Source organism: Streptomyces sp. NBC_01283 (assembly GCF_041435335.1).
In the GTDB taxonomy this organism is placed as follows: domain Bacteria; phylum Actinomycetota; class Actinomycetes; order Streptomycetales; family Streptomycetaceae; genus Streptomyces.
Genome location: NZ_CP108430.1, coordinates 5,789,684 through 6,020,369, shown reverse-complemented (window position 1 = coordinate 6,020,369; position 230,686 = coordinate 5,789,684). Strand labels below are relative to the sequence as shown.

182 protein-coding genes, 6 tRNA genes and 4 pseudogenes (2 of these 192 cut by a window edge) are annotated in these 230,686 nt (G+C 70.6%); 100 read left to right on the top strand and 92 right to left on the bottom strand.

Features of this window, described 5'->3' with window-relative positions:
- Positions 1-951, bottom strand: the 5' portion of a protein-coding gene (locus OG302_RS27330; protein WP_371529184.1) for a sensor histidine kinase. 210 nt of this gene lie to the left of the window's left edge; only the first 951 of its 1,161 coding nucleotides appear in the window; its start codon is at positions 949-951; its stop codon lies off the left edge, out of view.
- Positions 952-1,070: 119 nt separating this feature from the next.
- On the opposite strand from OG302_RS27330, the gene OG302_RS27325 reads away from it, so the two are divergent.
- On the top strand, positions 1,071-1,736 hold the full coding sequence (locus OG302_RS27325) for a hypothetical protein (RefSeq protein ID WP_371529183.1): 666 nt from the start codon (positions 1,071-1,073) through the stop codon (positions 1,734-1,736).
- A 30-nt stretch (positions 1,737-1,766) separates the two neighbouring features.
- On the opposite strand, the gene OG302_RS27320 is transcribed toward OG302_RS27325, so the two are convergent.
- Positions 1,767-4,391: a valine--tRNA ligase gene (locus OG302_RS27320; RefSeq protein WP_371529182.1), complete on the bottom strand. Its 2,625-nt coding sequence runs from the start codon at positions 4,389-4,391 to the stop codon at positions 1,767-1,769.
- A 136-nt stretch (positions 4,392-4,527) separates the two neighbouring features.
- Between OG302_RS27320 and OG302_RS27315 the strand changes: the two genes are divergently transcribed.
- Positions 4,528-5,472 (top strand): hypothetical protein, encoded by a 945-nt coding sequence (locus OG302_RS27315; RefSeq protein WP_371529181.1) that lies wholly within the window; start codon positions 4,528-4,530, stop codon positions 5,470-5,472.
- 108 nt (positions 5,473-5,580) lie between these two features.
- A complete protein-coding gene (locus tag OG302_RS27310) occupies positions 5,581-6,558 on the top strand; it encodes a hypothetical protein (protein ID WP_371529180.1) in 978 nt (325 codons plus the stop codon).
- Between the two features lie 89 nt (positions 6,559-6,647).
- On the opposite strand, the gene clpX is transcribed toward OG302_RS27310, so the two are convergent.
- From clpX to OG302_RS27285, 5 genes are all read right to left on the bottom strand, one after another.
- Positions 6,648-7,934 (bottom strand): ATP-dependent Clp protease ATP-binding subunit ClpX, encoded by a 1,287-nt coding sequence (gene clpX / locus OG302_RS27305; RefSeq protein ID WP_371529179.1) that lies wholly within the window; start codon positions 7,932-7,934, stop codon positions 6,648-6,650.
- A gap of 156 nt (positions 7,935-8,090) precedes the next feature.
- Positions 8,091-8,792: an ATP-dependent Clp protease proteolytic subunit gene (locus OG302_RS27300; protein WP_361828291.1), complete on the bottom strand. Its 702-nt coding sequence runs from the start codon at positions 8,790-8,792 to the stop codon at positions 8,091-8,093.
- A gap of 59 nt (positions 8,793-8,851) precedes the next feature.
- On the bottom strand, positions 8,852-9,457 hold the full coding sequence (locus OG302_RS27295; protein ID WP_361828568.1) for an ATP-dependent Clp protease proteolytic subunit: 606 nt from the start codon (positions 9,455-9,457) through the stop codon (positions 8,852-8,854).
- Positions 9,458-9,793: 336 nt separating this feature from the next.
- On the bottom strand, positions 9,794-11,179 hold the full coding sequence (gene tig / locus OG302_RS27290; RefSeq protein WP_371529178.1) for a trigger factor: 1,386 nt from the start codon (positions 11,177-11,179) through the stop codon (positions 9,794-9,796).
- A gap of 126 nt (positions 11,180-11,305) precedes the next feature.
- A tRNA-Pro gene (locus tag OG302_RS27285) sits at positions 11,306-11,382 on the bottom strand.
- 159 nt (positions 11,383-11,541) lie between these two features.
- On the opposite strand from OG302_RS27285, the gene OG302_RS27280 reads away from it, so the two are divergent.
- Positions 11,542-11,612, top strand: a tRNA-Gly gene (locus OG302_RS27280).
- A 139-nt stretch (positions 11,613-11,751) separates the two neighbouring features.
- Here OG302_RS27280 and OG302_RS27275 read toward each other — a convergent pair.
- On the bottom strand, positions 11,752-11,946 hold the full coding sequence (locus OG302_RS27275) for a hypothetical protein (RefSeq protein ID WP_160505028.1): 195 nt from the start codon (positions 11,944-11,946) through the stop codon (positions 11,752-11,754).
- Between the two features lie 640 nt (positions 11,947-12,586).
- On the opposite strand from OG302_RS27275, the gene OG302_RS27270 reads away from it, so the two are divergent.
- The gene (locus OG302_RS27270; protein WP_371529177.1) at positions 12,587-13,849 is read left to right on the top strand and encodes an acyltransferase family protein; all 1,263 of its coding nucleotides are present in this window, start codon (positions 12,587-12,589) and stop codon (positions 13,847-13,849) included.
- A 47-nt stretch (positions 13,850-13,896) separates the two neighbouring features.
- Here the strand turns inward: OG302_RS27270 and OG302_RS27265 are convergent, their stop codons facing one another.
- From OG302_RS27265 to OG302_RS27255, 3 genes are read right to left on the bottom strand one after another with little or no spacing between them, the layout of a single operon-like run.
- Positions 13,897-14,358, bottom strand: a complete 462-nt coding sequence (locus tag OG302_RS27265; RefSeq protein WP_371529176.1) for an HD domain-containing protein — start codon at positions 14,356-14,358, stop codon at positions 13,897-13,899.
- Positions 14,359-14,368: 10 nt separating this feature from the next.
- Positions 14,369-16,834, bottom strand: a complete 2,466-nt coding sequence (locus tag OG302_RS27260) for an ABC transporter permease (protein WP_371529175.1) — start codon at positions 16,832-16,834, stop codon at positions 14,369-14,371.
- A 53-nt stretch (positions 16,835-16,887) separates the two neighbouring features.
- The gene (locus OG302_RS27255) at positions 16,888-17,712 is read right to left on the bottom strand and encodes an ABC transporter ATP-binding protein (RefSeq protein ID WP_371529174.1); all 825 of its coding nucleotides are present in this window, start codon (positions 17,710-17,712) and stop codon (positions 16,888-16,890) included.
- A gap of 271 nt (positions 17,713-17,983) precedes the next feature.
- On the opposite strand from OG302_RS27255, the gene OG302_RS27250 reads away from it, so the two are divergent.
- A complete protein-coding gene (locus OG302_RS27250; RefSeq protein ID WP_371529173.1) occupies positions 17,984-19,165 on the top strand; it encodes a cation:proton antiporter in 1,182 nt (393 codons plus the stop codon).
- Here OG302_RS27250 and OG302_RS27245 read toward each other — a convergent pair.
- Positions 19,151-20,311, bottom strand: a complete 1,161-nt coding sequence (locus OG302_RS27245) for a PP2C family protein-serine/threonine phosphatase (protein WP_371529172.1) — start codon at positions 20,309-20,311, stop codon at positions 19,151-19,153. The genes OG302_RS27250 and OG302_RS27245 overlap by 15 nt on opposite strands.
- Positions 20,312-20,440: 129 nt before the next feature.
- Between OG302_RS27245 and OG302_RS27240 the strand changes: the two genes are divergently transcribed.
- Positions 20,441-21,670 (top strand): GNAT family N-acetyltransferase, encoded by a 1,230-nt coding sequence (locus tag OG302_RS27240; protein ID WP_371529171.1) that lies wholly within the window; start codon positions 20,441-20,443, stop codon positions 21,668-21,670.
- 19 nt (positions 21,671-21,689) lie between these two features.
- Here OG302_RS27240 and OG302_RS27235 read toward each other — a convergent pair whose 3' ends face one another.
- The 3 genes from OG302_RS27235 to OG302_RS27225 all read right to left on the bottom strand — a co-directional run bounded on the left by OG302_RS27235 (position 21,690) and on the right by OG302_RS27225 (position 23,444).
- Positions 21,690-21,914 carry a superinfection immunity protein gene (locus tag OG302_RS27235; protein WP_361828316.1) on the bottom strand — a complete coding sequence of 75 codons (225 nt, stop codon included), beginning with the start codon at positions 21,912-21,914 and terminating at the stop codon, positions 21,690-21,692.
- A 74-nt stretch (positions 21,915-21,988) separates the two neighbouring features.
- Positions 21,989-22,810 carry an Fpg/Nei family DNA glycosylase gene (locus OG302_RS27230; protein ID WP_371529170.1) on the bottom strand — a complete coding sequence of 274 codons (822 nt, stop codon included), beginning with the start codon at positions 22,808-22,810 and terminating at the stop codon, positions 21,989-21,991.
- Between the two features lie 148 nt (positions 22,811-22,958).
- Positions 22,959-23,444 carry a ribose-5-phosphate isomerase gene (locus OG302_RS27225; protein WP_371529169.1) on the bottom strand — a complete coding sequence of 162 codons (486 nt, stop codon included), beginning with the start codon at positions 23,442-23,444 and terminating at the stop codon, positions 22,959-22,961.
- A 184-nt stretch (positions 23,445-23,628) separates the two neighbouring features.
- On the opposite strand from OG302_RS27225, the gene OG302_RS27220 reads away from it, so the two are divergent.
- Complete coding sequence (locus OG302_RS27220; RefSeq protein ID WP_371529168.1) at positions 23,629-25,113, top strand: amino acid permease; 1,485 nt, start codon at positions 23,629-23,631, stop codon at positions 25,111-25,113.
- On the opposite strand, the gene OG302_RS27215 is transcribed toward OG302_RS27220, so the two are convergent.
- The gene (locus tag OG302_RS27215) at positions 25,110-26,156 is read right to left on the bottom strand and encodes a serine/threonine-protein kinase (protein ID WP_371529167.1); all 1,047 of its coding nucleotides are present in this window, start codon (positions 26,154-26,156) and stop codon (positions 25,110-25,112) included. The two genes, OG302_RS27220 and OG302_RS27215, sit on opposite strands and share 4 nt — an antisense overlap.
- Positions 26,157-26,291: 135 nt before the next feature.
- Here OG302_RS27215 and OG302_RS27210 point away from each other — a divergent pair, with 135 nt between their 5' ends.
- Positions 26,292-27,614, top strand: a complete 1,323-nt coding sequence (locus OG302_RS27210; protein ID WP_371529166.1) for an FAD-binding oxidoreductase — start codon at positions 26,292-26,294, stop codon at positions 27,612-27,614.
- 18 nt (positions 27,615-27,632) lie between these two features.
- Here the strand turns inward: OG302_RS27210 and OG302_RS27205 are convergent, their stop codons facing one another.
- On the bottom strand, positions 27,633-28,211 hold the full coding sequence (locus tag OG302_RS27205) for a biotin transporter BioY (protein WP_361828333.1): 579 nt from the start codon (positions 28,209-28,211) through the stop codon (positions 27,633-27,635).
- 266 nt (positions 28,212-28,477) lie between these two features.
- Here OG302_RS27205 and OG302_RS27200 point away from each other — a divergent pair, with 266 nt between their 5' ends.
- The 3 genes from OG302_RS27200 to OG302_RS27190 all read left to right on the top strand — a co-directional run bounded on the left by OG302_RS27200 (position 28,478) and on the right by OG302_RS27190 (position 32,336).
- Positions 28,478-29,914, top strand: a complete 1,437-nt coding sequence (locus OG302_RS27200; protein ID WP_371529165.1) for an amino acid permease — start codon at positions 28,478-28,480, stop codon at positions 29,912-29,914.
- Positions 29,915-30,049: 135 nt separating this feature from the next.
- Positions 30,050-31,492, top strand: coding sequence for an amino acid permease (locus OG302_RS27195; RefSeq protein WP_371529164.1), 1,443 nt, complete (start codon positions 30,050-30,052; stop codon positions 31,490-31,492).
- Between the two features lie 193 nt (positions 31,493-31,685).
- The gene (locus OG302_RS27190; RefSeq protein ID WP_361828337.1) at positions 31,686-32,336 is read left to right on the top strand and encodes a superoxide dismutase; all 651 of its coding nucleotides are present in this window, start codon (positions 31,686-31,688) and stop codon (positions 32,334-32,336) included.
- A gap of 331 nt (positions 32,337-32,667) precedes the next feature.
- Here OG302_RS27190 and OG302_RS27185 read toward each other — a convergent pair whose 3' ends face one another.
- Entirely contained in the window at positions 32,668-33,315 is a 648-nt protein-coding gene (locus OG302_RS27185) for a DsbA family protein (protein WP_371529163.1), read from the bottom strand.
- Between the two features lie 162 nt (positions 33,316-33,477).
- Between OG302_RS27185 and pepN (OG302_RS27180) the strand changes: the two genes are divergently transcribed.
- Both pepN (OG302_RS27180) and OG302_RS27175 read left to right on the top strand, forming a co-directional pair.
- Positions 33,478-36,054, top strand: coding sequence for an aminopeptidase N (gene pepN, locus OG302_RS27180; RefSeq protein ID WP_371529162.1), 2,577 nt, complete (start codon positions 33,478-33,480; stop codon positions 36,052-36,054).
- 195 nt (positions 36,055-36,249) lie between these two features.
- Entirely contained in the window at positions 36,250-37,305 is a 1,056-nt protein-coding gene (locus OG302_RS27175; protein ID WP_371529161.1) for a hypothetical protein, read from the top strand.
- Positions 37,306-37,391: 86 nt separating this feature from the next.
- Here OG302_RS27175 and OG302_RS27170 read toward each other — a convergent pair whose 3' ends face one another.
- From OG302_RS27170 to OG302_RS27150, 5 genes are all read right to left on the bottom strand, one after another.
- Positions 37,392-38,558, bottom strand: coding sequence for a serine hydrolase domain-containing protein (locus OG302_RS27170; protein ID WP_371529160.1), 1,167 nt, complete (start codon positions 38,556-38,558; stop codon positions 37,392-37,394).
- A 103-nt stretch (positions 38,559-38,661) separates the two neighbouring features.
- Entirely contained in the window at positions 38,662-40,443 is a 1,782-nt protein-coding gene (locus OG302_RS27165; RefSeq protein WP_371529159.1) for a TIGR03767 family metallophosphoesterase, read from the bottom strand.
- Between the two features lie 248 nt (positions 40,444-40,691).
- Positions 40,692-41,147, bottom strand: coding sequence for an NUDIX hydrolase (locus OG302_RS27160; RefSeq protein WP_371529158.1), 456 nt, complete (start codon positions 41,145-41,147; stop codon positions 40,692-40,694).
- A 9-nt stretch (positions 41,148-41,156) separates the two neighbouring features.
- Positions 41,157-42,050 carry a pyridoxamine 5'-phosphate oxidase family protein gene (locus tag OG302_RS27155; protein WP_371529157.1) on the bottom strand — a complete coding sequence of 298 codons (894 nt, stop codon included), beginning with the start codon at positions 42,048-42,050 and terminating at the stop codon, positions 41,157-41,159.
- Positions 42,051-42,145: 95 nt separating this feature from the next.
- A complete protein-coding gene (locus OG302_RS27150) occupies positions 42,146-42,604 on the bottom strand; it encodes a VOC family protein (RefSeq protein WP_371529156.1) in 459 nt (152 codons plus the stop codon).
- A 126-nt stretch (positions 42,605-42,730) separates the two neighbouring features.
- Between OG302_RS27150 and OG302_RS27145 the strand changes: the two genes are divergently transcribed.
- Complete coding sequence (locus tag OG302_RS27145) at positions 42,731-43,303, top strand: CGNR zinc finger domain-containing protein (RefSeq protein ID WP_371529155.1); 573 nt, start codon at positions 42,731-42,733, stop codon at positions 43,301-43,303.
- On the opposite strand, the gene OG302_RS27140 is transcribed toward OG302_RS27145, so the two are convergent.
- Together OG302_RS27140 and OG302_RS27135 are read right to left on the bottom strand one after the other, a co-directional pair.
- The gene (locus OG302_RS27140) at positions 43,300-45,324 is read right to left on the bottom strand and encodes a hypothetical protein (protein ID WP_371529154.1); all 2,025 of its coding nucleotides are present in this window, start codon (positions 45,322-45,324) and stop codon (positions 43,300-43,302) included. The two genes, OG302_RS27145 and OG302_RS27140, sit on opposite strands and share 4 nt — an antisense overlap.
- A 40-nt stretch (positions 45,325-45,364) precedes the next feature.
- Positions 45,365-46,606, bottom strand: coding sequence for an acetyl-CoA carboxylase biotin carboxylase subunit family protein (locus OG302_RS27135; RefSeq protein WP_371529153.1), 1,242 nt, complete (start codon positions 46,604-46,606; stop codon positions 45,365-45,367).
- Positions 46,607-46,903: 297 nt separating this feature from the next.
- Between OG302_RS27135 and OG302_RS27130 the strand changes: the two genes are divergently transcribed.
- Positions 46,904-50,194 (top strand): S8 family serine peptidase, encoded by a 3,291-nt coding sequence (locus OG302_RS27130; RefSeq protein WP_371529152.1) that lies wholly within the window; start codon positions 46,904-46,906, stop codon positions 50,192-50,194.
- Positions 50,195-50,250: 56 nt separating this feature from the next.
- On the opposite strand, the gene OG302_RS27125 is transcribed toward OG302_RS27130, so the two are convergent.
- Positions 50,251-50,994 carry a hypothetical protein gene (locus OG302_RS27125; RefSeq protein ID WP_371529151.1) on the bottom strand — a complete coding sequence of 248 codons (744 nt, stop codon included), beginning with the start codon at positions 50,992-50,994 and terminating at the stop codon, positions 50,251-50,253.
- Positions 50,995-50,996: 2 nt separating this feature from the next.
- Positions 50,997-51,533, bottom strand: coding sequence for a sigma-70 family RNA polymerase sigma factor (locus tag OG302_RS27120; protein WP_371529150.1), 537 nt, complete (start codon positions 51,531-51,533; stop codon positions 50,997-50,999).
- Between the two features lie 184 nt (positions 51,534-51,717).
- Here OG302_RS27120 and OG302_RS27115 point away from each other — a divergent pair, with 184 nt between their 5' ends.
- Positions 51,718-52,734, top strand: a complete 1,017-nt coding sequence (locus OG302_RS27115) for an aspartate-semialdehyde dehydrogenase (RefSeq protein ID WP_371529149.1) — start codon at positions 51,718-51,720, stop codon at positions 52,732-52,734.
- Between the two features lie 32 nt (positions 52,735-52,766).
- On the opposite strand, the gene OG302_RS27110 is transcribed toward OG302_RS27115, so the two are convergent.
- Positions 52,767-52,931, bottom strand: a complete 165-nt coding sequence (locus OG302_RS27110; RefSeq protein ID WP_371529148.1) for a hypothetical protein — start codon at positions 52,929-52,931, stop codon at positions 52,767-52,769.
- On the opposite strand from OG302_RS27110, the pseudogene OG302_RS27105 reads away from it, so the two are divergent.
- Positions 52,915-53,313 (top strand): annotated as a pseudogene (locus OG302_RS27105) (MFS transporter); the annotation flags it as partial. The gene OG302_RS27110 and the pseudogene OG302_RS27105 overlap by 17 nt on opposite strands.
- A 165-nt stretch (positions 53,314-53,478) precedes the next feature.
- Here the strand turns inward: OG302_RS27105 and OG302_RS27100 are convergent.
- Positions 53,479-53,988 carry a DUF1203 domain-containing protein gene (locus OG302_RS27100; RefSeq protein WP_371529147.1) on the bottom strand — a complete coding sequence of 170 codons (510 nt, stop codon included), beginning with the start codon at positions 53,986-53,988 and terminating at the stop codon, positions 53,479-53,481.
- Positions 53,989-54,219: 231 nt separating this feature from the next.
- Positions 54,220-55,467: a flavin-dependent oxidoreductase gene (locus tag OG302_RS27095; RefSeq protein ID WP_371529146.1), complete on the bottom strand. Its 1,248-nt coding sequence runs from the start codon at positions 55,465-55,467 to the stop codon at positions 54,220-54,222.
- A 245-nt stretch (positions 55,468-55,712) separates the two neighbouring features.
- On the opposite strand from OG302_RS27095, the gene pepN (OG302_RS27090) reads away from it, so the two are divergent.
- On the top strand, positions 55,713-58,280 hold the full coding sequence (gene pepN / locus OG302_RS27090) for an aminopeptidase N (RefSeq protein WP_371529145.1): 2,568 nt from the start codon (positions 55,713-55,715) through the stop codon (positions 58,278-58,280).
- 487 nt (positions 58,281-58,767) lie between these two features.
- On the opposite strand, the gene OG302_RS27085 is transcribed toward pepN (OG302_RS27090), so the two are convergent.
- The 3 genes from OG302_RS27085 to OG302_RS27075 all read right to left on the bottom strand — a co-directional run bounded on the left by OG302_RS27085 (position 58,768) and on the right by OG302_RS27075 (position 62,445).
- Entirely contained in the window at positions 58,768-59,688 is a 921-nt protein-coding gene (locus OG302_RS27085) for a LysR family transcriptional regulator (RefSeq protein ID WP_371529144.1), read from the bottom strand.
- A gap of 51 nt (positions 59,689-59,739) precedes the next feature.
- The gene (locus OG302_RS27080) at positions 59,740-60,714 is read right to left on the bottom strand and encodes a DMT family transporter (protein ID WP_371529143.1); all 975 of its coding nucleotides are present in this window, start codon (positions 60,712-60,714) and stop codon (positions 59,740-59,742) included.
- Positions 60,715-60,951: 237 nt separating this feature from the next.
- The gene (locus OG302_RS27075; RefSeq protein ID WP_371529142.1) at positions 60,952-62,445 is read right to left on the bottom strand and encodes an FAD-dependent monooxygenase; all 1,494 of its coding nucleotides are present in this window, start codon (positions 62,443-62,445) and stop codon (positions 60,952-60,954) included.
- A 147-nt stretch (positions 62,446-62,592) separates the two neighbouring features.
- On the opposite strand from OG302_RS27075, the gene OG302_RS27070 reads away from it, so the two are divergent.
- Entirely contained in the window at positions 62,593-63,183 is a 591-nt protein-coding gene (locus tag OG302_RS27070) for a TetR family transcriptional regulator (protein ID WP_371750247.1), read from the top strand.
- Between the two features lie 159 nt (positions 63,184-63,342).
- On the opposite strand, the gene OG302_RS27065 is transcribed toward OG302_RS27070, so the two are convergent.
- The 3 genes from OG302_RS27065 to OG302_RS27055 form a co-directional block, all read right to left on the bottom strand.
- Positions 63,343-63,582: a hypothetical protein gene (locus tag OG302_RS27065; protein ID WP_361835932.1), complete on the bottom strand. Its 240-nt coding sequence runs from the start codon at positions 63,580-63,582 to the stop codon at positions 63,343-63,345.
- A gap of 20 nt (positions 63,583-63,602) precedes the next feature.
- Positions 63,603-65,822 (bottom strand): 4-alpha-glucanotransferase, encoded by a 2,220-nt coding sequence (malQ, locus tag OG302_RS27060; RefSeq protein ID WP_371750246.1) that lies wholly within the window; start codon positions 65,820-65,822, stop codon positions 63,603-63,605.
- A gap of 93 nt (positions 65,823-65,915) precedes the next feature.
- A complete protein-coding gene (locus OG302_RS27055) occupies positions 65,916-66,152 on the bottom strand; it encodes a hypothetical protein (RefSeq protein ID WP_361835935.1) in 237 nt (78 codons plus the stop codon).
- Between the two features lie 393 nt (positions 66,153-66,545).
- Between OG302_RS27055 and OG302_RS27050 the strand changes: the two genes are divergently transcribed.
- The 3 genes from OG302_RS27050 (at position 66,546) to OG302_RS27040 (ending at position 71,564) form a co-directional block, all read left to right on the top strand.
- Positions 66,546-69,506: a beta-N-acetylglucosaminidase domain-containing protein gene (locus OG302_RS27050; protein WP_371750245.1), complete on the top strand. Its 2,961-nt coding sequence runs from the start codon at positions 66,546-66,548 to the stop codon at positions 69,504-69,506.
- A 142-nt stretch (positions 69,507-69,648) separates the two neighbouring features.
- Positions 69,649-71,112: a hypothetical protein gene (locus OG302_RS27045; protein ID WP_371529141.1), complete on the top strand. Its 1,464-nt coding sequence runs from the start codon at positions 69,649-69,651 to the stop codon at positions 71,110-71,112.
- Positions 71,109-71,564 (top strand): hypothetical protein, encoded by a 456-nt coding sequence (locus OG302_RS27040; protein ID WP_371529140.1) that lies wholly within the window; start codon positions 71,109-71,111, stop codon positions 71,562-71,564. Before OG302_RS27045 ends, OG302_RS27040 begins: the two co-directional genes overlap by 4 nt.
- A gap of 66 nt (positions 71,565-71,630) precedes the next feature.
- On the opposite strand, the gene OG302_RS27035 is transcribed toward OG302_RS27040, so the two are convergent.
- On the bottom strand, positions 71,631-72,167 hold the full coding sequence (locus tag OG302_RS27035; protein WP_190080400.1) for an HNH endonuclease: 537 nt from the start codon (positions 72,165-72,167) through the stop codon (positions 71,631-71,633).
- 266 nt (positions 72,168-72,433) lie between these two features.
- On the opposite strand from OG302_RS27035, the gene OG302_RS27030 reads away from it, so the two are divergent.
- The 14 genes from OG302_RS27030 to OG302_RS26965 all read left to right on the top strand — a co-directional run bounded on the left by OG302_RS27030 (position 72,434) and on the right by OG302_RS26965 (position 91,334).
- A complete protein-coding gene (locus OG302_RS27030) occupies positions 72,434-73,516 on the top strand; it encodes a mechanosensitive ion channel family protein (protein ID WP_371529139.1) in 1,083 nt (360 codons plus the stop codon).
- A 207-nt stretch (positions 73,517-73,723) separates the two neighbouring features.
- Positions 73,724-74,881, top strand: coding sequence for an ROK family protein (locus OG302_RS27025; protein WP_371529138.1), 1,158 nt, complete (start codon positions 73,724-73,726; stop codon positions 74,879-74,881).
- 88 nt (positions 74,882-74,969) lie between these two features.
- Positions 74,970-76,310 carry an ABC transporter substrate-binding protein gene (locus OG302_RS27020; RefSeq protein WP_371529137.1) on the top strand — a complete coding sequence of 447 codons (1,341 nt, stop codon included), beginning with the start codon at positions 74,970-74,972 and terminating at the stop codon, positions 76,308-76,310.
- Between the two features lie 15 nt (positions 76,311-76,325).
- Entirely contained in the window at positions 76,326-77,261 is a 936-nt protein-coding gene (locus tag OG302_RS27015; protein ID WP_371529136.1) for a carbohydrate ABC transporter permease, read from the top strand.
- 6 nt (positions 77,262-77,267) lie between these two features.
- Positions 77,268-78,176, top strand: coding sequence for a carbohydrate ABC transporter permease (locus tag OG302_RS27010; protein WP_371529135.1), 909 nt, complete (start codon positions 77,268-77,270; stop codon positions 78,174-78,176).
- 8 nt (positions 78,177-78,184) lie between these two features.
- Entirely contained in the window at positions 78,185-79,450 is a 1,266-nt protein-coding gene (locus OG302_RS27005) for a 6-phospho-beta-glucosidase (protein ID WP_371529134.1), read from the top strand.
- Positions 79,441-80,442, top strand: coding sequence for an N-acetylglucosamine kinase (locus OG302_RS27000; protein WP_371529133.1), 1,002 nt, complete (start codon positions 79,441-79,443; stop codon positions 80,440-80,442). Before OG302_RS27005 ends, OG302_RS27000 begins: the two co-directional genes overlap by 10 nt.
- Positions 80,443-80,681: 239 nt before the next feature.
- A complete protein-coding gene (locus tag OG302_RS26995; protein WP_371750244.1) occupies positions 80,682-82,142 on the top strand; it encodes a hypothetical protein in 1,461 nt (486 codons plus the stop codon).
- Between the two features lie 17 nt (positions 82,143-82,159).
- Entirely contained in the window at positions 82,160-83,179 is a 1,020-nt protein-coding gene (locus OG302_RS26990) for a glutamate ABC transporter substrate-binding protein (protein WP_371529132.1), read from the top strand.
- 39 nt (positions 83,180-83,218) lie between these two features.
- Positions 83,219-84,538 (top strand): hypothetical protein, encoded by a 1,320-nt coding sequence (locus OG302_RS26985; RefSeq protein WP_361835979.1) that lies wholly within the window; start codon positions 83,219-83,221, stop codon positions 84,536-84,538.
- Entirely contained in the window at positions 84,535-87,183 is a 2,649-nt protein-coding gene (locus tag OG302_RS26980) for a tetratricopeptide repeat protein (protein WP_371529131.1), read from the top strand. The genes OG302_RS26985 and OG302_RS26980 overlap by 4 nt, the downstream gene beginning before the upstream one ends.
- A 2-nt stretch (positions 87,184-87,185) precedes the next feature.
- A complete protein-coding gene (locus OG302_RS26975; protein WP_371529130.1) occupies positions 87,186-88,538 on the top strand; it encodes a protein phosphatase 2C domain-containing protein in 1,353 nt (450 codons plus the stop codon).
- 92 nt (positions 88,539-88,630) lie between these two features.
- Positions 88,631-89,974: a VWA domain-containing protein gene (locus OG302_RS26970; RefSeq protein ID WP_371529129.1), complete on the top strand. Its 1,344-nt coding sequence runs from the start codon at positions 88,631-88,633 to the stop codon at positions 89,972-89,974.
- Between the two features lie 91 nt (positions 89,975-90,065).
- Positions 90,066-91,334 (top strand): FHA domain-containing protein, encoded by a 1,269-nt coding sequence (locus OG302_RS26965; RefSeq protein ID WP_371529128.1) that lies wholly within the window; start codon positions 90,066-90,068, stop codon positions 91,332-91,334.
- 18 nt (positions 91,335-91,352) lie between these two features.
- On the opposite strand, the gene OG302_RS26960 is transcribed toward OG302_RS26965, so the two are convergent.
- Positions 91,353-92,327, bottom strand: coding sequence for a methyltransferase domain-containing protein (locus OG302_RS26960; RefSeq protein ID WP_371529127.1), 975 nt, complete (start codon positions 92,325-92,327; stop codon positions 91,353-91,355).
- Positions 92,328-92,474: 147 nt separating this feature from the next.
- On the opposite strand from OG302_RS26960, the gene OG302_RS26955 reads away from it, so the two are divergent.
- Positions 92,475-92,888, top strand: a complete 414-nt coding sequence (locus OG302_RS26955; RefSeq protein ID WP_361835995.1) for a globin — start codon at positions 92,475-92,477, stop codon at positions 92,886-92,888.
- Between the two features lie 97 nt (positions 92,889-92,985).
- Here the strand turns inward: OG302_RS26955 and OG302_RS26950 are convergent, their stop codons facing one another.
- The 7 genes from OG302_RS26950 to OG302_RS26920 form a co-directional block, all read right to left on the bottom strand.
- Positions 92,986-93,678: a hypothetical protein gene (locus tag OG302_RS26950; protein ID WP_371529126.1), complete on the bottom strand. Its 693-nt coding sequence runs from the start codon at positions 93,676-93,678 to the stop codon at positions 92,986-92,988.
- Entirely contained in the window at positions 93,675-94,121 is a 447-nt protein-coding gene (locus tag OG302_RS26945; protein ID WP_371529125.1) for an acyl-CoA thioesterase, read from the bottom strand. The genes OG302_RS26950 and OG302_RS26945 overlap by 4 nt, the downstream gene beginning before the upstream one ends.
- Before the next feature lie 34 nt (positions 94,122-94,155).
- Positions 94,156-95,820: an energy-dependent translational throttle protein EttA gene (ettA, locus tag OG302_RS26940; protein WP_371529124.1), complete on the bottom strand. Its 1,665-nt coding sequence runs from the start codon at positions 95,818-95,820 to the stop codon at positions 94,156-94,158.
- Positions 95,821-96,404: 584 nt separating this feature from the next.
- Positions 96,405-97,763, bottom strand: coding sequence for a Cys-Gln thioester bond-forming surface protein (locus OG302_RS26935; RefSeq protein ID WP_371529123.1), 1,359 nt, complete (start codon positions 97,761-97,763; stop codon positions 96,405-96,407).
- A 472-nt stretch (positions 97,764-98,235) separates the two neighbouring features.
- Complete coding sequence (locus tag OG302_RS26930; protein ID WP_371529122.1) at positions 98,236-98,670, bottom strand: single-stranded DNA-binding protein; 435 nt, start codon at positions 98,668-98,670, stop codon at positions 98,236-98,238.
- Between the two features lie 216 nt (positions 98,671-98,886).
- Positions 98,887-100,860 (bottom strand): GTPase, encoded by a 1,974-nt coding sequence (locus tag OG302_RS26925; protein WP_371529121.1) that lies wholly within the window; start codon positions 100,858-100,860, stop codon positions 98,887-98,889.
- Between the two features lie 5 nt (positions 100,861-100,865).
- Positions 100,866-102,530, bottom strand: coding sequence for a dynamin family protein (locus tag OG302_RS26920; RefSeq protein ID WP_371529120.1), 1,665 nt, complete (start codon positions 102,528-102,530; stop codon positions 100,866-100,868).
- 306 nt (positions 102,531-102,836) lie between these two features.
- On the opposite strand from OG302_RS26920, the gene OG302_RS26915 reads away from it, so the two are divergent.
- Positions 102,837-102,912 (top strand) — tRNA-Arg (locus OG302_RS26915).
- Between the two features lie 117 nt (positions 102,913-103,029).
- On the opposite strand, the gene OG302_RS26910 is transcribed toward OG302_RS26915, so the two are convergent.
- Entirely contained in the window at positions 103,030-103,470 is a 441-nt protein-coding gene (locus OG302_RS26910) for a VOC family protein (protein ID WP_371529119.1), read from the bottom strand.
- A 246-nt stretch (positions 103,471-103,716) separates the two neighbouring features.
- Between OG302_RS26910 and OG302_RS26905 the strand changes: the two genes are divergently transcribed.
- Positions 103,717-103,923 (top strand): hypothetical protein, encoded by a 207-nt coding sequence (locus OG302_RS26905; RefSeq protein WP_371529118.1) that lies wholly within the window; start codon positions 103,717-103,719, stop codon positions 103,921-103,923.
- A gap of 313 nt (positions 103,924-104,236) precedes the next feature.
- Here the strand turns inward: OG302_RS26905 and OG302_RS26900 are convergent, their stop codons facing one another.
- The 3 genes from OG302_RS26900 to OG302_RS26890 all read right to left on the bottom strand — a co-directional run bounded on the left by OG302_RS26900 (position 104,237) and on the right by OG302_RS26890 (position 108,840).
- A complete protein-coding gene (locus OG302_RS26900) occupies positions 104,237-106,033 on the bottom strand; it encodes a GMC oxidoreductase (protein ID WP_371529117.1) in 1,797 nt (598 codons plus the stop codon).
- Positions 106,030-107,961 carry a long-chain fatty acid--CoA ligase gene (locus OG302_RS26895; protein ID WP_371529116.1) on the bottom strand — a complete coding sequence of 644 codons (1,932 nt, stop codon included), beginning with the start codon at positions 107,959-107,961 and terminating at the stop codon, positions 106,030-106,032. Before OG302_RS26895 ends, OG302_RS26900 begins: the two co-directional genes overlap by 4 nt.
- 210 nt (positions 107,962-108,171) lie before the next feature.
- A complete protein-coding gene (locus OG302_RS26890; RefSeq protein ID WP_371529115.1) occupies positions 108,172-108,840 on the bottom strand; it encodes a TetR/AcrR family transcriptional regulator in 669 nt (222 codons plus the stop codon).
- A gap of 69 nt (positions 108,841-108,909) precedes the next feature.
- Between OG302_RS26890 and OG302_RS26885 the strand changes: the two genes are divergently transcribed.
- The 4 genes from OG302_RS26885 (at position 108,910) to OG302_RS26870 (ending at position 115,775) form a co-directional block, all read left to right on the top strand.
- On the top strand, positions 108,910-109,380 hold the full coding sequence (locus OG302_RS26885) for an SCP2 sterol-binding domain-containing protein (protein ID WP_371529114.1): 471 nt from the start codon (positions 108,910-108,912) through the stop codon (positions 109,378-109,380).
- A 43-nt stretch (positions 109,381-109,423) separates the two neighbouring features.
- On the top strand, positions 109,424-110,647 hold the full coding sequence (locus OG302_RS26880; protein WP_371529113.1) for an acyl-CoA dehydrogenase family protein: 1,224 nt from the start codon (positions 109,424-109,426) through the stop codon (positions 110,645-110,647).
- Positions 110,648-110,752: 105 nt separating this feature from the next.
- On the top strand, positions 110,753-112,444 hold the full coding sequence (locus OG302_RS26875) for a hypothetical protein (protein WP_371529112.1): 1,692 nt from the start codon (positions 110,753-110,755) through the stop codon (positions 112,442-112,444).
- A gap of 151 nt (positions 112,445-112,595) precedes the next feature.
- The gene (locus OG302_RS26870) at positions 112,596-115,775 is read left to right on the top strand and encodes a glycoside hydrolase family 2 TIM barrel-domain containing protein (RefSeq protein WP_371529111.1); all 3,180 of its coding nucleotides are present in this window, start codon (positions 112,596-112,598) and stop codon (positions 115,773-115,775) included.
- Here the strand turns inward: OG302_RS26870 and OG302_RS26865 are convergent.
- The 8 genes from OG302_RS26865 to iolC all read right to left on the bottom strand — a co-directional run bounded on the left by OG302_RS26865 (position 115,762) and on the right by iolC (position 127,352).
- Complete coding sequence (locus tag OG302_RS26865; RefSeq protein WP_371529110.1) at positions 115,762-117,417, bottom strand: von Willebrand factor type A domain-containing protein; 1,656 nt, start codon at positions 117,415-117,417, stop codon at positions 115,762-115,764. The genes OG302_RS26870 and OG302_RS26865 overlap by 14 nt on opposite strands.
- A gap of 172 nt (positions 117,418-117,589) precedes the next feature.
- Complete coding sequence (locus OG302_RS26860; RefSeq protein WP_371529109.1) at positions 117,590-118,489, bottom strand: ABC transporter permease; 900 nt, start codon at positions 118,487-118,489, stop codon at positions 117,590-117,592.
- The gene (locus tag OG302_RS26855) at positions 118,486-121,140 is read right to left on the bottom strand and encodes an alpha/beta fold hydrolase (RefSeq protein WP_371529108.1); all 2,655 of its coding nucleotides are present in this window, start codon (positions 121,138-121,140) and stop codon (positions 118,486-118,488) included. Before OG302_RS26855 ends, OG302_RS26860 begins: the two co-directional genes overlap by 4 nt.
- 163 nt (positions 121,141-121,303) lie before the next feature.
- Positions 121,304-122,806, bottom strand: a complete 1,503-nt coding sequence (gene mmsA / locus OG302_RS26850; RefSeq protein ID WP_371529107.1) for a CoA-acylating methylmalonate-semialdehyde dehydrogenase — start codon at positions 122,804-122,806, stop codon at positions 121,304-121,306.
- 17 nt (positions 122,807-122,823) lie between these two features.
- Complete coding sequence (gene iolD, locus OG302_RS26845; RefSeq protein WP_371529106.1) at positions 122,824-124,701, bottom strand: 3D-(3,5/4)-trihydroxycyclohexane-1,2-dione acylhydrolase (decyclizing); 1,878 nt, start codon at positions 124,699-124,701, stop codon at positions 122,824-122,826.
- 16 nt (positions 124,702-124,717) lie between these two features.
- Positions 124,718-125,533, bottom strand: coding sequence for a 5-deoxy-glucuronate isomerase (iolB, locus tag OG302_RS26840; protein ID WP_371529105.1), 816 nt, complete (start codon positions 125,531-125,533; stop codon positions 124,718-124,720).
- Positions 125,534-125,542: 9 nt separating this feature from the next.
- Positions 125,543-126,424, bottom strand: a complete 882-nt coding sequence (locus tag OG302_RS26835) for a deoxyribose-phosphate aldolase (RefSeq protein ID WP_371529104.1) — start codon at positions 126,422-126,424, stop codon at positions 125,543-125,545.
- Positions 126,417-127,352, bottom strand: coding sequence for a 5-dehydro-2-deoxygluconokinase (gene iolC / locus OG302_RS26830; protein ID WP_371750243.1), 936 nt, complete (start codon positions 127,350-127,352; stop codon positions 126,417-126,419). The genes OG302_RS26835 and iolC overlap by 8 nt, the downstream gene beginning before the upstream one ends.
- 181 nt (positions 127,353-127,533) lie before the next feature.
- Here iolC and OG302_RS26825 point away from each other — a divergent pair, with 181 nt between their 5' ends.
- The 5 genes from OG302_RS26825 to OG302_RS26805 all read left to right on the top strand — a co-directional run bounded on the left by OG302_RS26825 (position 127,534) and on the right by OG302_RS26805 (position 132,199).
- Positions 127,534-128,433, top strand: a complete 900-nt coding sequence (locus tag OG302_RS26825; protein WP_371529103.1) for a sugar phosphate isomerase/epimerase family protein — start codon at positions 127,534-127,536, stop codon at positions 128,431-128,433.
- A gap of 114 nt (positions 128,434-128,547) precedes the next feature.
- Entirely contained in the window at positions 128,548-128,865 is a 318-nt protein-coding gene (locus OG302_RS26820) for a helix-turn-helix domain-containing protein (protein WP_371529102.1), read from the top strand.
- 325 nt (positions 128,866-129,190) lie between these two features.
- Positions 129,191-129,388 carry a MarR family transcriptional regulator gene (locus tag OG302_RS26815; protein WP_361836104.1) on the top strand — a complete coding sequence of 66 codons (198 nt, stop codon included), beginning with the start codon at positions 129,191-129,193 and terminating at the stop codon, positions 129,386-129,388.
- Positions 129,389-129,558: 170 nt separating this feature from the next.
- Positions 129,559-129,879 (top strand): heavy-metal-associated domain-containing protein, encoded by a 321-nt coding sequence (locus tag OG302_RS26810; RefSeq protein ID WP_371529101.1) that lies wholly within the window; start codon positions 129,559-129,561, stop codon positions 129,877-129,879.
- 82 nt (positions 129,880-129,961) lie between these two features.
- Positions 129,962-132,199 (top strand): heavy metal translocating P-type ATPase, encoded by a 2,238-nt coding sequence (locus OG302_RS26805; RefSeq protein ID WP_371529100.1) that lies wholly within the window; start codon positions 129,962-129,964, stop codon positions 132,197-132,199.
- Positions 132,200-132,628: 429 nt separating this feature from the next.
- On the opposite strand, the gene OG302_RS26800 is transcribed toward OG302_RS26805, so the two are convergent.
- Positions 132,629-133,975, bottom strand: coding sequence for a citrate synthase (locus OG302_RS26800; RefSeq protein WP_249589823.1), 1,347 nt, complete (start codon positions 133,973-133,975; stop codon positions 132,629-132,631).
- A gap of 125 nt (positions 133,976-134,100) precedes the next feature.
- Entirely contained in the window at positions 134,101-136,425 is a 2,325-nt protein-coding gene (locus OG302_RS26795) for an ATP-dependent RecD-like DNA helicase (protein ID WP_371529099.1), read from the bottom strand.
- Between the two features lie 314 nt (positions 136,426-136,739).
- Here OG302_RS26795 and OG302_RS26790 point away from each other — a divergent pair, with 314 nt between their 5' ends.
- Positions 136,740-137,264, top strand: a complete 525-nt coding sequence (locus tag OG302_RS26790; RefSeq protein WP_371529098.1) for a DUF937 domain-containing protein — start codon at positions 136,740-136,742, stop codon at positions 137,262-137,264.
- A 356-nt stretch (positions 137,265-137,620) separates the two neighbouring features.
- On the opposite strand, the gene OG302_RS26785 is transcribed toward OG302_RS26790, so the two are convergent.
- Genes OG302_RS26785 through OG302_RS26775 form a run of 3 tightly spaced genes read right to left on the bottom strand, consistent with a single transcriptional unit; the run spans position 137,621 to position 140,771 of the window.
- On the bottom strand, positions 137,621-138,418 hold the full coding sequence (locus OG302_RS26785; protein ID WP_371750242.1) for a sugar phosphate isomerase/epimerase family protein: 798 nt from the start codon (positions 138,416-138,418) through the stop codon (positions 137,621-137,623).
- A gap of 32 nt (positions 138,419-138,450) precedes the next feature.
- Positions 138,451-139,608: a dihydrodipicolinate synthase family protein gene (locus tag OG302_RS26780; RefSeq protein WP_371529097.1), complete on the bottom strand. Its 1,158-nt coding sequence runs from the start codon at positions 139,606-139,608 to the stop codon at positions 138,451-138,453.
- On the bottom strand, positions 139,605-140,771 hold the full coding sequence (locus tag OG302_RS26775; protein ID WP_371529096.1) for a Gfo/Idh/MocA family protein: 1,167 nt from the start codon (positions 140,769-140,771) through the stop codon (positions 139,605-139,607). Before OG302_RS26775 ends, OG302_RS26780 begins: the two co-directional genes overlap by 4 nt.
- Positions 140,772-140,892: 121 nt before the next feature.
- Here OG302_RS26775 and OG302_RS26770 point away from each other — a divergent pair, with 121 nt between their 5' ends.
- From OG302_RS26770 to OG302_RS26760, 3 genes and pseudogenes are all read left to right on the top strand, one after another.
- The gene (locus OG302_RS26770) at positions 140,893-141,975 is read left to right on the top strand and encodes a LacI family DNA-binding transcriptional regulator (protein WP_371529095.1); all 1,083 of its coding nucleotides are present in this window, start codon (positions 140,893-140,895) and stop codon (positions 141,973-141,975) included.
- A 150-nt stretch (positions 141,976-142,125) separates the two neighbouring features.
- Positions 142,126-143,076: a GNAT family N-acetyltransferase gene (locus tag OG302_RS26765; protein ID WP_371529094.1), complete on the top strand. Its 951-nt coding sequence runs from the start codon at positions 142,126-142,128 to the stop codon at positions 143,074-143,076.
- Positions 143,073-143,792, top strand: a pseudogene (locus OG302_RS26760) (sugar phosphate isomerase/epimerase family protein); the annotation flags it as partial. The gene OG302_RS26765 and the pseudogene OG302_RS26760, both read left to right, overlap by 4 nt.
- Here OG302_RS26760 and OG302_RS26755 read toward each other — a convergent pair.
- Positions 143,743-144,741: an EamA family transporter gene (locus tag OG302_RS26755; protein WP_371529093.1), complete on the bottom strand. Its 999-nt coding sequence runs from the start codon at positions 144,739-144,741 to the stop codon at positions 143,743-143,745. The pseudogene OG302_RS26760 and the gene OG302_RS26755 overlap by 50 nt on opposite strands.
- Before the next feature lie 124 nt (positions 144,742-144,865).
- On the opposite strand from OG302_RS26755, the gene OG302_RS26750 reads away from it, so the two are divergent.
- The 3 genes from OG302_RS26750 to OG302_RS26740 all read left to right on the top strand — a co-directional run bounded on the left by OG302_RS26750 (position 144,866) and on the right by OG302_RS26740 (position 148,801).
- Positions 144,866-145,849: a LysR family transcriptional regulator gene (locus tag OG302_RS26750; RefSeq protein WP_371529092.1), complete on the top strand. Its 984-nt coding sequence runs from the start codon at positions 144,866-144,868 to the stop codon at positions 145,847-145,849.
- Between the two features lie 337 nt (positions 145,850-146,186).
- Positions 146,187-148,025: a glycoside hydrolase family 3 protein gene (locus tag OG302_RS26745; protein WP_371529091.1), complete on the top strand. Its 1,839-nt coding sequence runs from the start codon at positions 146,187-146,189 to the stop codon at positions 148,023-148,025.
- A 113-nt stretch (positions 148,026-148,138) separates the two neighbouring features.
- The gene (locus OG302_RS26740; RefSeq protein WP_371529090.1) at positions 148,139-148,801 is read left to right on the top strand and encodes a hypothetical protein; all 663 of its coding nucleotides are present in this window, start codon (positions 148,139-148,141) and stop codon (positions 148,799-148,801) included.
- Between the two features lie 85 nt (positions 148,802-148,886).
- Here the strand turns inward: OG302_RS26740 and OG302_RS26735 are convergent, their stop codons facing one another.
- The 7 genes from OG302_RS26735 to OG302_RS26705 all read right to left on the bottom strand — a co-directional run bounded on the left by OG302_RS26735 (position 148,887) and on the right by OG302_RS26705 (position 160,215).
- Positions 148,887-150,299 carry a S28 family serine protease gene (locus tag OG302_RS26735; RefSeq protein WP_371529089.1) on the bottom strand — a complete coding sequence of 471 codons (1,413 nt, stop codon included), beginning with the start codon at positions 150,297-150,299 and terminating at the stop codon, positions 148,887-148,889.
- A gap of 129 nt (positions 150,300-150,428) precedes the next feature.
- Positions 150,429-150,824 carry a hypothetical protein gene (locus OG302_RS26730; protein ID WP_371529088.1) on the bottom strand — a complete coding sequence of 132 codons (396 nt, stop codon included), beginning with the start codon at positions 150,822-150,824 and terminating at the stop codon, positions 150,429-150,431.
- Between the two features lie 120 nt (positions 150,825-150,944).
- Positions 150,945-154,703: an ABC transporter ATP-binding protein gene (locus OG302_RS26725; protein ID WP_371529087.1), complete on the bottom strand. Its 3,759-nt coding sequence runs from the start codon at positions 154,701-154,703 to the stop codon at positions 150,945-150,947.
- Between the two features lie 100 nt (positions 154,704-154,803).
- The gene (locus OG302_RS26720; protein ID WP_371529086.1) at positions 154,804-155,742 is read right to left on the bottom strand and encodes a serine hydrolase; all 939 of its coding nucleotides are present in this window, start codon (positions 155,740-155,742) and stop codon (positions 154,804-154,806) included.
- A gap of 254 nt (positions 155,743-155,996) precedes the next feature.
- Complete coding sequence (locus OG302_RS26715) at positions 155,997-157,682, bottom strand: thiamine pyrophosphate-binding protein (protein ID WP_371529085.1); 1,686 nt, start codon at positions 157,680-157,682, stop codon at positions 155,997-155,999.
- Entirely contained in the window at positions 157,679-158,659 is a 981-nt protein-coding gene (speB, locus tag OG302_RS26710) for an agmatinase (RefSeq protein WP_344528986.1), read from the bottom strand. Before speB ends, OG302_RS26715 begins: the two co-directional genes overlap by 4 nt.
- An 86-nt stretch (positions 158,660-158,745) precedes the next feature.
- Positions 158,746-160,215, bottom strand: coding sequence for a sodium:solute symporter (locus OG302_RS26705; protein ID WP_371529084.1), 1,470 nt, complete (start codon positions 160,213-160,215; stop codon positions 158,746-158,748).
- Between the two features lie 171 nt (positions 160,216-160,386).
- On the opposite strand from OG302_RS26705, the gene OG302_RS26700 reads away from it, so the two are divergent.
- Positions 160,387-161,916, top strand: a complete 1,530-nt coding sequence (locus tag OG302_RS26700; RefSeq protein ID WP_371529083.1) for a PucR family transcriptional regulator — start codon at positions 160,387-160,389, stop codon at positions 161,914-161,916.
- A gap of 160 nt (positions 161,917-162,076) precedes the next feature.
- Positions 162,077-162,865 carry a phosphatase gene (locus tag OG302_RS26695; protein ID WP_371529082.1) on the top strand — a complete coding sequence of 263 codons (789 nt, stop codon included), beginning with the start codon at positions 162,077-162,079 and terminating at the stop codon, positions 162,863-162,865.
- Here OG302_RS26695 and OG302_RS26690 read toward each other — a convergent pair.
- The 4 genes from OG302_RS26690 to OG302_RS26675 form a co-directional block, all read right to left on the bottom strand.
- Positions 162,849-163,838, bottom strand: coding sequence for a cation diffusion facilitator family transporter (locus tag OG302_RS26690; RefSeq protein WP_371529081.1), 990 nt, complete (start codon positions 163,836-163,838; stop codon positions 162,849-162,851). The two genes, OG302_RS26695 and OG302_RS26690, sit on opposite strands and share 17 nt — an antisense overlap.
- A gap of 52 nt (positions 163,839-163,890) precedes the next feature.
- The gene (locus OG302_RS26685; protein ID WP_371529080.1) at positions 163,891-164,769 is read right to left on the bottom strand and encodes an acyl-CoA thioesterase; all 879 of its coding nucleotides are present in this window, start codon (positions 164,767-164,769) and stop codon (positions 163,891-163,893) included.
- A gap of 24 nt (positions 164,770-164,793) precedes the next feature.
- On the bottom strand, positions 164,794-165,951 hold the full coding sequence (locus OG302_RS26680) for an acyl-CoA dehydrogenase family protein (protein WP_361836168.1): 1,158 nt from the start codon (positions 165,949-165,951) through the stop codon (positions 164,794-164,796).
- Positions 165,952-166,069: 118 nt separating this feature from the next.
- Complete coding sequence (locus OG302_RS26675; RefSeq protein WP_361836171.1) at positions 166,070-166,660, bottom strand: TetR/AcrR family transcriptional regulator; 591 nt, start codon at positions 166,658-166,660, stop codon at positions 166,070-166,072.
- Between the two features lie 117 nt (positions 166,661-166,777).
- Between OG302_RS26675 and OG302_RS26670 the strand changes: the two genes are divergently transcribed.
- The 9 genes from OG302_RS26670 (at position 166,778) to OG302_RS26630 (ending at position 178,904) form a co-directional block, all read left to right on the top strand.
- Positions 166,778-168,394, top strand: a complete 1,617-nt coding sequence (locus OG302_RS26670) for a carboxyl transferase domain-containing protein (protein WP_371529079.1) — start codon at positions 166,778-166,780, stop codon at positions 168,392-168,394.
- A gap of 52 nt (positions 168,395-168,446) precedes the next feature.
- Entirely contained in the window at positions 168,447-170,393 is a 1,947-nt protein-coding gene (locus tag OG302_RS26665) for an acetyl-CoA carboxylase biotin carboxylase subunit (RefSeq protein WP_371529078.1), read from the top strand.
- The gene (locus tag OG302_RS26660; protein WP_371529077.1) at positions 170,390-171,361 is read left to right on the top strand and encodes a hydroxymethylglutaryl-CoA lyase; all 972 of its coding nucleotides are present in this window, start codon (positions 170,390-170,392) and stop codon (positions 171,359-171,361) included. Before OG302_RS26665 ends, OG302_RS26660 begins: the two co-directional genes overlap by 4 nt.
- A 6-nt stretch (positions 171,362-171,367) precedes the next feature.
- Positions 171,368-172,522: an acyl-CoA dehydrogenase family protein gene (locus OG302_RS26655; RefSeq protein WP_371529076.1), complete on the top strand. Its 1,155-nt coding sequence runs from the start codon at positions 171,368-171,370 to the stop codon at positions 172,520-172,522.
- A 128-nt stretch (positions 172,523-172,650) separates the two neighbouring features.
- Positions 172,651-173,688 carry an ABC transporter substrate-binding protein gene (locus tag OG302_RS26650; RefSeq protein WP_371529075.1) on the top strand — a complete coding sequence of 346 codons (1,038 nt, stop codon included), beginning with the start codon at positions 172,651-172,653 and terminating at the stop codon, positions 173,686-173,688.
- Between the two features lie 165 nt (positions 173,689-173,853).
- On the top strand, positions 173,854-175,302 hold the full coding sequence (locus tag OG302_RS26645) for an aspartate aminotransferase family protein (protein ID WP_371529074.1): 1,449 nt from the start codon (positions 173,854-173,856) through the stop codon (positions 175,300-175,302).
- Between the two features lie 40 nt (positions 175,303-175,342).
- Entirely contained in the window at positions 175,343-176,578 is a 1,236-nt protein-coding gene (locus OG302_RS26640) for a lysine N(6)-hydroxylase/L-ornithine N(5)-oxygenase family protein (RefSeq protein WP_371750241.1), read from the top strand.
- Positions 176,575-177,141 (top strand): GNAT family N-acetyltransferase, encoded by a 567-nt coding sequence (locus OG302_RS26635; protein ID WP_371529073.1) that lies wholly within the window; start codon positions 176,575-176,577, stop codon positions 177,139-177,141. The genes OG302_RS26640 and OG302_RS26635 overlap by 4 nt, the downstream gene beginning before the upstream one ends.
- A complete protein-coding gene (locus OG302_RS26630) occupies positions 177,138-178,904 on the top strand; it encodes an IucA/IucC family siderophore biosynthesis protein (protein WP_371529072.1) in 1,767 nt (588 codons plus the stop codon). Before OG302_RS26635 ends, OG302_RS26630 begins: the two co-directional genes overlap by 4 nt.
- Before the next feature lie 73 nt (positions 178,905-178,977).
- Here the strand turns inward: OG302_RS26630 and OG302_RS26625 are convergent, their stop codons facing one another.
- Positions 178,978-180,594 (bottom strand): beta-N-acetylhexosaminidase, encoded by a 1,617-nt coding sequence (locus tag OG302_RS26625; RefSeq protein ID WP_371529071.1) that lies wholly within the window; start codon positions 180,592-180,594, stop codon positions 178,978-178,980.
- Positions 180,595-180,723: 129 nt separating this feature from the next.
- Between OG302_RS26625 and OG302_RS26620 the strand changes: the two genes are divergently transcribed.
- From OG302_RS26620 to glmS, 3 genes are all read left to right on the top strand, one after another.
- Positions 180,724-181,620: a DUF4429 domain-containing protein gene (locus OG302_RS26620; protein ID WP_371529070.1), complete on the top strand. Its 897-nt coding sequence runs from the start codon at positions 180,724-180,726 to the stop codon at positions 181,618-181,620.
- An 86-nt stretch (positions 181,621-181,706) separates the two neighbouring features.
- Positions 181,707-181,964 carry a hypothetical protein gene (locus OG302_RS26615; protein WP_371529069.1) on the top strand — a complete coding sequence of 86 codons (258 nt, stop codon included), beginning with the start codon at positions 181,707-181,709 and terminating at the stop codon, positions 181,962-181,964.
- Between the two features lie 55 nt (positions 181,965-182,019).
- Positions 182,020-183,837: a glutamine--fructose-6-phosphate transaminase (isomerizing) gene (gene glmS / locus OG302_RS26610; protein WP_361836206.1), complete on the top strand. Its 1,818-nt coding sequence runs from the start codon at positions 182,020-182,022 to the stop codon at positions 183,835-183,837.
- A 283-nt stretch (positions 183,838-184,120) separates the two neighbouring features.
- On the opposite strand, the gene OG302_RS26605 is transcribed toward glmS, so the two are convergent.
- Positions 184,121-184,645 (bottom strand): universal stress protein, encoded by a 525-nt coding sequence (locus tag OG302_RS26605; RefSeq protein ID WP_361836208.1) that lies wholly within the window; start codon positions 184,643-184,645, stop codon positions 184,121-184,123.
- 439 nt (positions 184,646-185,084) lie between these two features.
- On the opposite strand from OG302_RS26605, the gene OG302_RS26600 reads away from it, so the two are divergent.
- From OG302_RS26600 to OG302_RS26585, 4 genes are all read left to right on the top strand, one after another.
- Entirely contained in the window at positions 185,085-185,402 is a 318-nt protein-coding gene (locus OG302_RS26600; RefSeq protein WP_371750240.1) for a hypothetical protein, read from the top strand.
- A gap of 465 nt (positions 185,403-185,867) precedes the next feature.
- Entirely contained in the window at positions 185,868-187,103 is a 1,236-nt protein-coding gene (locus OG302_RS26595) for a GlxA family transcriptional regulator (protein ID WP_371529068.1), read from the top strand.
- Positions 187,104-187,113: 10 nt separating this feature from the next.
- Positions 187,114-187,716: an oligoribonuclease gene (gene orn, locus OG302_RS26590; RefSeq protein ID WP_371529067.1), complete on the top strand. Its 603-nt coding sequence runs from the start codon at positions 187,114-187,116 to the stop codon at positions 187,714-187,716.
- Positions 187,717-187,828: 112 nt separating this feature from the next.
- Positions 187,829-187,901, top strand: a tRNA-His gene (locus OG302_RS26585).
- A gap of 229 nt (positions 187,902-188,130) precedes the next feature.
- Here the strand turns inward: OG302_RS26585 and OG302_RS26580 are convergent.
- Positions 188,131-189,186 carry a LacI family DNA-binding transcriptional regulator gene (locus OG302_RS26580; RefSeq protein WP_371529066.1) on the bottom strand — a complete coding sequence of 352 codons (1,056 nt, stop codon included), beginning with the start codon at positions 189,184-189,186 and terminating at the stop codon, positions 188,131-188,133.
- A 313-nt stretch (positions 189,187-189,499) separates the two neighbouring features.
- On the opposite strand from OG302_RS26580, the gene OG302_RS26575 reads away from it, so the two are divergent.
- The 7 genes from OG302_RS26575 (at position 189,500) to OG302_RS26545 (ending at position 199,492) form a co-directional block, all read left to right on the top strand.
- Positions 189,500-190,813 carry an ABC transporter substrate-binding protein gene (locus tag OG302_RS26575; protein WP_371529065.1) on the top strand — a complete coding sequence of 438 codons (1,314 nt, stop codon included), beginning with the start codon at positions 189,500-189,502 and terminating at the stop codon, positions 190,811-190,813.
- Positions 190,814-190,818: 5 nt separating this feature from the next.
- Positions 190,819-191,823 carry a carbohydrate ABC transporter permease gene (locus OG302_RS26570; protein ID WP_371529064.1) on the top strand — a complete coding sequence of 335 codons (1,005 nt, stop codon included), beginning with the start codon at positions 190,819-190,821 and terminating at the stop codon, positions 191,821-191,823.
- Complete coding sequence (locus tag OG302_RS26565; RefSeq protein WP_371529063.1) at positions 191,820-192,695, top strand: carbohydrate ABC transporter permease; 876 nt, start codon at positions 191,820-191,822, stop codon at positions 192,693-192,695. Before OG302_RS26570 ends, OG302_RS26565 begins: the two co-directional genes overlap by 4 nt.
- 124 nt (positions 192,696-192,819) lie before the next feature.
- The gene (locus OG302_RS26560) at positions 192,820-194,241 is read left to right on the top strand and encodes a GH1 family beta-glucosidase (protein WP_371529062.1); all 1,422 of its coding nucleotides are present in this window, start codon (positions 192,820-192,822) and stop codon (positions 194,239-194,241) included.
- A 114-nt stretch (positions 194,242-194,355) separates the two neighbouring features.
- On the top strand, positions 194,356-196,035 hold the full coding sequence (aspT, locus tag OG302_RS26555) for an aspartate-alanine antiporter (RefSeq protein ID WP_371529061.1): 1,680 nt from the start codon (positions 194,356-194,358) through the stop codon (positions 196,033-196,035).
- A gap of 24 nt (positions 196,036-196,059) precedes the next feature.
- Positions 196,060-197,763: an aspartate-alanine antiporter gene (aspT, locus tag OG302_RS26550; protein ID WP_371529060.1), complete on the top strand. Its 1,704-nt coding sequence runs from the start codon at positions 196,060-196,062 to the stop codon at positions 197,761-197,763.
- A gap of 79 nt (positions 197,764-197,842) precedes the next feature.
- Complete coding sequence (locus OG302_RS26545) at positions 197,843-199,492, top strand: bifunctional aspartate transaminase/aspartate 4-decarboxylase (protein ID WP_371529059.1); 1,650 nt, start codon at positions 197,843-197,845, stop codon at positions 199,490-199,492.
- 95 nt (positions 199,493-199,587) lie between these two features.
- On the opposite strand, the gene OG302_RS26540 is transcribed toward OG302_RS26545, so the two are convergent.
- From OG302_RS26540 to OG302_RS26530, 3 genes are all read right to left on the bottom strand, one after another.
- Positions 199,588-200,631 (bottom strand): chitinase, encoded by a 1,044-nt coding sequence (locus OG302_RS26540; protein ID WP_371529058.1) that lies wholly within the window; start codon positions 200,629-200,631, stop codon positions 199,588-199,590.
- A 261-nt stretch (positions 200,632-200,892) separates the two neighbouring features.
- On the bottom strand, positions 200,893-202,281 hold the full coding sequence (locus tag OG302_RS26535) for a sensor histidine kinase (RefSeq protein ID WP_371529057.1): 1,389 nt from the start codon (positions 202,279-202,281) through the stop codon (positions 200,893-200,895).
- Positions 202,278-202,967, bottom strand: coding sequence for a response regulator transcription factor (locus OG302_RS26530; protein WP_371529056.1), 690 nt, complete (start codon positions 202,965-202,967; stop codon positions 202,278-202,280). Before OG302_RS26530 ends, OG302_RS26535 begins: the two co-directional genes overlap by 4 nt.
- A gap of 78 nt (positions 202,968-203,045) precedes the next feature.
- Between OG302_RS26530 and OG302_RS26525 the strand changes: the two genes are divergently transcribed.
- Entirely contained in the window at positions 203,046-203,576 is a 531-nt protein-coding gene (locus OG302_RS26525) for a hypothetical protein (RefSeq protein WP_371529055.1), read from the top strand.
- 39 nt (positions 203,577-203,615) lie between these two features.
- On the opposite strand, the gene OG302_RS26520 is transcribed toward OG302_RS26525, so the two are convergent.
- Positions 203,616-204,476 carry a spermidine synthase gene (locus OG302_RS26520; RefSeq protein ID WP_371529054.1) on the bottom strand — a complete coding sequence of 287 codons (861 nt, stop codon included), beginning with the start codon at positions 204,474-204,476 and terminating at the stop codon, positions 203,616-203,618.
- A gap of 66 nt (positions 204,477-204,542) precedes the next feature.
- Entirely contained in the window at positions 204,543-205,037 is a 495-nt protein-coding gene (locus OG302_RS26515; protein ID WP_371529053.1) for a hypothetical protein, read from the bottom strand.
- Positions 205,038-205,304: 267 nt separating this feature from the next.
- Between OG302_RS26515 and OG302_RS26510 the strand changes: the two genes are divergently transcribed.
- The gene (locus tag OG302_RS26510) at positions 205,305-206,750 is read left to right on the top strand and encodes a tetratricopeptide repeat protein (protein WP_371529052.1); all 1,446 of its coding nucleotides are present in this window, start codon (positions 205,305-205,307) and stop codon (positions 206,748-206,750) included.
- A gap of 15 nt (positions 206,751-206,765) precedes the next feature.
- Here OG302_RS26510 and OG302_RS26505 read toward each other — a convergent pair whose 3' ends face one another.
- Positions 206,766-207,359 carry a histidine phosphatase family protein gene (locus tag OG302_RS26505; protein WP_371529051.1) on the bottom strand — a complete coding sequence of 198 codons (594 nt, stop codon included), beginning with the start codon at positions 207,357-207,359 and terminating at the stop codon, positions 206,766-206,768.
- A gap of 267 nt (positions 207,360-207,626) precedes the next feature.
- Here OG302_RS26505 and OG302_RS26500 point away from each other — a divergent pair, with 267 nt between their 5' ends.
- The 7 genes from OG302_RS26500 to OG302_RS26470 all read left to right on the top strand — a co-directional run bounded on the left by OG302_RS26500 (position 207,627) and on the right by OG302_RS26470 (position 214,296).
- Positions 207,627-208,634 carry a phosphatase PAP2 family protein gene (locus OG302_RS26500; RefSeq protein WP_371750239.1) on the top strand — a complete coding sequence of 336 codons (1,008 nt, stop codon included), beginning with the start codon at positions 207,627-207,629 and terminating at the stop codon, positions 208,632-208,634.
- Positions 208,585-209,739, top strand: coding sequence for a hypothetical protein (locus OG302_RS26495; protein ID WP_371529050.1), 1,155 nt, complete (start codon positions 208,585-208,587; stop codon positions 209,737-209,739). The genes OG302_RS26500 and OG302_RS26495 overlap by 50 nt, the downstream gene beginning before the upstream one ends.
- 217 nt (positions 209,740-209,956) lie before the next feature.
- Entirely contained in the window at positions 209,957-211,543 is a 1,587-nt protein-coding gene (locus tag OG302_RS26490; protein ID WP_371529049.1) for a hypothetical protein, read from the top strand.
- Positions 211,540-212,904: an AAA domain-containing protein gene (locus OG302_RS26485; RefSeq protein WP_371529048.1), complete on the top strand. Its 1,365-nt coding sequence runs from the start codon at positions 211,540-211,542 to the stop codon at positions 212,902-212,904. Before OG302_RS26490 ends, OG302_RS26485 begins: the two co-directional genes overlap by 4 nt.
- A 166-nt stretch (positions 212,905-213,070) precedes the next feature.
- Positions 213,071-213,433 carry a hypothetical protein gene (locus OG302_RS26480; RefSeq protein ID WP_371529047.1) on the top strand — a complete coding sequence of 121 codons (363 nt, stop codon included), beginning with the start codon at positions 213,071-213,073 and terminating at the stop codon, positions 213,431-213,433.
- Between the two features lie 166 nt (positions 213,434-213,599).
- Positions 213,600-214,232 carry a bifunctional DNA primase/polymerase gene (locus OG302_RS26475; RefSeq protein WP_371529046.1) on the top strand — a complete coding sequence of 211 codons (633 nt, stop codon included), beginning with the start codon at positions 213,600-213,602 and terminating at the stop codon, positions 214,230-214,232.
- A tRNA-Lys gene (locus OG302_RS26470) sits at positions 214,223-214,296 on the top strand. Before OG302_RS26475 ends, OG302_RS26470 begins: the two co-directional genes overlap by 10 nt.
- 90 nt (positions 214,297-214,386) lie before the next feature.
- On the opposite strand, the gene OG302_RS26465 is transcribed toward OG302_RS26470, so the two are convergent.
- Positions 214,387-215,667, bottom strand: a complete 1,281-nt coding sequence (locus OG302_RS26465) for a M6 family metalloprotease domain-containing protein (RefSeq protein ID WP_371529045.1) — start codon at positions 215,665-215,667, stop codon at positions 214,387-214,389.
- Positions 215,668-215,993: 326 nt separating this feature from the next.
- On the opposite strand from OG302_RS26465, the gene OG302_RS26460 reads away from it, so the two are divergent.
- Positions 215,994-217,799: a putative bifunctional diguanylate cyclase/phosphodiesterase gene (locus OG302_RS26460; RefSeq protein ID WP_371529044.1), complete on the top strand. Its 1,806-nt coding sequence runs from the start codon at positions 215,994-215,996 to the stop codon at positions 217,797-217,799.
- A 7-nt stretch (positions 217,800-217,806) separates the two neighbouring features.
- Here OG302_RS26460 and OG302_RS26455 read toward each other — a convergent pair whose 3' ends face one another.
- The 3 genes from OG302_RS26455 to OG302_RS26445 form a co-directional block, all read right to left on the bottom strand.
- On the bottom strand, positions 217,807-218,904 hold the full coding sequence (locus OG302_RS26455; RefSeq protein ID WP_371529043.1) for an LLM class flavin-dependent oxidoreductase: 1,098 nt from the start codon (positions 218,902-218,904) through the stop codon (positions 217,807-217,809).
- A gap of 382 nt (positions 218,905-219,286) precedes the next feature.
- The gene (locus tag OG302_RS26450; protein WP_371529042.1) at positions 219,287-220,024 is read right to left on the bottom strand and encodes a decarboxylase; all 738 of its coding nucleotides are present in this window, start codon (positions 220,022-220,024) and stop codon (positions 219,287-219,289) included.
- Between the two features lie 12 nt (positions 220,025-220,036).
- Positions 220,037-220,873 (bottom strand): decarboxylase, encoded by an 837-nt coding sequence (locus OG302_RS26445; protein WP_361836281.1) that lies wholly within the window; start codon positions 220,871-220,873, stop codon positions 220,037-220,039.
- A gap of 331 nt (positions 220,874-221,204) precedes the next feature.
- On the opposite strand from OG302_RS26445, the gene OG302_RS26440 reads away from it, so the two are divergent.
- Entirely contained in the window at positions 221,205-222,161 is a 957-nt protein-coding gene (locus tag OG302_RS26440; protein ID WP_371529041.1) for a D-2-hydroxyacid dehydrogenase, read from the top strand.
- A gap of 107 nt (positions 222,162-222,268) precedes the next feature.
- Entirely contained in the window at positions 222,269-223,672 is a 1,404-nt protein-coding gene (locus OG302_RS26435) for an amidase (RefSeq protein WP_371529040.1), read from the top strand.
- Between the two features lie 15 nt (positions 223,673-223,687).
- Here the strand turns inward: OG302_RS26435 and OG302_RS26430 are convergent, their stop codons facing one another.
- On the bottom strand, positions 223,688-224,188 hold the full coding sequence (locus OG302_RS26430; RefSeq protein WP_249589757.1) for a DUF3830 family protein: 501 nt from the start codon (positions 224,186-224,188) through the stop codon (positions 223,688-223,690).
- Positions 224,189-224,285: 97 nt separating this feature from the next.
- Here OG302_RS26430 and ehuB point away from each other — a divergent pair, with 97 nt between their 5' ends.
- The 6 genes from ehuB (at position 224,286) to OG302_RS26400 (ending at position 228,531) form a co-directional block, all read left to right on the top strand.
- Entirely contained in the window at positions 224,286-225,236 is a 951-nt protein-coding gene (gene ehuB, locus OG302_RS26425) for an ectoine/hydroxyectoine ABC transporter substrate-binding protein EhuB (RefSeq protein WP_371529039.1), read from the top strand.
- On the top strand, positions 225,233-225,973 hold the full coding sequence (gene ehuC, locus OG302_RS26420) for an ectoine/hydroxyectoine ABC transporter permease subunit EhuC (RefSeq protein ID WP_371529038.1): 741 nt from the start codon (positions 225,233-225,235) through the stop codon (positions 225,971-225,973). Before ehuB ends, ehuC begins: the two co-directional genes overlap by 4 nt.
- Positions 225,970-226,635 (top strand): ectoine/hydroxyectoine ABC transporter permease subunit EhuD, encoded by a 666-nt coding sequence (gene ehuD / locus OG302_RS26415; protein WP_371529037.1) that lies wholly within the window; start codon positions 225,970-225,972, stop codon positions 226,633-226,635. Before ehuC ends, ehuD begins: the two co-directional genes overlap by 4 nt.
- Positions 226,625-227,437 carry an ectoine/hydroxyectoine ABC transporter ATP-binding protein EhuA gene (ehuA, locus tag OG302_RS26410; protein WP_371529036.1) on the top strand — a complete coding sequence of 271 codons (813 nt, stop codon included), beginning with the start codon at positions 226,625-226,627 and terminating at the stop codon, positions 227,435-227,437. Before ehuD ends, ehuA begins: the two co-directional genes overlap by 11 nt.
- Before the next feature lie 188 nt (positions 227,438-227,625).
- Complete coding sequence (locus tag OG302_RS26405) at positions 227,626-228,384, top strand: IclR family transcriptional regulator (protein WP_371529035.1); 759 nt, start codon at positions 227,626-227,628, stop codon at positions 228,382-228,384.
- A 73-nt stretch (positions 228,385-228,457) separates the two neighbouring features.
- Positions 228,458-228,531, top strand: a tRNA-Lys gene (locus tag OG302_RS26400).
- A 44-nt stretch (positions 228,532-228,575) separates the two neighbouring features.
- Here the strand turns inward: OG302_RS26400 and OG302_RS26395 are convergent.
- Positions 228,576-228,713 (bottom strand): annotated as a pseudogene (locus tag OG302_RS26395) (MMPL family transporter); the annotation flags it as partial.
- Between OG302_RS26395 and OG302_RS26390 the strand changes: the two are divergent.
- A pseudogene (locus tag OG302_RS26390) lies at positions 228,709-228,891 on the top strand (hypothetical protein); the annotation flags it as partial. The pseudogenes OG302_RS26395 and OG302_RS26390 sit on opposite strands and share 5 nt — an antisense overlap.
- Here the strand turns inward: OG302_RS26390 and OG302_RS26385 are convergent.
- The 3 genes in view from OG302_RS26385 to OG302_RS26375 are tightly spaced (at most 51 nt apart) and all read right to left on the bottom strand, a layout consistent with a single transcriptional unit that may run on beyond the window.
- Positions 228,866-229,147, bottom strand: coding sequence for a hypothetical protein (locus OG302_RS26385; protein ID WP_371529034.1), 282 nt, complete (start codon positions 229,145-229,147; stop codon positions 228,866-228,868). The pseudogene OG302_RS26390 and the gene OG302_RS26385 sit on opposite strands and share 26 nt — an antisense overlap.
- A 51-nt stretch (positions 229,148-229,198) precedes the next feature.
- A complete protein-coding gene (locus OG302_RS26380; protein ID WP_371529033.1) occupies positions 229,199-229,882 on the bottom strand; it encodes a LuxR C-terminal-related transcriptional regulator in 684 nt (227 codons plus the stop codon).
- Positions 229,846-230,686 carry the 3' portion of a sensor domain-containing protein gene (locus tag OG302_RS26375; RefSeq protein ID WP_371529032.1) on the bottom strand. Its footprint extends 455 nt past the window's final position, so the window shows 841 of its 1,296 coding nt (coding positions 456-1,296); its start codon lies beyond the right edge, outside the window — the gene reads right to left on this strand; the stop codon is at positions 229,846-229,848. Before OG302_RS26375 ends, OG302_RS26380 begins: the two co-directional genes overlap by 37 nt.

Sequence of the window (230,686 nt, the reverse complement as noted above, 5' to 3'; positions counted from 1 at the left end):
ATCCACCCGCTCCCCCGGCGCATGCTTCGCCGCGTTCGTCAGACACTCCTGCACCACCCGGTGCACGGCGGCCTGGCGGATGGGCGAGAGGCGGTGGGCGGACCCGTCGACCTGGAGGTCGACCGGCGTGCCCGCGCGCTCACTGCGTTCGGCCAGTTCGGGCAGCGCGTCCAGGCCGGGCGTGGGCGCCCCGTCCACGCCCCGCCGCACGATGATCTCGTTCAGCATCCGGTGCGCCGACCGCGCCGTCTCCGAGAGCTCCTCGAAGCCGTCCTCGAAGTCACCTCCCGACGCCCGCCGCGCGAGCACCTGCGAGCGCACGCTCAGCAGCGTCAGCTCACGGCCGACGAAGTCGTGCACGTCCCGTGCGATACGGGACCGCTCCCGCTGGACCGCGTGCAGCGCATCCGTCTCGGCCCGCTGCGCCTGCAGCGCACGGACCAGGTCCTGGCGGTTGGCCGCGACGCCGACCCCCGCGGCGAGCACACCGATCGGCACGACCAGGCTGAGGAAGGAGCTCAGGCTGTCCCCGCGGTGCACCGGCCAGCCGGGCAGGGTGAACATCACGTACGCGAAAGCCACATAGCCGAGCACGCCGAACGTGCCGGCGAGACGGCCCCGGTACCTGCCCAGGGAGTACAGCGCGAACTGGGCGAGGGTCAGCTCGTGCAGCCAGCCGACGAGCGCGAGCGCGACCGCGTACGTCACCCAGGGCGCGGCACGGCGCAGCAGCAGGGAGGCGGCGCCGAGGGTGAGGACCAGGGCGGCGAGGGGGCCGTTGAGGGAGTTGTCCGCCTCGGCGAGGCCGGGGATGTCCAGGCTCATCAGGGCCAGGCAGCTCAGCGCGGTGAGAGCGTCCTGCACCCGGGGCGCACGCGCCCAGCGCCCGGCGTGACGGCGGCCCGCGGCCGCCGCCCCGCGAAGCGCCTGGGCGGCGGGCAGGTCGTGCATGGATCCATCATCCAAGGTCTTTCTGCCCGAATCATCAGACTTATGACCTTTATTTCGTGAAGTGTGACACGTCGGCGTGGCGGTCCCCGAAAGGCCTTCTCCGGGGGTCAAATCAGACCATGTGGTATGCCCAGAACCCCGGCCGACGGACCCGCCAGCTCCTCGGCGACGGCGCGGTCCTGCTCTGGACCGCGCTGTGGACCGGCGCCGCCGTCGTCGCCTACCGGCTGGCCTGTCTGCTCACCCGCCCCGCGCCGGAGGCACCGCCCCCGCCCATCGGCGACCCCTCCCGCCTGCCGCTGGTCGGTGATCGCGTCGACGCCGCGCTACGGGCCGCCGCCGACATCGCCGGAGCCGGGGACCCGGTGACCGTGCGCGCCGCGGTGATCGTGGGCGCCGTCGCCGTCTTCCTCGTACCCGTCGGCCTCGTGCTCAGCAGCTGGCTCCCCCGGCGTCTGCGCTGGATCCGGCAGGCCGCCGCCGCCCAGGAGCTCGCCGCGAGCTACGACGGCCGCGAGCTGCTCGCCCTGCGCGCCCTGCTGCGGCCCCTGGACGAGGTCGCACGGACCGCGTACGAACTCCCTGACGCCACCGCGGGCAGCCTCGCCGAGGGGTGGCGCGGCGGCGACCCCGACATCATCGACGCGCTCGCCGAGGCGGAGCTGGTGCGCCTCGGCCTGCACATCGCCGAGCAGGAGACAGGGGCGGAGCAGGAGACGGCCCCCGAAAACGGGACAGGGCCCCTGGAACCCTGCGGTCCCATGGGCCCTGTCTCGACTGCCTGACTGGACTGACTGAACTGACTGCCTGACCGGCTAGGCCTGCGGCAGACCGTCCAGCTGGGCCTGGAGGCGGGCGATGTCGCCGTCCGCCTTGGTGAGGCGGCCGCGGATCTTGTCGACCACGTTGTCCGGCGCCTTCGCCAGGAACGCTTCGTTGCCGAGCTTCGCCGTGGCCTGCGCCTTCTCCTTCTCGGCCGCCGCGAGGTCCTTGGCGAGGCGCTTTCGCTCCGCCGCGACGTCGATCGTGCCGGACAGGTCGAGGGCGACCGTGGCGCCCGAGACCGGCAGCGTGGCGGTGGCCGCGAAGCCCTCGCCCTCCGGCTGGAGGCGCAGGAGCTGGCGGATGGCCGCCTCGTGCGGGGCGAGCGCCGTGCCGTCCAGGGAGAGCCGGGCCGGGACCTTCTGGCCCGGCTGGAGCCCCTGGTCGGCGCGGAAGCGGCGGACCTCGGTGATGACCTGCTGGAGGGTCTCGATCTCCCGCTCGGCACCGGCATCACGGAAACCGCTGTCGGACGGCCACTCGGCGATCACGAGGGACTCGCGGCCGGTGAGGGTCGTCCAGAGCGTCTCCGTCACGAACGGGACGATCGGGTGAAGGAGGCGCAGCGTCACGTCGAGGACCTCACCCAGGACGCGGCCCGACACCTTCGCGGCCTCGCCGCCGCCCATGAACGTCGTCTTGGACAGCTCGACGTACCAGTCGAAGACCTCGTCCCACGCGAAGTGGAAGAGGGCGTCCGACAGCTTGGCGAACTGGTAGTCGTCGTAGAACGCGTCGACCTCGGCGACCGTCGCGTTCAGGCGGGACAGGATCCAGCGGTCCGTCGCCGAGAGCTGCTCCACGGGCGGGAGTGCACCCTCGATCGTGGCGCCGTTCATCAGCGCGAAGCGCGTGGCGTTCCAGATCTTGTTGGCGAAGTTCCGCGAACCCTGGACCCAGTCCTCGCCGATCGGCACGTCGACACCGGGGTTGGCGCCGCGGGCCAGCGTGAAGCGGACGGCGTCCGAGCCGTACTTGTCCATCCAGTCGAGCGGGTTGACCGCGTTGCCGAAGGACTTCGACATCTTCTTGCCGAACTGGTCGCGGACCATGCCGTGCAGCACGATCGTGTGGAACGGCGGGGTGCCGTCCATCGCGTACAGGCCGAACATCATCATCCGGGCGACCCAGAAGAAGAGGATGTCGTAGCCGGTGACCAGGACGGAGTTCGGATAGAACTTCGCCAGGCTCTCGGTCTCCTCGGGCCAGCCGAGCGTGGAGAACGGCCACAGACCGGACGAGAACCACGTGTCCAGGACGTCGCTGTCCTGGGTCCAGCCCTCGCCGGTGGGCGCCTCGTCGTCGGGTCCGACGCAGACGACCTCGCCGTTCGGCCCGTACCAGACGGGGATTCGGTGGCCCCACCACAGCTGGCGCGAGATGCACCAGTCGTGGAGGTTGTCGACCCAGTCGAAGTAGCGCTTCTCCATCTCCTGCGGGTGGATGGCGACCTTGCCGTCGCGGACCGCGTCACCGGCGGCCTTGGCGAGGGGGCCGACCTTGACCCACCACTGCATCGACAGGCGCGGCTCGATGGTGGTCTTGCAGCGCGAGCAGTGGCCCACGGAGTGGGTGTACGGGCGCTTCTCGGCGACGATGCGGCCCTCGGCGCGCAGGGCGCCGACGATGGCGCTGCGGGCCTCCAGGCGATCCAGGCCCTGGAAGGGGCCGGGGACCGTGATGACCGCGTGCTCGTCCATGACCGCGATGTTCGGCAGGTCGTGGCGCTGGCCGATCTCGAAGTCGTTCGGGTCGTGCGCCGGGGTCACCTTGACGGCGCCGGTGCCGAACTCGGGGTCGACGTGCTCGTCGGCCACGACGGGGATCGTGCGGTCGGTCAGCGGCAGCTTGATCTGCTTGCCGACCAGGTGCTTGTACCGCTCGTCGTCGGGGTGGACCGCGACGGCGGTGTCACCGAGCATCGTCTCGGCGCGGGTGGTGGCGACGACGATGGTCTCGTCACCCTCGCCGTACTTCATCGAGACGAGCTCGCCGTCGTCGTCCTGGTACTCGACCTCGATGTCCGAGATCGCCGTCAGACAGCGCGGGCACCAGTTGATGATGCGCTCGGCGCGGTAGATCAGCTCGTCGTCGTAGAGCTTCTTGAAGATGGTCTGGACGGACTGGGAGAGGCCCTCGTCCATCGTGAACCGCTCGCGCGACCAGTCGACTCCGTCGCCGAGGCGGCGCATCTGCCCGGAGATCTGGCCGCCGGACTCGTCCTTCCACTGCCAGACGCGCTCGATGAACTCCTCGCGGCCCAGGTCGTGGCGGGACTTGCCCTCCTTGGCGAGCTCGCGCTCCACGACGTTCTGGGTGGCGATGCCGGCGTGGTCCATGCCCGGCTGCCACAGCGTCTCGAAGCCCTGCATGCGCTTGCGGCGGGTGAGGGCGTCGATGAGCGTGTGCTCGAAGGCGTGGCCCAGGTGCAGGGAGCCCGTGACGTTCGGCGGCGGGATGACGACGGTGTATGGAGGCTTCTCGCTCGCCGCGTCGGCGGAGAAGTAGCCGCGTTCTACCCAGCGCTCGTACAGCGTCCCCTCTACCTCGGCCGGCGCGTACTGGGTCGGCAGTTCGGTGATGGGCGCTGAATTCTGCTGCTGAGTGTTCTCGGTCACCGGGCCAGTTTAGAGGTGTCACAGACCCGTCCCGAAACCGGATTCTTCAGTAACGGTTGCGGCCCGGTGCCCCATGGCGCTCCGGCGTCGGTCAGGATGTCGGCATCACATAAGCGTTCGGAGGGGAACCCACGCGATGAGCTACAACCAGCCTGGCCCGTACGGCGGGCAGCAGCCCCAGCAGCCCGGTCCTTACGGGCAGCAGCCGGGTCAGCCTGGCCCCTACGGCCAGCCGCCGCAGGCACCCCAGCCCGGCTACGGCTACCCCCAGCAGCCGCCCCAGGGCGTCCCTCCGCAGCAGGGCGGCTACAGCCAGCCGCAGCAGCCGGGTCCGTACGACATGAACCAGCAGGGCGGCCCGTACGGGCAGGTCCCGCCGCCCCCGCCCGCGGGTGGCGGCAGCGGCAAGAAGACCGGCCTCATCATCGGCGCGGTCGTGGCGCTCGTCGCGATCGGCGGCGGCGTGTGGTGGTTCACGGCGGGCAAGGACGACAGCTCCTCGTCGGCGGGCAACGCGGCGGTGTCGGACGACGGGGCGCACAAGCTGGTCACGCCCGAGACGGTGCTCTCCGAGTACAAGAAGCAGGCGTCGACCGGTGACGGCTTCAACGACGACGACATGGAGCGGGCCGAGAAGGACGGCGTCAAGAACGGCAAGCCCGTCGACGCCGAGTACCAGTCGGGCGACAAGAGCAACCCGCTGGCGCAGAAGATGATCAAGTTCATGGGCGTCTACGGCGAGATCGACAACCCGTCCAAGGTGGTCGACGGGATGTTCGACAAGATGAAGACGGAGTCCGAGAAGGAGGACGCCTCCACCTCCACCGGCAAGCTCATCGGCAGCCCGAAGAGCTTCGACGCGGACGGCGCGGTCCTCAAGTGCCAGGAGACGGAGGTCAAGGGCGGCGGCTCCGGGCCGAAGTCCATCCGCATGCCCGTCTGCATCTGGGGCGACAACAGCACGCTCGGCATCGTGATCCCGGTCGACATGGCGTCCGCCATGACCGGCAAGGGCGCCTCGCTCGGGGACGCGGCGGACACGGCGTCCAAGCTCCGCAAGGAAGTCCGCGTCAAAGCCTGACGCACTGACGGGCGCGACGTCGCGCACAGCAGCCCCGGTCGCTTCGGCCGGGGCTGCTTCCGTCAGGATGTCGGGATCACATAAGCGCACTCACGGGGGAACCCACGCATGAGCTACAACCAGCCCGGTCCTTACGGCCAGCAGCCGCAGCAGCCCGGCCCCTACGGTCAGCAGCCGCAGGCACCCCAGCCCGGCTACGGCTACCCGCCGCAGGCCCCGCAGGGCGTGCCGCCGCAGCAGCCGGGTCCTTACGGCCAGCAGCAGGCCCCGTACGGGCAGCAGCCGCAGGCTCCCTACGGGCAGGTCCCGCCGCCTCCGCCGCAGGGTGGCGGCAAGAAGACCGGCGTCATCATCGCCGCCGTGGTCGCGGTCGTCGCGGTGGCCGTGGGGGGCTACTTCGTTCTCGCGGGCGGTGATGACGACAAGGGCAAGGGCGGCGGCTCCTCGAACGTGGCGGGCGGCGGAGGCGACGAGTCCGGCGTCAAGGACGACGGGCCGCACAAGCTGATCACGCCGGAGACGGTCCTCACCGACTACAAGAAGGGCGAGGACGGCGCCAGCGAGAGCGGAATGAGCTCCAGCGACGTCAGGGAAGCCGAGAAGCACGGCGTCAAGAACGCCAAGGACGTCGCGGGCCAGTACCAGTCGGGCGACAAGAGCAACCCGCTGTCGCAGAAGATCCTGCAGTTCAACGGCGTCTACGGCGAGATAGCGGACCCCGAGAAGGTCGTCGACGCGATGTTCGGCGAGGCCGAGAAGAACGCCCAGGAAGGCGCCGGCAGCACCAGCGGCGGCGAGAAGATGACGCTGGTCGGCAGCCCCAAGTCGTACAGCCCCGCCGGGCTCGACGGCGCGGTGCTCAAGTGCCAGGAGATGAAGCTCGACTTCGGCTCGTCGACGTCGGCCGGCAGCAGCCAGGGCCCGAGCGAGATGTCGATGGCCACCTGCATCTGGGGTGACAACAGCACGCTCGGCATCGTGATCACCACGGACGTGGCGAACGCGATGGGCGGCAAGAGCGCCGACCTCGACGAGGCCGCGGAGAAGACCGCCAAGTTCCGCAAGGAAGTCCGCGTCAAGCTCTGACGGCAGCGCGGTACAGCACCACATGAGAGGGGCGCCCGGCGATCGAATCGCCGGGCGCCCCTCTCACGTACGTCACGCAGCCCTGGAAGCTACGCGGACTTCATCTCGCCCGTCCCCGGGCCCCGCGCGTCACGCGGCACCAGGGTCGGGTTCACGTTCGAGTGGACGACATCCGCCGTGATGACCACGCGGGCCACGTCCTTGCGGGACGGGACCTCGTACATCACCGACTGGAGGACCTCCTCCATGATGGCGCGCAGGCCGCGCGCGCCGGTCTGGCGCAGGATCGCCTGGTCGGCGATGGCCTCGAGCGCCTCGCGCTCGAAGTCCAGCTCCACGCCGTCGAGTTCGAACAGGCGCTGGTACTGCTTCACGAGTGCGTTGCGCGGCTCCACCAGGATCTGGAGCAGGGCCTCGCGGTCCAGGTTGTGGACCGAGGTGATCACGGGGAGGCGGCCGATGAACTCCGGGATCATCCCGAACTTCACCAGGTCCTCCGGCATGATGTCCTCGAACCGGTCCTTCTCCTGCAGCTCGCGCTTGGAGTGGATCGTGGCGCCGAAGCCGATGCCCTTCGCGCCCGCCCGCGACTCGATGATCTTCTCGAGGCCGGCGAACGCGCCGCCCACGATGAAGAGCACGTTCGTCGTATCGATCTGGATGAACTCCTGGTGCGGATGCTTGCGGCCGCCCTGCGGGGGCACCGAAGCCGTCGTGCCTTCCAGGATCTTGAGCAGGGCCTGCTGGACGCCTTCTCCCGAGACATCGCGCGTGATCGAAGGGTTCTCGCTCTTGCGGGCCACCTTGTCGATCTCGTCGATGTAGATGATGCCCGTCTCGGCCTTCTTGACGTCGTAGTCAGCGGCCTGGATGAGCTTCAGGAGGATGTTCTCGACGTCCTCGCCGACATAGCCCGCCTCCGTGAGCGCCGTCGCGTCAGCGATGGCGAACGGGACGTTCAGCATGCGCGCGAGCGTCTGCGCGAGCAGCGTCTTGCCGGAACCGGTCGGGCCGAGCAGCAGGATGTTGGACTTCGCGAGTTCGATCGCGTCGTCACGGCCCTGCGCGCCGCCGGCCTCCCCGGCCTGAACCCGCTTGTAGTGGTTGTAGACCGCTACCGAGAGGGCCTTCTTCGCGGGCTCCTGGCCCACGACGTACCCCTCGAGGAACTCGTAGATCTCGCGAGGCTTGGGGAGTTCCTCCCACCGCACCTCGCTCGTCTCCGCGAGCTCTTCCTCGATGATCTCGTTACAGAGGTCGATGCACTCATCGCAGATGTACACACCGGGACCTGCGATGAGCTTCTTGACCTGCTTCTGACTCTTCCCGCAGAACGAGCACTTGAGCAGATCGCCGCCGTCACCGATGCGTGCCACGAGGTGCTTCCCCTTCGCCTGGGAGACGCCACGTTCAGCGACTCCTGGTGCCTCATATCTGACGGTACCTTGCCCGGCCCCCCGTACGGGCCCCCCTTGGCACGGTTCACTTTGACGTGAACCGTGCCAGGGAACGGCAGATGCTACAGCCCTGCGTCAGACGACCGACGAGTTGTTCATCTTCCGAGTGGAGATGATCTGGTCGATCAGGCCGTACGCCAGCGCGTCCTCGGCCGTGAGGATCTTGTCGCGCTCGATGTCGTCGCGGATCTTCTCGATCGGCGTCGTGGAGTGCTTGGCCAGCATCTCCTCGAGCTGCGCGCGCATCCGGAGGATCTCGTTCGCGGCGATCTCCAGGTCGGAGACCTGACCGCGGCCCGTCTCGCTGTAGGGCTGGTGGATCAGCACACGGGCGTTCGGGAGCGCCATGCGCTTGCCCGGCGTACCCGACGCGAGGAGCACGGCGGCGGCCGAGGCGGCCTGGCCCATGCAGACGGTCGAGACGTCCGGCTTCACGAACTGGATGGTGTCGTAGATGGCCGTGAGGGCCGTGAACGAGCCACCGGGGCTGTTGATGTAGATGGAGATGTCGCGGTCCGGGTCCATCGACTCCAGGCACAGGAGCTGCGCCATGACGTCGTTGGCGGACGCGTCGTCGATCTGCACGCCGAGGAAGATCACGCGCTCCTCGAAGAGCTTCGCGTACGGGTCGTACTCACGCACGCCCTGCGAGGTGCGCTCGACGAAGCGCGGGATGACGTAGCGGGATTCGGCGGAGGGGCCGGTGTACTCGGCGGAGGCGCCGCTGTACTCGGCCTGGGTGCGCTCGTAGAGGCCGCTGCCGGGGTAGTTCTTCATCTCTGTAGGTCTCCTGAGGAGCGTGGGCTGGGTCGGCTTCGGAGGGCTGAGCGGTGGGCTCAGGCTCCGGTGCCGCCGCCGCCCGGCATGCTGGCCGCGTTGGGCATGATGTCGTCGATGAGGCCGTACGCCTTGGCCTCTTCCGGGTCGAACCAGCGGTCACGGTCCGAGTCGTGCGTGACCTGCTCGACGGTCTGACCCGTGTGGAACGCGGTGAGATCGGCCATCTTCTTCTTGGTCAGAAGGAGACGCTCGGCGTGGATCTTGATGTCCGACGCGGAGCCCGCGAGTCCCGCGGAGGGCTGGTGGATCAGGATCTCGGCGTTCGGCAGCGCGAAGCGCTTGCCGGGGGTGCCGGCGCTGAGCAGGAACTGGCCCATCGAGGCCGCCATGCCCATCGCGATCGTCACCACGTCGTTCTGGATGTACTGCATGGTGTCGTAGATCGCCATGCCGGCCGTGATGGATCCACCAGGGCTGTTGATGTAAAGGAAAATGTCCTTGTCCGGCTCTGCGGCAAGGAGCAGCAGCTGCGCGGTGATCTTGTTGGCGATGTCGTCGTCCACGGCCTGGCCGAGGAAGATGATCCGCTCGTTGAGCAGCCGGTTGTAGACCTGGTCGCCGAGGCCACCACCGATGGAGGGGTCGCCGGCGGCGGAGGGCATCAGATTCGTCACGTATCCACCTGCTCGTCTTACGACGGCGCCGGGCCGTCTCACGTCTTCTTCTGAGGCTAGGGACCCCGCGTGCTCGCCGCTCCGGGGCGGCTTCGGGGACTCCCCTGCCCTCGTATTCATGGACCCTAACGCTCAGCCCCCTCCGGGGAATCCCGCAAAGGTGACTGTTCGCTGTGAGCGCAGGTTCTGGCGGGGGCGCCTCGTCAGGGCCGCCGGGGAGCCCCGACAGGGGCACGGGGACTGCGCGGCCCGCGCCCCTTCGGGCGCGACAGGCCCCCGGGATCGAGATCCCGGGGGCCTGTCGTACGAGCGTCAGAGCGAAGCTCAGGCTTCGGTCTTCTCTTCGGCGGAGTCGGACGTCTCGGAAGCCTGCTCGCCCTCGGCGGCAGCCTCTTCCTCGTCGTCGTCGAGGTCCACGACCTCGCCGTTCGTGTCCTTGACCGTCGCGGCCTCCACGACGACCGCGAGGGCCTTGCCGCGGGCGACCTCGCCGACCAGCATCGGGACCTGGCCGCCTTCGACGACGGCCTGGGCGAACTGGTCGGGGGACATGCCGGAGGACTGCGCGCGACGCATGAGGTGCTCGGTGAGCTCCTCCTGGTTCACGTTCAGCTTCTCCTTGTTGACGAGCTCGTCGAGGACGAACTGCGTCTTGATGCCCTTCTCGGCCTGCTCCTTGGTCTCGGCGTCGAACTCTTCCTCGGTCTTGCCCTGGATCTCCAGGTACTTCGCGAGGTCGAGGCCCATCTGGCCGAGCTGGTGGTTCACCAGGTTGTGCTTGCGGGTCTCGATCTCGTCCGCGAGGAGCTTCTCGGGGACGGGGACCTCGACCAGCTCGAGCAGCTTCTCCAGGACGCGCTCCTGCGCCTGGGTCGCCTGGTCGTACTGCTTCATGTTCTCGAGGCGCTTGCGGCTGTCGGCCTTGACCTCGTCGAGGGTGTCGAACTCCGACGCGAGCTGCGCGAAGTCGTCGTCGAGCTCCGGCAGTTCACGGGCGGCGACCTGGGTGACCTTGACGGTCACCTCGGACTCCTTGCCCGCGGCGGAGCCGCCCTTGAGCTCGGAGGTGAAGGTGGCCTCGCCACCGGCCTCCAGGCCCTTCACGGCCTCGTCGATGCCCTCGAGGAGCTCGCCGGAGCCGATCGTGTACGAGACGCCGGACGCGACGCCGTCCTCCAGGACCTCGCCCTCGACCTTGGCCTCCAGGTCCAGCGTCACGACGTCGCCGTCCTCGGCGGCACGCTCGACCGGCGAGGTGGACGCGAAGCGCTCACGGAGCTCCTCGACGGCCTTCTCGACGTCTTCGTCGCTGACCTCGACGGCGTCGACCTCGACCTCGATGCCGGAGTAGTCCGGGATCTCGATCGCGGGACGGATGTCGACCTCAGCGGTGAAGTTGAGGGTCTCGTTGTCCTTCAGCTCGGTGATGTCCACCTCGGGCTGGCCCAGGACGTTGAGCTCGGCCTCGTTCACGGCCTCGGTGTAGAACTTCGGGAGCGCGTCGTTGACGGCCTCTTCGAGGACGGCGCCACGGCCGAACCGCTGGTCGATGACTCGGGCCGGGATCTTGCCCTTGCGGAAGCCCTTCACCGTGACCTGCTGGTTGATCTTCTTGTAGGCCGCGTCGAGGCTTTCCTTGAGCTCCTCGAAGGGCACCTCAACAGTGAGCCGAACCCGGGTCGGGTTCAGGGTCTCCACGGCGCTCTTCACGGTTCGGTCTCCTTGGGGCTGACTTCTTGGGATTGAGCCCGGCTCAGAGACACACGGGCACACAGCTTGCATAGTAACGGCAAGCGGGAGCCGACCCACAATGCGATCTTGTGAGGGAGATCTTGCTGGTCGGGGTGGCGGGATTTGAACCCACGGCCTTCCGCTCCCAAAGCGGACGCGCTACCAAGCTGCGCCACACCCCGTCGGTGCGACACGTAGGGTACATGCCTGCAGGCAGTGCGGCGCCCGCTTAATCGCGAGTACGTACGGGGTGTGCGGGGAGGGCGTCCGACCCGCTACGATGCTTGCCGTGCCGCGGTCGCTGACCAGCAGCGTCCTCGACGTTCCGCGGTGCGAGCCGTGCGGGTGTAGCTCAATGGTAGAGCCCTAGTCTTCCAAACTAGCTACGCGGGTTCGATTCCCGTCACCCGCTCTCTGTGGCCTCAGGCCCGGTTCCCAGGAACCGGGCCTGAGGCATTTCCGCGTCCCGCCGCCCGTGTCCCTCTTTGGGTGACCTCACCTGCACGGCAGTGCGCACACAGCCGCGTACGCACTGCCGCCGTGGGTGCCGCTCAGAAGCTGATCGAGTTGATGGTCTCGGCCACCTCATTGAGGAAGCGGTTTATGGAGGGGGCCATTCCGGTTGAGGCGAGGAAGAACCCGAAGAGCACCGCCACGATGGCGGGCCCCGCTTTGATCGATCCACCGCGGATCAGCACGATGAGGATGATCGCCAACAGCAACACCACTGACAGCGAAATGGCCACACTGATCACACCCTAGGTCGGTCTCTCCCCGGCCCGGGGGGTACGACCCCGCACACCCCCGCCAGGACCATCGTGCCACCAACGCGCCTTCCGTATGCGGCAGGTGACACATCGTCGGCCAAGGCCTCCGGCGCCCGGCGCGGACCCGGCGCGCGCGTGCGCCCTTGGGGCACATGAACCCCGCGCCCCCGCACGGCAATTCGAAGCCCGCGCGTCGCCGCTAATTCGGCTTGATCGTTTCCATCGCCACACAACTCGTTCGCCAGAAATTCGAATTGTCGCCAGGCGCACATCACCGGTTCCACAAAGAGCCAATCAATCGGACGTTTCACCAGAGTCGCCTGCGGGCGTTATGCAACGTTTAAGGGGGATGAGTTGTGACGTACCGGACATTCATCCTGTCATATCGACGGTGAATCGACCGTGACAGGGGGTAAATCCCCCTGTCCACTCCGATGATTTCTGGGTACTCGGACCTCAATAGCCCTGATCCGTCTGTGATTGAGCTGACAGGCGAGTTGGGGGTTTTACGAATACACACAAGCGACGCTAGGGTGCCTCAGATGTTCCACGCTGCCACCATCCCCGCAAGCGCAGTGCGGTCCAGGATCGTCTCACCGAGCTCTTGGTGGGAGGGCCTGTGACGAACTCGGTTCAACCGCACGGCCGCCACCGGGCGCCGCTCCCCCCGGCACACGTGCCCGCGGACGGAGTTCCAGGCCCCCGCGCCCCCCAGTCCACCATGGCCGCGACCGTTCCCCACGCCCCGGCCGGCCCCACCGCTCGCCCCGGCTCGACGAGCCCCTCCGGCTCCACGGGCCACTCCGCTCCCACGGGCAGACCCGCATCCACGGGTCAACCCGCCAAGCAGCGCGACGCGTTCTTCGACAACGCCAAGTACCTGGCGATCGTCCTGGTCGCGATGGCGCACTCCTGGGAGCCGCTGACCGACGGGAGTCGCAGCGCGGAAGCGCTGTACATGACCGTCTACACGTTCCACATGCCGGCGTTCATCCTGATCTCCGGCTATTTCTCACGCAGCTTCGACATGCGGTCCGACCGGCTCAAGCGCCTGGTGACCGGCGTAGCCGTGCCGTACGTCATCTTCGAGGTCGCGTACACCCTCTTCAAGCGCTACGCGGACAACGATCCGACGCAGCCGATCAGTCTGCTCGACCCCTGGTACCTCACCTGGTTCCTGGTCGCGCTCTTCGTCTGGCGTCTGACGACCCCGCTGTGGAAGCTGGTCCGCTGGCCGATTCCGCTCGCGCTCGGTGTCGCGGTGCTCGCCTCGGTCTCGCCGGACATCGGTGACGACCTCGATCTGCAGCGCGTGCTGCAGTTCCTGCCGTTCTTCGTGCTCGGCCTCTTCATGAAGCCCGAGCACTTCCAGCTCGTGCGGCGCCGCGAGGTGCGGCTGCTCTCCATCCCGATCTTCGCGAGCGCGCTGCTCCTCGCGTACTGGGCCGCTCCCCGTATGACGTCGGCCTGGTTCTACCGCCGGGACAGCGCACAGGAGTTGGGTGCGCCGTGGTGGGCCGGTGTCGTGATGACGCTGGCGCTGTTCGGCTGCTCGGCCATCCTGACCGCGTGCTTCTTCGCGTGGGTTCCGCGCCGGAAGATGTGGTTCACGGTGCTCGGCGCGGGCACGCTGTACGGCTACCTGCTGCACGGGTTCCTCGCCAAGGGCTCGCGTTTCTGGGGCTGGTTCGACAACTACGAGTGGATGCACACGCCGGTCGGTCAGGTGATCGTGACGCTGGTGGCCGCGGCTGTGGTGACGCTCCTCTGTACGCCTCCGGTGCAGCGGATGTTCCGCTTCGCCATGGAGCCGAAGATGGAGTGGGCGTTCAAGCGGGATGCCGCGGCGTTGGCCCGGGAGCGGGCCAAGTCCTCTTCGTAGCCGGTTCATGTTCGTAGCCGGTTCAACACCGGGTCACCGGGCGGGGTTCAGCCCGGTGACCCGATGCCCAACAGGGCGCGCATGTTGGCGTACTTGGCCGTGAGGCGAGTGCGGGTCGGCCCGTCCAGCTCTGCCAGACGGGCCGGATTCGCGTTGTGGGCCAGGTCCGCTTCCTTGACCAGGCGGGCACCGGGGGTGTCGAGGATGCGCCGCGCGTACGTCTCCGGAGCCTCGCCCGGCTGCTTCGTCAAAGCCCGGACGATGTCCTTCGTGTACGGGGTCAGGGCCGCTGTCTCCAGCCACCGCTCGCTCAGGGCGTGGTCCTCGATCGCGTCGTGCAGCCAGGCCGCGGCGATCTGTTCCGGTGAGCCGCCCCGGGACCGCACGCCGTCCGCCACGGCCCGCAGATGCTCCGCGTAGGGACGGCCCGCCTTGTCCCGCTGGGTGGCGTGCGCCTCGCGGGCGATGGCTTCCACTTCCGCGAGGGGCAGTGTGTGGCTGGGCTTCATACGGCCATTCTTACGGCCTCGGCTCCCTGAGCGCCGCCCTTGCCGGCAGCGCCGTGGCCGCGAGGCCGAGTGCCAGGGTCGCCGCCACGAACGATCCGTACAGCAGCGGCGGGATGTACGGCGACTCCCCCGTCAGGCCGTTCATCATGGGGACCAGCGTGGCCAGTGCGATCGCCGAGCCGATCACGATGCCCGCGCAGGCGACCAGGAGCGCCTCCCACCGGACCATCACCATCACCTGGCGCCGGGTGGAGCCGATCAGGCGCAGCGTGCCGAGTTCACGGCGGCGGTCAAGGACCGTCATCACCAGGGTGTTGACCGCGGCGATCGCCGCGAATCCGCCGAGGACGGCCGCCATCACCGCGTTCGCCCAGGCGTTGACCGCACGGTCCGTGGACTGGGCGGTGGCGTAGCCGTCGCGGTCCCGGAGGGTGCCGAGCGCGCTGAGGGCACTGCGGACCTGCGGCGCCCCGCCCTTCGTCCAGATCTCCGAGGAGAAGGACGAGGTCACGTGCTGCTTCAGGTCCGCCGCGGGGAGCGTGACCTGGGAGAGGCCGAGACCCCGGTCGTACGTGGCCACCACCTTGGGTGACGCCTTCGTGCCGTCGGGCATGCGCAGGGCGAGGCGCTCGCCCGTCTTCACGTGCGCGGACTCCGCGAGCTTCGCGTCGACGGCGATCTCCCCCTTGCCGAGCGAGGCCATCGTGCCCGTCCTGACGCCCAGGTCCTGGACCCTGGCCAGGTCACGGGACGAGCCCGTCACGCCCTGCGTCGACGCCGACTCCAGCCAGCGGTCGCCGCCCGAACCCAGCGGTACCAGGACGGAGGTCTTGAGGAGGCCCACGGCCGAGGTGACGCCCGGGGCCTGCCCCGCCTTCGTCACCCCGTCGGCGGTCACTCCCGCTCCCGACGCGGAGACGATGTGATCCGCGGTGATGCCGTCGCGCTGCTGGTCGGACGCCACCCGTTCCTCGCTGGTGTGCATGAAGACGAGGGTCGATGAGAACGCCATCGCGAGCACGATCGGGGTGATCGCCGAGGCCAGACGGCGGGCGTTCGTACGGGAGTTGGCCGCCGCGAGCGAGGCGGACGCGCCCGCGCCGCGCAGCGGGAGTCCGAACAGGGCCGCGCAGCCGCGGGCGACCAGCGGGCCGAGCAGGGCCACGGCGAGCATGAACAGCATGACGATGCCGAGCGCCACGTTGGCCGCGTCGTCACCGGTCAGGGAGGAGGCGATCCCGGCGAGCACACAGCCGCCGACGGCCGCCGCGATCCCCAGCGGCGTACGGATCCAGCCGAAGCGCAGGCGTTCCACGGAGGATTCGCTCAGCGCCTGGCCCGGCCTGATGCGGGAGGGGCGGCGGGCCGCCGCGTAGCCGGAGACCAGGGCGGTGACCACGGCGACGCCGACGGCCGAGACGAGCGGGATGAACGAGACCGAGAGGTCCAGGGCATCGGGGATCGCGCCCTTGTCCTTCAGCTGGCCGAACCACCAGCGGGCGAGGCCGATTCCGGGCAGCACGCCGACCGCTCCCGCGAGGGGCGCGACGAGCAGGGACTCCGTGGCGATGGTGCGGCGGATCTGCCGGGGTGTCGTGCCGATGGCCCGGAGCAGCGCGTACTCGCGGGCGCGCTGGCCGACGGAGAGCGCCACGGTGCCGGCGGCGGTGAACATGGCGACCAGGGCGGCGATCCCGCCGAAGGAGCCGCCGAGACCGGTGAGCATCTCCTGTGCGTAGGCGAGTTCGGAGCCCTCGGCCTCGCTGCGGTCGTCGCCGGTGTGGACGTCCGCCTTCTTGCCGACGGCGTGCGCCACCTGGGACTTGAGGGCGGCGGCCGTGACGCCGTCCTTCGGCAGGACGGCGACGGCGTCCACGCGGCCCGGGTGGCCGGAGAGGCGTATGGCCTCGGAGTCGGTGAACCAGGCGGTGGGTGCGCCCTGTTGCCCTCGTACGGTGCCGGAGATCCGGAAGTCGCGCGGTCCGTCCGCCGTGGTGAGCGTGGTGTGCCCGCCGACGGACGCGCCGGGTGCGGCGAGGACGACCTCGCCCGGGTGCGGGGCGCGGCCCGCGGTCAGCTTCTCGCCGGTGAAGGCGGTGGAGCCCCAGCCGTGGGCGGTGACGCTCTTGCCGCCGGACTGCACCGGGAAGGTGACGTCCGCGACGGCGGCGCGCGCTCCGGGCACCGAACCGGCCTTCGCCACCAGGGAGTCGTCGATGCGGGCCCGGTCGGGCAGCGGGGTGTTCGACTCGGAGCGGCTGTCGCCGCTGCCGGTGACGAAGTGGGCCGTCTGGGACGCCGCGGCCACCACGGGGGCGCCCGCGTACCGGGTGGGCGGCACCGATGCGCGCACCCCTGTCTCCAGGAGGATGCCGCAGGCGGACACGATCAGCGCGGCCATCATCAGGGCGACGAACGTGCCCGCGAAGGCCGCGGGCTTGAAACGGATCGCTGCGCGGGCGAGGCCGTTGGGCATCAGGGTTCTCCGGAGTCGGTGAAGGGGCGGGGCACGGGTGCGGGGCTAGGGCCCTAGGCCGCCGCTGTCGCGTACGCCGGGGCGGTGAGCGTCGTCATGCGGGCCGCGATCTGTGCCGCGGAGGCCCTCTCCAGGCGGTCCACGATCGCGCCGTCGGCGAGGAAGAGCACCCGGTCCGCGTAGGCCGCGGCGGCGGGGTCGTGGGTGACCATCACGACCGTGGCGCCCATGCCGTCGACGGCCGAGCGGAGCAGGGTGAGGATCTCGGCGGCCGTGGTGGTGTCCAGGGCGCCGGTCGGCTCATCGGCGAAGATCACGTCCGGGTTCGTGACCAGGGCGCGGGCGATCGCGACGCGCTGCTGCTGGCCACCGGAGAGCTCGCCGGGGCGGCGCTTGTGCTTGTCGCCGCCGAGGCCGACGCGCTGGAGCAGGTCGGCGGCCCTGCGGCGGTCGGGGCGGTGGCCCGCGAGGCGCATCGGCAGGACGACGTTCTGCTCGACGGTCAGCGAGGGAAGCAGGTTGAACGCCTGGAAGACGAAGCCGAGGCGGGTGCGGCGCAGGGCGGTCAGCTTGTTCTCGCTCATGGACGTGATCTCCGTGCCGCCCAGGTGCACCGTGCCCTCGGTGGGCCTGTCGAGTCCGGCCGCGCACTGCAGGAAGGTGGACTTGCCGGAGCCCGAGGGGCCCATGACGGCGGTGAAGCTCCCGCGCTCCAGGGCGAGGTCGATGCCGCTGAGTGCGTGCACGGCGCCGGATCCCCTGCCGTACCTGCGGCGCACGCCGCGCAGTTCGACGGCCCAGTCGGAGCGGCGGGGCGCCTCGCCGGGCATCGGGGGCACCGGGCCTCCGACGGTTTCCTTCTTGCGACGCAGCCCCATGGCTCTCTCCGCCTTCCGTAGGTGATGCCTCGAACGTACGGATTCGGGGGCTCTGTGGACCATGAGGTCCCCCGGCGAATCGGGGGTGGGGATATCCCCCGCAGAGAGCGGATGTCCACCCCACACGTCCGCCCCACCGGGGTGCCGCCACATCGTTTGGTAAGCTAACTATTGACGCGTTCTTGACGCTCCCTTTGCCAACGACGTGCGGAGTGTGCGTCTTCGGATCACCAGGAGGAACGGCATCGGACACGCAGACACCCTGATAGCCATGGGCGGCGCCTTTCTCGCCGCCGCCGTGCTCGCCCGCGTGGGCGGCCGCATCGGACTCCCCACCATTCCGCTCTTCATCCTGGCCGGGATCCTCCTCGGCCCCCACACTCCCGGCGTGGTCCTGCTCTCCAACCCCCACGACCTGGAGATGCTCTCGGCACTCGGCCTGGTGCTGCTGCTCTTCTACCTGGGCCTCGAGTTCCACATGGACGACCTCAAGACGGGCGGCCGCAAGATGGCCCTCGCCGGAGGGACGTATCTCGCGCTGAACGTCGGCGCGGGCCTCGGCTTCGGATTCGCCCTCGGCTGGGGCACCTCCGAGGCTCTGGTCCTCGCCGGGGTGCTCGGCATCTCGTCGTCGGCGATCGTCACCAAGGTGCTCGTCGACACCGGCAGGCTCGGCAACCCGGAGACCAAGCCGATCCTCGGCATCATCGTCGTCGAGGACATCTTCCTGGCGCTCTACCTCGCGGCGCTGCAGCCCGTCCTGTCCGGCGCCGACAGCCTCGCGGCGGCCGTCATGGACGGCGGCAAGGCGTTCGGCTTCCTGCTGCTGCTCGCCCTCGTGGCGCGCTTCGGCACGAAGGTCGTCGGGCGGCTCATGGACACCCGGGACGACGAGCTGCTCGTCATCTCCTTCCTCGGGGCCGCGGTCTTCGTCGCCGGGGTCTCGGAGTGGTTCGGGGTCGCGGACGCGATCGGCGCCTTCATGGTCGGTCTGATGGTGGGCAGCACGGCGTCCGGCGAGCGCGTCCGCAAACTCGTGCACCCGCTGCGGGACGCGTTCGGGGCGATCTTCTTCTTCGGCTTCGGTCTCTCCATCGACCCGGGCGACCTGCCCATGGTGCTCTGGCCGGTGCTCGCCGCCGTGGCGGTGACGCTGCTCATGAACGTCCTCGCCGGACTCGGTGCGGCGCGGATCTACGGCTTCGGGGCGGGCCCCGCGGCGAACATCTCCACCACCCTGCTCGCGCGCGGCGAGTTCGCCCTGATCCTGGCGACCATGGCGGCCACCGCGGGCCTCGACGAACGGCTCTCGCCGTTCATCGCCGGGTACGTGCTGCTGCTCGCGGTGCTCGGACCGCTGGCGGCGGGACGCTCACGGTGGCTGGCCCGGATCCTGCCGGGCGGGCGCGATCCCGTACCGGAGCCGGAGCCCGAGCTGTCAGGCGCTCGCTGACGGCTCCCGGCAGATCAGGAGCAGCGCCCGGTCGTCGTTCACGTCCTTCGCGACCGCCTCGATCAGATGCCACGCGGCGCCGTGGAAGCCGCCCGCCACATAGCGGTCGGCTTCCCCGGTGAGGCGGTCGATGCCCTCGCTGATGTCGCGTTCGGAGGTCTCGACGAGTCCGTCCGTGAACAGCATCAGGACGTCGCCGGGACGCAGGGAGCCCTTCACCGGGTCGAACTGCGCCCCGTCGTAGACCCCCAAGAGCGGTCCCTCCGCGGCCTTCTGCTCCCAGCGGCCGCTGCCCGCGCTCAGCTGGAGGCCCGGCGGGTGGCCCGCCGTGAAGAGTTCGTAGTCGCCGCTCTCCAGGTCGAGGACCAGATGGATCGAGGTCGCGAAGCCCTCGTCCCAGTCCTGGCGCAGGAGGTAGCCGTTGGCCGCGGTCAGGAACGCGTGCGGCGGGAGCGAGCCGAGCAGGCCGCCGAAGGCTCCCGACAGGAGCAGGGCGCGGGAGCCCGCGTCCATGCCCTTGCCGGAGACGTCCGTGAGGACGACCTCCAGGGTGCGGCCGCCGTTCGTGCGGGCCGCGACCACGAAGTCCCCGGAGAAGGACTGGCCGCCGGCGGGCCGCAGGGCCATCTCGCGGTGCCAGCCGCGGGGCAGCTTCGGCAGCTTGCTCTGCACGCGGATACGTTCACGCAGGTCGAAGAGCATCGTTCCGCCGCCGCGCCACGGCACGCCGACCCGGCTGCGGAACTGGGCGATGATCAGCCCGAAGAAACCGCAGGCCGCGACGACCAGGACCACTCCGGGCGTGACCCGTGAGGGCCCTTGCGTGTACGGGCCGAGCTGGACGGACTCCACGATGAGCGCGGCGGCGGCCGTCGCGTACAGGCCGAGCAGGCTGGAGGGCCGCAGGAGCAGGCCGCCGGCCACGATGGGAAGCACGAGCGCGGCGGGCGAGCACCAGACGTTGTTGACGATGGTGAAGAAGGTGATCACCGGGATGGTGACGAGCAGGCCCGCGAGCGCGATCCAGTCCGAGCCGTCGCCCCTGAAGTAGTCGACCCCGGATTTGCGCAGCCCTATGCGAGCCCGGTGGATCCGCTTCTTCATCCGGGCTGTAAACGTCTCGGCTTCCGCTCGCCTGCCTGCCATTGCTCCCGGACCCTATCCACCGGGCCAGGCACTTCGCACGGGAGGTGCCTGTTGTCCCCCGACAGAGGCATGCTGTCAGCCCGCGTAAATCCTGTCGCTCCGCCCGCTTCACCCTGGTAGGCATGGCATATGACGACGGAAATGCGGGAGTTGTGCCAGGAAGACTGGGACGAGTACTACGGGACGCTGGAGCTCGCCTTCGGCGGCGTCGCCGAGGCGAAGGAGGAGCACGAGCTCTGGAACGCGCTGACCGAGTTCGACCGCTTCTTCGGCACCTGGGAGGGCAGTACCTGCGTCGGAACGACGGGAGCGTTCAGCTTCCGCCTCTCCGTGCCGGGCGGCTCCCTGGTGGACGCGGCCGGTGTGACCATGGTCAGCGTCGCGGCGACGCACCGGCGGCGGGGCATCCTTACGTCGATGATGCGGCGCCAGCTCGACGACGTACGCGCGAAGGGTGAGTCCCTGGCCGTGCTCACCGCCTCCGAGCCGGTCATCTACGGACGGTTCGGGTACGGCGCGGCGACGTTCGCGACGAAGGCCGAGATCGACACGGCACGCGTGAGCCTGTCGGTGCCGGCCGGTACCGATGACGTACGCCTTCGGTACGCCAAGCCCGCCGACGTCCACGAGGCGTGCGAGGCGGTGTACGCGCGACGGGTGAGCGAGCGGCCGGGAATGCTGGCCAGGCAGCCCGGCTGGGACCGGCTCGGGCTGCTCGACCCGGAGAGCGAGCGCCAGGGATCGTCGCCACTGCAGTGCGTGGTCGCCGAGCGCGACGGCGAGATCGTCGGGTACGCGCGCTACCAGGTGAAGCCCGACTGGAACGTCGCGGGCCCCTCGGGCACGGTCCGGCTGCGCGACCTGGAGGCCGACGACCCGGCGTCCTGCGCGGCGCTGTGGCGGTTCCTCTTCGGCATCGACCTGACGTCGACGGTCGAGGCGCACAGCCGCCCGACGGACGACGCGGTCTTCCAGCTCGTCTCGGACGTGCGGCGCTGCCGGCTCCAGGTGCGGGACTCGCTGCACGTACGCCTGGTGGATGTGGGGGCCGCCCTCGCGGCCCGCACCTACCGGACGCCGGTGAACCTGGTGTTGGACGTCGAGGACGCCTTCTGCCCCTGGAACGCGGGCCGTTGGCGGCTCACGGGCGACCTGAAGGACGCGACCTGCGAGCGCACCGACGACGACGCCGATCTCGCCCTGCCCGTACGGGACTTGGGCTCGGCCTACCTCGGCGGTGTGTCCCTGGCGTCGCTCGCGGCGGCGGGCCGGGTGCGGGAGCTGCGGCCGGGCGCGCTGGCCGAGGCGACGACGGCGTTCGGCTCGGACGTCGCGCCGTGGCTGCCGCACGGCTTCTAGCCGAGTGCGGCCGGAGGCCTCAGGTGGTCTTCGGCAGCGGGGCCTTGACCTCGCGGGTGGCCAGGTACAGGGCGATCAGCCAGCCGATGATCGAGGCGCCGAAGACGAGGTTGATGAGGAGGATCACCCAGCGGAGCTCCACGCCCCGGTTGAAGGCGATGAGGGACGGGAGCAGGAAGACGGCGACGAAGAGTACGCCGACCGCGATGCCGATCGGCCCGTCTATCCAGTTGGTGTGGAACATGAGACCCCCGTTGAACTGACGTTGAACTGACCATTTCGGTCAAGCGGTGATCTTATGCGAGCCGCCCCTCGGGCTCAGGGCGCCGTTCGCTGGCAGCCGGGGCACCAGAAGAGATTGCGGGCGGCGAGATCGGCGGTGCGGATCTCGCCGCCACAGATGTGGCAGGGCATGGTGGCCCTGCGGTACACGTACACCTCGCCGCCATGGTCGTCCACGCGCGGCGGGCGGCCCATCGCCTCCGGTGTGTGCTCGGGCCTGACGGTGTCGATCCGGTTCAGGCGCACGCCCTCGCGCATCAGGAAGACCAGGTCGTCCCACATCGCCGTCCACTGGGCAGGGCTGATGTCCTTGCCCGGGGTGTACGGGTCGATGCCGTGCCGGAAGAGGACCTCGGCGCGGTAGACGTTGCCGACGCCCGCGATGACCTTCTGGTCCATGAGGAGCGCGGCGATGGTGGTGCGACTGCGGGAGATACGGGCGTACGCGGCGGCCGGGTCGTCGCCGGTCCGCAGCGGGTCCGGGCCGAGGCGGGCGTGTATCGCCTGCTTCTCCTCGTCCGTGATGAGCGCGCAGGTCGTGGGGCCCCGGAGGTCGACGTACGCGTCCTCGGTGGCGATGCGGAGTCGGACGGTGTCCGTGGGCGGGTTCGCCGCGGCCGTGCCGCCGAAGTTCACCTTGCCGAAGAGGCCGAGGTGGATGTGGATCCAGCCGGTGTCCGCGAAGCCCAGGAAGAGGTGCTTGCCGTGGGCCTCCGCGGTGTCCATCTCCTGACCGTTCAGGAGGGCCGCGCTGTCGGAGAACTTGCCCTGGGGGCTGGTGACGCGGAGAGGGCCGCGGTCCTCGAACCGTTCCCGGTGGTCGGCAGCCAGCCGGTGAATGGTGTGCCCCTCAGGCACGGGGTCCTCCCAGGGGGTGCGGATCAATCAGTACTGCCCCTCGGCGCACCGGAGAATCACCGGCTTCGCCGAGTTCGTCCTCAAACGCCGGACGGGCTGAATTTTCAGCCCGTCCGGCGTTTGAGGACATCGTGTACGGGAGTAACGCCTACTGCTGCGGGTGTCCGGCCGGGATGGCGGGCAGCTCACCCGTCTCTTCGTAGCGCGACAGCATGTCGATCCGCCGAGTGTGACGCGCCTCGCCCGAGTACGGCGTCGCCAGGAAGATCTCGACGAACTTCGTCGCCTCTTCCCGCGAGTGCATCCGGCCGCCGATCGACACCACGTTCGCGTCGTTGTGCTCACGCCCGAGGGCAGCGGTCTGCTCGCTCCAGGCGAGGGCGGCCCGCACCCCCTTCACCTTGTTCGCGGCGATCTGCTCCCCGTTGCCGGAGCCCCCGATCACGATGCCGAGCGACTCGGGGTCCGCCGCCGTCTTCTCCGCGGCGCGGAGGCAGAAGGGGGGGTAGTCGTCCTGGGCGTCATAGATGTGGGGCCCGCAGTCGACGGGCTCGTGGCCGTGGCTCTTGAGCCACTCGACCAGGTGGTTCTTCAGTTCGTAGCCGGCATGATCCGAGCCGAGGTACACGCGCATGCGACTGAGTGTGGCACGTCGGGGAGCGGGTAGCGGCGATCGGGGGCCCGGACCTTGGTCACCCTCGGTCACCAGGTCTGGGCCAATGGGCCGGAATACAACGATCCGGAGTCGGGACTTCCGTCACGTTCACCCCTGAGTTTGAATGCGGGGGCTCGTGACCCGAGAACTTAAGGATTCGTCCATGACCTCGCAACCCTCCCTTGCGAAGGCAGACCGCAACCCCGTCGATCCTGGGGATTCGCAGTCTGGAGACACCGGCGACGGCCTCAAGGCCGGGCTGAAGAACCGCCACCTCTCCATGATCGCCATCGGTGGCGTCATCGGTGCCGGCCTCTTCGTCGGCTCAAGCTCCGGTATCGCCGCCGCAGGGCCCGCCATCCTCGTCTCGTACGCCCTCGTCGGCACGATGGTCGTCCTCGTGATGCGGATGCTGGGCGAGATGGCCGCCGCACGGCCCACCTCCGGCTCCTTCTCCACCTACGCCGACCAGGCACTCGGCCGCTGGGCCGGTTTCTCCATCGGCTGGCTGTACTGGTTCTTCTGGGTCGTCGTGCTCGCGGTGGAGGCCACCGCGGGTGCCGTCATCCTCAACGGATGGATACCGGCCGTCCCGCAGTGGGGCTGGGCACTCATCGTGATGGTGGTGCTCACCGCGACGAACCTCGTCTCGGTCGGCTCCTACGGCGAGTTCGAGTTCTGGTTCGCCGGGATCAAGGTCGTCGCCATCGGCGGGTTCGTGATCATCGGTCTGCTCGCCGTCTTCGGCGTGCTGCCCGGCTCCGACAACCCCGGCGCCGGATTCGCGCACCTCACCGACGCGGGCGGGTTCATGCCCAACGGCGCGGGCGCCATCCTCACCGGTGTCCTCATGGTCGTGTTCTCGTTCATGGGCTCCGAGATCGTCACGCTGGCCGCCGGTGAGTCCGAGGACCCGCAGCGCGCCGTCACCAAGGCCACGAACAGCGTCATCTGGCGTATCGGCGTCTTCTACCTGGGCTCGATCTTCGTCGTCATCACGCTGCTCCCGTGGAACGACAAGTCGATCGTCAAGGACGGTTCGTACGTCGCCGCGCTGAACTCGATCGGCATCCCGCACGCCGGTCAGGTCATGAACGTCATCGTCCTGACCGCCGTGCTCTCCTGTCTCAACTCCGGTCTCTACACCGCATCGCGCATGGCCTTCTCGCTCGGCCAGCGCGGAGACGCGCCCAAGGCCTTCGCGCGCACCAACTCCCGCGGTGTGCCGCAGGCAGCGATCCTCGGGTCCGTCGTGTTCGGCTTCGTCGCCGTCTGGTTCAACTACCAGTGGCAGGACACCGTCTTCGACTTCCTGCTGAACTCGTCGGGCGCGGTGGCCCTCTTCGTCTGGCTGATGATCGCGTTCACGCAGCTGCGGATGCGCGGGATCATCCTGCGCGAGCAGCCGGAGAAGCTCGTCGTGAAGATGTGGCTCTTCCCGTACCTGACCTGGGTCACGATCGCGATGATCTCGTTCGTGCTCATCTACATGCTGACCGATGAGGCCGGGCGCAAGCAGGTGCTGCTCTCGCTGCTCGCGGCGGCGTTCGTGGTCGTCTTCTCGCTCGTGCGCGACAAGGTGCGGCCCCGCGACGCCGTCGAGGGCGCCACGGCCGTCGACGCCGGTGACACCCACATCGGCTCCTAGCCGGTGCCGCCGGACGGTGGCGTGGTCGACGTACCCGCCACCGTCGGTGGAGACGTGCTCGGTCCGGGCGGTGGTGCACCGCCCGGACCGCGCGCGGTGACGAACATGACGGCCGCCAACGCGGCCGCCACCAGCAGCACCACGGCGGTCAGCACATGCGGCCGCCAGGCCCTGACCCGATCGCCCGCGGGCTTGCGCGGTGGCCGCGGGGGTGGTCCCGTGAGCACCGCCCGCAACGCCGCCTCCACCTCGTCCAGGTCCGGCCGCCGCGCCGGGTCCTTGGCCAGGAGCCCCGCCAGGAGCGGGCGCAACCCGCTCGGTTCGGACGGCAGTTCGGGCGCGTCGTGCAGGACCGCCACCAGCGTGGTCAGGGCCTCGTCGCGGGCGAAGGGCGAGCTGCCGCGCAGCGCCGTGCAGAGCGTCGCGCCCAGGGACCAGAGGTCGGACGGCGGGCCCTGCGGAGCCCCGGAGACCCGCTCGGGCGCCATGTACTCGGGCGAGCCCACCAGCAGTCCCGTCTGCGTGAGGTGCCCGGTGTCCTGGAGCGCGGCGATGCCGAAATCGGTGAGGACGACCCGGCCGGCCGGACCTCCGGCGCCGATCAGGACGTTCTCCGGCTTGATGTCGCGGTGCACGACGCCCGCCTCGTGCACCTTCCGCAGCGCCGCGGCCAGGGCGAGGCCGACGCGCGCCGCCGCGCGCTCGTCCAAGGGCCCCTCGTCGTCGATGTACCGCGCGAGCGAGCGGGCCTCGACCAGCTCCATGACGATCCACAGCCGGCCGTCCTCCTCGACCATGTCGTGGACGCGTACGACACCGGGGTGGTCGATCCGTGCGCTGGCCCGCGCCTCGCGCAGCGCGCGTTCCCTGCGGACGCGGGCGTCCTCGGCGTCCAGGCCGTCCGCGATGTCGATCCGCATCTCCTTGACCGCGACACGGCGGTCGAGGAGCTCGTCGGCGGCGCGCCACACGCGCCCCATGCCGCCCTGCCCGACCACGTCGAGCAGGCGGTAGCGGCCCGCGACCACTGAAAGCTCCGGCATGGGCGCTCACCCCCGAGTCCCCTTTCATGACAGCACAGTTCGCGCGGTTCCCGAAGGGCCGGAAAACTTGACGGCGGGTGTCAGGTTTTCCGGGGAAGCTCTGTCCCGTCAGACAGCGCACCTTGGAGGATCACCGTGGACTTCACCGCTCAGCGACTCGTGTTCCGGCCCGGCGACGACGGGTACGACGAGGAGATCGCCGGGTTCCAGACCGGCTTCGGGCAGCGGCCCGCGATCGTGTTCGCGGCAAGCAGCCCCGATGACGTCGTCGCCGCCGTCTCGTACGCCGCGGACGCGGGACTGCCCGTCGGGGTCCAGGCCACCGGGCACGGGCTCCCGGGGGCTTCGGAGGGCGGCGTACTGATCAGCACCCGGCGGATGGACTCCGTCCGCATCGATGCCGACGCGCGCACGGTCACCGTCGGCGCGGGTGTCCGCTGGGGCCGGGTCGTCGAGGCCGCGGCGGCGCACGGGCTCGCGCCGCTGAACGGTTCGGCGCCCGGCGTGGGCGCCGTCTCGTACACCCTCGGCGGCGGACTCGGCATCCTGGCGAGGGAGTTCGGGTACGCGGCCGACCACGTCCGGTGGCTCGACGTCGTCGCGGCGGACGGCACCCTGCGGCACGTCACGGCGGAGAGCGAGCCGGAGCTCTTCTGGGGGCTGCTCGGCGGGGGCGCGAACCTGGGGGTGGTGACGGCCCTGGAGATCGGCCTGGTGCCGGTGGCGCGGCTGTACGGCGGGGCGATCGCGTTCGACGGGCGCGAGGTGGATCCGGGGGCCGTGCTGCGGGCGTACGAGGCGTGGACGCGGACGGTGCCGGACGAGGTGACCTCGTCGGTGGCGGCGCTGGTCTATCCGGACATCCCGCAGTTGCCGCCCCATCTGCGGGGGCGGTATCTCGTGACGGTGCGGGTCGCGTACACCGGGCCGGAGGAGACGGGCGAGCGGCTCGTGGCGCCGCTGCGGGAGATCGGGGCCGTGGTGTCGGACTCGGTGCGGGAGATGCCGTACACCGACAGCCACACCATTCACAGCGACCCGGATTTCCCGCACTCCTACTACGGGGACAGCGTGGTGGTGCGCGAGCTGGACGTCGCGGCGGCGGGCGAGCTCCTCGCGCTGACCGGTCCGGCCGCCGATTCGATGCACGTCGTGCAGATCAACCAGCTGGGCGGAGCGCTCGCGAAGCCCGCCGGGAATGCGGTGCCGTACCGGGACGCGGGGTGGCTGGTGCGGGTGCTCTCGCCGCTGGACGGCACGGACGTCGAGGCGGTACGGGCCGTGCAGGCGCGGGCGTTCGGGCTGTTCGCGGGCGAGGGGCGACTGCTCAACTTCGCCTTCGGCGCCGGGGAGCGCGGTGAGGGGCTGTACGACGCGGAGACGCGGAAGAGGCTCGCCGGGCTGAAGGCCACGTACGACCCGGCGAACCTCTTCAGGCGGAACTACGGCGTCAGTTGAACGCTCAGCGGTGACTGCTCAGCGGTCGAGGAGCTTCCACGCCGTGGGCAGCGCGCCCATCGCGAGCGCGGCCTTGAGGGCGTCGCCGATCAGGAAGGGCGTCAGTCCGGCGGCGACGGCCTGGGTCAGGGACATGCCGGTCGCGGCGGCGAGGTAGGGGACGCCGACCGCGTAGATGATCGCGGACCCGAGCACCATCGTGCCCGCGGTACGCAGGACCGAGCGGTCGCCGCCGCGGCGGGCGAGGGCGCCGACCACGGTGGCGGCGAGCAGCATGCCGAGGACGTAGCCGAGGGACGGCGCGGCGACACCGGAGCCCGCCTGGGCGAACCAGGGCATGCCCGCCATGCCGACGAGGGCGTAGACGGCGAGGGAGAGGAAGCCGCGGCGGGCGCCGAGCGCGGTGCCGACGAGGAGCGCGGCGAAGGTCTGGCCCGTCACCGGTACGGGGGAGCCCGGGACGGGCACGGCGATCTGGGCCGCTATGCCGGTGAGGGCGGCGCCGCCGAGGACGAAGGCCGCGTCCTTCGCACGGGACGCGGGGAGCAGGTCCGCGAGGACCTGGCCGGGACGGGAAGAGACGGCGGCGATGCTCATCGGGACTCCGCGGGGTGTGGGACGGGCAGATGGGACTCCGCGACGCTATCTCAGGCGGGGGCGCGGATCACCGGCGACGGGTGACAAGGCGCCGGGTGCAGTTGTGGTGGGCTCTGTACAAAGCGCGGGCTGTACCCCCACAGGGGGCGTGACGCTCGTCACTGAGGTGAGCGGCGATGTGGGCCCGTTTTGCGCGGGGGGCCGGGGCCCGGCGACACTGTAGGTTCCCGCCAAGCCTTAGTGATCCTGAGAGCAGCCTGAGCACCATGCACGACGCACCCCCCGCCGCACCGGCACCACAGGACGGGGATCGCGTGTCCGTCGCGCCCGAACCCCTCGGCGGCGGCCTCAAGCAGCGGCATCTGACCATGCTCGGCCTCGGCGGTGTCATCGGGGCCGGGCTCTTCGTCGGCTCCGGGGCCGGGATCGCCGTCGCGGGGCCCGGCATCGTCGTCTCGTATCTGATCGCGGGCGCGCTCGCGATGTGCGTGATGCGGATGCTCGGCGAGATGTCGGCGGCGATGCCCGCCTCCGGTTCCTTCTCCGTGCACGCCGAGCGGGCCCTCGGCCGCTGGGCCGGATTCAGCGTCGGGTGGCTCTACTGGTTCCTGCTGGTCGTCGTGCTCGCCGTGGAGGCGACCGGCGCCGCGCAGATCGCCAACGGCTGGGCGCCGGGCGTCCCGCAGTGGGCGTGGGTGCTGATCTTCATGCTGGTGTTCACCGCGGCCAACCTCGCCGCCGTGAAGAATTTCGGCGAGTTCGAGTTCTGGTTCGCCACGCTGAAGGTCTGCGCGATCGTCGCGTTCCTGGTGCTCGGCCTTCTCGCGATCTTCGGGGTGCTGCCCGACACGGACCCCGTGGGCCTCACCAACCTCACCGGGCACGGCGGGTTCCTGCCCCACGGCTGGGAGGGCGTGACGTCCGGAGTGCTCGCCGTCGTCTTCGCCTTCGGCGGCCTGGAGGTCGTGACGATCGCCGCCGCCGAGTCCGACGACCCGGTGCGCTCGGTCGCCCGCGCCGTGCGCAGCGCCGTCTACCGCATCCTCTTCTTCTACGTCGGCTCGATGCTCGTCATCGTGACGGTGCTTCCGTGGACCGCGGAACAGGCCGGCGTCAGTCCGTATGTGACGGTCCTCGACTCGATCGGGGTGCCGTCCGCCGGCACGATCATGAACATCGTGGTGTTCGTGGCGCTGCTCTCAGCGCTGAACGCCAACCTCTACGGATCGTCCCGGATGGTCTTCTCCCTGGCCGAGCGCGGCGAGGCCCCGAAGGCCCTGTTGAAGGTGTCCGGCGGCGGGGTCCCGCGCCGGGCGGTCCTCGCGTCGGTCGCCTTCGGCTTCGTGTCCGTCGTGCTCAATCTGAAGTGGCCCGACTCCGTCTTCCTCTACATGCTCAACGCGGTCGGCGCGGTGCTGCTGTTCGTGTGGGCCCTGATCGCCGTCTCGCAGCTGCGGCTGCGGCGGCGCATCGAGCGTGAGGCGCCGGAGCGGCTCGTCCTGCGGATGTGGGCGTTCCCGTACCTGACGTGGGCGGCGCTCGCGGCGATGGCGGCCGTGCTCGGCCTGATGCTGACCGATGACGGGGCGCGGCCGCAGCTGCTGTGGTCGGCGGGCGCGACGGGCCTGGTCCTTCTGGTGGCGGGGCTGCGGGAGCGGCGCGAAGGGCGTCAGAGGCGCCAGGGGCACACGAAACGGACGTGAACATCTCGTGCCCACTTCTTCACAACGTGTGAGCGTCGTGTCCGTATAGCGGTCAGGTGTTCCCTGTCAGCGGTGCCGGACTTCAGACTGTGGGCCGCTCGCTCCCCCGTCTCAGCTACTGAACAGGGCACGCCCATGTCTCGGACGTCCTCCCCCCAGGGCGCATCACCCGACGCATCACCCGACGCCGCCCCCAAGGCCGATTCACCGCTCGTCCACGGCCTCAAGCAGCGGCATCTCTCCATGATCGCCCTCGGTGGTGTCATCGGAGCGGGCCTCTTCGTGGGCTCCGGAGCGGGCATCGCCGCGGCCGGCCCGTCCATCGTCCTCGCCTACGCGATATCCGGCGCGCTCGTCATGCTCGTGATGCGCATGCTCGGTGAGATGTCGGCGGCGAACCCGGCCTCCGGCTCCTTCTCGGTGCACGCCGAGCGCGCGATCGGCCCGTGGGCGGGCTTCACCGCGGGCTGGGGCTTCTGGTTCCTGCTCTGCGTCGCGGTCGGCCTGGAAGGCATCGGCGCCGCGAAGATCATGGTGGGCTGGTTCCCCGACAGCCCCGAGTGGGCCTGGGTCGCCCTCTTCATGCTGGTGTTCTGCGGGGCCAACCTGACGGCCGTGAAGAACTTCGGCGAGTTCGAGTTCTGGTTCGCCGCCCTCAAGGTCGGCGCGATCGCCCTCTTCCTGGGCATCGGCGTCCTGGCGATCCTCGGCATCCTGCCCGGCTCGGACGTCTCCGCCCCCGGCACCGCCAACCTCACCGGTGAGGGCGGATTCATGCCGAACGGCACGGACGGCCTGATCATCGGCCTCCTCGCGTCCGTCTTCGCGTACGGCGGTCTGGAGACCGTCACGATCGCGGCGGCGGAGTCCGAGAACCCGGTCCAGAGCGTCACCAAGGCCGTGCGCACGGCGATGTGGCGCATCGCCCTCTTCTACGTGGGCTCGATGCTCGTCGTCGTCACGCTGCTCCCCTGGGACAACAAGGAGGTCGTGGCGAAGGGCCCGTACGTCGCCACCCTCGACCACCTGGGCATCCCCGGCGCGGGCCAGATCATGAACGTCATCGTCCTGATCGCCCTGCTCTCCGCGATGAACGCCAACATCTACGGCGCGTCGCGCATGTCGTACTCCCTGATCGCACGCGGCCAGGGCCCCAAGGTGCTCGGCCGCGTCCACAGCGGCGTCCCCCGCCTCGCGGTCCTCGCCTCCTCGGTCTTCGGCTTCGTCTGCGTGCTGCTCAGCTACTGGCGCCCCGACGACGTCTTCCCCTGGCTCCTGAACATGATCGGCGCGATGATCCTGGTCGTCTGGATCTTCATCGCCGTCTCGCAGCTGATCCTGCGCCGCAGGACGGAGCGCGAGGAGCCGGAGAAGCTGGTCGTGAAGATGTGGGCGTACCCGTTCCTGACGTGGATCGCCCTGGCCGCGATGGCGTACATCTTCTACCTGATGACGGACCAGCCCGACACCCGCAAGCAGCTCCTGGCCACGGGCACGCTGACGCTGGTGCTCGCGGTGATCGGCTTCATCCGCCAGAAGGCGGCGGAGAAGACGGGGAAGAAGACCGCGGTCCAGTAGCCGCCGCGTCCCCTGTCCGACCTTCGAGAGGGCCCCGAGTCGACCGACTCGGGGCCCTCTCGCGTCTTCCCGGCCTCCGGTCCTAGGACGAAGGGCTGATCAACTCCGGCCGACTCCTGCTGCTAGCCTGCACTTGCATATAGGTTGCAATAAGCGTTGCACTACAGCAGAGCAGCAGTCGGAGGGCTCGGACATGGCCATTTACACGCTTCCTGAACTTCCGTACGACTACGCGGCGCTCGAGCCGGTCATCAATCCCCAGATCGTCGAGCTGCACCACGACAAGCACCACGCGGCGTACGTGAAGGGCGCGAACGACACCCTTGAGCAGCTGGAGGAGGCGCGCGACAAGGAGACCTGGGGCGCCATCAACGGCCTGGAGAAGAACCTGGCCTTCCACCTCTCCGGCCACATCCTGCACAGCATCTACTGGCACAACATGAACAGCCCGAAGGACGGCGGCGGCGGTGAGCCGCTGGCCGCGGACGGTGTCGGTGACCTCGCGGACGCGATCACCGAGTCCTTCGGCTCCTTCGCCAAGTTCAAGGCCCAGCTGACCAAGGCTTCGGCGACCACGCAGGGTTCGGGCTGGGGCGTGCTCGCCTACGAGCCGCTCAGCAACCGCCTCATCGTCGAGCAGGTCTACGACCACCAGGGCAACGTCGGCCAGGGCTCCACGCCGATCCTGGTCTTCGACGCCTGGGAGCACGCCTTCTACCTGCAGTACAAGAACCAGAAGGTCGACTTCATCGAGGCCATGTGGCAGGTCGTCAACTGGCAGGACGTGGCGAAGCGTTACGAGGCCGCCAGGCAGCGCGTGAACAGCTTGCTGCTGGCCCCCTGAGAACGTCCTGCCTCGTGATCGTCTTCTCAACTTTCACCGGGGCGGGCGGATGGACGAAAGGCCCCCGTGAGGACATGACTCACGGGGGCCTTTCGGTATGCCGGGTTCCGGGGGACGGTAGACCCGTGTCTACCCCATCCAGGCGCTGCCTCAGCTGTGGTGACAGCTTCCAGAACTTCCGCAGGCTCACCGACGACGAACTGGAATTCGTCATCTCAGAGATGGGTCGCGCGGAGGCCGGAAGCTACTGGCGATGCACCCACCCGGGCTGTCTTCGGGTTCAGGACTACTTCAGGCACCGGGACGGTTTCAATCTTCCCGGTGAGTTCCGTTAGTCGAAGATCGGGCCCTGCGTCCGCGTCCGCTTGATCTCGTAGAAGCCCGGCGTCGACGCCACGAGCAGCGTGCCGTCCCACAGCTTCGCCGCCGCCTCGCCCTTCGGGGCGGGCGTCACGACGGGGCCGAAGAACGCGACCTGCTCGCCGTCCGCGCCGGGGACGGCGATGACGGGCGTGCCCACGTCCTGGCCGACCTTCTCGATGCCCTCCTTGTGAGAGGCGCGCAGCTCGGTGTCATAGGTGTCGGAGTCCATGTGGTCCGCAAGGTCCTCGGGCAGGCCGACGTCCTTGAGCGCGCCGACGACCGCCTCACGGGTCGGGCCCTCGCCGAGGTTGTGGAAGCGGGTGCCGAGGGCGGTGTAGAGCTTGCCGGTGTACTCGTCGCCGTGCTTCTGCTGGGCGGCGATGACCACGCGGACCGGGCCCCAGGCCTTCGTCTCCAGCATGTCGCGGTACTCCTCGGGCAGCTCGTCGAGCCTGTCCTCGTTCAGTACCGCGAGGCTCATGACGTGCCAGCGGACCTCGACATCGCGGACCTTCTCCACCTCGAGCATCCAGCGCGAGGTCATCCAGGCCCACGGGCACAGCGGGTCGAACCAGAAGTCAACAGGGGTCTTGCCGGACCGGCCGTTCTCGGACATGTCTCTCCCAGGGAATGCGTGCACGCTTGGCCAGAAGAACGTCAGTGATCTACCCGGGCATTCCCCGATACCGCGCACTGGGGGCACATGCGAGGATCGTAGACATTCGTACAGGTCGTGCGATCCACGACATACATCTGCGAGTACAAGGGAGTACCGCCCGTGCCCGGTGAGAATCTTTCCCGCGACGAGGCCCACGAGAGGGCCGCGCTGTTGTCCGTCGACGGGTACGAGGTCTTTCTCGACCTGCGCTCCGCGATCGGCGAGAGCGACCAGGAGCCGCGCACGTTCCGCTCCGTCACCACCCTGCGCTTCCGCTCGGCCGAGCCCGGCGCCACGAGCTTCGCCGACCTGATCGCCCCGAGCGTCACGGCGGTCTCCCTGAACGGCAAGGACCTGGACCCCTCCGAGGTCTTCGACGGCACCCGGATCACGCTTGAGGACCTGGCCGCGGAGAACGAACTGGTGGTGGACGCCCAGTGCGCCTACAGCCGCACCGGCGAGGGCATGCACCGCTTCGTCGACCCGGAGGACGGCGAGGTCTACCTCTACACGCAGTACGAGCCCGCGGACTCGCGCCGCGTCTTCGCCAACTTCGAGCAGCCCGACCTGAAGGCACCCTTCCGGTTCGAGGTGCAGGCTCCCGAGGGCTGGACCGCCTGGTCGAACGGCGCAGGTGAGCTGGTCGACGGCGTATGGAAGTTCGCCGAGACGAAGCCGATCTCGACGTACATCACGGCGGTCGTCGCGGGCCCGTACCACTACGTGACGGACTCCTACAGCCGCACCTTCGACGACGGCACGACGCTGGACATCCCGCTCGGCGCGATGTGCAGGAAGGGCCTGGCGAAGCACTTCGACGCGGACGACGTCTTCCTGGTCACGAAGCAGGGGCTTGATTTCTTCCACGACAACTTCGACTACCCCTACCCCTTCGGGAAGTACGACCAGGCCTTCGTCCCGGAGTACAACCTGGGCGCGATGGAGAACCCCGGCTGTGTGACCTTCCGCGAGGAGTACATCTTCCGCGGCAAGGTGACCCAGGCGTCGTACGAGCGCCGGGCCAACGTCATCCTGCACGAGATGGCGCACATGTGGTTCGGCGACCTCGTCACGATGCGCTGGTGGGACGACCTGTGGCTGAAGGAGTCCTTCGCCGACTTCATGGGGTCCTTCTCGATGGTCGAGGCGACGCGCTTCACCAACGGCTGGATCACCTTCGCCAACAACCGCAAGGCGTGGGCCTACCGCGCCGACCAGCTGCCCTCCACGCACCCGGTCACGGCCGACATCCGCGACCTGGAGGACGCCAAGCTCAACTTCGACGGGATCACCTACGCGAAGGGCGCTTCGGTACTGAAGCAGCTCGTCGCCTACGTCGGCCGTGACGCGTTCCTCGACGGCGCCCGACGCTACTTCAAGCGGCACGCGTACGGGAACACCCGGCTCGGTGACCTCCTCTCGGTCCTTGAGGAGACCTCCGGGCGCGACATGGCGTCGTGGTCGCAGTCGTGGCTGCAGACGGCGGGGGTCAACTCCCTGACGCCGCAGGTCATCCTGAACGCGGAGGGCCGGATCACCGAGCTCTCCGTGGTCCAGGAGGCCGCCGAGTCGCACCCCGAACTGCGTCCGCACCGCGTGGCGGTGGGCTTGTACCGCCGCACGCCCGAGGGCGAGCTGTCGCGGTACGCGCGTGCGGAGCTGGACGTCGACGGGCCGCGCACCATCGTGTCCGAGCTGGCCGGCGAGGAAGCCCCCGACCTCGTCCTGGTCAACGACGACGACCTGACGTACTGCAAGATCCGCTTCGACGAGAACTCCCTCGCCACGCTGCGGACGCACCTCGGCGACATCACCGATCCCCTGGCCCGCGCGCTGTGCTGGTCCGCGCTGTGGAACCTCACCCGGGACGGGCTCATGCCCGCTCGGGACTTCATCGGTCTCGTGCTGCGGTTCGCGGGGCGCGAGAGCGACATCGGCGTGCTGCAGATGCTGCACACCTGGGCGGACTCGGCCCTCACCTTCTACGCGGCTCCCGAATGGCGCGAGGAGGGCGGGCGCGCGCTCGCCGAGGGTGCGCTGCGGGAGCTGCGGATCGCGGAGCCCGGCAGTCAGAACCAGCTGACGTGGGCGAGGTTCTTCGCCGCGGTGGCGTCGTCGGAGGCCGATCTCCAGCTGCTGCAGGGCCTGCTTGCCGGGACGGCGAAGATCGACGGCCTGGACGTCGACCAGGAGCTGCGCTGGTCCTTCCTCGGCCCGCTGGCCGCGCACGGACTCGCCGACGAGGGTGTGCTCGCCGCCGAGCTGGCCCGGGACGACACGGCTTCGGGCAAGCGGCACCAGGTGCGGTGCCTGGCGGCGCGGCCCTCCGAGGCGGTCAAGGCGCAGGCGTGGGCCTCCGTGGTGGAGTCCGACTCCCTGTCCAACGCCCTGGTGGGGGCGACGATCTCGGGGTTCGCGCAGTCGTCGCAGCGTGAGCTGACCGCTCCGTACGCGCCCCGGTACTTCGCCGCCATCGAGCGGGTGTGGGCCGACCGGTCCATCCAGATCGGCATGGACGTGGTGAAGGGTCTGTTCCCGCACCTCCAGGACGATCAGGGGACGCTGGATGCGGCGGACCTGTGGCTCGCCTCGCACGAGTCGGCCGCGCCCGCCCTGCGGCGGCTCGTCCTTGAGGCCAGGGACGACCTCGCCCGGTCGCTGCGGGCCCAGGCCTGCGACGCGGCGGCCGCTTCCTAGGGCTGTGGTGCGGGTGGGCGCGAGCACCTCGCGCCCACCCGTGTCCCATCCCTCACATGGGCCACCGCCCGTACCGCACACAAACGGACCTTTTCGGCAGTCGAACGTCTGCACTTTAGTGCGGGGTTGTCCGGTTATGTCGACGGGCCTGTAACAGCGGTTAGGGGGCGGACCGGCAGCGGGAATGGCCCGGTCATGAACCACAACACCCCGCTCTCCCCCCGCCCCCTCCGTCACCTCGCGGACGTCCAGCGCCGCGTCATGAGCACCGCCCAGCTCCGCGCCCACGGCATCTCCCCCGCCGACGTCACCGCCCACTGCCGCCCGGAAGGGCCGTGGCAGCAGCTGCTCCCGGGCGTCTGCCTGCTGCACCCGGGCCCGCCGACCAGTGAAGAGCGCCTGCACGGGGCCCTGCTGTTCGCCGGGCGCCCGCCGGCCAGGGCAGCGAAGACCGTGCCCGCACAGCCCGGCGCGGGCGAGCCCCACGCCCCGTACGCGGACGCCCTGATCACGGGACTCGCGGCGCTGACCCTGCACCGCTTCTCGTCGGCTCCCCCGCTGCTCTCCCTGGACCGCATCGACGTCCTCGTCCCGCGCACCCGGCGGCTGCGCTCCACCGGCTTCACGCGGCTCGTGCGGACCCAGGCGCTGCCGACCGCCGTACAGATCAACGGAGTTCCGGTGGCCCCCGTGCCGCGCGCGCTCGCCGACGCCGTGGCGGGGCTCACCGAGGCGAGCGCGGTGCGCAGGCTGCTCACCGAGGCGGTGCGCGGCGGGCACTGCGAACCGGCGGCGATCGTAAGGGAGTTGAACCTGGCGAAGCTGCTCACCCGCCCGCATGTCGTGGACGCGGTGGACTCGCTGCTCGCCGAGGGGCGGGCCATCGCCGAGGACAGGCTGTACCGGATGGTCGCCGAGCACGGTCTGCCCGATCCGCTGTGGAACGTCGACCTGCGATTGCCCGGCGGACCGCACCTCGGGGGCGTCGACGCCTACTGGCCCGATCTCGCGGTGGCGGTGGAGCTGGACACCCGGGCGCCCCGGCAGGGCTTCCGGCCGGACAACGACGCGCTGTGGTCCGAATACGCGCGCAAGCGGGACCATTTGGAACGTCTGGGCATCACCGTCGTCCACCTGACGCCGAAGAAGCTGCGCGAGTCGCTCGAACAGCAGGCGACCGTCGTGCGGACCGCCCTGATGGCGTCGACGGACCGCGATCCGGCCGCGTATGTGGTCGTACTGCCCAGATGACGCGTGCCAGGAGGGGAGCGAGAGGGGGCGGACCCGCGGCTGCGGGTCCGCCCCCTCTCGCGTAGGCAACCAGGCTTCGCCCTACGTCACTTCGCGCAGTACTCCGCGTCGATGATCGCGCTACGGTCGCCGTCCGGACCGTTGAAGTTCAGCGCGAGCGCGTGCCGGCCGTCCTCGGTCGCCACCGCTCCGGACGACGAGCCGTGGATGTCGCCGCCGTGGCCCCAGACGACCGTGCCGCAGGACGTCTGGCGGCTCTCCAGGCCGAGTCCGTACCGCGTGCCGGGGTCGTCCGCGCCCTTCGCGACGGTCGTCTTCATCTCGGCGAGCTGCTTCTTCGGCAGCAGCCTGCCGCGCAGCAGGGCCGTGTAGAAGCGGTTGAGATCCGCCGAGCTGGAGATCATCTCGCCCGCCGGGCCCGCCACGGACGGGTTGAGCTCCGTCACGTCGTGGTTCTTGGCGTCCGGGGCGTCGGACAGCTTGGTGTAGGCACGCGAACTCGGCTGCGGCATCTTCGGGCTGGTCCCGGGGACGCTGGTGGCACGCAGGCCGAGCGGCTTGATGATCCGCTGCCGGATCTCGTCGGCGTACGACTTGCCCGTCACCTTCTCGACGATCATTCCGGCGAGGACGTAGTTGGTGTTGGAGTACTTCCAGGCCGTGCCGGGCGCGAAGTCCGGCTTGTGGCGCATCGCGATGGCGACCTCCTGTTCGGGGGTCCAGGTGTCGTAGCGGTGCACGAGGAACTTCTCGGTGAACACCTTGTCCTGGAAGTCCTCGTCGCCCGTCACGTCGAAGATGCCGCTCGTGTGGTTGAGGAGCTGGCGGACGGTGATCCTGTCCCCCTCGTGGCCGTGGCCCTCGACGACACCCGGCAGCCACCGCCCCACCGTGTCGTCGAGGCTCAGCTTCTTCTCCGCCACCAACTGGAGCAGCACCGTCGAGACGAACGTCTTGGTGATGCTGCCGACGCGGTAGCGGTCATGGGCGCCGCGCGGGCTCTGCCGTTCGAGGTTCCCGATGCCCGCGGCGGAGTTCCAGGCCCCCTGCCTGTCCCTGGCCTGCACGGTCACCCCGGGGCCGTTCTCGTTCAGGGCCGCTTCCATCGCCTTCTGGGTCGCCCGGTGCCGATCGCCGTGCCCGGTGCCGCCACCGGACTCCCCGGCGAGCGCCGGCCCCGCGAACGCCCCTGCCACCACCGTCATGGCCACCCCCGCGGCCACCCCCGTCAGGCCTCTCCTGCGTGCTGCCATGTCTCCCCCTCTGTTCACGACCTCTGGTCACGACGTGCGGTCGGCGGGAGGGACTCGCGGGACTGAGGCGGGGGTTGACCGCCTCGCGCGGGTTGAGCGGGTTTCAGCCCTTCTTGAGGATGAGTTCCGTGTTCCGGTCGCCCGGCTCGCCGCCCAGTGCGGGCTTGGCACCCGGGGCGTTGAAGGACAGTTCGCGGTAGAGCGCGGCGAGACCCGTCTGGGAGAGATCGGCGTAATCCGTGCGGTGCGGGGCCGACGATTCGATGAGGGTGGTGAAGAGGGAGATCGTGCCGTCGTGGTTGTCGCTCAGCTCCACCACGCGGGCGAGCTGCGGGAAGTCGATGTGCGAGGCCGTGGAGATCTCCCAGAGGGAGCCGCGCGGGGTCTGGTGCGCGGTGATGTCGTTCTTGTGGCTGTGGCCGTTGACCCAGGCAAGGACGGAACCGTGGCGGGCCAGGAGCGCGACGATCTCGTCGCCGCCGTGCCTGCCCTCGCGCGGGCGGTCCGGGTCCTGACGCAGGTTCCGCATGGTCTTGCTGGTGTGGTGGCTGAAGACGATGACGTACGAACCGCCGCCGTCCTTCGCCTCGTTGGCCTTCAGCTCCTGCTCCAGCCAGTCCAGCTGGGCCGTGCCGAGCGATCCTTCGTAGTGCCCGCCGGGGTCGGTGGAGTCCAGGCTGATGCCGAGCACGTCGTCGCTGATGCGGAAGGAGTAGTACTGGGTGCCCGCGTCGAGGTTCTCCTGCGTGTAGCCGTGCCCGGCGGGACCGTGGCCCTTGTACGCCGGATCGAGATGGGCCTTGACGTACTCGGCGGGAGTGAACGGCGCGCGGCTCTCGTCCGGGGTGACCGACCGCATCCGCCGCGCCTCGCTCTTCAGGAGCTCCTTGAAGTGCGCGCCCTTGGGATCACGGCCCTTCTTCACGGCCTTCCACAGGGCGGCGCCGCGCGACTCGTCCAGGGACATCAACTTGCGCCCGCCGACGGCGAATTCGGAGAAGTACGAGTCTCCGGGCCCCCAGCAGCCGCCGGGCAGCGCGTCGTGGTTGCCGACGGTCGAGAACCAGGGAAGCCCGAGGCCGGGGCTGTTGACCTCGCGGAGGGCGGCCTCCAGGAAGCCGTTGATCCGGGGGAAGCCGAGGGCCTTGTCGGCGTCGCGGCGGGCGTCGTCCGGGTGCCAGTACAGCTTCAGGCCACTGTCCTGGACGCCTTCGTAGCGGCGCGGGTCACCGGTGTTGGGGTTGATGCGCCCGCCGCTCATGGTCTTGAGGAACCAGTCGAGCTCGGAGCGGGAGTTGTTGTCGGTGTTGTCGCCCGTCGTCACCACGCAGTGCAGCGGCGATCCGGTGGCGGGCGCGCCGCGCAGTGCGTTGACCCGCTCGACGAGGGCGACCGCACCGGCCACCGAGAGGGCCTCCTGGGGGCGCCAGGCACTCGCGGTCTGGGCGCGCAGGTACTCGTACCGCAGCGGGTGCTGCACGTCGACCAGGTGCAGGTCGGTGAACTGGACGAACGCGGCGAGCGGGGTGCGCCGCCCCTCGCGGCCGTTCTTGGCGGCGGCGAGATCACCGCGGACCACGCGGTCCCAGGCCGGACCGTCGCCGAGCCGCCGGTAGCCGGACGTGCCGCGCGGGGTGGCGACGGCCCCCAGCGTGGTGCCGCCCCGGTAGGGCGCGAGGGGCGCGGCGGGCGCCTGGCGGGAGAGCGCGACGGGGGCGGGGCCGCTGGCTGCGGCATGGCTGGTGCCGGGCCGCAGGGCGTAGCCGATGCCCGCGGACAGGGAGACGGCTCCGGTGGTCGCCAGGAAGGCCCGGCGGTCCACCGCGGAGACGGCGGAGTGGGTGGCGGACTGGGCGGCGGTGGCGACAGAGCGTATGCGCGACATGGCGCGGTCTCCCCGAGTGCGAACGCGTCGGCAGTGGTCGCGGGCAGCTCCGCAGTGCGCGAAATTCCCGCTCGTACTGGATCGTTGACATCCGGGATGGCCTGCACGTTAACGAGACGGCAACGGGCAGCGCCGATCACCGTACGTGGATCAGCGGGCACCCTCCGCGGTCACGCAGCCCTCTCCGGGCCGAGAGGAGGCGGTCACTCCACGTTCATCTTCCGGGGAAGGGAAGGCGCTGCGGAGCCTCAGAGGGGCTCCGCGAGGTGTCCGTCGTCCGGCCGGGTCCGCCACAGGTCGAGGCCGATGTCGACGAGCCCGACGCGGTCGAGATCGGGGACGGCGTCCAGCGCGTGCCAGGCCGCGAGATCGGTGGATCCGTCCCGCTCGTGCCGGAGCTCGCCGCCGGTGATACGCGCCTCGTAGACGATCCGCAGGCCGTGGAAGTCGGCGACGGCACCGAGCTTGCGCGGATAGCGGCGGCGCAGCGAGTCGACGCCGAGCAGCGCGCGGGGCTCGATGACGTACCCCGTCTCCTCGTCGGCCTCGCGGATCACCGTGTCGTACGGGTCCTCGCCGTGGTCCATCCCGCCGCCGGGCAGCGTCCAGCGCTTGCTGCCGTCGCCCGCCACCCAGCGGGCGAGCAGCAGCTGCCCGTCCTGTACGCATACGGCGTAGGCCGCCACCCGGAGCTCTTTGTGCACAGAGTGACGCTAGTCCCCTTGGCCGGGATTGGCAGGGGAGTAGTCGGGAGCGGACCAGCGCCAGGGGCTCGCCGAGGGGGTCAGGACCGCCTCGGTGAGGGTGAAGCGGAGGGTGCGGGAGCCGTCGGCGGCATGGTCCGTGCGGGCCGTGCCGGTGAGCTGGAGGGTGGTGCCGGTCGTCCAGTCGAGGAAGAGGAGGCCGGCGCGGGGGTCGGCGGCGAGGTTGCCGAGGGTCAGGAACATGGAGTTGCCGGGGTAGTCCCGCCAGGTGAGTTCGGTCGGGGACGCGACATGGACGAAGCCGGGGTTGCCGCCCCGGTGGCTGGCGTCCGCGCCGTGCGCGTGGACGGTGGCGAGGAAGAAGGTGTCGGCGGCGGCGATGAGCGTGCGCTGCTCGTCGGTGAGTTCCGCCCCGCGCGTGGGCGCGGAGGGGCCGCCGGAGCGTCCGCCGGGCAGCAGCTCGCGCCGCTGGATGTACTTGGGGCAGTTCGAGAAGACCTGGTCGGCCTCGATGGCCAGGCCGCGCGGGGTCGGGCGGGCCCTGCCGTTCAGGCGCATGCGGCGGCGGGTGCGGGGATCCAGGGCGATGGTGCCCACGGGGGTGCCCTCCTGGGCGAGGGCGGACGCGAGGGGGTCGGCCTCCCCCAGGCCGCCCGTGACGGACATCTGGCGCGGCCCCGTGGCCCGCGCGAACCCGGGTTCACCGGTGAGCAGCGAGGCCCAGACGGCGCCCGCCGGGTCCGCCCCGCCGATCACCAGCATGGGCTGCAGTTCGAGGAAGGCGGCGGCGACGGGGCGGATCCCCGGCCCTATGGACCGGCCCACGTGGTCGGCCGACTCCCGCACGCCGACGAGATCCTGGACGGCGCGTGAGCCGTGGTGGTACGGGGCATGCGGGGTCATGTCACTCCTGCCGGGAGAGCCCCCGAAGGGGCGCGGGGAACTGCGCGACCAGCCACGAACGACCCGCGGACGGCATCGGGCCGCGGGGCCGGAGACTAGAAGAAGCCGCAGGTCGGCGCGTCCGGCACCGGAGCCTGCTCGGAGGCGCCCACGCCAGAAGCCGCGTAGATCTCCAGGCGCGTGCCGTCGGGGTCGTGGAAGAAGATCCCGCCGGACGCGGCGCCCTCGCCGTGCGGGACGACACCGTCGTAGGCGAACTCCGTCCCGTACGCACGCAGGGCGCTCTCGTACGTGCGGACCTGGTCGATGGTGTCGACCTCGATCGCGAGGTGGTGCAGTCCCGCGTTCCCGGGTGCGTACGCCGCGTCCGCCTGCTGCCAGAGGGTGAGCGCGAGGGTGCCGTCCTGTCCGAGGAAGGCGAATCTGCGGCCCTCTTCCTTGCCTTCGCCGATCACGTCGTAGCCGATGACGTCGCGGTAGAAGGCGAGCGAGCGCTCGATGTCCGTGACGTTCAGGCCGATGTGGCCGGTGCGGAGTGTGCTGGTCGCGGTCATGACTCTCCCCTTGTCGACGGCGGCCCGCCCCACGCGGGCTAACCGTTAAAAATGACGTTAGTGGTTAGACTGGAGCGCGTCAACCAGTCACGTACCCTTTACTGGTTAGCCTCGAAGGGAGCCCCCATGGCCGCCGCACCCCGCGACCGCACCGACCCCCGCCCGCTCGTCGGGGAGCCGCTCTCCCTCGACCTGCTCAACACCCGGTGGATGGCGGACGGCGTGCGCCAGGATCTGCTGACCGACGTCGGGGGTCTTGCCGTCTGGCTCGGCGCCAACGGGCTCGACGACCGGTTCGGCGCGGACGCGACGACGCTGGAGCACGTGCTGCGGGCGCGCGACGCGATCGCCTCCGTCGTGGACGGAGGAGACATGGACGCCCCCGATGCCGCCGCCGGGATCGCCCGCGTCAACAAGGTCCTGGAGCACGGGCGGATCCGGGCGACCCTGTCCCCTCAAGGGCCGGGTGAGGAGCCGGAGTTCAAGGACGTGACGTGGGGCGCGGCCTGGCTCGCGGCGCGCGACTACCTGACGCTGCTCGCCACCGCGCCGGACCGCATCCGGTCCTGCGCCCACGAGGCATGCGTCCTGCACTTCTTCGACACGTCACGCAACGGCACCCGGCGGTGGTGCTCCATGGCCGCCTGCGGGAACCGCGCGAAGGCCTCGCGCCACTACGCACGGGCCCGCGAGGCCTAGGCCCGCTGTTCGAGCGCTTGCAGCGTCCCTCCGGGCAGCCGGTCGTTGCCCCAGCTGCGCTCGATATAGCCGATGATCCCCGCGATGTCCTCGGCGGGCACCCGCTCCGGTTCGCCGTGTTCGAGCGGATCGGCGTGGAAGATGTAGAGCCGCGAGGCGAACTGGTCGAACGGCAGCGAGGCCTCGCCGAACCGCTCGCCGTTGCCCGCGGTGGACACGACGACGCCGTCGCCCCAGTCCTGGCCGCTGTCGTTGTTCGGGTTGTAGAAGTACACCCTCATGACGTCCTGGGGGTCCGGCGCGACCCGCAGGATCGTGATCGCGTGCCAGCCGACGTAGCGGGCCGCGCTGTCGGTGACGGCGACGCCGGCCGGCTGCGGATGGATCAGCGGCTGCTCGCCGTTGTAGGACGGGTGGTAGTCGGCGTGGAACTGCCGCAGGAACGCGTCGAGGTCGACCAGGTTCCCGGTCGCGACGTCGACGTTGATGTGGAACCCGCGGGCCGTCCACCAGCCGTGGAACTCCGGGTTGATCCACCGGTGCGGGTCCCCCGGCCGCTCGGCGCAGCGCCGCCCCATCTCGGCGTAGATCCGGTCCAGGTGGGGCACCACGAGCAGTGACACGGGGTCCAGGTCCATCGGCAGCGTGCTGGCGACGCCGCCCGCGCTGTCCTTCGACGAGATCGGCTGCCCCTCGAAGTGCATGAGGACCTCGTCGTCGCGGGCCGCCCAGACCACCATCTGCAGCAGGTAGTCGGGGTCGTTGTAGGACCACATCGACAGCGCGCGGGCCGACTGGCAGGTGGGGTTGTCGCCCTGCCCGACACCGAGCGGCTGCCCCAGCATCGAGAGCACCCCGGCGACCAGCCGCGCCCGCGGCTCCGGCTCCTCGCCGAAGACCGTCGTCAGCCGCTCCCGCGCGACCGGCGAGAGCACGAGGGCCAGCTGGCGCCAGAGCGCGGGCACCACCGGCGGCTCGTAGAGGATGCCGCGGTCGAGCAGCAGCGCGAGACCGTAGATGCTCTGCGCTGTCTGCGGGTGGATCGCCACCTCGATCAGCCGGTGCACCAACTGGCTGTAGCGCATCAGGCAGTTGCGACCGGTGTCGGAGAGGCCGAGCGCCTCGCCGACGAGGTAGTCGCTCTCGCGCAGGAGGAACCGGAGCAGTTCCGCGTGGTACGGCGACACCAGGCCGGTGTCGTGCATCGCCCGCGCGAACCCCGTCGCCTCGTACTGGAGGGCGCCGGCGTCCATCGCTTCAAGGCGGGAGCGGAAGACGTCGACGCCGGGGTCGTCCCGGCACGCCTCGGTGGTCCCGAACAGGCTGGTGATGAGCCGGTCGATGCCCTGCCCCGAGGACACGCCCAGAGCGACGTCCGGGTCGTTGCGGTAGACCGCGATCCGGGTGATCAGGGACTGCACCGGCTCCACCTGGATCGGACGCTGGCGCAGGATCCGCCAGATCTCGTCGACCAGATCGTCCAGGACGCTGTCGTAGCCGATCTCGTCGCCGAGCCGGCGGAACAGGTCCCGGACGAGCTGCGCGGTCCTGCCCTGCTGGACCCGCTCCGCCTCGCCGGGCGCGCTGAACAGCAGCTCCAGGTTCTTCGCAAGGACCTGGGACAGGAACTGGCGGGCGTCCTCGGCGGTCACCGTCGGGTGCGCGAAGTCGCCGCGGGCGACCGCGAGCATGCGCAGCTCGCTGGTCGCCTCCATGACGACGGTGTCCGCGTCCGGACTGCGCAGGCTCCCGCCGACCAGCGCCGGGACGAGGATCTCCGGTGACGCCCAGTCCGTCTCCAGGAAGAGCCCGGCCTCCTCAAGGGCCTGCGCCCTTGCCTGGACCGCCGCGGCGCCGCCCGGCTGCGTGAGCACCCGCCGCAAGGCTTCCAGGACCCGCCGCAGCTTCGTGTGCTTGCCGAACTCGCGGGTTTCGGCCATGGCCTGGATGGCGTCGTCGAGCGAGGCCACGCGCTTGTCCAGCGTCGTGGCCCCGCCGTTGACGTCGACGGTCGGTTTCAAAGGGGTTCCCTCGGGTTGGCCTCCTGCGTCCACGGTGTCGTCAGACGTAGAAGTCGAGCTCTTCCTGCCTCTTCAGCAGGTCACGCATCCGGTACGGGTCTTCACCGAAGAAGTACAGCAGACCCCAGTGGGTGCCGAACGCGGTCCTCTTGGTGACGGTCTCCTCGAGCGGTGTGGAGAGGTCGTGCGACTCGTAGTAGTCGTCGTCCTCGGTCTCCTCCGGGATTTCCAGTTCGCTGACCACGCGGCGGCGCGGGTAGACGCCGAAGCACCCCGCGATCCCGGACGCGTCGACGACCTCGCGCGGGAAGAAGGCGTCGATCTCCTCCTCGGTCGTCTTCGGGTCGAAGGCCAGGACCAGCCCCTGGTAGGCATTGAAACCGTACGCCCGCTCAAGCAGCTCGAACACCTTGAAGCCCGGCGGCCGGTAGGCGACCTCGCCGAAGTACATCTCGCCGTCGCTGGTGACGAAGTACTCCGGGTGCACGAAGCCGAACTCGATGTCGAACGTCTTGATGAGCTTCTCGATCTGCGCCGTGATCTGCGGTCGGTACCGCTCGAGTTCCGGCGTCGCCGGCACGAACACCGAATATCCCAGCGTGACGTACTCGGAGATGTTGAGGAACTTGATCTTTCCGTTGTGCACCCATGCCTCGACCGCGAACTCCCAGCCGTCGAGGTGGGATTCCATGAGGACCGGGAACTCCTCGTCCGGAATCGTGTCGACCTCGTCGGGGGTGCGGATGACGCGGTGCCCTAGGCATCCCGCCTTGTCGAACGCCTTGAGGTGGATCGGGTCGTTCGGGTCGCCGTCCAGCTTGAGCAGGGTCTGGTTGACGCGCTTGAGGAAGCGGGTCACATCGTCCCGGTCGTGGGCCTCCTCGAAGATTCCGACCCGGATGCCGCCGAGTTGCGCGCGGCGCTTCATCAGCGCCTTGTCCCGCAGCAGCATGGCCTGACCGTAGAGACGCGGATTGTCGAGAAGGACGGAGTTGATCGCGCCCGCCCATTCGACCGTTTCCTCGTAGAGCGGGATCGCTACGTCGACGCCCTCCTTCTTCAGCGTCTCGGCGATCTCCATGGAGCGGTCGTTGAGCCGCTCGAAATTCCATGGCACGAAGGGGATGTCGTGCTCGACGCAGTATTCCTCGGCCCACTCCGGCGCCACGACCACGTATCTCCGGTCGAACCGGTCCAGGGCTTCCACCGCGTTGAGACTCCAGCCAAGAAGAGCCACATAGCCTTTGTCGGGGTTCCTGATGGCCGGTTCGCCCTTTGTCATAGACGGTTTCTCCTTCGGCGCGTGCGCTCATCGAGGGTGTGGCTGGCAACCGTGCCCGCCCATCCGGCACGCAAACACCAGCCGTCGGCACACGGGCACTCGGACGACAACGTTGCCGCGGGAACGCCATCCGTCCCGGCGAGGAAAATCACCCGCTATGTCACCGATGACGTATGGCGGGATTGCGTCACGCGGTGATCGAAGCCCGACAACTCTCCCCAAACAGCAGTCACTTACGTAAAGCTGAGCGGTCATCCGGTTCCGGATTCCGGACCTTTTCGACCTTTACGTACAGGGATGCTGATGCACAGATCCAGTGCTAGACGCACGACCCGCCTCGCGATAGCCGTCGGTCTGACCGCCGCGCTCTCCGCCGCCGGGCCCATACCCATGGCCCTCGCGGCCGACGGCGACCCCGGGGGGCAGACCACCCCCAAGTCCGCCGACAACAAACTGGGTTCGGCCGACGCCGACCTTCTCGCCGAGGCCCAGGCCGACGGCGAGAAGACCGTCACGATGATGGTCGCCACCGCGCCGGGCGCCACCGAGCAGGTCGCGGACCAGCTCGACGCCGTCAAGGGCGGTTCGGTCGGCCGGACGTACGACAAGCTCGGCTACGTACGCGCCACCGTGCCCACCGCGAAAGCCGAGGCCGCCATCGAGGCCGCCGGGAAGCTGTCGTCCGTGCAGGGCATCGACCTGCGGCACGAGATCGAGCTCGACGACCCGACGCCCGCCGCCGACCGGGCCAAGGGCGCGAAGAAGGCGGCCGAGGGGACGTACGCCGGGCCCGGCAAGGACACCCCGGCGAAGAACCCGTACAACCCGTCCTTCGAGACGGGCGCCGTCGACTTCGTGAAGAAGCACCCGAAGGCGGACGGCCGAGGCACCACCATCGGCATCCTCGACTCCGGCATCGACCTGGGTCACCCCGCGCTCAAGAAGACCTCCACGGGCGAGCGGAAGATCACCGACTGGGTGACCGCGACCGACCCGATCGTGGACGCGGACGCCACCTGGCGCCGGATGACCAACCCCGTCACCGGACCCGTCTTCACCTGGGACGGCGAGACGTGGAAGGCCCCCGCGGGCTCCTTCCAGGTCAACCGGTTCCGCGAGTCGGCCACCACCGGCGGCGACGCCAAGGGCGACATCAACCGTGACGGCGACACCACCGACAGCTGGGGCGTGCTCTACGACCCGGCCGCCGGCACCGTTCGCGTAGACCTGAACGACAACAACGACTTCACCGACGACGAGACGATGAAGCCGTACAAGGACGACCACCAGGTCGCCTACTTCGGCAAGGACGACCCGGCGACCGACGTCGTCGAGCGCGTCCCCTTCGTCGTCGAGATCCGCAAGGACGTGCCGACCGACCCGTACGGCGGCGACTGGGTCGGCAAGAAGGCCGACTTCGTCAACATCGGCGTCATCGAGTCCGAGCACGGCACGCACGTCGCGGGCATCACCGCGGCCAACGGCCTGTTCGGCGGCAAGATGAACGGCGCCGCCCCCGGCGCCAAGCTGGTCTCCTCGCGTGCCTGCACCTGGACCGGCGGCTGCACGAACGTCGCGCTCACCGAGGGCATGATCGACCTCGTGACGAAGCGCGGCGTCGACATCGTGAACATGTCGATCGGCGGCCTCCCGGCGCTGAACGACGGCAACAACGCGCGTGCCGTGCTCTACGGCCGCCTCATCGACGAGTACGGCGTCCAGCTGGTGATCTCCGCGGGCAACTCGGGCCCCGGCGCGAACACCATCGGCGACCCCGGCCTCGCGGACAAGGTCATCTCGGTCGGCGCCGCCATCTCCAAGGAGACCTGGGCCGCCAACTACGGCTCCGCCGTGGAGAAGAAGTACGCGATGATGCCCTTCTCCTCGCGCGGCCCGCGTGAGGACGGCGGCTTCGCGCCGGTCATCTCCGCGCCGGGCTCGGCCATCAACACCACGCAGACCTGGCTGCCGGGCTCCCCGGTCGCCGAGGCGGGCTACCAACTGCCCGCCGGTTACTCGATGTTGCAGGGTACGTCGATGGCGTCCCCGCAGGCCGCGGGCGCGTCGGCGCTGCTGCTCTCCGCCGCGAAGCGGGAGAAGGTCGACCTGACGCCGGCGAAGCTGCGCACGGCGCTCACCTCGACCGCGAGCCACATCAGCGGTGAGCAGGCGTACGCGCAGGGCACCGGCCTGATCGACGTCGTGGACGCGTGGAACGCCATCGAGGACGACGCGAAGGCGCACACGTACACGGTCAAGGCCCCGGTCGACACCGCCCTTGAGCAGGAGCTGAAGAAGCCCGGCACCGGCATCTACGACCGCGAGGGCGGCCTGAGGACCGGCCAGAAGCGGACGTACGACGTCACGATCACCCGCACCTCGGGCCCGGACCGCGGCATCCGCCACGAGCTGGACCTGGTCAACAACCACGAGCACACCTTCAAGCTGCTCGGCAAGGGCGCGGTGACGCTGCCCCTGAACAAGCCGGTCACGGTCAAGGTCCAGGCGAAGGCCAAGTCGGCCGGCCTGCACAGCGCGATCCTGACGGTCGACGACGAGCGCTCCGAGGGCATCGACCAGCAGATCATGTCGACGGTCGTCGTCGCGGCGCCGCTCGCCAAGCCCGCGTACACGTTCTCGGCGTCCGACGCGGTGCAGCGCAACAGCACCACGTCGTACTTCGTGACGGTGCCGAAGGGCGCCAAGTCCCTTGAGGTGGCGCTCGGCGGCCTGAAGGACAAGAGCCAGACGCGGTTCATCGCGGTGCACCCGTACGGCGTTCCGCTCGACTCGACGTCGTCGCTCGTCTGCTACGCGAACTACGAGAACCCGGCCAACACCTGCCGCCCCGACCTGCGTTCGTACCCGGAGCCGCAGCCGGGCGTCTGGGAGATCGAGGTCGAGTCGCGCAGGACGTCCCCGCTCCTCGACAACCCGTACAAGCTGGACGTCTCCGCACTGGGTGTCGCCTTCGACCCCGCCGTGCAGAAGGTTCCGGAGGCGAAGGTCGGCACTCCGGCCCCCGTCTCCTGGAAGGTCACCAACAACTTCGCCGCCGTTGACGGCAAGTTGAAGGGCGGCCCGCTCGGCTCCGCGAAGGCGGCGAAGCCGACGATCAAGCAGGGCGAGACGCAGACGACGACCGTGGTCGTGCCCGAGGGCGCGCAGCGGCTCGACGTCGCCATCGGCTCGACGGCGGACACCGCGGCCGACCTCGACCTGTCGGTCCTGAAGGACGGCGCGGTCGTGGGTTCGTCGGCGGACGGCGACTCGGAGGAGTCGGTCAGCCTGACCAAGCCCGCGGCGGGCACGTACGAGATCCAGGTGGCGGGCTACTCCATCCCGTCCGGCGCCACGGCGTACGACTACCGTGACGTGTTCTTCTCGGCCGCGCTCGGCTCGGTGAAGGTCGACGAGTCGGCGCCGGTGAAGCTGGCGAACGGCGCTTCGGCCCAGGTCACGACTCAGGTCGCGGCGGACGCTCCGGCGGCCGACGGCCGCCAGCTGTTCGGCGAGGTGTCCCTCCTGAACGGCCGGGGCACGGTGGCCGGCACGGGCAGCGTGCTCATCGAGAAGGTCGTTTCGTAGACAGCTCGTACGGGGGTGAGGTGGAGGGGGAATGATTCCCTCCACCTCACCCCTGCTCAGCACGTCATTCCTCTGCCCTTCCCCTCCCGCAGCTCCCGTTCGATGAAAGCCCGGTCCCTGGCGATGTCCGCCTTGTTGCCGGACCACAGGTCCGGTGACTTCTGGCCCTTCGGGATGCCGATCAGGGTCCGGTCGCCGGGCCGGAGGCGCGGGTCCACGTTCGCGTCCATCACGAACGTGACCTGCTTGGCGCCCTTGCTCGGCTTGTAGTAGCGGGTCACGTCCAGGACGATCCGGTCCTGGCTGCCGCCGGGCAGCGGCTCGACACGGTTCACCGTGCCCTCCACGATCAGCCGGGCGCACGGCACGTAGGCCCCGGACTTCTGGTCTGCGCTGCCCGAGCCGTCCTCGGCCCCCGGCGCCGCTCCCTTCGCCGCGTCGGAGTCGTCGGAGCTCTTGCTGATCCCGCCCCCGCTCTCCAGTGCGAGCCAGGAGACGCCGCCCACCAGCGAGACGGCCGCCGCGGCCGCGGCCAGGCCGAGGGCCATCGTCAGGCGCCGCCGCCGGACCCCGGCGGGACGTACACCGGCCCCCTCGGGCGGCGGTTCCGGTTCCGGTTCCGCCGCCGGGGCCGCAAGGGCGCGCCCCGCCACCCCCAGGTGCTCCCGCAGCAGTGCGACATCCGCCACAGCCGCCGCGTGCTCCGCGAGCAGCTCCGGGTCCCGGCGGGCGGTCTCGGGCAGGGGCTCGTCCGTGAGAGCCGGCATCAGCGCGTCGTACGTGTACTCGTCCCCAGCCACCCTCACACCACCTCGCCCTCGTGCAGCCGCGCGCGCAGCACCCGTACCGCCGTATGCAGCCTGCTCTTGACCGTGCCCTCCGGAATGCCCAGTTCATCCGCTATCGCCCGTACCGGGAGATCTGCGTAGAAGCGCAGCACGACGACCTGCCGCTGGGTGTCGGGCAGCGCGTCCAGGCCCTGGGTCACGGCCATCGAGAGCGCCCGTGACTCCGCCCCGTCCTCGTCCGTCGCCTCCCGCCACAGCACGGCGAGCCGCTCCCCGAGCCGCTCCTGCCTTCGGCGCGCCCGATGCCAGTCCATGGCGAGGTTCGAGGCGACGACCGCCGCCCACGCGGACACGTCACGAGGCGCCTCGCGCCCGTCCGCCGCCCGCTCCAGGAGCTTGAGCCTGACCTGCTGGACGCCGTCGGGCAGATCGGCGTGCGGCACTCCGCCGAGCGCGAGCACCGCCCGCACCCGGTCCTCCTGGGCCGCGTCGAGCGGATCGGCCCGTTCTTCATGGTCCCGCCGGCCCCGTCGCGTTTTTCCGCGCAGCAAGACACCCCTCCCGTCCCCACGTTTCCCCTAGGACGCGGGGGCGGCCAGAAACGTTCGGCCGTGGACGACGGGAATGTGACATCCCGTACTCCGGACAATGGATTGGACAAGGCGGCCGTGGACAGACGCATGATGGAACGCACAGGCCAATGCCTATGCCCATGCACATACGGAGGAAGTCCCTGTGAAGGTCGGAATCGTCGGAGCCACCGGTCAGGTCGGCACGGTCATGCGCAAGATCCTCGTGGAGCGGGACTTCCCGGTGGACGAGCTGCGCCTGTTCGCCTCGGCCCGGTCGGCCGGCTCGAAGCTCGACGGTGTGACGGTCGAGGACGCCTCCACGGCCGACTACAGCGGCCTCGACATCGTCCTGTTCTCCGCGGGCGGCGCCACCTCGAAGGCGCTGGCCGAGAAGGTCGCCTCGCAGGGCCCCGTCGTGATCGACAACTCCTCCGCCTGGCGGATGGACCCCGAGGTTCCCCTCGTCGTCTCCGAGGTCAACCCGCACGCGATCGCGAACCGCCCCAAGGGCATCATCGCCAACCCGAACTGCACGACGATGGCCGCCATGCCGGTCCTGAAGCCGCTGCACAAGGAGGCCGGGCTCACCGCGCTCGTCGTGGCGACGTACCAGGCCGTGTCCGGTTCGGGTCTCGCCGGTGTCGACGAGCTGTTCGAGCAGGTCAAGAAGGTCGGCGACGACGCGCCGAAGCTGACGCACGACGGTTCGGCCACGGAGTTCCCCGCGCCGAACAAGTACGTCGCGCCGATCGCGTACAACGTCCTGCCGATGGCGGGCTCCATCGTCGACGACGGTCTGAACGAGACCGACGAGGAGCAGAAGCTCCGCAACGAGTCGCGCAAGATCCTGGAGATCCCGGGCCTCAAGGTCTCCGGCACCTGCGTCCGCGTGCCGGTCTTCACCGGTCACTCGCTCCAGGTCAACGCCCGCTTCGAGCGTCCGCTGAACGCCGAGCGCGCCACCGAGCTCCTCGCGTCGGCCGAGGGCGTCGTCCTCACCGACGTCCCGACCCCGCAGGTCGCGGCGGGCAAGGACGAGGCCTTCGTGGGCCGCATCCGCAACGACGAGACGGTGGAGAACGGCCTGGCCTTCTTCATCTCCGACGACAACCTCCGCAAGGGCGCCGCGCTGAACGCGGTGCAGATCGCGGAGCTGGTGGCGGCCGAGCTCAAGGGCTGACGCTCTTCGCATACGTACGCCGATGGGGGCGGTCACCGTGGTGCGGTGACCGCCCCTTTCGCGTACCCCGTGACGAGCAGGGCGAGCGCCGCGAGGCCGCCGCCGAGCCACAGCACGTCCGTGGTGCCGAGGCCGTCCGCGACCAGGCCGCCGGTGAGCGCGCCCAGGGCGATGGCCGCGGCCGCGGGGCGGGCCACCACGGTCATCTTCAGCGGCATCGCGGTGGCGTCCGTGCTCGGCGTCCCCGCCGGTACGTTCCTCGGTGAACTCGCGGGCTGGCGCTGGGCGTTCGCGGTGATGGGGGTGTTCGCGCTGACGGTCTCCGGGCTGCTCGCGGTGGTGCTCCCGCCGCTGCCCGCGTCGGCCGCGGTTCGGCTCGGGACGTTCCCCGGACTGCTGCGGAACGCGAGGCTGCGGGCCGGTCTCCTGGTGGTGCTGCTCTTGGTGACGGGGCACTCGGCCGCGTACACCTACGTACGGCCCGTCCTGGAGCGGGTGCCCGGCCTGGGCGCCGGGCTGATCAGCGGGCTGCTCCTCGCCTACGGGGTCGCGGGCATCATCGGCACCTTCCCGGGCGGCGAGCAGCACCGCCCCACGGCGGAGTACCACGGGCGGCGTGACGTCACGTTCGTGCCGGTGGACGGGGTGCCGGACTCGGTGCTCTGGATGGTGTGGCGCCGGGACACGGAGACGGAGCGGGTACGGGCGTTCGCGCGGGCGGTGGGGGCGATCGCCTAGCCGTGGCTAGGGGCGGCGGACCTCGAAGTGGAAGCAGCCGTACTCGACGGCCCTGACGTGCACGAGGGCGACCTCCGGGTCGGCGAAGGCCTCGGCGAAGGCGGTGTCGAAGCCTTCCGCGGCCGGGTCCGGGATCTCAAGCAGGCGGCCCCCGACGATGCGGCCCTCGGCGCTGTAGCGGCGCAGGGTGCGCAGGGATCCGGGCCGGGCGAAGGGGTACTGCCCGCCGCTGGGCGCCGGGCCCTCGCAGTCGTCCGCGTGGATGAAGACGGGGCCCTGCTCGTCATAGGCGCCGGGGGTGGCACCGGTCCGCAGGGCCCAGCGGCGCAGGGGGGCGTACGAGACGAGGGCGACGCGTTCGCCGGGGGCGACGGGGCGCAGACAGCAGCGGAGCGGGTCGCCGCCTTCCTCGTCCACGTAGGGGCGGCAGGGGTTGCCGGCGTCGTCGGTGACGCGGAGTGCCTTGAGGGCAGTGGGGGTGATGGGGAGGGGCGCGTAAGTGGTGGTCGTGGTCATGTGCCGAGGGTCGCGCGTGGGGGTGGGCGGAGGCTGGCGGATTTCGGACGTTGCATTCGCCCACCCCGCCCCTTCCCGGCCGTGACATGTTCGGCTCCGCCGCGGACGCTCCGGCGCGGGGGCCTTTCCAGCGCCGGTCCGGGCTGAATCCCTTCAGCCGTCCGGCGCTTGAGGACGCCCCCGCGCAGCGGGCTTTCGGGAAGGAGCGGGGGCCGGGGACACAGAAGACCGCTACCAATCCCCGCGCATACGCCGATACCCCTCCCCCAGCCCCCCGAGCTCCTCCCCCGTCAGCACGTCCTCCACCCGAGCGAACCCCTCCGGCGCCCGCTCGGCGACGGTGCGCAGCACCTCGTCCACCGGCATCGCCCGGTTGGCCAGCGCCACCTCGTTGGCCGGACCCCACCGCTCCGCCTCATAGGCCCGCAGCCCGGCCGCCCGGTCCACCCCGGCAAGGGCCACGCACCGCGCGAGCACCCGCGCGTCGAGCACCGCCTCCGAGCCGCCGCTCGACCCCACGGGGTACATCGGATGCGCCGCGTCGCCAAGGAGCGTCACGGGTCCGCGCCCCCACCACGGCAGCGGGTCCCTGTCGACCATCGGGTACTCCAGGATCCGGCTCGTGGACCCGGTCGCGGCGAGCAGCGCGGGCACGTCCAGGTCCCCGATCCGCCACCCGGCGAAGTGCGGCAGGACGTCGGAGAGGCGTCCCGCGCGGTTCCAGTCCACCGGGCCCGGCGACCCGTGGTGATGGACCGGGTAACGCACCTCCGCCACCCAGTTGAGCAGCGCGCGCCCCCGCGTCTCCGCCTCCCGCGAGATCGGGTAGACGACGAGCTTGGCCGTCGCGTTGCTGCCCGCGAAGGCCATCGCCCGGCCGCCGAGCACCGGGTCCCACTCGGTGATGCCCCGCCACATCCGGATGCCGTTCCACAGCGGCGGCCCCTCCCCGGGATGCAGCCGGGCCCGGACCGCCGAGTACAGGCCGTCGGCGCCGATCAGGGCACGCACCGGAACCGCGAACTCCCGCCCGCGCCGCACGTCCCGCAGGGTCACCCGCAGCGCGCCCGACCCCTCCGGCTCGGCGTACCGCACGAACGCCGTACCGGTCTGTACGGCGTTCTCGCCGATGCGGTCGCGCACGGCGTCGAGGAGGATCAGCTGCAGGGCGCCGCGGTGCAGGGAGTACTGCGGCCAGTGGTGGCCGCGCGCGAGCCCCAGCGGCTCGCCCCAGATGTAGTTGCCGTGCCGGTCGAAGTGGATCGTCTCTGCGGTCGGCACGGCCGTGGCGGCCAGCTCGGCGCCGAGGCCCAGCTCCGTCAACTCCCTCACCGCGTGCGGCAGAAGATTGATGCCGACCCCGACGGGCCGCAGCGCGTCCACCGCGTCGATGACCCGTACCCCGATGCCCGCCGCGTGCAGGCTGAGCGCGGTGGTGAGCCCGCCGATCCCGGCTCCCGCGACGAGCACGTCGATCATGCGGCGCACCCCGCGCCACGTAATCGGGGTAGTCGGGGTAATCGGCGTAATCGCGGTAGGCGCGGCAACCGTCGAAGATCCATGAACGCTCCCCCCGGGGCGTGTGTCGACGCGCGGATGCTAGCGGCACGGCAGCCCGCGAACAATGCCGCGTGGCGGCCCGCGGACAATGCCCCGGCGCGCCCGCTGATCCACGTGGAAGGATGGCTGGAAACGTCACAAGTCGTACCTGAGGAGATGACCGCGTGCCCGGCACCAATCTGACCCGCGAAGAGGCGCAGCAGCGGGCGAAGCTGCTCGCCGTTGACTCGTACGAGATCGATCTCGACCTCTCCGGCGCGCAAGAGGGCGGCACCTACCGCTCGGTGACCACCGTGCGTTTCGACTCCGCGGAGGCGGACGCCGAGACCTTCATCGACCTGGTGGCCCCCGCGGTCCACGAGGTCGTCCTGAACGGCCACGCGCTGGACGTCGCCGCCGTCTTCCGTGACTCGCGCATCGCGCTGAGGCACCTGGAGGCGGGGCCGAACGAGCTGAAGGTGGTCGCCGACTGCGACTACACCAATACGGGTGAGGGGCTGCACCGGTTCGTCGACCCGGTCGACCAACAGGCCTACCTCTACACGCAGTTCGAGGTTCCGGACGCGCGCCGGGTCTTCGCGTCGTTCGAGCAGCCCGACCTGAAGGCGACGTTCCAGTTCACCGTGAAGGCGCCGTCCGGCTGGACGGTCATCTCGAATTCGCCGACCCCGGAGCCCAGCGGTGACGTCTGGGTCTTCGAGCCCACGCCGCGCATGTCGACGTACATCACGGCGCTCATCGTCGGTCCGTATCACTCGGTCCACAGCTCATACGAGGGTCCTGGCGGCCAGTCGGTTCCGCTCGGCATCTACTGCCGGCCCTCGCTCGCGGAGTTCCTCGACTCGGACGCGATCTTCGAGGTCACGCGGCAGGGCTTCGAGTGGTTCCAGGAGAAGTTCGACTACGCGTACCCCTTCGCCAAGTACGACCAGCTCTTCGTGCCGGAGTTCAACGCGGGCGCGATGGAGAACGCGGGTGCGGTGACCATCCGCGACCAGTACGTGTTCCGTTCGAAGGTGACGGACGCGGCGTACGAGACGCGCGCGGAAACAATCCTCCACGAGCTGGCCCACATGTGGTTCGGCGACCTGGTGACAATGGAGTGGTGGAACGACCTCTGGCTGAATGAGTCGTTCGCCACGTACACGTCCATCGCCTGCCAGGCGTACGCGGAGAACTCGCGCTGGCCGCACTCCTGGACGACGTTCGCCAACTCCATGAAGACGTGGGCGTACCGCCAGGACCAGCTGCCCTCCACGCACCCGATCATGGCGGACATCCGCGACCTCGACGACGTGCTGGTCAACTTCGACGGCATCACGTACGCCAAGGGCGCGAGCGTCCTCAAGCAGCTCGTCGCGTACGTCGGCATGGACGAGTTCTTCCGGGGCGTGCAGGCGTACTTCAAGGCGCACGCGTTCGGCAACACGCGCCTGTCCGATCTGCTCGGCGCGCTTGAGGAGACCAGCGGGCGCGACCTGAAGACCTGGTCGAAGAAGTGGCTGGAAACGGCCGGCATCAACGTCCTGCGTCCGGTGGTCGACGTCGACACCTCCGGCAGGATCACGTCGTTCGCGGTGAAGCAGGAGGCCCCGGCGCTCCCGGCCGGCGCCCAGGGCGAGCCGACTCTGCGCCCGCACCGGATCGCGATCGGCCTCTACGACCTCGACGAGGAGAGCGGCAAGCTGCTGCGCACGGACCGCGTCGAGCTGGACGTGGACGGCGAACTGACTGCGGTGGACGCGCTGGTGGGCCGCGAGCGCCCGGCGGTCATCCTCCTGAACGACGACGACCTCTCGTACGCGAAGGTCCGCATGGACGCGGAGTCGCTCGCGTTCGTGACGGAGCACATCGGTGACTTCGAGGCGTCGCTGCCGCGGGCCCTTTCGTGGGCGTCGGCGTGGGACATGACACGGGACGCGGAGCTCCCGACGCGGGAGTACCTCTCCCTCGTCCTGTCCGGCATCGCCAAGGAGTCGGACATCGGGGTCGTCCAGTCCCTGCACCGTCAGGTGAAGCTGGCCCTTGAGCTGTACGCGGCTCCGGCCGGGCGTGACGAAGCGCTCGCCCGCTGGACCGAGGCGACGCTCTCGCACCTCCGCTCGGCGGAGCCGGGCAGCGACCACCAGCTGGCGTGGGCACGGGCGTTCGCCGCGACGGCGCGCACGGAGGACCAGCTGACGCTGATCGAGGAACTGGTCTCCGGCAAGCAGTCGATCGAGGGCCTCGCGGTGGACACGGAGCTGCGCTGGGCCTTCGTGCACCGGCTCGCGGCGACCGGCCGGCTCGACGAGGCCGGGATCACGGCGGAGCTCGACCGCGACAAGACGGCCGCGGGCGAGCGGCACGCGGCATCGGCGCGGGCGGCGCGGCCCACTCCGGAGGCCAAGGCGGAGGCGTGGGCGTCGGTCGTGGAGTCCGACAAGCTCCCGAACGCGATCCAGGAGTCCGTCATCGGCGGCTTCGTCCAGACGGACCAGCGGGAACTCCTCGCGCCGTACGCGGAGAAGTTCTTCTCGGCGGTGAAGGGGGCGTGGGACTCCCGTTCACACGAGATGGCGCAGCAGATCGCGGTGGGCCTGTACCCGTCGCTCCAGATCTCCCAGGCCACCCTGGACGCCACGGACGCCTGGCTGGCCTCGGCGTCCCCGTCAGCGGCCCTCCGCCGCCTGATCACGGAATCCCGCGCAGGCGTGGAGCGAGCGCTGCGGGCGCAGGCGGCGGACGCGTAGGCCCGAGGGGGCGGGGTCGGGGGTGGGGGCGGGGCACACCACTCCGGGCCCCGCCGCTCCCCGAACCTGCCCGCGCTGCGCGCGATGCTTTCCCGCCCACCCACCCGATTGCCCCGCAGCGGACAGGTGGCCGGGACGCCGTCTACCGGCCACATCCACCCTGACCGCGCTCCGCGCGATTTTTTCCCACCCACCCACCCGATTACCCGGCAGCTACAGGGTGGGCGGGTGGCAGAAATTTGCGCGCGGCGCGACCACACGACGCGGCACTCGCCCGCTACGGGGCAATCGGGCGGGTGGGCGGGAAAGCATCGCGCGCAGCGCGACTAGAGCAGCAACGACCCACAGACAAACACCTCGGTACTCGCCCGCTACGGGGCAATCGGGCGGGCGGGTGGGTGGGGAAGCATCGCGCGCAGCGCGACCAGGGCCGGTGTGGCCCGGAGTCACGAGGGGCCTCGGACGCCCCCGGAAGCAGGGGTGGCCCCTAGGCCGGGTCCGCCCCCCGCGCAGGGACCGCGTCACGGAGGGCCGACAAGACCCTGCTGACCGCCGCACCCCCCGCCGCCCCCCTCCGCACCGCAGCCACCACATGCCGCCGAGGCCGATCCGCGGACAGCTCCCGCATCACCACCCCGTCACGGCGCACCGCCGCCATCCGCGGGACGAGGGCGACTCCCATCCCCGCCTCCACCATGGCGAGGATCGCCGTCCAGCCGGAGGCGGAATGCGCCTGCTCAGGCGTGAACCCCGCCCCCTCGCACGCCGCCCGCGTGATCTCCGACCAGGGGCCGCTGCCCCCGAAGATCCACGGCTCCCGGGCCAGATCCGCCAGCCGAAGACCCTCCGAGGCCGCCAGCGCGTGGTCCACCGGCAGCGCCACGTCCAGCGGGTCCGCCAGGAGCGACTCCCGCGTGAAGCGGGAGTCCGCGTCCGCCGAGGCCGGCGCCTGCACCGCCAGGGAGAGCGCCACGTCCACCTCCCCCGCGGCCAGCAGCTCGTACGCCTCCGCCGCCTCCACCTCACGGACCCGCACCGAGATCCCCGGCGCCGCCGCCCGCAGCTCCCGCACCGCGGGGACGACGAGCGCGGGCACCGCCGTCGAGAAGGCGCCGACCCGCACCTCCCCAGCCTCACCCTGCGCGTACGCCGCCAACTCCGCGTCGGCACGCTCCAGTTGGGCGAATACCGCTTCCGCGTGACGCAGTACGAGGTGTGCCGCGTCCGTCAGGCGGACCCGCCGCCCGTGTGCTTCGAGCAGCGGCACCCCCAGCTGCTTCGCGAGGTTGGACAGCTGCTGCGACACCGCCGACGGCGTCATCTGCAGCGTCCGCGCCGTCGCCGTGACCGTGCCCCGCTCACTCAACGTACGCAGGATCTGCAGCTTCTTGATGTCCCACTCGCTCATGGAGTCAACGTACCGACTGGTCACCAAAGGTGATCCCACGGGACGCGCCCCCTACTTCGAGGGGGACTGCGAGGGGGACGTCGTGGGGGACTTCGCGCGCGCCGCGCCCAGCACCACGCCGCCCAGGATCAGCGCCATGCACATCACCTGCAGCCACCCCATCGCCTCGCCGAGCACCACCAAGGAGAGCAGGGCGACGCACACCGGCTGAAGGTAGTAGATGACCCCGGCACGAGCGGCGCCGATGATCGAGATCGCCTTGTTCCAGGCGAAGAAGGCGATCGCGGACGAGACGACACCGACGTACAGGAGCGGCGAGACCGTCCCGACGGTCGGCTCGAAGCCGCCCTGGATCACGAAGCTGGCCACGAACACCGGAAGCAGCATCAGCGCACCCAGCGTGAACGTCGCGAAGAGGAACGGCAGTCCGCCGATCTCGGCCGGCTTCCGCCTGAGCAGCGCGCTGTACGAACCGAAGGACACCGCCCCCGCGATCACCCACAGGTCGCCCACCGCGAAGTCCATGGAGAGCGATCCCCCGGACACCAGGACCAGGACACCCGCGCAGGCGATCAGCATGCCCGTCACCCGGCGCGCGCCGAGCCTCGCGCCGCCGAGGCGCTCGTACACCGCCATCAGGACCGGCGACGCGGCCATGATCATGCCCATGTTGCCCGCGGTGGTGGTCACGCCCGCCTGGTTGACCAGGGTGTTGTAGATGGTGACGCCGAGGAGCGAGGCGAGCAGCAGGAAGCGGATGTGCTTGCGGAGCACGACCCGCTGCCGCCAGGCCTGGCGTGCCGCGAACGGTGCCACCGCCGCGATCGCGATGATCCACCGCCAGAAGGCGTGCTGGACGGGCGGCACGCTGTCGGCCAGGGCCCGCGAGGTCACGAAACTGCCCGACCAGACGACCGTGGCGAGCGCCGCGAGGGCGAGACCGAGGCCGATGGGGCGCGCGGCCCCCTGCGCTTTGCTCGCCTTCGACGCGGTGCGGGTGGAGGTGGTCCGGTCCAGGACAGTCACTGATATCCCTTGTCTCTCTCCCGGTTAACGAGGACGGCCCGGGAAAACAGGAACCCCGCCGAGGTGGTCACCACCCGGCGGGGATCTCTTGGCTGATCTCTTCTTGGTTGGCTGCGGAGCTACCGTCGCACTCCAACACCCATCAGGTCCATCGAATCTTTTCGAGACATCTTTGAAGTTCAACTGAACGATGAGCTCAACGATCAACGGCTCAGATCAACGGCTCAGATCGACGGCTTAGATCGACGGAACAGATCGACGGAACAGCCCCCACTCCGCGAGCGCCCTCCGCACCGCCCCCGCATCGGCCTCGTCCGCCGCCCACGCCACGTACCCGTCAGGACGGACGAGGACGGTCGTACGCCGTCCGCTCGTCCAGTGCGTCACGACGGCGCGCCCCGCGCCGCCCTCCACCGCCGTGTCCACGTCCGCGCCCTGAGGAGCGATCAGCACGAACCTGCCCTCGCGCAGGGCCTCGTACAGCCGTCCTTCCTTGAGCGCGATGTCGGGAGCGCGGTGGCCGGTCAGGGGGTGGGCGCCTTTCGGGGCCGGGTAGCTGTAGCCGATGCCGGTGATCTGGCCGATCGCCTTGTCGCGGACCGGGGGCACGGCGCCGATGAAGGACGCGAGCACGGCGCGGCCCGCCCGCGACCACGGGCGCTTGGCCATCGCGAGCCGCACGATGCCGCCGCTGCTGCGCAGGACCGCCTTGCCGATGGGGTGCCGCTCGGACTGGTAGGTGTCCAACAGGCCCTCCGGGGCACGGCCGTCGACCGCCGCCGCCAGCTTCCAGCTCAGGTTCACGGCGTCCTGGAGGCCGGTGTTCATGCCCTGCGCACCGGCCGGGGTGTGGACGTGCGCGGCGTCCCCGGCGAGGAAGACCCTGCCGACCCGGTACGCGGGCGCCTGGCGCTCGTCACTGTGGAAGCGGGACATCCAGCGGGCGTCGTGCATGCCGTAGTCGTGGCCGAGCGCGAGCCGGGTGATCTCCTTGACCTCCGCGAGGTCGAGGGGCTCGCTGTCGGGGACGTTGTGCGCGCGGTTCCAGCCGATGACGCGGTAGTAGCCGTCGGCGAAGGGCGCGATGAAGGCGAAGGCGTCCCCGGCGGCGTTCACCGTGAGGACCGATGCGGGCTTCTCGGCGAGCTTCACGTCGGCGAGCACGAGCGAGCGGATGGCGGACTTGCCGGGGAAGGGCAGGCCGATGGCCTTGCGGACCGGACTGTGCAGCCCGTCCGCGCCGACCACGTACGCCGCCCGTCGCGTCCTCGAACCGCCGTCGGGGCCCCGGACTTCGAGACTCACGCCGTCCGCGTCCTGGGTGAGCCCGGTGACCTCGCTCTCGTACTGGAAGTCGACACCGGCCTCGATCGCCCGTCGCTCCAGGACGCGCTCCACCTCGTACTGCGGCAGGACCAGGAGGTGGTTGTAGCGCGAGTGCAGCTTGTCGAGGCCCACGTCGAGGTGGGCGAAGAGGCGCAGCCGGTCGAGCGTCCTGCCCTTGGCCTCCAGTTCGTCGGCGAGGCCGCGCGCGTCGAGCTGTTCGAGGGTGCGGGCGTGCAGCACCAGGGCGCGCGAGAGGTTGCTGATCTCGTGCGGCCGCTTTTCGAGCAGGGTGACGGGTATACCCGCGGCGGCCAGGTCACCGGCGAGCAGCAGGCCGGTGGGGCCGGAGCCGACGACGATCACGGCGGGGCCCGCGGTGCCGGTCGTGTCCTGCGTTCCGTTCATGACGGCCTCCTTGTGCCAACAGCTGTTGGTCAACGCTTGTTGGCCAACGTAGGACCGTCCTCATGGACTGTCAACACATGTTGGCCTACGCTTGTTGGCATGACCGAAAGTGCACCCGATCCAGTGAACGAGGCCGTGCCCCGGGCCATGCCCGAGGCCGTGACCGAAGCAGCGGCCGCGGCTCCACCCCGCCGCTCCGACGCGACCCGCGGCGCGATCCTCACCGCCGCCCGTGAGCGGTTCGCCGCCGACGGCTACGAACGGGCCACCATCCGCGCCATCGCCAAGGACGCGCGGATCGATCCGTCGATGGTGATGCGCTATTACGGCAACAAGGAAGGGCTGTTCGCCGCGGCCTGCTCCATCGATCTGCGGCTGCCCGATCTCACCGAGGTGCCGCACGAGGCCGTCGGGCGCGTCCTGGTGACGCACTTCCTGGACGTCTGGGAGAAGGACGGGGTGCTGACCGCGATGCTCCGGGTGGGCATCACGAACACGGCGGGCGCCGAGCGCATGCAGGGCATCTTCAGGGACCAGCTGCTGCCGGTCGCGCGCCGCGTCTGCCCCGATCCCGCCGAGGCCCCGACGCGGGCCGGGCTCTGCGCCTCGCAGATCCTCGGCATGGCGCTGACCCGCTATGTGCTGCGGTTCCCGCCCGCGGTCGCACTGTCCGCCCAGGAGATGGCGGACTGGGTGGGGCCGACGGTGCAGCGGTATCTCACGGCCGAGCGGCCGTGACGCACGAACGCACCCGCCGCACGCGAGGTACGCGGCCGGGACATACGTAGGGGCTCTTCGCCGGCATACGCATGCGTACATGCGCGTACCGGCGAAGAGCCCCTACGGAAGAGCCCCCACGAAGGGACTCGGAAAGCGAAGTGGCGTCAGGCCTCGGCGTCAGACCTTCTTCTCCTGCTTGCGGGACTTGTCACCGACCATGACGAGACCCGCGATCACCAGGAACAGCACGATGGGCGCCGCGACATAGAGGCCGAGCGTCTCGATCACACTCAGGCCGGGACCCGGGTCGTCGCCGTCGTCGCGCGTGAGCGCGAGCGCGGGGGACGACATGAGCAGCATCATCAGCGTCGTACCGGAAGCCAGGGCGCCGGCGCGCAGGGCGTTCTTCTTGTCCACGGTGCCAACGTAGCGAACTGCTAAACCGGCCGCGCGCCCGGGGGTGCCGTACGGGTGCGGAACACATCCATGAACGCGTGCACCCGGGGTGACGCGGCGAGTTCCTCCAGGGTGACGGGGCGGCCCGCGGCGTCGGCGATCGGCAGCCGCCAGTTGGGGTACTGGTCCCAGGTGCCGGGGAGGTTCTGCGGGCGGCGGTCGCCGAGCGCGTCCGGCAGCCAGATGCCGGTCATGCGGGCCGGGGTGGCGAGCAGGAAGCGGTGCACGGCGCGGATCTCCTCCTGCTCGTGTCCGCCGCCGCCGGGCAGCATCCCGAGGCGGGAGAGCAGCGCGAGCCACTCCGACACGTCGGCCGCCGCCTCGGCCTGCTCCACGGCCAGGGGGCGGGTCAACAGGCCGAGCCTGTCGCGGAGCTGGACGTGTTCGCCGGTGATGCGGGCGGCTGTGGACGGCAGGTCGTGGGTGGTGGCGGTGGCCAGGCAGTCCGCGCGCCACCGCTCGGGCGGCAGCGGCCGTCCCGTGCCGGCCCAGTCCCGCTCGAACCAGAGCACGGAGGTGCCGAGGACGCCCCGGCGCTGCAGGGTCTCGCGGACTCCGGGCTCGACGGTGCCGAGGTCCTCGCCGATGACGAGGGCGCCCGCGCGGTGCGCCTCCAGGGCGAGCACGGCGAGCATCGCGTCGGCGTCGTAATGGACATACGTTCCCTCGGTGGGCGCGCGGCCCTCCGGGACCCACCAGAGCCGGAAGAGGCCCATGACGTGGTCGATGCGGATCGCGCCCGCATGCCGGAGCATTCCGCGCAGGAGGGCGCGGTACGGGGCGTATCCGGACTCGGCGAGGCGGTCCGGGCGCCACGGCGGGAGGCCCCAGTCCTGGCCGCGCGCGTTGAACGCGTCCGGCGGTGCGCCCACCGACATGCCCGCGGCGAAGTGCCGCCGCTGCGCCCACGCGTCGGCTCCGGCCGGGTGTACGCCGACGGCGAGGTCGTGCACGAGGCCGATGTCCATGCCCGCGTCCCGCGCGGAGCGCTGGGCAGCCGCGAGCTGGGCGTCGGTGAGCCAGGCGAGACGGCAGTGGAAGTCCACGCGGTCCATCAACTCGCGGCGGGCGCGGGCGGATTCGGGCGACGCGGGGTCGCGCAGGGGCGCGGGCCAGGTGCGCCAGTCGGGGCCGTACCGCTCGGCCAGCGCGCACCAAGTGGCGTGATCCTCCAGGTCAGTTCCGTGCTCGGCGAGGAAGTCGTTGTAGGCGGCGCGCCGTCCGGGGCCCAGCGGGACCTCGCGGATCAGCTCCAGGGCCTGGAGCTTGAGTTCCCAGACCGCGTCACGGTCGATCAACTGGCCCTGCTGGAGGACGGATTCGCGGAGCGCGGCGGCCCGCCGCGTGAGATCGGCGGCCAGGTCGCGGGCCGCGCCGTCCAGGTGGGCGTACTCGGGGACGTCCTCGACACGGAGGTGGACGGGGTCGGGGAAGCGGCGCGACGACGGACGGTACGGGGAGGGGTCGGACGCCCCGTCCACAGGCTTCGGCACCGCCGCGTGCAAGGGGTTGACCTGCACGAATCCCGCACCGAGGGCCCGCCCGGACCAGGCCGCGAGCTCGGCGAGGTCACCGAGGTCGCCCATGCCCCAGGAGCGGCGGGAGAGCAGGGAGTAGAGCTGGACGAGGAGTCCGTACGTCTTCGCGCGCGGGGGCGGCAGACGGTGCGGGGCGACGACGAGGTGGGCGGTGGCGGTGCGGTCGTCCGGGGTCTCGACCCGGAGTCCGTGGACGCCAAGCGGCAGGGTCGGCGCCGCCGCTCCTGGCTCTGTCGCCGCTCCTGGCCCCGTCTCTCCGCCGTCCGGCAGCGACTCGTCACGCCCGCCCGGCAGCTCCCACTCCAGTCGCTCCCCCTGCTCCGTCTCCACCCGCACCCGGGTGCCCGGCGGCAGCCCGGCCCAGGGCGGGGGCGCCTCAGCGGCGGGGCCCGGGTCAGGGGCGCGGTCAGGGTCAGGAGCAGCACCTGGTTCAGGAGCAGCGCCCGGGTCAGGGGCAGCACCCGGGTCAGGGGCGCCGCCCCGCCACATCACCACCGTCGGCGGCAGCAGGCGGGCGCTCGGCACCGCCTCGCGGGCCGTGAGGGCGCGCCGCACCGCCTCGGGGGTGCTCGCGTCCACGTCGAGGGCGGCCAGGGCCGCGATCACCGCGGCGTCGGTGGCCGGAACCGTGCGGTCCGGGGACGGGGAGTAAGAGGTCGCCACGCCGTGCAGGGCGGCGAGGCGGGAAAGTCCGGTGGGGGCGGTGGGCCCGGCGGTGGAGCCGGTGACGGGTCCGGTCGCTCCGGGTGGGGCCACCTAGACCCCCATGTAGGCCAGGCCCGACGCGGTGCCGGTGGAGGTCGGCTCGCTGGTCAGCGGAGCGGCGTCGGCGAGCGGAGGCTCGCTGGTCAGGGGTGCGGCGTCGGCCAGCGGGGGCTCACTGGTCAGGGGCGGCTCGAAGCAGCCGCAGGAGCAGGATCCGTCGAGACCCGAGTCCGGTCCTGACACCTGTTTGGAGAGAGCGGAGAGAAGAAGATTCGCGGAAGCGGGCACGTAGGGCTCCATTGTCAGGGGGCAGGTCTTCGGGAGCCCTACCCAGTGCACGGGATCGCAGACATATCCGTTGTATGAACGTGCGCGTGCTCACATTCGTTTCCCTCAGAGGGGGTCGGGACGCAAGATCTTCCTTTTCCCCGCCTTCGGTACCTCACCGTCCCTGCCCGCATCCGGCGCATACATTCCAGCCCCTTCGTGGTTTGACGACGAGTCTGACGACGAACGGGCCGTGCCACCGGGGCGAACGGGGCCATGTCACAGGGAAGAAAACCCCCACAACACCCACGCCCGTTGACACCCCCACCACGCGAGTGGTGGGCTCAGTGACACCCTGAGACAACCAACGCACCAAACGTGATCAACAGCACGAGGGACAACGAGGAGAGGGCCGTGCAACTGCGGCGCAGGAAGGGCGCGGCGGCCATCGCCGTCGCCGTCATCGCGGGCGCACTCGGCGGCGCCCCCGGCGCCGTCGCCGCCCCCGGCCTCCCCGGAAAGCCCGGCACCCCGGCCACCTCCCCGGACGACGACCGGGAGAGCGACGGCTCGCTTCCCCCGGTCTGGCCCCGCCCCCAGTCGATGACCACGGCCGGGGCCACGGTCACCGTGACGGACGAGGTCGTCCTCGCCACCGGCCAGAACCCCGATCCGTACGCCGTCGACGCCCTGCACGCCGTGCTGCGCGACGCGGGCGCCCGCAAGATCACCGAGGTCACGGAGGCCTCCGAGAGCACGGCGACCACGGGGGCCACGGACGGCGGCCGGAACCTCGTCGTCCGCGCCGACGGCACCGGCGCCGACCAGGCCCTGCGGACCCTCGGCGCCCGCGCCCGCGGCGACCTGCCGTCCGGCGGCTACCGCCTCGCGGTGGGCCGGATCGGCGGCCGGGACACCATCGCTCTCGCGGGTACGGGCGACGACGGCCTCTTCCACGGCGTACAGACCCTGCGCCAGCTGATCACCAAGAACACCGGCGGCCGGGCCACCGTCCCCGGAGTCCAGATCCGCGACTGGCCCGGCACCGCGGTCCGCGGCATGACGGAGGGCTTCTACGGCACTCCGTGGACCCGCGAACAGCGCCTCGACCAGATCGACTTCATGGGGCGCACGAAGCAGAACCGCTACCTCTACGCCCCCGGCGACGACCTCTACCGCCAGGCACGCTGGCGCGAGCCGTACCCCGCCGACCAACGCGCCGACTTCCGCGCCCTCGCCGAGCGGGCCGGGCGCAATCACGTGACGCTCGCCTGGGCCGTCGCCCCGGGCCAGGCGATGTGCATGTCGTCCGACAAGGACATCAAGGCCCTGAACCGCAAGATCGACGCGATGTGGGCCCTTGGCGTACGCGCGTTCCAGCTGCAGTTCCAGGACGTCAGCTACAGCGAGTGGCACTGCGGCGCGGACGCCGACACCTTCGGTTCGGGGCCCGAGGCCGCCGCGAAGGCGCAGTCCCGCGTCGCCAACGCCGTCTCCGCGCACCTGGCCGAGCGCCACCCCGGCGCGAAGCCGCTCTCCCTGATGCCCACGGAGTACTACCAGGACGGCTCCACCGAGTACCGCGATGCCCTCGCGGAGCGCCTCCACAAGGGCATCGAGGTGGCGTGGACCGGCGTCGGCGTGGTCCCCAGGACCATCACCGGGCGTGAACTGGCGGGCGCGCGCAAGGCGTTCGGCTCGCATCCGCTCGTGACGATGGACAACTACCCCGTCAACGACTTCGCGCAGGACCGTATCTTCCTCGGCCCCTACACCGGCCGCGAGCCAGCCGTCGCCACCGGCTCGGCCGCGCTCCTCGGCAACGCCATGGAGCAGCCCTCCGCGTCCCGTATCCCTCTCTTCACGGCCGCCGACTACGCCTGGAACCCGCGCGCCTACCGCCCGCACGAGTCCTGGCTCGCCGCGATCGACGACCTCTCGGGCGGCGACCCGAAGGCGCGCGGCGCCCTGCGGGCCCTCGCGGGCAATGACGCGTCGTCGGTGCTCGGCGCCGACGAGTCGGCGTATCTGCGCCCGCTCATGAACGACTTCTGGCGGGCGCGCACGACGACGAACACGGCCCGCATCGAGAAGTCCGCACAGGACCTGCGGGACGCCTTCACGGTCATGAAGGAGGCTCCGCGGCGGCTCGCCGGCAGTGACGTCGACACCGAGGCGCGGCCCTGGGTGGAGCAGTTGGCGCGCTTCGGCGAGGCCGGCGAGACGGCGGTCGACATGCTGCGCGCGCAGTCCAAGGGGGACGGCGCGGCGGCCTGGCGCGCCTCGCGCACCCTGACGGGGCTCCAGAAGGACCTGAAGGCGGGCCGGGCGACCGTCGGCAAGGGCGTCCTCGCCCCCTTCCTGACGCGGTCGCAGAAGGCGTACGAGGCCTGGGCGGGGCTCGACAGCGAGCAGGCGTCGGACCGGGCGACGGTCCGTCTCCCCCGCGCCCGGCCCCTCACGGCGGTGACGGCGCTGACCGACCCCGGCACCAAGGGCAGCGTCGAGGCCCACGTCCCCGGCGAGGGCTGGCGCCGCATCGGCGCCCTCTCCGCCACGGGCTTCACCGAGGCCAGGCCCAAGGGCGCCGACCCGCGTGCCGACGCCGTCCGCGTCACGCTCACCGAGGGCACGGTCCGCCATCTGGTCCCCTGGTACGCCGACGCCCCCGAGGCCCGCTTCTCCCTGGCCCGCTCCGAGGCCGACGTGGAGATCGGCGGCGGCCCGCAGCGGATCACCGCGAAGCTGACGTCCCTGCGCCCCGGCGACGTACGGGGCAAGGTCACGGCGAAGGCCCCCAAGGGCATCGGGGTGCGCACCCCGGAGAACTCGACGCTGCCGCGCGGCACACAGGTGGACGTCCCGGTCGACGTCACCGTCCCGGCGGGCACGCGCGCGGGGACGTACGAGATCCCGGTGTCCTTCGGCGGCCTCACCCGCACGGTCTCGGTCCGCGCCTACCCGCGCACGGACGGCCCCGACCTGGCGCGCGGCGCGAAAGCGTCGTCCTCGGGCGACGAGACGAAGGACTTCCCGGCGTCCGGCGCGAACGACGGCGACCCCACCACCCGCTGGTCATCCCCGGTCGAGGACGGCGCCTGGTGGCAGCTGGAGCTCAAGGAGCCGGTCAGGCTCGGCCAGGTCGTGCTGCGCTGGCAGGACGCGTACGCGGCGGGCTACCGCGTGCAGACGTCCGCCGACGGGAAGACCTGGCGCACGGCGGCGACCGTGAAGGACGGCAAGGGCGGCCGCGAATCGGTCCGCATGGACGCCCGAGACACCCGCTACATCCGCGTCCAGGGCGACAAGCGGGCCACGCGCTTCGGCTACTCACTCTGGTCGGTGGAGGCGTACGCCGTGGCTGAGGGGGCGTAGGCGGGCCAAGGCCGTCGACAAGATGGCTGCGGGACTTGCCAGTTGAGCGTCCGGACGCGCGATGATGGACGGGAAGCCTCGCCGGGGGAGGATCGACATGCGGTTACGGGCGCACCGACCGGATGCGCGGTTGTCGTGTGCCGTGCTGCTGTACGAGGGCGAAGGCGAGGGTTATTCCGGTTGGGCTGACGCCTATCGGTACCAGCCCGGGTACGAAGACGATCCGGACGAGCGGGAGCGGGTGCGGGCGTGGCAGGAGCAGGCGTGGCAGGAGAGGGAACAGTGGGAACGGCAGGAGCGCCAGCAGCACGTGCTGCGGGAGCGGACGCCCGAGCCTGACCCCTCGACGACGCCGGAACGCGAGCGGGAGCAGGTACAGCGAGAGCGGGAACAGCGGGAGCAGGTACAGCGAGAGCGGCAGCTGGAGCGGGAACGGCTGGAGCGGGAACAGCAGTGGCAGCGGTGGCGGTTCCCGGGCTTGCCTCCCCTCGCCACGCAAGCCGCCCGGGACGCCCTGACCCGCTGGCCCGGCAGTCTCTTCCACACCGATCCGGGCCATGTCGTCCTGCTCGACAGCGCCTCCTCGCAAGGCGCGTACACGCTCCGGTCCGCCGTCGGCGACGCGCACGATCTGCTGCTCGTCCACTACGCGGGCGCCGTGGACGCCGGTGACCCTGACGGTCGCCCCAGTCGGCGGGGCCTGCCCCTCAGCGATCTGTTCGGTCTCATCGAGGGAGCCCCGGCCCGGCACATCGTCGTGGTCCTGGAACCGGACCGGCCGACCGAGACCCCGACCGAGACCTCCTTCGCGGAGGCGCTCCAGCACCGGTACGGGTATCTGCTGCGGCACTTCCAGGGCCGTCTCACGCTGATCGTCGCCGACCCGGTCCACCGGGTTCCCCGCCCGTTCCTGGCCGACGCGCTCGGCGGCGACCACCCGCTCTCCGTGCACTCGCTCGCCACCCAGCCGGGGGCCCGGGTCCTGATGCGGGCGGACGGACGTGACGTACGGCTCACCGGGTCCGGGCAGCGCGGCGGCCGGGAGCCGTTGGTGAGGAACCGCACCCGCGCCCTCGGCCAGTCGCTCGCCCGTCCCGCCCTGGCCAAGGTCCGCGCGTCCACCGCGTCCGCACTCTCCGCCGCGGCGCCGTTCGCCCTCGTACTGCTGGCCGTCGCGTTGGTCGCGGGCCTCCTCTTCGAATTGCTGCGGGCGTTGCCGCCGATGCGGGGAACGTGGGCGGCGGTGGTGCTGCTCGGGCTGTGGGCGGTGCTCGCCGTCATCGGGATCATCACGCGGCTGCGGACGCCGCCCGACCGCGCCCGCCCGCCCGACAAGGCGTCGTCCCCCGCACCCCGCAGCCAGGCCTTCATGGACGGCATGTGGGCAGCATGGGGATTTCCAGGACCGGTGCCGCAGCCGACCGGACGCCCCCGGCAGCCGGTCCCCCCGCGCCCCACCCGCGAGGAGAGCCGGGAAGCCGTCGAACGGTCCCTGAACGCCCTGTACGCCCGGCTGCCCGTGCCCCAGATGCGGGCGCCGGACCCGCCACCGTCCCCGGCCGCTCCCTCATCCCCTTCGCCCGACGACAACGGGACCACTCCATGACCGCCCCCGTCCCACCCCGCTCTCCGGAACCGGAAGACCCGCCGGCCCCGGAGACGTCCCCGGAGCCCGCGGCGCCGCCCGCGACGACCGGCGAGTACCGCGAGCTGCCGTCCGGCGAGCAGATGAAGATCTGGAACGAGCTGGTGTCCGATTCGGCCGAGCGGATGCTTTCGCTCGTCGAGCAGGAATTCCAGATGAAGAACAAGCTCGTCGACCAGCGGGTCAGGGACGCCGAGCACAACCGCCGCCTCGACCTGGTCAACGTGTGGTTCCGGGCGGCGGGCGTGGTGACCGGCGTGACCCTCGGGGCGGGCGGGATCGTCGGCTACCTGTGGATCGCCAAGTACTGCGTCGACCACGGCTCGGCGAGCGCGGGCGCCGGTCTGCTCGGCGGCGGTGTCGCCGCGCTGGCAGCGGTGATCACAGCCGTGCAGCGGCGCAACGGCCAGTGAGGGAAGCCGGGGCTGGAGGCCGGGGCTGGCGAGCCCGCCCCGGCCACACGTAAAAGCCCGGATCTCTCAGGCGGAAATGCCGTCGATCCGGGCCATCGCGTCGTCCGCGCCGAACGGCTGCAAGTACGGCAGCCAGCGCGGATCCCTGTGCCCGGTCCCGATGATGCGCCACGCGAGGCCCGAGGGCGGCGCGGGCTTGTGACGCAGGCGCCACCCCAGCTCCAGGAGATGACGGTCCGCCTTGGTGTGATTGCAGCGGCGGCAGGACGCCACCACGTTCTCCCAGGCGTGCTGACCGCCACGGCTCTTCGGAATGACGTGGTCGACGCTGGTTGCGACGCCACCGCAGTACATGCACCGACCGCCGTCGCGGGCGAAGAGCGCCCGCCTGGTCAGAGGAACGGGCCCCCTGTAAGGGACCCGGACGAACCGCTTGAGGCGGACCACGCTGGGTGCGGGGACAGTGCGCGTCGCGCTGTGCATGAAGGCGCCGGATTCCTCGAGGCAGAGAGCCTTGTTCTCCAGGACGAGGACGAGCGCGCGGCGGAGCGGTACGACGCCCAGAGGCTCGTACGACGCATTGAGGACCAGGACGTGCGGCACGGATGCCTCCTATTACGCCGGCGGCGCGTGGCTCGCGCCGGGACGATCTGTAGCCAGTCTCCCCTCATGCCTGGTCCAAGCGCCAGCATGTGCTCGTAACGGGCTCGGAGTGTTTTCGACCACACATGTGCTACACCCTCATCTTCCCCAGGTGAGCACTGTCTCTCCCTCGAACATCACAACGATCCACACACAATGCCCCGTTAGTGTGGTGTCTCTGCCCGGTGCATCTCCTGGGCAGGCCGCTATGCCTGGAGGTACCTGCCGTGTTCCTGTCCGTCCTGTCAGCAGCCGGAACGGACCCGGACGACAAGAAGACGCCGAAGTCCCCGACCTTCGAGGACGCCCAGGAGAGCGCGACGAACGCCGCCAGCTGGGTCGAGCAGAACTGGTCGGCGTGGCTGGGCATCGGTCTCCGCATCCTGTTGATCATCGCCGTCGCCGTCGTCCTGCGTGTGGTCGTCCGGCGCTCGATCACCAAGCTCATAGAGCGCATGAACCGCACGGCACAGTCCGTGAACGGCACGGCGCTCGGCGGTCTCCTCGTGAACGTGGAGCGCCGCCGCCAGCGCTCGCAGGCCATAGGTTCGGTGCTGCGTTCGGTGGCGTCGTTCCTGATCCTCGGCACGGCCGCGCTGATGATTCTGGGCACGTTCCAGATCAATCTCGCCCCGCTGCTCGCCTCGGCGGGTGTCGCGGGTGTGGCGATCGGTTTCGGCGCCCGCAACCTGGTCACGGACTTCCTCTCCGGCGTCTTCATGATCCTTGAGGACCAGTACGGGGTGGGCGACTCGATCGACGCGGGCGTCGCGTCCGGCGAGGTGATCGAGGTCGGCCTGCGCGTCACGAAGCTGCGCGGCGACAACGGCGAGATCTGGTACGTCCGCAACGGCGAGGTCAAGCGCATCGGCAACCTCAGCCAGGGCTGGTCCACGGCGGGCGTCGACGTCACCGTCCGCCCGGACGAGGACCTGCAGAAGGTGCAGGCGACGCTGATCGAGGTCGGCGAGACCATGGCCAAGGACGAGCCGTGGAACGAGCGCCTGTGGGGCCCGGTCGAGGTCCTCGGCCTGGACAGCGTCCTGCTCGACTCGATGGTCGTACGGGTCTCCGCCAAGACGATGCCGGGCAACGCCCTCGGCGTGGAGCGCGAGCTGCGCTGGCGCATCAAGGGGGCGTTCGACGAGGCGGGCATCCGCATCGTGGGCGGCCTCCCGCTCCAGGCGACGGAGGAGGGCGCGGCGGACCCGTCGGCGGGCGTCGCGGCCCCCTCGGCGTACGCGTCCGCGACGTCCCCGCAGTCGCTCGCGGCGTCCCCGATAACCCCGCCGCCGAACCTGGCGAAGTAGGGCCCCTGGGCAGGGGAGGTCGCACTCCTTGCAACACCACGCCCCCGCAGGTAACGACTTGGTTGCCGCGGGGGCGTTCGCTATTGACGCCTCATTCACGCCAGTCGTACGGTCCTCACCAATTGGAAAGTTTCCTAACAGTTAGCGGGCGGACGCCGACCGGCGCACAGCCGTTAACCTTCGGGCAGCCGACAGACAGGGGTCGTCATGGCAGCAGCAGGCAGCACTCCGGGGACCCCGGGCACGCCGAGCGTCCTGCGCGCCATGAACGACCGGGCGGTGCTCGACCTCCTCGTCGCGCACGGCCCCCTCACCCGTACCCGCATCGGTGAGCTGACCGGCCTCTCCAAGCCCACCACCTCGCAGCTCCTCGGGCGGCTCGAAGCGGCCGGCCTCGTGCACACCACCGGCAGCCTCAGCGGCCGGCCGGGCCCCAACGCCCTGCTGTACGAGATCGACCCGGGCGCAGGCCATGTCGCCGCGCTCTCCGCCGATCCGACCGGCATCACCGCCCTCGTGGCCGACATCACCGGCACCGTCCTCGGCCAGGCCCGCGTCGAGGCGGTCGCCGTCGCCGAGGACGTGCGCCACCGCACCGCGCAGCTGGTCACGGAGGCCGTCGACGAGGCGCTGCGCCAGGCGGGCCTCGGCCACGACGACCTGCGGGCCGCGGTGATCGGCACCCCCGGCGCCATCGACCCGCACACCGGTGAGCTGCGGTACGCCCCGCATCTGCCGGGCTGGCACTCGCGGACGCTGCGCGACGACCTCGCCGCCGTCCTGGGCACCCCCGTCGTCATCGAGAACGACGTGAACCTGGCCGCCGTCGCCGAGCAGTACGAGGGCGCCGCCCAGGACTACGACAATTACGTCCTCACCTGGCTCGACGAGGGCGTGGGCGCGGCCATCGTGCTCGGCGGCAATCTGCTGCGCGGCGCCACCGGCGGCGCGGGCGAGATCGGCTACATGCCGCTGCCGGACGCCCCGCTGGCGCGCGGGAACGGCACCGGAGGCGGCTTCGAGAGCCTCGTCTCCGCGTACGTGGTGCGCGAACTCACCGGCGGCGGAGCGACGTTGACGCAGGTCATGGCCGACGACACCGCACTCGGTGAGGTCGCGCGGCGCATCGCCACCGGCATCGCCGCGGTCGTCGCCGTCGTCGACCCCGAACTCGTCGTGCTCTCCGGCTCGGTGGCGCAGGCCGGCGGCGACAAACTGCGGGTCCGCGTCGAGGAGGAGCTCACCGGGCTCGCACTCCCCCGCCCGGAGATCCGCATCAGCGAACTCGACGGCGACCCGATCCTCACCGGCGCCCTCCGCTCGGCCCTCACCCAGGCCCGCGACCAGGTCTTCGACACGGCCTGAACCGCCCGCCCGGTCCCGCCCGTCCCGCACCTCACCTCACCTCACCTCCCCGCCCCTCCCCTCCCCTCCCCCGTAAAGGAAGTCCGCCATGCCGCGATGGCGCATGCCCACTTGCGCGTCCGCGGCGCTCGCCGCAGCCGGTCTCTTGCTCTCCGGCTGCGCCAACCCGAGCGTCGGCAGCGCGAACGACGACCCGACCAAGCCGGTCACCCTGAAGTTCTGGCACGGCTGGTCGACGCCCGGCGAGGTGAAGGCCGTCAACGAAAGCATCGCCCGCTTCGAGAAGCTGCACCCGAACATCAACGTGAAGGCCACCGGGAACGTCTCCGACGACACCGTGAACCAGGCCCTGCGGGCGGGCGGCGACAAGGCACCGGACGTGGTGTCCTCCTTCACCACCAACAACGTCGGCCAGTACTGCGACTCCGGGATGTGGGCGGACCTCGATCCGTTCATGGAGAAGACCGGCCTGGACAAGCGCAAGGTCTTCCCCAAGACCCTCCTTGACTACACGAGTTACCGCGGCAACCAGTGCGCCCTGCCGCTGCTCGCGGACGCCTTCGGGATGTACTACAACAAGGACGCCTACAAGAAGGCGGGCATCGAGCGTCCGCCGCGCACGATGTCCGAGTTCGAGAAGGTCGCCAAGAAGCTGACCGTGCGCAGCGGCAAGCACTCGTACAAGCAGGTCGGGTTCATGCCCAACTTCCGCTTCTACCAGAACAGTCCGGACCGCCTCTTCGCGCAGTGGGGCCCCCAGTACTTCGACGCCGAGGGAAACTCACGCCTCGCCGAAGAGCCAAAGACGTACAAGTTCTTCAAGACCGCCACCCAACTCGCCGACGCACAGGGCGGTTTCAATGACCTGGAGCGGTTCCGGCTGACCTTCGGCGACGAGATGTCCAGCCAGAACGCCTTCCTGACCGGGAAGGTCGCCATGCACCTGGACGGTGAGTGGCGCGGTCTGATGCTGGACGAGGCGAAGGCGAAGTTCGACTGGGGCGTGGCGCCGCTGCCCGTGCCGGACGACCAGGCCGACACGTACGGGCGGGGCTTCATCACCGGCACCGTCGCCGGGATCGCGCACAGCAGCAAGCACCAGAACGCCGCGTGGGAGCTGGTGCGGTTCCTGACCGCGGACACCAAGCAGGTCGTGAACTTCGCGAACGCCATCCACAACGTGCCTTCCACGTTCGCGGCGCTCAAGTCCCCCGATCTGGACGCCGATCCGACCTTCCGGACCTTCTTCGACATCCTGGAGAACAAGCACAGCAAGGCCCTGCCGCCCTCCGTCAACGGCGGCGCCTACGTCGTCTCCCTCGGGGACTTCGCGTACGGCGTCGAATCCGGGCGCGTGGGCGATCTCCGGGGGCGCCTGAAGAAGCTCGACGAGCAGATCGACGCCGACACCCTCCAGTCGAAGAGCTGAGCTGAGGACCCCGCCATGGCACTTTCCCTCTCCAACCCCGCGCGCCGCAGACTGCGCACGGTCGGCTTCCTGTCCCCCTGGCTGGTCGGCTTCAGCGTCTTCTTCGCGTATCCGCTGATCGCCACCGTCTACTTCTCGTTCATGCACTACAACCAGATCAAGGAGCCCACCTTCGTGGGCCTGCGGAACTGGAAGTACGTGTTCGAGCAGATGCCCCTGTTCGGCCCGGCCCTGTGGAACACCCTGTGGCTGGTCGTCGTCATGGTGGCCGTGCGGGTGGTCTTCGGGCTCTCGCTCGGGCTGCTCATCACGAAGATCAAGACGGGGGCCGGGTTCTTCCGCACCGCCTTCTACATCCCGTATCTCGCCCCGCCGGTGGCCGCCACCGTCGCCTTCGTCTTCCTGCTCAACCCGGGCACGGGACCCGTGAACGAGATCCTCGACGCGATCGGGATCTCCGGGCCCAACTGGTTCAACGACCCGGACACCGCCAAGCCCTCGCTCGTCCTGCTCTCCCTGTGGGGCATCGGCGACCTGATGGTCATCTTCATGGCCTCGCTGCTCGACGTGCCCAAGGAGCAGTACGAGGCGGCGGACCTGGACGGCGCCGGCGCGTGGTCCAAGTTCCGCTACGTCACCTGGCCCGCGATCACGCCGATCGTGATGTTCGCGGTGGTCACGGGCGTCGTGCAGACCATGCAGTACTACACGCAGGCCCTGGTCGCGGGGAAGGTCGCGTCCGGCGTCAACATCGGCCCCGGCTCGGTGATCCAGCCCGGCTACCCGGACCACTCGACCCTCACGGTCCCCCAGCTCGTCTACCAGATGGGCTTCCAGAACTTCAACACCGGTGCCGCGTGCGTGCTTTCGCTCGTGCTCTTCGCCATCGCCATGGCCGTGACCATGCTCCTGATGCGCAAGCGCTCCGGGCTGCTCTCGGCGGAGGACTGAGGACTCATGACGACCACGACTCTCACCGCGCCGACGGCATCCGCCCCCGCCGCCCCCAAGCAGCACGGCCCGGCCGCCGCCCGCGCCCGCCGCAAGCGGATCCTGCACTGGATCGCCGTCCACAGCATCGCGATAGCCGTCGCACTGCTCTTCGTCCTGCCGTTCGTCTTCGTCTTCCTGACGTCGGTGATGAGCGACTCGCAGGCGATGAGCGGCGACCTGTGGCCCGACTCCTGGCACTGGTCGAACTACAAGGAGGTCTTCGAGACGCCGGGCTTCCTCGACTGGTGGCGCAACTCGCTCATGTACGCGGGCCTTGGCACCCTCTTCACCGTCTGCTCGGCGATCCCGGTGGCGTACGCGCTCGCCAAGTTCCGCTTCCGCGGCCGGCGCACCGCGATGCTGCTCGTCATCTCGACGATGATGCTGCCGCCGCAGGTCATCGTGATCCCGATGTATCTGGTGTGGGCCCAGCAGTTCCACCTGTCGGGCACGCTGTGGCCGCTGATCATCCCGATGGCCTTCGGCGACGCGTACTCGATCTTCCTCCTCAGGCAGTTCCTCCTCACCATCCCCAAGGAGTACATCGAGTCGGCGAAGGTCGACGGCTGCGGCGACTTCCGTACGATGATCAAGATCGTCGTCCCGATGGCCAAGCCCGGCATCGCGGCCATCGCGCTCTTCCAGTTCTTCTACTGCTGGAACGACTACTTCGGTCCGCAGATCTACGCCGCCCAGAACCCCGGCGCCTGGACGCTGAGTTACGGGCTCGAATCGTTCAAGAGCGCCCACGCCGTCAACTGGAACATGACCATGGCGGCGACGCTGCTGGTCATGGCCCCCGTCATCCTCGTTTTCTTCTTCGCACAAAAGGCCTTCGTCGAAGGCGTCACCCTCACCGGAGTAAAGGGCTGAGAACCGATATGAAGCTCGCAGTGGTCGGCGGAGGGTCGACCTACACACCCGAACTGATCGATGGATTCGCCCGGTTGAGGGACAGCCTGCCGATCGAGGAGCTCGTCCTCGTCGACCCGGCGGCCGACCGGCTCGAACTCGTCGGGGGCCTGGCGCGGCGCATCTTCGCCAAGCAGGGCCACCCCGGCGTCATCCGCACCACGTCCGACGTGGACGCGGGCGTCGCGGACGCCGACGCGGTCCTGCTCCAGCTGCGCGTCGGCGGTCAGGCCGCTCGTCAGCAGGACGAGACGTGGCCCCTGGAGTGCGGCTGCGTGGGCCAGGAGACCACCGGCGCGGGCGGTCTCGCGAAGGCCCTGCGCACCGTGCCCGTCGTCCTCGACATCGCCGAGCGCGTACGCCGCACCAACCCGAACGCCTGGATCATCGACTTCACCAACCCGGTCGGCATCGTCACGCGGGCACTGCTCCAGGCCGGCCACAAGGCCGTCGGTCTGTGCAACGTGGCGATCGGCTTCCAGCGGAAGTTCGCCAAGCTGCTCGACGTCGCGCCGGGCGAGGTGCACCTCGATCACGTGGGACTCAACCACCTGACGTGGGAGACCGGCGTACGGCTCGGGGGCCCCGGCGGCGACGACATCCTGCCCAGGCTCCTCGCCGAGCACGGCGACGCGGTCGCGGCCGACCTGCGCATGCCGCGCGAGATCGTCGACCGCCTCGGCGTCGTGCCCTCGTACTACCTGCGCTACTTCTACCAGCACGACGCGGTGGTCGAGGAGATGCGGACCAAGCCTTCCCGCGCCTCCGAAGTGGCCGCGATGGAGCAGGAGTTGCTGAAGATGTACGGCGACCCGGCGCTCGACGAGAAGCCGGAGCTGCTCGCCAAGCGCGGCGGCGCCTTCTACTCGGAGGCGGCCGTGGACCTGGCGGCCTCACTGCTCGGCAACGGCGGCAGCCCCTACCAGGTGGTGAACACCGTCAACAACGGCACGCTGCCGTTCCTGCCGGACGACGCGGTCATCGAGGTGCAGGCCACGGTCGACGGCAAGGGTGCCAAGCCCCTCGCGGTGCCGAAGCTCGACCCGCTGTACGCCGGGCTCATCGCACACGTCACCGGCTACGAGGACCTGGCCCTCCAGGCCGCGCTGCACGGCGGCCGGGACCGCGTATTCAAGGCGCTGCTCGCCCACCCGCTGGTCGGCCAGTACACCTACGCGGAGCAGCTCACCGACCGGCTGATCGCCCACAACCGGGAGCACCTGGCGTGGGCGTGAGCACGAGCGTGCTCGCGATCGACGCGGGCAACAGCAAGACCGACGTCGCGGTGATCGCGGCCGACGGAACCGTCGTCGGCTCGGCCCGCGGCGGCGGGTTCCAGCCGCCCCAGGTCGGCGTCGAGGCCGCGGTGGACATCCTGGAGGAGGCGGTGACGCGGGCCCTGGCCGAGGCGGGCACCGACTCCGTCGGGCATGTGTCCGCCTGCCTCGCCAACGCCGACCTGCCGGTCGAGGAGAGGGAGTTGGGCCTGGCCCTGCGCCGGCGCGCGTGGGGCCCTTCGGTCGATGTACGGAACGACACGTTCGCCATCCTGCGGGCCGGTCTCCTGGAGGACGCCGAGCCGCGGGGCGTCGCCGTGGTGTGCGGCGCGGGCATCAACTGCGTGGGCATGCTGCCCGACGGGCGCACCGCGCGCTTCCCCGCCATCGGCCGGATCTCGGGCGACTGGGGCGGCGGTGGCGGCCTGGCCGAGGAGGCGCTCTGGTACGCGGCGCGGGCCGAGGACGGCCGCGGCGAGGCGACCGCGCTGCGCGAGGCACTGCCCGCGCACTTCGGCCTGTCCTCCATGTACGCGCTGATCGAGGCCCTGCACCTGGGCTCCATCGCCCCCGTACGGCGGCACGAGCTGACGCCGGTGCTCTTCGCCACGGCGGCGGCGGGCGACGCGGTGGCGCGCTCGCTGGTGGACCGGATGGCCGACGAGGTCGTCGCCATGTCGACCGTGGCCCTGGACCGCCTGGACCTGCTCGGCGAGGAGACCCCGGTGCTGCTCGGCGGCAGCGTCCTCGCCGCCCGCCACCCGCAACTGGACGACCGGATCGAGGCGTTGCTCGCCGACCGGGCGCCCAAGGCGGTGGCCAGGGTGGTCGTCGCCCGTCCCGTGCTCGGCGCCGCGCTGCTCGGCCTGGACCAGGTGGGGGCGCCCACCGAGGTGCACGCGCGCGTGCGGGTGCATTACGAGCGTGATCCGGGGGCCCGCGGCGGCTGAGTTCGTCGGCCCGGAAGGGAACCGAACCGCCCTGGATCGCGTATTCAAGGGCAGGGGTGGTGTGCGATCTTCGCATGATCCGGACAGGTCTCCGGGCGCAGTGATCAGAACAAGATCCAGTCAAGACCTGTGCGGATGTCGGTCCCTGCGGCGATACTTGCCGCCGTGCACTTCTTCCCGCACCGCGCACGCCGGGCGGAAGTGAACGTCCGATGACCAAGGGGGAGGTCGAGGTCGAGGTGACATATCCGCCGAACGGCAGCGCCGCGCCGCCGGGACGGGCCGCTCCGACGATGCCCACCGTCCCGCCGCAGGCGGGCCCGGAATCCGCGGCAGCCGCACAGGCCGTGCAGAACGCGTCGCCCCGGCGCCCCGCCTGGGTCGAGGGACGGGACAGGCTGCGCGCCGCGGCGACGACCGAGCCGGGCAGGCTGCGGATCATCGGCGCCTTCCTCGCGCTGCTCGTCGTGGCGTTCGGCGCCGTCACCACCTGGCAGATGTCCGACCGTGCGGCCGCCGCGGACAGCGTCCTGAACCGCAGCCAGCCGCTGAGCGACGACGCCGCGGCCATCTACCGCTCCCTCGCGGACGCCAACACGGCCGCCTCCAGCGGCTTCCTGGCGGGCGGCCAGGAACCGGCCGACGTACGCGACCGGTACAAGGCGGACATCGACCGCGCCTCCGAGAAGCTGGCGAACGCCGCGTCGAACGCGGGCTCCGGCTCGTCGGCCGCCGCCTCGGTGAGCAAGCTGAACAAACTCCTGCCGGAGTACACCGGCCTGATCGAGCGCGCCCGCGCGAGCAACCGCCAGGGCCTGCCCCTGGGCGGCGCCTATCTGCGGTACGCGAACGACAAGATGCAGACCCAGATGCTCCCGGCCGCCGAGCAGCTCTACACCGTGGAGAAGCAGCGGCTGAACAGGGACTACGACGACGCGAAGCCGTATCCCTGGTTCGCCATCGCCCTCGGACTGCTCGCGCTCGGCGCCCTGTTCTGGGCCCAGCGCCGCAACTACCGCCGCACAAACCGGGTGTTCAACCACGGCATGGTCGCCGCGACCGCCGCGTCCACGGTCGTCCTGCTCTGGCTGGTCGCCGGGCACACCTTCGCGCGCTCGGGGCTCAACGACTCGTACGACCACGGCGTGATGTCCCTGAACGTCCTGAACGACGCCCGCATCAGCTCGCTCAAGGCGCGCAGCAACGAGAACCTCACGCTGGTCAGCCGTGGCGCGGAGACCGTCGAGGTAGGCGCGAAGAAGGACATCAAGGACAAGTTCGATGTCGCCTACCAGGACCAGATGAACAAGCTCAGCAGCCCCAAGGGGCTGCTCGCCCAGGCCGCGGCCATCGCCGACGACTCCTCGGGCAGGAACCCCGTCGAGTCGGCCGCGAAGAACGTCTCGGCCTGGAAGGACCGGCACAAGACCGCGCGGGACAGCGATGACGCGGGTGACTACAAGGGCGCGCTCGCCAAGGTCGTCGGCGACAAGAGCGACGAGCCCACCGGTGAGTGCTTCGACAACGTCGACGACGCGCTCGAAGTCGCACTGAAGCACGAGCGCAGCGAGTTCGAGCAGGCGGCCGGGGACGGCAAGGGCGCGATGACCGGCCTCCCGGTGGGCGCCGCCGTGCTCGCGGTGCTCGCCGCCGCCGGCGCCGTGCTCGGCGTCGGGCGCAGGCTGTCGGAGTACAGGTGAGAGGGGGCGAGCGGACGATGCGTACGCGAGGACTGGCGAGGATGCGCGGCTGGGGTGGAGCTGCCGCCATGGCGGTCGCCTGCGCGCTCACGGGCTCCCTCGTGCTCGTGCTGCCGCAGGCCGGCGGTGCGGCCGGGTCCGGCAAGGACAAGGACGAGGACCGCGCCTCCCAGGGCTCCGCCGCGGCCGCTCCCGCCCGCGCCGAGGAGTGCGAGACCCCGGAGGAGAGCCTGTCGCCCAGCGGCAAGGACGGCCCGACGATCGAGGACATCCGCAACCGCAAGGTCAAGAAGCTCATCGTCGGCGTCGACCAGAACAGCTACCGCTGGGGCTATCGCGACCCGAACAAGAAGACGGCGACACTCGAAGGCTTCGACATCGACCTCGCGCACAGGATCGCCGAGGACATCCTCGGCGACCGCGACGCCGTGCTGTTCCGCGCCATCCCCACCAACCAGCGCGTCAAGGCGATACAGAGCGGCCAGGTCGACATGGTCGTGCGGACCATGACGATCAACTGTGACCGCAAGAAGGATGTCGCCTTCTCCACCGCCTACTTCAAGACCGGCCAGCAGGTCCTCGCCCCCAAGTCCTCGGACATCACCGGGTTCGACGACACACTGGACGGCAAGAGGGTCTGCTCCGCGAAGGGTTCCACGGCTCTCACCCAGCTGGAGGAGCTCAAGAAGAAGAAGGTCATCGACGCCGACATCGCGACCACGGTCCCGAACCAGCTCGACTGTCTGGTGCGGCTCCAGCTCGGTGAGGTGGACGCCGTCGTCACCGACAGCGCGCTCGCCGCGAGCCAGGCCGCGCAGGACCCGACCGTCGAACTCAAGGGCGACGAACCGCTGAACACCGAGTACTACGGCGTGGCGATGAAGAAGCCGGAGAACGGCAAGGACGACCTGGTGCGCCGGGTCAACGAGGTCCTGGAGGACTATCGAAAGAGCGGCTGGCAGAAGTCGTACGACAAGTGGCTGAAGCCGGGCCTCGGCGAATCGGCGGGACCGCCCGCCCCGAAATACAGCGACTGATCCTGACGTGCACGGCAATTCAGAGCGGAGAGGTGATCGATGAGCGTCGCGGGACCCCCCGGTCCTGTGATGGACCGGGACGAGGTGGACCGTGCGCTGGCGCGGCTCGACGCAGAGCACGAGGCGATCGAGACCTCGCTCCTCGCCCTTCAGGATCACGCGGGCCGGCGCCTCCTCGAAGGCGCCGGTCTCACCGGCACCACCCAGGAGCGCTGGCAGTCCACCGAGCAGCAGATCACGCTCCTCTGGGCGTACTTCGACGCGTACGCCGACGCCCTGCGCACGGCGCACGAGGTGCGGGCCCGCAGACGCTGGCCCAACAGGGACGACCTGGTGGAGCTGACCGAGCTGCTGCGCGGTGAGAGCGTCACCGTCGCCGGCGGCGCCGCCCCCGCGCCGTCGGCCTCGATCACCGGCCCCGCCAAGCTCACCGAACGCTTCACGCTCATCGACCTCGTCGCGCGGATGAACGACCTGTACGCGCACTCGCTCGACATGGTCGTCGCCGCCGACGCGGTCTGGTCGGCGCTGCCCGCCCGGATAGACCTCCTGGCGGCCGAGCTGCACCGCACCCGCCAGCTCGCCCACTCCGTGGGAGTACGCCCGGGTGAGCACCCGGCGGGCGACGACCTGGAGCGGATCACGGCGGAGCTGACCCGCCTGCGCGAGCAGGTGGTGTCCGATCCGCTGGCCTTCTGGCAGCCCGCGCGGGGCAGTTCGGCCCCCGGCGGCGGCCGCCCGCACACCGAGCGGTACGACCGCGAGGCCCGCGCCCTGGAGGACGTGCGCCGGGAGATCGACGCGGTGCTCACCGTCCGGCAGGACGCGGAGCTGCGGCTCGGCAGGCTCCGTGACGTGCTCTCGCGCGCGGACCGCACGCTGGCCGAGGCACGCTCCGCGCGCGGCGAGGTCCTCGCCAAGATCGCGGCATCCGAGGTGCCCGCCGTCAGCGGCCCCTCGACCGCGCTGCAGGAGCAGCTCGCGATGGCGTCCGACTACCGCAGGCACGCCCAGTGGCACCGGCTCTCCCCGCTCCTGGAGTCCCTGGAGCAGAAGGCCGAGGACGAACTGATGCGCGCCCGTGAGTCGTTGACGGCCGTCACCCAGCCCCTCGCGGTCCGCGCGGAGCTGCGCGGCCGGCTCGACGCCTACAAGGCCAAGGTCGGGCGGCTCGGCTTCGCCGAGGACCCGCTCCTGGTCGAGCGGTACGACGCGGCGCGCCGGATGCTGTGGAGCGCGCCCTGCGATCTGCGCGTCGCCGAACAGGCGGTGCTTCGTTATCAGCAGGCGGCCGCCGAGGTCCTTGCGTCAAGGGTCCCGCAACAGGGCGGTCCCACCGACCGGAGGGGGGAAGCATGAGTGAGCAGCGGAAGTGCCAGCGACCCGGATGTGCGGGGTCGTACGAGGACGTGGGCGGCGGCGAGCTGTACTGCGACACCTGCGGCATGGCCCCGGTCGTCTCGCCGACGGGCATGGTGTCCTCTCCCCCGACCGGCATCACCGGCGGCGGCAAGGGCTCGAACAGCAGCAGCTCCCGGTCCAGTTCGCGCGCCTCGTCCCGCTCGTCGCGTTCGTCGCGCTCCCAGTCCTCGCGCCGGTCGGTGTCGGGGCGGCTCTCGCGCTCGCTGTCCGGCAGCTCGACGTCCCGATCGGTCTCGGTGCGCAGCTCCGGCTCCGGTGCCGCCACGTCGGCCCGCAGCAGGCTGGGCATCGGCCTGGTGCAGGTGCCCGAGGTGCCGCGCCCCGATCCGCGCCAGGCGGTGCAGAAGAACCCCGAGGTTCCCGAGCGGAAGCGGTTCTGCTCGCGCTCCGACTGCGGGGCGCCGGTGGGCCGCGCGCGCGGTGAACGGCCGGGACGCACCGAGGGGTTCTGCACGAAGTGCGGCCACCCGTACTCGTTCATGCCGAAGCTGGCCGCCGGGGACATCGTGCACGGGCAGTACGAGGTCGTGGGCTGTCTGGCGCACGGCGGACTCGGCTGGGTCTATCTCGCCGTCGACCGCGCGGTCTCCGACCGCTGGGTGGTCCTCAAGGGCCTCCTAGACACGGGCGACCAGGACGCGATGGCCGCCGCGATCTCCGAGCGCCGCTTCCTCGCGGAGATCGAGCACAGCAACATCGTCCGCATCTACAACTTCGTCGAGCACCTCGACCAGCGCACGGGCTCCATGGACGGCTACATCGTCATGGAGTACGTGGGCGGCAAGTCCCTGAAGGAGATCGCCAACGAGCGCCGCACGCCGCTGGGCAAGCGCGATCCGCTGCCCGTGGAGCAGGCCTGCGCGTTCGGCATCGAGGCCCTTGAGGCGCTCGGGCACCTGCACAGCCGCAATCTCCTGTACTGCGACTTCAAGGTCGACAACGCGATCCAGACCGAGGACCAGCTCAAGCTGATCGACATGGGCGCGGTCCGCCGCATGGACGACGACGAGTCGGCGATCTACGGAACGGTCGGCTATCAGGGCCCCGAAGTCGCCGAGCTGGGACCGTCGGTGGCCTCCGACCTGTACACGGTGGCGCGCACCCTGGCCGTGCTCACCTTCGACTTCCAGGGCTACACGAACGTCTTCGTGGACTCCCTGCCGGACCCCGACAACATCGAGGTCTTCCGTACGTACGAGTCGTTCTACCGCCTGTTGGTGCGTGCCACCGACCCGGACCCGGCCCGCAGGTTCGCCTCGGCGCAGGAGATGGCGGAACAGCTCACGGGTGTCCTGAGGGAGGTCGTGGCCCTCCAGTCGGGCCGGCCGCGGCCCGCGCTCTCGACGCTGTTCGGGCCCGAGGTGAAGGTCACGGACACGGAGCTGTTCGCCGAGCTGACCGGCGATGTCTCGCAGTTCGGGGTGCGGGTGCTGCCCGCGGGCCGGCGCAACGGACGTGCCGGACTGGCTGCGGGCAACGGCGGGGGCAAGGCCAACGGCACGGCGGCCATCGCACCGCCCGCACCGCCTTCCGCGCCGCCCGCCGTGCGGTCGGCCGCGCAGCCGCCGGTGCCTCCGGCCGCCCCGCCCGCCCGGATCGTCCGCACGCTCGACGCCCCCGCGACGGCGCTCGCCCTCCCGGTGCCGCGCGTCGACCCGAACGACGCGAACGCCGGGTTCCTCGCCGGGCTCATGGCCTCCGCGCCCGCCGAGCTGATCACCGCGCTGCGGGCCGCGCCCACCGACTCGGTGGAGCTGCGGCTGCGCGGCCTGCGGGCCCGGCTCGCGATGGGTGAACTGGACTCCGCGGCCCAGGCGCTGGCCGACCTGGAGGTGCAGCATCCGGACGACTGGCGGGTGGTCTGGTACCGCGGCATCGCCTCGCTCGCCACCGGCGACCACGAGAACGCGGCCCTGTCCTTCGACGCCGTGTACGACGCGTTTCCCGGCGAACCCGCGCCCAAGCTGGCCCTCGGCGTCTGCGCGGAGGTCCTGGAGCAGCTGGACAACGCGGCCGAGTACTACCGCCTCGTATGGGCCACCGACCCGAGCTATGTCAGCGCGGCGTTCGGACTGGCCCGCGTACAGCTCGCGTCGGACGACCGGCGCGGTGCCGTGCACACCCTGGAGTCGGTGCCCGAGTCCTCGATCCACTACACCGCGGCCCGCGTGGCGGCGGTGCGGGCGAGGCTGCGGCACCGTATGACGTTGGCCACCGCGCCGTCGCCCGGCGCGCTCTTCCTCGACGATCTGACGGCCGCGGCGGGGCAGGTGGAGGCCCTCGCGGGCTTCGGCCTCGACGCGGTGCGCCGCGAGCGGCTCTCCACCGAGGTCCTTGGCAGCGCGCTGGACTGGGTACTCTCCGGTAGGCACTCTGGTCACGCTTCCACCCCGCCGGCGGCACCCGCCGCACCGGCAGGCGGATCGCGGACCGTGCTGCTCGGCAGCGACCTGGACGAGCGCGGCCTCCGGTTCGGTCTGGAGCGCTCGTACCGAACGCTTGCCCGGCTCGCACAGGGTGGCGAGGAAAGGATCGAACTGGTGGAGCGGGCCAACCGTTTCCGCCCTCGGACGTGGGTGTGAAGATGTCGCAGATGCACCAGCAGACTGCCGGGGCAGGCACGTGCCCCGGCTGCGAAGAGCCGCTGGAATCGGGTGACCTGTTCTGCGGCGCGTGCGGGTACGACCTGTCGGCGCAGCCGGCCGGGTCGGACGACCGCCCCACCGTCGCGATGAACGGCTCGTCGCCGGCGCCGCAGCCCGGCGCCTCGTCCCAGTGGCCCGTCGCCCCGGACGTGGACAGCTCCGACATGCCGGTGCCCGCGCACCTGCCCACGGATCTGCCCGTCACGGAGTCGTCGGGCGGCGAGCTCTCCCCGAACGCGGGTGAGGTGCGGACGGACGCCCCGTTCGCCCGCCCCGCCGAGCCGGACGAGTACCCATTGCCCGCCCCCGGCGCCGCGCCGGATCCCGAGCCCGCCGATCCCCGGGCGGTCCTCTCCGAGCCCACGCCGCCCGCGGGCACCAAGCTCTGCGTGGCGTGCCGTTCGGGCCGGGTGGACCCGGACGGCTACTGCGAGAACTGCGGACACGCCCAGCCGCGCGAGCGCGACCACATGGAGCAGGAGCTCGACGCGGTCGCCGCGGTCAGCGACCGGGGTCTGCGCCACCACCGCAACGAGGACGCGTTCGCGATCTCGTCGGCCGCGCTGCCGGACGGCTCCCCCGCCGTCGTCGCGATCGTCTGTGACGGCGTCTCGTCCGCGACCCGCCCCGACGAGGCCTCGCTCGCCGCGTCCCGCGCGGCCAACGAGTCCCTCCTTGAGGCCCTGCCGCGCGGCACGCACCCGCAGCAGGCCATGCACGACGCGATCCTGTCGGCGTCCGACGCCGTCAACGCCCTTGCCGCGGAGCCCACTCAGGCCAGGGAGCACTCCCCGCACCAGAACGCGCCCGCGTGCACGCTCGTCGGCTCGATCGTCGCCGGTGACCTCCTGGTCGTCGGCTGGGTCGGCGACAGCCGTGCCTACTGGGTCCCGGACGACCGCACCGGTCCGACGGTCCGGCTCACCGAGGACGACTCGTGGGCCGCGCAGATGGTCGCCGCGGGTCTGATGAACGAGGCGGAGGCGTACGCCGACGAGCGCGCGCACGCCATCACGGGCTGGCTCGGCGCCGACGCGTACGAACTGGAGCCGCACACCGCTTCCTTCAAGCCGGACCGTGCGGGTGTAGTGGTGGTGTGCACCGACGGGCTCTGGAACTACGCGGAAGCGGTGGAGGACATGGCACGCGCCGTGCCCCTCGACTCCGCCGTACGCCCGCTGCACAGCGCCCAGGTCCTGGTCGGCCACGCGCTGGACGGCGGGGGCCACGACAACGTAACAGTGGCGATTCTGCCGTTCCGTGTCGTGCCGCAAGGGGCAGGATCCGCCTAGTGAAGGCCCCCGCCATGAGGAGCCGACCACGCGCACTTGTCACCGGCCGGCTTGGGGAAGCCGGCGGGAACGTCTAGGGGGAGCAGGGATCCATGGCCAATTTCTCGAAGTCGAACGTGCCGCAGTTCTCGGTCGACGTGTACCAGAACGAGTACCTCCCGGAGGGCGGCCGCGAGGTCAACGCGATCGCCACGGTCACCTCGACGGGCGGGGGCACGGTGGGGGCCGCGGTGAGCGCCCCGCACCTCTACTCGGCGGGACAGACCCCGGACGCGGCCGTGGCGATCATGGTCGATTGTTCGGGCTCGATGGACTACCCGCCGACGAAGATGCGCGGCGCCCGCGACGCGACGTCCGCCGCGATCGACGCCGTACGTGACGGAGTCCACTTCGCGGTGATCGGCGGCACCCATGTCGCCAAGGAGGTCTATCCGGGCAACGGCCGCCTCGCGGTCGCGGACGCGCAGACCCGGGAGCAGGCCAAGCAGGCGCTGCGCAAGCTCAGCGCGGGCGGCGGCACGGCGATCGGCACCTGGCTGCGGCTCGCGGACCGGCTCCTGTCCTCGGCCGATGTCTCCATACGGCACGGGATCGTGCTGACGGACGGCCGCAATGAACACGAGTCACCCGAGGACCTGCAGGCCTCCCTCGACGCCTGCGCGGGCCGCTTCACGTGCGACGCCCGCGGCGTCGGCACCGACTGGGAGGTGAAGGAGGTCACAGGCATCGCCTCCGCGCTGCTCGGCACCGCCGACATCGTCGCCGACCCCTCGGGGCTCGCCGCCGACTTCACGCAGATGATGGAGGCGGCGATGGGCAAGGAGGTCGCCGACGTCAGCCTGCGGCTGTGGACGCCGATGGGCTCGGAGATCAAGTTCGTCAAGCAAGTGGCGCCCACGGTCGAGGAGTTGACCGGCCGCCGTACCGAGGCGGGACCGCGGGCCGGCGACTATCCCACCGGGTCCTGGGGTGACGAGTCACGCGACTACCACATCTGTGTCGAGGTGCCGGACGCCGAGCTCGGCCAGGAGATGCTCGCGGCCCGTGTCTCGCTGATCGTGCCGCAGCCGGACGGCAGCGCCCAGACGCTCTCGCAGGGCCTCGTGCGGGCGGTCTGGACGGATGACATGTCCGCCTCCACATCGATCAACCCGCAGGTGGCGCACTACACGGGCCAGGCGGAACTGGCCCAGGTGATCCAGCAGGGCCTCGATGCGCGCAAGTCGGGAGATATGGACGGAGCAACGGCCAAACTGGGTCGTGCCGTTCAGCTCGCGAGCGCCTCGGGAAACGAGGACACCGCGAAGCTGCTTTCGAAGGTGGTCGACGTGGTCGACGCCGTGGCAGGTACTGTTCGATTGAAGGCGAGGGTTGCCGAGGCCGACGAGATGACTCTCGAGACGCGGTCCACGAAGACTGTTCGCGTGAAGAAGTAGCACCACTCATACGCACCACCCATACCCATCAGTAGCCCCACAGCAGCACGTACGGCCCTCGGGCCGGAGAAGGAGAGGGGGAAGCGCCGACATGCCGACCTGCCCGAACGGACACCAGTCGGGTTCCGACGACTGGTGCGAGGTCTGCGGTCACCGCATGGCCGGTGCCGTACCGCCCCCTCCCCCGCCGCCCCCGGCCGCGCCCGGCTACGGCTATCCGCCGCCCGGCCCCGGCCAGGACGGCGGGTACGGATATCCCCAGCAGGCCCCCGGCCGCCCGCACCTGTCGGCCGTGCCGGACCAGGCCGCCGAGGCCGAGCTCTGCCCGCAGTGCCGCACGCCCCGCGAGGCGAACGCGCCGTTCTGCGAGGAGTGCCGCTGGAACTTCCTGACCAACACGGCGACCTCGTACACCCCGGCCGCCCCGCACCCGCCGACGCCGAACCCGGCGCAGCAGTTCCAGCAGCCGCCCGGCCGCCAGCCCCAGGGCACCCAGCCCGGCCAGGACCCGTTCGGCTACCAGGGCTCGCGGCCCTCGCAGATGAACCGGCCCGCCGAGCCCATCCCGCCGTTCGGCAACGGCGACCCGTCCGGTCAGGTGCCCCCGCCGTACAGCGGTGACGCGCCCCCGCCGCCCTACGGCGGTGACCCGTCGGGCCGGCCGCCGCAGTCGTTCCAGCAGCAGGGTCCGCCGGCGCCGCCCGCGTTCCCGCAGGAGACGGGGACTCCGCCGCCTCCGCAGCAGCCCGGCCCGTCGGGTCAGGGCGGTCCGTCCGTCGGCGACGACGACTGGATGCTCCCGCCGCCCTCGCAGTCCTCCCCGGCTCCCGGCGCCCCGCAGGCTCCCGAGCAGGGCGAGTGGGTCCGCCAGCCGAGCCCTCAGCCGCCGCAGCAGACGCAGGCGCCCCAGGGTCCTCCCGGCTATCAGGCAGTGCCCGGTCCCAGCACCGGCACGGTCACCTGGTCGGCGACGATCGGTCCGGACCGTGAGTACTTCATGGCGATGATGCACCGCAGCGGCCCCGAGGCGTCGGGCCTGAACCTGCCCGCGTACTCGCCCGAGCAGCAGCGCCCGCTGGCCGGGAACCAGATCACCATCGGCCGCCGCAGGCACTCCACCGGTGACACCCCGGACATCGACCTGTCGGTACCGCCGGAGGACCCGGGCGTGTCGCACCAGCACGCGGTCCTGGTCCAGCAGCCGGACGGCAGCTGGGCGGTCGTCGACCAGAACTCGACCAACGGCACCACGGTCAACAACGGCGAGGAGCCCATCCAGCCGTTCGTCCCGGTGCCGCTCCAGGACGGCGACCGGGTGCACGTGGGCGCCTGGACGACGATCACCATCCGGCACAGCTGAGCGACGGAGCTCCGGGGCTCACGCGAGTGGCCAGGCGTACGGCCCTTCGGGGTCGTCGAGCCAGGCCCACTCGTGCGGGCCGCTCACGGTGACCCCGAACCGCTCGCGCACCGGCCGGTCCTCGCGCTGCCACAGGGCGAAGGCCTCGTAGGGGTCGAGGCTCCCCGCGGTCAGCTCGAGCAAGAAGCGGAAGAGTTCGTTCTGCAGGGCCCTGCGCGGCAGCCCCCCGAGGTGCTGCTCGTGCGGGGCCCTTCTGCTGCCGCCCCGCAGCGGCACGAAGTACGCGGGGGTGTGCAGGAAGCGGCCCTCGGCGTGCTCGGCGTCCCGCACGGTCAGCGCGATCAGGCCGGTGGCCAGCGGGGCCAGGATGCGGGCGCCGGGGCGGCACTGGGCCAGCCAGGGGCGCGGCACGGAGGCCAGGGTGCAGGTCGCGATGATCCGGTCGTACGGAGCGCGCTCGGGGCAGCCCGCGGCGCCGTCGCCGGTGACCACGGCCGGGCGGTACCCGGCGGCCGTGAGATGCCGCCGCGCGGACTCGGTGATCTCCGGGTCCAGGTCGACGGTGGTGACGTGCTCCTCGCCGAGGCGGTGGGCGAGCAGGGCCGCGTTGTAGCCGGTGCCCGCGCCGATCTCCAGGACGTCGCAGTCCCCGTCGGGCAGATCGAGCTCCCCCAGCATCTTCGCCATCAGGGAGGGCTGGCTGCTGGACGAGAGCAGCTCTCCGTCGCGTACGCGGGTGGCGAGCGGGACGTCCGCGTAGGCGCCGTGCAGCCAGCGGGCCCGGCGCGCGGGGTCGGGGTCCTCGCCCCAGAGGCGTTCGTAGCCTCCGGCCGATGACGTGACGTAGTAGTACGGCACGAACAGGTGCCGCGGGACCTGCTCGAACGCCGCGCGCAGCCCGGGGTCCCGCGTCCAGGCGCCGCTCGCCCCGATCTCGCGCACCAGGGCGGTTCCGGCCTCCGCCGCGAGCAGTGGGTCGACTGTGGGTCCCATATAGCCACTGTGCTGCGGTATGGCCCACGATGCGAGCTGCAGAACGTAGCGATCCGGAGGAGATCGGTCCCGGTGCGCGGGCCGTCGAACCTGATCCGGATGCCCCCGGTCCTAAGTCTTCCGTCCTCGGCCGTCCCGTCTGAGACCATGGACGGTGTGATAGAGATCCCGCGCGGCACGCTTCAGGAGCAGACCTTCTACGAACAGGTCGGCGGCGAGGAGACCTTCAGGCGCCTGGTGCACTTCTTCTACCAGGGGGTCGCGGAGGACCCGCTGCTGCGGCCGATGTACCCGGAGGAGGATCTGGGCCCCGCCGAGGAGCGCCTCGCGCTGTTCCTCATGCAGTACTGGGGCGGCCCCCGCACGTACAGCGACAACCGCGGCCACCCCCGGCTGCGGATGCGCCACGCCCCGTTCACCGTCGACAGGGCCGCGCACGACGCGTGGCTGAAGCACATGCGGGCCGCCGTCGAGGAGCTGAAGCTCTCCGAGGAGCATGAGCGGACGCTGTGGAACTACCTGACGTACGCGGCGGCGTCCATGGTCAACTCCGAGGGCTGAGGGCTCCGGGGGCGGGGACGAGCGGCGTACGGCGGGGGCACGGGGGCTGTGACGGGGGCCGCCGAGTACGAGCGGGCGAGGCCTACGCGGGCGTGGCTTACGCGGGCGTGACGAGGAGCCCGCCGACGGTGGCGCCCGCCCGGCGCACGGCGATCGACCCGTAGTTCGTGCGCAGCCGCAGCCACGCCCCGGAGGACAGCAGATCGAGCGAGTCCCCGCGCAGGAACCCGAGGGCCTGCGCGGCATGCGCGGCCCGCACGGGCAGCCCCGTGTCCCCGATGGTCCGGGACCAGATCTCCCGCCCGAGCTGGTCGAGTTCGGCCCGCACGCGCCGCTCCTGCGGCAACTCCTCGACGCGGGACTTGAATTCGGCGACCGCGGCCGCCACGAGGCCCCGTACGGCGTCCGCAGGCGGGAGTCCCTGCTCCGGCTGCCAGCCGCCCCGCGGCGGGAGAACTCCGGCCCACGGCGGCCCGGTGACGGCCTGCGGCACGGAGGACACGCCCGCCGACTCGACGGACTCCGCCGACTCCCCCACGGATTCCAGGAGTTCACCGGCGGAGACGGTGACGTCGAGCGAGGAGTCGAGGCCGTGCTCGTACGGCTTCGCGAGGCGTGCCGTACGGATGGCGAGCACCTCGAACGACGGCGGGCGCCCGAACACGGCGAGGGTGTCCCCCGCCGCCTGCAGCCGCACCGCCGCGGCCTTGTCGTAGTGGATCAGCCGGGCCAGGAAGGCGGCGAGATCCCCCGCCTCCCCGGCATCGGCGAAGTGCAGCTGCGCCGTCATGCGACGAGCGCCCCCGTACCCGCGGCGTCGTCGCCGTCGTCGTCCATGTAGGTCAGGAGCATGGCCTTCTCGTCGGCGGTGATCCGCCGCGGCCGCTGCGCCTCCAGGTTGAACGGGACGATGATCGTCGAGGCCCGCACGTACACCTGCTCGGGGTCCTTGATCTCGTACGAGATGGTGAGCGAGGCAGCGCTTATCTTCGTCACCCACGACTCGATGGTCACCGGTGAGTGCCGGTGGACCAACGGCCGTACGTAGTCGATCTCATGGCGGGCCACGACGGACCCGCCCGAGAACGACGGGCTGCCGTCCCCCGGTGCGAGCCGGAACATGAAGTCGATCCGCGCCTCTTCCAAGTACCGCAGGAAGACGGCGTTGTTGACGTGCCCGAAGGCATCCATGTCCGACCACCGGAGGGGGCAACTGTAGATATGCCGACTCATGTCAGTCTCAGCCTCAGTCTTCTCAGCCTTGGTCTCAGCCTCGGGTGAGCTTCTTGTAGGTGGCGCGGTGCGGACGGGCCGCGTCGGCGCCGAGCCGCTCGATCTTGTTCTTCTCGTACGACTCGAAGTTGCCCTCGAACCAGTACCACCGGGAGTCACCCTCGTAGGCAAGGATGTGGGTGGCCACTCGGTCCAGGAACCACCGGTCGTGGGAGATCACGACGGCGGCACCGGGGAACTCCAGGAGCGCGTTCTCGAGCGACGACAGGGTCTCGACGTCGAGGTCGTTCGTCGGTTCGTCGAGGAGGAGGAGGTTTCCGCCCTCCTTGAGGGTCAGCGCCAGGTTGAGGCGGTTGCGCTCACCACCGGAGAGCACACCGGCAGGCTTCTGCTGGTCGGGCCCCTTGAACCCGAAGGCGGAGACGTAGGCGCGCGAGGGCATTTCGACTTGCCCGACATTGATGTAGTCGAGCTCGTCACTCACGACGGCCCACAGCGTCTTCTTCGGATCGATGTTGGCGCGGCTCTGGTCGACGTACGAGACCTTGACCGTGTCGCCGATCTTGATCTTGCCGGAGTCCGGCGTCTCCAGGCCCTGGAGCATCTTGAACAGCGTGGTCTTGCCGGCGCCGTTCGGACCGATGATGCCGACGATGCCGTTGCGAGGCAGCGTGAAGCTCAGGTCGTCGATGAGGACCTTGTCGCCGAAGGCCTTGGAGAGATTCTCGACCTCGACGACGATGGAACCGAGCCGCGGGCCCGGCGGAATCTGGATCTCCTCGAAGTCCAGCTTCCGCATCTTGTCGGCCTCGGCGGCCATCTCCTCGTAACGCGCGAGGCGCGCCTTGGACTTGGCCTGACGCCCCTTGGCGTTGGACCGCACCCATTCGAGCTCGTCCTTGAGGCGCTTGGCGCGCTTCTCGTCCTTGCGGCCCTCGACCTTGAGACGGGTCTGCTTCTTCTCCAGGTACGTGGAGTAGTTGCCCTCGTAGGGGTGGGCGCGACCGCGGTCGAGCTCAAGGATCCACTCGGCGACGTTGTCGAGGAAGTACCGGTCGTGAGTGACGGCGACAACGGCGCCCGCGTACTTCGAGAGGTGCTGCTCCAGCCAGTTCACCGACTCGGCGTCGAGATGGTTGGTGGGCTCGTCGAGGAGGAGCAGGTCGGGCGCCTCGATGAGGAGCTTGCAGAGCGCGACGCGGCGCTTCTCGCCACCGGAGAGGGTGGTGACGGGCCAGTCGCCGGGCGGGCAGCCGAGCGCGTCCATGGCCTGCTCGAGCTGGGCGTCGAGGTCCCACGCGTTGGCGTGGTCCAGGTCCTCCTGGAGCTTGCCCATCTCTTCCATGAGCGCGTCGGAGTAGTCGGTCGCCATGAGCTCGGCGACCTCGTTGAAGCGCTTGAGCTTGCCCATGATCTCGGCGGCGCCGTCCTGGACGTTCTCCAGAACGGTCTTCGACTCGTCGAGCTCCGGCTCCTGCATGAGGATGCCGACGGTGAAGCCGGGCGAGAGGAACGCGTCACCGTTGGACGGCTGCTCGAGACCGGCCATGATCTTCAGCACCGTGGACTTACCGGCGCCGTTGGGGCCCACGACACCGATCTTCGCGCCAGGGAGGAAGCTCAGGGTGACGTCATCAAGAATCACCTTGTCGCCGTGCGCCTTGCGCGTCTTGCGCATGGTGTAGATGTACTCAGCCAAGAGAAACCGTCCGGCAATCAGTGAGTGGGCAGATACACCCCATCTTGCCTGACAGCCACCCCCCGGAGGAAACCAGTATGGCCCGGGGGCCATGACCTGGACGTTCACCGGTCGCTTGGGTAATCGATCCGTCACTGAACGTCGACACCGATCGCCGCCGGGCAACCTCGCAGGGCCTGCACTGCGCGCTTGCCCCGATACCTCACGCTTCGCTTGCTCCAGAAGCGAGCCATGGAGCAGTCACTCGGCAGGACCGTCGTCGCACGACCGGCAGCACGGTCGTGAGCATCTGGATCGGTAGGTCGGTGATCGACTGCGTCGCCGCGATCCGCTCCGCTACGTCCAACTCCAGGACAGCCGCACGGAGGGCTGCCTTCTCCGCGCGGTGCTGCTCCTGATCGTTGGATTTCGCCAGTCGGCGGGACGCATCGCGAGCGCCATGGACGGCGACCAACGCCCCGATCAGGCCCCGAGGACGGACGCTGCGCCCTGCGGCCCCCGGCGCCATCACCCTTTCGCCGTAGGCAAGACCCCCGCCGAGGGAGCACATCGCCGGGGTAACTGCCGTGCGGTTGCTGCGTAGTTCAGTCTTCCGTCGGCTCCGTCGGGGTCTTCTTCTTGCGGAGGAAGAACATTGCCGCCGCGCCGAGTACGACCAGCAGGACCGCTGTTCCGGCGATCTTCGGGGTGGCGTTGGAGCTGCCCGTTTCCGCGAGGTCGCCGGTGCCCATGCCCGTGCCGCCTGCCGATGCCGGGCTCGGGTCGGAAACCGGTGCCGTCTTGTTGTCGATCACGCTGCCCTCGGTCCGGCAGTCGAGTACGCCCTTGAACCGCTTCTCGAAGCCGTTCGGGCCCTTGATCGTGAAGTCGTAGGCCTGGTCTTCCTGCAGCGGGATCGTCACCGTCCGGGACGTGCCGGCCTCGATGGTGTGCTTGAGGCCCATGAGGCGGAAGGTGAAGGGACGGTCACCCTTGTTGTCGGCCGTGATGTCCACGCCGCTCTTGGCGCAGTTCTTCTCCGCGGACAGTGCCGGTATCGCGCCGTCCTTGGCCCAGGTGGCGCTCGCCGTAGCGGAGACGGTGGACTCGCTGGAGCCCGCGAGGATCTGCGTCTGGCTCCTGGTCTCGGAGGCGAAGGCCCGGCCGACCGGAATCGTGGTCGACGCCTGCACGGCGAGTGCCGCCGAGCCGTCCGGGGTGTCCTTGGGGACGTCGAAGAACAGCTGACTGCCGTTGGCCGCGGACGTGACGGGCTTGCCGTCCTTGCCGACGACCTTCACCCCACTCGCAGCCGTGTCCGCGGGCGGAGTGACGGACACGGCGTCCGCGTCCGTCCGCACGGTGACCGGACCCAGCCGCTCCCCCGCGTGCCCGGAGACCGCGGGCGGGTCGAGGGTCAGCGAGGCCTTGGGCTCCGCCGCGCCGCGGGCGCTCTTGTAGAGGTAGTCGGCCAGCTTCTCGGCCTGCGGGTCGACCGCGTCCACCTCGGCGCCGTCCGAGTAGCGCCAGATCGCCACCTGCGTGCCGGCCGCCGCCGCCTGCTCGGTGAGCGCCCGTGCGCCCGCCTTCCTGGCCAGCGCGGCCAGGTCGTTCACCTGGGGGTAGGAGTTCTGCAGGATCCAGCGGATCCTGCCCGCGTCCTTGTTGCCGTTCAGCGAAGTGCCGCTCCAGGGGGTCTCCTGGTACTTCGCGTCCTTCTGCGTGGGGTTCTGGATGTCGATGCAGTACGTCTGCAGCGTGCCGCCGCCGTCCACGGACATCTCAAAGAGTCCGGCGGGCACCTGCTGGCTCGTCCCGTCCTCACGGATGACGGCCTGGTCGTACGTCTGGAGCCCGCCCAGTGTCGCGACGGCTCCGCCCCGGCTCTGCGGGGTCTCTTCCGCCGCGGCGGGACCCGCGGTGGCTATCGCTCCCGCCGCGAGGGCCCCGGTCGCCAGCGTCACCGCGGCGAGGCGCCTGGCACCTCGTCTCCCCCGCGTCGGGGCAGAGAACGCAGAGAACGCAGAGTACGCACGGCCCCCGGAGATCCCGGAGGACCCGGGAAACGCAGAGAACGCGGAAAACGCCGCACACACAGAACGCGCAAAAGACACAGAATTCCCCTCCGGGCGGGACCCGTTCACTTCGAGGGGGGTGGTCCCGCCAGCAGATTGAGGGGGCAGAATCACCTGCCACCTGCGTGGCAACCACTACCAACTGCCCCGTTAGCTACCTTCGGCATCCTAGGGACGCGGCACACCACGGTCCCCCGTCCTGCCGTTCGATAACCGATCCGACTCGGAATCGTTATCGCCAACAACCTTTCCGAACTGGGCTTATCGACAAATCAATCGCTCCCAGTCGGCCATATGCCGCACATCGGTCGGCTCCCCTTCCCCGGCTCCCCCTGGGCCCCCGGCTCACCCTGACGGCACATCAGCCCACCGGCTCAGGCTCGGGCAGCGGCTCGCGCGCCGCCGCATCCGTATACGTATCCGTCAGCGCCGCGTTCGCCTTGAGCACGCGCCGGAACGCAGCCGTACCGCGCGACAGGTCGTGGCCGATGGTGGTCGCGTCGATGTCCGCCGACGTCCAGTGCTGGCCGCCCCGTTCCTCGTCACGCACCTTCAACTTGCCCTGCACGATCACGGGTTCGCCGATCGTCAGGGACCCCTGCACGTTCGATCCGAGCCCTCGCCTCGCCCACACCGTGAAGAAGTTGGTGTGCCCGTCCGTCCAGACGTTCTGCACCGCGTCGAAGTACCGCGCCGTCACCGCGAGCCGGAACCGCGCCACCGGCCCCGAGGGCAACTCCCGGAACACCGGCGTCGTCGCGACGTTCCCCACCACCGTCACCATGGTCTCGTTCATGCCGAACCCCTCCCTCGTCCACTCCGCTTCGCCGCCGCGGCGGTCGGTCCCGCGGCTTCGATCTCAGAGTGGACCGGTCGGCACGATCCCGCTGAGCCCTGTGGGCTACCAGGCAGTTGTGGAAAACTCCCTCACCCGAACGGGCCCCCAGGGCCACCCGGGGCCACCCCCGGGGGGGGCGGATCATGTGAGGTGCGGTAGGTGAGGCCCCCCCGCTCAGCCCACAACCGCCCCCGTCACCCGCACGTACTGCTCCCGAACCTCCAGATACCGCAACAGCTCCGCCGCCACCGGATCCAGCACCCTCGCCCGCCCGCACCCGGCGGCCGCCTCCCGCAACCGCCGTTCCGCGTCCGCGCCGTAGCGTCGCGCCGGCCCCCGTGCCGCCATCCGGCTCCCCCACTCCACGCAGGGGCCGCCCACGATCCCGGCCAGCATCAGCAGCACCGGCACGCCCAGATTCGGCACCGCGATGCCGATGATCTGAGCCACCAGCCAGAGTCCGCCCACGACTTGGAGCATCGTCATCGCCGCCTGGGCGAACACCGCGACCGGCCACCATCCGGGCCGCGGAGGTCTTCCCTCCGGTACCCCGGCCGAGACCGTCAGCTCGTCCAGGGCCTCGGGCAGCCCCTCCGCGCCCCGCACCGCCGCCTCGCGAACGGCCTGGCCCCAGGGCTGGGGCAGACCGGCAGCAGCCTCGTCGGCCACCGTGCGCACCGCGTGCTCGACGCGTTGCCGGGCCGTGGCCTCCTCGTCCGCGGGCTCCCGCGCCGCGGGCCAGCCGACGTTCAGCGGCGAGCGCTGGGCCTCGTACCAACGCCACAGCCGCAGCCAGGGGGTGCCGCACGCCTTGCCCGCGTTGCGCCGCCAGGCCCGTTCCGCGGCCTGCCCCGCCGCCGCCGCGCCCACCGCGTCCGCGAGCCGGTCGGCGAACTCCTCGCGCGCCTCTTCGCTGAGCCCGATCCGCACCCCGCCCCGGCCCCCGTGCGTCCCGGCCCCGGCCGCGTACACCGGCCACAGCTCGTCGGCGGCGGCGTCCAGGTCGGCCGCGATCCGCCGGGCGGCGGCGCCCCGCTCCTTGGTGAACTGGCCGAGGGAGTCACGGAGTTCATCGACTCCCTCGCCGGTCAGCGCGGAGAGGGAGAGCACGGTGGCGCCGGGTTCGCCGTGCTCGCCGAGTGCGATGCCGTCCTCGTCGAGGAGCCGCCGCAGATCGTCGAGCACCTGGTCGGCGGCGTCGCCGGGGAGCCGGTCCACCTGGTTGAGCACGACGAACGTGACTTCGGCGTGCCCCGCCATGGGCCGCAGATAGCGTTCGTGGAGCATCGCGTCGGCGTACTTCTCCGGGTCGACGACCCAGATGACCGCGTCGACGAGCGCGAGGATCCGGTCAACGTGCGCGCGATGTTCCCCGACCGCCGAGTCGTGGTCGGGCAGGTCGATCAGGACGAGCCCCTCCAGGGTGTTCAGGTCCGGGCCCTGGAGCGGGCGTCTGCGCAGCCGCCCCGGGATGCCGAGCCGGTCCAGGAGCCCCGCGGCGCCGTCGGTCCAGCTGCACCCGATGGGGGCCGCCGTGGTCGGCCTGCGAACGCCGGTCTCCGAGATGGTCACCCCGGCCAGGGCGTTGAACAGCGTCGACTTGCCGCTCCCCGTGGCACCCGCGATGGCGACGACGGTGTGCCGCCCTGAGAGCCGGCGCCGGGCCGCGGCCTCGTCGAGGACCCGGCCCGCCTCGGCGAGCGTGGCGCTGTCCAGGCGCGTGCGCGAGAGCCCGACGAGTTCACGCAGGGCGTCGAGCCGGGCGCGCAGGGGCCCTTCGTACGCGGTCGAGATGCCGGAGGAGGTACTGGATGACGTACCGGATGACGCAGACGTGCTGCAGTACGTACTGGATGACGCAGACGTACTGGAGGGTGCACCGGATGGCGTAACGGATGGCGCGCCGGACGGTCCTCCGGAAGGCGCACCTGACGAACTCGTGGCACCTCCGCGCCGCGCGATCAGGCCGTCGTCCCAGACGTCTTCGGAGGAGCCATGGCGAGCCTCCCCGGAGGCGGGGCCCTCCCCGGCCGCAGAAGTCTCTCCGGCAGTACGGGCCTCTCCGGGAGTGCCATCGGTGCTGCTCGGTTCCGCGGGAGGCTCGTCGCGCTCACGCTCGTGCTCGGTGTGATCAGTGACGGCAGTCACCGCGGTCACCTCTCCTTCTGCAGTACGGACAGCGCGGCGATCAGGTCGGCCTGGGGTTCGGGGTTCACGTCGAGGCGGTCGAGGGGGGCGAGGCGTCGCTCGCGCTCGGTGTCCAGGACGTTGTCCAGGTAGGTGGTGAGCAGGCGGCCGCCCCGGTCCCGCAGCCGGAGCGCTCCTTGGGCGCCGATCCGCTCGGCGAGCGTCTCGCCCGCCGAGCGTCCGCGGGCCCCGCCGAGCAGGGCCGTGGCGAGCAGGGCGGCCACCATCTCGGGGTCGGGCACGGAGTTCTTCTCGATCCGGTCGAGCTCGCGGACCTCGTCCTCCGCGTACTCCTCCAGGACGCGTCGCCAGCGCCGTACCGCCATTCCGATGCGATGTTCGGCGCTCTCGGCGCCCTCGGCGCTCTCGATGAACCCCTCGCGCCCGCCGAGCCCGGGGGCGGCGGAGGCGGGCTCACGGCGCCACGCCTCGTCGATCCGCTCGTCGGCGGCGGTCACCGCGCACAGCAGCAGCGCCTCCAGGCTCTCGGCGACCGCGTCGAGGAGCTCGCCGGCGCCGCAGTCCAGCGGATAGCTGCGCCACCGCTTCAGCGCGTCGCCCGCGAGGACTGCTCCTGCCTGCAGACGTTCCCGCACGCGCGCGTGCTCATGTCCGTACGCCTCGTCGACGGCGGAGGTGAGCCGCAGGGCGGCCGCGTACTGCAGGGCGACGGCGGCCGCGATCTCCGGCACCCTCACATTGAGGGACTGGATGACGCCGTGTGCCGTACGCGCGATGGCCTGCGCCCTGGCCGTGGGCTCCTGGGACCGGTGGGTGAGCCAGGCCCGCAACGGCGCGACGGCCGTGGAAGGCAGCAGTCCGCCGCCGCCCGTGGACTCGGGCAGCTCGGGCACGGTGAAGCGCGGCACGTCGCCCAGGCCCGCCTTGAGGAGCAGCGCCCCGTACTGCCGCGACACCTCGGCCACCAGCTGGTGCGGCACCCGGTCGAGGACGGTGACGAGGGTGGCGTCGTGCTCCTTGGCGGTACGCAGCAGATGCCAGGGCACGGCGTCCGCGTACCGGGACGCGGTGGTCACCATGACCCAGACGTCGGCAGCGGAGATCAGCTCGGCGGCGAGGATCCGGTTGTCGGAGACGAGGGAGTCGACGTCGGGGGCGTCCAGGAGCGCGAGCCCCTGGGGCAGGGTCTCCGAGGTCTCGATGCGCAGCGCGCGCTCGCCCTCGGGCCCGGGCGGCAGCAGGTCGTCGCTCCCGTCGTCGTCCTCGTCCTGCGTGCCCGAAGGCTCCCGACGGGGCACCCACACGCGCGTGAGGTCCGGCAGTACGCGCATTCCGGCGAACCAGTGATGATCCTCCGGATGGCACACAAGGACCGGCGTACGGGTTGTCGGCCGCAGCACCCCCGCCTCGCTGACCTGCCGCCCTACGAGGGAGTTCACCAGGGTGGACTTGCCCGCCCCGGTAGAACCCCCGATCACGGCGAGCAGCGGTGCTTCGGGGGCCCGCAGCCGGGGCACCAAGTAGTCGTCGAGCTGGGCAAGGAGCTCGTCCCGGTTGGCACGCGCGCGTGGCGCCCCCGCCAAGGGGAGCGGAAAGCGTGCGGCGGCGACACGCTCGCGCAGGGCGGAGAGTGCGTCAAGCAGTTGAGGCCGTACGTCCAAGGTCACCACATGCGAAGAATGCCCAATTTTGACGGGTTTCTGAAGCATATGGACACCCCTGCGCGCCGATCGGACACATGGGATGGAAGGGGCGACTGGGGCGCAGGCATAACGAGTGCACAACACCCGGGGCGTGAGACGCCAAAAGCGCTGCGAGATTCGCACCTGCCTGCGATTATCAGGACCGCTTCACTGAACCTCCACATAGTGCCGCGGAGGCGAAGCACCAGGGACAAGGACCCGGGAGCCCTATCCTTGTCCCCGGCAAGGTCACGGCTCGTCCCCACCGGGCTCCAGGCCACCGGCCACCATCCGGCCCCCGTAGCTCAGTGGATAGAGCAGGCGCCTTCTAAGCGCTTGGCCGCAGGTTCGAGTCCTGCCGGGGGCGCCACAGTCCATCCTTGTTCGGCCCTCCACCCCGGAGGGCCTTTTTGCTGGTCAGGGCAACGTAGCGAGGGGCGGGTAGCGGGCGCGTAAGCGCCCGCTACCCGCCCCTCGGTCAGCCGTCTCAGCCCAGTTGCTCGGCCAGGCCGATGATGATGCCCTCCGGGCCGCGGACGTAGCAGAGCAGGTAGCTGTCCTCGTAGCGGGCGATCTCGCCGAGGAGTTCGGCGCCGTGCGGGCGCAGGCGGGCGACGGTGTCCTTGAGGTCGTCGACGGCGAACATGACGCGGTGCGTGCCCAGGATGTTGTGCGGCCGGTTGCGCGGTCCGTCGCTGGTGGCCGCGGGGCTGCGGTACTTCGCCAGTTCGAGCCTGCTGTGGCCGTCCGGGGTCCGGACCATCGCGATGTCACAGTGGACGCCGTCGAGTCCGGTGCACTGGTCGGCGACGAGGCCCTCGACCTCCGCCCTGCCCTCCAGCTCCATACCGAGTTCCACGAAGAACGCGACGGCGGCATCCATGTCCTCGACGACGATGCCGACATTGTCCATCCGCTGAATCGCCATGCTGGTTTCTCCTTCTTCCTCATGCTTCCTCGCGCGGCCGGTGGTGGCCGCTGATGTCCCTGGGACGGAACCGGTGGCACGTTCTCGACATCCGCAGACTGTCGGACTTCAGAAAAATCTGGTTCGCGCCTCGGGTGCGATTCATCCGTATCGCAACAGGCATGAACCGCCCCGCCGGATGCCCCGTACAGCCAGTTGTGCGCGGATCAGTGACCGCGGCGAACCGAGACGAGAGAAGGCACCCAGATGGCCGGCGGCAACATCAAGATCAGCCCCGACGAGATGCACGAGGCGTCGACCTGGCTCCAGAACCAGAAGGAACTGATGCAGCAGAGCCTCCACGAGGCCAGCACCAAGGCGATCGAGGGCCTGCAGGGTGTCAGCGAGTTCATCAAGCAGGTCGCCGACGCGTTCGTCGACACCGACGACCAGACGGCCAACTCCGTCGGCTGACGCGCCCTGCCGCCCGGTCCCGCCCTCTCCGTGGCGGGCCCGGGCGGCAGCGGCCTGAGAGGAGTAACCAGTAACCGATGACTCGCATCAGCGTCCCCCTCGAAGATCTGGTTGGACGCTGACGAAGGCCGGCGCGACGGTCAATACGGCGATCGTGGTGATGAGCGGCCATCTGCGCGTCATGAATGTTCCTCAGGAGGTGCGGCATAAATGTGTCACTGGTGATCACGTGCCGGGTCCTGAAGTGGTTCACTTTGCAAACGTCGGCCTCACTCCGGCACCCCCTGGCCCCCATTCCGGCGCCGCCCCGGCCTCACTCCGGCAGGCGCAGCTCCCCGTACGACCCCTTCGGCACCGTGGGGTTCCGCGGTGCGACGGCCGGCACGCGCGCGTACCTCATGTCCTGTTGCGGGCGAGTGTCCGGATCACCCTTGTTCGGCCAGTACGCCATGGCTCGTTCGGCCTGTGCCGTGATGGTGAGGGACGGGTTCACGCCCAGGTTCGCCGAGACCGACGAACCGTCCACCACCGAGATGCCCGGGTGACCGTAAAGGCGGTGATAGGGGTCGATCACTCCCCTGTCCGGTGAAGCGCCGATCGGGCAGCCACCCAGGAAGTGTGCGGTCAGCGGCTTGTTGAGGAGTTCACCCAGGTTCGTGCCCGCGAATCCGTTGATGCGTTCGGCCACCAGGCCCGCCGCCTCCCAGCCCTCCGCGATGTGCACGGGATTGGGTGCGCCGTGCCCCTGCTCGGCCGTCAGCATGCGGCGGCGTCCCAGGCGCGTGGTGAGGGAGTTGTCGTGGGTCTGCATGACGAGGCCGATGATCGTGCGCTCCGACCAGCGGTGCGTCGACGCGACCCGCGCCACGAGTACGGGGTGGGTGAGGAAGGCGAGCACCGCGGCCAGCGGCTTGGGGAGGTTGCGGCTGTACTGCGGGACGCAGATCAGCGCCATCAGGTTGGAACCCTTGCCGTAGCGAACGTTCTCGATGTGGGTGGTGGGGTTCGGGTGGATGGAGGACGTGATGGCGACGCCCCGCGTGAAGTCCAGGGGGCGGCCGTCGCCGTGCTTCTTGCGGTAGCGGCGCGGGAAGGTCACCGCGCCCACCAGCGCCTCGGAGTTGGTGCGGGTGAGCCTGCCGAGGCGGTCGGACAGGCGCGGCAGAATTCCCTCGTCCTTCATGCGGTGCAGGAGGGTCTGAGTGCCGTACGTCCCCGCCGCGAGGACGACATGGCGGGCGCGCAGGACGGTACGGCGGCCCCGGCGGCGCCTGCCGGTGGGAACCACGACCACCTCGAAGCCCTGCCCCTTCCCTTCCTCCCTCTCCTCCTCCTTGACGGACACCACCGTCGTCATCGCGCGGATCTCCGCGCCCGCCCGCTCGGCCAGGTAGAGGTAGTTCTCGGTGAGGGTGTTCTTGGCGCCGACCTTGCAGCCCGTCATGCATGATCCGCACTCGGTGCAGGCCCTCCTCGAAGGGCCCGCCCCGCCGAAGTACGGATCGGGAACTTCCGCGCCCGTCCCGTCCGTTGAACGGACGATGCTGGTGGCGCCACCGGCACCGCCACCACCCGAGCCACCACCCGCGTCCGCCCCGTCGCCGAAGAACACCCCCACGGGCGTCAGCCGGAAGGTGTCCGCCGCCCCCATCCGGTCCGCCGCCGCCCGCAGGTGCTCGTCCGCCTCGGTCATGGTCGGGTTCTGGCGTACGCCGAGCATGCGCCGCGCCTGGTCGTAGTACGGGGCGAGTTCCGCCTGCCAGTCCGTGATGCCCGCCCACTGCTTGTCCTGGAAGAAGGCCGGCGGCGGTACGTAGAGGGTGTTCGCGTAGTTGAGCGAGCCGCCGCCCACCCCGGCGCCCGCCAGGACCATGACGTTGCGCAGGAGGTGGATGCGCTGGATGCCGTAGAGACCCAGGGCGGGCGCCCACAGGTAGTTCCTCAGGTCCCAGGAGTCCTTGGGCAGCGATGCGCGGGTGAAGCGGCGACCCGCCTCCAGGACGCCGACGCGGTAGCCCTTCTCGGTGAGGCGCAGGGCGGCCACGGACCCGCCGAACCCGGAGCCGACCACCAGCACGTCGAAGTCGTACGCCCCGTCGTTCCCGCTCACCGTGCGGACTCCCCGTAGAGCGCCTCGATCTCTGCCTCGTACGCCGCCGTCACCGCGTGCCTCTTGATCTTCAGGGAGGGCGTGAGCAGTCCGTTGTCCTCGGTGAACTCGCCCTCGACCAGGGAGAATCTACGGATGGACTCCGCTCGCGAGACCGCCTTGTTGGCGTAGTCCACGGCCTTCTGGATCTCCGCGATCATCTTCGGGTCACGGCACAGTTCGGCGAGCGGGGTGTCCTTCGGGCGTTTGCGCACGGCGAGCCAGTGCTCGACGGCCTCCGGGTCCAGCGTGATGAGCGCCGCCACGTACGAACGGTTGTCGCCGACGACGATGCACTGCCCGACCGGCGCCCGGCTGCGCAGCCGGTCCTCCAGGACCGCCGGGGAGACGTTCTTGCCCCCGGACGTGACGATGATGTCCTTCTTGCGCCCGGTGATCGTCAGATAGCCGTCGCCGTCCAGCGCCCCCAGGTCACCGGTGGCGAACCACTCGTCCCGCAGCACGGCATCCGTCGCCGCCGGATTGTTCCAGTACGAGCCGAAGACGATGCCGCCCTTGACGAGCACCTCGCCGTCGTCCGCGATGCGTATGGACGTGCCCGGCACCGGCGTCCCCACCGTGCCGGGGCGCGGCTTCAGCGGCGGTGTGATGGTGGCGGCGGCCGTGGTCTCCGTCAGGCCGTACCCCTCGTAGATGATGATCCCGGCGGCGTAGAAGAAGAGGTTGAGGCGCCGGTCGAGGGGCGAGCCGCCGCTGATCGCGTAGCGCAGCCTGCCGCCGACCTCCTTGCGGATGCGGCGGTAGACGAGCAGTTCGTACAGCGCCCAGCCGAGGTGGAGCCCGAACGACGGGCCGGGTCCGCGCTTGTCGAGGAACTTGTTCAGGTACGCCTCTCCGAACCGCACCGCGATCCCCTCGGCGCGGTCGAAGGACGCGCCGCGCCCGATCTTCTCCGCGGTCGCGCGGCCCGTGTCGTGGATCTTCTCGAAGAGGTACGGGACGCCGACGACGAACGTCGGCCTGAACGAGCGCAGTTCGGGCCGGAGTTCGTCCGGCTTGATGCTCGGGCAGTGGCCGAGTTCGATGCGGGCGAGCATGCAGGCGATCTGGATGGTGCGGCCCAGGATGTGGGCGAGCGGCAGGAAGAGGAGCGTGGAGGCGACCTGGCCGGTGATCTCCTTGAAGATGGGGTGCAGCAGGTCGACCGTGTTCGCGGCCTCGGCGTGCAGATTGCCGTGGGTGAGGACGCAGCCCTTGGGCTTGCCGGTCGTGCCCGAGGTGTAGCAGATGGTGGCGACGGAGTCCGGAGTGAGGGCGGCCCTCCGCTTGGTCACCTCCTCGTCTGACAACTCCACGCCCTCGGCCGCCAGGTCGATCAGCGCGCCTTCGTCGACGCAGCGGACGCGCGGCGGCTCGGCGAGGCCCCGGGCCGCCGCCTCGGCCGTCGCGACGTTCTCCGCCGTCTCCGCGATCAGCAGGGTCGCGCCGGAGTCCCGCACGATCCACTCGATCTGGTCCGCCGCCGATGTCGCGTACACCGGCACGGTCTGGCCGCCCGCCGCCCAGATCGCGAAGTCCAGTACGGCCCACTCGTACCGCGTACGGGACATCAGCGCGACCCGGCCGCCCGGCTGGAGCCCGGCGGCGATCAACCCCTTGGCGGTGGCGGTGACTTCGCGCGCGAAGGCCGCCGCGGTGACCGGCCGCCACTGGCCGTCCTGTTTGCGGCGCAGGACGACCGCGCCGGGCGCCTCGGCGGCATTGGTGAAGGGGATGTCGGCGGTGCTGCCCGTGGTGGCCTTCGCCGCGAGCGGGGCGGTACGCGCCTCGCGGACGGTTCCGTGCTCGTCCCGGACGATGTCCACCGCGGCACGGTCCGCCAGCTCGCTGTGGCGTTGCGCCCGTTTCAGATCCTTGCGTACGCCCATGACGGCTCCCGGCTCCCGGCTACCAGCTGACGTGCAGAGTCATGCAGAGGTCATACAGAGGTGATGCGGTGCGTACTTACTGGGAGGTCAACTTACTCAAGCGTAGGGAAAGTTCAATGGGGTGGCGCGGAGAAAACACCACCGGGCGGCCGTCACGCCGGTGACAAAGCGCTCACAACGCCGAGCCCGGGGCAGACCCGGCGAGGAGCCTCACGCAGTCCCCTCCCCCGGCACCCAGACCTCCCCCTCGAGCACGCGCCCCATCCCCACCCACACCATGTTCATCAGCCGCAGGGTGACCCCCTCCGGCGACTGGCCCGGGTGGCCGCCCATCCAGTCGGTGAGCGAGTCCGCCGCGCCGACCAGCGCGTGGGCGACGAAGTCCGCGTCCTCGTCGTCCAGTTGCGAGCCTCCGGGGCTCTCCTCGATGCCGTCCCGGACCAGGCCCGCGACCTGCGCCATCACCGCCCGGCGCGCGTCGGCGACCGCGGTGGCGATCGCCTCGCTCAGCTCCGAGGCCTGGCGGTGCAGGACGATCCAGCTGTCGCGGTGCTCGGCGACGAAGGCGAAGAACGCCGAGAGGCCCGCATGCAGGCGCAGTTCGGGTGCCCCGCCGCCGGCCCGCGCCGCGTCCTGGAAGGCGGCGACCAGGCGGTCCGCCTCGCGCCGCAGGCAGGCGAGGAAGAGCCCCTCCTTGGAGTCGAGATAGAGATAGACCATCGGCTTGGAGATTCCGGCCAGTTCGGCGATCTCGTCCACGGACGCGGCGTGATAGCCGCGCTTGGCGAAGACCGTCACCGCCACATCGATGATCTGCTGCTCGCGTTCCTGGCGCGGAACGCGCTTACGCCGTCCCTCAGTTCTCCCGTTGACCGTCACCCTTGCAGCCTCCCAGACTCGGGGCTACCTTACCCCTTAGTAAGTTTACTCTTGAGTAAGGAGATCGCCATGACGGACGGCATCGGCGGCGCCGAGGGCCTGGCCGGCCTTGACTTCGCGAGCGTCACGCCCGAGGAGTTCGCGAAGATCGTGAAGGGGCTCTCCGGCAAGGAGATCACCGAGATCGCCCAGGACGCCGAGCTGCGCGCCCGTGTCCTCCAGGAGGTGTTCGGGCGCATGGGGCGGCAGTTCAAGCCGGAGGCCGCGGGCAGCGTCGAGGCACTGATCCGCTGGAAGATCACCGGGGTCGAGGAGGCGGTCCACGAGACGGAGATCTCACAGGGCACCTGCACGGTCCGCGAGGGCCGCTCCGAGGCCGAGCCACGCGTCACGCTCGTCATGGCCGACGCCGAGTTCCTCAAGCTGGTCTCCGGCAACGCGAGCCCCGTGACGATGTTCATGATGCGCAAGCTCAAGATCGTGGGCGACGTGGCGTTCGCCGCCGGTCTGACCCGCTACTTCGACATCCCGAAGGCCTGACCCGGCACACGGACTTCCACCGACTCCAGGAAGGGAACACACCATGGCCTTCTCGCTCGAACTGACCGAGGAACAGCGCGACCTGCGCGGTTGGGTGCACGGCTTCGCCGCCGACGTGGTGCGGCCGGCAGCCGCCGAGTGGGACGAGCGCGAGGAGACTCCCTGGCCCGTCATCCAGGAGGCCGCGAAGATCGGCCTGTACGGGTTCGAGTCCCTGGCCGAGCTGTTCGGCGACCCCAGCGGTCTCTCGCTGCAGATCGCCAACGAGGAGCTGTTCTGGGGCGACGCGGGCATCGGGATGGCCCTGTTCGGCACCTCGCTCGCGGTGGCCGGGATCTTCTCCGCGGGCACGCCCGACCAACTCGCCGAGTGGGTGCCGCAGTGCTTCGGCGACGAGGACGACCCCAAGGTCGCGGCGTTCTGCGTCTCCGAGCCCGAGGCGGGCTCGGACGTGTCGGCGATGCGCACGCGCGCGACGTACGACGAGGCACGCGACGAGTGGACCCTTTCGGGCCAGAAGGCCTGGATCACGAACGGCGGCATAGCCAACGTCCATGTGGTGGTCGCGTCGGTCGATCCGGCGCTGGGGTCGCGAGGGCAGGCGGCGTTCATCGTGCCGCCCGGCACGCAGGGCCTCGAAGGCGCCAGGAAGATAAAGAAGCTGGGGCTTCGGGCCTCGCACACCGCGGACGTGTTCCTGGACGACGTACGCGTGCCGGGGCACTGTCTGCTCGGCGGCAAGGAGCGCCTCGACGCCCGGCTCGCGCGGGCCCGCGAAGGGAACAGGGCGGGCTCCGGGGGCCGCGGACAGGCCGCCATGGCGACCTTCGAGGTGAGCCGCCCGACGGTGGGCGCCCAGGCGCTCGGCATCGCGCGGGCCGCGTACGAGTACGCGCTGGACTACGCGGGCTCCCGGGTCGCCTTCGGCCGCCCCATCATCGAGAACCAGTCCATCGCCTTCGCGCTCGCCGATCTGCGGACCGAGATCGAGGCCGTGCGGCTGCTGATCTGGCAGGCGTCGTGGATGGCGCGGAACGACAAGGCGTTCGACGCGGGGCAGGGCTCGATGTCCAAGCTGCGCGCCGGGGAGCTGGCTGTGGCGGCCACGGAGAAGGCGGTGCAGGTGCTCGGGGGCGCGGGGTACAGCAGGGAGCATCCGGTGGAGCGGATGTACCGGGACGCGAAGATCTACACGATCTTCGAGGGGACGAGCGAGATCCAGCGCCTGGTGATCGCCCGCGCGATTTCGGGGCGGCAGATCCGCTGAGGGGATGCCGGGTGGGGGATCCGGCACGCCCGGCGACCGAGGTGCGGCCCCGGCCCAGGAAGGCCCCCTCTCAAGCCATGCCTGACCGGCGCCGATGAAAAGATCATGACGTCGACGCACCTCTCCTTCCGTGAGCCCGACGCCGTCCTCGGGCTGATCAACAGCCGGCGCGGCGTCGGGCACAGGCTCCGGCGCGGCGTCCTCTGCCTGCTGCCTGCCTGTCTCATCGCGTTCGCCGGGTTCCAGCGGCGCTGGATGTCCGACGACGGGCACATCTACGTCCGCACGGTCCGGCAGATCCTGGCCGGCAACGGCCCCGTCTTCAACGCGGGCGAGCGCGCCGAGTCCTCCACCGGCACCCTCTGGCAGTGGCTCCTGGTGCTCGCGGGGCTGCCGGGGCTCGACATCGCGAGGGCCGCGATGTACGGCGGGCTGCTGCTGACCGCCGCCGGGTTCGCGTTCGCCTCGCTCGGGGCGATGCGGCTGTACGCGGACAGGGCGGCCCTCCCCCTCGGCTGCCTCGTCCTGCTCGCCCTGCCGCCGGTCTGGGACTTCGCCACCTCCGGCCTGGAGACCGGCCTCGCCACCTGCTGGATCGCGGGGGCCTGGCTGCTGCTGGTGACGCGGGCGCACTCGCCCGTCACGTGCGTGGTCCTCGGGCTCGGCCCGCTCGTACGGCCCGACCTGGCGCTCGTGTCCGCCGTCTTCCTCGGCGCGCAGTGGCTGCTGGCGCGGCCCTCGCGGCGGGCCGCGCTCGGCGGCCTCGGAGCCGCCCTCGCACTGCCGGTCGCGTACGAGATCTTCCGGGTCGGGTACTACGGGCAGCTGATGCCGCTGCCCGGTGTGACGAAGGAGGCCTCGCAGAGCCTGTGGGGGCGCGGCTTCGACTACCTCGCGGACTTCGCCGACCCCTATCTGCTGTGGGTGCCCGGGCTGTTCCTGCTCGCGGCCCTGTTGCCCGCGAGGACGGTCCGGCGCGACGCCGCTTCCCTCGTCCCGGCGCTGGCGCCCGTCGTCGCGGGGCTCCTCTGCTGGGCCTACGTCATCAAGGTGGGCGGCGACTTCATGCACGGCCGGATGTTCCTGCCGGGCCTGCTCCTGATGCTCCTGCCGGTCTTCCTGGTGCCCCTCACGCGCGCGTGGACCATCGCGGCCGTGGGCGTCGGGATCTGGGCCGTGGTCTGCGCGAGCCTGCTGCGGATTCCGTACGAGGGGCGGATCGGGCCCGCCGGGGTGGCGGACGAGCGCGGGGTGTACGTCCAGCAGAACGCGGCGGCCCATCCCCTGCACCACGACTTCGCGGGCTATCCGGGCAACGTCGCGTACGCACGTCTCGTACGCGAGGCCAGCCGCGAGGGCACGCCCAGCCTGTTTCTCGCCAGGACTCCCGCCGGCGCCAACTCCCCCGTCGTCACGGGCGTCTACAGCACACTGGGCTTCAGCGGCACGGTGGTCCCGCTGGACGGCGCCGCGCTCGACCCGATCGGGCTCGCCTATCCGCTGGCCGCGCACTCCGAGCGCATCGACGGCAGGGTGGGCCACGACAAGCGGCTCCCGGACACCTGGATCTTCGCCGACCGTGGCCGCGGCCCCCTTCCCGAGGGCCTCGACCCGGCGGGGGTCGCCGCGGCCCGGCGGGCGCTCGACTGCGGTCCGCTGGCCGAGCTGCGGGCGGCGACGCGGGATCCCCTGACGCCGGGCAGGTTCCTGCACAACATCACCGGCTCCTGGGAGCGCACCTCCTTCCGCTTCCCCAACGACCCGGTGCGGGCCGAACGGCAGCTCTGCGGCCGCTAGAAGGTCCTCGGAGAGGCCGGGCGGCGGCCGGATCACGCCGGTCCTGTGCGGCCCGTCGAACGTCCGATTCCACCGCCCGCTCGGGTCTTGAATGTTGAGCGAACACGTCTGATGCTGGCGGTTCTTGTTGCCTTACGTTCGGAGTTGCAGCATGGGCGCACATCTGCCGAGCCGCCGGTCCTTCCTCGCCACCGGTACCGCCCTCGCGGGCTGGGCCGCCTTCTCGGCGCAGAAACAGGCCTTCGCGGCGGAGGCGAAGGCGGCGGACACCCCCGAGTGGAACGCCGATCCGCGCGTCTTCCAGGTCAACAGAGAAGCGGCGAGGCCCAGACTCGTCCCGTACGCCTCCACCGCGGACGCCCTGCGCGGGGAGCTCACCAAGTCGCCGTACTACCGCTCCCTGAACGGGAGTTGGCGCTTCCACTGGTCGAGGAACCCGGAGCAGCGCCCCACCGGCTTCGAGGCCGACGACTACGACGTCAGCGGCTGGGACCACATCCCCGTGCCCTCCAACTGGGAGATCGAGGGCTATCCCGAGCCGATCTACCTCAACATCAGGTATCCGTGGGAGGGCTACGAGAAGCCCGACTTCCCCGACGTGCCCAAGGACTTCAACCCCGTCGGCTCCTACCGCCGCACCTTCACCGTCCCCGACGACTGGTCCGGGCGGCGCACCCTGATCTCCTTCCAGGGTGTGAAGTCGGCCTTCTTCGTCTGGGTCAACGGCAAGAAGGTCGGCTACAGCGAGGACAGCTACACCCCGGCCGAGTTCGACATCAGCCCGTATCTGCGGCCCGGCGCCAACTCCCTCTCGGTGGAGGTCTACCGCTGGTCCGACGGCAGCTGGCTGGAGGACCAGGACATGATCGACCTGTCCGGGATCTTCCGGGACGTGTATCTGTACGCGATCCCCCTCGTGCATGTGCACGACGTCTTCGTACGGACGGACCTGGACTCGGCGTTCCGCGACGCGACACTGTCCGTCACCACCGTCGTACGCGACCGGACCGGCGAGGCGCGCGCGGGCGGCCATCGCGTCACGGCCCGGCTGTACGACGCCGACGGCCGCCCCGTGCCGGGCACGAAACTGAGCGGCGAGCCCGACTTCGACAAGCCGCTCACCCTCAAGGCCGACGTCAGGGCTCCCGCTCTCTGGTCAGCCGAGGACCCGAATCTCTACACCCTCGTCGTCACCCTCACCGACACCAAGGGCCGCACGACCGACATCCAGCGGACCCGCATCGGCTTCCGCCAGGTCGACTTCGGTCCCGGCAAGTGGACGGTCAACGGCAAGCACGTCATGTTCCACGGCACCAACCGGCACGAGTCGACCCCCGAGCACGGGCAGGCCGTACCGGAGTCGGTGATGGTCGAGGACGTGCTGCTCATGAAGCGGCACAACATCAACGCCGTCCGGACCTCGCACTACCCCAACCATCCGCGCTGGCTGGAGCTGTGCGACGAGTACGGCCTGTACGCCATCGACGAGACCAACCTGGAGACGCACGGGGTGCGCGACCGGCTGCCCGCCTCGCTGCCCGAGTGGACCGACGCCTGCGTGGACCGGATCCGCTCGATGGTCGAGCGCGACAAGAACCACGCCTGCGTGGTGGCCTGGTCGCTGGGCAACGAGGCCGGGAACGGCGACAACTTCAAGAAGATGGCGGACTGGGTGCGCGGCCGTGACGGCTCACGGCCCGTGCACTACGAAGGCATGAACTCCGTCGCCGACGTGCACAGCGAGATGTACACGAAGCCCGCCGACGTCGAGAAGTACGGCGCGTCCGGCAACTCCAAGCCGTTCATGCTCTGCGAGTACACGCACGCGATGGGCAACAGCAACGGCAACCTCCCCGAGTACTGGGAGATCTTCGAGAAGTACCCCAATCTGCACGGCGGCTTCGTCTGGGACTGGGTCGACCAGAACATCCGCCGACCCATCCCCGGCGACCGCAGGCACAGCTATCTCTCGTACGGCGGCGACTGGCACGAGGGCTATCCGACGGACGGCAACTTCAGCTGCAACGGCCTGGTGGCGTCGACCCGTGCGCCCCACCCCGGCCTCATGGAGATCAAGAAGGTCTACCAGCCGCTGGCCGTGACCGCCGACGACCTCGGCGCGGGCACCGTCAAGGTCCGCAACAAGCACCTCTTCAGCGGCCTGGACGCGTACGAGCTGCGCTGGAGCGTGACGCGCGACGGCCAGCGGATCCAGCACGGCACACTGCGGGCGCCCGATGTGAAGCCCGGCGCCTCCAAGGCCGTCCGCATCCCGTACAAGAAGCCCGGCAGCCTCGAAGCCGGCGCCGAGTACTGGCTCGACGTCGCCTTCGCCCTGCGCCACAAGACCCGCTGGGCCCCGGCGGGCCACACCGTCGCCGCCGAGCAGCTCCCCCTGGACTGGCACGCACCCGCACCCGCCGCCCCGGCCCCCGGCACCCTGCCCGCCCTCGAACTCACCGAGAGCGGCTCCGAGGTGAAGGTCACCGGTCGGGACGTCGAGGTCGTCCTGTCCAAGGAGACCGGAACCCTCGCCTCGTACAAGGTGAAGGGGAAGGCGCTGCTCGCGGGCGGGCCCGTGCCCAACTTCTGGCGCGGGCCCACCGACAACGACATCGGCCGCAAGTTCCATGAGGAGGCGGCCACTTGGCGCGAGGCGGGCGCCAAGGCGAAGGTCACGGAGGTCGAGGCCGCGCAGCCCTCACCCGGCGAGGTCACCATCGAGGTGAGCTGCACGCTGCCGACCGCGCCGCAGGAGTCGTCCTGGCACACGGTGTTCACGGTGCGCGGCGACGGCGAGGTGCGGGTCAGGCACACGCTGAAGGCGGCGTCGGGACTGCCCGACCTGCCCGTGGTGGGCGCCCTGCTCACCGTCCCCGCCGGGTTCGAGAGGATCGACTGGTACGGGCGCGGCCCGCACGAGAACTACCAGGACCGCAAGTCGGCGGCGTTCGTGGGCCGTTACCGCTCCACGGTGGACGAGCAGGTCGCGCCGTACGTCAGGCCGCAGCAGACCGGCAACATGACGGACGTGCGGCGCTTCTCGCTCGCCGACCGCTCGGGCGGCGGCCTGACCGTGCTCGCCGACCCGGGAGAGGGCGAGCCGCTCCTTGAGACCAGCGCGCTGCACCACTCGCCCGCCGACCTGGACGGGCCCCGGCACCCGCACGAGGTGAAGCGGCGCGACGAGACGGTGCTCGGGGTCAACCACCGGCAGATGGGGGTCGGCGGCAACGACTCCTGGGGTGCGCCGCCACTGGGCGCGTATCTGCTGCACTCGGGGCGCACGTACACGTACGCGTACCGGCTGAGGGCGCTCAGCCCGTCCTGATCTCGCCCTCGTCCTCTCCCCCGCCTCCGTCGTCCCCGGTGCCGCCGGTGAGCCGGTCCGCCTGGCGGACGGCGGTGGCGAGGTCGCGCAGGGCCTTGTCGCCGTCACTGTCCGAGGACAACTCGTCGGCGGTTCCTGCCAGTTCGGACAGCGAGGGCGCGCCGGGGAGGGGCTGCCAGGAGGTGGAGCGGGAGCCGGTGGAAGTGGACATCGGCTCGGGGGCGTTCCGCGTGGAGGTCCCGTGCCGCAGCGCGTCAGCGAAGTACGCGGCGACGGCCGTGGTGCGCAGGCCGTCGTCGGCGTTCTCCAGCCCGCCGTCCAGGTCACCGGACTCGATCTGGTTCGACTTCTCGTGCGGGGCACGGCTGTCGGGGTCGAGCCAGCGGACGTTCGCCGTCGCCACGTGCCCGCTCGCGCCGGGCCTCATCCGTACGGCATACAGCGCCGTCACGGTGTGTCCCGGCCCGACCTCGCCGCCGTCCACCGTGTCGTCGCGGAAGTCGTCGTCGGCGACCGCGCGGTTGTCGTAGCCGATCAGCCGGAACTGTTTGACGGTCCGCGGGTCGAAGGCGACCTGCGCCTTCGCGTCGCGGGCCCGCAGTTCGATGTTGGCCGGGAGCTGCTCGCAGAAGACCTTGCGGGCCTCCTCGCTGTCCGACACGTAGGTGGTGTGGCCGTCGCCCTTGTCGGCGAGGCGTTCCATCAGGGCGTCCCCGTAGTCGCTGCCGACGCCGACCCCGAAGAGGGTGATGCCGTGTTCGCGGCGGGCGTCGGAGATGCGCTCCAGGATGCCGTCGGCGCTGGTCTCACCGGTGTTGGCGAGGGCGTCGGAGAGGAGCACGACGCGGTTGGTGGCGCCGTCGTGCCGGCCGCCCACCGCGGTGTCGTAGCCCGTGCGGATGCCCGCCTCCAGGTTGGTGGACCGGGCCGGCTCCATGGCGTCGACGGCCGAGTGCACCTTGCCGCGGTGGTCGCCGAGGCGGGTCATGGGCAGCACCGTCTCGGCGCTGTCGCTGAAGGTGACGAGCGCGACGGAGTCGTCGTCGCGCAGCTTGTCGGTCATGATGCCGAGCGACTCCTTGACCAGGTCGAGGCGGCCGGGCTCCGCCATCGAACCGGAGACGTCGATCACGAAGGTGAGGGCGGCGGGCGGGCGTTCACCGTCCGAGTCGTCGCCGCGGGTGGCGAGCCCCACCCGCATGAGGGACCAGTCGTCCTCGTCGGTGCGGGCGCCGTCCACGTTCACCGAGAAGCCGTCGCCGTCGGGGCGCGGGTAGTCCTGGCGGAAGCTGTTGACGAACTCCTCGGGGCGTACGGTCGCCGGGTCCGGGAGCCGTCCTTCGGCGAGGGTGCGGCGGGCGAAGCCGTACGAGGCGGTGTCCACGTCCAGGGCGAATGTGGAGAGGTAGTCCGGGGGCGGCGCGAAGTCCCTTTCCTTGCCGTCCTGTTGCTCGCCGGGGGTGGCCGCTTCGCCGCTGCCCGGCGACGCGGGGCCCGGCGCGGGCAGCGGCGCGCTGCCGTCCCGCTTGCCCCTGTCACTGGCCCGGTCCGTGTTCTGGCCGCCGGAACTGCACCCGGTGAGCAACAGCCCGCCCGCCACGCCCGCGGCGAGCAGCCCCCGCCGTACTTTCCAGGTCCGCATCCTGGCCCCCTCGCGTCGTCGGTTCACATGACTGTGACGCGCGGGGCACCGTGAACGCTCGCTCCAAACCGTTGCGGAAGAGTCTCGATGCGGGAACGGGCCCCTGGGCCTTGGAGTGTCAGCCACCGGCTTCGCCGCGTTCGTCCTCAAACGCCGGACGGGCTGAAACTTCCTAGGACACCACGTCCTTGCGCGCGAACCCCCTGAATGCCAGGGCGAAGAGCACCAGGGCGTACGTCACCGAGACCGCGGAGCCCTGGATCATTCCGCCCCATTCCATTCTGGGCTGGATCGCGTCCGCCCAGGCGAACTGCCAGTGCGCCGGCAGGAAATCGCGCCAGCCGCCCAGTGCCGTCACCGCGTCCAGGACGTTGCCGACGATGGTCAGGCCTACCGCGCCGCCCACCGCTCCCAGGGGCGCGTCGGTCTTCGTCGAGAGCCAGAACGCGAGCGCGGCGGTGACCAGTTGGGAGACGAAGATGTACGCCACGACGATCACCAGGCGCTGCGCGGCCGTCCCGGCGGGCAGTGCGCCGCCGGTCGGGATCTGGAGCGGGCCCCAGCCGTAGGTCACCGTCCCCACCGCGAGGGCGATGAGGGGGAGCAGCACCATCGCCGCCGCGCTGAGGCCGAGTGCGACGGCCAGCTTCGACCAGAGCAGCCGGGCCCGTGGCACCGGGGCCGCGAGGAGATAGCGCAGGGAGGACCAGCTCGCCTCCGAGGCGACCGTGTCCCCGCAGAACAGCGCGACGGGGATGACGAGGAGGAAGCCCGCCGACACGAACAGGCACGTCGCCGCGAAGTTCGCGCCGGACGCCGTGGCCGTGTCCATCAGCGTCACCCGGCCGCTGCGGGACTCCGGCGAACCGGCGATGGTGAACGCGAGGACCAGGACGAAGGGCAGCAGGCCCATCACCCCGGCCATCACCAGGGTCCTGCGCCGCTTCAGCTGGCGGACCGCCTCGACCCGCAGCGGCAGCGTGCGGCCGGGGCGGTATCCGGGGGCCGTGGCGCGTTCCGTGCCCGGCTCCGTGCCAGGACCCGTGCCCGGCTCCGTGGCTGTGACGCTCATGCGGTGCCTCCGTCGATCAGGTTCAGGAACGCGTCTTCGAGGCGCCGGTGCGGGCCCATGGACTCCACCGGCAGCTCCAGGCGCACCAGTTCGGGCAGCAGCCGGGCTGCGCTCGCACCGTCCGTGCCGTCCAGGCGCACCAGGAGGCCGCCGTCCGCGCGGACCGCCGAGGCGACGCCGGGCAGCGCGGCCACCTTGTCGACCAGCGGGTCGGAGACGTCGTCCGCGAGCCCCACCAGGAGCGTGTCGCCGGAGCCGACGATCTCGGAGACCGGGCCCGCCTGGATCAGCCGGCCGCGGTCCATGACCACCAGGTGGGTGCAGGACTGCTCGACCTCGGCGAGGAGGTGGCTGGAGACGATGACCGTGCGGCCGCCCGCCGCGTACCGGATCATCACCTCGCGCATCTCGCGGATCTGCGGCGGGTCCAGGCCGTTCGTCGGTTCGTCGAGGATCAGCAGGTCCGGCATGCCGAGCATCGCCTGGGCGATGGCGAGCCGCTGCCGCATGCCCTGCGAGTACGTCCGCACCGCGCGGGCCAGCGCGTCGCCCAGCCCGGCGATCTCCAGCGCCTCGTCCATGCGGGCGTCCTCGGCGGGGCGTCCCGTCGCCTTCCAGTACAGCTCCAGGTTCTCGCGGCCGGATAGGTGCGGCAGGAAGCCCGCGCCCTCGACGAACGCGCCGACCCGGGAGAGGACCGGGGCGCCCGGCCGGATCGCCTGACCGAAGACGCGGATCTCGCCCGCGTCGGGCCGGATCAGGCCCATGAGCATGCGCAGGGTGGTCGTCTTGCCCGCGCCGTTCGGGCCGAGGAGGCCGAGCACCTGCCCCTTCTCGACGCTGAAGGAGAGGTCACGGACGGCATAGCGGTCCGTCGACTTGGCGTACCGCTTGCTCAAGTCCTCGATCACCAGCGGTACTTCCGCGAGCGCCGGGTCCGGTGCGGGCGCCGAGGTCCGCCGCCGGGCGGTGACCAGGAGCAGCACCGCGATCACGGCTCCGGCCGCGGGGAGCCACCACACCCAGGCGGGCAGCGGGGCCGCGGCCGTCTTCACGCCGCGCGCCGTCGGGACCCTCAGGTCACCCTTCACGGACACCGCGTACGTGGCGGGCCGCGTCGGGGAGGCGTAGCCGAGGTCCGTCGAGGCGAGGACGAGGCGCAGCCGGTGGCCCTTCTGCAGGTCGTGGTCGACGGCGGGCAGGGTGAGGTCGACATCCTTGCCGGCCTTCGTGCCCTCGACCCGGATCGGCGAGACGAGCTGCGAGGGCAGCACCTTCTGCCCGCCGCCGGGCCCCACGTCGTACACCTTCCCGAAGAGCACGGTGTCCTCGCTGGAGGACTTGACGTGCACCCGTACCTTCGGCGATCCGGTGATCCGCAGGTCGTCCTTGAGCGGCGCCGACTGGAACGCGGCGTGCTGGCCGGGGAAGTCGAGGGAGACGCCGACGCCGAGCGAGGAGAGCTGGTTGAGCCCGCCGCCGCCCGCGCCGGGCAGCGCGGAGATCGCGGGCGGCGACGCGCCCGCGGGGTTCTCGACGCGCTGCGGCTGACGCCCGCTGAGCGCGATCTGCCGCATCCCGCTCTCCAGGCCGGGATACGTGTCGCCGCTCGCGCCCCGCAGCTGTGCCGAGCCGTTGGTGGAGTCCATGCCTCCGGTGCGGGTGACGCGGAACGCGGGGCCGGTGTCCGTGCTCTTGTCGTCCTTCAGATAGCGGTCGAACCACGACCCGACGCGTGACTCGACCCGCCCCGTCTCGCGGTCGCCGCCGTCATGGCCGCCGGAGATCCAGTCGACGGACACGGGCGCGTGGTTGCCGCGCACCGCCCTGGCGATGGCGTCGGCCTGGGAGAGCGGAAAGAGGGAGTCGGTCTGGCCCTGGAAGAGCAGCGTGGGCACCTTGATGCGGTCACCGACGGCCTGCGGGCTGCGCTCGGCGAGCAGCTTGCGCGCCGCCGCGTCCGGCTTCCCGGCCTCCGCGACGCGGTTGTACATCTCACAGAGTCGCTTCTCGAACCGGTCGCAGCCGCCGCCGGTGTTGATGAAGAGGCCTGCCCAGAGCTTCTTGAACACGCCGTTCGGGAAGAGCGCGTCGCTGAGGTTCCAGTACGTGATCTGGGGGGCGACGGCGTCCACCCGGTCGTCGTACCCGGCAGTGAGGAGGGAGACCGCGCCCCCGTACGAGGCGCCGGTCATGCCGACGCGGGGGTCGCCCTTCTTGTCCAGCTCCACCTCGGGCCGCTTCGCCAGCCAGTCGATGAGCCTGCGGGCGTCGGCGACCTCGCCCTTGGGGTCGTTCAGGCCGATCTTGCCGGTGGACTTGCCGAAGCTGCGGGCCGACCAGGTGAGGACCGCGTAGCCCCTTTCGGCCAGGTCCTCGGCCTGGGCGCGCAGGTCGTCCTTGCTGCCGCCGAAGCCATGGCCGATGAGGACGGCGGGGCGCTTCCTGGCGGGGTCACCCGCGGTGAAGTACGAGGTGTCGATCTTCGCGCCGCCCGTCGTGTCCACGCCGGGCATCTCCATGAGGCGGTCCTCACGGTGCACGGCGGGCCCGTCGTCCGATGCCGCCGCCGTCCACGTGCCCGCCCCCGCCAGAACGGCGAGGGCGGCCGCGGCGGCAAGCAGTCTGCGCCTGGGCAGTCGTAGATCCATGGTTCAACCGTACGGGCGACGTCCGACAACCGGGGCAGCCGGTGGTCTGAACCCGGTTGACTACTTGGGGAGTACGGGGGAAGGGCGGCGTACGGCAGGCGCGGTACGGCACTGATCGCCGTGCGGGCCGAGGTCTCGGCCCGCACGGCGATCAGTGCTCAACTCAGTGGTTGCGCGGGAAGCCCAGGTCCACGCCCTCCGGCGCGTCCGACGGGTCCGGCCAGCGCGTGGTGATGACCTTGCCGCGGGTGTAGAAGTGCGTCCCGTCATTTCCGTAGATGTGGTGATCTCCGAAGAGGGAGTCCTTCCAGCCACCGAAGGAGTGGTAGCCGACCGGCACGGGAATCGGGACGTTGACGCCCACCATGCCCGCCTCGATCTCCAGCTGGAAGCGGCGCGCGGCGCCACCGTCACGCGTGAAGATCGCGGTGCCGTTGCCGAAGGGAGAGGCGTTCATCAGCGCCACGCCCTCCTCGTACGTGTCGACGCGAAGGACGCACAGCACGGGGCCGAAGATCTCGTCCTTGTACGCGGCGGCCGAGACCGGCACACGGTCCAGGAGCGAGAGCCCGATCCAGTGGCCGTCCTCGAAGCCGTCGACGGTGTGTCCTGTGCCGTCCAGGACGACCTCGCAGCCCTCCGCCGCCGCGCCGGTGACGTACGAGGCGACCTTGTCGCGGTGGGCCGCGGTGATCAGCGGGCCCATCTCGGAGGTCGGGTCGTTGCCGGGGCCGATCTTGATCTTCTCGGCCCGCTCCTTGATCTTCGCGACCAGCTCGTCGCCGATCGAGCCGACCGCGACGACGGCCGAGATGGCCATGCAGCGCTCGCCCGCGGAGCCGTACGCCGCCGAGACGGCCGCATCGGCCGCCGCGTCGAGGTCGGCGTCCGGCAGGACCAGCATGTGGTTCTTGGCGCCGCCCAGGGCCTGGACGCGCTTGCCGTTGGCGGTCGCGGTGGTGTGGATGTAGCGGGCGATCGGGGTGGAGCCGACGAAGGAGACGGCCGCCACGTCCGGGTGCTCAAGGAGCGCGTCCACGGCCACCTTGTCGCCGTGCACGACGTTGAAGACGCCGTCCGGCAGGCCGGCCTCGGAGAGCAGCTCCGCGATCTTCATCGCGGCCGAGGGGTCCTTCTCCGAAGGCTTCAGGACGAAGGTGTTGCCGCACGCGATGGCCAGCGGGAACATCCACATCGGCACCATGGCCGGGAAGTTGAAGGGCGTGATGCCCGCGACGACGCCAAGGGGCTGGCGGATGGACGAGACGTCCACGCGCGAGGCGACCTCCGTCGACAGCTCGCCCTTGAGCTGGACCGTGATCCCGCAGGCCAGGTCCACGATCTCCAGGCCGCGGGCGACCTCGCCGAGCGCGTCCGAGTGCACCTTGCCGTGCTCGGCGGTGATCAGCTCGGCGATCGCGTCACGGTTGGCGTCGAGCAGCGCGCGGAAGGCGAAGAGCACCGAGGTGCGCTTGGCGAGCGACGACTTGCCCCACGTGGCGTACGCCTCACGCGCGGAGGCGACGGCGGCGTCCACCTCCTCCACGGAGGCGAAGGCGACCTGCGTGGTGACGGCGCCGGTCGCGGGGTCGGTCACCGGGCCGTGCATACCCGACGCGCCCTCGACAGTCTTGCCACCGATCCAGTGGTTGACGGTCTTCGTCATGACAAGCATCCCTACTCTCACAGGTGGCGGCGTCGGGCTGAGACGTGCCGGTCGTACTCTTTCCTGGCCTCGACCGCCGACGGTCGGTCCGCGGTCTCGGCCACGGGCACATCCCACCACGCCTGCGCCGGGGGCGGGGGCGACACTGTGTCTGCCGTTTCCGTCTCCACGTAGACACATGTGGGACCGTCGGCCGCCCGCGCCTCCGCAAGGGCATCCCGCAGGTCAGCCACTGTTTTGGCGCGAATCACACGCATCCCGAGCGAGGCCGCGTTGGCCGCGAGATCCACGGGCAGCGGGGCCCCGGTGTACGTCCCGTCCGGCGCCCGGAAGCGGTAGGCGGTGCCGAACCGCTCGCCGCCCACGGACTCGGAGAGCCCGCCGATGGACGCGTACCCGTGGTTCTGCAGGATCACGACCTTGACCGGAATGTTCTCCTGGACGGCCGTCACGATCTCGGTGGGCATCATCAGATACGTCCCGTCGCCCACCAGCGCCCAGACCGGCCGGCCCGGTGCCGCGAGGGCCACCCCGATCGAGGCGGGGATCTCGTATCCCATGCAGGAGTAGCCGTACTCGACGTGGTACTGCCGGGGCGAGCGCGTCCTCCACAGCTTGTGGAGATCTCCGGGAAGAGACCCGGCGGCATTGATGAGCACGTCCTCGTCCGTCACCAACGCGTCCAGCAGACCGAGGACTTGGAGCTGGGTGGGCCGTACGTCCGGTTCGTCCGTCGCGTACGCAGCGTCGACCCGCTGCTCCCAGCGCACCTTGTCCTCGGTGTACTCGGCGACGTACGCGGGCGGCACGCGCCACCCCTCCAGGGCGCCGGTCAGACCCTCGAGACCGGCGCGCGCGTCCGCGATCAGGGGCGTACCCGCCATCTTGTGGCCGTCGAACGCGGTGACGTTGAGGTTCAGGAAGCGGACGCCGGGCTCGGTGAAGAGCGTGCCGGACGCGGTGGTGAAGTCGCTGTAGCGGGTGCCGACGCCGATCACCAGGTCGGCGGTGCGGGCCAGCTCGTCGGCGGTGGCCGTGCCCGTGTGCCCGATGCCGCCGACGTCCGCCGGGTGGTCGAACCGCAGGGACCCCTTGCCCGCCTGGGTGGAGGCGACGGGGATGCCGGTCGCGTCCGCGAGGTCCCGCAGCGCCTCCTCGGCCGCGCTGTGGTGGACCCCGCCGCCCGCGACGATCAGCGGGCGCCGCGCCTCGCGCACGGCCCGCGCGGCGGCGGCCAGTTCACGCGGATCGGGCGCCTGACGGCGTACGCCCCACACCCTCTCCGCGAAGAACTCCTCCGGCCAGTCGTACGCCTCCGCCTGCACGTCCTGCGGCAGCGCGAGCGTGACGGCTCCGGTGGCGGCCGGGTCGGTGAGCACGCGCATCGCGGCGAGCGCGGCCGGGATGAGGGCCTCGGGGCGGGTCACGCGGTCGAAGTACTTCGACACCGGGCGCAGGCAGTCGTTGACCGACACGTCGCCCGCGTAGGGGACTTCGAGCTGCTGGAGCACCGGGTCGGCGGGGCGGGTCGCGAAGGTGTCGCCGGGCAGCAGGAGCACCGGGAGGTGGTTGATGGTCGCGAGCGCGGCGCCCGTGACGAGGTTGGTGGCGCCGGGGCCGATGGAGGTGGTGACGGCGTGCGTGGACAGGCGGCCGGACTGTCGGGCGTACCCGACGGCGGCGTGCACCATGGCCTGTTCGTTGCGGCCCTGGTGGAAGGGCATCTCGTCGCCGTACTCGACGAGGGCCTGGCCGATGCCCGCCACGTTGCCGTGCCCGAAGATTCCCCAGGTCGCGCCGATCAGCCGCTGCCGCTCGCCGTCGCGCTCGGTGTGCTGCCGGGCGAGGAAGCGGACGAGGGCCTGCGCGGTGGTCAGCCTGATCGTCGAGGTCATCGATTTCCCTCCGCCGTCATCGGTATCCCTCCGTGTGATCGGGGTGGAAGCAGATCCGCCACTCCCGCTCCTCCCCGGGACCGGCCATCACATTCAGGTAGTACATGCTGTGCCCCGGCTGGGCGATCGAGGGCCCGTGCCAGCCGTCGGGGACGAGCACGGCGTCCCCCGTCCGGACCTCGGCGAGGACGTCGGTGCCGCCGGGGCGCGAGGGGAAGACCCGCTGGTATCCGAAGCCGTCCTGCCCTCCCTGGCCGGGCTCGATCTCGAAGTAGTAGATCTCTTCGAGCTCGGCCTCGATGCCGGGGCGGTGCTCGTCGTGCTTGTGCGGCGGGTACGAGGACCAGTTGCCGCCGGGCGTGATCACCTCGACGGCGATGAGCCGGTCGCAGTCGAAGGCGTCGGCGGACGCGAAGTTGCGGACCTCGCGGGCGCAGGTGCCGCTGCCGCGGTGCTCGACGGAAACCTCCGGCGCGGAGCCGTAGCGGGCGGGGAGTCGACGCTCGCACTTCGCTCCTGCCAGGGCGAAGCGGCCTCCCGCGCCGGAGGCGATCTGGATCTGGGCGTCACGAGGCACGTAGGCGAAGTCGCTCACTCCGCTGAACACGCTCTGCCGGCCCAGCAGTTCAATGATCTCGCCTTCCACGTGCACCGTACAGCCGCCGGTCAGGGGCAGCACGATCCATTCACTCTCCCCGGTGGCGAAGGAGTGTGTGGTGCCGGGTTCGATGTCGACCACGCGCAGCGCGGAATAGACCAGACCTGACTGCTTCGGGTCGAGTTCGAGGGCATAGGGGCCTTCGGCCGCGCTGCCCCTCGGTACGTACGTCATGTGGCCCTCCTACAGCAGTCCGACGGCGGTGTCGACGGCGCCCGCCACATCACCGTCGGCCGGGTAGAGCAGCGTGCGCCCGGCGACGAGGCCGTGCACGGTGGGCAGTTGGAGCGCCCCGCGCCACTTCTCGTACGCGGCATCACTGTCGTCACCGAGGTCACCTCCGAGGAGGACGGCGGGCAGGGTCGAGGTCTCCATGACGCGCGCCATGTCATCCGGATTCTCCGTCACGGGGACCTTCAGCCAGGTGTACGCCGACGTCCCGGCGAGCCCCGACGCGATCGCGATGGACGTGGTGACGGCCTCGGCGCTCAGGTCGTTGCGCGGCGGCCCGCCGTCGGGGGCGCGGCGGCAGAGGAACGGCTCGACGAAGACGGGCAGTTTCCGGGCGGCCATGGCGTCGACGGCGCGGGCGCTGGAGTACAGGGTGGCCAGGGAGCCGGGATCGTCGTGGTCGACCCGCAGCAGAAGCTTCCCGGCGTCGAAACCGAGCCGGTCGATGTCCTCGGCCCGGTATCCCGTGAACCGGTCGTCCAGCTCGAAGGAGGCCCCCGCGAGCCCACCGCGGTTCATCGACCCCATGACGACCTTGCCGTCGAGGGCGCCGAGCAGCAGGAGGTCCTCAAGGATGTCGGCGGTGGCGAGCACGCCGTCCACGCGAGGCCGCGAGAGCGCCACGCAGAGCCGTTCGAGCAGGTCCCCGCGGTTGGCCATGGCCAGCCTGTCCCCGCCGACGGAGAGCGCGCCCCGCGCGGGATGGTCGGCGGCGATGATCATCAGCCGTCCGCTGTCGCCGAGGAGCGGGCGCCGGGCGCGCCGGGCGGCGGCTTCGGCGATGGCCTCGGGGTGCCGGGCCCGGGTCCTGACGAGTTCGGCGAGGTCAATCACGGGTCACGGCTCCCGCGACGAGCGCCGCGTCGACCTCGTCCGGGAACGGCATCGCGGACGAGCATTCGAGCCGGGAGGCGACGATCGCCCCCGCTGCGTTGGCGTACCGCATGATCCGCTCCAACTCCCAGCCGGAGAGCAGTCCGTGGCACAGCGCCCCGCCGAAGGCGTCCCCGGCCCCGAGGCCGTTGAGCACCGTCACGGGCAGCGGCGGCACCTCGGCGCGCTCGCCCGCACGGTTCATCGCGAGGACCCCCTTGGGGCCCTGTTTGACCACGGCGAGTTCGACGCCGGAGTCCAGCAACGCGCGGGCGGCGGCCTCCGGTTCCCGTACGCCCGTAGCGATCTCGACCTCGTCGATGTTGCCGACCGCGACCGTGGCCTGGGCGAGCGCCTGGGCGTAGAAGCCCCGCGCCTCGTCCGCCCGTTCCCAGAACATCGGCCGCCAGTCGAGGTCGAAGACGGTGAGCCCCGCCTTCGCCCGCCGGCGCAGTGCGGCCAGCGTCGCCGACCTGCTGGGCTCGGCGCAGAGCCCCGTACCCGTCATCCAGAACACCCGTGCGGACGTGATGGCGTCGAGGTCGAGCTCCTTCTCGTACATCTCCAGGTCGGGCGCCTTGGGCTGCCGGTAGAAGTAGAGCGGGAAGTCGTCCGGCGGGAAGACCTCGCAGAAGGTCACCGGGGTAGGCAGGCCCGGGACCCCGCTCACCCACCGGTCGTCGACGCCGAACTGCCGCAGCTCTCGGTGCAGATAGTCCCCGAAGGGGTCCTCTCCGGTGCGCGTGACGACGGCGACCCGGCGGCCGAGCCGGGACGCGGCGACGGCGACGTTCGACGCCGAGCCGCCCAGGAACTTGCCGAAGGCGCTGACGTCGGCGAGAGCCACCCCGGCCTGCAGGGGGTACAGATCCACCCCGATCCGGCCCATCGTGATCACGTCGTACGGATCGCTGGCGTCGTTCGGATCGGTCACCCTGTACTCCTCCTCGGCATCGCCCCCTTGAGCCCTCCCCTAGGTCTATGCCGCACCACGAACCCTGTCAACACATTGTCCTTACATTCGGACCACTCCTTGACACCGTTCCGAGGCGCCCTGAAAGCTGGCGGACATGACGACGCTGTCACGCATCCGGATCGGCTCGGCACCCGACTCGTGGGGGGTGTGGTTCCCCGAGGATCCGGGCCAGGTCCCCTGGAGCCGCTTCCTCGACGAGGTGGCGGACTCCGGATACGAGTGGATCGAGCTCGGCCCGTACGGCTATCTGCCGAGCGATCCGGCCGTCCTGACCGCCGAGACCCAGCGGCGCGGCCTGAAGGTGTCGGCCGGGACGGTCTTCACGGGCCTGCACCACGGCCCCGCCGTCTGGGACAAGACCTGGGCCCACGTGTCCGACATCGCCGCGCTCACCCAGGCGATGGGCGCCGAGCACCTCGTCGTCATCCCCTCCTTCTGGCGGGACGACAAGACCGGCGAGGTCCTGGAGGACCGCACGCTCACCCCGGAGCAGTGGCGTCAGCTCACGCGCCAGACCGAGCGCCTGGCGCACGAGGTGCGCGAGCGGTACGGCCTGCGCGTGGTCGTCCACCCTCATGCCGACACGCACATCGACGACGAGCAGAACGTCACCCGCTTCCTGGACGCGACCGACTCCGGCCTCGTCTCGCTCTGCCTGGACACGGGCCATTACGCCTACTGCGGCGGCGACAACGTCAAGCTGATCGAGACGTACGGCGAGCGCATCGGCTATCTGCACCTCAAGCAGGTCGACCCGGCCGTCCTGGCCGAAGTGCGGGCCCAGGAGATGCCGTTCGGGCCCGCCGTGGCCCGGGGCGTGATGTGCGAGCCGCCGACCGGGGTGCCCGCCATCGAGCCGGTCCTCGCGGCGGCCCAGAAGCTGGGCGTCGACCTGTTCGCCATCGTCGAGCAGGACATGTACCCGTGCCCGCCGGACAAGCCGCTGCCCATCGCCCGCCGCACCCGCTCGTATCTGCGCTCCTGCGGCGCCTAGCGCGCTGGACGGCTGGGAGATCCCGCTCACGTCGCCACACCCCCGACGGCGGCCGGGGCCATCAGCTACCGCGGGTTCCGGTTCGCGCTCGGCCGACCGTGGCGCAGGCTGGAGGTGCCGATCGGCGCGGTGACGCCGGTGCTCGGCGAGCACGACGGCGACCTCGCGGGCATCGAGATGCTGCTCGCCCCGTGGGCCGCCTTCGCCCTCCAGCGGGCGCGGCGGATGCTGGCGGCGGGGCGCATCCAGACGGAGACGGCAGCGGCCTGCGGGTTCTACGACCAGGCTCATCCGAGCGGCGAGTTCAGGGCCATGACGGGCTGCACGCCGCGCGAGTTCGCCGCGGTCCGGCGCACGCTCCGGGGCCCCGGCTGCGACCCGCCCTCGTCCGACCGGCTCGCGGACGAGCCGACGAGCCTGATCCAGGCCTGACACCGCCGACGGCCGACCGCCGACGCAGACGACCGCTCTCCCCGCCCGGCCCCTGCCCCGCGCCCCGCGCCCCGCGTCCCGTGCGCCCGGTTCGCGCCGTGGTCATGCGCCGCCTGAATGCATCACAAGCGTCACAAACAACCTCCTCCTGTCACACATGTCCCGTATACGCGGGTCTTGCGTCACAGGGAGTCGACAGCCGCCCCCCTGCGCTCACTCCGCGTCGTTCACCGGGCACAGGCTGAGTGATCGCCAGCGCCGCGCCGCAGCTCCCCCGACGGCTCCCCCGAGCCGCCCCTGTGGCGCCCGCAGGGAGGTGCCATCGATGACCGACCGAAAGCTCTGGTCGTACAAGGAGATCGCCGCACACATCCGGGTGCAGCCCGACACCGTGCGCTCCTACCGCAAGCACGGTCTGCTCCCCGACCCCGACCACGTGGAGTCGGGCAAGCCCTACTGGTACGCGGACACCATCCGCGCCTGGGTGGCCGCGAGGCCGAGCAACCGCGGGCGCAGGGACTGACCGCCCCGGTGGGGCACCACCCTCGACCCCCTCCCCTCGTTGAGGTGTACCCCCTAGGGGTATAGAGTGGTGAGTGTCAGGAGGGCTCCGGGAACACCGGGGCCACTCCTGCACATTACGACGCATAACTAGGCACGCACACACGCCGCACCCTCATCGAGGAGAACGACATGAGCGCCCAGACCGAGCTCCCGCAGGCAGAGACGACCGGCTCCTGCTGCTCCCCCAGCGGTTCCTGCCACTCCGACGGCACCGCCGCGACGCCGCAGGGTGCCGTGACGACCGTGTACGAGGTGACCGGCATGACCTGTGGTCACTGCGAGGGTGCCGTCTCCGGTGAGATCTCGGAGATCGCCGGCGTCAGCTCCGTCAAGGCGGTGGCGGCCACCGGCCTGGTGACCGTGGTCTCCGAGGCCCCGCTGGACGAGGCAGCGGTCCGCGCCGCCGTCGACGAGGCGGGCTACGAGCTCGCCGGTGTCAGCAAGGCCTGACCTGGCCCCTGCCGGGTACCCCGGGCCCTGTGACACCGTCACAGGGCCCGCAGCCGCTTCACCCAAGACGCATGAAAGAGCCATGAACGAAGTCGAACTCGCCGTCGGCGGAATGACCTGCGCCTCCTGCTCCGCCCGCATCGAGAAGAAGCTGAACCGCGTGGAGGGCGTGACCGCGTCGGTCAATCTCGCCACGGAGAAGGCGAAGGTCTCGTACGCGGAAGGGGTCGAGGTCGCGCAGCTGATCGCGACGGTCGAGAAGCTGGGCTACAGCGCCCAGGAGATCGTCCCCGAGCCTCCCGAGCAGGAGGCGCCGGTCACCACCGCCGACATCACCGAGCCGGACACCCTGCGCCAACGGCTGATCGTCTCGGCGCTGCTCTCGCTGCCGGTCGTCCTCCTTGCGATGATTCCCGCGCTGCAGTTCGACAACTGGCAGTGGCTCTCGCTCACCCTGGCCGCGCCGGTCGTCGTCTGGGGCGGATACCCCTTCCACAGGGCGGCGTTCACGAACCTGCGGCACGGCGCCGCGACCATGGACACCCTGGTGTCGGTGGGCACGCTCGCCGCGTTCGGCTGGTCCCTGTGGGCGCTCTTCCTCGGGGACGCGGGGATGCCGGGGATGCGGCACGGCTTCACGTTCACCGTCTCGCGCGCCGACGCCGCGTCGACGATCTATCTCGAAGTCGCCGCGGGCGTCATCACGTTCATCCTGCTCGGCCGCTGGCTGGAGGCCCGCTCGAAGCGGAGGGCAGGCGCGGCCCTGCGCACCCTGCTCGAACTGGGCGCCAAGGACGCGGCCGTGCTGCGGGACGGCGCGGAGGTCCGCATACCGGTCGCGCGTCTGGTGGTCGGCGACCGGTTCGTCGTACGTCCCGGGGAGACCGTCGCGACCGACGGCACCGTCGTCGACGGGGCGTCCGCGGTCGACGTCTCGATGCTGACCGGCGAGTCCGTGCCGGTGGACGTGGCCGCGGGCGACGCGGTGACCGGGGCGACCACGAACCTCTCGGGGCGCCTCCTCGTCGAGGCCACGCGGGTCGGCTCCGACACCCAACTGGCCAGGATGGCGAAGCTCGTCGAGGACGCGCAGACCGGCAAGGCCCGGGTGCAGCGCCTCGCCGACCGGATCGCCGCGGTCTTCGTGCCGGTGGTCCTGATGATCGCCACCGCCACGCTCGGCGGCTGGCTCGGGGCGACCGGCGACGTGACCGCCGCCTTCACCGCGGCCGTCGCCGTCCTGATCATCGCCTGCCCGTGCGCCCTCGGCCTCGCGACCCCGACCGCCCTGATGGTCGGCACGGGGCGCGGCGCGCAGCTCGGCATCCTCATCAAGGGCCCCGAAGTCCTCGAGTCCACGCGGCGGGTGGACACCGTCGTCCTGGACAAGACCGGGACGGTGACCACGGGGCGGATGACGCTGCGGGAGGTGCACGCCGCCGGGGAGACCGAGGAGAAGCAGCTGCTGCGCCTCGCGGGGGCCCTGGAGCACGCCTCCGAGCATCCCGTGGCGCGGGCCGTCGCGGCGGGCGCCGCCGCGGAGTTGGGGCTCTCGGTGGGCGCGCTGCCCGCCGTGGAGGGGTTCCGGAACGTGGCGGGGTCGGGCGTGCGCGGCACGGTGGAAGGGCACGTGGTGCTCGCGGGCCGTGAGCGGCTGCTCGCGGACGCGGGGGTCGAGGGGCTCGCCTCGCTTGCCGCGCTCAGGTCCGAGGCCGAGACGGCGGGACGCACGGCCGTCCTGGTCGCCTGGGACGGCGTGGCACGCGGCGTCATCGCCGTCGCCGACACCGTGAAGGACACCAGCGCCGAAGCGGTGCGCGAGCTGCGCGCCCTGGGCCTGACACCGGTGCTGCTCACCGGGGACAACCGGGCCGTGGCCGACGCCGTGGCGAAGTCCGTCGGCATCGGGGCGGACGCGGTGTTCGCGGAGGTCCTGCCCGAGGAGAAGGTCGATGTGGTGCGGCGGCTGCGCGACGAGGGCAAGGTCGTCGCGATGGTCGGGGACGGGGTCAACGACGCGGCGGCGCTCGCCACCGCGGATCTGGGCCTCGCGATGGGCACGGGCACGGACGCGGCCATCGAGGCGAGTGACCTGACGCTGGTGCGCGGGGACTTGCGCGGGGCCGCCGACGCCATCAGGCTCTCCCGCAAGACCCTCGCCACGATCAAGGGCAATCTCTTCTGGGCCTTCGGCTACAACGTGGCCGCACTGCCGCTCGCCGCGGCCGGGCTCCTGAATCCGATGATCGCCGGGGCCGCGATGGCATTTTCTTCGGTCTTTGTGGTCAGCAATAGCCTCCGTCTCAGAAACTTCACATAAGCTCTTCACATCTTGGTCGCAGCATTCTCACGCATGAGTCTCGATCGGCATATCGGACCTCTTGCATACGTACAGGACATATGCAGGAGACGCAGATCACAGGGATCTCAACGTAACCATCGAGGGGGCTCGTGAGTCTAAGAGGACGATGCCAGAGACGTCTTGGGGGACGTCTCTAGACATCGGGGACATCTTGGGGGATGTTCCTAGGAATGCGTTGGCCGGGACACGTGCACCGGAGAGCTTTGAGCGGCCCTCCCGATACGTACGCGTCCCGGCAGATCGCAGGAAGACTGGCGCGCTGCCACCACAGACGCCCGGCCGGATCCCGTGGGGGGAATCCGCACCGGGAAACAGGAAAGCGCCCCGACCGTCGACCCGTGGGGGGATCGGCGGCGGGGCGCTTTTCGCTTGGCGCTCCGGTGAAGGTCAGCGACCCTCGACCGGGACGAAGTCCCGGAGAACCTCGCCCGTGTAGATCTGGCGCGGGCGCCCGATGCGGGATCCCGGCTCCTTGATCATCTCGTGCCACTGCGCGATCCAGCCCGGCAGCCGGCCCAGCGCGAACAGCACGGTGAACATCTCGGTCGGGAAGCCCATCGCGCGGTAGATGAGGCCCGTGTAGAAGTCCACGTTCGGGTAGAGCTTGCGCTCGACGAAGTAGTCGTCGGCCAGCGCGTGCTCCTCCAGCTTGAGCGCGATGTCCAGGAGCTCGTCGTCCTTGCCGAGAGCCGACAGGACGTCGTGCGCGGCAGCCTTGATGATCTTCGCCCGGGGGTCGAAGTTCTTGTAGACGCGGTGCCCGAAGCCCATGAGCTTCACGCCGTCTTCCTTGTTCTTCACCTTGCGGATGAAGTTGTCGACGTCGCCGCCGTCCTGCTTGATGCCCTCGAGCATCTCCAGGACGGACTGGTTGGCGCCACCGTGCAGCGGGCCCCAGAGGGCCGAGATGCCGGCGGAGATCGAGGCGAACATGTTCGCCTGCGACGAGCCCACCAGACGCACGGTGGAGGTCGAACAGTTCTGCTCGTGGTCCGCGTGCAGGATCAGGAGCTTGTCCAGCGCGGACACGACGACCGGGTCGAGGTCGTACTCGGCGGCCGGCACCGAGAAGGTCATGCGCAGGAAGTTCTCGACATAGCCGAGGTCGTTGCGCGGGTAGACGACCGGGTGGCCCACGGACTTCTTGTAGGCGTATGCCGCGATCGTCGGAAGCTTGGCGAGCAGGCGGATCGTCGAGAGGTCGCGCTGCTCCTCGTCGAACGGGTTGTGACTGTCCTGGTAGAACGTCGACAGCGCGCTGACCACGGACGACAGCATCGCCATCGGGTGGGCGTCACGCGGGAAGCCGTCGTAGAACCGCTTGACGTCCTCGTGCAGCAGGGTGTGCTGCGTGATCTCGTTCTTGAAGCTGGCGAGCTCGTCGACCTTCGGCAGTTCGCCGTTGATCAGCAGGTACGCCACCTCGGTGAAGGTGGAGCGCTCGGCCAGCTGCTCGATCGGATAGCCGCGGTACCGGAGGATCCCCTGCTCACCGTCGAGATAGGTGATGGCGGATTTATAGGCGGCGGTATTGCCATAGCCGCTGTCCAGGGTCACCAGACCGGTCTGGGCGCGGAGCTTCCCGATGTCGAAGCCCTTGTCGCCGACGGTCGAATCGATCACCGGGTAGGTGTACTCGCCATCGCCGTACCGCAGTACTACAGAGTTGTCGCTCACGTCATCCCTCACCGACGTTGTGCCTCTTCTTCGAGGTGCCCTGACTGTCTCTACCATCCCCCATTTGGCCCTGGAGAGTGCACTCGGGGTCGACCATTGGGCCTATTGGCGGCACTGAGTGCCGCCAACCTTCTCATCCTGCCCCTCTTCGCCCCGGTTGCGGAAGTGCTCTGTGACCTTTCCTACTCGTTTGATCGATCAAAATTTCGGGAGGCGGATCCGGGGGTGGCTCCGGGCGTGGATCCCGGAGCGGATCCACGGCCTCCGGCGAGCCGGAAATCCAGGGCCGTACAGCGTCTGCCCGCGGAGACCGTGCGCACCGCTTGCCCCAGAGCCTTGCGCGAACCGACCAGGACCACCAGCTTCTTGGCGCGCGTGACCGCCGTGTAGAGCAGGTTCCGCTGCAGCATCATCCATGCCCCCGTGGTCACGGGGATCACCACCGCGGGATACTCGCTGCCCTGGGAGCGGTGGATGGTGACGGCGTAGGCGTGCGCCAGTTCGTCCAGTTCGTCGAAGTCGTACGGAATCTCCTCGTCCTCGTCCGTCAGGACCGTGAGCCGCTGCTCGTCGGAGTCGAGCGAGGTGACTACTCCGACGGTGCCATTGAAGACGCCGTTCTGCCCCTTCTCGTAGTTGTTGCGGATCTGGGTGACCTTGTCGCCGACGCGGAACACCCGGCCGCCGAAGCGCTTCTCCGGTACGTCGGGCCTGCTGGGGGTGATGGCCTGCTGGAGCAGGCCGTTCAGGTTCCCCGCGCCCGCAGGGCCGCGGTGCATGGGCGCGAGCACCTGGACGTCGCGGCGCGGGTCGAGGCCGAACTTCGCCGGGATGCGGCGCGCGGCCACGTCCACCGTGACCCGGCCCGCGTCCTCGGTCTCGTCCTCCACGAAGAGGAAGAAGTCGGAGAGGCCCTGGGTGATGGGCGGCACCCCCGAGTTGATGCGGTGGGCGTTCGTGACGACGCCGGACTGCTTGGCCTGGCGGAAGATGTGGGTGAGCCGGACCGCGGGGATGGGGCTCTGCTCGCTGAGCATGTCCCGCAGGACCTCGCCGGCGCCGACGCTCGGCAGCTGGTCCACGTCTCCGACGAACAGGAGGTGGGCGCCGGGGGCGACGGCTTTCACCAGCTTGTTCGCCAGGAGCAGGTCCAGCATGGACGCCTCGTCGACCACGACGAGGTCCGCGTCGAGCGGACGGTCCTTGTCGTACGCGGCGTCCCCGCCCGGCTTGAGCTCCAGGAGGCGGTGGACGGTGGAGGCCTCCGTCCCGGTGAGCTCGGCGAGGCGTTTGGCGGCCCGGCCCGTGGGGGCCGCGAGGACGACCTTGGCCTTCTTGGCGCGGGCCAGCTCCACGATGGACCGGACCGTGAAGGACTTGCCGCAGCCGGGGCCTCCGGTGAGGACGGCCGCCTTCTGCGTCAGCGCGAGCCTGACCGCCTCCTCCTGGCCGGGGGCGAGGTCGGCGCCGGTGCGGGCGGCCAGCCAGGAGAGGGCCTTGTCCCAGGCCACGTCCTGGAAGGCCGGCATGCGGTCCTCGGGGGTCCGCAGGAGGCGCAGGAGCTGGGCGGAGAGGGAGAGCTCCGCGCGGTGGAAGGGGATGAGGTAGACGGCGGTGACGGACTCTTCGCCGCCGGGGCCCGGGACCGTCTCGCGTACGACGCCTTCCTCTTCGGTGGCCAGCTCCGCCAGGCAGTCGATCACCAGGCCCGTGTCGACCTGGAGCAGCTTCACCGCGTCCGCGATGAGGCGGTCCTCGGGGAGGTAGCAGTTGCCCTGATCGGTGGACTGGGACAGTGCGTACTGGAGGCCTGCCTTGACCCGTTCGGGGCTGTCGTGCGGGATGCCGACGGACTGGGCGATGCGGTCCGCGGTGAGGAAGCCGATGCCCCAGACGTCGGCCGCGAGGCGGTAGGGCTCGTTCTTCACTATGGAGATGGAGGCGTCCGCGTACTTCTTGTAGATGCGAACGGCGATGGAGGTGGAGACGCCCACGCCCTGGAGGAAGACCATGACCTCCTTGATGGCCTTCTGCTCCTCCCAGGCCGCGGCGATCATCTTGGTGCGCTTGGGGCCGAGGCCCGGGACCTCGACGAGGCGCTTGGGCTCCTTCTCGATGATGTCGAGGGTGTCCACGCCGAAGTGGGTGGTGATGCGGTCGGCCATGACGGGGCCGATGCCCTTGATGAGGCCCGAGCCCAGATAGCGGCGGATGCCCTGGATGGTGGCGGGGAGGATGGTCGTGTAGTTCTCCACCGTGAACTGCTTGCCGTACTGCGCGTGGGAGCCCCAGCGGCCCTCCATGCGCAGGGACTCGCCTGCCTGGGCGCCCAGCAGCGCGCCGACGACGGTGAGGAGGTCGCCGCTGCCGCGGCCCGTGTCCACGCGGGCGACCGTGTACCCGTTCTCCTCGTTGGCGTACGTGATCCGTTCCAGGACCCCCTCGACCACGGCGGTGCCCGCCGCCGCTTTTGCCGTTGAGGCCGCTGCTTTTGCTGGACTCGACATGAGCCGACGCTATCGCTCGGCGCTGACAGTGCGGGAAGCCTGTGGATAACTCGATGAGGGGATGAGGGCTGTGACTTGGGCGGTGCGTGCTGTGGCTCGGGCTCGGGCGGTGACAGCTTCGAAGGGGCCCGGTCTTTCGACCGGGCCCCTTCGGGTCTCCCCTCCCCTGTCGGCCCTCCGGCGATCCCCCCAGATCCCCCCCCACGGAAGTCCCGACGCACAGTACGACCCGCGTCGGGCGGGAAGGGTTGCACGGGCAAGGCCACTAGTTTTTCGGGGTGCCGACGAAGTCGGGCAGAAGTAGCTTTTAACGCATGAGCCAAGAATCTCCCGAAACCTCGCCCGGAAGCGGAACCTCTCTGGAGAAGGACGTCCTCGACGAACTCGGCGACGACAAACTTCAGGAGATCGCGGGGCTCCTCGGTACGGATGCCGCGGGGGCGCAGGACGTGGTGGGCACCACGGTGAGCGCGCTCTCGGGGAACCTGCAGGAGAAGGCGGAGGATCCCGCGGAGGCCGAGGAGGTCGAGCAGGCTTTCGCCGAGGCGACGCCTCCGCGGGGGATCGCCGGGTTCGGGGGGTTCGGGGGGCTCGCGGCGGGCGGGATGCTGTCGGGGGTGCTGGCGAAGATGAGCAGGCCCGTGGCCAACGCGGTCGCGAAGAAGACGGGGCTGCCCGCGGCGACGGTGACCCGCGTGATCGAACTCCTGATCCCGGTGCTTCTGACGGTCCTGACGAAGCGCGCCCGGACGTCCCCGAAGCCGGGAGCGACGGGGACGCCGGCCGGCGGCGGCATCGGAGACCTCCTGAACCAGATCCTGGGCGGCAAGAAGAGGTAGCCCTCCGGGGGGCTGGGCTGGGCGGGGCTGTTCGTCTTGGGGTGCGTGCGTCGCCGGCTGCGGGTGTGCGTGCGTGGCTGCGGGGCCTACCGGTGGTGGGGACGGGGCCTCGCCGGTATGTCCGTCCTCGCTATCGTCCGGTGGCCGCCGGGCTGCTTCGGCACCGGAGTGCCGCGAACCGTGCTCCGGGCGGACATACCGCCACGTCCCCTCGCGAGCGTCGCCGACTGCGGCCCATCGTTGGCTGATCGATGGCACTGCCGGGCAATCGGGTGGGTGGGAAAGGCTTGTTCGTTCAGGGAGTGGGTGCGGGGTGCCCCGCCCTGCCGGGGGCCCGCCCCGGCAGGGGGTGGGGGTCAGCAGGCGTGGCTGACGTAGGCGGTGGTTGTTGCTTTTAGGAGGTCCTTGCCTGGGTGGGACCACAGGGTTTCGTTGAAGAGTTCCACCTCGATGGGGCCCCCGTAGCCCGCCTCCTCCACCAGCGCCCGCCAGGAGCGCAGGTCGACCGAGCCCTCGCCGAGCTGGCCGCGGCCGTTCAGGACGCCTTCGGGCAACGGCGTGACCCAGTCGGCCAGTTGGAACGCGTGGAGACGGCCCGCCCGCCCCGCGCGGGCGATCTGCGCGGGCGCCCGGTCGTCCCACCACACGTGGTACGTGTCCACGCAGACCCCGACCTCCGCGGCGGGAAACAGCTCCGCCAGGTCGAGGGCCTGGGCCAGCGTGGAGACCACGCAGCGGTCCGACGCGAACATGGGGTGGAGGGGCTCGATGGCAAGGCGGATGCCCCGCGAGGCGGCGTAGGGGGCGAGTTCACCGAGCGCGTCGGCGATACGGGCGCGCGCCCCGTGCAGGTCCTTGCTGCCGGCGGGCAGCCCGCCGGAGACCAGCACCAGCGTGTCCGTGCCGAGGGTCGCCGCCTCGTCGATCGCCGCCCTGTTGTCGTCGACGGCCGCCACGCGCGCGTGCGGCTCGATCGCCGTGAGGAAGCCACCACGGCAGAGCGTCGTGACGGACAGGCCCGCGTCGCGCACCAGTTTGGCGGTCTCCTCCAGGCCGTAGGCCTGTACCGGCTCCCGCCAGAGGCCCACCCCGGGGACCCCCAGGTCCGTGCACGCGGAGACAAGCTCCGGCAACGACAGCTGCTTGACCGTCATCTGGTTGATGGAGAACCGCGCCAAGGCCTCGCTCACTGCTGGACTCCGTACGTGGTGAGAAGGGACTTCATGCGGGACTCGGCCAGGAGCGGGTCCGGGAAGAGGCCCAGGGCGTCCGCCAGTTCGTAGGCGTGCACCAGGTGCGGCAGCGAACGTGCCGACTGGAGGCCGCCCACCATCGTGAAGTGGCTCTGGTGGCCCGCCAGCCACGCCAGGAACACGACTCCTGTCTTGTAGAAGCGTGTGGGCGGTTGGAACAGATGGCGGGACAGTTCGACCGTGGGGTCCAGGCAGGCGCGGAACCCCTTCACGTCACCGGTGTCGAGAAGGCGTACCGCCTGTGCCGCCAAGGGGGCCAAGGGGTCGAAGATCCCCAGCAGGGCATGGCTGAAGCCCTGTTCGTCGCCCGCGATCAGCTCGGGGTAGTTGAAGTCGTCCCCCGTGTAGCAGCGCACGCCGTCCGGGAGGCGGCGGCGCAGCGCGATCTCGCGCCCCGGGTCTAGGAGGGAGATCTTGATGCCGTCGACCTTGTCGGGGTGCCCGGCGATGACCTCCAGGAAGGTGTCGGTCGCCGCGTCCAGGTCCTCGCTGCCCCAGTAGCCGGTGAGCGCCGGGTCGAACATCGGGCCGAGCCAGTGCAGGATCACCGGCTCGCTCGCCTGCCGCAGAAGGTGGCCGTACGTCTCCAGATAGTCGTCCGGTGACGTCGCCGCCGCCGCGAGGGCCCGGGACGCCATCAGGATCACCTGGGCGCCGGTCGACTCGACAAGCGCGAGCTGCTCCTCGTAGGCGGCGCGGACCGCCGGCAGGTCCGCGGGTCCTGTCAGCTGGTCCGTGCCCACGCCGCAGGCGATCGCACCGTCCACCGACTTCGCCTCGGCGGCGGACCGCGTGATCAGTTCCGCCGCGCCCTTCCAGTCGAGGCCCATCCCCCGCTGCGCGGTGTCCATCGCCTCGGCGACCCCCAGGCCCTGCGCCCACAGATGGCGGCGGAAGGCGAGGGTCGCGTCCCAGTCGACGGCCGCCGGGGAGTCCGGGGACACGTCGGCGCGGGGGTCCGCCACCACGTGTGCCGCCGAGAAGACCGTGCGGGAGGTGAGGGCGGAGCCTCCGGCCGCCGCCTCCACGGGCGCCGGGCGGGGTTCGTACGCGTACGTGGTGCCGTCCACGCGCGGCAGCAGCAGCGTCACTGGGTGATCTCCGGGACCTCGATGCGGCGGCCCTCGGCGGAGGACTTCAGACCCAGTTCGGCGAGCTGCACGCCGCGCGCGCCCGCGTGCAGGTCCCAGTGGTAGGGCGCGTCCGCGTACACGTGCCTCAGGAACAGCTCCCACTGTGCCTTGAAGCCGTTGTCGAACTCCTGGTTGTCGGGGACCTCCTGCCACTGGTCACGGAAGGAGTGGGTGGCGGGCAGGTCCGGGTTCCAGACCGGCTTGGGGGTGTTGCTCCGGTGCTGTACGCGGCAGTTGCGCAGGCCGGCCACCGCCGAGCCCTCCGTGCCGTCCACCTGGAACTCGACGAGCTCGTCGCGGTTCACGCGGACCGTCCAGGAGGAGTTGATCTGCGCGATCGCACCGCCTTCGAGCTCGAAGATGCCGTACGCGGCGTCGTCCGCCGTGGCGTCGTAGGGCTTGTTCTGCTCGTCCCAGCGCTGCGGCACATGCGTCGCGGCCAGCGCCTGGACGCTGCGGACGCGGCCGAACAGCTCGTGCAGGACGTACTCCCAGTGCGGGAACATGTCGACGACGATGCCGCCGCCGTCCTCCGAGCGGTAGTTCCAGGAGGGGCGCTGGGCGCTCTGCCAGTCGCCCTCGAAGACCCAGTAGCCGAACTCGCCCCGGACGGACAGGATCTTGCCGAAGAAGCCGCCGTCGATGAGGCGCTTCAGCTTCAGCAGGCCCGGCAGAAAGAGCTTGTCCTGGACCACGCCGTGCTTGATGCCGGCCGACTGGGCAAGACGGGCCAGTTCGAGGGCTCCCGCGAGGCCGGTCGCGGACGGCTTCTCCGTGTAGATGTGCTTGCCCGCGGCGATGGCCCGTTTGATGGCTTCCTCGCGCGCGGACGTGACCTGCGCGTCGAAGTAGATGTCGACGGCGGGGTCGGCGAGGACCGCGTCCAGGTTCGTCGAGACGTCCTTCCCGGGGTCAAGTCCGTGGCGCTCCGCGATCTCCCGCAGTGCGTGCTCTCTGCGGCCCACCAGGACCGGCTCCGGCCACAGCACCGTGCCCTCCGCGTCGCCCAGGGGGAGACCGCCCTGCTCGCGCAGGGCGAGCAGGGAGCGGACGAGGTGCTGGCGGTAGCCCATCCGTCCCGTCACGCCGTTCATGGCGATGCGCACCGTCTTGCGAGTCACAGGGGTCCCTCCGTACGCAGGTAAGCGCATAGCAAGCGCTTTCTATCCAAGAAGAAGCTAGCCTGCCGCACAAGGTTCGGACAAGGGCTTCGGACCAGAGCCGTGACCGGAGGACGACGAGATGACCGTGACCCTGGCGGACGTGGCGGCCCGCGCCCAGGTCTCCCCCGCTACCGTCTCCCGCGTGCTGAACGGCAACTACCCGGTGGCCGCTGCCACCCGGGAGCGTGTCCTTCGGGCCGTGAACGACCTCGACTACGTCCTCAACGGGCCCGCGAGTTCGCTCGCCGCGGCCACCTCCGACCTGGTCGGCATTCTCGTGAACGACATCGCCGACCCGTTCTTCGGGATCATGGCGGGCGCCGTCCAGTCCGAGATCGGCGGGCCCGGCGGGCGCGCCGGGGGCGAGCGGATGGCCGTGGTCTGCAACACGGGGGGCTCCCCGGAGCGCGAGCTGACGTATCTGACCCTGCTCCAGCGGCAGCGCGCCGCCGCCGTCGTGCTGACCGGCGGCGCCCTGGAGGACCCCGCCCACGCCGCCGCGATGTCCGCGAAGCTGGCACGCCTCGCGGACGCGGGCACCCGGATCGTGCTCTGCGGACGGCCGCCCCTTGAGGACTCGGACGCGGCGGTGGCCACCCTCACCTTCGACAACCGCAACGGCGGGCGGCGGCTCACGGAGCACCTGCTGACGCTGGGGCACCGCAGGATCGGGTACGTGGCGGGACCGCTGGAGCGGACGACCACCCGGCACCGGCTCGAAGGCCACCGTGACGCGCTCGCGGCGTCCACGACCGGCGCCGGGGGCAACGGGAACGCCGGGAACACCGACCAGGACGAGCTGACCGTCCACGGCCCCTACACCCGCCGGTCCGGCTACGAGGCCACCCTCGAACTCCTGCGCCGCGCACCGGACTTGACAGCGATCGTGGCCGCCAACGACACGGTCGCCCTGGGCGCGTCCGCCGCCCTGCGCGAGCGCGGCCTGCGCATCCCCGAGGACATCTCGGTGGCCGGCTTCGACGACCTGCCGTTCTCGGTGGACGCCGTCCCCGCCCTGACGACCGTGCGCCTGCCCCTGCACGAGGCGGGCGCCCGCGCGGGCCGCCTCGCCACGGGCGCGGAGGAGGCACCGCCCGGCGGCGTGGCGACGATCGCCGCGGAGCTGATGGTGCGGGGGTCCACGGCGCCGCCGTGTCGGTGAGCCCTCGATGTCGTTGGCATCGCCGGACGAAGGAGGCTGGCGTCGGCCGGGAAAAATCCTCCCCAGCAATCCATGGCGGGCAGCGGTGACGCGGGCGTACCCTTGACTCAGTCAAGGGTAAACCGGCCCGACGCTCCGGAGTGATTCCCTGTGCCGCACGCCACCGATACGCCCATCCATGAGATCCGTGCGTTCAACCGCTTCTACACGAACCTCATCGGCGCCCTCGACTACAGCCGCCAGCTGTACGTCCCGTACACCCTCACCGAGGCCCGCGTCCTCTACGAGCTCAACCACGCCAGTCATCTCGACGCGGCCGATCTGCGCGGTGAACTCTGCCTGGATGCCGGGTACTTGAGCCGTCTTCTCGGCAAGCTGGAGAAAGCCGGGATCGTCGTGCGGGCGCCCTCCGAGCGCGACCCGAGGCGCCAGCGCATCACGCTCACCGCGCGGGGGCGCGAGACCGCCGGGCTGCTGGACGAGCGGTCCAGCGAGGCCGTCGGCTCGCTGCTCTCGAACGTCCCGGCCGCCGAGCGGCCCCGCCTCGCGGAGGCGATGCGCACCGTGCGGGAGATCCTGAGCGGCGGCGGGAGCGGGGCGGTTCCTTCGCGCTGCGTCCTGCGCGAGCCGGCCCCGGGCGACCTCGGGTGGATCGTGCAGCGCAACGCCGCCCTGTACGCGGCCGAGTTCGGGTTCAACACCGACTACGAGGGACTTGTCGCCCGGATCGTCGCCGACTTCGCGGAGGATCACGACCCGCACCTGGAGCGGGTGTGGATCGCCGAGCTCGACGGGCGGCCCGCGGGCTGCGTGATGTGCGTGCGCGACGACGCGCCGGGGACCGCCCGGCTGCGGCTCCTGCTCGTCGAGCCGGACGCGCGCGGTCACGGAATAGGCGATCAACTCGTCGGCGCCTGCATCGAGTTCGCCCGCGGAGTGGGGTACCGCGAGATGGTCCTGTGGACCAACGACATCCTCGGCGCGGCCCGCACCATCTACCAGCGGCACGGATTCGTCCTCGTGGACGAGAAGCCGCACCGCTCCTTCGGCGTCGACCTGGTGGGACAGGACTGGCACCTGCACCTAGGGTCGGCGTCATGAAACTCGCCTTCTCCACCCTCGGCGTGCCCGGACTCCCCCTGGCCGACGTGCTGAGCCTGGCAACCACCCACGGCTATCAAGGCATCGAGCTGCGCGCGCACCCCGAGGAGCCGGTCCACCCGGGGATCGACCTCGCCGAACGGGCCGATGTGGCCGCCCAGTTCAAGGAAGCGGGCATCGAGATCCTCGGAATCTCCGGGTACGCGCGCGTGGCCGAACCGGGCGACGACGAACCGGTCCTCGAAGACATACGTTCCCTGCTCACCCTCGCCCGCGACCTGGGCGCCCCCTTCATCCGCGTCTTCCCCGGCGGCGGCACCGAGCAGAGCACGGAGGAGGCCGACGCGACGGCGGCCCGACGGCTCGGCACCGCGGCCGAACACGCCGCGGACTTCGGCGTACGCATCCTCCTGGAGACCCACGACTCGCACCGCACGGGCGCCGCAGCGACCCGCGTGCTCGGCGCGGTCGGCCACCGGCACGCGGGCGCCCTGTGGGACGTGATGCACACCTGGCTCGGCGGCGAGTCCCCCGCAGAGAGCCACGCGGCACTCTCCCCGTACCTCGGCTACGTCCAGGTGAAGGACATCGCGGGGGACGGTGACACGACGCCGCTGGGGCTCGGCGAGGGCGTCCTGCCGCTCGCCGAGGTAGTGGACGTGCTGCTCAGCGGGGAGCACCGGGACGGCTGGCTGTGCTGGGAGTACGAGAAGCGGTGGTACGAGGACGCGGCTCCGCTGCCCGAACTCCTCGGCCAGGGACGGGGCTTCCTGTCACGGCTCCTGAACCGCCCCGCCTGACCCCGCCCCGCCCGGCCCCGGCCAGGGACGCCAGGCCCACCCCGCCGACCAGGAGCGCCGCCGCGCACCACCCCAGGGCGCTCACCGACTCGCCCAGGACGAGACCGGCGGCGGACATCCCGAACACCGGGACCAGGAGCGAGAAGGGGGCGACGGTCGACGCGGGGTGGCGGCGCAGCAGATAGCCCCAGGCGCCGAAGCCGAAGACCGTCGTGATCCACGCGACGTAGACGATGATGCCCGCGCCCTGCCAGTCCAGGGAGCCCAGGGCGGCGCGGTCCGCCGCCGGGCCCTCGAAGAGCAGCGAGAGCCCGAGCAGCGGCAGGACCGGGACCGTGCTCACCCACACCATGAAGTTCAGCGCGTCGGGCGGGGACGCCTTGCGGGTCAGGACGTTCGACGCGCCCCAGCAGGCCGCGGCGCCGATCAGCAGCGCGAAGGCCGTGAGCGGCCCCGACTCGCCCTCGTCGACCGCCGCGACGGCGATGCCCGCGAGCGCGATGACCATGCCCAACAGGCGTACGCGGCCGGGCCGTTCACCGAGGGTCACGAAGGCGAAGAGCGCCGTGAACACCGCCTGGATCTGGAGGACCAGGGAGGACGTCCCGGCCGGCATCCCCGCGTCCATGCCGATGAACAGCAGCCCGAACTTGGCGACCCCCAGGACGAGCCCGACCCCCACGACCCACTTCCAGGCGACCTTCGGCGGCCCCACGAAGAAGACCGCGGGCAGCGCCGCCACCAGGAAGCGCAGGGCGGAGAAGAGCAGCGGCGGGAAGTGGTCGAGGCCCACCTCGATGACGACGAAATTGACGCCCCAGACGGCGGCGACGAGGACGGCCAGGAGGACATGTGCGGGTCGCATGCGTCGAGGATCACCCGCCCGGACCATGTAGGACCAGCGCGGATATCTGCATGATGGGATGAAGCAACGCTAACTGGTCGGGCGGCTGCCGAGAGGCACCGCCGACGAATGGGGAGGGCTTCCCGTGCTCGATCTCGCTCGGCTCCGCGCCCTGCACGCGGTCTCCGTGCACGGCACCGTCGGCGCCGCCGCCACCGCGCTCGGCTACACCCCGTCCGCCATTTCCCAGCAGATCGCCAAGCTGGAGCGCGAGACGCGCACCACCCTCCTCGAACGGCAGGGCAGGGGCGTGGCGCTCACCGAGGAAGCACGTCACCTGGCCTCCACCGCCCAGGAGTTGATGGCGATCGTGGAGCGCGCGGAGACCGAACTGGAGGAGCGGCGCGGGCTGCCCGCGGGGCGTCTGACCATCGCGGCGTTCGCCTCGGCGGCGCGCGGCCTGCTGCCCGGCGCCCTCGCGGATCTCGCCCACCGGCATCCCGCACTCGACGCCCGGATGTCGGAGATCGACCCGCATCTCTCCATCGACCTGGTGGCCAAGGGGGCGGTGGACATGGCGGTCGTGCACGACTGGGACATCGCACCGCTGCCCACGCCGCCCGGCGTCGAACAGGCCGTCATCGGCGACGACTACTGCGATCTCGTCGTGCCCGCGGGGCACTGGCTCGCGGGACGCGGTGCCGTGCGCCGCGAGGAGCTGAAGGGCGAGCGGTGGATCACGCAGCCGCCGGGGCTCGTCTGCCACGAGTGGCTGGTCCGCACCCTGCGGGAGGCGGGCTGCGAGCCGGACATCGCGCACACCGCGGAGGAGAACCCCACCCTGGTCGCGCTGGTCGCGGCGGGGCTCGGCATCGCGCTCATCCCCCGCCTGGGCCGCGGGCCGATCCCGGCCGGCGCGGTCACCGTGCGGCTCGATCCGCTGCCGGTGCGGCGGCTGTACGCGCTGTGGCGGGCCGGGGCGTCGCGGCGCCCCGCGATCGCCGAGACGGTACGGACCCTGCGGGGCCACTGGTCCGACGCGGCGCCGACGAAGCCGGACGCGGCACCCGCGACGCCCGATGACGCGACCGCGATACCCGCCGCGGCGCCCGCGATGCGGGCTTCCTGAAGCTCAGGATTCCCGTCCGCACCATTTCCTGAAATCGCCCTCCGACCGGGAACCCTGGCGGAGCAACCCTCGTCCAACCGGCGTGCTGCCAAGTGAGTCTCCGCGAGGCGGTGTCGGCATCGCTGCTGGCTGCGAACGCTGACCACCCTCTCTGCCGCCCGCGGCCGGCAGCATGCCGTCACCGGTGCGAACCCCTTCAACAGCGCCGGTGACGGCCCCTCTCCTCCACAGTGGACGCCACATCCCTTGACCGGCAGAAATCTTCGGGATATCCGTGACTTCCGGAAAGTTTCCTTCACCCGGCTCCGGCCCGGCTTCCGTCCCCGAAGGAGCGCACATGTCCCACCGCCCCGCCTCCAGACGCACCCTGCTCACCGCCACGGCCGTCGCGGCGACGGCCCTGGCCGCGCCCTCCGCAGCTCACGCGGCGGGCAGCGGCGACCGCGGTCGCGACCGGAAGCTGCGGGAGCTCATCTCCCGCATGAGCCTCCAGGAGAAGGTCGGCCAGCTCTTCGTGATGCACGTGTACGGCCACTCCGCCACCGAGCCCGACCAGGCGGACATCGACGCCAACGTCGAGGAGCTCGGCGTCCGCACCGCCGCGGAGGCGGTCGCCAAGTACCACCTCGGCGGCATCATCTACTTCGGCTGGGCGCACAACACCCGTGCCCCGCACCAGATCGCCGACCTCTCGAACGGCATCCAGCGCGCGGCCCTCACCCCCGAGCACCCGGAGCAGTCCCCCACCGCCCGCATCCCGCTCCTCATCTCCACCGACCAGGAGCACGGCGCCGTGGCCCGCGTCGGCATCCCCGCCACGCTCCTGCCCGGCGCGATGGCCCTGGGCGCCGCGGGCTCACGCTCCACCGCGCGCAAGGCGGCCCGCATCGCCGGTGCCGAACTCCGCGCGCTCGGCATCCGGCAGAACTACGCCCCGGTCGCCGACGTGAACGTCAATCCCGGCAACCCCGTCATCGGCGTACGGTCCTTCGGCTCGGACCCCGAAGCGGTGGCCGACCTGGTCGCCGCGCAGGTCAAGGGCTATCAGGGCACGGACATCGCGTCGACGTCCAAGCACTTCCCCGGGCACGGCGACACCAAGGACGACAGCCACTCCAAGCTGCCGTACATCCACCACACCCGTGAGCAGTGGGAGACCCTGGATGCCCCGCCGTTCCGTGCGGCGGTGGCCGCGGGCATCGACTCGATCATGACCGCGCACATCGTGGTCCCCGCCCTCGATCCGGCCGAGGACCCGGCGACGCTCTCCCACCCCATCCTCACCGGCATCCTGCGCGAGGAACTCGGCTACGACGGGGTCGTGGTGACGGACTCGCTCGGCATGCAGGGCGTCCGCACGAAGTACGGCGACGACCGCGTGCCGGTGCTCGCGCTGAAGGCGGGCGTCGACCAGCTCCTGAACCCGCCGAAGCCGGAGACCGCCTGGAACGCGGTGCTCCAGGCCGTGCGGGACGGCGAGTTGACGGAGGCGCGGCTCGACGAATCGATCCTGCGGATCCTGCGCCTCAAGGCGAAGCTCGACCTCTTCTCCGACCCGTACGTCACCTCGCGCGGTGTCGACCGGGCGGTCGGCACGCGCGCGCATCTCGCCGCCGCCGACCGGATCGCGGAGGAGACGACGACGCTGCTGCTCAACACGGACGGGCTGCTTCCGCTGTCGCGGCGGACGCACCGGGACGTGCTCGTCGTGGGCGCCGACCCGGCGTCGCCGTCGGGGACGACGGGTCCTCCGACGGCCGTCATGGGCCGCGAGCTGACGGACCTCGGCTTCACGCCGACGGTGCTGCCGACGGGCACGGCCCCCTCCGCCGCGAGGATCGCCGAAGCGGTTGCGGCGTCCGCGGGCAAGGCCGCGGTGCTCGTGGGCACGTACAACGTGGGGGCGGGCAGCGCCCAGATCGCCCTGGTGAAGGCGCTGGTGGCGACCGGAGTCCCCGTCGTCGCCCTCGCGATCCGCAATCCGTACGACGTGGCGTGGCTCCCGAGCGTGGGCGCGTCGCTCGCCGCGTACTGCTGGACGGACGTCGAACTGCGGGCCGCGGTACGGGTGATCGCGGGGCGCGCCGAGCCGCGGGGGAAGCTGCCCGTGCCGGTGCAGCGTGCGGATGATCCGGGGCAGGTGCTGTATCCGCTCGGGCACGGGCTGACGTACTGACCTGTACGCCGCGCCCCCGGCGTGCCACCGCCGGCTGACCCAAAGCACCCCACGCACCTGGCGTGCACCCGCTCCGGCGGGTCACGCTGGGTGCACATATCGGGGGGTTTGCCATGCGTGCCTTGCTTGGCAGGAACACGGCGTGGTCCGTGGTGGTGCGGGGGTTGCTCGTGCTGCTCGCGGTGACGCTGTGCGCCGCCGTGACCGGCTGCCAGAAGTCCTCGGATCCGGGGCCGGACGCGTCGGGCCGCCTGAAGGGCCGGCAGCCGACCTCGTCGGTGTCGTCCGGGTCCGGCGCCGTCTTCCTCGCGGTGGACGAGTGCGGTTCGCGGGGGCGCGAGAGCTTCACGGAGGTGTCGTGCACGAGCGAGCGGGCGACGGCCAGGGTCATCGCCCGTTACGACGGCAAGGTCTCGGATGGCCCTTCGTGCCCCGTCCGCACGGACTTCGTGCTCCACATCAGTGAGAACAGGCCCGCGGCGGACGAGGACGGCAACGGCGAGGTGCCGCGGGGCTACGCCTGCATGCGGAACCTGGAGGAGCCGCATCCCGGGGACCCCGGGGGCGGGGGCGGGCCCCGGACGGTGGTCGGGGACTGCGTCTACGCGGCGGGGCGGGGCGAGGTGCGGGAGACGGCCTGCGACGGGTCCGGGACGACGGCCCCCGAGTACCGGGTGACGGTGGCCGTCTCCGAGCGGTCCCTGTGCCCCGCCGCGACACAGCTCTACGTGTCGCTGGGGGGTGCGAAGCCGGTGGGGTGTGCGGTGCGGGTGTGAGCGGGTCCCTGACGCCGGACGGGCTGCGAGTCAGCCCGTCCGGCGTTTGAGGACGTACCCGGCGAAGCCGGTGACAGAGCGGGCGTTACGGCCGCAGCGTCATCTGCTTGTGCTCGTCCTTGCGGTCGAGCTTCGCGTCGTACGGAGCCAGCGGCTTGGGAGAAGCCGAGGTGGAGACGCCGGCCCAGGCCTGGATCCGCTCCGTCGCCTTGGCCTTCTCCGCCGGGACGAGACCGGCGACGTTCGCGCCGTGGTTGGCCCCGGGAGCGGTGAAGACGTACGAGTCGTGCTTCGCGCCCTTGGCGGGACGGAACGGCTCGGCACCCCATGGGTCGTTCGCGCCGTAGACGTACAGCATCCGCTGCGCGTTGTGCCGCACCCAGCGGTCGACGTCCTTCATGGCGCCCGACTGGAACTTCATCGGGATGTCACGCGGCACGAAGTTCCGCGGCGGCTGGTAGCCGTAGCGGCTCAGGTCGCCGAGCCAGGGCTGCTTGATGTCGGGCGAGCCCAGCTGCGTACCGGCCTGGTAGTAGTACGGCGTGTACGGGGTCAGGCCCTGGTCGGTGTAGGAGGACCAGCCGCCCACCGCGTCGACGTAGTCGAAGATCACCTGGTCCGAGGAGGACTTGGCGTCGGGGACGTCGGCGCACGCGGACTCCGGCTGGTACTGCCAGAAGCCCCACACCAGGTCGAGGACGACCGCCTCGTACGCCTTGTCGAGGTTGCCGACCGTCTTGAAGGTGTAGTCGCCCGCCTCGGCGAAGGCGGCGTACTTCTTCTCCAGCGGCTCGCGGCGCACGAGTGCCTCGCGCTGCACGGCCTCCAGCTTGGCCCTGCACTCCTTGGTGCCGACGGTCTCGAAGAACTTGTCGTAGCGCGAGTCCTCCTTGTTCACCACGTCGTTCGGGGCGACGTACGCGACGACGCCGTCCATGTCACGCGGGTAGAAGCGCTCGTAGTACGTGGCCGTCATGCCGCCCTTCGAGCCGCCGGTGGCCACCCACTTCTTGTCGTAGAGGGGCTTCAGCGCCTTGAAGATGCGGTGCTGGTCGCTCGCCGCCTGCCAGATGTCGAGCTTGGACCAGTCGGCCGGCTGGGGACGGGACGGCGTGAAGTAGCGGTATTCCAAGGAGACTTGGTTGCCGTCGATGATCCGCGTCGGCTCGCTGCGGCTGGGGTTCGTGGAGACCCCGTAGCCGCTGGTGAAGAAGGCCGTGGGGCGGGCGGTGTCCTTGTGCAGGACCGTCAGGCGCTGCTTGAAGGTGCCCTTGGAGGGGTGCCGGTGGTCGATCGGCTGGGTGTAGTTGAGGACGAAGTAGCGGTAGCCGGTGTACGGCTTCTCCTCGATCAGGCTCATGCCCGGTATCGCGAGGAGTCGGTCCTTGATGTCGGTGGCCCGCGGTTCGGCGGCGGTGGCCGCCCCTGCCGCACTCGCCGTGCCGACGGTGCCTATGAGCACCACCAGCGACAGAAGCCATCTGAGCGCCTTGCGCATGCACTCTCCCCATAAGTTCACGGTTGCGTCCGCCGGAACTTATCGGAGCAACTCGCTCACTACTAGGGGCTCTTGCGTCACACCAGAACGCAGTACGTCACAAAGGGGGCATCCGTAGCGGCATCGCCCTCAGCAGAGGATCCAGCCCGAGCTGATGCCCCCCGCGCCCACCGCGCCCTTCACCCACACGCACCGATGCCCGGCGTGCACCGTGACCGGCCCCGCCTGGCGCGTGTAGCGGCCCTTGTCCCTGGCCGGGCGGTTGCCGCGGGCCTGGACGCTGACGGACATCGTCTTGCGGGCGCCGGGGCGCTTGGCGACGGTGACGGCGCAGATGTAGCCGCGGCTCTTGTAGACGAGGATCTTGCCGGTGCTGAAGGAGAGGGTGCGCACCTTGTGTCCGGCGCAGCGTCCGGACGACGGCTGCGCCTGCGCCGCACCGGCGCCCGCGACACCCAGCATGAGGGCAGCCGTGAGGACGACGGCGCCGAGCGCAAGGCTCCGCCGTATTCGACCACTGCTCACCGGTATCCCTCCCGACACATCCGCATCAGCGTACTGATGTACGGACGCCGACCGTAGGGCGCCCGGTTGCGCGACCGCCCCGATTCGTTCACCGGCATGATCCATATGTGAGGCCGCCCGCTAGGCGGCCGACGGCTCCGCCTCCCCGACGAACGTCCGCCACAGGGTCGCGTACCGGCCGTCGAGCGCGAGCAGCTCCTCGTGCGTGCCGTCCTCCGCGACCCGGCCGTGGTCCATCAGGATCACCCGGTCCGCGCGGGCGGCCGTGGTGAGGCGGTGGGCGACGACGAGGGTGGTGCGCTTGCCCGCGATGCGGTCGGTCGCCTGGTTGACCTGCGCTTCCGTGGCCAGGTCGAGGGCGGCGGTCGCCTCGTCGAGGAGCAGGATGTCCGGGTCGACGAGCTCCGCGCGGGCCAGGGCGATGAGCTGGCGCTGTCCTGCGGAGAGGTTGCGGCCGCGCTCGGAGACCTCGTGGAGGTAGCCGCCGTCCAGGGTGGCGATCATGTCGTGCGCGCCGACCGCGCGGGCCGCGGCCTCCACCTCGGCGTCGGTGGCGTCGGGCCGCCCGTAGGCGATCGCGTCGCGCACCGTGCCCGCGAAGAGGTAGGCCTCCTGCGGGACGACGCCGAGGCGGTGGCGGTAGGCGGTGATGTCCAGGGACCGCAGGTCCGTGCCGTCCACCGTCACCCGGCCGCCGGTCGGGTCGTAGAACCGGGCGACGAGCTTGACCAGCGTCGACTTGCCCGCGCCGGTCTCGCCGACGAAGGCCACGGTCTGCCCGGCGGGAATCCGCAGGCTTACGTCGCTCAGCGCCTCCTCCGGTTCGTCGGCGGAGCCGTACGCGAAGTCCACGTCCTCGAAGGCGATCTCGCCGCGCAGGGACAGGACGTCGAGCGGCTCGTCGGCGGCCTTGGTGGAGGTCGGCTCCCGGAGCAGTTCCTGGATGCGGCCGAGCGAGACGGTGGCCTGCTGGTAGCCGTCGAAGACCTGGGAGAGCTGCTGGACGGGGGCGAAGAACAGGTCGATGTAGAGGAGGTAGGCGACCAGGGCGCCGGTCGTGAGCGTGCCCGCCTCCACGCGTCCCGCGCCGACCATCAGGACCGCCGCCGCGGCGACCGCCGAGAGCAGCTGCACGAACGGGAAGTAGATCGAGATCAGCCACTGCCCGCGGATCCGGGCCTTGCGGTAGTCGGCGCTGGCCGCGGCGAACTTCTCGCCGCCCGAGCGCTCGCGCCGGAAGGCCTGCACGATGCGGAGCCCGGCGACGGACTCCTGGAGGTCGGCGTTGACCACCGAGACGCGCTCACGCGCCAGCTCGTACGCCTTGACGCTGGAGCGGCGGAAGAAGAACGTGCCGATGATCAGCGGCGGCAGCGTCGCGAACACGACGAGCGCGAGCTCCACGTCGATGACGACGAGCGCGACCATGATGCCGAAGAAGGTGACGACGGAGACGAAGGCGGTGACGAGCCCGGTCTGCAGGAAGGTGGACAGGGCGTCCACGTCCGTGGTCATCCGGGTCATGATGCGCCCGGTCAGCTCCCGCTCGTAGTAGTCGAGTCCGAGCCGCTGGAGCTGGGAGAAGATCTTCAGACGGAGGGAGTAGAGCACTCGCTCGCCCGTCCGTCCGGTCATGCGCGTCTCGGCTGTCTGCGCCGTCCACTGCACGAGCACGGAGAGCAGCGCGAGTGCGGAGGCCGCCCACACGGCACCGAGCGCGAGCTGGGAAACGCCTTCGTCGATGCCGTGCCGGATCAGGACGGGAAGCAGCAGGCCCATGCCCGCGTCGACGACGACCAGGAGGAGCGAGAGCAGCAGCGGCTTCCCGAATCCGGCGAGGAGGCGGCGCAGTCCGTACGACTCCTCCGGGGTGACCGCGCGTGCCTCGTCGATGCCGGGGGTGTCGGTGGCCGGGGGCAGCGCTTCGACCTGCGCGAGGAGTTCGGGCGTCGCGGGCATCCCGGACATCGCTGGATCTTTGGCGGCCTTGGTCTCCCGGTCGCCGACCCACAGCTGCGGGGTGATGCCGCGCTCGGCGTCGAACTCGGCGTCGAGCTCGTCGCGTACGGAGGTGTCCTCGGGGAGTTCGACCGGGACCGCGTGGCCGGGCGAGACGCCGCCGAGCTCGTCGGGGTCGGTGAGGAGGCGCCGGTAGAGCGGGGAGTTCTCCGTCAGCTCCTCGTGCGTGCCGATGGCCGCGAGCTTGCCGCCGTCGAGTACGGCGATGCGGTCGGCGAGGTTGAGGGTGGAGCGGCGGTGGGCGATGAGGAGGGTCGTGCGCCCTGCCATGACCTCGCGCAGGGCCTCATGGATCTCGTGCTCGACGCGCGCGTCCACCGCGGACGTCGCATCGTCCAGTACCAGCAGCCGGGGGTCGGTGAGGATGGCGCGGGCGAGCGCGACGCGCTGGCGCTGGCCGCCGGAGAGGGTGAGGCCGTGCTCACCGACGGTGGTGTCGTACCCGTCGGGCAGCTCGGACACGAAGCGGTCGGCCTGGGCGGCGCGGGCCGCGGTCTCGATCTCCTCCTGGGTGGCGTCCGGCTTCCCGTACGCGATGTTGGCGCGGATGGTGTCGGAGAAGAGGAAGGAGTCCTCGGGCACGAGCCCGATGGCGGCCCGCAGCGAGTCGGCCGTCAGCTCGCGGACGTCGTGCCCGCCGATGAGGACGGCGCCGTGCGTCACGTCGTAGAAGCGGGGAAGCAGCAGCGAGACGGTGGACTTGCCGCTGCCCGAGGTGCCGACGACGGCTAGGGTCTCGCCGGGCCGGATCTCGAAGGAGAGGCCGTCCAGGACGGGGCGGCTGTCCTCGTACGCGAAGGAGACGTCGTCGAACTCGACGGTCGCCGGGGCGTCGGCGGGCAGCTCCTTGGTGCCGTCCTTGAGCGTCGGCTCGGTGTCGATGAGCTCCAGGACGCGCTCGGCGCCCGCGCGGGCCTGCTGGCCGACGGTGAGGACCATGGCGAGCATGCGCACGGGGCCGACGAGCTGGGCGAGGTAGCTGGAGAAGGCGACGAAGGTGCCGAGCGTGATCTGTCCGCGCACGGCCAGCCAGCCGCCGAGCGCGAGCATCGCGACCTGCCCGAGCGCGGGCACGGCCTGCAGGGCGGGCGTGTACTTGGAGTTCAGCCGGATGGTGCGAAGGCGCCCCGCGAAGAGCTTGCGTCCGACCTCCCGGAGCTTCCCGGTCTCCTGGTCCTCCTGGCCGAAGCCCTTCACGACGCGTACGCCGGAGACGGAGCCGTCCACGACTCCGGCGACGGCGGCGGCCTGGGCCTGCGCGTACCAGGTGGAGGGGTGCAGGCGGCTGCGGCTGCGCTTGGCGATGAACCAGAGGGCGGGGGCCACGGCGAGCGCCACGAGGGTCAGCGGCACGGAGAGCCACGCCATGATCACGAGGGAGATCACGAAGAGCAGGATGTTGCCGATGGTCATCGGCAGCATGAAGAGCAGGCCCTGGATGAGCTGGAGGTCGCTGGTGGCGCGTCCGACGACCTGGCCGGTGGACAGCTCGTCCTGCCGCCGTCCGTCGAGCCTGGTGATCGTCCCGTACATGTCGGTCCGCAGGTCGTGCTGGACGTCGAGGGCGAGCCGGCCGCCGTAGTAGCGGCGGATGTAGGTGAAGACGTAGACGAGGGCGGCGGCGCCGATGAGTGCGCCGGCCCAGGGCCCCATGGACCGCGTCTTGTCACCGATGACGTCGTCGATGATCACCTTGGTGATCAGCGGGACGAGCGCCATGACGGCCATGCCGGCCAGCGAGGACCCGAGCGCGAGCACGACGTCCTTCGGGTACCGCCACGCGTACCCGGTCAGCCGTTTGCCCCAGCCGGATTTCTCCGCCTCGGCCCCACCCCGTTGCTCCACCACGTGCTGCCTCATCCCGTCGACCCGTCGACCTGACCTGCCGAGAGGCCCAACGCGGCGGGATGCGGATTTCATCCCGCCGCAACAAAGAGGGGTCTGAGGTCCTAGGACCCCGTCAGCTGCCGGGGACCGCCACGAACGCCTCCCGCGGCGTGTCCGTCGGGGCGTAGCGCCCGGCCGCGGAGGCGCTGGGCGTCAGGTCCTTGTGGACGGCCTTGGCGACGCCCTGGATGGTGGCGACGCCGTAGTTCATGGTGCTGTTGCCGTGGGTGAGCACGGAGAGGGTGTAGTCGTGGCCGCCGCCCTTGAACGCGCCGATGCTGTGCACACGCCAGCCGTGCGTGGACCGCTGCAGCCAGCCGTTCTTGACGTGGATCTTGACGCCGGACGGCGCGCCCGCCGGAGTGCCCCAGCGCTGCGAGGAGACGACCTTGTTCATCAGCTTGAGGATGTAGGCGCGCGCGTTGTCGCTCAGGACGGAGTTCTGGGCGGTGACCAGGGCGAGGAGCTTCTGCTCGTCGGCCGCGTTGATCCGGGTCAGGCCCCAGTAGCCGCCGGATCCCGGCACCGTGTTCGTCATCTTGGCGGCCCGGAGGAACGCCTTGATCTTCCCCGTGCCGAGCTGACTCCAGAGCTTGCTGGTCGCCGCGTTGTCCGACTTGGTGATCATGGAGTAGGCGAGGTCCGACTCACGGGCCGACAGCTTCCGGTCGGTCTTCTTCGCGTCCCACAGGAGCGCCGCGAGGACGGTCACCTTGACGACGCTCGCCGAGTCGAAGGAGGTGCCCGCGCGCAGCGTGCAGGTGGTGCCCGTGGTGCGGTCGCGGAGGCCGACCGCGACGGTGCCCTTGCGGTTCTTGAGCGCCGCCGTGATGTCCTTCGTGAGCTTGGCGGCCAGGCCGGACTGCGCGGAGGTGCAGGTGACCTGCGGTGCCGCCGCGGCGACGGCGGGCGTCGCGACGGAGGCCGTACCGAGCGGCACGAGTACTCCGGCGGCGAGGCCCGCCGAGAGCACGCGGGCACGCCTGGATATCCCGGATACCGGGTGCTTCATGGAGTTTCCCCATCCCCTTGGTTCTGTACGAGCCCCAGAGAGCCCGTACGAGTGCGCCCCCCGGCACACTCACCCCGCATGACTCACGAGTACCGGTGAAAAGTTGCACGACTTGGGAACAGATGACCGATCTGTGACCAGCCCGTGTCCGGATGATCCCTACGGACTGCAGAAAAGTCCCGGCGTCACCCGCTGTTCACGGTGTGACGCCGGGAATTTCTTGCAATCAGCCCAGCCTCCGGATCAGCCCGGCCTCAGAGGTGCGTCGGCTCGAACATGCGCAGCACCGCCGGGAGCACGACGACCGAAGGGCCGGGAGCCGCCAGCGCCTTCGCGAGGTCGTCCCGCAGGCTCTCCGGGGTCGTGCGGACCCCAGGCACCCCGAAGGACTCCGCGAGCGCGACGAAGTCCGGCCGGGAGAGTTCCGTGGCCGTGGGCTCCCCGAACGCGTCGGACATGTACTCCCGGAGGATGCCGTAGCCCCCGTCGTCCACGATCAGCCAGGTGACCGGCAGGTCGTGCTGCTTGGCCGAGGCCAGTTCCGCGAGGGAGTACATCGCGCCGCCGTCACCCGAGACGGCCAGGACCGGCTTCGAGGGGTCGGCGGCAGCCGCGCCGATGGCGGCCGGGAAGCCGTACCCGAGGCCGCCCGCGCCCTGCGCCGAGTGCATGGTGTTCGGGTGCCGCGCGTCGAAGGCGGACCAGGCCCAGTAGGCCAGGATCGTCATGTCCCAGAAGGACGGCGCCGCGTCCGGCAGTGCCTCGCGCACCGCGGCGAGCACCTGCTGCTCCAGGGTGAGCTCCTGGGCGGCGATCCGGTCCCGGACCTTGGTGAGCACGGCACGAACCCGCTCGGGGGCCGAGGCGTCCTCGCGGGGCGTGTCGATCGTCTCCAGGAGGGCCGACAGCGCGAGCCGTGCGTCCGCGTGGATGCCGAGCGCCGGATGGTTGGACTCCAGCTTCCCGGCGTCCGCCTCGATCTGGATGACCCGGCCGCGCGGCTTGAACGTGTGGTAGTTCGAGGAGAGTTCGCCCAGGCCCGAGCCGACCACCAACAGGACGTCCGCGTCCTCCAGGAAGTCCGTCGTGTACCGGTCCTCCAGCCACGACTGGAGCGACAGCGGGTGCTCCCAGGGGAACGCGCCCTTGCCGCCGAAGGTCGTGACGACGGGCGCGTTCACGAGTTCCGCGAGAGCGAGGAGCTTGCCGGAAGCATCCGAACGCACGACGCCGCCGCCCGCGATGATCGCCGGACGTTCGGCGCGCGAGAGCAGGTCGGCGGCGACCGCCGTCAGCTCGGGGCGCGGGACGACCTCTTCCGGGGTCGCGTCCATGGCGGTGACGACGGGCAGGGTCGTCTCCGCGAGCAGCACGTCCTGCGGGATCTCCACCCACACCGGGCCGTGCGGGGCGGTGAGCGCCGACTCCCAGGCCGCCGCGATCGCGGAGGGGATCTGCGAGGCCGTGCGGACCGTGTGGACGGACTTCACGATGTCGCGGAATGACGCCTGCTGGTCGCGCAGCTCGTGGAGGTAGCCGTGCCGGCCGCCGCCCAGGCCCGCCACCGGGATCTGGCTGCCGATCGCGAGCACGGGCGAGGAGCCCGCCGCCGCCTCCTGGAGCGCGGCGAGCGAGGTCAGCGCACCGGGGCCGGTGGAGAGCAGCAGCGGGGCCACCTCACCGGTGATCCGGCCGTACGCGTCCGCCGCGAAGCCCGTGTTGTTCTCGACGCGCATGCCCACGTACGACAGGGACGAGCGGCGCAGGGCGTCGAACATGCCGAGCGCGTGCTGGCCGGGGAGCCCGAAGACCGTCGTCGCGCCGAGGCCCTGGAGGGTCTCCACGACGAGGTCGCCGCCGTTGCGCCCGGCGGGCGGGTTCAGGGCCGCCTCCTTCTGCGCGTCCGTGGGCCGCAGGACTACGTCGTGGTCGTGCGTCACTTGGCCGCCCGCCCCTCCGCGATCTGGCGGGACATGATCGTCGTCAGCTCGTACGCGGTGTGCGAGGCGGCGACGGCCGTGATCTCCGCGTGGTCGTAGGCGGGGGCGACCTCGACGACGTCGGCCGAGACGAGGTTGCAGGAGGAGAGCCCCCGCAGGATCTCCAGGAGCTCGCGCGACGTCATGCCGCCGGCCTCCGGGGTGCCGGTGCCGGGCGCGTGGGCCGGGTCCAGGCAGTCGATGTCGATCGAGATGTACAGCGGGCGGTCGCCGATGCGCTGGCGCAGCTGGTCGGCGACCTCGTCGGCGCCGCGGCGGTAGATGTCCGCCGAGGTGACGATGCCGAAGCCCATCTTCTCGTCGTCCGTGAGGTCCTGCTTGCCGTACAGCGGGCCGCGCGTGCCGACGTGGGAGAGCGCCTCGGTGTCGAGGATGCCCTCCTCGACGGCACGGCGGAACGGCGTGCCGTGGGTGTACTCGGCGCCGAAGTACGTGTCCCAGGTGTCCAGGTGCGCGTCGAAGTGCAGCAGGGCGACCGGGCCGTGCTTCTTGGCGACGGACCGGAGCAGCGGCAGGGCGATGGTGTGGTCGCCGCCGAGCGTCATCATGCGGGCACCCGAGCCGAGCAGATCGTCCGCGGCGGCCTCGATCGTCTCGACCGCCTCGTTGATGTTGAACGGGTTGGCGGCTATGTCGCCCGCGTCCGCGACCTGGGCGAGCGCGAAGGGCGAGGCGTCCTGCGCGGGGTTGTACGGGCGAAGGAGGCGCGAGGCCTCGCGGATCGCGTTGCCGCCGAAGCGGGCGCCGGGGCGGTACGAGACACCGGTGTCGAAGGGCACGCCGACCACGGCGATGTCCGTCTTGCCGCCCACCTCGTCGAGGCGGGGCAGCCGGGCGTAGGTCGCCGGGCCCGCGTACCTCGGGACGCGGGAGGAATCGACCGGGCCGCGGGGGGTCGGGGTCTCGGCGCTGCTCATGGTCGGTTTCCTCCTGCTGGTACGAGTGCTGCTGTGCTGCTGGGACAAGTGTCGCGCGGCCCACCGACAGCGGGCCGCGCGCATGGCTAGACGGCCACCGGCGTTTCCGGTTCCGCTTCTTCGGACCCCCGGCCCGCGAGCCGCTCGCGCCAGGCCGCGAGGACCGAGGCGTCGGTGGGCTTCGTGGCGAGGGAGACGACGACGTACACGCCGAGAGAGATCAACAGGCCGTAGTAGATCGGCTCGTTGGCGAGGATTCCGTACCCCCACATGAGCCCGACGACGGAGAGCCCGCCGGCGACGATGGCCGCGAGCGCGCCCTCGGCGGTGCCGCGCTTCCAGAGCAGCCCGCCGAGGATCGGCACGAGAAGACCGGCGACGAGCAGGTTGTAGGCGACGGTCAGCGCCTGGACGACGTCGTTGAGTGCGATGGCGATGCAGACGACGCCGATGCCCATGATCAGGATGAAGAGGCGGTTGCCCTTCACCTCGTCGTGCGGCTCGTCGCCTGCCCCGTCGGACTTCACGACGCCCCGCAGCCGCGACCAGATGTCGTTGTTGGCGACGGTGGCGCAGGCGATGAGTGCTCCGGAGGACGTGGACATCACGGCGGCGAGGGCCGCGGCGAGCACCAGGCCTCGTACGCCCATGGGGAGCTCGTCCTTGACCATCGTCGCGAAGGCCGCGTCGGCGCTCGGCAGCTTCGGGTACATGACCTTGGCGGCGGTGCCGATGACGGCGCCCGCGATGGCGTACACGAGACAGTAGGTACCGGCGACGGTTCCGCCGTAGCGGGCGACCTTGTCGCTGCGCGCGGTGAAGACGCGCTGCCAGATGTCCTGCCCGATGAGCATGCCGAACGTATAGATCAGGACGTACGTGAAGATCGTCTCGCCGCCGATGCCCAGCGGGTCGAAGTACTCGGTGGGCAGCTTGGCCTTCATCTCGCTGAAGCCGCCGGCCTTCACGACCGCGATGGGCAGCAGCAGGAGCAGCACGCCGATGGTCTTCACCACGAACTGCACCATGTCGGTGAGCGTGATGGACCACATGCCGCCGAGCGTCGAGTACGCGACGACGATCGAGCCGCCGAGGATGATCGCGATCGTGCGGTTCATGTCGAAGATGACGTCGAAGATCGTGGCGTACGCGATGGTCGAGGTGACCGCGAGCATCAGCGTGTACGACCACATGACGACCCCGGAGATGATGCCCGCGCGTCCGCCGTAGCGGAGGTCGAGCATCTCGGAGACGGTGTAGACCTTCAGGCGGGCGATGCGCGCCGAAAAGAAGACACTCAGCGCGAGCAGGCCGAGGCCGATCGTGAAGACCATCCAGGCGCCGGAGAGCCCGTACTGGTAGCCGAGGCCGACGCCGCCGATGGTGGACGCGCCGCCGAGGACGATGGCGGCCATGGTCCCGGAGTACATCCACGGTCCGAGGCGGCGTCCGGCGACCAGGAACTCGCTCTTGGACTTGGCGCGGCGCATGCCCCACCAGCCCATGGCGAGCATGCCGGCGAGATAGACGACGATCACTGTGTAGTCGACGGCCATAGGGCCCTCCTTCGCGCACCTCGGTGGCGTGTCGTGCAGATGGGGGTGGGGGGGGTGGCAACGACCGGCCGCGGGGACATCCGCCCGTACCCGCGGCCTGGGGTCGGCACGACCTTAGGTGGCCGGAAAGCAACGCTGAAGTGTACGTTTCATCCATTCCCCGTGATCGATATGGATGGAACATCCACCGTGCCGGACCCCGCAGCACCGTCAGGCCCCTCCGCGCCTCCTCCGACCCCGCCGGTCCCGCTCACCGCGCTGCTCGCCCGGGAGGAGCTGGGCCTGCGCCAGATCGCGGGCCCCGACGCCGGGGAGAGCGGGGCGGCCGTCCAGTGGGTGCACACATCGGAGATGGCGGACCCGTATCCGTATCTCCTGGGCGGCGAGCTGCTGTTGACGGCGGGCGTGCACATCACCGACCCGGTGGGCGCGGGCGTGTACCTGGACGACTACGTGGCACGGATCGTGGAGGCGGGCGGCGCGGCCCTCGGCTTCGGTGTCGCACCGGTGCACGACACGGTGCCGCGCGCCCTGGTGACGGCCTGCGACCGCTACGGTCTACCGCTCCTTGAGGTGCCGCCGCGCACGACGTTCAGCGGGGTCGCCCGCGCGGTGTGGCGGCTGGTGGCGGAGGCCAGGCACGCGGAGCTGCGCCGCGTGACGGAGGCGCAGCAGGGCCTCGCCACGGCCGCCGCCCGCCCCGACCCGGTCCCGGCGGTGCTGCGCCAGCTGGCGGCCCGCCTGGGCGGCTGGGCGGCGCTCTACGCCCCGGACGGCGCGGTGCTCCACACGGTGGGGACGGCTCCGGGAGCGGGGGTGCGGCAGGCGGTGCACGACCTCTCCGAAGTCGTCCGCCCGTCGGGGCGCCCCGGCCCGGCCCCCGCCTCCGCGACCGACTCCGTGGGCGGCACGCACCTCGCCGCGTACGCGCTGGGCGGCGGGCAGGGGTTCGCGCTCGGGGTCGCCGCCGAACACCGTGAACCCGGGGACCACACCATCACCGGGGTGGCCGTCGTGCTGCTCTCGCTCCTGACCGGGAAACACCAGGGTGCCGCCGACTCCGTACGCTCGGCGGCTCTCGTACGGCTGCTGCTCGGCTCGGCGGTGGGCGATGTCGCGCCTCTCCTGGGGGCCGAGGAGTGGACCGTGGTGCACGCGCGCGGGGACGCCGGCAACGACCCGGTGGCACACTCCGTCGCCGCCTCCGCGCTGGCCGCCGCGCTGGGCAGCGGCCTGGTCGACGCGGACGCGGGACAGGACCTCGTACGGCTCCTGCTCCCCGCCGGCCGCGAGCTCACCGGTCAGGAGGGCTGGACCCTGGGCGCCTCCGCCCCCGCCGCCACCGGCGACCTGCCCGCCGCCGAGGCCCAGGCGGACCGCGCCCTGCGCCGCGCCGAGGCCACCCGGACGCCCCTCGTCAGGCACCGCGAGGCGGGCATCGCCGCCCTGATCGCCCCCGAGGAGGCCACGGCCCACGCGCGCGTGCTGCTGGCCCCACTGGGCGGCAACGAGGCCCTGACAGGAACCCTGCGCACCTGGCTCTCCCTGCACGGAAGCTGGGACCGCACGGCGACGGCGCTGGGCGTACACCGCAACACGGTCCGGCAGCGCATCACGCGGTGCGCGGCGCTACTGGGGTCGGACTTGGACGACCCGGACGTACGGATGGAACTGTGGTTCGCGCTGAGTAGAGACCGCTAGGGGGCGCCCCCGAAGGGGCGTGGGGAACTGCGCGACCAGCCACAGCCGGCCCGCAGACAAGGAAGAACCCACCCCGCCCAAGCCAAACGCAGTGCACCTCACAGGTCCATGCTTCGGGACTGCCCGCCACCAGCCGGTTACCGACGGCAGAATAGGGACCATGTCCATACCCAGCCGTGCCGCGCTCGTCGACCACCTCGTCCGTACCCGCATCGCGGGCGATGTCGCCACGCCCCGCGAGAACAACCTCAGCCACTACCGGAAGCTCGCGAACGGCGACCGCCACTACTGGCTCGGCCTGGAGCTCGGCGACCGCTGGACCGACGAGCAGGACGTCCTCGCGGTGATGGCCGAGCGGTGCGGTGTCATCGACGACGACGCGTTCCGGCACGGGCAGGACACCATCGACCCGGAGCTGACGGTCGACGCCCTGGAGCGGATGGCGGCGCGCCTCCGTAAGGCGGCGGCCGGCAAGGAGAGGGTCCTTTTCGCCACCGGCCACCCCGGGGGCCTGCTCGACGTGCACCGTGCGACGGCCGCCGCCCTGCGCGCGGCGGGCTGCGAGATCGTCGTCATCCCGGAGGGTCTCACCGCCGACGAGGGCATGGTCTTCCAGTTCGCTGACGTGGCGATGCTGGAGCGCGGCGCGACCCTGTGGCACACGCACTCCCCCGAGCCGATGAACGCGATCCTGGACGGCCTGGAGCGCGAGGGCCGCCCGCTGCCGGACCTGGTCGTCGCCGACCACGGCTGGGCGGGACGGGCGGGCCAGCGCGGCATCGACTCCATCGGGTACGCGGACTGCAACGACCCGGCGCTGTTCATCGGCGAGGCCGAGGGCACCCTCCAGGTGACCGTCCCGCTGGACGACCACGTCACGAGCCCGCGCCACTACGACCCGATGACGGCCTACCTGCTGGACGCCGCCGGGCTCACGGCCACGGGCTGAGCCCTTCCTCGCGCCGCTGCGAGAAGCCCGGTGTGGGGTCCAGGTAGACCCGTCGTACGCCGGGAAAGCGCTCCCGCAGCCGCCGCTCGGCCTGTTCGCAGGCCCACTCGATCTGGGCCGCCGTGGAGGCGTCCCGGAAGTCGACCTTGGCGGCGACGAGCGCCTCGCGCGGCCCTTGGAGCAGCGTCGTCAGTTCGAGGACGGCCTCGATGTGCTCGGAGGCGAGCAGCACCTCGCGGATCTCCTTGCGCATCGGCTTCGGCAGGGGCCGCCCGATGAGGAGCTGGGCGTTGCTGCGGCCGAGCACCCAGGCGACGTACAGGAGGAGCGCGCCGATGCAGAGCGAGGCCACGCCGTCCCAGACGCCGGAGCCGGTGAGCTGCCCGCCGAGCAGTCCGCCCGCGGCGAGCACGAGACCGGCGAGGGCGGCGGAGTCCTCCAGGACGACGGCCTTCACGGCGGTGTCGGGCGTGTGGCGCAGATAGCGCCCGAAGGACGCCCCGAAGCGCGCCGCCTCACCGCGGGCCTGTCTGACGCCGGTGCGCAGTGAGTAGCCCTCCAGGAGGAAGGCGATGGCGAGCACGATGTACGAGATGAGCGGGTCGCCGAGCTCCTCGCCCGCCACCAGCGTGTGGATGCCGTCGTAGAGCGAGAAGACGGCGCCGCCGACGAAGGTGGCGACGGCCGCGAGCATCGCCCAGATGTAGCGCTCGGGGCCGTAGCCCAGCGGATGGTCCTCGTCGGCCGGCTTCTCGCTGCGTTTCAGGGCGGTGAGGAGCAGCACCTCGGTGACGGTGTCCGCCAGCGAGTGCGCCGCCTCGGAGAGCATGGCGCTCGACCCGCTGATGACACCGGCGACGGCCTTGGCGATCGCGATCCCGAGGTTGGCGACGGCGGCGACGATGACGGTGAAGGTGCTTTCGCCGCCGCTCTCGGGCGGCTCGGGCTGGCTGCTGTCGACCGGCTCACTCATGTATCGGACCGTATGTCCGATCACCGGCGGACGCGAACGACGCCTTCCCGAATCACCGGGGAACGCGGACGACGCCTTCCTGAATCACCGTCACCGCGAGCTGCCCGTCCTGCGTCCAGATCCGCGCCTGGCCGAGTCCGCGCCCGCCGGACGCCGAGGGCGACTCCTGGTCGTACAGGAGCCATTCGTCGGCCCTGAAGGGGCGGTGGAACCACATGGCGTGGTCGAGCGAGGCACCGACGACGTCACCGACCGCCCAGCCGCCCCGGCCGTGCGCGAGCAGCACCGAGTCGAGGAGCGTCATGTCGGAGACGTACGTGGCGAGGCAGACGTGCAGCAGGGAGTCGACCGTGTGGTTGCCGTAGTCGTCGAGTTTGCCGTTGGTGCGGAACCACACCTGGGAGCGCGGTTCGCGCGGCTGCCCGACGGTGGCCCAGGGCGGCGCGTCCACGTAGCGCAGGTCGACGGCCGCGCGGGCCTCGATCAGCCGCTCGGCGACATGGGCCGGCAGGTGACGCGGCAGCATCTCGGCGGCGGTCGGGAGCGTCTCCGGGGCCGGGGCCGCCGGCATTCCCGTCTGGTGCTCCAGGCCCTCCTCGTACGTCTGGAAGGACGCGGAGAGGTGGAATATCGGCTGCCCGTGCTGGACGGCGACGACGCGGCGCGTGGTGAAGGAGCGGCCGTCACGGATCCGGTCGACGGTGTAGACGATCGGCGCGCCCGGGTCCCCCGCACGCAGGAAGTACGCGTGCAGGGAGTGGGCGGGCCTTTCGGCGGGGACGGTGCGGCCGGCCGCCACCAGCGCCTGGGCGGCCACCTGGCCGCCGAAGACGCGCGGGACGAGCGCCGAGCGGCTCACGCCCCGGAATATGTCCTCCTCGATCTGCTCCAGGTCGAGCAGATCGAGGAGGGACTCAAGTGCCTTGTTCATGAATCAAGTTCTACAGGGCGATCTTTACAGGCCCATGTTCTTGGCGATGATCATCTTCATGACCTCGCTGGTGCCGCCGTAGATGCGGTTGACGCGGTTGTCCGCGTACAGACGGGCGATGGGGTACTCGTTCATGAAGCCGTAGCCGCCGTGCAGCTGGAGGCACTTGTCGATGACGCGGTGCGCGACCTCGGTGTTGAAGAGCTTCGCGGAGGCGGCCTCGGCGGCGGTCAGCTCGCCCGCGTCCAGGGCCTCCAGGGCGCGGTCGGCGACGGCCTCGGCCGCATCCACCTCGGCCTGGCAGGCGGCCAGCTCGAACTTGGTGTTCTGGAAGGAGGCGACCGTCTTGCCGAAGACCGTGCGGTCCTGGACGTACTCCTTGGCGAACCGGACAGCGGCCTTGGCCTGCGCGTACGCGCCGTAGGCGATGCCCCAGCGCTCGGAGGGCAGGTTGCTCCCGAGGTAGTAGAAGCCCTTGTTCTCCTCGCCGAGGAGGTCCTCGACGGGCACCTTGACGTCGACGAACGCCAGCTCGGCGGTGTCGGAGGTCTTCAGGCCGAGCTTGTCGAGCTTGCGGCCGATGGAGTAGCCCTCGGACTTGGTGTCCACGGCGAAGAGGGAGATGCCGAAGCGGCGGTCCTCGGCGGTGGGCGCGGACGTACGGGCGCAGACGATCACGCGGTCGGCGTGCACGCCGCCGGTGATGAAGGTCTTGGAGCCGTTGAGGACGTAGTGCGTGCCGTCCTCGGAGAGCTTGGCGGTGGTCTTCATGCCCGCGAGGTCGGAGCCGGTGCCCGGCTCGGTCATCGCCAGGGCCCACATCTCCTCGGCGGAGACGAACTTCTCCAGGTACCGCTTCTTCTGCTCGTCGGTGCCGAGCGCCTTGATGTACGGCAGGGCGAGCAGCACGTGGACGCCGGAGCCGCCGAAGGTGACGCCCGCGCGGGCCGTCTCCTCGTACTGGATCGCCTCGAACTTGTGCGAGTCGATGCCCGCGCCGCCGAACTCCTCGGGGACGCTGATGCCGAAGAGGCCCAGCTCGGCGAGCTTGTAGTAGAACTCGCGCGGCACCTGGCCGGCGGCGAACCACTCCTCGTGGACCGGGACGACCTCGGCCTCGATGAAGGCGCGCAGGGTCTCCCGGAACGCCTCGTGGTCTTCATTGAAAACGGTACGGCGCACGGAAAACTCCTTCGATACGACACCAGGCTCGGCCGAGCGCAACGCGACTAAGCGCTTGCTCAGGGCAACGTTACCCGTCGGTCACCGGACCGTCCAGAGAGAAGTCCTGTCGCTCCCGTCACGCCACCGCCGAAGCGAAGGCCCCGCGCGCCAGACCGTGCAGCAGCTCCGCCATGGCCGCACGGCTGGGCAGCGCGTCGCGGCGGCTCAGGTGGGGCGTGGAGTTGAGCAGCCCGAAGACCGCGTGCACGCAGACGCGGGCGGCGTTCTCGGCGAGGTCCGGATAGACCTTGCGCACGACGTCGACCCAGATCTCCACGTACTGCCGCTGGAGCTGGCGGACCAGCTTGCGGTCGGTGTCCCGCAGGCGGTCGAGCTCGCGGTCGTGCAGGGTGATCAGCGAGCGGTCGTCGAGGGCGAAGTCGATGTGCCCCTCGATGAGCGCGTCGAGCACCCGCTCCGGCGAACCGTCCGCTTCGGCCACACACCGTTTGCCGCCGGTCAGCAGCTGCCCGCTGATGCCGACGAGCAGCTCGGCGAGCATCGCGTCCTTGCCCGCGAAGTGGCGGTAGAGACCGGGTCCGCTGATGCCGACGGCGGCTCCTATCTCGTCCACTCCGACTCCGTGGAAGCCGCGCTCGGCGAAGAGCCGGGCGGCTTCCCTGAGGATCTGCTCGCGACGGGTGGGGGCGTCGGTTCTGGTGGCCATGGAATCAATTCTAGACAGGGCGGTTAGCGCTCGTTAACCTGAACGAAACGCGTTAACGCTCATTAACCACCGAGCGGACCGCGGCCATCGAGTGGACCGAGCAAGGGGGCTCGACTGATGCAGCCGGCACCAGTCCTTGCGAGCGCGGCCGATCCCGCGTCGCAGACCTGGCGGACGAACGAGGCGGGGCACCGCGCCCTGGTCGACGAGCTGCGGGCCAAGCTCGCGGCGGCCAGGCTCGGCGGTGGCGAGCGGGCCCGCGCCCGCCATGTCGCGCGCGGCAAGCTGCTGCCCCGCGACCGCGTGGACGCTCTGCTCGACCCCGGGTCGCCCTTCCTTGAGCTGGCACCGCTCGCGGCCGACGGTCTGTACGGCGGGGACGCACCGGCGGCCGGGGTCATCGCCGGCATCGGCCGGGTCTCCGGGCGGACCTGCGTGATCGTCGCGAACGACGCCACCGTCAAGGGCGGCACGTATTACCCCATGACGGTGAAGAAGCATCTGCGCGCCCAGGAGGTCGCGCTGGAGAACCGCCTCCCCTGCCTGTACCTGGTGGACTCGGGCGGCGCCTTCCTGCCGATGCAGGACGACGTCTTCCCGGACCGCGAGCACTTCGGGCGGATCTTCTACAACCAGGCGCGGATGTCCGGTGCGGGCGTCCCGCAGATCGCTGCCGTGCTCGGCTCGTGCACGGCGGGCGGTGCGTACGTCCCCGCGATGAGCGACGAGGCGGTGATCGTCCGCAATCAGGGGACGATCTTCCTCGGCGGCCCGCCCCTGGTGAAGGCCGCGACCGGCGAGGTCGTGACGGCCGAGGAGCTCGGCGGCGGCGAGGTCCACTCCCGGGTCTCCGGCGTGACCGACCACCTCGCCGAGGACGACGCGCACGCACTGCGCATCGTGCGGACGATCGTCTCCACGCTCCCCGACCGCGCCGAACTCCCGTGGTCCGTCCGCCCGGTGGAGGAGCCGAAGGTCGACCCCCTCGGGCTCTACGGAGCGGTACCGACGGACTCCCGCACCCCCTATGACGTCCGCGAGGTCATCGCGCGCGTGGTCGACGGCTCCCGCTTCGCCGAGTTCAAGGCGGAGTACGGCCAGACGCTGGTGACGGGCTTCGCCCACATCCACGGCCACCCGGTCGGCATCATCGCGAACAACGGCATCCTGTTCTCCGAGTCCGCCCAGAAGGGCGCCCACTTCATCGAGCTGTGCGACCAGCGCGGCATCCCCCTCGTCTTCCTGCAGAACATCTCAGGATTCATGGTCGGCCGGGACTACGAGGCGGGCGGCATCGCCAAGCACGGCGCCAAGATGGTGACGGCGGTGGCCTGCACGCGCGTGCCGAAGCTGACGGTCGTGATCGGCGGTTCGTACGGCGCGGGGAACTACTCGATGTGCGGCCGCGCCTACTCCCCCCGCTTCCTGTGGATGTGGCCGAACGCCAAGATCTCCGTGATGGGCGGCGAGCAGGCCGCCTCGGTCCTCGCGACCGTCAAGCGCGACCAGTTGGAGGCGCGGGGCGAGGAGTGGTCGGCGCAGGACGAGGAGGCCTTCAAGGACCCGGTCCGTGCCCAGTACGAGCAGCAGGGCAACGCCTACTACGCCACGGCCCGGCTGTGGGACGACGGCGTGATCGACCCCATGGAGACCCGGCAGGTCCTCGGCCTCGCCCTGACCGCGTGCGCCGAGGCACCACTGGGCGAGCCCGGCTTCGGCGTCTTCCGGATGTGAGGGGCGGACGATGAGCGACTTCCAGCAAGGGACCACCCCGGGGAGAGGGACGATGTTCGACACGGTTCTGGTCGCGAACAGGGGCGAGATCGCGGTCCGCGTCATCCGCACGCTGCGCGCGCTCGGCGTCCGCTCCGTCGCGGTCTTCAGCGACGCGGACGCGGACGCCCGGCACGTCCGCGAGGCGGACACGGCCGTACGGATCGGTCCCGCACCGGCCACCGAGAGCTATCTGTCCATCGAGCGCATCCTGGAGGCGGCGGCCCGGTCCGGCGCCCAGGCCGTCCACCCGGGGTACGGCTTCCTCGCCGAGAACGCGGAGTTCGCGCGGGCCTGCGAGGCGGCGGGTCTCGTCTTCATCGGGCCGCCCGCCTCGGCGATCGACCTGATGGGCGACAAGATCCGCGCCAAGGAGACGGTCGAGGCGGCCGGGGTCCCGGTGGTCCCCGGCTCGTCGGGCAGCGGCCTGACCGACGCCCAACTGGCCGACGCCGCCCGGGAGATCGGCATGCCGGTACTGCTCAAGCCGTCGGCGGGCGGCGGCGGCAAGGGCATGCGCCTGGTGCGGGACGCCGCGCTGCTCGCGGATGAGATCGCCGCCGCGCGGCGCGAGGCGCGGTCCTCCTTCGGTGACGACACGCTGCTCGTGGAGCGGTGGATCGACCGTCCCCGGCACATCGAGATCCAGGTACTCGCGGACGGCCACGGGAACGTGATCCACCTCGGGGAGCGCGAGTGCTCCCTCCAGCGGCGCCACCAGAAGATCATCGAGGAGGCGCCCAGCGTCCTGCTCGACGAGGCCACGCGCGCGTCGATGGGCGAGGCGGCGGTCCAGGCGGCGCGCTCCTGCGGCTATGCGGGCGCGGGCACGGTGGAGTTCATCGTGCCGGGCAAGGATCCGGCGTCGTACTACTTCATGGAGATGAACACCCGCCTCCAGGTGGAGCACCCGGTGACGGAGCTCATCACCGGCATCGACCTGGTGGAGTGGCAGCTGCGGGTCGCCGCCGGCGAGGAACTCCCGTACGCACAGCGGGACATCACGCTCACCGGCCACGCGATCGAGGCCCGCGTCTGCGCCGAGGACCCCTCCCGCGGCTTCCTGCCGTCCGGTGGGACGGTCCTGGCGCTGCACGAGCCGCAGGGCGACGGCGTGCGGACCGACTCCGGGCTGAGCGAGGGCACGGAGGTCGGGAGTCTGTACGACCCGATGCTGTCGAAGGTCATCGCGTACGGCCCCGACCGCCCCACCGCGCTGCGCAAGCTGCGGGCCGCGCTCGCCGGGACGGTCACCCTGGGGGTGCCGACGAACGCGGGGTTCCTGCGGCGGCTCCTCGCCCACCCGGCGGTGGTCTCCGGTGAGCTGGACACGGGCCTCGTGGAGCGCGAGGCGGAAGGCCTCGTCCCCGAAGGAGTGCCCGACGAGGTGTACGAGGCGGCGGCAGCCGTCCGCACCGCCACCCTCGAACCGGCCGGTGACGGCTGGCGGGACCCGTTCGCGGAGCCGAAGGGCTGGCGCCTCGGCGGCACCCCGGCCCCGCTGACGCACCACCTGCGCGTCCCGGGTCACGAGCCCGTCGCGCACATCGCGGGCGCCGGCCACCGCACCGTGGAGCCCGGCCGCGTCACGGTGCACGTGGACGGCCTCACCCACACCTTCCACCGCGCCGCCGACTGGCTGGGCCGGGACGGCGACGCCTGGCACGTCCAGGACTTCGACCCCGTGGCGGCGAGCCTCACCGGCGCCGCCCACAGCGGGGCCGACGCCCTCACCGCGCCCATGCCCGGCACGGTCACGGTCGTCAAGGTGTCCACCGGCGACCACGTGACCCAGGGGCAGAGCCTCCTGGTGGTGGAGGCCATGAAGATGGAGCACGTCATCTCCGCCCCGCACGCGGGCACCGTCAGCGAACTCGACGTCACACCGGGCTCGACCGTCGCCATGGACCAGGTGCTTGCCGTGGTGGTCCCCGACGAGGCGGAGGGAGACAAGGAATGACCACCGACGCCCGGACGCTCGGCCTCCCCATGACCGTCCCCACCCAGGATCTCCCGCCCCGCGTCCGCATCTACGAGGTGGGCGCACGGGACGGCCTGCAGAACGAGAAGGCGGTCGTCCCCACCGAGATCAAGGCGGAGTTCATCCGCCGCCTCGCCGCCGCGGGCCTCACGACCGTCGAGGCGACCAGCTTCGTGCACCCCAAGTGGGTGCCCCAACTGGCCGACTCCGAGCAGCTGTTCCCGCTGCTGCGGGACGTGCAGGGCGAGGGGACGAAGCTCCCCGTCCTGGTGCCCAACGACCGGGGCCTGGACCGCGCCCTGGCACTGGGCGCCCGCGGCATCGCCGTCTTCGTCAGCGCCACGGAGTCCTTCGCCAAGGCCAACCTCAACCGCACGATGGCCGAGGCGCTCGCCATGTCGGAGCCGGTGGTGGCCCGCGCGCGCGAGCAGAAGGTGCATGTGCGGGGCTATCTCTCCATGTGCTTCGGCGACCCGTGGGAGGGCCCGGTGCCCATCGCCCAGGTCGTCCGCACCGCGAAGGCCCTCCTGGACATGGGCTGCGAGGAGCTGAGCCTCGGCGACACCATCGGCGTGGCCACGCCGGGCCATGTCCTGGCCCTCCTGGCCGAGTTGAACGAGGAGGGCGTGCCGACGGACCGCATCGGCGTGCACTTCCACGACACGTACGGCCAGGCGCTCTCGAACACCCTCGCCGCCCTGCAGCACGGCGTGCGCACGGTCGACGCGTCGGCGGGCGGCCTCGGCGGCTGTCCGTACGCGAAGAGCGCCACCGGCAATCTCGCCACCGAAGACCTCGTATGGATGCTCGACGGCCTCGGCATCGAGACCGGCGTCGATCTCGGCAAGCTCACCGCCACGAGCGCGTGGATGGCCGAACAACTGGGCCGACCCAGCCCGTCCCGCACCGTCCGTGCCCTGACAGGCACCTCCCACCAGGAGCAGTGAAGAACGATGGATCACCGTCTGTCCCCCGAGCACGAGGAACTCCGCCGCACCGTCGAGGAGTTCGCGCACGAGGTCGTCGCCCCGAAGATCGGCGACCTGTACGAACGGCATGAGTTCCCGTACGAGATCGTCCGCGAGATGGGCCGCATGGGCCTGTTCGGCCTGCCCTTCCCCGAGGAGTACGGCGGCATGGGCGGCGACTATCTCGCCCTCGGCATCGCGCTTGAGGAGCTGGCGCGGGTCGACTCCTCGGTGGCGATCACCCTGGAGGCGGGCGTCTCGCTGGGCGCCATGCCGATCCACCTCTACGGCACGGACGAGCAGAAGCAGGAGTGGCTGCCCCGGCTCTGTTCCGGTGAACTCCTCGGCGCCTTCGGCCTGACGGAGCCGGACGGCGGCTCGGACGCGGGCGGCACGCGCACGACCGCGGTGCGGGACGGCGACGAGTGGGTGATCAACGGCTCCAAGTGCTTCATCACGAACTCCGGCACGGACATCACGGGCCTGGTCACGGTCACCGCCGTCACCGGCCGCAAGGCGGACGGCCGTCCGCTCATCTCCTCGATCATCGTGCCGTCCGGGACGCCCGGGTTCACGGTCGCGGCGCCGTACTCGAAGGTCGGCTGGAACGCCTCGGACACCCGCGAGCTGTCCTTCGCCGATGTGCGCGTTCCGGTGGCGAACCTCTTGGGTGAAGAGGGCCGCGGCTATGCGCAGTTCCTGCGGATCCTGGACGAGGGCCGGGTCGCGATCTCCGCGCTCGCGACGGGCCTCGCGCAGGGCTGCGTCGACGAGTCCGTGAAGTACGCCAAGGAGCGGCACGCCTTCGGGAAGCCGATCGGGGCGAACCAAGCGATCCAGTTCAAAATCGCCGACATGGAGATGCGGGCACACATGGCCCGGGTCGGCTGGCGGGACGCGGCGTCACGGCTCGTCGGCGGTGAGCCCTTCAAGAAGGAGGCGGCGATCGCGAAGCTCTACTCCTCCACGGTCGCCGTCGACAACGCGCGCGAGGCCACCCAGATCCACGGCGGGTACGGCTTCATGAACGAGTACCCCGTGGCACGGATGTGGCGCGACTCCAAGATCCTGGAGATCGGCGAGGGCACCAGCGAGGTCCAGCGCATGCTGATCGCCAGGGAGCTGGGATTCGCGGGATAACCACGCCCGCGGTGGGGAAGGCGAGCGCGGGGGCCACTGGACATCAGCTTAGGTTAGGTTAGCCTAAGCGCTAGTTCCGGCCAGTGGCCCCGCCGCGCCGCCGTCCTCACGAAAGCAGAGACCCTCATATGTCCCACGCCCGCTTCCCTCAGCCCTCCCGCCGCGGCATCCTCGCCGCCGGCGGTGCCCTCGGCCTCACGGCCCTGCTGGCAGCCTGCGGTGACGAGAAGAAGGACGGCGCGGGCAAGGAGAGCGCCGGCGACTCCGGCCCCTGGAGCTTCAAGGACGACCGCGGCACGACCGCCAAGAGCAAGGGCACCCCGCAGAACATCGTCGCCTTCACCGGCGTCGCCGCCGCCCTGTTCGACTACGGCATCGAGGTCAAGGGCGTCTTCGGCCCGACGAAGACCAAGGACGGCAAGGCCGACGTCCAGGCCGGTGACATGGATGTCAGCAAGCTGACGATCCTCGGCAACGAGTGGGGCAAGTTCAACATCGAGAAGTACGCGAGCCTCGCTCCCGACCTCCTCGTCTCCACGATGTTCGACACGGCGGGCACCCTCTGGTCCGTCCCCGAGGACAGCAAGGACAAGATCCTCAAGCTCGCCCCCAGCGTCGGCATCAGCGTCTACGACCGCCAGATGACCCAGCCCCTCCAGCGCCTCCTCGCGCTCGCCGAATCGCTCGGCGCGGACGTGAAGGCCGAGAAGGTCGTCAAGGCGAAGAAGCGCTTCGAGGCCGCCGCCGAGCGGCTGCGCAAGGTCGCCAAGGCGAACAAGGACATCAAGGTCCTCGTCGGCTCGGCGAGCCAGGACATCTTCTACGTCTCCGGCACGAACCTCTCCGCGGACCTGGAGTACTTCAAGTCCCTCGGCGTGAACTTCGTCGAGCCGTCCGAGGCCGCCAAGAAGGCGAGCGGCGGCTGGTTCGAGAACCTGAGCTGGGAGAACGTCAACAAGCACGCCGCGGACGTCATCATGATGGACAACCGCACCGCGACCATCCAGCCCGCTGACATCGAGAAGCCGACCTGGGCGAAGCTGCCCGCGGTCAAGGCCGGACAGGTCATCCCCCGCGTCACCGAGCCCATCTACTCGTACGACAAGTGCGCCCCGATCCTCGAGGACCTCGCCGACGCGATCGAGAAGGCCAAGAAGGTCAGCTGACACCGCTGAACCCCGCGCCCGAGCACAGCCCTCTCCGCATTCCGGAGGGGGCTGTTCCGTTTTTGTGCCTCCTGGTGACGACAGGGACCCCCTGGGTTTAACCCGCAAGGAAGTTAGGTTAGGCTTACCTCACTTCCCCCAAGTCCCCTCACCCAGAGGAAGTTCATGCGCTCGCACCTGCTCAACGACACCACCGCGGAGCGTTACCGCAGTTCCGTGACCGAGGGAGTCGAGCGGGTGGCGGCCAGAATCGCCACCACCTCCCGCCCTTTCACCGGCATCTCCGTCGACGAACTCGCGCCCCGCATCGAGGCCGTCGACCTGGACGAGCCCCTGCACGACACCATCGCCGCCCTGGACGAACTCGACGAGCTCTACCTGCGCGACGCCGTGTACTTCCACCACCCCCGCTACCTCGCGCACCTCAACTGCCCGGTCGTCATACCGGCCGTGCTCGGCGAGGCGGTGCTCTCCGCGGTCAACTCTTCCCTCGATACGTGGGATCAGTCCGCGGGCGGCACACTGATCGAGCGCCGTCTCATCGACTGGACCGCCGAACGCATCGGGCTCGGCCCGGCCGCCGACGGCGTCTTCACCAGCGGCGGCTCGCAGTCCAACCTCCAGGCCATGCTGCTCGCCCGCGAGGAGGCAGCCAAGGCGGGCCTGCCGGCCGACCGGCTGCGCATCTTCGCCTCCGAGGTCGGCCACTTCAGCATCCAGAAAGCCGCGACGCTGCTCGGCCTCGGCGAGGACGCCGTGATCGTCATCCCCACCGACCACGACAAGCGCATGCAGACCGTGGCCCTCGCCCGCGAGCTGGAGCGCTGCCGCGACAACGACCTCACCCCCATGGCGGTCGTCGCCACCGCCGGCACCACCGACTTCGGCTCCATCGACCCGCTCCCCGAGATCGCCGAACTCTGCCAGCAGTACGGCACCTGGATGCACGTCGACGCGGCGTACGGCTGCGGTCTGCTCGCCTCGCGCAAGAACCGCGGGCGCATCGACGGCATCGAGCGCGCCGACTCCGTGACCGTCGACTACCACAAGTCCTTCTTCCAGCCGGTGAGTTCCTCCGCCGTCCTGGTGCGGGACCGCGCCACGCTGAGCCACGCGACATACCACGCGGAGTACCTCAACCCGCGCCGCATGGTGCAGGAGCGCATCCCCAACCAGGTCGACAAGTCCCTGCAGACCACGCGGCGCTTCGACGCCCTGAAGCTGTGGATGACGCTGCGCGTGATGGGCGCCGACGCCATCGGCGAGCTCTTCGACTCCGTCTGCGACCTGGCGGTCGAGGGCTGGGAGCTGCTCGCCGCCGACCCCCGCTACGACGTCGTGGTGGAGCCCCGGCTCTCCACGCTCGTCTTCCGCTACATCCCCGAGTCGATCTGCGACCCGTCCGCCATCGACCGCGCCAACCTCTACGCCCGCAAGGCCCTGTTCGCCTCCGGTGACGCCGTCGTCGCGGGCACCAAGGTCGGCGAGCGCCAGTACCTCAAGTTCACCCTGCTCAACCCCGAGACCACGGTCGCCGACATCACGGCCGTCCTCGATCTGATCGCCGGCCACGCCGAGCAGTACCTGGGAGAGACCCTTGACCGCGCTTCCTGATCACCGAGAACCACTGGAACCGGTGGAACCACTGGACTTCATCGGTATCGGCCTGGGCCCCTTCAACCTCGGCCTCGCCTGCCTCACCGAACCGATCGACGAGCTGACCGGCCTCTTCCTTGAGTCCAAGCCGGACTTCGAGTGGCACTCGGGCATGTTCCTGGAGGGCGCCCACCTCCAGACCCCGTTCATGTCGGACCTGGTGACCCTCGCGGACCCGACGTCCCCGTACTCCTTCCTCAACTACCTGAAGGAATCCGGGCGGCTGTACTCGTTCTACATCCGCGAGAACTTCTATCCGCTGCGCACCGAGTACAACGACTACTGCCGCTGGGCCGCCGCGAAACTCTCCTCGGTCCGCTTCAGCACGACGGTCACCGAGGTGACGTACGCCGACGACCTGTACGTCGTCCACACCTCCACGGGCGACACCTTCCGCGCCCGCCACCTCGTCCTCGGTACCGGCACCCCGCCGCACATCCCCGAGTCGTGCGCGGACCTCGGCGGGGACTTCATCCACAACTCCCGCTACCTGCAGTCCAAGCAGGAGCTCCAGAAGAAGGAGTCGATCACGCTCGTCGGCAGCGGCCAGTCCGCCGCCGAGATCTACTACGACCTCCTGAGCGAGATCGACGTCCACGGCTACCGCCTCAACTGGGTCACGCGCTCCCCCCGCTTCTTCCCCCTCGAATACACGAAGCTGACGCTGGAGATGACCTCTCCGGAGTACGTCGACTACTTCCACGCACTGCCGGAGGCGACCCGCTACCGCCTCCAGGACCAGCAGAAGACGCTCTTCAAGGGCATCGACGGCGACCTGATCAACGAGATATTCGACCTCCTCTACCAGAAGAACCTCGGCGGCCCGGTGCCGACGCGGCTGCTCACCAACTCCTCGCTGCAGAGCGCCCGTCACGAGAACGGCACCTACACCCTGGGCCTGCGCCAGGACGAGCAGGGCAAGGACTTCGAGCTGGAGTCCGAGGGCCTGATCCTGGCCACCGGCTACCAGTACGTCACGCCCGACTTCCTGGAGCCCGTGCGCGACCGCATCCGCTGGGACGGCCGCGGCCGCTTCGAGGTCGCCCGCAACTACTCGATCGACACCACGGGCCGCGGCATCTTCCTGCAGAACGGCGCCGTGCACGCCCACTCGCTGACCAGCCCCGACCTGGGCATGGGCCCCTACCGCAACGCGTACATCATCGGTGAGCTGCTCGGCGCCGAGTACTACCCCGTCGAGAAGTCCATCGCGTTCCAGGAGTTCGCCGTATGAGCACAGAACCCGAGCTGACCCTCCGCCCCCTCGACCCCCTGAAGGACGCCGAGCTCCTGCACGGCTGGGTCACCCACCCCAAGGCCTCGTTCTGGATGATGCAGGACGCGACGCTGCCGGACGTCGAGCGCGAGTACATGGCGATCGCCGCCCACGAGCACCACGACGCGTTCATCGGCCTCCTCAAAGGCGTCCCCGCCTTCCTGATGGAGCGCTACGACCCCCGGTACGTCGAGCTCGTCGGCCTCTACGAGCCGCAGCCCGGCGACGTGGGCATGCACTTCCTCACCGCGCCCTCCGACGTCCGCATCCCCGGCTTCACCCGGGACGTGATCACCAAGGTGATGGAGACGCTCTTCGCCGACCCGGCGACCCAGCGCGTCGTCGTCGAGCCCGATGTCGACAACAAGGCCGTGCACGCCCTCAACGAAGCCGTCGGTTTCCGGGCGGCCGAGGTCATCCAGAAGCCGGAGAAGAAGGCTCTGCTGAGCTTCTGCACCCGCGAGCAGTTCGAAGAAGCAGTACGCGAAGAAGCAGTACGCGAAAGGGAATCGGCGATATGACCCTGTCCGACGCCACGGCGCACCTCTCCCCCGAGCGCTGGGAGCAGGCCAACCGTCTCCTCATCCGCAAGGCGATCGCCGAGTTCTCCCACGAGCGACTCTTCACCCCGGAGCCACTGGGTGAGGACAAATACGTCATCCGCAGCGACGACGCCCTGACCCGCTACCGCTTCACCGCCAAGCGGCTGCGGCTCGACCACTGGCAGGTCGACGCCGACTCGATCTCCCGGCACCGCGACGGCACCGAACTCCCGCTGAACGCCCTCGACTTCTTCGTCGAGCTGCGGACGGCGCTCGGCCTGAGCGACGAGATCCTGCCGGTCTACCTGGAGGAGATCTCCTCCACGCTCTCCGGCACCTGCTACAAACTCACCAAGCCCGCGATCCCGGCCGCCGAGCTCTCCCGCTCCGGCTTCCAGGAGATCGAGACGGGCATGACCGAGGGCCATCCCTGCTTCGTCGCCAACAACGGCCGGCTCGGCTTCGGCGTGCACGAGTACCTCTCGTACGCTCCCGAGACCGCGAGCCCCGTACGGCTCGTGTGGCTGGCCGCGAGCAAGGAGCGGGCCGCGTTCACGGCGGGCGCCGGCATCGACTACGAGTCGTTCCTGCGCGCCGAGCTCGGCCAGGAGACCCTGGACCGCTTCGACCGCAGACTCCGCGACCAGGGCCTGGACCCGGAGGACTACCTCCTGATCCCGGCGCACCCCTGGCAGTGGTGGAACAAGCTCTCCGTGACCTTCGCCGCCGAGGTCGCCCAGCGGCACCTGGTCTGCCTGGGCGAGGGCGACGACGAGTACCTGGCCCAGCAGTCGATCCGTACGTTCTTCAACAAGAGCGAACCGGCCAAGCACTACGTCAAAACGGCCCTCTCGGTCATCAACATGGGCTTCATGCGCGGGCTTTCGGCCGCGTACATGGAGGCGACCCCGGCGATCAACGACTGGCTCGCGAACCTCATCGACACCGACGAGACCCTGAAGTCGACCGGCCTCACGATCATCCGCGAGCGCGCGGCCGTCGGCTATCGCCACCTGGAGTACGAGGCCGCGACCGACCGCTACTCCCCGTACCGCAAAATGCTCGCGGCCCTGTGGCGCGAGAGCCCCGTCCCGTCCCTGGCCGAGGGCGAGCAACTGGCCACGATGGCCTCCCTGTTGCACACCGACCTGGAGGGCGCGTCCTTCGCGGGCGCCCTCATCGAGCGCTCGGGCCTCCCCCCCGCCGAATGGCTGCGCGGCTATCTGCACGCCTACCTGACGCCGCTCCTGCACAGCTTCTACATGTACGACCTCGTCTACATGCCGCACGGCGAGAACGTCATCCTGGTCCTGAAGGACGGCGTCGTACAGCGGGCGATCTTCAAGGACATCGCCGAGGAGATCGCGGTCATGGACCCGGACGCGGTGCTGCCGCCCGCGGTCGAACGCCTGCGGGTCGAGGTCCCCGACGACCAGAAGCTCCTGTCGATCTTCACGGACGTCTTCGACTGCTTCTTCCGCTTCCTGTCCGCGAGCCTCGTCACCGAGGGCCTGGTGGACGAGGAGACGTTCTGGGGCGCCGTCGCCGAATGCGTGACGACGTACCAGGAGGCCACGCCCCAGCTGGCCGACAAGTTCAAGCAGTACGACATGTTCGCCCCGGAGTTCGCGCGCTCCTGCCTGAACCGGCTCCAGCTGCGGGACAACGAGCAGATGGTGGACCTCGCCGACCCGGCGGGGGCCCTCCAGCTGGTCGGGACGCTGAGGAACCCGATCGCGTAAAGCGGTACCGCACAAGCCGAGTGGGCTCCAGGGACGGTCCCCTGGAGCCCACTCCTGTCCGTACGTCAGGTGCCTACTTGCCCGGCCACGGCACGTCCGGCGCCTTGTAGTACCCGATCCCGAGCGCGTCCCAGCGCGGCCCCTGCTGGGCGAGCCGCACCTTGTACGCGTCCCAGTCGTGCGTCGAGGCGGGCGACCAGCCGAGCTCGGCGATGCCGGGAAGGCGCGGGAACGCCATGTACTCGATGTGCGCCGACGTCGAGAGCGTCTCCGACCACAGCGGCGCCTCGACGCCCTGGATCGACTCCGCGGGCGCGCCCTTCAGGTACGTCCCCGGGTCCCAGTCGTAGCTGCGCTGTGTCGAGACGTATCCCGCCCAGGCCAGACCCAGCGGGGTGTCCTTGTCGTACTTCATGTCGAGGTAGGCACGGTCGGCGGGCGAGAGGACCAGCTTGGTGCCCTTCTTCGCCGCGTTCACGACCTGCTCGCGCTCGGCGGCGCCGGTGGCGTCATAGCCCCAGTACTGCGCGATGGCGCCCTTGGCGGGTGTGGCGCCGGTCAGCTGGTGCCAGCCGATCGCGGTCTTGCCGTACTTGGCGACCACCGGCTGGACCTTGTTCATGAACGCCACGTAGTCCTCGTGGCTGGTGGAGTGGGCTTCGTCGCCGCCGATGTGGATGTACTTGCCGGGCGTCAGGGCGGCGATCTCGCGGATCACGTCGTCCACGAAGTCGTACGTCACGTCCTTCTTGACGCAGAGCGAGCTGAAGCCGACCTCGGTGCCGGTGTAGAGCGGGGGCGCGACGCCGTCGCAGTTCAGCTCGGCGTACGAGGCGAGTGCAGCGTTCGTGTGACCCGGCATGTCGATCTCGGGGATCACTTCGAGCTGCCGCGATGCCGCGTACTTGACGATGTCCTTGTACTGGGCCTTCGTGTAGTAGCCGCCCTGGCCGCCGCCGACCTGCGTGGAGCCGCCGTACGTGGCGAGCCTGGGCCAGGAGTCGATGGCGATGCGCCAGCCCTGGTCGTCGCTGAGGTGCAGGTGCAGCTTGTTGACCTTGTAGAGCGACATCTGGTCGATGTAGCGCTTGACCTTGTCGACCGAGAAGAAGTGCCGCGACACGTCGAGCATCGCGCCGCGGTGCGCATAGCGCGGCGTGTCCTTGATGGTGCCGCCCGCGACCTTCCAGGGGCCCTTCTGCCCGGTCTTCTTCTCTGCCGCCGCGGGCAGTTGCTGGCGCAGCGTCTGGACGCCGTAGAAGAGCCCGGCGGGCTTGCGGGCCGTGATGGTGAGCGAGCCCCGCCCGGACTCCAGGCGGTAGCCCTCGTTCCCCAGGGACGTGTCCTTGGTGCTCAGGCGCAGCCGGATGCCGTCGCGGCCCTCGTCGTCGGTGACCTTCAGGGGGTAGCCGGTGGAGGGGCGCAGGACGTCGGCGAGTTGGCCGCCGATCGCGCGCGCCTCGCGGGATTCGCCGACCCGGATGCGGGTCTTGGCGCTGATCTCGTACGGGGATCCGCCGGGCGCGGCGGACGCGGGGGCCGGGACGATCTGGCCGAGCGGGGTCGGCGCGGCGGCCGTGGCTGTTTCCTCCGCTCCGCCGCCGGGCGCCGCGGCCACGGACGAGAGGCCGGCCGCGGCGACGAGCAGCAACGAGCCGAACAGGCGGGTCGATCTGTGGTGCTGTCTCACGAGCGGGTCCCTTCGACGGGCCATCACTGTGGTGCATCTCCATCGAACGGTCACCATGGGTACCTTGCACCCCGGGGCGGGTCAAGGGTGTAGACCACTTCTGCCGCCGGCCGATGGAAGAATCGTCGCATGGCGGAAATCATCCAGCGCGACGGGACCTGGACCTTCGACGGAGAGACGCTGCGCCTTGTGCCGGGACGCGACAAGAACGTGTCTCTGCTGCGCAGGTCGCTGGGAGAACTGGCCGTGCCGCTGGGCGCGTTGGCGGGCATCGCCTTCGAACAGGGGAAGAAGTCGGGGCGGCTGAGGCTGCGGCTGCGGGACGGCGCGGATCCGTTGCTGCAGGCCGCCGGGGGCAAGCTCGGGGAGGCCGCGGACCCGTATCAGCTGACGGTGGAATCGGACCGTTACGGGGTCGCGGAGTACGTCGTCGACGAGGTCCGCAACGCGCTGCTGATCGAGCAGGTGCCCACCGCGCCCTGCGACAGCTATCTGCTGCCGGGTCCGCCGGTGCCGCTGTCGGTGTCGGCGGGGGACGGCACGGCGAGCTTCGACGGGGAGCACATCCGCCTGGAGTGGAACTGGAAGACGGAGGAGGCGAAGTCCGCCGCCGGTACGCGCACGCTGGCCCTCTCCGAGGTCGCGGCGGTGGAGTGGCAGCCCGCGGCGGGCCTGGAGAACGGCTACCTCCGCTTCACCGTCCGGCACGCGCCCACCAAGGCCCCGCCGAAGTACGACCCGAACTCGGTCGAGCTGTGGGGCTTCAAGAAGGACCCGCTGATGGCGCTGGTGGCGGCTGCCGTGCAGGTGCGGCTGCCGCACCCGGCGGCGGCCGTGGCGGAGTCCGCTGAGGCGCCGCCCGCCCTGACGAAGTCCGCTTCCGTCCCCGCGCCCGCCGCCCCGGCCGAGGACGATCACGACGCGCTCCTGCGGCGCCTGCGCGAGCTGGGCGAACTGCACCAGGCGGGGATACTCACGGACGAGGAGTTCTCCCTCGCCAAGCAGGCGGTACTGAAGCGCATGTAGGCCGTCGGGGCCGGTTTTCACCATCATCCTGCCCGGAATCGGGCAGGATTGTTGCACGTGGAGGACTGTTCCTCCAGGATCAACGAATGCACGACGACCTGGTGGACCACCTGACCCGCAGCACCCCGCTCCAGCGGGGCGAAGCCCTGCGGGTCATCCAGGACGTGCTCGCCTACTTCGACGAGACGACCGAACAGTTCGTCCGTCGCCGCCACCGCGAGCTGCAGGGTCAGGGCCTGCTGAACGCGGCGATCTTCGAACAGATCTCGGCGGACCTCAAGTACCGCGCGGTCGCGCCGCCCGAGCTCAGCCTCAGACAGCTGCGCCGCATGATCTACGGCTGAGAACAGGCCAGGAACACCGCAACCACCACCACCCTCTACGGCTAGGACTCCTTCTATGTGCGGAATCGTCGGTTACATCGGCAAGCGTGACGTGGCTCCCCTCCTCCTCGAAGGCCTTCAGCGCCTGGAGTACCGCGGCTACGACTCCGCGGGCGTCGTCATCACCAGCCCCAAGACCGCCGGCCTGAAGATGGTCAAGGCGAAGGGCCGGGTCCGCGACCTGGAAGCCAAGGTGCCCGCCCGCTTCAAGGGCACCACCGGCATCGCCCACACCCGCTGGGCCACCCACGGCGCGCCGTCCGACGAGAACGCCCACCCGCACATGTCCGGTGACGACAAGGTCGCCGTCGTCCACAACGGCATCATCGACAACGCCTCCGAGCTGCGCGCCAAGCTCACCGCCGACGGCGTCGAGTTCCTCTCCGAGACGGACACCGAGGTCCTCACCCACCTCATCGCCCGCGCCCAGGCGGACAAGCTGGAGGACAAGGTCCGCGAGGCCCTGCGCCACGTCGAGGGCACGTACGGCATCGCCGTCCTGCACGCCGACTTCAACGACCGCATCGTCGTCGCCCGCAACGGCTCCCCCGTGGTCCTCGGCATCGGCGAGAAGGAGATGTTCGTCGCCTCGGACGTCGCCGCGCTCGTCTCGCACACCCGCCAGGTCGTCACCCTCGACGACGGCGAGATGGCCACGATCAAGGCCGACGACTACCGCACGTACACGACCGAGGGCTCCCGTACGACCGCCTCGCCGACCACCGTGGAGTGGGAGGCGGAGTCGTACGACATGGGCGGTCACGACACGTACATGCACAAGGAGATCTTCGAGCAGCCCGAGGCCGTGGACCGCGTCCTGCGCGGCCGCATCGACGACCGCTTCTCCACCGTGCACCTCGGCGGCCTGAACCTCGACGCGCACGACGCCCGCAAGGTGCGCCGCGTCAAGATCCTCGGCTGCGGCACCTCGTACCACGCGGGCATGATCGGCGCCCAGATGATCGAGGAGCTGGCCCGCATCCCCGCGGACGCCGAGCCCGCGAGCGAGTTCCGCTACCGCAATCCGGTGGTGGACCCCGACACCCTCTACATCGCCGTCTCCCAGTCCGGCGAGACGTACGACGTGCTCGCCGCCGTCCAGGAGCTGAAGCGCAAGGGCGCCCGCGTCCTGGGCGTCGTGAACGTCGTCGGTTCCGCGATCGCCCGTGAGGCCGACGCGGGCGTGTACGTCCACGCGGGCCCGGAGGTCTGCGTGGTCTCCACCAAGTGCTTCACGAACACCACGGTCGCCTTCGGCCTGCTCGCCCTGCACCTGGGCCGCATCCGTGACCTGTCGGTCTCCGACGGCAAGCGGATCATCGAGGGCCTGCGCAAGCTGCCCGGCCAGATCTCGGAGATCCTCAAGCAGGAGGACGAGATCAAGAAGATCGCGAAGGGGTACGCGGACGCCCGCTCGATGCTCTTCATCGGACGCGTACGCGGCTATCCCGTGGCCCGCGAGGCCTCCCTGAAGCTCAAGGAGGTCTCGTACATCCACGCCGAGGCCTACCCGGCGTCCGAGCTGAAGCACGGCCCGCTCGCGCTCATCGAGCCCGCGCTCCCCACGGTCGCGATCGTCCCGGACGACGACCTCCTGGAGAAGAACCGCGCCGCCCTGGAGGAGATCAAGGCCCGCAGCGGCAAGATCCTCGCGGTCGCGCACCAAGAGCAGGAGAAGGCCGACCAGACGATCCTCGTCCCGAAGAACGAGAACGAGCTGGACCCGATCCTGATGGGCATCCCGCTCCAACTCCTCGCCTACCACACGGCGTTGGCCCTGGGCCGGGACATCGACAAGCCGCGCAACCTGGCGAAGTCCGTCACCGTCGAGTAGTCCCGGAAGCCGCCGGAAAATGAACGACCCCTCGCGCGTGCCACCAAGCGTGCGAGGGGTCGTTCTTCAAGGGGCGGGGGCGCCCATTCCCCCGACCCGCGCCTGCCTCAGCCCGTGGCCGTCACTCCCCGGTCGGCAGGGGGTCGTGCCACCTGTACGTACCCTTCACAAGGGCACAACCCACCTCTACGCGCGAGTAGATTTATCTACATGCGAAGGAAGTCGATGCCCCGCCGCCCTTGTCCCACCTGGGAACCCGAGGCCAAGAGGCGTTGAAGGGGCGTTATGGAATGACCACGACGGGTCGTTGCGCACGGCGCGCGAGCCGGCCCGCGACCGAGCCGAAGATGCGCCCCACGATCCCGTGCGTCGATCCGACGACGATCGCGTCCGCCGAGTACTCCCGGCCGACCTCTTCGAGCTCATGGCAGATGTCGCCGCCGCGCTCGACCAGGATCCACGGCACTTCGGCCAGGTAGTCCGCGCAGGCCAGCTCCAGACCGAGCACTTCCGTGCGGTGATCCGGCACGTCGACGAAGACCGGCGGCTCACAGCCCGCCCACACCGTGGTGGGGAGCCGGTTGGCGACGTGCACGATGATCAGGCCGGAGCCGGAGCGGTGGGCCATCCCGATCGCGTACGAGAGCGCGCGCTCACTGGAGGTCGAGCCGTCGAAACCGACGACGACCCCGTGCCGGAAGGCCGGGTCGCAGGAGTGACGTGGTTGTTCCGCCGCCTGGGGGGTCGCCGTGGGATCGGCGACCTGCCGCTTGCGGTCCGCTGGTTCGGAGAATTCGTGACCGGCCATGGGTGTCTCGGCGAAGGAGTCCTCTGTGGGAGATCGGGCAGGGACGAGGAGGAACGACCACCGGAGCTGTGTCCGGGAATCATCTTCCCAACCCCATACCCCCAAGGGTACGGCGACACTCCTCTCCTGCCCAGAGCTTGCTGACGGCCCTGCGGGAGCCTCACGGCGTTCACCGGAGCATGCATGAGCGGCGCCCGTATGGCAATGGTTGCTGCCCTGTACAGGCGGTTTGGGCACCCACCCGCGTGGCCCCCGCTCAGCGCCAGTGACCGGCCGCGTGACCGCGCGTTGAACTTCGGTACCCCACTGCCACAGGGAGCCCGCCGTGCCTGGACCGCCGCCCGTGTCCTCACACGTCACGACGTCCTCACGCGTGACGGCACAGAGCCGCCGACGCCCGCCGGAGGGGGCGCGCGAGCGCCCGCGCGGCGGGGCCCCGGTGCCACGCGCCCAGAAGACGCCACCCACCCCGGCGCAGGACTCCGCGAGTGATGTCGTCCGCTGGGCCGCGTTCAGCTGCGTCCTGGTTCCCGTCGTCCTCGTGGGGTACGGGACCTCGCTGGCGGGAGCCGCGGGTTCCGCCCTCGGACTCGTGGCCGTGACGGGGGTCTGCCGGCTGCTCCTGCGGCAGTCCGAGCGGGGCGCCGCGCGGCTGGTCGAGGAGCAGGGTCACGAGCCCCGCGGGCGGCACGGGCGGACGGCCGCGGGGGCGCACAGGGGCGGTCGGCATGCTGGTGGGTCTACGCCGGTGGACTGACCGATTAGCGCGCACTCACCCGTAACTTTTCAGCCAACTTCCTATGGCCATGCCTTCCTTGGCCGAAGGGGTACCAAACCCCGCTCCCACCAGGGCTGAAAGGCATGCGGAAGGCGCCTGAACCCTACGGGGACCGGCCACGGAGCTGAGGCGCACTTCCCAGCAACGCCCGTGAGTGCAACGCTTCGTGATCGACTGCTTCACGCCAAGTTGCCATGTCGACATAGTGCCGGGTCCTTAACTGGTAACCCCGGCAGCACGGGACGCAGTAGATTCGATCATGACTGTATTACGGCGGGGGACTGGTGGAGGACCGAGGGGAAACGTGCAGGAGCGACAGGTCCGACAGGAACGCCAAGAGCGCCGAGAACACAGAAGCCGAGAACGCCGAGAACGCGGAACACGCAGAGAAACCAGAGCAAGCCAAGAACGGGGAGCCGCGACGACCGAGGGGGGCTTAGCACCATGAGCCACGACTCCACTGCCGTGCAAGAAGCCGCGTCGCGGAAGCTGTCCGGACGCCGCCGCAGGGAGATTGTCGCGGTGCTGCTGTTCAGCGGTGGCCCCATCTTCGAGAGTTCCATACCGCTCTCCGTGTTCGGGATCGACCGGCAGGACGCCGGGGTCCCCCGCTACCGGCTGCTGGTCTGCGCCGGTGAAGAGGGACCACTGCGTACGACCGGGGGGCTCGAACTCACCGCGCCACATGGCCTGGAGGCCATAGGGCGTGCGGGCACCGTCGTGGTGCCGGCCTGGCGGTCGATCACCTCACCGCCGCCGCCGGAGGCGCTCGACGCTCTGCGCCGCGCGCACGAGGAGGGCGCCCGCATCGTGGGGCTGTGCACCGGAGCGTTCGTGCTCGCCGCGGCCGGTCTGCTCGACGGCCGCCCGGCGACCACGCACTGGATGTACGCACCGACGCTGGCCAAGCGGTATCCGTCCGTCCATGTGGACCCGCGTGAGCTCTTCGTCGACGACGGGGACGTGCTCACCAGCGCGGGGACCGCGGCCGGAATTGATCTGTGCCTGCACATCGTGCGCACGGATCATGGCAACGAAGCGGCGGGCGCGCTCGCGCGCAGGCTCGTCGTGCCTCCGCGCCGGGCCGGCGGTCAGGAGCGCTATCTCGACAGGTCTTTACCAGAGGAGATCGGCGCCGACCCGCTCGCCGAGGTCGTCGCCTGGGCCCTGGAGCATCTCCACGAGCAGTTCGACGTGGAGACGCTGGCCGCGCGCGCATACATGAGCAGGCGGACCTTCGACCGCAGGTTCCGCTCGCTCACCGGGAGCGCTCCCCTGCAGTGGCTGATCACTCAGCGCGTGCTGCAGGCACAGCGGCTGCTCGAGACCTCCGACTACTCCGTCGACGAGGTCGCGGGCCGCTGCGGCTTCCGTTCGCCCGTGGCCCTGCGCGGCCACTTCCGGCGCCAGCTGGGCTCGTCGCCCGCCGCCTACCGGGCCGCTTACCGCGCCCGCAGGCCGCAAGGAGGTGAACGGGCGCTGCTGGAATCCGCGGCGTCCGTGGCCACCACGGCGATGGTGAACGCGGAGGGCGGACCCGTCCCGTCGCAGACACGGCGTACGGCGGCCGCGAGCGCCCTTGGTCCCTCGGCGTCGCTGTCCACGGATCCGGGAAAGCCGAGTTCGGATCTGTACGCGCCAGGGCGTCCGCCTCTGCCCGGCCAGAGGAGTGCGCCGTAGGGTAAGACGCATGAACGATCGCATGGTGTGGATCGACTGCGAGATGACCGGGCTCTCGCTGACGGATGACGCACTTATCGAGGTGGCCGCACTGGTCACCGACTCGGAACTGAACGTGCTCGGCGAAGGTGTGGACATCGTGATCCGCCCGCCGGACGCGGCGCTGGAGACCATGCCCGAGGTGGTGCGCAAAATGCACACCGCCTCGGGGCTCCTCGACGAGCTGGCCGGCGGAACCACGCTGGCCGACGCCGAGGAGCAGGTCCTGGCGTACGTACGTGAGCACGTCAAGGAGCCGCGCAAGGCTCCGCTGTGCGGGAACTCGGTCGGCACCGACCGCGGCTTCCTGCTCCGTGACATGGGGACGCTGGAGGAGTTCCTCCACTACCGCATCGTCGACGTCTCCTCGATCAAGGAACTGGCCCGGCGGTGGTACCCCCGGGCGTACTTCAACAGCCCGGACAAGAACGGCAACCACCGGGCGCTGGCGGACATCCGCGAATCCATCGCGGAGCTGCGCTACTACCGGGAGGCGGTCTTCGTGCCGCAGCCAGGACCGGACTCGGACACCGCGAAGACGATCGCGGCCAAGTACGTGCTCCCCGCGGAATAGCCTCCGCGGAACGCCCCTCGTACGGGGTCCGAATAACGCGTGCGCGAGCACCCCTTCGGACCCTGTACACTTTTTCTCGGCCGGTCGGAAGAAAGAAAAACGACCGGACATGGTGGGTGTAGCTCAGTTGGTAGAGCACCTGGTTGTGGTCCAGGTGGCCGCGGGTTCAAGTCCCGTCACTCACCCTGACAGAAGGCCCGGTCCGCGAAAGCGGACCGGGCCTTCTTCGTGTTGTTCACACGGGGTGCGGAAGCCGTCCCCCTGGCCGCCTCGCGCACACGCTTCCCGCCCGTGCGGGGCCGGTGCACAGTGCGGGTGGCGCTTCGTGTGGTCTGTGTCGGCACAGGATGCCGGGGTGCCCGGGCCGCCGGTCGCCTCCCGCGTCGGCGGCCCGCCCTTCGTTCCGCCGGGTCCTCAGGACGACGCCCGCTCCACCAGTTCCGTGGGCAGAACCAGTTGGCGGTGCTCCAGGCGGCGGGCCGAGGCCGGGCGGTCGTCCGCGATCTCGGCGAGCAGCAGGTCGATCATCGCCCGGCCCATCTCCTCGATCGGCTGCCGCACGCTCGTCAGGGGCGGGTCCATGTGGCGGGCGATCGCCGAGTCGTCGAAGCCGACGAGCGCCACGTCGTCGGGTATCCGGCGGCCGGCCTCGCGCAGGGCCTGCCGGGCACCCGCGGCCATCACGTCGGAACCCGCGAACACCGCGTCCACCCCGGGGCAGGCCGCGAGCAGCTCCGTCATCGCCCGGTGCCCGCCCTCCTCCGTGAAGTCGCCCGGCGCGATGAGCCCCTCGTCCACCGCGTGGCCCGCGTCCGAGAGCGCCGCGCGGTAGCCGTCCAGGCGGCGCTGGGCGCCGTAGACGTCCAGGCGGCCGGTGATGGTGGCTATACGCGTACGGCCGCGTGCCAGGAGGTGCTCCACCGCCGAGTGGGCCCCCGCGAAGTTGTCGGAGTCGACCGAGGGCAGCGCCTCGTCGGCCGAGCGGCGGCCGCTGATCACCGCGGGGATCTCCAGCTGGGAGAGCAGGTCCGGCAGCGGGTCGTCGGCGTGCACCGAGACGAGGAGGACGCCGTCGACGCGGTGGGCCGCGAGGTACTGGGCAAGGCGCTGACGCCTGCGGTCGTTCCCGGCGAAGATCAGCAGGAGCTGCATCTCCGTCTCGCTGAGCTCCGCCCCGACCCCGCGCAGGACGTCGGAGAAGTACGGCTCGGCGAAGAAGCGGGTCTCGGGCTCGGGCACGACCAGGGCGATGGCGTCCGTGCGGTTGGCGGCGAGGGCACGGGCCGCCGTGTTCGGGACGTAACCGAGCTCCGCCACGGCGGCCTCGACGGCCGTCCTGGTCGTCTCGCTCACCCGCGGTGAGCCGTTGATCACCCGGGAGACCGTCCCGCGGCCCACTCCCGCCCGCGCGGCGACCTCCTCCAGGGTCGGTCGACCGCCGCTGCGGCCACGCGCACCGTGAGCTGCCATTGTCCGCCTCCCGTCGCACTTCCCCCGGCGAGGAATGTAGAGGAATGTAACAGCCTGATCTTCACCGGGCGGATGGGCCGAACGCACGAGCGTCCTCGTAACAGCCCGATAACTGAAGACATATCTCTATGTCCGGTCTCTTGACACCCCCGCTCCCAGCCACGACTCTTCAACTCATCACCTGTGGGAGCGCTCCCACACTACCTGACACGTACACATCCCGCACGTTCCCCGCCCGAGCCGAAGCGTCAAGCAACGGGGCAAGAAGTGCAGTTGGCCGGGGGGTCGGCACGTCAGGCAACAGGAGGACGCAATGCGCACGAGTTCCCGCCGGTCCGGACGGCTGGTGGCCTTCGCGGCCGTGACCGCGCTGGCCACGAGCCTGCTGGCCGGTTGTTCCAGCGACGACGACAGCGGTTCGGAGGGCGGCGACGGCAAGGTCACGCTCAACGTGGGCACGTTCGGCGTGCTGGGCCTGAAGCAGGCAGGTCTCTACGCCGAGTACGAGAAGTCGCACCCGAACATCAAGATCAAAGAGAACGTCATCGAGCGCAACGACGCCTATTACCCGAAGCTGCTCACCCAGCTCCAGTCCGGCGCCGGTGTCAATGACGTCGCGGCCATAGAGGTCAGCAACATCACCGAGGTCGTGCAGACCCAGGCCGCCAAGTTCGAGGACCTGAGCAAGGCCAAGGGCGTGGACAAGTCCACGTATCTCGACTGGAAGTGGAAGCAGGCCACGACCGACGACGGCAAGACGGTCGGCCTCGGCGTCGACATCGGCCCGACGGCACTCTGTTACCGCAAGGACCTCTTCAAGAAGGCCGGTCTGCCCACCGACCGCGAGGAGCTCGCCAAGGAGTGGGCCGGCGACTGGGACAAGTACGTCGACGTCGGCAAGAAGTACATGAAGAAGGCGCCCGACGGCACCAAGTTCGTCGACTCCGCCTCCAGTGTCTACAACGCCGTCTTCGCCGGTGCGAAAGAGCGGTACTACGACAAGGGCGGCAAGGAGATCTACGAGGACAGCCAGGGCCGCAAGGACGCCTGGGACGCGGCGATGAAGGTCGCGCAGGGCGACATGTCCTCCAAGCTCAAGCAGTTCGACCCGACCTGGGACCAGGGCTTCGCCAACGCCAAGTTCGCCACCGTGGCGTGCCCCGCGTGGATGGCCGGTTACATCCAGGAGAAGACGGGCCCGGAGGGCAAGGGCCAGTGGGACATGGCCAAGGCGCCCACCGACGGCAACTGGGGCGGAACGTTCCTCGGCGTGCCGAGCGCGGGCAAGCACAAGAAGGAGGCGACCGAGCTCGCCGTCTGGCTGACGCAGCCCGAGCAGCTCGCGAAGGTCTTCGCCAAGCAGGCCAGCTTCCCGTCCACCCCGTCGGCGTACGACACGCTGAAGCCGTCGCCCGCGACCAAGGCGTACTTCAACGACGCGCCCATCACGGAGATCTACGCCGACATCGCGAAGAACACCCCGTCGGCCATCTACGGCCTCAAGGACGCCCAGATCGGCCAGTCCATCACGGACATCGGTGTGCTCCAGGTGGAGCAACAGGGCAAGTCTCCGGCTGAGGGCTGGGAAGCCGCGCAGAAGGAGATCAAGGATGTTCTGGGACAGTGACGCGCATGTCCGAGACCGCTGAGTACGCCGAGACCGCGTCCCCCGGTGAGGGGGACGCGGCCCCGGCCGCGTCCGGGAGGCGCAAGGCCTCCCCCACGTCCTCGTGGCGCAGCCGCCTGTACCGCTGGGACATAAAGGCGTCGCCGTACGTCTTCGTCGCCCCGTTCTTCCTCTTCTTCGGTGCCTTCGGCCTGTTCCCTCTGCTCTACACCGGCTGGGCCTCGCTGCACCGCCTGGAGCTGACCAACCTCGACGACAGCACCTGGCTGGGCCTGGAGAACTACACCAACCTGCTGCAGAGCGACTACTTCTGGAACGCCCTCGGCAACACCTTCACCATCGGCATCATCTCCACCGTCCCGCAGCTCGCCGTCGCGCTCGGCATCGCGCATCTGCTCAACTACAAGCTGCGCGGCTCCACCCTGTGGCGGGTGGCGATGCTCGCTCCGTACGCCACGTCGGTGGCGAGTGCCTCGCTGGTCTTCACGCTGCTCTTCGCGTGGGACGGCGGCATGGTCAACTGGATCATCGGGTCCGTCGGCATCGATCCCGTCAACTGGCGTGAGTCGTCGTGGGGTTCGCAGTTCGCGGTGTCGTCGATCGTCATCTGGCGGTGGACCGGCTACAACGCGCTGATCTATCTGGCGGCGATGCAGGCCGTGCCGCACGACCTGTACGAGTCGGCCTCCCTGGACGGCGCCTCGCGCTGGCAGCAGTTCCGGCACGTGACCATCCCGATGCTGCGTCCGACGATCCTGTTCACGGTGGTCGTCTCCACCATCGGGGCGACGCAGCTCTTCGGTGAGCCGCTGCTGTTCGGCGGCACCTCCGGGTCCAAGGGCGGCGCCGACCACCAGTTCCAGACCCTGGGGCTCTATCTGTACGACCAGGGCTGGATCAACGGCCACCTGGGGCGGGCCTCGGCGGTCGCCTGGCTGATGCTCGTGGTCCTGCTGCTCATCGCCGCGGTCAATCTGCTGATCGCCCGACGTCTGAGGAAGGCCCAATGAAGTCCCGCACCCCGGGCCTGACGCCTGCCCGGCCGCTGGGCCTGAAGGCCGGCCGCACGATGCACGCGGGGCCCGTGACCTACGTCGTCCTTGCGCTGTTCACCGCCGTCTCGCTGGCACCGCTGATCTGGACGGCGATCGCGGCCTCGCGCACGAGCGGACGGCTCGCCCAGACCCCGCCGCCCCTGTGGTTCGGCGGGAACCTCTTCAAGAACCTGGAGCGGGCCTGGACCGAGGCCAGCCTCGGCGACGCGATGCTGAACACCACGATCGTGGCGGGCAGCATCACCATCGGCACCGTGCTGTTCTCCACGATCGCCGGATTCGCCTTCGCCAAGCTGAAGTTCAAGTTCAGCGGCCTGCTGCTCCTGCTGACCATCGGCACGATGATGGTGCCGCCGCAGCTCAGCGTCGTACCGCTGTATCTGTGGATCGCCGACCTGCAGTGGACCAACCAGCTCCAGGCGGTGATCCTGCCGACGTTCGTGAGCGCCTTCGGGGTGTTCTTCATGCGGCAGTTCCTGCTCCAGGCACTGCCGAGCGAGCTCATCGAGGCGGCGCGGATGGACGGCGCGAGCAGTCTGCGCATCATCTGGCACGTGGTGTTCCCGGCGGCACGCCCCGCGATGGCGGTGCTCGGTCTGCTGACGTTCGTCATGGCCTGGAACGACTTCCTGTGGCCGATCATCGCGCTGAACCAGTCGAACCCCACCGTGCAGGTGGCGCTCAACTCCCTCGGCACGGGTTACATCCCGGACCGGGCGGTGATCATGGCGGGCGCCCTGCTCGGCACCCTGCCGCTGCTCCTGGCGTTCATCCTCTTCGGCAAGCAGATCGTGAGCGGCATCATGCAGGGCGCAGTGAAGGGCTGAGGCCCCGCGTCGTCTGCCGTCCCTCTCCGCCGCCAGGGCCGAGTCACCGCCGGCCTCGGCCCTGGCCTCCAGACCGACCCCTGTTCTTTCCTGTCCCCTTCCCCCTTTCCATGGGAGCGCTTCCATGACTGAATCCCTTGCCTTTCCGGCCGATTTCCTCTGGGGTGCCGCCACGTCCGCGTACCAGATCGAGGGCGCCGTGCGTGAAGACGGCCGCACCCCCTCCATCTGGGACACCTTCAGCCACACACCCGGCAGGACGGCCGACGGCGACACCGGTGACATCGCCGTCGAGCACTATCACCGCTACCGCGACGACGTCGCGCTCATGGCGGACCTCGGCCTGGGCGCCTACCGGTTCTCCGTCTCCTGGTCGCGCGTGCAGCCCACCGGGCGCGGTCCCGCCGTGCAGCGCGGCCTCGACTTCTACCGACGGCTCGTCGACGAGCTGCTGGCCAAGGGCATCAAGCCCGCCCTGACCCTCTACCACTGGGACCTGCCGCAGGAACTGGAGGACGCGGGCGGCTGGCCCGCGCGCGAGACCGCCCACCGGTTCGCCGAGTACGCGGGCTTCGTCGCCGAGGCGCTCGGCGACCGCGTCGAGTCCTGGATCACGCTCAACGAGCCATGGTGCAGCGCCTTCCTGGGGTACGGCTCCGGCGTGCACGCCCCCGGCCGCACCGACCCGGCGGCCGCACTCCAGGCCGCGCACCACCTCAACCTCGCGCACGGCCTGGGCACCCAGGCGCTGCGCGCCGCCCTGCCGGCCCGCGCCAAGGTCGCGGTGAGCCTCAACTCCTCGGTGGTCAGGGCGGTTTCGGACAGCCCCGCGGACCAGGACGCCCGCCGCCGCATCGACAACCTCGCGAACGGCGTCTTCCACGGCCCGATGCTGCACGGCGCCTACCCCGCGGACCTGCTCACCGACACGGCCCGGGTCACCGACTGGTCCTTCGTGCACGACGGCGACCTGGCCGCCATCCACCAGCCGCTGGACGCGCTCGGCCTGAACTACTACACGCCCGCGCTGGTCTCCGCCGCGCACGACGACCCGGGCAACCCGCGGGCCGACGGGCACGGCGCGAGCGAGCACTCCCCGTGGCCCGCGTCCGACGACGTGGCGTTCCACCAGACGCCGGGCGACCGCACCGAGATGGGCTGGACCATCGACCCGACGGGGCTGCACGAGCTGATCATGCGCTACACCCGGGAGGCGCCGGGCCTTCCGCTGTACATCACCGAGAACGGCGCGGCCTACGACGACAAGCCCGACCCGGAGGGCCGCGTCCACGACCCGGAGCGCATCGCCTACCTGCACGGACACTTGGCCGCCGTCCGCCGGGCCATCACGGACGGTGCCGACGTGCGCGGCTACTACCTCTGGTCCCTCATGGACAACTTCGAATGGTCGTACGGCTACAGCAAGCGCTTCGGCGCGGTGTACGTCGACTACGAGACGCAGGCCCGCGTCCCGAAGTCCAGCGCCCACTGGTACGCGGGCGTCGCGTCCACCGGTGAGCTGCCGCGGGAGTACGTCGCGGACTGACCGGCGGGGAGCGGCAGCCCCGGGAGCCGAGTGGCAGCACGCCACCCGGCTCCTTAGGTTGCCCCTATGCCACATATGCCTCGTATCGCAATAGACCAGGCACGGTGAGCGCCGGTGGGCGTACTCCGTGATCACCCCGAGTTCGCGCTGTTCATCTGCCTCGCCCTGGGCTACCTCGTGGGCAAGGTGCGCGTCGGCCCCATCACCCTGGGCGGCATCTGCGGCACGCTGATCGTCTCGCTGCTGCTCGGCGCCTGGGCCAAGGTCGTCGTCTCCGACGACGTCAAGACGATCTTCTTCGCGCTCTTCATCTTCTCCCTCGGCTATCTCGCGGGCCCGCAGTTCTTCTCCAACCTCAACCGCGAGAGCCTGCGCTTCTTCGCGCTCTGCGGCATCGAACTGGTCTGCGTCCTGGGCATCGCGTTCGGCCTGGCCAAGGCCTTCGACCTGGACGTCGGCACGGCCTCGGGCATCCTGGCGGGTGCGGCAACCGAGTCGGCCGTCGTCGGTACGGCGACCGAGGCCATCGGCAAGCTCGACGGCCTCACCCCTGACCAGATCACCCAGTACCAGGGGCACGTGGCCACCGCGTACACGGTCTGCTACCTCTTCGGCCTGATCACCATCGTGCTCTACACCAGCCAGATCATGCCGATGATGATGCGCATCAACCTGCGGGACGCCTCGCGTGAGCTGTGGGAGAAGATGCGCGGCTCGGGCGGCGGCCTGGAGCCGGACGAGCGGCAGGCGCTGCCGGGCATGGTCGGCCGCACCTATCTGGTGACCACGGCCGACGGCAGGACCGTCGGCGACCTGGAGTCGGACCTCGACGGCCGGGTCACCGTCGAGGCCGTCAAGCGGGGCAGCAAGAACCTGACGCCCGCGCCCGGCCTGGCGCTCACCCTCTCCGACCTGGTCCTGGTGGTCGGCCGCCGCGCCAACGTCATCGAGTCCGGGCACCTCATCGGCCCCGAGACCCCCGGCATCCCCGGCGTCGACACCCCGCTGGCCACCGCCCAGGTCGCCGTCACCGACAAGTCGTCGGACGGCATGAGCGTGGACGACCTCCAGCGCGCGCATCCCGAGTTCATCAAGGACGGCGTGTACGTCACCGACGTACTGCGCGGCGACCAGCATCTGCCCGCGGCCGGTGGCACCACCGTGCGCCGCGGTGACGTGCTCACCCTGGTGGGCGCGCGCTCCGGCCTGAACAAGCTGGTCGCGAGGATCGGCGCGGTCGTCAAGAACGACGCCACCGACTTCATCTATCTGGGTCTGGGCATCGCCGCCGGTTCCCTGCTCGGGCAGGTCGTCGTGCACTTCGGCGACGTGCCCATGTCGCTCGGCACGGGCGGCGGCTGTCTGATCTCCGGGCTGCTCTTCGGCTGGTTCCGCTCCCGCAGACAGACCTTCGGGGCGTTCCCGCCGCAGGCCGCGAACACCCTCAAGGACATGGGTCTGGCGATCTTCATCGCCTGTACGGGGCTCGTGTCGGGGCCGCAGGCCTGGCCGCTGCTCAAGGAGTACGGGGCGCTGCTCCCGTTCGCCGGGATCGCGATGGTCCTGGTGCCCGCGACGATCTCGCTCCTCATCGGCCGCAAGCTCCTGAAGATCGAGAAACCGCTCCTGATCGGCGCCATCGCCGGCCAGCAGTGCTCGACCCCGGCGATCACCTCCGTCACCCAGGTGGCCCAGAGCTCCGTCCCGCTGCTCGGCTACACGATCACTTACGCCCTCTCCAACTTCCTGCTCCCCCTGACCGGGCCGATCCTCGTCGGCGTACTCGGCGCCTGACCCGGCGCACCCGGAGCGTAGAAAATGATCGACTTCCTCAACCGGAACATCTTTCAGCCCCATCCCGAGCTGCTCGTCTTCATCACCGTGGCGATCGGCTTCCTCTTCGGGAAACTGCGCTACAAGGCCATCGGGCTCGGCGCGGTCACCGGCTGCCTCATCGCGGGGCTGCTGCTCGGGGCGCAGTTCAAGGTCGAGATCGACGGCACCGTGAAGAACCTCTTCTTCACGATGTTCCTGTTCGCGCTCGGCTACAAGGTCGGCCCGCAGTTCTTCCGCGGCCTGAAGAAGGACGGCCTCCCGCAGGTCCTCAACGCGGTCGTCGTCTGTGTGACCGGCCTGCTCGTCTGCTGGGCCTTCGCCGCGATGCTCGGCTACGGCCCCGGTCTCTCGGCGGGTCTGCTCGGCGGCGCGCTCACCCAGTCCGCCGTCATCGGCGTCGCGGGCGACGCGATCTCCAACCTGCCGGGTCTCAGTTCCGCGCAGGTCAAGAGCGAGTCGAACCTGGTCGCCATCGGATACGCGGTGACGTACCCCCTGGGCACGATCCTCTGCGCGATGCTGCTCGCCAACGTCCTGCCCAAGCTCTACCGCAAGGACCTCGCGGCCGAATCCGCCGCCCTGGCCAAGGAGTTGGACGCCCCCGGCGACGACCCCGACCTCGCCGAGGGCTACTACGAGGTCGTCCTGCGCGCCTACACCATCCAGCGCCCCGACCTCGTGGGCCGCACCATCGAGGACTTCGAGAACCAGCAGCGCGAGCTGGGCCGCCGGGTCTACATCACCCGCGTACGCAGAGAGGGGCACATCCTCGACCACGACCAGCAGCTCGCCCTGCGCGAGGGCGACGTCGTGGCGCTGAGCGCGCTGCGCGGCTCGCTCGTCGAGTTCGACGCCCGTACGCACATCGGCGCCGAGACCGACGACGTCGAACTCCTCGGCTACCAGACCGAGTCACTGCACGTCGTGGCCTCCGAGAAGGACCAGCTGGGCAGGACCATCGGGGACCTGCGGCGCGAGCCGTTCATGGTCGGTGTCTACGTCGACAAGCTGTACCGCTCCGGCGCCGACTTCCCCTACCGCCTCTCCACCAGGCTGGAGCGCGGCGACACCCTGATCCTCACCGGCCCCAGACGCCTGGTGGACCCGGCGGGCAAGGAGCTCGGCAAGCCCGTGCCGACGTCCTTCGCCACCGACATGATCTGGGTGGGGCTCGGCATCTTCCTCGGCGGCTGCATCGGCATCCCGGCGCTGACCGCGGGCGGCGTGCCGATCTCGCTCTCCACATCCGGCGGCGCGCTGATCATGGGCCTGGTCTTCGGGTGGATCCGCGGCAAGTACCCGACGTACGGGAACGTCCCGCCCGGCGCCCAGTGGTTCATGGACACGCTCGGGCTCTGCCTGTTCGTCGCGGTGGTCGGCATCAACGCGGGCCCGAGCTTCACCTCCGGCCTCTCGACGGCCGGTTGGGGCCTGCTCGTGTTCGGCGCGGTCGCCACGGTGATCCCGCTGATCGTCGGCTTCCTCTTCGGGCACTACGTGCAGAAGATCCGCTTCCCCATCCTGATGGGCGTCCTCGCGGGCGGCCAGACGACCACCGCGGCGATCGGTGCGATCAACGAATCGTCCAGGTCCCAGATCCCGACGCTCGGCTACACGATTCCGTACGCCGTCGGAAACGTGCTCCTGACGATCTGGGGAGCCGTCATCGTCCTGCTCCACCACTGAGCCTCTCCCCTACCGCCCTTCTCCGCCTCTCCCCCCTTCCGCCTCTCCCCTTTCCGTACGCATGTGAGGAACGAGCGCCGTGCCCAAGACCACCTTCACCCGCGAGGAAATCCAGTCCTTCGCCCAGCTCAGCCCCTTCGAGCTGAAGGACAAGTTCATCCAGATCGCCCAGGCGGTGCAGGCCGACAAGCCGGGGCAGAAGGAGACGTCCAGCGTCCAGATGCTCAACGCGGGACGCGGCAACCCCAACTGGATCGCCACCGGGCCCCGCGAGGCCTTCTACGCGCTCGGCTACTTCGCCCTCTCGGAGTCGAGGAGGGTGTGGACCGCCGACGACCTCGGGGGCATGCCGGAGAAGAAGGGGTCGGGCGCCCGCTTCGACACCTTCGTGCGGCAGCACCCGGACCTGCCCGGCATCGAGCTGCTCCAGAAGTGCGTGGAGTACGCCGTCGAGCGGTTCGGCTTCGACCGGGACGAATTCGTCCACGAGCTGACGGACAGCTCGGTCGGCGACAACTACCCCGTCCCCGACCGGATGCTGAAGCACGCCGAGGAGATCGTGCGCGGCTACATCGCAGACGAGATGTTCGACCACAAGCCCCCGCCGGGCAACCTCAGCCTGTTCGCCACCGAGGGCGGCACGGCCGCGATGTGCTACATCTTCGACTCGCTCATGAAGAACGGCGTCCTGCACAAGGGCGACAAGATCGCCCTGATGGTGCCGGTGTTCACGCCGTACGTCGAGATCCCCGAGCTCGACACGTACGAGTTCGACGTGACGTACGTCGAGGCCAGCATGTTCGCCGAGGCGGGCGTGCGGGAGTGGCGCTACCCGGAGGAGGAGGTCGCCAAGCTCGCCGACTCGGACATCAAGATGGTCTGCCTGGTCAATCCCTCCAACCCGCCCTCGCTTGCGCTGAGTCAGCGGGTCGCGGACCAGATCAAGCAGATCGTCGCCACATCGAACCCGAACCTGCTGATCGTGACGGACGACGTGTACGGGACGTTCGTCGAGGGCTTCCGGTCCGTCGCCGCCGACCTGCCGCGCAACACGCTGCTCGTCTACTCGTACTCCAAGCACTACGGCGCCACCGGCTGGCGGCTGGGCGTCATCGGGCTGAACGACGACAACGTCATCGACGAGCTGATCGCGGCGCTGCCGCAGGCGGAGAAGGACCGGCTCGCCAAGCGGTACGGGACGCTGACGCTTGAGCCGGAGAAGATCAGGTTCATCGACCGCCTGGTCGCGGACTCCCGGCAGGTGGCGCTGAACCACACCTCGGGGCTGTCCCTCCCGCAGCAGATGATGATGGTCCTCTTCTCCCTCTTCGACATGCTGGAGGAGGGACAGGCGTACAAGCTCCGCATCCGCGCGATCGTGCGGCAGCGGCTCGAACTCCTTCTGGAGGGCGCCGAGATGAAGATCTCGGACGACCCGCACCGGGCCGGCTACTACATCGAGCTCGATCTGCTCGCCGAGGCCGAACGCGTCCACGGCAAGGACTTCGCCGACTTCCTGGAGAAGAACTACGAGCCGGTCGACCCGCTGTTCCGCCTCGCCGAGCAGACGCACGTGGTGCTCCTGAACGGCGGCGGCTTCGAGGGTCCCGAGTGGTCGGTTCGGGTGTCGCTCGCGAACCTCGACGACCTCGACTACCTGAAGATCGGGCATCACCTGCGGTCGATCTTCAACGACTACGCGTCGGAGTGGCAGGCGTCGAAGGCGTAGTAAGGGAAGTACGGGAGGGACGGGAAGTACGGGACAGAGGTGGGCGCCCCGACCGGGTGGGGGGGTACCGGTCGAGGCGCCGTGGGGGGCGGTGGCTACTTGTAGGCGCCGAAGGCCTTGGTGAAGGCGAGCGGCTCCTGCTCGATCGAGGAACAGGTCGGCGAGGCACCGCCGTTGGCGCCGCCCTCACAGGCCTTGTCGCGGGTCGAGGACCACATCGCCAGCCAGCCGAGACCCTTCTCCTCGGCGAACTTCACCAGCTCCGTGGCGTCGTCGACCTTGAAGACCTCGGTGGTGACGTCGTTGACGCCGATCATCGGGGTGACCGCGACGGCCTTCCAGGCCGCCTCGTCGGACAGACCGAGGGCACCCTTGATCTGCTTCTGCGTGGCGGTGGCGGCGTCGATGGCGTACTTGCCCATGTCACCGCTGTAGGAAGCCCCGTAGTCCATGGCCATGATGTTGACGGCGGAGACCTGCACGCCGTTCTTCTTGGCGTCGGCGACGAGGTCGACGCCCGGCTGCGTCAGGCCCTCGGGCATGACGGGCAGCGTGAACGAGACGTCCAGACCCTCGTGTTCCTTCTGCAGCTGCGCGATGGCCTGTGCGCGGCGGGTGTTGGCGGCGGTCTCCGGAAGGGCCGCGCCCTCGATGTCGAAGTCGACCTTCGTCAGCTTGTACTTGTCGATGACCTTGCCGTACGCCTTGGCCAGCTCGTCGGCGGTGTCGCACTTGAGGCCCAGCTCGGAGCCCGCCTGACCGCCGAAGGACACGCGTACGTCGCCGCCCTTGGCTCGCAGGGCTTCGATCTGCGAGGCGACCTTGTCGTCGTCGAGGCCGGTGGCGCCGCCCCAGAGGGGCTCGCAGCCGCCGCCGGAGGTGATGAAGGCGAGGGTGAACTCCTTCACGCCGGTCTTGTCGGCGGTGTCGACGAGGTCGTACGCGGGGGCGAGCGAAGTGTCCACGAACGGGGCGAACTTGGCACTGCCCGCGGCCTTCGCGGTGTCCTCGGCGGGAGCTTTGGTCGCAAGGGCCGTCCCGGAGAGGGCGAAGGCGCCGCCACCGATGAGGGCGGCGGCCGCGAGCCCGCCTATGACCTTGGACCTGGTGCTCACCGTGCGCCGATGCGTACTGCTCATCGCGTGCCTGCCTTAGCTGTGCGGGGGTGGGGGTGCTGTGGGGATGCGTGCAGCACGTTAGCCTCGCGGGGACGCGGCATTGCGGGCATATGGGGCTCTGCACTGGATCTTAGGGCGGGCTTAAGGGAGCGATCGGGGGCGGTTAATGGTGGGCTCTCGTTCACAGCTAGAGGCGGGGTGAACGGGTGGGTGGGCGGGAAAAATCCGTCGCGAAGCGGCGGTTCAGGATTCGGCGGCGCAGGGCTCAGCGGCGGTTCAGGGCTAGCGCGCGCCGGCGGTCCGCTTCCGACGGCGTACGGAACCCCCGTGCCCACGCCCCCCGGCCACCGGCCGACGCCCGTCCAGCTGGATCCAGATGCGGACCTCGGTACCGCCGAGCACGGACCGCCCGATACGGACATCGCCGCCGGTGGACTCCGCGAGCTGCCGCACGATGTCCAGGCCGAGCCCCGTCGAGCCATCGGCACCCGAACCGGCGCCCCGCGCCAACGCGGCCTCGGGGTCGGCGATCCCCGCCCCCGCGTCCGAGACGAGGACGATCACCGCGTCCTCCCCGCTGTGCACGTCCACCGCGAACGCCGAGCCCTCCCGCGTGTGCCGGAAGACGTTGCCCAGCAACGCGTCCAGGGCGGCGACGAGCTCGGGGCGTGCCACCGGTATCCACACCGGCCGCTCCACCCCCGCGACCCGCACCTCGCGCCCCTCGTCCTCCGCGAGCGCCGACCAGAAGGCCATCCGCTCCTGGATCACCTCGGAGGCGTCGCAGCCCGCGCCGGGGCCGACCGCGGCTGTCTGCGGCTTGGCGTCGCGAGCGGTGCGGATGATCGTGTCGACCTCGCGCTCCAGCTTCTCCACCGCGATCCGGGTCTGCTCGGCGGCGGGACCGTCCCCCAGCGAGGCCGCGTTGAGCCGCAGCACCGTCAGCGGAGTGCGCAGGCGGTGCGACAGGTCCGCCGCCAGTTCCCGCTCGTTCGCCAGGAGCTGGACCACCTGGTCGGCCATCGAGTTGAACGCTACGGCGGCAAGCCGCAGCTCCGTCGGCCCCTCCTCGGGGACCCGCGCCCCCAGCTTCCCCTCCCCGAGGGACTGCGCCGCGCCCACGAGCCGCTTGGCGGGCTGCACCATGCGTACGCCGAGCCGGTCCGCCACCGCCACGGACCCGATGATCAGCGCGACGCCGACGCCCGCGAGCACCAGCCAGGCGGTGGTCACGCCGTTGCTGACCGCGCCTTCGGGCACGAAGATCTCGACCACGGCGATCTGGGTGGAGCTCAGCGCCGTCGGCTGGAGCAGCGCGAAGCCGCCCTCCACCGTCGTGGTCCGCGCCCTGCCCTCCTTGCGCGTCGTCTCCACCGCGGACGCGTCCGCCCGCCCGTCGCCGATGTCCAGGGCGGGCGCGTCGTCGGTGGCCGGTACGTACACGGCCATGCGGCCCTCGCCGCCCGCCTCGGACGTGGCGACGGCCTTCGTCAGCTGATCGCGGTCGGTGGTGATGGAGAGCGTGGGGCCCATGCCGGCCGCGTGCCGCTCCGCGTTCGAGAAGGCCCGGTCCCGCGCCATCTCCTGGATGACGAGCCCGAGCGGCACCGCGAAGGCGACCACGACCATCGTCGTGACGGCCAGGCACACCTTGACGAGCGCCCACCTCACTGGGGTGGCTCCAGCTTGACGCCGACACCCCGCAGCGTGTGCAGATAGCGCGGCCTCGCGGCCGTTTCGCCCAACTTCCTACGCAGCCACGACAGATGTACGTCGATGGTCTGGTCGTCCCCGTAACTCTGCTGCCACACCTCGGCGAGCAGTTCCTTGCGCGGTACGACGACACCGGGCCGCCCCGCGAGGAAGGCGAGCAGGTCGAACTCGCGCCGGGTCAGGTCGAGCCGCGCGCCGTCCAGCTCCGCCTGGCGGCGCAGCGGGTCTATGGCGAGCCCGCCGACGCGTATCTCCCGGCTCGGCGGAGCCTCGCCCGCGGTGACGCGCGAGCGGCGCAGGACGGCGGCCATCCGGGCCGACAGGTGCTCGACGGAGAACGGCTTGGTCAGGTAGTCGTCGGCGCCGTCGTTCAGGAGCCTGACGATCTCGGTCTCGTCGTCACGCGCGGTGGCGATGATCACGGGGACGTCGGTGATCCCGCGGAGCATCTTCAACGCCTCGGAACCGTCCAGATCGGGCAGACCGAGGTCCAGGATCACCACGTCGAAACGGAAATGGGCCACCTCGCGCAGCGCCTCCAGGGCCGTGCCGACGCTGCGCACGGTGTGCGATGCCTCGGTCAGATGCCGGATGAGAGCGGAGCGTACGAACTGGTCATCCTCGACGACGAGCACACTTGCCATGGGCGGCACCGTACGCCATATGAGTGACCCCGGTCCTCCTGGGACGCCGGGCGCCCCGGTGGTGCAGTATGGCTCGCGATGCGCAGAGGACTCATACACGCAATGGCTTGGTCGCTCGCCACGGGCGCGGCGGTCACGCTCTCCTGGTGGGGTGTCCACACGGTCATGGCGGGCACCGCCTACGACCCTCCGCGTGCCGTTCCCCTGGCCGCCGACGGCGACCGCGCGGAGCCGCTCTCGTCCTCCACGCACCGCCCGGACCCGACGCCGACACCGAAGCCATCGAAGCCCTCGAAGACACAGAAGCCGTCGAAGTCCCCCGAGAGCGAGCCGTCGAAGTCCGGGACCGGCAAGCCGAGCACCCCCTCCGCACCGGCCCCCGCCCCCGGCAACGTGAAGAGCTACTCCTCCGACGGCGGCCGGGTCGTCTTCGACCTCGGCAAGGACTCCGCGACTCTGGTGTCGGCGACCCCGGCGGCGGGCTGGTCGGTGCAGGTGTGGAAGCAGGACACCTGGATCCGGGTGGAGTTCACGTCGGGCGCCGACAAGGTCTCGGTGTTCTGCACATGGCACGACCACGCCCCGGCGGTCGAGATCAACAAATACTGACCCGCACGCGTTTCGGCGGAACGTCTCAGCGGACCGCCTTCATCGGAACACCGAGGGAGGCGGCGCGGGCGATGCCACCGCGCTCGCGTCCGTGACCGCCGCCGCTCCCCCGCTGAAGTCGATGAGCGCCCTGCCGTGCTCGACCCGCGCCGGATGCGAGTCCCCCGCGCTGCGCCGGGTCAGCTCGGCGATCGGCAGCGGCCGGTCGGAGCCGACGAGCACCGCGTTGCCGAACCGCTTGCCCCGCAGCACGGCGGGGTCGGCGATGAGCGCGAGCTCCGGGAAGAGCGCGGAGGCGGTGGCGAGCTGGCCGCGCAGATGCGCGAGCGGCGGCCCGTCGGCGAGGTTGGCCGCGTAGAGACCGCCGGGCTTCAGGACCCGGCGTACGTCGGTGAGGAACTCGGCGCTGGTGAGGTGGGCGGGGGTGCGGGCGCCGCTGAAGACATCGGCGATGACGAGGTCCGCCCAGCCGTCCGCGATCTTCGCGAGCCCTTCGCGGGCGTCGGTGCCGCGCACCCGTATCCGCGCCTGCGGGTCCAACGGCAGCTCGCGGCGGACGAGTTGGACGAGCGCCGTGTCGCGCTCGATGACCTGCTGGGTGGAGCGGGGCCGGGTCGCGGCTATGTAGCGGGCGAGGGTGAAGGCGCCGCCGCCGAGGTGCAGGGCCTGGATCGGCTTGCCGGGCGGCGCGACCAGGTCGGCGGCGTGGCCGATCCTGCGCTGGTACTCGAAGTCGAGGTACGCCGGGTCGTCGAGGTCGACGTGGGACTGCGGGGCGCCATCCACGAGCAGCGTCCACGCGCGCGGCCTGTCCCGGTCGGGCATCAGCTCCGCGAGTCCCCCGTCGACTTCCTCGACGACGGCTTCCGCCTCTTCCCGGGATCGCCTGTTCCTTGCCATCGGACCATTATCGGCGTACGCGGAGCTCGCGGCCCGATGACCTTGGGGCACCGCCCCGCCGAGGGCTCAGCGGCAGTTGTCGGCGGCCTCGATCGTGCGGGCCGCCTGGCCGAGCGCCGCGCGCAGCACGGCGGGGTCGGTGACCGGGTCGGCCTCGTCGGGGGGCAGCAGCCAGCCGGAGCCCGCCACCGGGGGCGGTCCGGGCACGGGGTCCGGCTCGACGGCCAGCCGGGCACCGCGGCCGAAGGTCTGCGTACACGCGCTGCCCGGCAGGTCCCAGGCGTCGGCGGTGCCGGGCGGGACCAGGAAGCCGAGGGTGTCGCAGCTCCCGTCGTGCAGGACGGGACCGACGGCGTCGCCCGCCCCGCGGCGCAGGATGTCGACCGCTTCGAGGCCCTGGCGGGCCGGGACGGTGACGAGATCGCAGAAGCCGGGAGGCCCGGCGGGCGCCGCCGGCCGGATGCCCTGCTGTGGTGGTGCGCTACGGTCCTGGGTCGGCAGGTGCCGAGCCGTGGTCAGCGACGCCCGCGATTCGCCGTTCTCCACGCCGATCTCCAACAAGGGGACCCCTCCTCGCAAGGGCGGGAGCCGCGTCGCTCCCTCTCCGCATGGTTCAACGCGGGACGGCGTCAACAGCTACGGCGTAATGCCGCCGCAAAGGATGGCACTTCATGGCAGATCATGGGTGAGATATCCGGTTTGTAGCCAAACTCCGCGTGCCGCCCCCATCACAACGGGTACGTTCGTGCTCCGCCGGAACAGGGGCAGCATCGCCGGATCCACAGGATCCGGCACAATCCGGCACGATCCGTACGAGAGGGTCAGGCCATGGCGTCGTCACCGATGGCATCGTCAACTCCGTCCCCACAACCGAACCTTCACTTCCGGCAGCTGCGCGGGCAGCGCTCGCCGGGCGAGTTCGCCGCCCTGATCCGCAGGGCCGCTCGCGAGATCGGGGAGCGCGTCAGCTGCGACGCCCGTTACATCGGACGCGTCGAGGCGGGCGAGATCCGCTGCCCCAACTACGCCTACGAGCGGGTGCTCCTGCACCTGTTCCCCGGCCGGACACTGACGGATCTGGGGTTCGTACCCCGCTCCGCGGTGCGCGGACGGGGGGCGCGCGCCACGTCCGGGGCGCCCGCACCACACACCACGATCCAGCTGTATGAGTCTCCCCCGTCCGGGCCGCCGAGCCCCGAGCCGCACGAGTGCGACCCGTACGAGATCCAGAGTCACGAGGAGATCGACGTGCGGCGACGCGCATTCATGAGCGGCACGGCCACCGTGGCTGCCGCCTCGCTGGGGCCCATCGGGCTCGCGGAACCGAGTGCCGCCGAGGCCACCGCGCAGCGCGGCGGCCGGGTGGGCGAGGCCGAGGCGACCGCGGTCGAGGAAGCCGTGCGCAGGATCCGGCTGCTCGACGACCGGCACGGCGCCGACGGCCTCTACCGGCGCGCGGCGGCCCCGCTGCGGACCGCCTACGCCCTGCTCGACGCGGGCACCACCCGGCAGCCGATGGCGGACCGGCTGTACACGAGCGCCGGGGAACTCTCCATCTCCGTGGGCTGGCTGGCGCACGACTCGGGCCGCTTCGACGACGCCCGCTCGCACTACGCCGAGGCGCTCGCGACGGCCCGCATGGCCGGCGATGCCGCCCTGGAGGCGCACGCCTTCTGCAACACGGCGTTCCTGGCACGCGACGCGGGGCGGCCCAGGGAGGCGGTGCGGGCGTCCCAGGCGGCGACGCGGGCCGCCCGGCACCTCTCGTCGCCGCGGCTGCTCTCGCTCCTCGCGCTGCGCGAGGCCGGGGGCTGGGCGGGGCTCGGCGACCGGGCGGGCTGCGAACGGTCACTGACCTGCGCGCACGCCCTCTTCGACCGGGGCCCTTCGGACGCCGACCCGGAGTGGATGACCTTCTACGGCCCCGCCGAGCTCGAAGTGCTGGAGGCACAGTGCTGGTCGGCGCTCGGCGACTGGGAGCGGGCCGCCCGGCACGCACGGCGCGCGGCGGGCATCGCGTCGGCGCAGACCCCGCAGTTCACCCGCAACATCGCCCTCTACACCGCGCAGCTCGCCGACGACCTGGCCCGCGCGGGCCGCCCGGACGAGGCGGCGACGGCGGGCATGCGCGTGCTCGGGCTCCTGGACGAGGTGCAGTCGTCGCGCATCCAGTCGATGCTCGCCACGACGGCCCGGGTGCTGCTTCCGCACCGGCGGGCCTCGGGGGTGTGCGGCTTCCTGGAGCGGCACGCTTCTCTGCCGCGGGCCGTGTAGCCGGCCGTACTGCCGCTAGGCCAGGTGCCCGGTGTCGTTCCACGACTCGATGGCGGGCTCTCCGTAGGCCCAGCCCAGGGTGGAGATCGAGGTCGGGTTGAGGCGGATGCGGGCGGCGAAATCGATGCCGAGGCCGAGCCAGCGTGCGCCGATGGAGCGCAGGATGTGCCCGTGCGCGAAGACCAGGACGTCGCGGTCCGCGCCGCGTGCCCAGGCCACCACCTCGTCCGCGCGGGCGGTGACCTGCTCCAGGGTCTCGCCCCGGGGGACGCCGTCGCGCCAGATGAACCAGCCGGGGTGTACGTCCTGGATCTCGGCCGGGGTCATCCCCTCGTAGGAGCCGTAGTCCCACTCCATGAGGGCGTCCCAGGTGGTGGCACGGTCCCCGAAGCCGGCGATCTCGCAGGTCTCCCGTGCGCGGGAGAGGGGGCTGGTGCGCACCTCGACGTCCGGGAGGCCTGCGAAGGGGGCTCGGTGCAGGCGCTCGCCCAGGAGCTTCGCGCCGTTGCGGCCCTCTTCCAGGAGGGGGACGTCCGTCCTGCCGGTGTGCTTCCCGGACAGGGACCACTCCGTCTGTCCGTGGCGGGCCAGCAGGATGCGCGGTGCCATGTCGAGCCTTTCCGGGCTGACGGCCATCGGCATTCGGCCGATGACCATCAGCTGTCATAGAGCGAATTCTGTGGACAGACAGCTGTCCGTACCCTCCATCATCACTCACGTCCCAGGTCGCGATCACTGGTCCCCGTCAGGAGCAACCCGCCCGCCGATCTCTGCGTCTAAGACGACCGGGGACCGCCTCAGCGTGTTCTCGCGTACGCCGTAGGGTGAGGCGGCGTTGAACATCGCATGACCAAAGACAGATGGGGGACCGACCGGATGCCGCAGATCGACGCTCCGGCCACCGGGGGCATACGCACGCTCCGGCTTCGCTGGTGGACGGAGTTGCCGCTGCTCGTGCTGGTGTACGCCGCGTACTCGGCGGGACGCCTGCTGGCCCGCGGTGACGTGTCCGGCGCCGTCGACAACGGACTGGAGATCCTCCGCGTCGAGAAGCTCCTGCGCCTCAACGCCGAGCACCCGCTGAACCGCCTCTTCACGGAACATTCCTGGATAGGCGTCCCGGCCGACTTCTGGTACGCGTCGCTCCACTACCTGGTGACGCCCCTGGTCCTCGTCTGGCTCTTCCGCAGCCGGGCGGTCCACTACCGCGCGGCACGCGCGTGGCTGATGACCTCGACCATGATCGGCCTGATCGGCTTCACGCTCCTGCCGACCTGCCCGCCGCGTCTGCTGAGCGAGGGGTACGGCTTCGTCGACACCATGGCGCAGTACAGCGACTTCGGCTGGTGGGGCGGCGAGGCGAGTGCGCCGCGCGGGCTCGGCGGCATGACCAACCAGTACGCGGCGATGCCCAGCCTGCATGTCGGGTGGGCGCTGTGGTGCGGGGTCATGCTGTGGCGCCACGGCCGTTCACCGCTGGTCAAGACGCTGGCGGTGGCCTACCCCCTGATCACCACGATCGTCGTGATGGGCACCGCGAACCACTACTTCCTCGACGCTGTCGCGGGTGCCGCGGTGATGGGCGTCGGACTGCTCCTCGTACGGCCCGTGCAGCGGCTCGCGGACCGGGTGAAGGCGAAGGCCGGACTGCCGTTCGACGGCGCGCGGCCTTCGGCGGGGGTGCGGGCCGGGTCGCGGCAGACGTCCCTGGCGGGCTCGCCGTCCGCCTCGTCCGCACCAGAGTCCTCAATTGTCAGTGCTGGATGCCAGACTTCGGCGGGTGAGCGAATTCCCCGGCCGCGCAAGCGGCCTGCCGAGCCAGGCGCCGAGCCCAGTGCCCGACCCGCCGAAGCGGGGGACAGCACTCCGACAGCGGCTCGCTGAGCTGCGCGGACCGGACGTCCCCGCTCAGCCGCTCGATGCCCGCGCGCTCGCGGCCCTCGCCGCGAACCCGGGCTGCCGGCGGCGCGCGCTCCTCGACGGCGCGGGCGTGGACAAGGCCTCGCTGGCGCAGTCCCTCGGCTCCCCCGCGCCCTTCGGTCAGTCGCAGTTCGCTTTCATGCGGGGCAATGCCTTCGAGGCGAAGGTCAAGGCCGACGGCGGCGCGGAGCTGCTGCGGCTGGTGCACGGCAGGATCGGGGGCGGTCCGGAGCCGGTGCCGGGCGAATCGTCCGTCCCCGACCTCGCCGCGGTGGGCCCCGAGGGCCGCGCGGCCCGCACCTCGCTCGCGCTGCGGGAGGCGACGTCGACGGAGGGCTGGACCCTCCTCGACCATCCCATGCTGGCGCTGGACGTCGCGGGGACGCCCGCCTTCCTCGAACCGGACGCGGTGGTGGTCCATCCGGACGGCTCCTGGACCGTCGTCGAGATCAAGTCCTTCCCGATGATCGACGGTTCGGCGGACGCGGCGAAGGTGGGCGCGGCGGCGCGCCAGGCCGCGGTGTACGCACTGGCCCTGGAACAGGTGGCGGCGCGCATGGACCCCGCGCCCCGCATCCGGCACCACGTGCTCCTGGTCTGCCCCAAGGACTTCTCGAACCTGCCCACGGCGTCGGCGATCGACGTCCGCAAACAACTCTCGGTGACGCGGCGCCAGTTGGACCGCCTGACCCGCATCGAGGACATCGCGGCGGCACTCCCGGAGGGCACGACGTTCGACGTCACCCGCCCCACCGAGGACCTGACGGCCGCGGTCGAATCGGTCCCGGCGACGTATGCCCCCGAGTGCCTGGCCGCCTGCGAACTGGCCTTCCACTGCCGCGAACGCTCCCGCGCCCAGGGCGCGGTGACCGCCCTGGGCCGTTCGCTGCGGGGCGAGTTGGGCGGGCTCACGACGATCGGGGACGTCCTGTCGGCAGCCGCGGGCACCTCGGGCGACCCGTCGGACCCGGCGGTGGCGACACTGAGGAGAGCGGCGAGACTCCGTACCGAGGCGTTGTCTGGCGTGGGCGCCTCGGGCGGAGATTCAGCGGAGGGCACACCATGCTGACCCCCTCCGCGCCGCTGCCGCGCGGCACGCAACGCCATGGCCGGCGCGGGCGCCCTGCGGTGGGTGTTCCTTTCCCGCCCACCCACCCGTTCCGCAGCTTTCCGGTGACCGTTCGCCCCTTGCCCGCTCGCTGCCGGGTGACCGGGTGCGTGGGTGGGGAGAAGTTGCCGTCGAGCGGCAAAGGGAGCGGGCCTGGCTCGCGGGGGAGGGCTGACCGGTGTCGTTGATCGATAATCTTGCCCGCCTGGAGGCGGTGGCCACGGGTCGCGCCCAGCCGAGAGCAACGGTCCGGCACCGTCACCTCTCCCAGCGCCCCCTCGTCATCGTCCCCCTCATCACCGCAGGTGAGGCCGGTGCCCCGCTCGGCGCGCTCGTCGGCACGGAGCGCACCTCGCCCCGCATCCTCGTCGTCCCGCAGCCCCGCGACCGCGACCTCCGCTTCACCTTCCTCGCCCAACTCGCGGACACCGTCCTGGAGTACGTGGACTCGTTCGCGGACGACGTCGAGGCGGCCGAACGCAGCGAGACGGACCCGGAGACCGGCAAGCGCGTCAAGGTGGAGGCCGAACTCTGCGCGGACGCACCGCAGCTGATCGTCCCGAGCCGCGCCGGCATCGACTTCGTACGGCTCATCGGCCGCTCCACCCGCTTCCGCCGCACCGCCGAGCAGGACCCGGAGACCCCGTATCCCGCGCCGCCCCGCGTCCCGCTCCTGGGCCGCTGGCTGACGCACTTCGGGGAGCGGGCCCGGGTCCCCGGCTCCGCCCTCCTGGTCGCCATGACCGAACTGCTCTCCCGGCACTGGGCCACCGGCCAGTCCAGCCTGGAGGACCAGCACCTCGGCGCCCTGCTCGCCTGGGTCGAGGCTCCGGAGGGAACGTCAGGGGCCGACGCCGCGCTCCGCGCCGAGCTGGCGCGGGACAAGGACGGCCAGCTGCTCTGCCCGCCCGCGGGCCCCGCCACGGACCCGGCGTTCGACAACCGCCTGCTCGCCCCGGCCATCGAGCGCCACGACCGCGCGCGCGGCGCCCTCGCCACCGCCGAGGACGGCATCCAGGCGGACGCCCGCCTCGCCGAACTGGCCGCCGCCGAGCGGGAGATCCGTTCTCTGATCGAGAGCAGGACCCGCCCCACCTGGGACGCGGTGTGGCGCGGCCTCGACGTGCTCTGCACGCTCCCCGAGGCCCCGCATGCCACGGACCGCTGGACCCGCGACCGCTGGTCGTTCACCGGCCACCGGGACCGCGTGACGGCGGGCGAACCCCCGCAGCCCCGCATCGACGACGCGGTGACGGCGGCGAACAAGCTCGCCACGCGCGAGCGCGAGCAGGCCAGGCTCGACGCCCAGGAAGCCCTCGACGACCCCTTGGTGATGGCGGGCCGCCGGCTCGCGGGCGAGGCGTTCGCCGGTGAGGTGACCGAGGTGGTCATGGCGTACAGCGAGAGCAAGAGCCCCAGGCCGCGCCCCCTGGTCACCGTCCGCACGGACGACCACCCGCACCTGGCCGAGCGCGCGAAGGTGTACCGCTCGCTCCAGGGCAAGCCGCAGACGGCCGAGTTCGTCACGTACGAGGCTGAAGGAACCGTCGTCCTGCGCATCACCGACAAGATGGGCCGCGGCAAGGAGCCCGAGCAGGGTTCCGTGCCGGAGAAGGGCGACCGGATCTGCTGGACGCTCTTCGAGCACGAGCAGCGCGGTGGCGCCAAGCTGCCCGACCCCGAGGCGACTCCCTGGACCCACGGCGGCCCACCGGGCGACGCCGCCGAGCGCCCTGACCCCGTGACGCCGGAGGACACCCTGTGAGTCCGACCGCCCCCTTCGACCGCGCCTCCTTCGACCCGGGCGCCGCGGCCACCCGTGCCACGGACGCGATCCTGCACGACACGCTGCACAGCTCGCACCGCGGCGTCGTCGTCGACTCGCCGCCCGGCGCCGGCAAGTCGACCCTCGTGGTCCGCGCGGCCCGCGAACTGGCCGCGGCGGGACGCCCGCTGATGGTGATCGCGCAGACGAACGCCCAGGTCGACGACCTGGTGCTGCGCCTCGCCGAGAAGGACCCCGAGCTGCCGGTCGGCCGCCTGCACAGCAGTGACCCGGACGCGTACGACAAGGCGCTCGACGACCTGCCCGCCGTCCGTACGTCCACGAAGGCCGCCGATCTCGCCGGGCTCGACGTCGTCGTGTCGACCGCCGCGAAGTGGGCGCACGTAGATGCCGGCAAGCTCGACGCGCCCTGGCAGCACGCGATCGTGGACGAGGCGTACCAAATGCGCTCGGACGCGCTGCTCGCCGTGGCGGGGCTCTTCGAGCGGGCCCTGTTCGTGGGCGATCCCGGCCAGCTCGACCCGTTCTCGATCGTGGGCGCCGAGCAGTGGGCCGGTCTGGCGTACGACCCGTCGGTGAGTGCCGTGACGACCCTGCTCGCGCACAATCCCGAGCTGCCCCAGCACCGGCTCCCGGTGTCCTGGCGGCTCCCGGCGTCGGCAGCCCCACTGGTCTCGGCCGCGTTCTATCCGTACACGCCCTTCCGCAGCGGCACCGACCACGGCGACCGGCGCCTGGGCTTCGGTGTGCCGTCGGACGGTTCGGGCCCGGACCGGGTGATCGACGAGGCGGCGGAGTCGGGCTGGGGCCTGCTCGAACTGCCCGCGCGGAACACGCCGCGCACCGACCCCGAGGCCGTACGCGCGGTGGCCCAGGTCGTCCGGCGCCTCCTGGACCGCGGCGGTGCGGCCACGTCGGAGCGCGGCCCTGACCCCACTCCGCTGACGGCCGACAGGATCGCCGTCGGCACCGCCCACCGCGACCAGGCGGCGGCGGTGCGCGCGGCCCTCGCGGGGCTGGGCGTCACGGATGTCACTGTGGACACCGCCAACCGGCTCCAGGGCCGCGAGTTCGATGTGACGGTGGTCCTGCACCCGCTCTCCGGCCGCCCGGACGCCACCGCGTTCCACCTGGAGACGGGCCGTCTCTGCGTCCTGGCCTCCCGCCACCGGCACGCCTGCATCGTGATCTGCCGCGCGGGCGTCAGCGAACTCCTCGACGACCACCCGTCGACGGAACCGGTCCAGCTGGGCGTCACGGTGAAGTTCCCGGACGGCTGGGAGGCGAATCACGCGGTACTGGCCCGGCTCGCGGAACACCGTGTGGCCTGGCGTCCATGACCACCGCCAAGACACCCACCCGACGGCTGGGAGGCGAATCACGCGGCACTGGCCCGCCTCGCGGAACACCGTGTGGCCCGGCGTCCCTGGGCCCATGGCCCCCTTGCGCGGCAAGGGACAATGGAAGACGGCCCCACGGCCGGAAACCGTACGAGGAGGAAGAAACATGGCGGAGCCCGATCGGACCCGTACCGAGCAGCGTCTGCGACCCGCGCCCCTGCTCTTCGAGCCCGCGGAAGCCGTCGCCGATCCCGAGCACTTCTTCGACCTGGAGTCGATGGACGACCCCCGGGAGCTCCTGGCCCGCGCCACGGAACTGACCCACGCCTTCCGTGCCGCGACGGACCGCGCGGTCGAGTTCCAGGCGATCGCCGCGGCCCAGCTCGCCGACCCCCGGCGCTTCGACCGGCTGACGCCCGCCGTGATCGCCGAGCGCGCGCAGTGGACCGAGGACTACGCGAAGAAGATGGTCGAGTTCGGCCGGGATCTCCTGCGCGGGGCCGGTACGGGCGGCGGCCCGGAGGCCTGAGGGGCGCCGGACGGGCCGCCGGGCGGGAGTGCGGAGGCCTTCAGGCCCCTGGAGAAGATCACGGGGCATATGCCACGAGGGCAAGGTACTCCCCCCTACCCAGCGTTGTCCCGGTTTCTGGCAACTCCCAGAAATGGAACCCTCACTACCGGTACATGTAGTCGCCATGAGCAGCACGCGTCTCCACCCGGATCCCGGCCCCGCCGACGTCCAGGACATCTGCGACGTCACCCCCGAGGGAGCCGCCTGGCTCGCCTCTGCGGAAACGTATCCGCGCAGCGCGCTCGCGCACTGGCGCACCCGCCCCACCGCCCCCGCCGTCCTCCCCTGCGGCTCCGTCTTCGACGTGGTGAGCGTCCCCGCGGTCTTCGGCCGGCGGATGCTCGACCGCTTATGGGACGAAGGCCCCGGCTCGGGCCCCGTGGCCGCGCACCGCGGCCGCATGCTCCTCTTCGCCGCCCCCGGGACCGCCCAGCGCCTGCCCTCGCTGCTGGAGTGGGAGGAGTGGGGCCGAGCCGTCCCCGGCCTCCTCTGCCACGGCATGGGAGACGCCGTGACGGTGCCACCGATCACCGCGGGAGCCCGCGGAAGCGTGCCCTCCGGCCGCCTTGAGGGGCACCTCGAATCGCGCTGGCTGGTGGCCCCCGACGCCCGCCACCCCTGGCTTCCCGGGCCCGAGATCGCGCTCTGGGCCTGCGTCCGAGCGGCCCGTGCGACAGCGGGCTCCGCGGTCCGTATATCGATTTTTCCTGGCGGCGATCAGGATGCTAAGGTCTACGACGTCAGCAGGCGCCGCTAGCTCAGTTGGTTAGAGCAGCTGACTCTTAATCAGCGGGTCCGGGGTTCGAGTCCCTGGCGGCGCACAGACAGAAAGAAGCCCCTCGCGCAAGCGGGGGGCTTCTTTCATGCCCGGCACCGGTTCCACGCCCGGCACCAGCACGACACTGCGGGCCTCAGCCCACCGACACGTTCACCGTCCACGCCCCCGTCGCCGTCCGGCCCTCGACCTCGACGTGCACGTTCTCGTCCGGCACCGTGAAGCTCTCCCCCGCCCCCACCGGCGCGTCCGCGAGCGGCGGATACACCGAGCCGCCCCAGCACGCGTCCGAGCCCGGGTGGGCGTCGAGCACCTCGACCGGACCACCGCCGGACGGCGCCTCGTTCCGTACGCGGTAGACGAGCACCCCCTCCCGGCACGTCGCACGGTCGATGCCCGTCGCGCCGCGCGCCTCGACGGCGATAGCGCTGCCGCGCCCCGTGCGGACGACCGCCAGCTTGGTGCCGCCGACACCCCCGCGCGCGGGCCGCGCCGACAGTGGCTCCAGCGTCAGCCGCCGCCCCTTGCCCTCCACGCACGCCACCTGCCGCCGGTCGAGCCACCCGAGCTTCCACTTGTGCCAGCCGAAGAGGTCGGGCGAGAGCCCGAACTGGCTGCCCATGACGTCCCAGTCGCCGACGTGCGTGTCCCAGTCCCCCTTGCCGTCCGTCGGCCGGTGGTAGAGGTCGGGCAGGTCGAAGACGTGGCCGGTCTCGTGGGCGAGGACGTTGCGGTCCGGCGGGTGCCGCTCGAAGACCGTGACGATGCGCTTGATGTCCGCGCCGTCGGCCCGCATCGGCCGGTCGAAGTTGACGACCTTCGTCGCGTCCGAGTCGACGCCGGGCGCGTCCGGGTCGGCGACGAAGTAGACGACGTCGTACCGCGAGAAGTCGACCTGCCGATCGGCCGCTGTCACCGCGTCCCGCAGGTAGGCGCTGCGCCGGGCGGCGTTCCAGTCACGCTGTATGGCGTACGAGGTGGAGTCGTCCGGCATCTCGACCCACTCGCGCTGCGGGTGCGGGCGCAGGGTGAACTTGCCGTAGGAGGCCTTGTCGAAGAACTGGCTGGTGGCGGGGAAGTAGTCGGCCGCGAGCTCCCCGGGCGACACCTGGGGCGGGGAGTCGGGGAAGGAGAGGAAGACCATCACCGCGTCGAGGGTCCGATGGGGGCGCTGATAGGCGCCGTTCCAGGTGTCGAGACCCTCCGAGTGATGCGCCGGGGTGCGCTGGAGCGCGCAGGGGACCGCTGAGGTCTGGCCGACCGCCGGGCCCGCGACGAGTCCCGTGGCGGCAAGGGCGGTCAGGGACGTGAGGGCGGCGGCCGTGCTGCGCAACCGGGGTCTCTCCCCTCCACGGGTGAGTCCCCAGGGGGGTAGCTGACGCGGCACGTCGACCTCCGGGTGCGGATTGCGGGGCATCCCACCCACCCTGTGCATCTTTTTAGAGAAATGCCCTGTTTGTCTGACCCGGTCGAGTGAAGAGCCGCTCCGGAGCGCTCACGGAACGTCACAAGTTGTCGCCGGGCAGATTGAGGCGTAAAGGAAGCAGTACACGGGCGAGCAGAAACGATCTGCCGCCGGGTGGGTGCCACATCCGTGCCGGGCATGCACCTGTCCTATGCCCTGCACGGCCGCCACGCGGCACCGCCCTGTGGCTGGATGCGCCGTCGGGCCAGCCCCTATGATCGGCACACTTTCCTGCGCGGGCCCGGCCTCGCCGAACAACTGCACTGCGGGAGCAAGTGGTGAACGGAACGTCTGAAGGCCAAGCGCCCACAGCGGTCACAGCACCCGACCTCGCCAGGGCGCCCATTACGGAGCGTAGCCATCCGGGGCGACGGCCCGATCATCGGGCCGCTTTCGCCGCCGCCCCGATCGCCCTCGGCGTCGTGGACGGCGAGGGTCTCGTCATCGATGCCAACGACGCACTCGCCGAGCTGCTCGGCGCGACCCCGGACGAGCTCGCGGGACGGCTCGCCGCCGATCTGGTGGACCTCGCGTCGGACGCGCGCACCTGGCACGCGTACCGCGAGGTGCTCCGCGGCCGCCAGGCGAAGCTGCGCTGCACCCGGCGCCTGAAACATCCCGACGGGCACTCGCTGTGGGTCCAGGTCACCGTCTCGCCGATGCCCGGCGGGCGCACGGTGCTGCTCGCCGCCACCGACATCAGCGCACGCCGCGAGCTCCAGGCCCGGCTGCGGCATCTGCAGATGCACGATCCCGTGACCCGGCTGCCCAACCGCAGCCTGTTCTTCGAACGCCTGGCCGCCGCGCTCGAAGCGGGTGCGTACGACGACACGGGCACCGGCCGGATCGGCCTCTGTTATCTGGACCTCGACGGGTTCAAGGCGGTCAACGACACCCTCGGCCACCGGGTCGGCGACCGGCTGCTCGCGGCCGTCGCGGAGCGGCTCACGCGGTGCGCGGACGAGGCCGGTCACGGCAGGGCGGCGGCGCCGCTGGTCGCACGGCTCGGCGGCGACGAGTTCGCGCTGCTCGTGGAGGACTCGACGGGCACGGACCAGCTGGCCGACCTCGCCGACACGGCGCTCAAGGCGTTGCAGGACCCCTTCGACCTGGCGGGCCAGCGGCTCTCCGTGTCGGCGTCGATCGGCGTCGTCGAGCGACGGGCCGCGGGGACCACGACGACCTGCCTGATGCAGGCGGCCGACACGACGCTCTACTGGGCGAAGTCGGACGGCAAGGCACGCTGGACGCTCTTCGACCCCGAGCGCAACGCCCACCGCATGACCCGCCAGACGCTGTCGAGTTCACTGCGCCCGGCCGTCGAGCGCGGCGAATTCCTGCTCGACTACCAGCCGTTGGTGCGCCTGGAGGACGGCGGTCTGCGCGGGGTCGAGGCACTCGTGCGGTGGCAGCACCCGCGCTTCGGCCTGCTGACGCCGAATCGGTTCATCGGATTGGCGGAAGAGGACGGTTCGATCGTGCAGCTGGGCCGCTGGGTGCTGCGGACGGCGTGCCGCCAGGCCCGGCAGTGGCAGCTCGACCACCCGGACCGGCCGCCGGTCTTCGTGAGCGTCAACGTCGCGGTGCGGCAGGTGTGGGACTCGGACCTGGTGGCCGACGTCGCGGAGATCCTCGCCGAGACGGGCCTCGCCCCCGAACTGCTCCAGCTCGAACTCACCGAGTCGGCGGTGATGGGCTCGGCGGGACGCCCGCTGCAGGCCCTCCAGTCGCTCAGCGACATGGGGGTGCGGATCGCCATCGACGACTTCGGCACGGGGTACTCGAACCTGGCGTACCTGAGCCGGCTCCCGGTGTCCGTCCTGAAGCTGGACGGCTCGTTCGTACGGGGGTTCCAGTACGACGCGGAAGCGGGCGAGGCGCACATCAACCCCGCGGACGAGGTCATCGTCGAGGCCCTGGTGCAACTCGCGCACCGGCTCGGTCTGACCGTCACCGCGGAGTGCGTGGAGACCACGTCGCAGGCGGCGCGGCTGCGGCGGATCGGCTGCGACACCGGGCAGGGGTGGCTGTACTCCCGCCCGGTGACGCCGGATCGTATCTCCGCGCTGCTCGCGGCCGGCTGACCGGCGGCTACGCGGTGGGCAGCCCGTAGGCGTCCGCGATCAACTCATAGGAACGCAGCCGCACTTCACCGCTGTGCGCGTTGGCGGTGATCATCAGCTCGTCGGCGCCGGTGCGCTTGGCGAGGTCGTCGAGACCGGTGCGGACCTGGTCGGCGGTGCCGTGGATGACGTTGGAGTTCCAGCTGCCGACGAACTCCCGCTCCATCTCGCTGAATTCGTACGCCTCCGCCTCCTCGGGAGTCGGGACGAGCCCCGGCTTTCCGGTGCGCAGACGGACCATGTTCAGCGCGGCGGCGAGGACCTGGCGCCGGGCCTCCTTCTCGTCGTCGGTCGCCAGAGCCGATACGCCGATGAGGGCGTACGGGGCATCGAGGACGGCGGACGGCTTGAACGACTCCCGGTAGAGGTCGAGCGCCGGGATCGTGTTCTGCGCGGAGAAGTGGTGCGCGAAGGCGAAGGGCAGGCCGAGGACTCCCGCGAGGCGGGCGCTGAACCCGGAGGAACCGAGCAGCCACAGGGGCGGGCGGTGCGGGGACTGCACGCCGCCGGGCGAGGTGGCCTGGACCGGGCCGGGGACGGCATGGATACGGCTGTACGGGTGCCCGTCGGGGAAATCGTCGTCGAGGAAGCGGGTGAGCTCGGCGAGCTGCTGGGGGAAGTCGTCGGCGCCTTCGTTGAGGCGGTCCGTCCTGCGGAGCGCGGCGGCGGTGGCGCCGTCCGTGCCCGGGGCGCGGCCCAGGCCCAGGTCGACGCGGCCCGGGGCCATGGCCTCCAGGGTGCCGAACTGCTCCGCGATGACGAGGGGGGCGTGGTTGGGCAGCATGACGCCGCCCGAGCCCAGGCGGATCCGCTCGGTGTGGGCGGCGAGGTGGGCCAGGATGACCGCCGGCGACGAGGAGGCCACGCCCGGCATGGAGTGGTGCTCGGCCACCCAGTAGCGGTGGTAGCCGCGGTTCTCCGCCAGCTTGGCGATCTCCACGCTCTTGCGCAGGGCGTCGGTGGCGGTCCGCCCCGCGCCCACGGTCACCAGGTCGAGCACGGAGAGCGGGACGGGCGCGCTGCCGTGCCGCTCGCCGCGGATGTCGTCGCTCGGGTCCACTGTCACGGGGGTCCTGCCTCCTGCTGCGCGGTGCTTGTGCGGTGCTCCTTACGCCGCGGTCCAACAGGAGGCAGGCTCCGCTTTATTCCCGCGGGGTTCCCTTGACCGGACCTCTCGCCCCACGCACGTGATCCCCGCGAACCCGCCTCTGCCCGAACAGGCCTTTCCCGCCCACCCACCCGATTGCCCCGCAGCACCATCGATCAGTCAACGATCTGCCGCACCCGGCATCGAGACGCGAGGGGACGTGCCGGTATGTCCGCCCGGAGCACGGTTCGCGGCACTCCGGAGGCGGAGTAGCCCCGCGGCCACCGGACGACAGCGAGGACGGACATACCGGCGCGGCCCCGCACCCACCCACGGAGCGGAGCCGCACCCACCCCAGCAACTACTCCCGCACCTGCACCACCGGCTCCTTGGTGAACAGTGCGCCCAGGGACGGAGCGTTCACGCGGCGGGAGGCCAGGCGCAGGGCCTCCCAGACCGTGACCTGGTTCGCCGTCAGGACCGGTTTGCCGAGGTCCTGCTCCAGGTCATGGACGTACGCGGCCGTATGCAGAGCCGTATCGGGGAGCAAGAGCGCCTCCGCATCGGGGTGGTCGCCCGCGCGGGCCATGGCCAGGACCTCCTCCCAGCCCCACGTACCGACCTCCGCGGCCGTGATGATGCCGCTCCCCTGCGTCGAGACGACCTCCACGCCGGCCGCCTTCAGGAACGACGCGAAGAGCCCGGCCACGTCCTCCGGATACGTCGCGGCGACAGCGACCCTGCTCGCCCCCACCTCACGTACCGCGTGGGCGAACGCGAAGGACGTACTGGACGCCGGCAGGCCCGCCGCCCGGGCCAAGGACCGGACCTGGTCGTGCGCGCCCTCCCAACCGAAGACGAAGCTCGCGCTGGTGCAGGCCCACACCACCGCGTCCGCGCCGGACAGACGCAGCTCCTCGACCCCGGCGGCGAGCCGTTCGGTCGATCCCATCTCCAGAAGCGCGTCGACCCGGTGCGCGTCCTCGCCGATGTCGGTGTGGACGACCTGCAGCCGGACATCACTCCCCAGCATCTGCTCCATGCGGGGGTAGTCGTCCTCAGCCGAGTGACCCGGATAGAGGAAACCAAGTGCGGTCACTTCCAGCCTCCTTCAAGGCAGCGTTGGTGGTCCTTCGGGCAGGCCCTGGGGCGGATCGAGCGGCACCACGCCCGGCAGTTCGCCGGGCCCGGCGACCGGACCCGCGCCCGGCCTGGCGCTCGGATTGATCAGCGCCTGGTAGGGCCCTACCGCATGCGTACCCAGACGGCGCAGGGCGGACCACATCGTCACCTGGTTCGCGGAGATCACCGGCATCCGCAGCTCGGCCTCCAGCTGCGGAATGACGTCGTACGTCGCGAGGTTGGTGCAGCTGATGAACAGCGCGTCGGCCCCGCCGAGCACCGCGCGCCGCGCCATCTCCGCCACGTCCTTGTAGGGCACTTTCCAGATGTGCCTGGTCAGGCCCAGGTAGGCACGGCCGGTGACGGACACACCCGATTCGGCCAGGTACTCCTCGAGGGACTGGGTCACCGACCAGGTGTAGGGCGTGACGAGCGCGATGCGCCGCGCGCCCAGATCCTCGAGCGCTTCGAGCAGCGCGCCCGATGTGGTGACCGCGGAGACCGCGCCCTCGCGGTGCATGGCCTCGCACATCGCGCGCTCGCCGGCGATGCCGCCGACGAAGCTGCCGGACGTGCAGGCGTAGGCGAGAACTTCGGGTTCGGCGGCGCTCAGGGCGCGCACCGCCTCGCCGAGCGTCTCGTGCTCGCTGACGAGTCGTGCCAGGTCAAGGCTTACCTCGACGGGCACGTACGGAGTGCGTGTCAGATGGAGGGAGACCTCGTCCGGCACCCAGCGCCAGAGCTCTCGGTCGAGGGCGAAGTCGAAAGGGGCGACGACACCTACACCGCGTTGAGGGTGTGGTCCGCCGAGGAAGGAGACGTCCATGAGCAGGCCCCAAGTTCGTGCGTGCGTGCAATGGAGGGACCGGCCGGGGGCCGGGAGATGCGGAACCGGCGACGCGCCGGGACGTCGGGATGGGGCAGAAGGCGCCAAGGAAGCGCTACAGAGAGTGCTATGACCTCATACGGAGAGTACTCAGTCGTGGGGTGCTTGTGATAGAGCACCTCTGTTGACGAAGGTAGTTTCAGGTGCGAGCGTGGTCAATCCGCGCATCTCAGACGGCTCTGGCCGACACAAATCTCAGGGAAGCGGACTCTCATTGCGAAACGGTTTCTCCTCGATGTCCGAATCGACCTCCGAATCGACGAAGGCCCCGATGTCCGACACAACCGTTCTGGTCCTTGACGCCCCGTCCCCCGCCCCGCCGCCCCGTCTCGGCAGCCTGACCGGCCGCGTTCGGGTGCTGCACGCCGACGCGGACACCCTTGCGGCCCAACTGCCCCACGCCGATGTGCTGCTGGTCTGGGACTTCCTCTCGGACGCGGTGCGGCTCGCCTGGCCGGGTGAGGGCCCGCGCCCGCGCTGGGTGCACACTGCGAGCGCGGGCGTGGACCGGCTCATGTGCCCGGAGCTCGCCGAGTCCGACACGCTGGTGACGAACGCCCGTGGCGTCTTCGACCAGCCGATCGCCGAGTACGTGGCGGCCCTCGTCCTGGCCATGGCCAAGGACCTGCCGCACACCCTCCGGCTCCAGGGCGAGCGCACCTGGCAGCACCGCGAGACCCAGCGAGTCGCCCGTACGCGCGCGTGTGTCGTGGGTTCGGGGCCGATCGGACACGCCATCGTCCGGATGCTGAAGGGCCTCGGGATCATCACCGCCCTGGTGGGGCGCAGCGCGCGCAACGGCGTCCACGGCCCCGACGAGCTCGACCGGCTGATGGCGCGCGCGGACTGGGTGGTGTGCGCGGCGCCCCTCACGGACGACACGCGCGGCATGTTCGACGAGCGGCGCTTCGGGATGATGCAGCCGTCGGCGCGTTTCATCAACATCGGGCGTGGCGCGCTCGTCGTGGAGGACGATCTCGCGGCGGCCCTGTCGAAGCGGTGGATCGCGGGCGCGGCGCTCGACGTCTTCGAGCACGAGCCGCTGCCGGCGGACAGCCCGCTGTGGACGGCGCCGGGCCTGATCGTGTCCCCGCACATGAGCGGCGACACGGTGGGCTGGCGCGATGAACTGGGCGCGCAGTTCGTCGAGTTGTACGAGGAGTGGGCGGCCGGGCGGCCTCTTGCCAACGTGGTCGACAAGAAACGTGGGTATGTACCGGGGAATTGATCACTCCCCGGCCGATTGGCTGGCCGATTCCCCGGCCGGTTCGCCGGCCGATCGGCTGGCCGATTCCCCCTGAGGCGAGCCACTTCCCTCCCCCTTGAGGAGCGTGCATGACCGAGCTCACGGATCTCACCGCGGTACAACTCGTCGACGCCTATCGCAAGGGCGAATTCAGTCCGGTCGACGCGACACGGGCGGCCCTGGCCAGGGCCGCGGAAGTGCAGCCCGCGGTGAACGCCTTCGTGCGCATCGACGGCGAAGAGGCCCTCGCGCAGGCCGAGTCGAGCGCCGCGCGGTGGCGGAGCGGTGAGCCGCAGGGCCTGCTGGACGGGGTTCCCGTCTCGGTCAAGGACATCCTGCTGCAGCGCGGGGGCCCGACGCTACGGGGCTCGAAGACCGTGCGTACGGAGGGGACGTGGGACGAGGACGCGCCGTCGGTGGCGCGGCTCCGTGAGCACGGCGCGGTGTTCATCGGCAAGACGACGACGCCCGAGTTCGGCTGGAAGGGCGTCACGGACAGCCCGCAGAGCGGGGTCACGCGCAATCCGTACGACACCTCGCGCACCGCGGGCGGCTCCAGCGGGGGCAGCGCGGCGGCCGTGGCGCTCGGCGCGGCGCCGTTGTCGCTCGGCACGGACGGCGGCGGCTCGGTGCGGATCCCGGGCGCCTTCTGCGGGATCTTCGCGCTGAAGCCGACGTACGGGCGGGTGCCGCTGTATCCCGCGTCCGCGTTCGGCACGCTGGCGCACGTCGGGCCGATGACGCGGGACGCGGCGGACGCGGCCCTGATGATGGACGTCATCAGCGGCCCCGACCCGCGCGACTGGTCGCAGCTCGGCCCGGTGGCGGGCAGCTTCCGCACGGGTATCGAAGGCGGCGTACGCGGACTGCGCATCGCGTACTCACCCTCGCTCGGCGGCCAGGTCGCGGTGCGGCCCGCGGTCGCCGCCTCGGTGCGGCAGGCGGTGGAGTCCCTTGCCGCGCAGGGTGCGTACGTCGAGGAGACGGACCCCGACTTCACGGACCCGGTGGAGGCCTTCCACACGCTGTGGTTCAGCGGCGCCGCGCGGGTGACCCAGCATCTGCCGCCCGCCCAGCGGGAGTTGCTCGACGCGGGGCTGCGCGAGATCTGTGCGCAGGGCGCCCGGTACAGCGCGCTCGACTACCTCGCCGCAGTTGACGTACGCATGGAGCTGGGCCGTCGCATGGGCCGCTTCCACCAGACGTACGACCTGCTGGTCACTCCGACGTTGCCGATCACCGCGTTCGAGGCGGGGGCGGAGGTACCGAAAGGTTCCGGCCATCGCCGGTGGACCGGATGGACGCCGTTCACGTACCCCTTCAACCTGACGCAGCAGCCGGCCGCGACCGTCCCCTGCGGGGTGGACCGGGAGGGGCTGCCGATCGGGGTGCAGATCGTGGGGGCGCGGCACGCCGACGCACTCGTCCTGCGGGCCGCGCACGCGCTGTACGAAGCGGGCGGCGCGAGGATCGCGCCGCCGGCCACGAGCTGAGTCAGTCGGCGGGTCCTACGCTCTGCGGAAATTCAGCGTCTCGCCCTGCGCGCCCGCGCGCCACAGGTCGTTGCAGGCCTCGGCCATCTGGTCGAGGCCCTCGACCACCTGACCCCAGACGATGCCGGGGACCCAGCCGACGTCGCCGTTGAGCAGCAGGTTGTTGCGCTCGTAGAAGAGGGCGAGGTCGACGACCGTGGCGCCCGCCTTGACGTCGGCGGCCGGTTCGTACCCATAGGCCTGTGTGCCCAACTGCGTCCCGTTGAAGGAGAAATAGCAGAGGTCACCGGGAATGGGGGTGACTGTCGGGTTCTCCAGCGGCGGCTCACGGTCCGCGAAAGCCGGAAAGAGGGCGTAGATCTCATTGCGGGCGTACTTCGCGTGATAGACGTCCTCGCTGAGCGGAAGCGCCTCCCACACCGCCGCGCAGGTCAACGGGGCCCGGTCGTCGAGCAGCTTTGCCGTGCACTGAACTCCTCGCTTGGCGAGGGAGACTTCGATGAATCGGTCTGCCATGTGTCCCATGCTCCTCCCTGGGTCAAGACCACAACGATTGCATCAGGGGCCGAAATTGGCCCGCATATTCCGCGTCGAGTCGGGTAGCCGCGCGCCCATGGCTCCACCACTTTGGAACGACCCAGAGAGCAATGAGACAGAGAGCTCCCGCGTCCACGGCGCGGGACCGAGCGCGGCCCCCAGGAACACCGGGGTCCGCCGACGATCACTCCTGTTCGGCGCGGCCGCGGTAGGCGCGGTGGGCACGCTCGGCGTCACGGGCTGCAGCAAGGTGCCCACGGGAGACACCCTGGCGCGCCTGAAGTCGCAGGGCACCGTACGGCTCGGGATCGCGGGTGAGGCGCCGTACGGGTACATCGACGAGGACGGGGCCTTCACCGGTGAGGCGGTGGAGCTCGCGAAAGTGATCTTCAAACGCCTGGGCGTCCCCAAGGTCCAGCCCGTGGCCACCGAGTTCGGCTCGCTCATTCCGGGCCTGACCACGCAGCAGTTCGATGTGGTCTCGGCGGGGATGTACATCAACAAAGAGCGCTGTCAGCAGGTCATCTTCTCCGACCCCGAGTACCAGATGCTGGACTCCTTCATCGTCCGCAAGGGCAACCCGAAGAAGCTCTTCAACTACCAGGACGCCTTCAAGGCGAAGGCGAAGATGGGCACGGGCCCTGCCTACGCGGAGATCGACTACGGGATCGCCGCGGGTTACAAGCGGGACGACATCGCCATCTATCAGGACCCGGTCGCGGGCATGAACGCCGTCGAGGCCGGGCGCATCGACTTCTTCGCCGGCACCGCGCTGACCGGCCGCGGAGTGGTCCGCAAGAGCACCAAGGCGGAGGCCACCGAGGCCTTCGCCCCGGTCGTCGACGGCGAGAAGCAGATCGACGGCGGCGGCTTCACCTTCCGGCCCACCGACACGGAGCTGCGCGATGCCTTCAACGTCGAGATCCACAAGATGAAGAAGAGCGGCGAGCTCTTCCGGATCCTGAAGCCGTTCGGCTTCACGAAGGACGAGATGACCACGCTCACCGCAGAGGAGCTGTGCAAATGACAGCGGGACTGTGGGAACACTGGGTTCTGCCCGGTATCTGGATCACCATCCAGCTGACGATCTACAGCGCGGCCCTGGCCACCGTCGTCGCCTTCGGCATCGGCATGGCCCGCACCCACCGGCTGCGCACCGTGCGCTTCCTCGCCGGTTTCTACACCGAGATCTTCCGCGGCACCTCTTCGCTGGTGCTGATGTTCTGGATCTTCTTCGTCCTTCCGCAGCTCGTGGGCTGGGCGCTCGTCCCGATGTGGGCGGCCGTGCTCGCCCTCGGACTCTCCTACGGTGCCTACGGCGCCGAGATCGTGCGTGGCTCGCTCAACGCGGTGGCGCCGGCGCAGCGCGAGGCGGGGGTCGCGCTGAGCTTCAGCCCCTGGCAGCGGATGCGTCTCGTCCTGCTGCCGCAGGCCATTCCGGAGATGATCCCGCCGTTCTCGAACCTGCTGGTCGAGCTCCTCAAGGGCACCGCCCTGGTCTCGCTGCTCGGTATCGGTGACGTGTCCTTCGCCGCGTACCTCGTGCGCCTCGCGACCACGGAGAGCGCGGAGATCTACACGATCTCGCTGGTCATCTACTTCGTGCTCGCCTTCCTGCTGACCCGCGGGATGCGCGCCCTGGAGCGCAAGACCAAGGCCGGGATCGGGCAGAAGACCGAGTCCCGGGGCCTGATGTCCAAGCTCAGCTGGCGTCAGGAGATGCAAGTTGCACAGATCCCGAAGGGCGGAGGCACCGGCGCATGATCATCGCTGCTGACAAGTGGGACTGGGGCGCGGTCTCCGACTTCATGCCGCACTTCTGGGACGGCGTCCTCACCACCCTGCAGATCCTCGCCCTCGGTTCGCTGATCTCCTTCTCGGTCGGCCTGGTGTGGGCGCTCGCGTTCCGCGCGCCGAGCCGCTTCGTGCGGTGGCCGGTCGGCATCATCACCGAGTTCATCCGCAACACCCCGCTGCTGGTGCAGCTGTTCTTCCTGTTCTTCGTGCTGCCGGAGTGGGACATCCAGTTCTCCGCGCTGACGACCGGCGTCATCGCGATCGGCCTGCACTACTCGACGTACACCGCACAGGTCTACCGCGCGGGCATCGAGGCCGTTCCCGTCGGGCAGTGGGAGGCGGCCAGGGCGCTGAGCCTGCCCTACCGCCACACGTGGACCGCGGTGATCCTTCCGCAGGCCATCCGCCGCGTGATCCCCGCGCTCGGCAACTACGTCATCGCGATGCTGAAGGACACCCCGCTGCTCGCCAGCATCGGCGTCCTCGAACTGCTGCAGCAGGCGCGTCTCGAGGCGGCGCAGACCTTCCAGTACACCGAGGCCCTGACCGTCGTCGGTGTGGCCTTCATCGTCATCGCCTATCCGTCCTCCCTTCTCCTGCGAGCTCTGGAGCGTCGTCTTGTCGTCTGAAACCACCCCCAAGGAAACGGCCAACCCGGCGGTCGACGGCAGCGAGCTGATCCGCTTCGACAAGGTCACCAAGAGGTTCGGCTCGAACACGGTCCTGGACGAGCTCGACTTCTCCGTGGACTCGGGCAAGCACGTCACGCTGATCGGCCCCTCCGGATCCGGCAAGACCACGATCCTGCGGCTCCTCATGACCCTGATGAAGCCCGAGGAGGGCACCATCAAGGTCGGCGGGCGCTACCTCACGCACGAGGAGAAGAACGGCAAGCTCGTGCCGGCGGGCGAGAAGTACGTCCGCGAGGTCCGCAAGAACATCGGGATGGTGTTCCAGCAGTTCAACCTCTTCCCGAACATGAAGGTCCTGCGGAACATCACCGAGGCGCCGGTCCAGGTGCTCGGCCTGTCCAAGGACGAGGCCGAGCAGCGCGCCCGCGAGCTCCTTGAGCTGGTCGGGCTCACCGAGCACATCGACAAGTACCCGAACCAGCTCTCCGGCGGCCAGCAGCAGCGCGTCGCCATCGCGCGTGCCCTGGCGATGCGCCCGCAGGTGCTGCTCCTGGACGAGGTCACGTCCGCGCTCGACCCCGAGCTGGTGGCGGGTGTCCTCGACGTCCTGCGGGACATCGCGCACACCACGGACATCACGATGCTCTGCGTGACCCACGAGATGAACTTCGCCCGTGACATCTCGGACCAGGTCCTGATGTTCGACTCCGGCCGGGTCATCGAGTCCGGGACGCCGGAGAAGATCTTCACCGAGCCCGAGCACGAGCGGACCAGGGAATTCCTCAGCGCAGTCCTGTGACCGCGCTCCGTAACCACGCAGGCTATGGCCTTGGGTGGTGACGCTGGCATATGCCAGAGTGGCGCGTTCCTGCTGACGGAGCCGGAACGCGCCACCAATCTCGTCAACAGCCGCTCCATATCGACCTCTTGGCGGCTATCGTGGGACGGAGCCCAGCTGTCCGGAACCGTTCCACGCAGGGGGAAGCCGTGGCGCTGAAGCATGAGCCGACCGCGCCGCAGCATTCGGTGCAGAGTGCCCTGCGGGTGCTCGAGATCGTCGCCCGGCACGAGACCGGCGTGACCGACGCCGAGCTCGCCCGGCAGACCAAACTGCCCGCTCCCCAGCTCGCCGCCCTGCTCCGCATGCTGCGCCGCGAGGCGTACGTCGAACAGGTGGCCGACGGTGCGTATGTGACCGGCGCATCCCTCACCCGCCTCGGCTCGGCTCACCGCCGCGACCAGGCCCTGCGGGAGAAGCTCAAGGTCACACTCGACGAGCTGCGCGACTCGATCGGCGCGGCCGTCTACATCAGCAGGTACGAGGACGGCGAAATCAAGATCACCGACTTCGCCGACGGCCCCTGTACCCCGAAGGTCAACGAGTGGGTGGACTTCCGCTCCTCCGCGCACGCCAGCGCGGTCGGCAAGAGCCTGCTGACCCAGCTCGACCTGAACGGCCGCAGGGACCACCTCTCCCGCCACAAGATGGCCCGCCTCACCTCGCGGACGATCACGAACGAGCGGGTCCTGCTGAACCGCCTCGCCGCCCAGCCCGCGACGGTCCCGGTCCTCGACCTCCAGGAGTACGCGGTCGGGACGGTCTGCGCCGCCGTCCCCATCACCGCGGGCTCCGCGGTCGGCTGCCTGGCACTCTCCCTCCCGGTGGAGCACGCACACCGGCTGCGGGAGGCGGCCCAGACGCTCAACCGCGGGGCGGCGCCGGTACTGCTCTCCCTGGCGATCTAGAACCCACGGCCCAGGCCGGCCGCGGACGGTTCTGAGCACCCTCCAGGACCAGGTATTATTTTTGAGTCAGCAGGCGCCGCTAGCTCAGTTGGTTAGAGCAGCTGACTCTTAATCAGCGGGTCCGGGGTTCGAGTCCCTGGCGGCGCACAGACAGAAAGAAGCCCCTCGCGGAAGCGAGGGGCTTCTTTCGTTGCGCAGCTGACGACGCGGCCCGAGCGGCGCAGGCCCTCGACGGTGGCGGCGCGGGGATCGCCGGTCTCCAGCCAGGTCTCCCGCATCCGGGACAGGATGAACCGCTCGTAGTCCATGGCGAGTCCGAACGCGATCGCGGTGCTCATCGACGCGACCCTGGTCCGGATGTTCCTCGTCCCGGCGACGATGACGCTGCTCGGCCGCCGCGCGTGGTGGGCGCCGCCGCGGCTGCGGAAGATCCATCAGCGATACGGGCTCCGCGAGGCGCCGTCCGCCGCCCCCGTACCGGTCAGGCAAGCACCACCCAGTCCATGACCAGGGCGGCCACCAGGCCGGCGGCGAGGAGGTAGCTGCCGAGCCTGGTCCGACCGCGCCTGCTGAGTTCGATCACCAGGCCGCAGAGAACGAGCAGCAGCCCGTACACCCCCACGACCAGGACGGACGACCGGCTCGCCAGGCGCACGGCGAGCACCACGGCCGCGGCGGCCATCAGCACCGAGGCCGCGGCGATCCGTAGGCGCCGGGCCTGGCGCGGCGTGAGGCCTGCCCGTGTCTGGTCTGACGTGCTCATGGTTCAGGATCGTAATGGACCTGACCGGTGGCCTGTGCACGCTTTCCGGGCTCAGGCCCGCAGGTACGCCAGGACCGCGAGCACCCTGCGGTGCGTTCCGTCCGCGGGCGGCAGGTCCAGTTTGCCGAGGATGTTGCCGATGTGTTTGCCCACCGCCGCCTCGCTGACGACGAGTTCGGCGGCGATCGCCGCGTTCGACCTGCCCTCGGCGACCAGGCCGAGCACCTCGCGCTCGCGCGGCGTGAGCTGTTCGAGGGGGTCGCGGCGGCGCCTGATCAGCTGCCGTACGACCTCCGGATCCACGACCGTGCCGCCGTCCGCGACCCGTGCCACCGCGTCGGCGAACTGCTCGACCTGGCCCACCCGGTCCTTGAGCAGATAGCCGACGCCGGTGCCGTCACCGGTGTCCAGGAGCTCGGCGGCGTACGAACGCTGCACGTACTGGCTGAGCACCAGGACCGGCAGCTCCGGCCGCTCGGCCCGCAGGGCGAGTGCGGCGCGCAGCCCCTCGTCCTTGAAGGTGGGCGGCATGCGTACGTCGGTCAGGACGAGGTCCGGGTCGTGCGCGTCGACGGCGGCGCGCAGCCCCTCCGCGTCGCCGAGGGCGGCCGGCACCTCGTGGCCGAAGCGGGCGAGCAGTCCGACGAGTCCCTCGCGGAGCAGCACGCTGTCCTCGGCGACGACGATCCGCAGACCGTTCAGTCGGCGAGGGCTCTGGGCTGCTGGGCTCGGCACGGGATCTCCATGGACAGTACGGTCGGGCCGCCGGGCGGGCTGGTGACCGTCAGTGTGCCATCGAGCACCGCGAGCCGGTCCGCGAGGCCGGTCAGGCCGGTGCCCCTGGCCGGGTCGGCGCCGCCGTCACCTTCGTCGCGCACGTCGATGCGGAGCATCTCCTCCTCGTGGCGGGCCCTGATGCGCGCGCGGGGCGCGTTGCTGTGCCGGGCGATGTTGGTGAGGGCCTCGCGGGCGGTGAAGTACCCGGCGGATTCCACGGGTTCGGGGAGGCGGGGCAGGTCCAGGTCGGTGTCCACGGGGATCGGGGAGCGGTCGGCGGCGTCCTCGATGGCGGCGGCGAGGCCGTAGTCGGCGAGGACTTGGGGATGGATGCCACGGATGAGCTCACGCAGTTCGGTGAGAACCTTCCCCGCTTCGTCGTGGGCCGTGGCGAGTTGGGCGGCGAGGGGGCTTCCAGGGGCGGCGTCGAGCCTGGCGAGGCCCAGCGTCATGGTCAGCGCGACGAGCCGCTGCTGGGCCCCGTCGTGCAGGTCGCGCTCGATCCGGCGCCGTTCGGCTTCGAAGGCGTCGACCAGGCGGGCCCTGGAGCGGGTCACTTCGGCGAGCTGAGTGGTCAGCTCGGCCTCGCGGGGGGCCAGGAGGAGTCGGACGAGAGCGGCGCGGGCGGCGGCGTAGGCGCCCAGGGGGTAGAGGAGCGGGGCGAGGAGGAGCAGGCCGAGGAGTGCTGTGGCGAAGGCGTGCGGGTAGTCGCTGACGAGCCAGAGCTTGGCCGCGCGTATCTCGCCGCCGTCGAGGGCGAGT

Coding starts and splice junctions, on each gene's coding strand:
- OG302_RS27325 (WP_371529183.1), top strand. CDS start 1,071: ATGTGGTATGCCCAGAACCCCGGCCGACGGACCCGCCAGCTCCTCGGC.
- OG302_RS27315 (WP_371529181.1), top strand. CDS start 4,528: ATGAGCTACAACCAGCCTGGCCCGTACGGCGGGCAGCAGCCCCAGCAG.
- OG302_RS27310 (WP_371529180.1), top strand. CDS start 5,581: ATGAGCTACAACCAGCCCGGTCCTTACGGCCAGCAGCCGCAGCAGCCC.
- OG302_RS27300 (WP_361828291.1), bottom strand. CDS start 8,792: ATGAAGAACTACCCCGGCAGCGGCCTCTACGAGCGCACCCAGGCCGAG.
- OG302_RS27295 (WP_361828568.1), bottom strand. CDS start 9,457: ATGCCCTCCGCCGCCGGCGACCCCTCCATCGGTGGTGGCCTCGGCGAC.
- OG302_RS27265 (WP_371529176.1), bottom strand. CDS start 14,358: ATGAAGCCCAGCCACACACTGCCCCTCGCGGAAGTGGAAGCCATCGCC.
- OG302_RS27260 (WP_371529175.1), bottom strand. CDS start 16,834: ATGCCCAACGGCCTCGCCCGCGCAGCGATCCGTTTCAAGCCCGCGGCC.
- OG302_RS27255 (WP_371529174.1), bottom strand. CDS start 17,712: ATGGGGCTGCGTCGCAAGAAGGAAACCGTCGGAGGCCCGGTGCCCCCG.
- OG302_RS27250 (WP_371529173.1), top strand. CDS start 17,984: ATGGGCGGCGCCTTTCTCGCCGCCGCCGTGCTCGCCCGCGTGGGCGGC.
- OG302_RS27245 (WP_371529172.1), bottom strand. CDS start 20,311: ATGGCAGGCAGGCGAGCGGAAGCCGAGACGTTTACAGCCCGGATGAAG.
- OG302_RS27240 (WP_371529171.1), top strand. CDS start 20,441: ATGACGACGGAAATGCGGGAGTTGTGCCAGGAAGACTGGGACGAGTAC.
- OG302_RS27235 (WP_361828316.1), bottom strand. CDS start 21,914: ATGTTCCACACCAACTGGATAGACGGGCCGATCGGCATCGCGGTCGGC.
- OG302_RS27225 (WP_371529169.1), bottom strand. CDS start 23,444: ATGCGCGTGTACCTCGGCTCGGATCATGCCGGCTACGAACTGAAGAAC.
- OG302_RS27220 (WP_371529168.1), top strand. CDS start 23,629: ATGACCTCGCAACCCTCCCTTGCGAAGGCAGACCGCAACCCCGTCGAT.
- OG302_RS27215 (WP_371529167.1), bottom strand. CDS start 26,156: ATGCCGGAGCTTTCAGTGGTCGCGGGCCGCTACCGCCTGCTCGACGTG.
- OG302_RS27205 (WP_361828333.1), bottom strand. CDS start 28,211: ATGAGCATCGCCGCCGTCTCTTCCCGTCCCGGCCAGGTCCTCGCGGAC.
- OG302_RS27200 (WP_371529165.1), top strand. CDS start 28,478: ATGCACGACGCACCCCCCGCCGCACCGGCACCACAGGACGGGGATCGC.
- OG302_RS27195 (WP_371529164.1), top strand. CDS start 30,050: ATGTCTCGGACGTCCTCCCCCCAGGGCGCATCACCCGACGCATCACCC.
- OG302_RS27190 (WP_361828337.1), top strand. CDS start 31,686: ATGGCCATTTACACGCTTCCTGAACTTCCGTACGACTACGCGGCGCTC.
- OG302_RS27185 (WP_371529163.1), bottom strand. CDS start 33,315: ATGTCCGAGAACGGCCGGTCCGGCAAGACCCCTGTTGACTTCTGGTTC.
- OG302_RS27175 (WP_371529161.1), top strand. CDS start 36,250: ATGAACCACAACACCCCGCTCTCCCCCCGCCCCCTCCGTCACCTCGCG.
- OG302_RS27170 (WP_371529160.1), bottom strand. CDS start 38,558: ATGGCAGCACGCAGGAGAGGCCTGACGGGGGTGGCCGCGGGGGTGGCC.
- OG302_RS27165 (WP_371529159.1), bottom strand. CDS start 40,443: ATGTCGCGCATACGCTCTGTCGCCACCGCCGCCCAGTCCGCCACCCAC.
- OG302_RS27155 (WP_371529157.1), bottom strand. CDS start 42,050: ATGACCCCGCATGCCCCGTACCACCACGGCTCACGCGCCGTCCAGGAT.
- OG302_RS27150 (WP_371529156.1), bottom strand. CDS start 42,604: ATGACCGCGACCAGCACACTCCGCACCGGCCACATCGGCCTGAACGTC.
- OG302_RS27145 (WP_371529155.1), top strand. CDS start 42,731: ATGGCCGCCGCACCCCGCGACCGCACCGACCCCCGCCCGCTCGTCGGG.
- OG302_RS27135 (WP_371529153.1), bottom strand. CDS start 46,606: ATGACAAAGGGCGAACCGGCCATCAGGAACCCCGACAAAGGCTATGTG.
- OG302_RS27130 (WP_371529152.1), top strand. CDS start 46,904: ATGCTGATGCACAGATCCAGTGCTAGACGCACGACCCGCCTCGCGATA.
- OG302_RS27100 (WP_371529147.1), bottom strand. CDS start 53,988: ATGACCACGACCACCACTTACGCGCCCCTCCCCATCACCCCCACTGCC.
- OG302_RS27095 (WP_371529146.1), bottom strand. CDS start 55,467: ATGATCGACGTGCTCGTCGCGGGAGCCGGGATCGGCGGGCTCACCACC.
- OG302_RS27085 (WP_371529144.1), bottom strand. CDS start 59,688: ATGAGCGAGTGGGACATCAAGAAGCTGCAGATCCTGCGTACGTTGAGT.
- OG302_RS27075 (WP_371529142.1), bottom strand. CDS start 62,445: ATGAACGGAACGCAGGACACGACCGGCACCGCGGGCCCCGCCGTGATC.
- OG302_RS27070 (WP_371750247.1), top strand. CDS start 62,593: ATGCCCGAGGCCGTGACCGAAGCAGCGGCCGCGGCTCCACCCCGCCGC.
- OG302_RS27040 (WP_371529140.1), top strand. CDS start 71,109: ATGACCGCCCCCGTCCCACCCCGCTCTCCGGAACCGGAAGACCCGCCG.
- OG302_RS27025 (WP_371529138.1), top strand. CDS start 73,724: ATGGCAGCAGCAGGCAGCACTCCGGGGACCCCGGGCACGCCGAGCGTC.
- OG302_RS27020 (WP_371529137.1), top strand. CDS start 74,970: ATGCCGCGATGGCGCATGCCCACTTGCGCGTCCGCGGCGCTCGCCGCA.
- OG302_RS27015 (WP_371529136.1), top strand. CDS start 76,326: ATGGCACTTTCCCTCTCCAACCCCGCGCGCCGCAGACTGCGCACGGTC.
- OG302_RS27010 (WP_371529135.1), top strand. CDS start 77,268: ATGACGACCACGACTCTCACCGCGCCGACGGCATCCGCCCCCGCCGCC.
- OG302_RS27005 (WP_371529134.1), top strand. CDS start 78,185: ATGAAGCTCGCAGTGGTCGGCGGAGGGTCGACCTACACACCCGAACTG.
- OG302_RS26990 (WP_371529132.1), top strand. CDS start 82,160: ATGCGTACGCGAGGACTGGCGAGGATGCGCGGCTGGGGTGGAGCTGCC.
- OG302_RS26985 (WP_361835979.1), top strand. CDS start 83,219: ATGAGCGTCGCGGGACCCCCCGGTCCTGTGATGGACCGGGACGAGGTG.
- OG302_RS26980 (WP_371529131.1), top strand. CDS start 84,535: ATGAGTGAGCAGCGGAAGTGCCAGCGACCCGGATGTGCGGGGTCGTAC.
- OG302_RS26975 (WP_371529130.1), top strand. CDS start 87,186: ATGTCGCAGATGCACCAGCAGACTGCCGGGGCAGGCACGTGCCCCGGC.
- OG302_RS26970 (WP_371529129.1), top strand. CDS start 88,631: ATGGCCAATTTCTCGAAGTCGAACGTGCCGCAGTTCTCGGTCGACGTG.
- OG302_RS26965 (WP_371529128.1), top strand. CDS start 90,066: ATGCCGACCTGCCCGAACGGACACCAGTCGGGTTCCGACGACTGGTGC.
- OG302_RS26960 (WP_371529127.1), bottom strand. CDS start 92,327: ATGGGACCCACAGTCGACCCACTGCTCGCGGCGGAGGCCGGAACCGCC.
- OG302_RS26955 (WP_361835995.1), top strand. CDS start 92,475: ATGGACGGTGTGATAGAGATCCCGCGCGGCACGCTTCAGGAGCAGACC.
- OG302_RS26950 (WP_371529126.1), bottom strand. CDS start 93,678: ATGACGGCGCAGCTGCACTTCGCCGATGCCGGGGAGGCGGGGGATCTC.
- OG302_RS26945 (WP_371529125.1), bottom strand. CDS start 94,121: ATGAGTCGGCATATCTACAGTTGCCCCCTCCGGTGGTCGGACATGGAT.
- OG302_RS26930 (WP_371529122.1), bottom strand. CDS start 98,670: ATGAACGAGACCATGGTGACGGTGGTGGGGAACGTCGCGACGACGCCG.
- OG302_RS26910 (WP_371529119.1), bottom strand. CDS start 103,470: ATGGCGATTCAGCGGATGGACAATGTCGGCATCGTCGTCGAGGACATG.
- OG302_RS26905 (WP_371529118.1), top strand. CDS start 103,717: ATGGCCGGCGGCAACATCAAGATCAGCCCCGACGAGATGCACGAGGCG.
- OG302_RS26895 (WP_371529116.1), bottom strand. CDS start 107,961: ATGGGCGTACGCAAGGATCTGAAACGGGCGCAACGCCACAGCGAGCTG.
- OG302_RS26885 (WP_371529114.1), top strand. CDS start 108,910: ATGACGGACGGCATCGGCGGCGCCGAGGGCCTGGCCGGCCTTGACTTC.
- OG302_RS26880 (WP_371529113.1), top strand. CDS start 109,424: ATGGCCTTCTCGCTCGAACTGACCGAGGAACAGCGCGACCTGCGCGGT.
- OG302_RS26875 (WP_371529112.1), top strand. CDS start 110,753: ATGACGTCGACGCACCTCTCCTTCCGTGAGCCCGACGCCGTCCTCGGG.
- OG302_RS26870 (WP_371529111.1), top strand. CDS start 112,596: ATGGGCGCACATCTGCCGAGCCGCCGGTCCTTCCTCGCCACCGGTACC.
- OG302_RS26865 (WP_371529110.1), bottom strand. CDS start 117,417: ATGCGGACCTGGAAAGTACGGCGGGGGCTGCTCGCCGCGGGCGTGGCG.
- OG302_RS26860 (WP_371529109.1), bottom strand. CDS start 118,489: ATGAGCGTCACAGCCACGGAGCCGGGCACGGGTCCTGGCACGGAGCCG.
- OG302_RS26855 (WP_371529108.1), bottom strand. CDS start 121,140: ATGGATCTACGACTGCCCAGGCGCAGACTGCTTGCCGCCGCGGCCGCC.
- mmsA (WP_371529107.1), bottom strand. CDS start 122,806: ATGACGAAGACCGTCAACCACTGGATCGGTGGCAAGACTGTCGAGGGC.
- iolD (WP_371529106.1), bottom strand. CDS start 124,701: ATGACCTCGACGATCAGGCTGACCACCGCGCAGGCCCTCGTCCGCTTC.
- iolB (WP_371529105.1), bottom strand. CDS start 125,533: ATGACGTACGTACCGAGGGGCAGCGCGGCCGAAGGCCCCTATGCCCTC.
- iolC (WP_371750243.1), bottom strand. CDS start 127,352: ATGGGCCGGATCGGGGTGGATCTGTACCCCCTGCAGGCCGGGGTGGCT.
- OG302_RS26825 (WP_371529103.1), top strand. CDS start 127,534: ATGACGACGCTGTCACGCATCCGGATCGGCTCGGCACCCGACTCGTGG.
- OG302_RS26815 (WP_361836104.1), top strand. CDS start 129,191: ATGACCGACCGAAAGCTCTGGTCGTACAAGGAGATCGCCGCACACATC.
- OG302_RS26810 (WP_371529101.1), top strand. CDS start 129,559: ATGAGCGCCCAGACCGAGCTCCCGCAGGCAGAGACGACCGGCTCCTGC.
- OG302_RS26805 (WP_371529100.1), top strand. CDS start 129,962: ATGAACGAAGTCGAACTCGCCGTCGGCGGAATGACCTGCGCCTCCTGC.
- OG302_RS26800 (WP_249589823.1), bottom strand. CDS start 133,975: ATGGTAGAGACAGTCAGGGCACCTCGAAGAAGAGGCACAACGTCGGTG.
- OG302_RS26795 (WP_371529099.1), bottom strand. CDS start 136,425: ATGTCGAGTCCAGCAAAAGCAGCGGCCTCAACGGCAAAAGCGGCGGCG.
- OG302_RS26790 (WP_371529098.1), top strand. CDS start 136,740: ATGAGCCAAGAATCTCCCGAAACCTCGCCCGGAAGCGGAACCTCTCTG.
- OG302_RS26785 (WP_371750242.1), bottom strand. CDS start 138,418: ATGACGGTCAAGCAGCTGTCGTTGCCGGAGCTTGTCTCCGCGTGCACG.
- OG302_RS26770 (WP_371529095.1), top strand. CDS start 140,893: ATGACCGTGACCCTGGCGGACGTGGCGGCCCGCGCCCAGGTCTCCCCC.
- OG302_RS26755 (WP_371529093.1), bottom strand. CDS start 144,741: ATGCGACCCGCACATGTCCTCCTGGCCGTCCTCGTCGCCGCCGTCTGG.
- OG302_RS26745 (WP_371529091.1), top strand. CDS start 146,187: ATGTCCCACCGCCCCGCCTCCAGACGCACCCTGCTCACCGCCACGGCC.
- OG302_RS26740 (WP_371529090.1), top strand. CDS start 148,139: ATGCGTGCCTTGCTTGGCAGGAACACGGCGTGGTCCGTGGTGGTGCGG.
- OG302_RS26735 (WP_371529089.1), bottom strand. CDS start 150,299: ATGCGCAAGGCGCTCAGATGGCTTCTGTCGCTGGTGGTGCTCATAGGC.
- OG302_RS26725 (WP_371529087.1), bottom strand. CDS start 154,703: ATGAGGCAGCACGTGGTGGAGCAACGGGGTGGGGCCGAGGCGGAGAAA.
- OG302_RS26720 (WP_371529086.1), bottom strand. CDS start 155,742: ATGAAGCACCCGGTATCCGGGATATCCAGGCGTGCCCGCGTGCTCTCG.
- speB (WP_344528986.1), bottom strand. CDS start 158,659: ATGAGCAGCGCCGAGACCCCGACCCCCCGCGGCCCGGTCGATTCCTCC.
- OG302_RS26705 (WP_371529084.1), bottom strand. CDS start 160,215: ATGGCCGTCGACTACACAGTGATCGTCGTCTATCTCGCCGGCATGCTC.
- OG302_RS26700 (WP_371529083.1), top strand. CDS start 160,387: ATGGATGGAACATCCACCGTGCCGGACCCCGCAGCACCGTCAGGCCCC.
- OG302_RS26695 (WP_371529082.1), top strand. CDS start 162,077: ATGTCCATACCCAGCCGTGCCGCGCTCGTCGACCACCTCGTCCGTACC.
- OG302_RS26690 (WP_371529081.1), bottom strand. CDS start 163,838: ATGAGTGAGCCGGTCGACAGCAGCCAGCCCGAGCCGCCCGAGAGCGGC.
- OG302_RS26685 (WP_371529080.1), bottom strand. CDS start 164,769: ATGAACAAGGCACTTGAGTCCCTCCTCGATCTGCTCGACCTGGAGCAG.
- OG302_RS26675 (WP_361836171.1), bottom strand. CDS start 166,660: ATGGCCACCAGAACCGACGCCCCCACCCGTCGCGAGCAGATCCTCAGG.
- OG302_RS26670 (WP_371529079.1), top strand. CDS start 166,778: ATGCAGCCGGCACCAGTCCTTGCGAGCGCGGCCGATCCCGCGTCGCAG.
- OG302_RS26665 (WP_371529078.1), top strand. CDS start 168,447: ATGTTCGACACGGTTCTGGTCGCGAACAGGGGCGAGATCGCGGTCCGC.
- OG302_RS26660 (WP_371529077.1), top strand. CDS start 170,390: ATGACCACCGACGCCCGGACGCTCGGCCTCCCCATGACCGTCCCCACC.
- OG302_RS26655 (WP_371529076.1), top strand. CDS start 171,368: ATGGATCACCGTCTGTCCCCCGAGCACGAGGAACTCCGCCGCACCGTC.
- OG302_RS26650 (WP_371529075.1), top strand. CDS start 172,651: ATGTCCCACGCCCGCTTCCCTCAGCCCTCCCGCCGCGGCATCCTCGCC.
- OG302_RS26645 (WP_371529074.1), top strand. CDS start 173,854: ATGCGCTCGCACCTGCTCAACGACACCACCGCGGAGCGTTACCGCAGT.
- OG302_RS26635 (WP_371529073.1), top strand. CDS start 176,575: ATGAGCACAGAACCCGAGCTGACCCTCCGCCCCCTCGACCCCCTGAAG.
- OG302_RS26630 (WP_371529072.1), top strand. CDS start 177,138: ATGACCCTGTCCGACGCCACGGCGCACCTCTCCCCCGAGCGCTGGGAG.
- OG302_RS26620 (WP_371529070.1), top strand. CDS start 180,724: ATGGCGGAAATCATCCAGCGCGACGGGACCTGGACCTTCGACGGAGAG.
- OG302_RS26615 (WP_371529069.1), top strand. CDS start 181,707: ATGCACGACGACCTGGTGGACCACCTGACCCGCAGCACCCCGCTCCAG.
- glmS (WP_361836206.1), top strand. CDS start 182,020: ATGTGCGGAATCGTCGGTTACATCGGCAAGCGTGACGTGGCTCCCCTC.
- OG302_RS26605 (WP_361836208.1), bottom strand. CDS start 184,645: ATGGCCGGTCACGAATTCTCCGAACCAGCGGACCGCAAGCGGCAGGTC.
- OG302_RS26595 (WP_371529068.1), top strand. CDS start 185,868: ATGAGCCACGACTCCACTGCCGTGCAAGAAGCCGCGTCGCGGAAGCTG.
- orn (WP_371529067.1), top strand. CDS start 187,114: ATGAACGATCGCATGGTGTGGATCGACTGCGAGATGACCGGGCTCTCG.
- OG302_RS26580 (WP_371529066.1), bottom strand. CDS start 189,186: ATGGCAGCTCACGGTGCGCGTGGCCGCAGCGGCGGTCGACCGACCCTG.
- OG302_RS26575 (WP_371529065.1), top strand. CDS start 189,500: ATGCGCACGAGTTCCCGCCGGTCCGGACGGCTGGTGGCCTTCGCGGCC.
- OG302_RS26570 (WP_371529064.1), top strand. CDS start 190,819: ATGTCCGAGACCGCTGAGTACGCCGAGACCGCGTCCCCCGGTGAGGGG.
- OG302_RS26565 (WP_371529063.1), top strand. CDS start 191,820: ATGAAGTCCCGCACCCCGGGCCTGACGCCTGCCCGGCCGCTGGGCCTG.
- OG302_RS26560 (WP_371529062.1), top strand. CDS start 192,820: ATGACTGAATCCCTTGCCTTTCCGGCCGATTTCCTCTGGGGTGCCGCC.
- aspT (WP_371529060.1), top strand. CDS start 196,060: ATGATCGACTTCCTCAACCGGAACATCTTTCAGCCCCATCCCGAGCTG.
- OG302_RS26540 (WP_371529058.1), bottom strand. CDS start 200,631: ATGAGCAGTACGCATCGGCGCACGGTGAGCACCAGGTCCAAGGTCATA.
- OG302_RS26530 (WP_371529056.1), bottom strand. CDS start 202,967: ATGGCAAGTGTGCTCGTCGTCGAGGATGACCAGTTCGTACGCTCCGCT.
- OG302_RS26525 (WP_371529055.1), top strand. CDS start 203,046: ATGCGCAGAGGACTCATACACGCAATGGCTTGGTCGCTCGCCACGGGC.
- OG302_RS26520 (WP_371529054.1), bottom strand. CDS start 204,476: ATGGCAAGGAACAGGCGATCCCGGGAAGAGGCGGAAGCCGTCGTCGAG.
- OG302_RS26510 (WP_371529052.1), top strand. CDS start 205,305: ATGGCGTCGTCACCGATGGCATCGTCAACTCCGTCCCCACAACCGAAC.
- OG302_RS26505 (WP_371529051.1), bottom strand. CDS start 207,359: ATGGCACCGCGCATCCTGCTGGCCCGCCACGGACAGACGGAGTGGTCC.
- OG302_RS26500 (WP_371750239.1), top strand. CDS start 207,627: ATGCCGCAGATCGACGCTCCGGCCACCGGGGGCATACGCACGCTCCGG.
- OG302_RS26480 (WP_371529047.1), top strand. CDS start 213,071: ATGGCGGAGCCCGATCGGACCCGTACCGAGCAGCGTCTGCGACCCGCG.
- OG302_RS26475 (WP_371529046.1), top strand. CDS start 213,600: ATGAGCAGCACGCGTCTCCACCCGGATCCCGGCCCCGCCGACGTCCAG.
- OG302_RS26465 (WP_371529045.1), bottom strand. CDS start 215,667: ATGCCCCGCAATCCGCACCCGGAGGTCGACGTGCCGCGTCAGCTACCC.
- OG302_RS26445 (WP_361836281.1), bottom strand. CDS start 220,873: ATGGACGTCTCCTTCCTCGGCGGACCACACCCTCAACGCGGTGTAGGT.
- OG302_RS26440 (WP_371529041.1), top strand. CDS start 221,205: ATGTCCGACACAACCGTTCTGGTCCTTGACGCCCCGTCCCCCGCCCCG.
- OG302_RS26435 (WP_371529040.1), top strand. CDS start 222,269: ATGACCGAGCTCACGGATCTCACCGCGGTACAACTCGTCGACGCCTAT.
- OG302_RS26430 (WP_249589757.1), bottom strand. CDS start 224,188: ATGGCAGACCGATTCATCGAAGTCTCCCTCGCCAAGCGAGGAGTTCAG.
- ehuB (WP_371529039.1), top strand. CDS start 224,286: ATGGCTCCACCACTTTGGAACGACCCAGAGAGCAATGAGACAGAGAGC.
- ehuC (WP_371529038.1), top strand. CDS start 225,233: ATGACAGCGGGACTGTGGGAACACTGGGTTCTGCCCGGTATCTGGATC.
- ehuD (WP_371529037.1), top strand. CDS start 225,970: ATGATCATCGCTGCTGACAAGTGGGACTGGGGCGCGGTCTCCGACTTC.
- OG302_RS26385 (WP_371529034.1), bottom strand. CDS start 229,147: ATGAGCACGTCAGACCAGACACGGGCAGGCCTCACGCCGCGCCAGGCC.